General features: G+C 64.5%; 139 protein-coding genes, 3 tRNA genes, 13 pseudogenes and 2 riboswitches. Of the genes and pseudogenes, 77 read left to right on the plus strand and 78 right to left on the minus strand.

All coding sequences use genetic code 11. The annotated features are described in order from the left end of the window. Both ADT71_RS24655 and ADT71_RS24660 read left to right on the plus strand, forming a co-directional pair. The coding region (locus ADT71_RS24655; protein ID WP_197283115.1) for an ATP-binding protein at positions 1-316 on the plus strand (316 nt) is incomplete at its 5' end. 76 nt (positions 317-392) lie between these two features. Beyond that, positions 393-809 carry a hypothetical protein gene (locus ADT71_RS24660; RefSeq protein WP_132469448.1) on the plus strand — a complete coding sequence of 139 codons (417 nt, stop codon included), beginning with the start codon at positions 393-395 and terminating at the stop codon, positions 807-809. Between the two features lie 22 nt (positions 810-831). Here ADT71_RS24660 and ADT71_RS24665 read toward each other — a convergent pair whose 3' ends face one another. The 3 genes from ADT71_RS24665 to ADT71_RS24675 are packed head-to-tail and all read right to left on the minus strand — an operon-like array spanning position 832 to position 6,897. Then, the gene (locus ADT71_RS24665) at positions 832-3,576 is read right to left on the minus strand and encodes a DEAD/DEAH box helicase family protein (protein ID WP_054441166.1); all 2,745 of its coding nucleotides are present in this window, start codon (positions 3,574-3,576) and stop codon (positions 832-834) included. Next, positions 3,569-5,518: a hypothetical protein gene (locus tag ADT71_RS24670; protein WP_054441168.1), complete on the minus strand. Its 1,950-nt coding sequence runs from the start codon at positions 5,516-5,518 to the stop codon at positions 3,569-3,571. The genes ADT71_RS24665 and ADT71_RS24670 overlap by 8 nt, the downstream gene beginning before the upstream one ends. After that, positions 5,515-6,897: a hypothetical protein gene (locus tag ADT71_RS24675; RefSeq protein WP_054441170.1), complete on the minus strand. Its 1,383-nt coding sequence runs from the start codon at positions 6,895-6,897 to the stop codon at positions 5,515-5,517. Before ADT71_RS24675 ends, ADT71_RS24670 begins: the two co-directional genes overlap by 4 nt. 244 nt (positions 6,898-7,141) lie before the next feature. Here ADT71_RS24675 and ADT71_RS24680 point away from each other — a divergent pair, with 244 nt between their 5' ends. The 9 genes from ADT71_RS24680 (at position 7,142) to ADT71_RS24710 (ending at position 18,291) form a co-directional block, all read left to right on the plus strand. Then, entirely contained in the window at positions 7,142-7,789 is a 648-nt protein-coding gene (locus tag ADT71_RS24680) for a hypothetical protein (RefSeq protein WP_054441171.1), read from the plus strand. 13 nt (positions 7,790-7,802) lie between these two features. Beyond that, entirely contained in the window at positions 7,803-8,459 is a 657-nt protein-coding gene (locus ADT71_RS32405) for a hypothetical protein (protein WP_197283116.1), read from the plus strand. 28 nt (positions 8,460-8,487) lie between these two features. Continuing rightward, positions 8,488-9,264 carry an NYN domain-containing protein gene (locus ADT71_RS24685; protein WP_054441173.1) on the plus strand — a complete coding sequence of 259 codons (777 nt, stop codon included), beginning with the start codon at positions 8,488-8,490 and terminating at the stop codon, positions 9,262-9,264. A 95-nt stretch (positions 9,265-9,359) separates the two neighbouring features. Beyond that, positions 9,360-10,823 carry an ADP-ribosylglycohydrolase family protein gene (locus ADT71_RS24690; protein WP_054441175.1) on the plus strand — a complete coding sequence of 488 codons (1,464 nt, stop codon included), beginning with the start codon at positions 9,360-9,362 and terminating at the stop codon, positions 10,821-10,823. Positions 10,824-10,939: 116 nt separating this feature from the next. After that, positions 10,940-14,770 carry a GTPase gene (locus tag ADT71_RS24695; protein ID WP_054441176.1) on the plus strand — a complete coding sequence of 1,277 codons (3,831 nt, stop codon included), beginning with the start codon at positions 10,940-10,942 and terminating at the stop codon, positions 14,768-14,770. Further along, complete coding sequence (locus ADT71_RS24700) at positions 14,763-16,508, plus strand: GTPase domain-containing protein (protein WP_054441178.1); 1,746 nt, start codon at positions 14,763-14,765, stop codon at positions 16,506-16,508. The genes ADT71_RS24695 and ADT71_RS24700 overlap by 8 nt, the downstream gene beginning before the upstream one ends. A 368-nt stretch (positions 16,509-16,876) precedes the next feature. Continuing rightward, positions 16,877-17,377, plus strand: coding sequence for an Arm DNA-binding domain-containing protein (locus tag ADT71_RS34435; protein ID WP_054441180.1), 501 nt, complete (start codon positions 16,877-16,879; stop codon positions 17,375-17,377). A 305-nt stretch (positions 17,378-17,682) separates the two neighbouring features. Continuing rightward, positions 17,683-17,826 carry a hypothetical protein gene (locus tag ADT71_RS34440; RefSeq protein WP_231636167.1) on the plus strand — a complete coding sequence of 48 codons (144 nt, stop codon included), beginning with the start codon at positions 17,683-17,685 and terminating at the stop codon, positions 17,824-17,826. Positions 17,827-18,003: 177 nt separating this feature from the next. Further along, positions 18,004-18,291: a BrnA antitoxin family protein gene (locus ADT71_RS24710; protein ID WP_054441374.1), complete on the plus strand. Its 288-nt coding sequence runs from the start codon at positions 18,004-18,006 to the stop codon at positions 18,289-18,291. A gap of 247 nt (positions 18,292-18,538) precedes the next feature. Here the strand turns inward: ADT71_RS24710 and ADT71_RS31700 are convergent, their stop codons facing one another. From ADT71_RS31700 to ADT71_RS24725, 3 genes are all read right to left on the minus strand, one after another. Further along, positions 18,539-19,069: an SH3 domain-containing protein gene (locus tag ADT71_RS31700; protein WP_132469449.1), complete on the minus strand. Its 531-nt coding sequence runs from the start codon at positions 19,067-19,069 to the stop codon at positions 18,539-18,541. Further along, positions 19,056-20,585: a DUF6438 domain-containing protein gene (locus tag ADT71_RS24720; protein ID WP_197283117.1), complete on the minus strand. Its 1,530-nt coding sequence runs from the start codon at positions 20,583-20,585 to the stop codon at positions 19,056-19,058. Before ADT71_RS24720 ends, ADT71_RS31700 begins: the two co-directional genes overlap by 14 nt. Positions 20,586-20,941: 356 nt before the next feature. Further along, positions 20,942-21,331, minus strand: coding sequence for a hypothetical protein (locus ADT71_RS24725; RefSeq protein WP_054441187.1), 390 nt, complete (start codon positions 21,329-21,331; stop codon positions 20,942-20,944). A 300-nt stretch (positions 21,332-21,631) separates the two neighbouring features. Continuing rightward, positions 21,632-21,741, plus strand: a riboswitch (TPP riboswitch). A gap of 47 nt (positions 21,742-21,788) precedes the next feature. Here ADT71_RS24725 and ADT71_RS24730 point away from each other — a divergent pair. The 3 genes from ADT71_RS24730 to pnuC all read left to right on the plus strand — a co-directional run bounded on the left by ADT71_RS24730 (position 21,789) and on the right by pnuC (position 25,854). Beyond that, a complete protein-coding gene (locus ADT71_RS24730) occupies positions 21,789-24,119 on the plus strand; it encodes a TonB-dependent receptor (RefSeq protein ID WP_082370534.1) in 2,331 nt (776 codons plus the stop codon). 65 nt (positions 24,120-24,184) lie between these two features. After that, entirely contained in the window at positions 24,185-25,294 is a 1,110-nt protein-coding gene (locus ADT71_RS24735) for a phosphotransferase enzyme family protein (RefSeq protein WP_082370549.1), read from the plus strand. Beyond that, positions 25,294-25,854 (plus strand): nicotinamide riboside transporter PnuC, encoded by a 561-nt coding sequence (gene pnuC / locus ADT71_RS24740; RefSeq protein WP_054441190.1) that lies wholly within the window; start codon positions 25,294-25,296, stop codon positions 25,852-25,854. The genes ADT71_RS24735 and pnuC overlap by 1 nt, the downstream gene beginning before the upstream one ends. A 284-nt stretch (positions 25,855-26,138) precedes the next feature. Here pnuC and ADT71_RS24745 read toward each other — a convergent pair whose 3' ends face one another. After that, positions 26,139-28,148 (minus strand): acyltransferase family protein, encoded by a 2,010-nt coding sequence (locus ADT71_RS24745; RefSeq protein ID WP_054441191.1) that lies wholly within the window; start codon positions 28,146-28,148, stop codon positions 26,139-26,141. A 436-nt stretch (positions 28,149-28,584) separates the two neighbouring features. On the opposite strand from ADT71_RS24745, the gene ADT71_RS24750 reads away from it, so the two are divergent. The 8 genes from ADT71_RS24750 (at position 28,585) to ADT71_RS24785 (ending at position 36,104) form a co-directional block, all read left to right on the plus strand. Next, positions 28,585-29,256, plus strand: coding sequence for a hydrolase (locus tag ADT71_RS24750; RefSeq protein ID WP_054441193.1), 672 nt, complete (start codon positions 28,585-28,587; stop codon positions 29,254-29,256). A gap of 126 nt (positions 29,257-29,382) precedes the next feature. Next, entirely contained in the window at positions 29,383-30,219 is an 837-nt protein-coding gene (locus ADT71_RS24755) for an alpha/beta fold hydrolase (RefSeq protein WP_054441195.1), read from the plus strand. A 25-nt stretch (positions 30,220-30,244) separates the two neighbouring features. Then, a complete protein-coding gene (locus ADT71_RS24760; RefSeq protein ID WP_054441197.1) occupies positions 30,245-30,517 on the plus strand; it encodes a DUF1427 family protein in 273 nt (90 codons plus the stop codon). 89 nt (positions 30,518-30,606) lie between these two features. Next, on the plus strand, positions 30,607-32,451 hold the full coding sequence (locus ADT71_RS24765) for an amidohydrolase (RefSeq protein ID WP_054441381.1): 1,845 nt from the start codon (positions 30,607-30,609) through the stop codon (positions 32,449-32,451). Positions 32,452-32,615: 164 nt separating this feature from the next. After that, the gene (locus tag ADT71_RS24770; protein ID WP_054441199.1) at positions 32,616-33,509 is read left to right on the plus strand and encodes a hypothetical protein; all 894 of its coding nucleotides are present in this window, start codon (positions 32,616-32,618) and stop codon (positions 33,507-33,509) included. 3 nt (positions 33,510-33,512) lie between these two features. Further along, positions 33,513-33,941, plus strand: coding sequence for a DoxX family protein (locus ADT71_RS24775; protein WP_054441201.1), 429 nt, complete (start codon positions 33,513-33,515; stop codon positions 33,939-33,941). Continuing rightward, on the plus strand, positions 33,934-35,295 hold the full coding sequence (locus ADT71_RS24780) for an alginate export family protein (RefSeq protein WP_054441203.1): 1,362 nt from the start codon (positions 33,934-33,936) through the stop codon (positions 35,293-35,295). Before ADT71_RS24775 ends, ADT71_RS24780 begins: the two co-directional genes overlap by 8 nt. Before the next feature lie 104 nt (positions 35,296-35,399). Then, positions 35,400-36,104, plus strand: coding sequence for a YoaK family protein (locus ADT71_RS24785; protein ID WP_054441205.1), 705 nt, complete (start codon positions 35,400-35,402; stop codon positions 36,102-36,104). Between the two features lie 21 nt (positions 36,105-36,125). Here the strand turns inward: ADT71_RS24785 and ADT71_RS24790 are convergent, their stop codons facing one another. Then, complete coding sequence (locus ADT71_RS24790) at positions 36,126-36,809, minus strand: response regulator transcription factor (RefSeq protein ID WP_231636168.1); 684 nt, start codon at positions 36,807-36,809, stop codon at positions 36,126-36,128. Positions 36,810-36,923: 114 nt separating this feature from the next. On the opposite strand from ADT71_RS24790, the gene ADT71_RS24795 reads away from it, so the two are divergent. From ADT71_RS24795 to ADT71_RS24810, 4 genes are all read left to right on the plus strand, one after another. After that, positions 36,924-37,601, plus strand: coding sequence for a response regulator transcription factor (locus ADT71_RS24795; RefSeq protein ID WP_231636169.1), 678 nt, complete (start codon positions 36,924-36,926; stop codon positions 37,599-37,601). Between the two features lie 258 nt (positions 37,602-37,859). Further along, positions 37,860-39,128, plus strand: a complete 1,269-nt coding sequence (egtB, locus tag ADT71_RS24800; RefSeq protein ID WP_054441209.1) for an ergothioneine biosynthesis protein EgtB — start codon at positions 37,860-37,862, stop codon at positions 39,126-39,128. A 1-nt stretch (position 39,129) separates the two neighbouring features. Then, positions 39,130-40,122: an L-histidine N(alpha)-methyltransferase gene (egtD, locus tag ADT71_RS24805; protein ID WP_082370539.1), complete on the plus strand. Its 993-nt coding sequence runs from the start codon at positions 39,130-39,132 to the stop codon at positions 40,120-40,122. 127 nt (positions 40,123-40,249) lie between these two features. Continuing rightward, complete coding sequence (locus tag ADT71_RS24810) at positions 40,250-42,139, plus strand: bifunctional sugar phosphate isomerase/epimerase/4-hydroxyphenylpyruvate dioxygenase family protein (protein WP_054441211.1); 1,890 nt, start codon at positions 40,250-40,252, stop codon at positions 42,137-42,139. A 149-nt stretch (positions 42,140-42,288) separates the two neighbouring features. On the opposite strand, the gene ADT71_RS24815 is transcribed toward ADT71_RS24810, so the two are convergent. From ADT71_RS24815 to ADT71_RS24825, 3 genes are all read right to left on the minus strand, one after another. Continuing rightward, positions 42,289-43,176, minus strand: a complete 888-nt coding sequence (locus tag ADT71_RS24815; protein WP_054441213.1) for a shikimate dehydrogenase — start codon at positions 43,174-43,176, stop codon at positions 42,289-42,291. Positions 43,177-43,205: 29 nt separating this feature from the next. Beyond that, positions 43,206-44,555, minus strand: coding sequence for an MFS transporter (locus ADT71_RS24820; protein WP_054441215.1), 1,350 nt, complete (start codon positions 44,553-44,555; stop codon positions 43,206-43,208). Between the two features lie 141 nt (positions 44,556-44,696). After that, on the minus strand, positions 44,697-45,614 hold the full coding sequence (locus tag ADT71_RS24825; RefSeq protein WP_054441217.1) for a LysR family transcriptional regulator: 918 nt from the start codon (positions 45,612-45,614) through the stop codon (positions 44,697-44,699). A 161-nt stretch (positions 45,615-45,775) separates the two neighbouring features. On the opposite strand from ADT71_RS24825, the pseudogene ADT71_RS24830 reads away from it, so the two are divergent. Beyond that, positions 45,776-47,741: pseudogene (locus ADT71_RS24830) on the plus strand (OPT family oligopeptide transporter). A 42-nt stretch (positions 47,742-47,783) separates the two neighbouring features. On the opposite strand, the gene ADT71_RS35995 reads toward ADT71_RS24830, so the two are convergent. The 3 genes and pseudogenes from ADT71_RS35995 to ADT71_RS24840 form a co-directional block, all read right to left on the minus strand. Beyond that, positions 47,784-48,806 (minus strand): hypothetical protein, encoded by a 1,023-nt coding sequence (locus ADT71_RS35995; protein WP_369818335.1) that lies wholly within the window; start codon positions 48,804-48,806, stop codon positions 47,784-47,786. A gap of 191 nt (positions 48,807-48,997) precedes the next feature. After that, a pseudogene (locus ADT71_RS36000) lies at positions 48,998-50,278 on the minus strand (PepSY domain-containing protein); the annotation flags it as partial. A gap of 267 nt (positions 50,279-50,545) precedes the next feature. Continuing rightward, entirely contained in the window at positions 50,546-51,616 is a 1,071-nt protein-coding gene (locus ADT71_RS24840; RefSeq protein WP_054441219.1) for a low specificity L-threonine aldolase, read from the minus strand. A gap of 55 nt (positions 51,617-51,671) precedes the next feature. Further along, positions 51,672-51,783: riboswitch (SAM-I-IV-variant riboswitch) on the minus strand. A gap of 190 nt (positions 51,784-51,973) precedes the next feature. Between ADT71_RS24840 and ADT71_RS24845 the strand changes: the two genes are divergently transcribed. The 3 genes from ADT71_RS24845 to ADT71_RS24855 are packed head-to-tail and all read left to right on the plus strand — an operon-like array spanning position 51,974 to position 55,307. Then, positions 51,974-53,641, plus strand: coding sequence for a sensor histidine kinase (locus ADT71_RS24845; RefSeq protein ID WP_054441221.1), 1,668 nt, complete (start codon positions 51,974-51,976; stop codon positions 53,639-53,641). Beyond that, positions 53,638-54,297 carry a response regulator transcription factor gene (locus ADT71_RS24850; RefSeq protein ID WP_197283118.1) on the plus strand — a complete coding sequence of 220 codons (660 nt, stop codon included), beginning with the start codon at positions 53,638-53,640 and terminating at the stop codon, positions 54,295-54,297. Before ADT71_RS24845 ends, ADT71_RS24850 begins: the two co-directional genes overlap by 4 nt. 2 nt (positions 54,298-54,299) lie before the next feature. Next, the gene (locus tag ADT71_RS24855; RefSeq protein ID WP_054441223.1) at positions 54,300-55,307 is read left to right on the plus strand and encodes a lysylphosphatidylglycerol synthase transmembrane domain-containing protein; all 1,008 of its coding nucleotides are present in this window, start codon (positions 54,300-54,302) and stop codon (positions 55,305-55,307) included. A gap of 168 nt (positions 55,308-55,475) precedes the next feature. Here the strand turns inward: ADT71_RS24855 and ADT71_RS24860 are convergent, their stop codons facing one another. After that, positions 55,476-55,895 (minus strand): SMI1/KNR4 family protein, encoded by a 420-nt coding sequence (locus ADT71_RS24860; RefSeq protein WP_165913278.1) that lies wholly within the window; start codon positions 55,893-55,895, stop codon positions 55,476-55,478. Positions 55,896-56,288: 393 nt separating this feature from the next. Here ADT71_RS24860 and ADT71_RS36005 point away from each other — a divergent pair. Continuing rightward, a pseudogene (locus ADT71_RS36005) lies at positions 56,289-56,561 on the plus strand (ankyrin repeat domain-containing protein); the annotation flags it as partial. Here the strand turns inward: ADT71_RS36005 and ADT71_RS34445 are convergent. The 8 genes from ADT71_RS34445 to ADT71_RS24905 all read right to left on the minus strand — a co-directional run bounded on the left by ADT71_RS34445 (position 56,445) and on the right by ADT71_RS24905 (position 63,866). Then, positions 56,445-56,870 carry a hypothetical protein gene (locus tag ADT71_RS34445; protein ID WP_054441227.1) on the minus strand — a complete coding sequence of 142 codons (426 nt, stop codon included), beginning with the start codon at positions 56,868-56,870 and terminating at the stop codon, positions 56,445-56,447. The pseudogene ADT71_RS36005 and the gene ADT71_RS34445 sit on opposite strands and share 117 nt — an antisense overlap. Positions 56,871-57,005: 135 nt before the next feature. Next, positions 57,006-57,671: a GMC family oxidoreductase gene (locus ADT71_RS32410; RefSeq protein ID WP_054441229.1), complete on the minus strand. Its 666-nt coding sequence runs from the start codon at positions 57,669-57,671 to the stop codon at positions 57,006-57,008. Then, positions 57,668-58,486, minus strand: a complete 819-nt coding sequence (locus ADT71_RS32415; RefSeq protein WP_054441231.1) for a GMC family oxidoreductase N-terminal domain-containing protein — start codon at positions 58,484-58,486, stop codon at positions 57,668-57,670. Before ADT71_RS32415 ends, ADT71_RS32410 begins: the two co-directional genes overlap by 4 nt. Further along, complete coding sequence (locus ADT71_RS24880; RefSeq protein ID WP_054441233.1) at positions 58,483-58,899, minus strand: hypothetical protein; 417 nt, start codon at positions 58,897-58,899, stop codon at positions 58,483-58,485. Before ADT71_RS24880 ends, ADT71_RS32415 begins: the two co-directional genes overlap by 4 nt. Then, complete coding sequence (locus tag ADT71_RS30735) at positions 58,892-59,311, minus strand: HAD-IA family hydrolase (protein ID WP_082370540.1); 420 nt, start codon at positions 59,309-59,311, stop codon at positions 58,892-58,894. Before ADT71_RS30735 ends, ADT71_RS24880 begins: the two co-directional genes overlap by 8 nt. A 307-nt stretch (positions 59,312-59,618) precedes the next feature. Next, positions 59,619-60,614 carry a UbiA family prenyltransferase gene (locus tag ADT71_RS24895; RefSeq protein WP_054441238.1) on the minus strand — a complete coding sequence of 332 codons (996 nt, stop codon included), beginning with the start codon at positions 60,612-60,614 and terminating at the stop codon, positions 59,619-59,621. Positions 60,615-60,781: 167 nt separating this feature from the next. Beyond that, the gene (locus tag ADT71_RS24900) at positions 60,782-62,377 is read right to left on the minus strand and encodes a glycosyltransferase family 39 protein (protein WP_054441240.1); all 1,596 of its coding nucleotides are present in this window, start codon (positions 62,375-62,377) and stop codon (positions 60,782-60,784) included. A 4-nt stretch (positions 62,378-62,381) separates the two neighbouring features. Next, positions 62,382-63,866, minus strand: coding sequence for an aspartate aminotransferase family protein (locus tag ADT71_RS24905; RefSeq protein ID WP_054441242.1), 1,485 nt, complete (start codon positions 63,864-63,866; stop codon positions 62,382-62,384). 314 nt (positions 63,867-64,180) lie between these two features. On the opposite strand from ADT71_RS24905, the pseudogene ADT71_RS24910 reads away from it, so the two are divergent. Further along, positions 64,181-66,275 (plus strand): annotated as a pseudogene (locus tag ADT71_RS24910) (transglycosylase domain-containing protein). Here the strand turns inward: ADT71_RS24910 and ADT71_RS24915 are convergent. From ADT71_RS24915 to ADT71_RS24945, 7 genes and pseudogenes are all read right to left on the minus strand, one after another. Beyond that, a complete protein-coding gene (locus ADT71_RS24915; RefSeq protein ID WP_054441244.1) occupies positions 66,272-67,375 on the minus strand; it encodes an endonuclease/exonuclease/phosphatase family protein in 1,104 nt (367 codons plus the stop codon). The pseudogene ADT71_RS24910 and the gene ADT71_RS24915 overlap by 4 nt on opposite strands. A gap of 93 nt (positions 67,376-67,468) precedes the next feature. Then, positions 67,469-68,311 carry a hypothetical protein gene (locus ADT71_RS24920; RefSeq protein WP_054441247.1) on the minus strand — a complete coding sequence of 281 codons (843 nt, stop codon included), beginning with the start codon at positions 68,309-68,311 and terminating at the stop codon, positions 67,469-67,471. A 231-nt stretch (positions 68,312-68,542) separates the two neighbouring features. Further along, positions 68,543-68,854: a hypothetical protein gene (locus ADT71_RS24925; protein WP_231636170.1), complete on the minus strand. Its 312-nt coding sequence runs from the start codon at positions 68,852-68,854 to the stop codon at positions 68,543-68,545. Between the two features lie 101 nt (positions 68,855-68,955). Then, positions 68,956-69,908, minus strand: a pseudogene (locus tag ADT71_RS24930) (glutathione S-transferase family protein). 95 nt (positions 69,909-70,003) lie between these two features. After that, positions 70,004-70,288: a DUF3325 domain-containing protein gene (locus ADT71_RS24935; protein ID WP_054441249.1), complete on the minus strand. Its 285-nt coding sequence runs from the start codon at positions 70,286-70,288 to the stop codon at positions 70,004-70,006. Further along, positions 70,285-71,847 (minus strand): PepSY domain-containing protein, encoded by a 1,563-nt coding sequence (locus tag ADT71_RS24940; protein WP_054441251.1) that lies wholly within the window; start codon positions 71,845-71,847, stop codon positions 70,285-70,287. The genes ADT71_RS24935 and ADT71_RS24940 overlap by 4 nt, the downstream gene beginning before the upstream one ends. Then, the gene (locus tag ADT71_RS24945; protein WP_054441254.1) at positions 71,844-72,176 is read right to left on the minus strand and encodes a hypothetical protein; all 333 of its coding nucleotides are present in this window, start codon (positions 72,174-72,176) and stop codon (positions 71,844-71,846) included. The genes ADT71_RS24940 and ADT71_RS24945 overlap by 4 nt, the downstream gene beginning before the upstream one ends. A gap of 255 nt (positions 72,177-72,431) precedes the next feature. Here ADT71_RS24945 and ADT71_RS24950 point away from each other — a divergent pair, with 255 nt between their 5' ends. From ADT71_RS24950 to ADT71_RS24965, 5 genes are all read left to right on the plus strand, one after another. Beyond that, positions 72,432-72,968 carry an RNA polymerase sigma factor gene (locus tag ADT71_RS24950; protein WP_054441256.1) on the plus strand — a complete coding sequence of 179 codons (537 nt, stop codon included), beginning with the start codon at positions 72,432-72,434 and terminating at the stop codon, positions 72,966-72,968. Continuing rightward, positions 72,969-73,997, plus strand: a complete 1,029-nt coding sequence (locus tag ADT71_RS24955; RefSeq protein ID WP_054441258.1) for a FecR domain-containing protein — start codon at positions 72,969-72,971, stop codon at positions 73,995-73,997. A 125-nt stretch (positions 73,998-74,122) separates the two neighbouring features. Next, a complete protein-coding gene (locus ADT71_RS32420) occupies positions 74,123-74,437 on the plus strand; it encodes an STN domain-containing protein (RefSeq protein WP_197283120.1) in 315 nt (104 codons plus the stop codon). Beyond that, positions 74,434-77,334: a TonB-dependent receptor gene (locus ADT71_RS24960; RefSeq protein ID WP_197283121.1), complete on the plus strand. Its 2,901-nt coding sequence runs from the start codon at positions 74,434-74,436 to the stop codon at positions 77,332-77,334. The genes ADT71_RS32420 and ADT71_RS24960 overlap by 4 nt, the downstream gene beginning before the upstream one ends. Positions 77,335-77,345: 11 nt before the next feature. Then, on the plus strand, positions 77,346-78,644 hold the full coding sequence (locus tag ADT71_RS24965; RefSeq protein ID WP_054441260.1) for a metallophosphoesterase family protein: 1,299 nt from the start codon (positions 77,346-77,348) through the stop codon (positions 78,642-78,644). 100 nt (positions 78,645-78,744) lie between these two features. Here ADT71_RS24965 and ADT71_RS24970 read toward each other — a convergent pair whose 3' ends face one another. After that, positions 78,745-79,800, minus strand: a complete 1,056-nt coding sequence (locus tag ADT71_RS24970; protein ID WP_054441262.1) for a tyrosine-protein phosphatase — start codon at positions 79,798-79,800, stop codon at positions 78,745-78,747. A gap of 535 nt (positions 79,801-80,335) precedes the next feature. Between ADT71_RS24970 and ADT71_RS30745 the strand changes: the two genes are divergently transcribed. Then, positions 80,336-81,265: a TetR/AcrR family transcriptional regulator gene (locus ADT71_RS30745; RefSeq protein WP_231636171.1), complete on the plus strand. Its 930-nt coding sequence runs from the start codon at positions 80,336-80,338 to the stop codon at positions 81,263-81,265. A 144-nt stretch (positions 81,266-81,409) separates the two neighbouring features. Here the strand turns inward: ADT71_RS30745 and ADT71_RS24980 are convergent, their stop codons facing one another. The 4 genes from ADT71_RS24980 to ADT71_RS24995 form a co-directional block, all read right to left on the minus strand. Next, on the minus strand, positions 81,410-81,817 hold the full coding sequence (locus ADT71_RS24980) for a DoxX family protein (RefSeq protein ID WP_082370544.1): 408 nt from the start codon (positions 81,815-81,817) through the stop codon (positions 81,410-81,412). Between the two features lie 47 nt (positions 81,818-81,864). Further along, positions 81,865-82,104 carry a hypothetical protein gene (locus tag ADT71_RS24985; RefSeq protein ID WP_054441266.1) on the minus strand — a complete coding sequence of 80 codons (240 nt, stop codon included), beginning with the start codon at positions 82,102-82,104 and terminating at the stop codon, positions 81,865-81,867. A 142-nt stretch (positions 82,105-82,246) separates the two neighbouring features. Then, positions 82,247-82,771: a helix-turn-helix domain-containing protein gene (locus ADT71_RS24990; protein WP_082370545.1), complete on the minus strand. Its 525-nt coding sequence runs from the start codon at positions 82,769-82,771 to the stop codon at positions 82,247-82,249. A gap of 175 nt (positions 82,772-82,946) precedes the next feature. Next, positions 82,947-83,876, minus strand: a complete 930-nt coding sequence (locus ADT71_RS24995) for a LysR family transcriptional regulator (RefSeq protein ID WP_054441268.1) — start codon at positions 83,874-83,876, stop codon at positions 82,947-82,949. A gap of 121 nt (positions 83,877-83,997) precedes the next feature. Here ADT71_RS24995 and ADT71_RS25000 point away from each other — a divergent pair, with 121 nt between their 5' ends. From ADT71_RS25000 to ADT71_RS25010, 3 genes are all read left to right on the plus strand, one after another. Further along, positions 83,998-84,696: a pirin family protein gene (locus ADT71_RS25000; protein WP_054441269.1), complete on the plus strand. Its 699-nt coding sequence runs from the start codon at positions 83,998-84,000 to the stop codon at positions 84,694-84,696. Positions 84,697-84,833: 137 nt separating this feature from the next. Then, positions 84,834-85,730 carry a pirin family protein gene (locus ADT71_RS25005; protein WP_054441271.1) on the plus strand — a complete coding sequence of 299 codons (897 nt, stop codon included), beginning with the start codon at positions 84,834-84,836 and terminating at the stop codon, positions 85,728-85,730. Positions 85,731-85,743: 13 nt separating this feature from the next. After that, on the plus strand, positions 85,744-86,127 hold the full coding sequence (locus ADT71_RS25010; protein WP_054441273.1) for an OsmC family protein: 384 nt from the start codon (positions 85,744-85,746) through the stop codon (positions 86,125-86,127). Between the two features lie 50 nt (positions 86,128-86,177). On the opposite strand, the gene ADT71_RS36010 is transcribed toward ADT71_RS25010, so the two are convergent. From ADT71_RS36010 to purM, 3 genes and pseudogenes are all read right to left on the minus strand, one after another. After that, positions 86,178-86,516, minus strand: coding sequence for an MmcQ/YjbR family DNA-binding protein (locus ADT71_RS36010; protein ID WP_369818337.1), 339 nt, complete (start codon positions 86,514-86,516; stop codon positions 86,178-86,180). Between the two features lie 126 nt (positions 86,517-86,642). Further along, positions 86,643-87,079: pseudogene (locus tag ADT71_RS36015) on the minus strand (phosphoribosylglycinamide formyltransferase); the annotation flags it as partial. Between the two features lie 43 nt (positions 87,080-87,122). Then, complete coding sequence (gene purM / locus ADT71_RS25020; protein WP_054441276.1) at positions 87,123-88,226, minus strand: phosphoribosylformylglycinamidine cyclo-ligase; 1,104 nt, start codon at positions 88,224-88,226, stop codon at positions 87,123-87,125. A 218-nt stretch (positions 88,227-88,444) separates the two neighbouring features. Between purM and ADT71_RS25025 the strand changes: the two genes are divergently transcribed. From ADT71_RS25025 to ADT71_RS25040, 4 genes are read left to right on the plus strand one after another with little or no spacing between them, the layout of a single operon-like run. Further along, positions 88,445-89,743, plus strand: a complete 1,299-nt coding sequence (locus tag ADT71_RS25025) for a hypothetical protein (protein WP_054441277.1) — start codon at positions 88,445-88,447, stop codon at positions 89,741-89,743. Positions 89,744-89,754: 11 nt separating this feature from the next. After that, positions 89,755-90,378, plus strand: coding sequence for an ATPase (locus ADT71_RS25030; RefSeq protein ID WP_054441279.1), 624 nt, complete (start codon positions 89,755-89,757; stop codon positions 90,376-90,378). Positions 90,379-90,422: 44 nt separating this feature from the next. Beyond that, positions 90,423-91,124 (plus strand): serine O-acetyltransferase EpsC, encoded by a 702-nt coding sequence (epsC, locus tag ADT71_RS25035; RefSeq protein WP_054441282.1) that lies wholly within the window; start codon positions 90,423-90,425, stop codon positions 91,122-91,124. A 5-nt stretch (positions 91,125-91,129) separates the two neighbouring features. Next, positions 91,130-91,501 carry a DUF2794 domain-containing protein gene (locus tag ADT71_RS25040; protein ID WP_054441284.1) on the plus strand — a complete coding sequence of 124 codons (372 nt, stop codon included), beginning with the start codon at positions 91,130-91,132 and terminating at the stop codon, positions 91,499-91,501. Between the two features lie 21 nt (positions 91,502-91,522). On the opposite strand, the gene ADT71_RS25045 is transcribed toward ADT71_RS25040, so the two are convergent. From ADT71_RS25045 to ADT71_RS25055, 3 genes are all read right to left on the minus strand, one after another. Further along, entirely contained in the window at positions 91,523-92,092 is a 570-nt protein-coding gene (locus ADT71_RS25045; protein ID WP_054441286.1) for a DUF4328 domain-containing protein, read from the minus strand. Between the two features lie 83 nt (positions 92,093-92,175). Next, positions 92,176-92,853, minus strand: a complete 678-nt coding sequence (locus ADT71_RS25050) for a DUF4328 domain-containing protein (RefSeq protein ID WP_054441288.1) — start codon at positions 92,851-92,853, stop codon at positions 92,176-92,178. 87 nt (positions 92,854-92,940) lie between these two features. Continuing rightward, positions 92,941-93,852: an SDR family NAD(P)-dependent oxidoreductase gene (locus ADT71_RS25055; RefSeq protein WP_054441290.1), complete on the minus strand. Its 912-nt coding sequence runs from the start codon at positions 93,850-93,852 to the stop codon at positions 92,941-92,943. 140 nt (positions 93,853-93,992) lie between these two features. On the opposite strand from ADT71_RS25055, the gene purS reads away from it, so the two are divergent. Next, positions 93,993-94,226 carry a phosphoribosylformylglycinamidine synthase subunit PurS gene (gene purS / locus ADT71_RS25060; RefSeq protein WP_054441292.1) on the plus strand — a complete coding sequence of 78 codons (234 nt, stop codon included), beginning with the start codon at positions 93,993-93,995 and terminating at the stop codon, positions 94,224-94,226. Beyond that, entirely contained in the window at positions 94,226-94,903 is a 678-nt protein-coding gene (gene purQ / locus ADT71_RS25065) for a phosphoribosylformylglycinamidine synthase subunit PurQ (protein WP_054441294.1), read from the plus strand. Before purS ends, purQ begins: the two co-directional genes overlap by 1 nt. Before the next feature lie 134 nt (positions 94,904-95,037). Here the strand turns inward: purQ and ADT71_RS25070 are convergent, their stop codons facing one another. The 3 genes from ADT71_RS25070 to ADT71_RS25080 form a co-directional block, all read right to left on the minus strand. Further along, positions 95,038-97,389, minus strand: a complete 2,352-nt coding sequence (locus ADT71_RS25070; protein ID WP_054441295.1) for a bifunctional diguanylate cyclase/phosphodiesterase — start codon at positions 97,387-97,389, stop codon at positions 95,038-95,040. Positions 97,390-97,455: 66 nt separating this feature from the next. Further along, positions 97,456-99,279 carry a glutamine--fructose-6-phosphate transaminase (isomerizing) gene (gene glmS / locus ADT71_RS25075; protein ID WP_054441298.1) on the minus strand — a complete coding sequence of 608 codons (1,824 nt, stop codon included), beginning with the start codon at positions 99,277-99,279 and terminating at the stop codon, positions 97,456-97,458. 133 nt (positions 99,280-99,412) lie between these two features. Beyond that, positions 99,413-100,261, minus strand: a complete 849-nt coding sequence (locus ADT71_RS25080; RefSeq protein WP_054441300.1) for a TIGR00266 family protein — start codon at positions 100,259-100,261, stop codon at positions 99,413-99,415. Positions 100,262-100,431: 170 nt separating this feature from the next. On the opposite strand from ADT71_RS25080, the gene ADT71_RS25085 reads away from it, so the two are divergent. Continuing rightward, complete coding sequence (locus tag ADT71_RS25085; protein WP_132469462.1) at positions 100,432-101,145, plus strand: diguanylate cyclase; 714 nt, start codon at positions 100,432-100,434, stop codon at positions 101,143-101,145. A gap of 57 nt (positions 101,146-101,202) precedes the next feature. On the opposite strand, the gene glmU is transcribed toward ADT71_RS25085, so the two are convergent. Continuing rightward, positions 101,203-102,573, minus strand: a complete 1,371-nt coding sequence (glmU, locus tag ADT71_RS25090) for a bifunctional UDP-N-acetylglucosamine diphosphorylase/glucosamine-1-phosphate N-acetyltransferase GlmU (protein ID WP_054441302.1) — start codon at positions 102,571-102,573, stop codon at positions 101,203-101,205. 59 nt (positions 102,574-102,632) lie between these two features. Here glmU and ADT71_RS25095 point away from each other — a divergent pair, with 59 nt between their 5' ends. Further along, positions 102,633-103,319: an HAD hydrolase-like protein gene (locus tag ADT71_RS25095; protein WP_054441304.1), complete on the plus strand. Its 687-nt coding sequence runs from the start codon at positions 102,633-102,635 to the stop codon at positions 103,317-103,319. A 19-nt stretch (positions 103,320-103,338) separates the two neighbouring features. On the opposite strand, the gene ADT71_RS25100 is transcribed toward ADT71_RS25095, so the two are convergent. Beyond that, positions 103,339-104,025 carry a response regulator transcription factor gene (locus ADT71_RS25100; protein ID WP_054441306.1) on the minus strand — a complete coding sequence of 229 codons (687 nt, stop codon included), beginning with the start codon at positions 104,023-104,025 and terminating at the stop codon, positions 103,339-103,341. Between the two features lie 227 nt (positions 104,026-104,252). Between ADT71_RS25100 and ADT71_RS25105 the strand changes: the two are divergent. From ADT71_RS25105 to ADT71_RS35185, 3 genes and pseudogenes are all read left to right on the plus strand, one after another. Then, positions 104,253-106,642 (plus strand): annotated as a pseudogene (locus tag ADT71_RS25105) (TonB-dependent receptor). A gap of 218 nt (positions 106,643-106,860) precedes the next feature. Continuing rightward, positions 106,861-107,607, plus strand: a complete 747-nt coding sequence (locus tag ADT71_RS25110; protein ID WP_231636172.1) for an oxaloacetate decarboxylase — start codon at positions 106,861-106,863, stop codon at positions 107,605-107,607. After that, positions 107,604-107,738: a hypothetical protein gene (locus tag ADT71_RS35185; protein WP_255351692.1), complete on the plus strand. Its 135-nt coding sequence runs from the start codon at positions 107,604-107,606 to the stop codon at positions 107,736-107,738. Before ADT71_RS25110 ends, ADT71_RS35185 begins: the two co-directional genes overlap by 4 nt. Before the next feature lie 75 nt (positions 107,739-107,813). On the opposite strand, the gene ADT71_RS25115 is transcribed toward ADT71_RS35185, so the two are convergent. From ADT71_RS25115 to ADT71_RS34465, 8 genes and pseudogenes are all read right to left on the minus strand, one after another. Next, entirely contained in the window at positions 107,814-110,654 is a 2,841-nt protein-coding gene (locus tag ADT71_RS25115; RefSeq protein ID WP_054441307.1) for a pitrilysin family protein, read from the minus strand. 137 nt (positions 110,655-110,791) lie between these two features. After that, positions 110,792-111,574 (minus strand): phosphoribosylaminoimidazolesuccinocarboxamide synthase, encoded by a 783-nt coding sequence (purC, locus tag ADT71_RS25120; protein ID WP_054441309.1) that lies wholly within the window; start codon positions 111,572-111,574, stop codon positions 110,792-110,794. A 236-nt stretch (positions 111,575-111,810) separates the two neighbouring features. Then, on the minus strand, positions 111,811-112,305 hold the full coding sequence (locus ADT71_RS25125; RefSeq protein WP_054441311.1) for a low molecular weight protein-tyrosine-phosphatase: 495 nt from the start codon (positions 112,303-112,305) through the stop codon (positions 111,811-111,813). A 272-nt stretch (positions 112,306-112,577) separates the two neighbouring features. Further along, positions 112,578-114,407 carry a response regulator gene (locus tag ADT71_RS25135; protein WP_054441315.1) on the minus strand — a complete coding sequence of 610 codons (1,830 nt, stop codon included), beginning with the start codon at positions 114,405-114,407 and terminating at the stop codon, positions 112,578-112,580. Beyond that, positions 114,397-115,259, minus strand: a pseudogene (locus tag ADT71_RS25140) (protein-glutamate O-methyltransferase CheR). Before ADT71_RS25140 ends, ADT71_RS25135 begins: the two are co-directional and overlap by 11 nt. 5 nt (positions 115,260-115,264) lie before the next feature. Continuing rightward, positions 115,265-116,464, minus strand: coding sequence for a response regulator (locus tag ADT71_RS34455; protein ID WP_231636183.1), 1,200 nt, complete (start codon positions 116,462-116,464; stop codon positions 115,265-115,267). A gap of 4 nt (positions 116,465-116,468) precedes the next feature. Beyond that, entirely contained in the window at positions 116,469-117,689 is a 1,221-nt protein-coding gene (locus ADT71_RS34460; RefSeq protein ID WP_231636173.1) for a HAMP domain-containing sensor histidine kinase, read from the minus strand. After that, entirely contained in the window at positions 117,682-118,377 is a 696-nt protein-coding gene (locus tag ADT71_RS34465; protein WP_231636174.1) for a hypothetical protein, read from the minus strand. Before ADT71_RS34465 ends, ADT71_RS34460 begins: the two co-directional genes overlap by 8 nt. 260 nt (positions 118,378-118,637) lie before the next feature. On the opposite strand from ADT71_RS34465, the gene ADT71_RS25150 reads away from it, so the two are divergent. The 12 genes and pseudogenes from ADT71_RS25150 (at position 118,638) to ADT71_RS34485 (ending at position 137,851) form a co-directional block, all read left to right on the plus strand. Then, positions 118,638-120,092, plus strand: coding sequence for a pilus assembly protein TadG-related protein (locus tag ADT71_RS25150; protein WP_231636175.1), 1,455 nt, complete (start codon positions 118,638-118,640; stop codon positions 120,090-120,092). Then, complete coding sequence (locus tag ADT71_RS34470; protein ID WP_231636176.1) at positions 120,053-120,544, plus strand: hypothetical protein; 492 nt, start codon at positions 120,053-120,055, stop codon at positions 120,542-120,544. The genes ADT71_RS25150 and ADT71_RS34470 overlap by 40 nt, the downstream gene beginning before the upstream one ends. Continuing rightward, a complete protein-coding gene (locus tag ADT71_RS25155; RefSeq protein WP_231636177.1) occupies positions 120,541-121,164 on the plus strand; it encodes a TadE/TadG family type IV pilus assembly protein in 624 nt (207 codons plus the stop codon). The genes ADT71_RS34470 and ADT71_RS25155 overlap by 4 nt, the downstream gene beginning before the upstream one ends. Further along, positions 121,161-121,844, plus strand: a complete 684-nt coding sequence (locus ADT71_RS25160) for a TadE/TadG family type IV pilus assembly protein (protein ID WP_054441317.1) — start codon at positions 121,161-121,163, stop codon at positions 121,842-121,844. Before ADT71_RS25155 ends, ADT71_RS25160 begins: the two co-directional genes overlap by 4 nt. 664 nt (positions 121,845-122,508) lie before the next feature. Continuing rightward, positions 122,509-125,178, plus strand: coding sequence for an Ig-like domain-containing protein (locus ADT71_RS31710; protein ID WP_054441321.1), 2,670 nt, complete (start codon positions 122,509-122,511; stop codon positions 125,176-125,178). Then, positions 125,082-130,826: pseudogene (locus ADT71_RS31715) on the plus strand (Ig-like domain-containing protein); the annotation flags it as partial. The gene ADT71_RS31710 and the pseudogene ADT71_RS31715, both read left to right, overlap by 97 nt. Before the next feature lie 323 nt (positions 130,827-131,149). Next, entirely contained in the window at positions 131,150-131,671 is a 522-nt protein-coding gene (locus ADT71_RS32425; protein WP_369818338.1) for an Ig-like domain-containing protein, read from the plus strand. A 57-nt stretch (positions 131,672-131,728) separates the two neighbouring features. Beyond that, positions 131,729-133,114 (plus strand): calcium-binding protein, encoded by a 1,386-nt coding sequence (locus ADT71_RS25185; RefSeq protein WP_054441327.1) that lies wholly within the window; start codon positions 131,729-131,731, stop codon positions 133,112-133,114. A gap of 68 nt (positions 133,115-133,182) precedes the next feature. Then, positions 133,183-134,559, plus strand: a complete 1,377-nt coding sequence (locus tag ADT71_RS25190; RefSeq protein ID WP_231636178.1) for a TolC family protein — start codon at positions 133,183-133,185, stop codon at positions 134,557-134,559. Further along, a complete protein-coding gene (locus ADT71_RS25195; protein ID WP_054441329.1) occupies positions 134,552-136,696 on the plus strand; it encodes a type I secretion system permease/ATPase in 2,145 nt (714 codons plus the stop codon). The genes ADT71_RS25190 and ADT71_RS25195 overlap by 8 nt, the downstream gene beginning before the upstream one ends. Beyond that, positions 136,693-137,430, plus strand: a complete 738-nt coding sequence (locus tag ADT71_RS34480) for a hypothetical protein (protein WP_231636179.1) — start codon at positions 136,693-136,695, stop codon at positions 137,428-137,430. Before ADT71_RS25195 ends, ADT71_RS34480 begins: the two co-directional genes overlap by 4 nt. Continuing rightward, the gene (locus ADT71_RS34485) at positions 137,393-137,851 is read left to right on the plus strand and encodes an HlyD family efflux transporter periplasmic adaptor subunit (RefSeq protein WP_231636180.1); all 459 of its coding nucleotides are present in this window, start codon (positions 137,393-137,395) and stop codon (positions 137,849-137,851) included. The genes ADT71_RS34480 and ADT71_RS34485 overlap by 38 nt, the downstream gene beginning before the upstream one ends. Positions 137,852-137,917: 66 nt before the next feature. Here the strand turns inward: ADT71_RS34485 and ADT71_RS25205 are convergent, their stop codons facing one another. Continuing rightward, positions 137,918-138,775: an aldo/keto reductase gene (locus ADT71_RS25205; protein WP_054441331.1), complete on the minus strand. Its 858-nt coding sequence runs from the start codon at positions 138,773-138,775 to the stop codon at positions 137,918-137,920. A 193-nt stretch (positions 138,776-138,968) separates the two neighbouring features. Between ADT71_RS25205 and ADT71_RS25210 the strand changes: the two genes are divergently transcribed. Next, positions 138,969-139,862, plus strand: a complete 894-nt coding sequence (locus ADT71_RS25210) for a LysR family transcriptional regulator (protein WP_054441333.1) — start codon at positions 138,969-138,971, stop codon at positions 139,860-139,862. Positions 139,863-139,971: 109 nt separating this feature from the next. On the opposite strand, the gene ADT71_RS25215 is transcribed toward ADT71_RS25210, so the two are convergent. The 4 genes and pseudogenes from ADT71_RS25215 to ADT71_RS25230 all read right to left on the minus strand — a co-directional run bounded on the left by ADT71_RS25215 (position 139,972) and on the right by ADT71_RS25230 (position 143,248). Next, a tRNA-Pro gene (locus ADT71_RS25215) sits at positions 139,972-140,048 on the minus strand. Positions 140,049-140,097: 49 nt separating this feature from the next. Continuing rightward, a tRNA-Ile gene (locus ADT71_RS25220) sits at positions 140,098-140,173 on the minus strand. Between the two features lie 65 nt (positions 140,174-140,238). After that, positions 140,239-141,242, minus strand: a pseudogene (locus ADT71_RS25225) (polysaccharide deacetylase family protein). A gap of 164 nt (positions 141,243-141,406) precedes the next feature. Then, a complete protein-coding gene (locus ADT71_RS25230) occupies positions 141,407-143,248 on the minus strand; it encodes a HAMP domain-containing sensor histidine kinase (protein WP_054441398.1) in 1,842 nt (613 codons plus the stop codon). A gap of 254 nt (positions 143,249-143,502) precedes the next feature. Here ADT71_RS25230 and ADT71_RS25235 point away from each other — a divergent pair, with 254 nt between their 5' ends. Beyond that, positions 143,503-143,970 carry an Lrp/AsnC family transcriptional regulator gene (locus ADT71_RS25235; protein ID WP_054441400.1) on the plus strand — a complete coding sequence of 156 codons (468 nt, stop codon included), beginning with the start codon at positions 143,503-143,505 and terminating at the stop codon, positions 143,968-143,970. Between the two features lie 13 nt (positions 143,971-143,983). Beyond that, positions 143,984-144,514, plus strand: a complete 531-nt coding sequence (locus ADT71_RS25240) for a hypothetical protein (RefSeq protein WP_054441335.1) — start codon at positions 143,984-143,986, stop codon at positions 144,512-144,514. Here the strand turns inward: ADT71_RS25240 and aroQ are convergent. From aroQ to ADT71_RS25260, 4 genes are all read right to left on the minus strand, one after another. Then, positions 144,478-144,915 carry a type II 3-dehydroquinate dehydratase gene (gene aroQ, locus ADT71_RS25245; protein WP_054441337.1) on the minus strand — a complete coding sequence of 146 codons (438 nt, stop codon included), beginning with the start codon at positions 144,913-144,915 and terminating at the stop codon, positions 144,478-144,480. The genes ADT71_RS25240 and aroQ overlap by 37 nt on opposite strands. Before the next feature lie 122 nt (positions 144,916-145,037). Next, on the minus strand, positions 145,038-145,370 hold the full coding sequence (locus tag ADT71_RS25250; RefSeq protein ID WP_054441340.1) for a hypothetical protein: 333 nt from the start codon (positions 145,368-145,370) through the stop codon (positions 145,038-145,040). A 74-nt stretch (positions 145,371-145,444) separates the two neighbouring features. Next, entirely contained in the window at positions 145,445-145,858 is a 414-nt protein-coding gene (locus ADT71_RS25255) for a holin family protein (protein ID WP_054441342.1), read from the minus strand. A gap of 136 nt (positions 145,859-145,994) precedes the next feature. Beyond that, positions 145,995-146,071 (minus strand) — tRNA-Pro (locus ADT71_RS25260). A 279-nt stretch (positions 146,072-146,350) separates the two neighbouring features. Between ADT71_RS25260 and yajC the strand changes: the two genes are divergently transcribed. The 3 genes and pseudogenes from yajC to secF all read left to right on the plus strand — a co-directional run bounded on the left by yajC (position 146,351) and on the right by secF (position 149,422). Then, positions 146,351-146,689, plus strand: coding sequence for a preprotein translocase subunit YajC (gene yajC / locus ADT71_RS25265; RefSeq protein WP_054441343.1), 339 nt, complete (start codon positions 146,351-146,353; stop codon positions 146,687-146,689). Positions 146,690-146,810: 121 nt separating this feature from the next. Next, positions 146,811-148,423, plus strand: a pseudogene (secD, locus tag ADT71_RS25270) (protein translocase subunit SecD). Positions 148,424-148,435: 12 nt separating this feature from the next. Further along, entirely contained in the window at positions 148,436-149,422 is a 987-nt protein-coding gene (secF, locus tag ADT71_RS25275) for a protein translocase subunit SecF (RefSeq protein WP_054441345.1), read from the plus strand. A 60-nt stretch (positions 149,423-149,482) separates the two neighbouring features. On the opposite strand, the gene ADT71_RS25280 is transcribed toward secF, so the two are convergent. Together ADT71_RS25280 and ADT71_RS25285 are read right to left on the minus strand one after the other, a co-directional pair. Next, a complete protein-coding gene (locus ADT71_RS25280; protein WP_054441347.1) occupies positions 149,483-150,691 on the minus strand; it encodes a glycosyltransferase in 1,209 nt (402 codons plus the stop codon). A gap of 24 nt (positions 150,692-150,715) precedes the next feature. Continuing rightward, on the minus strand, positions 150,716-151,288 hold the full coding sequence (locus ADT71_RS25285) for a helix-turn-helix transcriptional regulator (RefSeq protein WP_054441402.1): 573 nt from the start codon (positions 151,286-151,288) through the stop codon (positions 150,716-150,718). A gap of 204 nt (positions 151,289-151,492) precedes the next feature. Between ADT71_RS25285 and ADT71_RS25290 the strand changes: the two are divergent. After that, positions 151,493-153,315 (plus strand): annotated as a pseudogene (locus tag ADT71_RS25290) (DUF885 family protein). 46 nt (positions 153,316-153,361) lie between these two features. On the opposite strand, the gene hutU reads toward ADT71_RS25290, so the two are convergent. The 4 genes from hutU to hutI form a co-directional block, all read right to left on the minus strand. Continuing rightward, positions 153,362-155,026: a urocanate hydratase gene (hutU, locus tag ADT71_RS25295; protein ID WP_054441349.1), complete on the minus strand. Its 1,665-nt coding sequence runs from the start codon at positions 155,024-155,026 to the stop codon at positions 153,362-153,364. A 14-nt stretch (positions 155,027-155,040) separates the two neighbouring features. Further along, entirely contained in the window at positions 155,041-155,847 is an 807-nt protein-coding gene (gene hutG, locus ADT71_RS25300) for an N-formylglutamate deformylase (protein ID WP_054441404.1), read from the minus strand. 154 nt (positions 155,848-156,001) lie between these two features. Then, entirely contained in the window at positions 156,002-157,531 is a 1,530-nt protein-coding gene (gene hutH, locus ADT71_RS25305; protein ID WP_054441350.1) for a histidine ammonia-lyase, read from the minus strand. Next, entirely contained in the window at positions 157,528-158,727 is a 1,200-nt protein-coding gene (hutI, locus tag ADT71_RS25310) for an imidazolonepropionase (RefSeq protein ID WP_054441352.1), read from the minus strand. The genes hutH and hutI overlap by 4 nt, the downstream gene beginning before the upstream one ends. Before the next feature lie 86 nt (positions 158,728-158,813). Here hutI and ADT71_RS25315 point away from each other — a divergent pair, with 86 nt between their 5' ends. After that, positions 158,814-160,202: a formimidoylglutamate deiminase gene (locus ADT71_RS25315; protein ID WP_054441354.1), complete on the plus strand. Its 1,389-nt coding sequence runs from the start codon at positions 158,814-158,816 to the stop codon at positions 160,200-160,202. Positions 160,203-160,299: 97 nt separating this feature from the next. Continuing rightward, complete coding sequence (locus tag ADT71_RS25320; RefSeq protein ID WP_369818336.1) at positions 160,300-160,920, plus strand: UTRA domain-containing protein; 621 nt, start codon at positions 160,300-160,302, stop codon at positions 160,918-160,920. A 113-nt stretch (positions 160,921-161,033) separates the two neighbouring features. Here the strand turns inward: ADT71_RS25320 and ADT71_RS31720 are convergent, their stop codons facing one another. Together ADT71_RS31720 and ADT71_RS25325 are read right to left on the minus strand one after the other, a co-directional pair. Further along, a complete protein-coding gene (locus tag ADT71_RS31720) occupies positions 161,034-161,186 on the minus strand; it encodes a hypothetical protein (protein WP_156336819.1) in 153 nt (50 codons plus the stop codon). A 256-nt stretch (positions 161,187-161,442) separates the two neighbouring features. Beyond that, the gene (locus ADT71_RS25325) at positions 161,443-162,099 is read right to left on the minus strand and encodes a nuclear transport factor 2 family protein (RefSeq protein ID WP_231636181.1); all 657 of its coding nucleotides are present in this window, start codon (positions 162,097-162,099) and stop codon (positions 161,443-161,445) included. A 54-nt stretch (positions 162,100-162,153) separates the two neighbouring features. Here ADT71_RS25325 and ADT71_RS31725 point away from each other — a divergent pair, with 54 nt between their 5' ends. Beyond that, entirely contained in the window at positions 162,154-162,339 is a 186-nt protein-coding gene (locus ADT71_RS31725; RefSeq protein WP_132469474.1) for a hypothetical protein, read from the plus strand. Positions 162,340-162,408: 69 nt separating this feature from the next. Here ADT71_RS31725 and ADT71_RS25330 read toward each other — a convergent pair whose 3' ends face one another. The 5 genes from ADT71_RS25330 to ADT71_RS25350 form a co-directional block, all read right to left on the minus strand. Next, complete coding sequence (locus tag ADT71_RS25330; protein WP_054441356.1) at positions 162,409-163,617, minus strand: ABC transporter permease; 1,209 nt, start codon at positions 163,615-163,617, stop codon at positions 162,409-162,411. After that, a complete protein-coding gene (locus ADT71_RS25335; RefSeq protein WP_054441358.1) occupies positions 163,617-164,363 on the minus strand; it encodes an ABC transporter ATP-binding protein in 747 nt (248 codons plus the stop codon). Before ADT71_RS25335 ends, ADT71_RS25330 begins: the two co-directional genes overlap by 1 nt. Positions 164,364-164,373: 10 nt before the next feature. Continuing rightward, positions 164,374-165,696, minus strand: coding sequence for an efflux RND transporter periplasmic adaptor subunit (locus tag ADT71_RS25340; RefSeq protein WP_054441360.1), 1,323 nt, complete (start codon positions 165,694-165,696; stop codon positions 164,374-164,376). Position 165,697: 1 nt separating this feature from the next. Beyond that, complete coding sequence (locus ADT71_RS25345; RefSeq protein WP_054441362.1) at positions 165,698-167,179, minus strand: efflux transporter outer membrane subunit; 1,482 nt, start codon at positions 167,177-167,179, stop codon at positions 165,698-165,700. A gap of 217 nt (positions 167,180-167,396) precedes the next feature. Continuing rightward, positions 167,397-168,449, minus strand: coding sequence for an NAD(P)-dependent alcohol dehydrogenase (locus ADT71_RS25350; protein WP_054441364.1), 1,053 nt, complete (start codon positions 168,447-168,449; stop codon positions 167,397-167,399). Positions 168,450-168,583: 134 nt separating this feature from the next. Here ADT71_RS25350 and ADT71_RS25355 point away from each other — a divergent pair, with 134 nt between their 5' ends. From ADT71_RS25355 to ADT71_RS25365, 3 genes are all read left to right on the plus strand, one after another. After that, positions 168,584-169,480: a LysR family transcriptional regulator gene (locus ADT71_RS25355; protein WP_054441366.1), complete on the plus strand. Its 897-nt coding sequence runs from the start codon at positions 168,584-168,586 to the stop codon at positions 169,478-169,480. Between the two features lie 153 nt (positions 169,481-169,633). Further along, positions 169,634-170,782, plus strand: a complete 1,149-nt coding sequence (locus ADT71_RS25360; protein WP_054441368.1) for a ThuA domain-containing protein — start codon at positions 169,634-169,636, stop codon at positions 170,780-170,782. Positions 170,783-170,899: 117 nt separating this feature from the next. Then, entirely contained in the window at positions 170,900-171,751 is an 852-nt protein-coding gene (locus ADT71_RS25365) for an aldose 1-epimerase (RefSeq protein WP_054441370.1), read from the plus strand. Between the two features lie 237 nt (positions 171,752-171,988). Here ADT71_RS25365 and ADT71_RS25370 read toward each other — a convergent pair whose 3' ends face one another. Together ADT71_RS25370 and ADT71_RS36020 are read right to left on the minus strand one after the other, a co-directional pair. After that, the gene (locus ADT71_RS25370; RefSeq protein ID WP_231636182.1) at positions 171,989-173,224 is read right to left on the minus strand and encodes a sulfatase-like hydrolase/transferase; all 1,236 of its coding nucleotides are present in this window, start codon (positions 173,222-173,224) and stop codon (positions 171,989-171,991) included. A gap of 25 nt (positions 173,225-173,249) precedes the next feature. Continuing rightward, positions 173,250-173,537: pseudogene (locus ADT71_RS36020) on the minus strand (sulfatase-like hydrolase/transferase); the annotation flags it as partial. Positions 173,538-173,727: the final 190 nt, after the last annotated feature.

Genomic DNA, 173,727 nt, shown 5'->3' on the forward strand with positions numbered 1-173,727 from the left:
CGGCCAGCTGGCAGAACGCCTGCTACGTCTCGACCTGCTCATCCTCGACGAGCTGGGTTATCTGCCCTTCAGCCCATCGGGCGGAGCCATGCTCTTCCACCTGCTCAGCAAGCTGTACGAGCGCACCAGCGTCGTCATCACCACCAACCTGAGCTTCAGCGAATGGGCTGGCGTGTTCGGCGATGCCAAGATGACCACCGCGCTGCTCGATCGGCTCACTCACCACTGCCACATCCTGGAAACCGGAAACGACAGCTTCCGCTTCCGTGCCAGCACTGCTGCGCCCAAAGCCAGAAAGGAGAATCCAGCATCTTGAACCTGCCGGGATACGGCAGCACATAACCCATACCCACCCGGGTCAATTCTCAATGGAAACCCCGGGTCACATCTCAGTGGCAATCAACAAAACCACATTAGGCAAAGATGCGGGCCGCGTGATCGGCGGCCAAGAAAAGTCTATCATTACGATGCGTCTGTCGATCGAGGATACGGTCAGGAAATCGACCGGACAGATCATCGAACGCAGGATCAAGAACAAGGAGTCTGGCCATTCCGCCCAAGAGCTCGAAGCTCTTCTCGCCGAATTGCTTGAACTTCAAGGAAACCGCTGCGCGCTGACCGGCATTCCGTTCCACTTTCACGGCCCTGACGCCGATAGCAACCTCTTGCCGTCTCCTGACAGAATCGACAGCAGTGGGCATTACGTCCGAGGGAATATCCAAATCGTTTGCCGCTTCATAAACTTCTGGAAAGGGGCAAGCGACAACGAGGAGTTCAAGGATCTCCTCATGCTTGTAAGGTCCGTGTGATCGCGCGCTTGTCTGCCGACGGTCAGCTTCGGCTAAACAAGGCAGGGTAAGGGTCGGACAACATTGCGTCCGGCACAGGCTTTCTCAAGAAGACCTCCCAGCCAGATCGGTTCAAGTGGATTTCCCTGTCGAAGTCCCCTTGCGTGCATCGATCCATCTTGTCCTCGACTTCATATTTTCGCTCGATGAAGGAACCGACCTGATCTTCGTCGAAGCTGTCCTTGAGATAGGGATAATTTATTTCCAAGGCGCTCGTGTCGGGCCCCTGCTGCTGCAAGAGGCTGTTCACCTTCCCAAAGAGACGGTCGACGCGGCCCACACGCTGCTCGTTATCGCCCGGTGTCCATGCGATACCGTAATGATGCACTTTTCTGCATTGCAGGTGCAGATTCACCCCCTCCTGGAAGACCGAAGTTGCCATCAGTGTGTTCGGATAAAAGGGGCTGTTGAAGCCGAGGATCAGGTGTTGCCGGTGGCTGGATTCGCCGCTTGCATACCACGCCGGGCTGGAAAGTGTCGTGAGTGTTCGCCACCCCTTGTTCCAAGCATCGACTTCGTGATCGATGATCTTCGTGCAGAGCTGCTCGAAGGTTGCGATGGCTGAAATAAAGTATTTCAGCAAAAGGGAATCTGGAATTTGCAGGTCTGCAAAATCCAAGAATTTCCGGTAGCGCCGCTGGACATTGGCGTGCTTTTCCTCGTCGGCAAGACGCTGCTCGAAGGTCACATACCAGCCATAGAGTTCGACGATAACGGGGCTGGCGAAGAGAAATCCGGCTTTGATGTAGTTGGCAAAATTTTCGGCAATGCGCGGCTGAGCGGTTGCCCAATCAACAAGTATACCCCGCTGTGGCGCGGGCAGGTGATCGAATACTCGACCCCAGATCGTTTCGATCGGCGCATCGTATTCGCGCTGATCTCCGTCGTGAGGGCGCAATGCATCCAACGCGTCTCGCGGAAATTCGGGCCGTGTTTCCATTCGTTGCATCTGTGCAGCCTTGGCAAAATCCATGCGCTGCTTGCCCCCCTGCACGAAGTGGTAGTGCCAATGATAGGCACCTGATTGATAGTCAGAGGCGGGTTCTAGGAGCATCGAGAAGATGCCGGTTGTTTTGCGCAGATTGAGGCTGAAGCGGGAGCAGTCTGTCGGTGGTGCAGGCGGTCTGCCATCAGCCGCCTTCTTTGTCACAAACAGGTCTGCAACTCTGGAACGAAGATAGTCGTGTTCGTCGACACTTTCGCTCTCGCCTTCGATCTCGTCCATCTGGTCGTCGTCGCTATCGATGTCGCGGCGAGTGCTTGCACCAGTGATTTCGTTGAATACCTCACGCGACCAATTGCTTTTCTTCCATCGAAGACGAGATTCTTCATCCCAGCCGTGGGTGTCCGCAATGTGCTTTGCGAGCAATTCGTCGTAACGCTCATTGATGCGCTTCGTGAGCTCTCGGACTGACGGGATGCGTCGCACAAAGACGAGGTGCTTATCTTCATGCAGGCAGCGATCTGTGGCCATTTCGAACAGTTCTGATGGCGTACAGAGATTGACGATGCCATCGTATTTGGGGTGATCGGGAGCCGAGCCGAAAAGGCCGCGAAAATCGCCGCTCATGTCTTGCAGGAGCTGTGTGTCCGCAGCCGCCCTGAAGTCCTTCGAGCGCTCGTCATCCGATCCTTCATTCTCGCTCTGCGCGTCACGGGCCAGATCACGATGGCCTGCGGATTCGAAACCTTCTAAATAACCATAGAGAGCCCGCCTCTTTTCATCCGCCACACCGCAGTCTTCGATCAGGCGCTTCTGGTAGAGCGCAAAAAACATCTCATCTTGGGGGTTATCTCCAAATCTGCACGGAGTTGCGATTTCCCGGCGGTATTGGTGCTTTGTATAGCTCGTGCCCTGACCCTCCATGCGCCGAAACCGGCGAAGCGCGTAGGTGCGCATCAGGTCATCGACTTCCTTCCCTTCAAGTGAGGCCTGGTCGACAAAGTAGGACAGGATGTTCGCCACATCACCAAGGCGAGTATGGCTCGGCGTTGCCGTCAGGAGTAGGGTGCGCCGAGCAATTCGACTCTCAGGCTTGCCGAAAAATTCTTCGGCGGCAGCGACGCGCTGCGATCCACCGCGGCGATTGCGGAAATAATGCGCCTCATCGACGATCATCAGATCGAACCCAGTCCCGCCTGTTGCGGCCAGAATTCGTTCATGGAGTTTTTTGGCTACTTTCCCCGCAGCTCTAGCCTTGTCGTTGGATGCGTCGGCGCTATCGAGAAGGCCGCTGAGGGCATGGATTGTCGTTATGTAAAATTGGGTTGGCGCCTTATCTTTGGACCGCTGTTCAATTGCCTCGGTCAATTCCGGCAGGCGATAGTGGGCTCCGATAGGCGGTACGGGTTTTCCGTCCTTCTTGCTCTTAACGAAGTCATCGGCCTTTACGTAGAGGTCGCGGGCAAAGGACCCAAACTCCTTTTGCCAATGTAAGCAAATATCGCGGTTTGGCGCGATCACCAGAATCTTTGCGTCGGGCTTCTTTCGCCACAGCAGTGCTGCTACCCCAAGTGCTTCAAAGGTTTTGCCCATGCCGACTTCATCGGCCAAGAGCGCAACCGGACTTCTTGAAAGCACGCTCCACAAATGAGCGACGCCTTCGGTCTGAAGTGCGGCCATTCCTGTCGGTTGGTCCGGCGCATAAGTCCATTCCCCGCTGACCCCGCCGAAGTTGATCCACTTCGCGACGTCCATTGGTTTCAAGCGTCGCCAGAACTCACTCATATGCTGCCTGCGCCCTTACCAGTGTGACATATTCTGCGGAGACCCCGTTCGGGGATTTGGGCACCGACATTGCTATGCTGTTCCATCGTGATTTGGGCGCCGGGGTATAGTTTGGCTCGCGACGTTTGTAGCCGTGAAGTAGCTTGCGACGCCGGTCTTGAGCCAAGGCGCAAACGGTCGCGACTTCATTCGCGAGGAACCAATTGAACACCGAGCGCTCCTCGGTTTGGATGGTTTCGCCAGCCTTTTCGACCAATTCGAGTAGACATCCAGGCGCTACGAAGACCTGCTTTTCCAACTGCTCCAGTTTGTCCACTGCAGAATACCGTTGGCGATAATCATGCATGGCTTTGAAAAGACGGAAATAGCTAATCGAACTGTGCTCGGAAATTTCTCGTTGGAGTAGCTCTGAGCCCAAGTCCGGTTGAGCGGGAGTGTCGTCAGGAAAGCTGTCGTTGTCGTCAGGACCTCGAAGGGGAAGGTCAGTAAGCGATCCCGGATCATCCCCAAGCAACAAGGCTTCCAGGAGATCATTCAAGTTGTTGAATATCTGAGCCCTGCGGGACTTCAGGTTAGTTTCACCGACGATGCCGCAATGAACCTCTTTCCCGTCGTGGTGTACACGAAAGATTCGATCTCTAAGCAGCACGCTGTCATTCACACGAATTTGCGCCGGTTGCACGGGGTCGCCGCTGCGGGCCCACTTCAATGGCAGTAGCGCATCTACGCCGGGCAGTCGGACAGAGTATCCCTCGCGCCCCTCATTTCCTGCCATCCACGCACCCGAAAACGTGTAGACCTGTGCATGCCAATCGAAGGTTACGTGCAGATCAAAGGGTGGCAGATCGGCGGGATTAAGTGCTTCCTCGGCTAGGAGCTCATCCGACGCGCAATCCTCCTCGCTCAGCGCCAGTACTTTGCCATGCATGAGACGCCAGTCACTCGCATCTTCGATGATGATGCCTGCTTCAATGTTGTTGTCTCGGCTCCATTTTCCCCGGTCGTCGCAAAGGCTGTTGGAGCCGGGTGCAGTGAAGTTCCACGAGCCAACAGCCAAGGCCTTGCCGACCTTCCAGATCTTCGCATGACATAAATCAGTTCTGTGGTCGCGTTCGACTGGGCTATCATAGAACGTCAGATGCCCACGCCCGATCAACTCCCCTAGTTCCTTGCTCCATTGAGTTCTGAGGAATTTGTTCTGGATCCGATCGGGCACCAAATGGACACGCAGGTCACTGGTCGCCGTTGAAGTTTGCAGCTTGCCGATAAAGCTGGCGAGGTCGCTAGGCAGATATGGCGACCAGACGACGATGTCTGACGCCGACGATCCGTCGAATAGTTGCGCTGCGAATGATTGGTTCTGGAGGCTATGGACAAACCGCCATTTCTCCTTGGTCTTGGCAAACTTTCGGCGCTCGGGGAGTTTGCCACCACCGTCCTGAATGTCGCTGGCATCCCAAAGCCGCTCGAAAAACCTCCGGAGTTCTCGATAGTTACTGAGGCTTTCAACCCCACGGAATACGAACGCTTCCAGATTTCGGCCCCAGCCGGACAGCGTGAGATTGGCGCTACCTGCGCCGATGATGCGCCGACCTTTGTCGTCCTCAAGGTAGATGACTTTGGGATGAAAAAGACTGCGTTCGCCGAACCGCTCCGACAAGCGGTCGGGACGGACTGCGTGTATGGGAACGCATGTCCTCTTGATGCGGTTGGTGTCGATGAACCGCGGATCGCAAAAGACTCTGAGATCAATGCCTTGATCCGTGAGTTCCTGCTGTAGCTGCTCGAACTCGATCCGGTTTCGTGGAGGTTCGGCACCTAACACCGCAGGCAGGACAAATGTCTCGAGAAACTCAATGTCCAGGTTGAAAGTGGTGAACCATGCTCGGCGCAAGGGACCCATGCCGGTCACCTTGCGCTTCAACTCCTGCAGGAGTTTCATGCGACCGCTCCACGCAGGCCGTTCACGAAGCTACTGAACTGGGGGAGATAATAACTGTTGAGCCATGAACCAGGCGCACGGCTGTCGGGCTCGGGCAGAGAGACAGTTCGCGCGTGGACATTGATGGTGCCGTCGCTGCTGACATTAAGCCATGAAACCTGGCCGCGGGATTGCATCACTGAGCCATGGTAATTCGCAATTTCGCGAATTTGATCGTCGAGACTATCAGCGTTTGCAGCTTTCAGAAGTTGCTTGAGACGCTTTGCCCCCTCCGTGCCCTTAATGGCTGGCAGATCCGCATAGTCAGAAACCGCAGCGGATACGCGTGGCAATCGCGTTGCGTCCCTGCCGAAGTTTGCCCATGCGTTCGCAACGTCATCGGTTGATTGAGTTCGCCGAGATGCCATGAGAGTGAATAGCAGCGAGCAATCTGCCAAGAACGGCTCCAGGTGCACAATGTGCTCGAGCTTGACCTTCTCTCCGGGCGCTAGGTCATGCGAAAGTGCCTGCTCAATTGCCTCCTGCGGCGAGAGATCGTCTGTTTCTTCGAGAACATCGAAAATCGCACCGGCCGCGCCTTGATTGAGCTCTGTCTGTAAAAGCCAAAAGTCTTTTGCGTAACTTCCCACTGCTTGAGGCGAGGCAAATGCTCGAGCGTATGCTCGGGTCAAATCTGCTGGGACATCAGCAAATGGAAGTTTCCCGCCTTGGATCGGTTGGGAGACGCATTCCTTGAGAAAGTCGGATGCCTTGCGTTCAACCTTGCTAAGCAAGCTCTTCGGCTGGCCGATTATGAGCCTTTCGGCATCAGCCCACCGGCTTTGAAATGCTGGCTTATGATAGTGATAATTGCCATCGAAGAAGCCCATTTCCATTAGCGGTGTTTTATAACGACCACTGACTCCTAGGCCGAGCTGCCGGACCAGGATTTGCCCGGCAGGTTCATGAGTAAAGATAAGTGCCGGCGGGCGATCTTCATTCGCCCACAGTCGCCGCGCGTTTAAGATCCCAAGGATTCCTGTCGATTCCACATCCTGTGATTTCTCATGACGCAGGAGTGAGAAGACGAAGACATTTTCGAGGAAAATCAGGCATGCCTGCTTGAAATTCAGGCTGTCCTTGCTCTGATATTGCCGCGCCAGCGCATGACTGAGACGGGCGTCCTCATCGTCATCTTCGATCAGCGTCTTCACCAAGTAGTGATGAAAGAGATTGAGGGTGAAATTTCTGACATCGTTCGAAATGGAGTTTATCCTGTTTCGAAAAACCTGTCTGCCGAATGCCGACCAAATTATGAGCGTGCCGATGGGGTCAATGTATGAATCGGACGAAAGGGAGTCGTCGTATTCGGTGAGTACGCGATCTAAAAAGTGCGCCATTTGATTTCTTAGCTCGCGCCTTCAACGGGTTCATGGTTGGGGTGGAAAAAGGCTTGTCGAAAAGCGCAGATTGGTAGCTTACGTGTTAGGGCATTTGACCAAGGGTACCTCGGATCTCATTTTCAAACTGTGAAGCACATACATCGGCTATCTGGTGCTCTTGCAAGAAGGAATGAGGGCTCTCTTGGCGCAATCGTTTCAAGGTGCGACCGCTTTTGACGTATCGGGATAAGAGGCATGGCGCATGAGAAAACCTGATTCTGTTGCGGCGCTGACCCAACTTGGGCGTGTTCGCCTATCCAAGTCATTCTTTATGCGCGATTTCCTGTTCTCTGACATCGCCGCGTTTCATGGGCTGAGCAACGTGCCTGATGACCCTGACCTGGCGATCGCGGCAGGAAGCAGGCTCTGCGAAGAACTGCTTGAACCGTTGCAGGATCGGTTTGGCCGCATCGCTGTTCGATCAGCCTTTCGCTCGTGCGAAGTCAACGGGTTGGGCAATGAGATGCAAGCTGCGGGGAAGGGCGGGTACAATTGTGCTTCTAACGAAGCCAATTTTGCCGGGCACATTTGGGATCGACGCGATGCCAAAGGCAGGATGGGTGCCACGGCGTGTGTCGCCGTTCCAGCATTTTGGGACGCATTCCAGGCAGAGGGGGATTGGCGCAAGCTTGCCTGGTGGATCCACGATCACTTGCCCTATTCGAGCCTCTATTTCTTCTCGAAGTTCTGGGCCGTTAACATCGCCTGGCGCGAGGAGCCAGAGCGACGGATCGACAGCTACACCTATCCCAAGGGCTGTTTGACCAAGGTGGGCATGCCAAACAATTCTGGATCACACGAGCAGGAGTGGTCCGGCATCGAGGCAGCAATGGTGCGCGGATTTGCGTGAAGGGGCACCCGGCATGACGATTCCAGGCCAGCTAATCACCGCCGTCGATATGGCCGTTGCGAGCGGAATAGATCCGAAGCGCTTTCGAGCTGCCCTTCGCGCTGCAAGTCTCAATTGGCATCCGCACAACGGACGTTGGGAAGTCGTACGAGGGAGCGATCAGCATCGAGACATGGAACGGGTCATGGCCCGGCTATGCGGAGGGAGTGTCAGGCTTCGATCGACGTTGAAGACTGTACAAGGCGGTTCCCTGGCCGCACTTCGCGACGAGCATTACGTGCTGGATCTCTGCGACGCAGTTCTCGGGCTGAAGGCCGTCCGGCAGCACTGCTTTGAGTTTCTCACCGGAGATCCAGATCGGCGTGCTCGCCGGAAGCCATTACCTGTCGATGGATTCTATCCTGCTCTTGGCCTCGTGGTGGAATATCATGAGCGACAACACCGCGAACGTGTCGGCTTCTTCGACGATAAGCCAACGGTTTCCGGCATTCCTCGGGGCGAACAACGCCGACGATATGATGAGCGCCGCGCCGATTTGCTGCCGCGGCATGGCTACAGTTTAGTCGTCTTCGAGGTAGCTGAATTCGCACACGATAGAGCCAAGCGCCTGCTCAGGACCCCTGAAGATCAGGAGGTTATCAGCCGCCGCCTTTCAAGTTTTATCGGCTGATTAATGCATATCAGGGCAATGGTGCAAAATGGCCAATGAACCTCGCACCCCACGACTTGCTGTCTTGATTGACGCAGACAATGCATCTTCCCGGATCGCACCGCGCCTCTTTGAAGAAATTGCAAAGATCGGTGAGGCAAGTGTCCGCCGCATTTACGGCGATTTCTCCGGAACTAGGCTTAAATCGTGGGCTGACGTTCTGGCCACTCATGCGATCAAGGCGCACCAGAACTTTGCGTACACCAGCGGCAAAAATGCCTCCGATATTGCGTTGGTAATCGACGCGATGGATCTTTTGCATACCGGTCGTTTCGACGGGTTTTGCCTTGTCTCCTCCGACAGTGACTTTACCGGGCTGGCCTCGCGTATCCGTGAGCAAGGGATCGATGTCTACGGCTTCGGAGAGCAGAAAACTCCCGAGAGTTTCCGACAAGCGTGTCGCCGTTTCATCTACACCGAGAACCTGCTGCCAGAGGCGCCAACGTCAGATGAACCAGGCCGACAGGATGCCCGTCCGGCTAGCGTAAAGAAGTCGCCCAAGGCTGCGGCACCTTTGATCCGAACCGCCATCTCACAGCTCGATGATGAAGGGGGCTGGGTACCTCTTGGGCGGGTGGGCCAACGCCTTGCAGCGCTCGCCTCTGACTTTGACCCTCGAACCTATGGTGAAGGCAAGCTGAGCGACCTGGTCGAGAAGGCAGGGGGCTTTGAATCTCGCAGAACTGAAACAGGGCATTTGCAAATTTCGGTCTCTCCGTCTGGCAAGGCGGGCGAGGCTAAAGCAAGAAAGGCAACACCCGGATGAAAGTCCGGATTCATCCCCAGCGCCAACCAATGCCGGTCTGATGCCCTTTGAAACGTGCGACCACTAATGTCGCATATGGATCGTAATAACGCGCAATGAGCAGAAATCTTCGAACAAGCATCACTGATCCGATCCAGATCCCCACACTTTCAGCCGCGTCAGGACGCATCGGCGTTTCCTTTTGTCCCGGGAAGCAAGGGTGTGCGCTCGCTGGCTTTGAGTGGAAGCGTGACCTTGCGGCGGATCTGGACGCGGTGCGTGGGTGGGGTGCTGCTGCTGTCGTCTCTCTGATTGAGAAGCACGAGATGGAGCTGCTGGGGGTCGCAGATCTGGAGACTGCGGTTGCTGCGCGCGGTATGGAATGGTTTCATCTCCCGATCCCCGACGTCACCGCTCCTGGCGAGGAATTCGAGCAACGATGGTACACGGCCGGAGCCCGGCTGCGCAGTCTCCTCACCGATGGGGAAAGCGTCTTTATCCATTGCCGAGGAGGGCTGGGCCGAGCCGGCACTGTGGCAGCGAGGCTGCTCATCGAGCTCGGCATATCAGGCGCCGATACCGCAATCGCCCAAGTGCGAAAGGTCAGGCCGGGCGCTATTGAGACGAGAGCGCAGGAAGATCACCTTCGAGCGATCGAGCGCATTAACGATCGGTCCTGTGGATGCCTCATTGGTTTGGCGGTCGGTGATGCCTTGGGCACGACCCTCGAGTTCAAGCCGCGGGACACTTATCCCCACATCACAGATATGGTTGGTGGAGGGCCGTTCGGCTTGGACGCAGGGACTTGGACTGATGATACGTCTATGGCCCTTGCGCTTGGTGAGGCTCTCCTGGCCAGTGCAGAAAAAGGCTTAGTTTTCGAACCGGAAGAAGCACAACGGCGGTTCGTCAGCTGGTGGCGGAACGGTGCCTTCAGCCCCACGGGCAGCTGCTTCGATATCGGCATTGCAACCCGCCAAGCCCTTGCTCGTTTCGAGGAAACTGGCGACCCGATTGCCGGCTCGACCGATCCGTATTCAGCAGGCAACGGCTCACTCATGAGGCTTGCGCCTGTCGCGGTTTGGGGAATCCGGCAGGATCCCGCTATCGTAACGCGAGTAGCTCGCCGACAGAGCATGACCACGCACGCTGCAGACGCGTGCCTCGACGCCTGTGAAGCATATGTACTCGTCTTGCGGGCGGCCATTCTGGGTGCCGACTTTGAGGATGCCCTGGCGGTTCCAGCGAACGGATTTGGGCCTGTGATCGGCCCAATCATGGCCGGTAGCTGGCGGGGGAAAACGCGCGATCAGATTTCGAGCAGCGGATACGTGGCGCATAGCCTCGAAGCAGCGATCTGGTCCGTTGCCAACACCACGAGCTTCGATGCCGCTGTGCTGTTGGCAGCTAATCTCGGTGATGATGCCGATACCACTGCTGCCATTGCCGGGCAGTTGGCTGGTGCGATCTATGGCGCATCGTCAATTCGCCAGACTTGGCTCGACAAGCTGGCTTGGCGCGACGAATTGGAAGTGCTCGCCCGAAAGTTGGCTTTCCCAGCGGCTTTGCGGCCAAGCTAGCGGTAGAATTCCTGTAGCTGGCTAATGACTGATCGTTACCAATAAGATTTTGGGTCAAATGTCGCATGCGGTCGAGCGCTTACCTGTTATAAAGCCAGCAGATACCCGAGGATTACATGACGACCAATAGCAACACTGCTGAGAGGTTGGGCGGACGCTGCCTGAAAGAAGCGATCACACAATCCGTTGCTGAGGGCCGAAAGCAAGCGAACCTGATTCTCCGTGATATCAGGCAACTGAGCAGATCACTGGCATCGGGCCGGGCACGTATAGCAGCCCTGCAAACACAAGCATCCGAGCTTGGCTACGAACAGCAGGTGTTGGTCGATGATTATGTCAATGCATCGCTGGCTGCAGAGACCCGCTTGAATGCGACCTGGCAGAATCGCAGCGAAGCGCTGAAGGACTTCAACATCGTGCTTTTCGGTCGCACGGGCGCGGGCAAGAGCACGCTGATCGAGGCGCTCTCGCATGGCGACGGCCAATCCGTCTCCCAAGGCGAAAGCGACTGGACGGTCGATGTGAACCCGGTGTCTTGGCAGGATTGCATGCTGATCGACACGCCCGGCATCAATGGCTGGGGACGGGCACAAAAGCGGGCAGATCTGGAGGCAAAGGCACATCGGGCTGTCGAGGCGGCCGACATCGTGCTGTTATGCTTCGACACGCAGGGGCAGCAGGTGAGTGAATTCGCCAAGGTGGCCGAATGGGTCATTGCCTATGGCAAGCCGGTTATCGCGATTATCAACAATAGCCATCCCGAATGGCGCAACCCCGTGCGGCAGGGACGTCGACTCCTGCGGGTGAAGCATTCGCGGACGATGCAGCAGCATGAAGGTAACGTGCGTGACAATTTGGCGGCTGAAGGGTTGGGGAACTTGCCCATCATCTGCCTGAACTCTCGCCGCGCGCTGCTGTCCCGGGCGCGGCTGCCGTATACAGGGCCGGGTGCCAATGAACTGGCGACCCAACGGGAGAAGTATGGCGCGGAGGCTCTGCTGCGCTGGTCGAACCTGCCTGCGCTGGAGGATTTGATTATTGAAACTCTGGCGAGCGATGCGGCCAGCATCCGGCTCGGCATGCTGACTGCCAGTCTTCGTGGCGATCTTTACGCGATCCAGTTCGATCTGAACACGCATGCACAGTTCGCGCGGCACCGCGCCGAAACGGTAGACGAGGAGATCGCGCAGCTTTTCAAGCTGCTGGGTTACCCGGCCAATGATGCGGTTCGATCCAGGCTGCCACGCACCGAATGCGGGACGGATGTGCTGTCTTGGCAGGAAAGGCTGCGCGGTGGCCGCTATACCGTTTCGACCGAGGGTGAGTTCGACGAGCATCTGTCCCGCCTGATCGACACCTGGCTTGGCGAGCACCGCGCTTCCACCATGCGCCGCGCGGAGGAACAGGTCATCGGCGCTTTCGAGCGCAAAGCGGCAGTCGAAGCGGACGAGTTCGAGAGCATATACGAGCATACAGTACTGAAACAGGCCGGGAAAAAGGTGCTTGAGCTTGCTGCAGATTACTTGCGTGGCCGATTAGAAGCAAAAGGAGTTCTGATAGATTTTGATGCTGTAAATTTAGATGCCTCTGCAACCACCATCCAAGGCGATGCTGGGTGGGATGCTCGTGGTGCAAGTGTGGTGCTCCGGATGGGGAAGTTAGGACTGACTGCACTATATCTCACCGGACCGTGGGGCGTGGCTGCGGGAATGGCCGGACAAATGCTCTTCGGAGCTGCGCAAAAGGATTTGGCAAAAGAAGCGGAGGCGACCCGATCTCAAGCTAGGAGGCAGGCATTGTCAGAGGCGCGAGCGGCGGTTGCCAAAGCCTTTGATGACCTGCGCCACCAGATCAAGCAGGTAGCCCGGAATTTCCGAGACGAGTGCTTGCTCCAAACCTTGCCGCCTTTGCTGCACGACGCAGGGACCTGCCGCGTCGTCATAATCGAAACCGAGCGCTTGATTGTGGAGATCGATCACACCGATTCGACACTGAAACATAGCAGCCCCGTCGCCGCGCTGAACGAAGCCGCGCAGCGAATCGAGGCGCGCCACCCGACGAAGCGCAACAGCGCACGCTTGATCTGGGCAGGAGAGGACTGGATCGACGATCCCGAGGGTCTGCTCACCACCACGGCGGAGGACGTCGATGCCACAACAGGCGCCGGTCAGCGTGTTTGGATACCTTGGCGCGCACCCGAAATCAGTCGTGATTCAGAGAGGTATGGAGAGGCATTCGTCGCACGGGCTGAGAGCCGATTGCGCGGTGTGGAGGTCGCACAGCCTGCGCTGTCCGACATGCGTGATCTCGCGTCGCTGGATCGACCCGGCATCATGTTGGTCGGGGATTATAATGCCGGGAAGACAACCTTCATTCGGCGCATCCTTGCGGAAGCAGGAATGTCAGTGCCCGACGATATCGAAATTCGCGCAGACCCGACGACCAACTCCGTCCGCCGGTATGATTGCGGCGAGGCGTGGCTCATTGACACGCCGGGTTTTCGCAGCGGTCGCGCTGGTGACGATCTGCTGGCGCAAAGTACCCTGCCGGAAGCTTCGATCTTGGTCTGGCTGCTAAACCGCTCCATTTTGGACAGCACCATCGAACATCTGTGTACGGTGCTGATCGGGAACGGGGAATTGGGTCTGCCCGGCAAAATTGGCCGGACCATACTAGTCTTGGGACGGGCTGACGATCTGGGCGTCGACCCTGTCGAGCAGCCGGAAGAGTTCACCAATGTCGTGCGGCGCAAACGGGTGGAGCTCTGCAACGCCCTGGCATCCAAAGGCATCCAGTTTCCGGCCGAGGACATCTTCGTGGTTGCAGCGGACCCCTTTACCCTTGTCGGCGACGAGGCTGGCATAGATGCGACTGCCTTCGATCTGCATCGCGCATGGGATGGAATGGAGGATCTGTTGCAGGCTCTGTCCAACAGGCTGTCCGGGCCCGAAAGGCCCTTCTGGATGGACATCACCGTTCTGGAAGGGGGGCTTTTCCAATTGGCAGGCGTTGACCGTCAGTTACAGGCTGACCAAGCCGAGTGGGAAATTCAGAGTGCTTTCCTAGAAGAGTTGATTGCGACCATAGATGCGCGATGCCACGAGGCGGCAACCTTCCACAAGCGGATCATTCTCGACATCGACAGAATGCTCGAGGAAACGACGCAATCGCTGTTGGAAGATATGTGGGGTGCAAGAAATCCTGACGAGCTGCAAGCCGCTGGCAAGCGACTGGAGACGTGGTGGGAAGATCCGGTATTCGGTCAGGAAGTTGCCCATTGGCAGAGCAGGTGGAAGACTGAACTGGACCATTGGTTCGAGCGGGCGACTGAAGAAGTGCAGCGCACTATGGAATCGCGCGAACTGCGTGAAGCTGTCATTTCGCTGGGCATTAGCTTCGACGCCGATGGTCTGGGGCAACAATCGGGAATATTGGGAGATGGCGGCAGCGTATTGTCGCCCCTGCTCAAGCAGGGGGTCGCGAAGCTGGGGGAGCGCGATGTGATCTATGGCATCGGCAAATTCTTCCGTGTCAAATTCAAGCCTTGGGGCGCTACAAAGATTGCCGGCAGGTTCGCCAAGTATGGGGGGCGGGCATTTGTCGTACTTACGGCAATCTATGAGGTCTGGTCTTGGCGCAAAGATGAGAAGCAGGCCGCTGAAGTCGAAGCATTGCGCAAGGACATCGCGGCAGCAGTCGCCGCCGGACGAGACGAAATTTGTAAGTCAATGCTGGGCGACGATGCACATCGTGAAGGTGTTGCCGCATACCTGCAAGCATGTCGCGCCAGTCTGACTGCCGTGCGAGACGAACTTGCAGCCGCTCAGCGCTTGAACGCTGCTCGTTTGCAGCGGTTGGATGGTGAGCGAACCGCCATCGCCGAGGTGATTGCTGACGGCCGGCAATGGCTTGAAGTATGTATCAAGGGGAAGCGGGTTGATGCGTGAAGATGAATGGTTTGCCCAGGTGGCAAGCATCTTGCCCAATGCGGTCGCGGATGAAGATCGGTTTCCGACCAAGCCCGTGATTGCGTTGTTCGGCGCCTACGATGCAGGCAAGAGCACACTGCTCAAGCGGCTACTGGTGGAAGCGGGAGTGTCGATCCCCGCCTGGCTGACGGTGAGTGCCCGCCGGGAAACGTTTGAGTCGAACGACGTGGAGGCATTCGGCTGCATCCTGCGGGATACGCCAGGGCTGGCGGCAGGCAGCGCGGAGCACGAGGAGACAGCCCTCGAGGCCGTGCTGGAAAGTGATGTCATGCTTTTGGTTATGCCGCCGCAACTGATCACCGGCGACAGGGACGTGGTACTGCCGATCCTTTCCGGCAAGGCTTATCGGAAGGAAGGATTGTCCTGCGCTCAATCGCTGCTGGTGGTGATTACCAAACTGGATGAGCGCGCCGATCCGGTGGACGATCAGATTGGTTACCGTGCCTACGCAGCCCTGAAGCAGGACGAGTGGGGTAAGCTGATCGAGGCTAACAGGCTGTCACTGGGCCAAGCGCCCGTGTTCACGGTCTCAGCTGATCCGCTGGGGTATGTCGGTAACGATGTTGCCCCGCAGCGGGGATCATACATGGACGGATGCCGGGAGTGGGACGGAATCAGTGCATTAGTTGGTATGCTGGAGGGACTGCCGGGCCAACTTGGAGATTTGCGTAGAGCGGCGAAAATACGTCGCTTCTGCAGCAGGTTGACGGTGACAGTTGCGGCGAAAGATGCCGAGATTCTCGCCAACCAGCAGGTGCTCGTCGAAACGGAGCGGCAGCACCAGCAGATCGATAATCTGGCCTCTCGTGAGAAATTCATTCGAGAGCGCGCTCAAGCGGAACTTCGTCGCAGGATTGAGGAGGAACTATCCAGCTTCTTTACTATACGCGGCAAGGACGCTGCCGCACTGCGCGACCGATTGCAGGGTTGTGTTCAGGACTGGCTTGCAGAACAATCTGCCGCGCTGGAGAAGCTTGTGCGTGAAAGCGGCGCTGAGTTCGATAAGGCCGCTGCTTCCTATTGGAAGATGGATGACTGGAGCGAGCCGGTCACCGTGCGTAGCAAGGCTTCAGCCGCGCCTGAGATGCGGACTAAAGTCCAGAAGGCCTTCCGCGAGTTCATGGACCTGCGCAAGATCACCGAATACGATGGGAAGTCGGTCAAGGATTACGCTGCAATCAGCGACAGCCTTGGAAAGAAGATTACGGATCTACAAATCAAGCTAGACCAATCTGGTGAATCTGCCAAGCAGGGCATCAAGAAAGCAATATATACTCTTCAGAAGAAAAAAGAAGAAAATAACAATATGATTGCTTCTGCAAAAACGCATGAGCAGATGATTGCTTTCGCCCCCTTGGCAATGGAAGGCATTAGTACCCTGATAGGGTGGTGGTCCGATCGCGAGCAAGCCAGAATTTCGGCTACTGAGCGGGAGGAGCGTCAACAAGCGTTCACGCAGTACGGACGTAAGGCAGCGGAAGATGCCTGGGCACACATCGGGCCGGCGTTCGACGACTTTGCAGCCGGGCTTGAATTGCAGACCACTATGCTGGCTGACATCATTCAGGATGCAGATCATTATGGTCGGCAACTTGCTAATGAAAGGCAAGTGGTTCACGCCCTTTTAGCTGATGCTCCGAGTGCAACTGCTCCGGTGTGCGTAAGTGCTGTCCTCGCCCCAACGTCGGGTGCGTAATTCCACTGTGATTTTACGTTTAGATCCGGCTGCCTGAATCCCGGCTCGCTCTGTCGCAAAGAATTCATATTGGGGGTATTGATGGGGTATTTTTATAGAATAGTTAATTATTGTACAAACATATCAAGCATTTGGGCGGCTTAGGAAGATCCCTCCTCCGCTACCATTGCCCATTTTCAGAGACCGTCCAGCTTTGTCCGTCGACGTCTCGGGGCATCTTTTTTCAAAACAAATTCAAACACTTACGGCGTTCGCGGTCATCCGCTGGCGTCCACTCTCGTCCATGCGAGACCGCCCACGTCGATTTGAATTGGGGTGGAATTGGGGGTATTTTTGGCCAGCCCCCCCCCAACATGCGATACCCCCAGATGGCCCTCAAGGAACTTGAAGTTAAATACGCGGCGATCCGAAGCCGCGCATACAAGCTGACGGACGGCGGCGGACTGCATCTGTTCGTCCAGCCGAACGGCTCGAAGCTGTGGCGGATGAAGTACCGATTCGCCGGCAAGGAAAAGCTGCTGAGCTTCGGGAAATATCCCGACTTTCCGCTCGCGGCTGCGCGGACCAAGCGCGATGAAGCCAGAGCCTGCCTTGCCGAGGGGCGAGATCCGGGGGTGGCCCAAGCGGAGGAGCAGCAGGCAGCAGAGCGTACCTTCGAAAAAATCGCGCGCAATTGGCAGGCCAATCGCGCCGGCGGATTGAATGCCGCCCACGCCCAGCGGGTAATCAGCCGGATGGAAAGGGATGTCTTTCCTGCGATCGGTCACCGTCCTCTCACTGAGATATCCGTCCCCGAGATTCTGGACATGATCAGAAAGATCGAGGCGAGGGGGCTCTCGATATCAGCCGGCGCGCCAACCAATGCGTAAGCCAGGTCTATCGGTTTGCGATCGCCAACGGGTGGGCGCGCGAGAATCCAACTGTTCACCTGCTTGGCGCCTTGAAGCCCCGCCCACGAGTGAAGCACATGGCGCGCGTGCCGCTACAGGAAGTGCCGGATCTGGTTCGTGCCATCGCTGGGTACGACGGTGAAGATGGAAGCCGGAGGCGTGATCGAACCAGAGACGCCATGTGTTCACGCTGCTTACTTGGGCCACCGCCGCCGCGTTGCGCTCAAGTTGGGACCGGCCCGTCGGCGCTCGAACCTCAGCCGCAGGGCCGATAACGTACCATTTTGACGGCTCGCCGACGGAACCGCGCAAGCCTTTGCTCGACCAGCGCGCTCGCCTCGCCCGCCGCCACGCTGGGCAAGATGTTCAAGAGCCTGCGACGCCTGATGAACTGGAAGATCGATCCCGACGCCAAAGGCGAATTGTAGTTACTAAAAGCGATTGACCACCAATCAAATCGTAGCTACAAAAAGCCATGATCATTGTATGGGATGAACCGAAACGGCAAGCGAGCCTCGTCAAGCACGGGATCGACTTTGCCGATGTGGGCGAAGGGTTCTTCCTCTCCGCTCTGGTGATCCCTGCGAAGGATGGACGCTCCTGCCATGACCGACCCGAAACACGCCGCTCCCGGATACACCAGGGCCGATATGGATGCGGTCAGCAATAACCCCGAATTGACAGCCGAGGACTTCGCGAGGGCAATGCCTTTCGCTGAGGCGTTCCCGGGCCTCGCAAAGACGATTCGCGCGCGCGGTCCGCAGAAGGCCCCAAAAAAGGTCAGCACCACACTGCGCCTTTCGCCCGAGGTGATCGAGCATTTCAAATCCGGCGGCCCCGGTTGGCAGTCGCGGATCGATGCAGCCCTCAAGGATTGGGTGGCTGCGCACTGAAGCCGATTGGCCCCATCCTCCCGGTAGGACGATGACGAGCTGCCGGTCCCGGCTCCCGGGGGAGCCATCGGTGGCTGAACGACCGGCATGGGTCGGTTTTGTGGGGTGTTCGAGCCCCGCCATCAACAGAAGGCGTGGCGTTGGGCAAGAGGTAATGAAAGTCTACTTCATGCCTCTCCCACGAACAGCTACGAAAGCGGGGACTTCGAGCAGCTTGGGGGAGGGTATTGTCTCGGGAGGGGCGTTGTCACTTATGGCAGACACGATTGACTGAAATGCAGGCGTTGCCGCAGGGCTTTCCCTTTTTGCAGCGTTTGCCGAACCATGAAAATCCACCGCCTGAGCCAGAGTCGTCAGTTGATACTCCTGTCGATGAGGGGCGCGAGGCAAAGGACTGGCGAGTGACAGGAGATGACGAGGAGACATGGTTCGCTGAGATCCACACGCGCCGGGCGTCCTTCATGACCTGGAGCCATTCGCCCGACCGCTTGATGATCTCGACGTTATCGCCGCTGCGGAAGTTTCCCGTGATGTGCCCTTTGGTTGAAGGCGCGTCGCGCGTCCGAAGGGTCGACGCTGAGACATAGACGGTATCGCCGTCATCATAGGCTAGCGCAGCCCCTGCTGGTTCCGTCAATTCGGCATCCTCGCTGCCTGACGGATCAGGAGATGACAATCCACCTGTGCACTGAACCATGAGGAGCGAGCCCAGGACCAGGCAGAACACGTTCACACGGCGAGCGATGGGGAAGCGGCCCGCCATTTCACTGTATCCCATGCGCAGCGAGCCATTCCAAAGTGGCAGGCCAATGACGCCTTTTCGCGGCAGCCAGAAGGGTTCCGTCTGGGTCCTTCACGCGGGGATTGGCGCCTGCCCGCAACATTGTGAGTGCGATGCGATCGTCATCCACTGAAAGGACAGGTGTGGTGCCGTCATTGGACTTGGCGTCCAGCTTCGCCCCCGCTTCGATGAGAACTTTCGTCACCGCCAGATCGCTGGTTCCCATGAGTGGAGTCCAGTCCAGGCTATCGCGTCCCTCCAGTGGAACGCCAAGCGTGATCAGGGTGCGCGCCATTGCAGCACGGTCCCGGCTGGAAGCCTTCCCGCAAGCCCCATAGGTTCCGCGAAATATGTGCAGGGCATTCCCGTCATTATCCTGCCCTTTGGGGTCGGCACCGGCATTCACCAGGGCTCGAGCTATCGTGGCGTTGCAGCCGACTCCCTCGGCAAGCAGAGCCGTCAACCGTGGCTTGGGTATCCGTGAAACATAGCCCTGCTTTGCCATCCGGTCGAACAGCTGTTGATCTCCCCTCTCTGCCGCAAATTCGGCGATCAGAACGCCAAGAGCCAGCGAAGAAGGGGAATTATCCTGCGGTCCGGCCTTAATGAGAGCGTCCAGACGGACTCCGGAGGCAAGAGCAGCTCGGACAAGGTCTGTCGGATCATTCCTTCCGAGTGAGGCTTGCGCAAGCCTTATGGCACTTTGAACGAGGTCTGCGCCGGCTTGAGAAGTGAAGTCGAACCGCTGCTGCTTGAGTAGAGCGACAGTACCGCCGTTGCCCCGAATCCACCGATCTGTCTGAGCCAGAGTATCCACGGCATCCTCGAGTTGGGTCATGCTCCGAGGCATGCCGACAGACCGGCCCACGTAATCGACCACAACCTTGGAGGTTGTGCCGACTCTCAGGGTGAGTTCATAGGTCGGACTATCCGTGACGCCGGCCGTGTAATCCGGCTTCATCCCCATGAAGTGCGCATCTCGAAATTTCTGGAACAAGGCGGCAGCCGCTTCAGGCTCGACGTTCGTTTCATGAGGGTCGGGCCAAAGTACATTGTACCCGTTGAATGCACGATGCACGTCGGCGGCGCTTCCGGGAAAGCGAGGATAATTGCTGGAGAAACGGACGCGGCCATCTCCCCTGATCGAAACCTCATAATCGGGGCACGATCCGTAACAGGCGGTCCTTCGCAGCGTAACCTCGGTATCCTGAGGGCTACCTTCCGGGAACGGGACTTTCGGGTCAGGAGCAGTTTCGGCGGCTTCGTAGTTGATCGTTATGAAGCCAACTGCCTGGACAGGATGCCCGTCGAACGACTGAGGCTTGAATGTCCACTTCCGCGCAGCTTCAAGAGCTGGCTTGGGGTCGAGCTTGTAGAAGTTGTCTCCTACCCGAGCGTCGATGACATGGCCTTTCACGTCAATGGTCACCAGGACGCCGACATTGGCTGATCCGTAACCATTGACCGTCTCCGCGCCGGAGAGGCGCTCCGATTGGAGATAGTAGATGCCCACCCTTTCGACCTCGTGCGTCGATCCGGAACAGGCTAAGAGCAGAGACAGTGCGACTGCTGATCGCCATGCAAGGCCACCCTTCATCATCTCTCCCAAGGTATTGATAGGCGACCATATCACCAGAACTCTGCTTGATAGGCTACCCCTTAAACCGTAGAATACTAAGTTAGAAAATCATCGACTTTACTTGGTGGCCGAGAAGCGTCCGAGAATGGTTGTGAGTTGATGGGGCCGCAGGCGACATCCCGTGGTCGCATTGGAACGATGCTGGCAATGGGTGACTAATTATACAATCATAATTGAGATCAAGTCTTTTTAAGTTTTAGTCTGCGGTGAACAGGCATAACTAGCGTGCGTTATCGGATTGTCGCGAAATCCAATCCGAAGCGAGCCAGATACTTTCTGATCCGGTCTGCGTCGTTGGTGCTGTTGCGTCGCGCGCGCGAGGCGGAGAACAGGTGCCGTCCGGCTTCGGACAGGGATGTGCTTTCGCGGCATGTGTCCACGACGTAAGCCAGCTGGACGCGGTCAAAGGGATCGATCTCGTCCAGTCTTTCCGCGTCGAGGAATGCTGCCAGCTTATCCTCATTGCTGGCGTTGCTGACTGACCAGAGGCGCCCAAGTCTGGCGATTTCGTTGTCGACCGTCGCCAGATCGATGCGGCCCTTCGGTGCAAAAGTGGCCATGCGCGTGACGCTGGCGGCGAGGTCGCGGAAGTTGCCGTTCCAGTGGGCCTCCCGGGACATCGCAAAAGTGAGATAGCGGCTGCGCGCTTCCTTGTTGAACGAGATCCTTTCGCCTTATCGAACTGTTCAAGGGCCGCGATCTATCCACGCCGCTATGCCAGCCGGGACGCGTCTGGGCCGCCTAAGCTTTCGCCGCTGCCGGCCAGATCGAGGCCGTGCGCGGGCGGCGGGATGAAATCGCGGAGGCAAAGACCCGCAAGACTGTGGATCAGGATCCTCGCGCGTGGACGCCGGTAGGGCGGTAATGGTGTGCCTTGCTCTCAATAACGCTTCCCAGCCCGCATCTGACCGCCTAGAGGCGCCCTATCCCCGGGGGGCCGCTTATGCGCGGCTGAGAGGTGGTCTGCAGACCACGACCCGCTGAACCTGATCCGGTTGACACCGGCGTAGGGAGGGCTGGCGGCAGGTCCGTTGTCCCTCCAGATGGAGTGGACGCGAGAAGATGCCCAGTAAGACGATGCCCATTAATCTGCCCAATTTCCGTAACTTTTCCTGCCTTCGCGGCCTGACCGGCATTGGCGGTGCCGCGCTGGTTCTGCCGGCCTTGCTGGCCGCGCCCGCTGCGATGGCGGAGGCGGCCGACGATGCCGGCCCGTCCGACATCCAGGTGATCGGGCATCCCGATCCCGAGGGGCTGCTGCCGGACCAGACCGCGCCCAAGGCCGTAAGCGCCATTTCGGCGGACTTCATCCTCAAGCAGGCGCCGACGCTCAATGCGTTCCAGCTCGTCAACCTCCTGCCCGGCGCGAACGTGTCTTCGAGCGATCCCTACGGCCTCTCCACCGGTTCCAGCCTGACCCTGCGCGGGCTGGGTCAGGACCAGATCGGCGTCGTGATGGAAGGTGCGCCGCAGAACGATATCGGCTATTTCTACGCCTATCCCTCGCAGTTCGCCGATGCCGAGAACGTGCGGCAGATCGCGCTGGCGCAAGGGGCCGCCGATATCGACGCGCCTGTCGTCGCCGCGGCGGGCGGGCTGCTTTCGCTGACGCTCGACGATCCGAAATCGGAGCTGGGCGGCCTCGTCAATCTTTCTGCCGGTTCCTACGATGCCCGCCGCGTTTTCGTGCGGCTGGACACCGGCACGCTGGGGGCGAGCGGGCTCAAGGCCTTCGTCTCCTATTCGAACAACCGCGCGGACAACTGGCGGGGCGCCGGATACGACAAGCGCCAGCATATCGATGCGAAGCTGCTGCGCGAATGGGGCGACGGGAACCGCGCCAGCATCTCCTTCTCGTACAACGACGCCAAGACATCGAGCTATCCGAGCCCCACGCTCGCCGACTGGAAAGCCTCCGGCCGCGATTTCAACTACGATCGGCAGTACACCGAGGGCAATACCAACTACTGGAGGCTCTACCGCGCGCCGTTCCGCAACTTCTACGTGGCGGCGCCGGTTCATCTGAAGCTGGGCGATCGCCTGGCGTTCGACAGTTCGGCCTATCTCCAGCTCGGCCACGGCAATGCGCCTTACGGCACGCAGCTCGCCACGACCGGCAATTTTCTCGGCACCGAGGAACTGACCCAGCCGATCGCGCTGCCCGGCGCGGTGGACGGGGTGGCCACCGTGCTTGGCAACTGGACCGGCAAGCAGCTTCGCGTCGGCGATGTCAGCAAGCTTACGCTTCAGGCAGGCGCCCACAGGCTCACCGCCGGGCTCTGGTTCGATTACGGGACCGACCGTGTTACCCAGTCCTACACCTCGATCGGCGCCGATGGGCATCCGGTGGACCAGTGGGGCTATCAGGACAAGGCGATCCGCACGGCCGACGGCCGCCTGCTGGCTTACGAGAATGCGCGGACCGTCACCGTCACCAAAGGCTTCTTCCTGGCCGACAGCATCGCGGTTTCGCCGCGCCTGAGCGTCGACCTGGGCTTCAAGGGCGTGGACGTGCTGCGCAACGGCCGCAATTACCTGCCCGGCCCACAGTCGAAAGTGCGCGCCGACAGCTTCGCCGCGCTGCCCCGCGCCGCGGTGCATTACAAGCTGGACGACCGGCAGCAGCTCTTCGCCAACATCACGACGAGCTTCCGCACCCCGAACGAGTTCGCGCTCTACAACAGCTATTACGGCGGCGAACTCGTCAGCCAGGGGAGCGGGGATCTCAAGAACGAATATTCGGTCTCCGAGGAGCTGGGCTATCGCTACATCGGCCCCAGCCTGTCCTTCTCGCTCACCGCCTTCCACTATCACTTCCGCAACCGCCAGGTGGCGACCGTGATCGACAGCGGCGGCGCGCTCGTCAATTCGACGATCAATGGGGGCAGCCAGACCTCCTACGGACTGGACGGCGAGATCGATTATCGCCCGGCGAGGGGCGTCAGCGTCTATCTCTCGGGCGAATACCTGCACACACGCCTGAACGACGACCTGGCCATCGGCGGCGATTATCTGCCGACCAAGGGCAAGCGCGCGGTATCCAGCCCCGAGTTCCAGTTCGCCATGGGCACCACTTATGACGACGGCCGCCTGTTCGGCAGCAGCGCGCTCAAGTACGTTGGCCGCCAGTACGCCACCTTCATGAATGACGAGAGCATCAAGGGCTATGCCACGCTCGACTTGTCCGTGGGCGTGCATCTTGCCGGGCTGATCGACGTGCAGCGGATGGACCTGCGGCTCAATGCGATCAACGTGACCAACCCGCATGTGCTGTCGGGCGTCTATTCGATCACGCCCAATGCGCTGGATACGACGGGGCGCGGCGGCACCGTCATTTCGGGCTCGTCGCCGGCCTATTACGTCGGAAGCGGGCGCGCCTTCGTGGCGACGCTTTCGCGCGCCTTCTGACCGTGAGCGGCGCGGTGCCCCGTCTCGTGTCCGGCCGCACCGAACCCGGCCACATGGTGCATGGGATGGGAACCGCGCTGGAGGCACCGACCTGGCCCGCCATCACGCATGGCGAGGCCGAGGCGATCCTGGCCCGGTTCCCTTCCGCCGGACGGCTGGCGGCGCTGCACTGGCATTCGCCGCGACCGTTCTCGGCAGGGGCTCTGGTCGAGACCGAACGGGGATCGTTCTTCCTCAAGCGCCATCACCAGTCGCTCCGCACGCCGGAGGGGCTGGATGAAGAGCATGGTTTCATGGCGCATCTGCGGGCCGGCGGCGTGCCGGTGCCGGAGGTCGTGCCGGCGGCAGGCGGCGGCGGGGCCGTCACCCGGGACGACTGGACATACGAAGTTCACGCAAGGTCGCCGGGCCGGGATATCTACCGCGACAGGCTGTCATGGACGCCGTTCCTTTCGCACCGTCACGCCTTCGAGGCGGGCGTGGCGCTGGCGCGGTTGCACCGTGCCTCAGAAGGTTACGCGGCGCCGGATCGCGCGGCGCATCCGCTTGTCGCCAGCTTCACCATCCTGCCCTCCCGCGATCCGCTGGCGGCGGCGGCGGACTATGTCGCCGCCCGTCCGGCGCTGGCCGGATTTCTTGAAGACAAGCCCTGGCGGCAGGAACTGGCGCGCCTTTTCGCCGCGCTGGGCACCGGGCTGCCCGAGCGTCTGGCCGGGCATCCGCGGCTCTGGACCCATAACGACTGGCACCCCTCCAACCTTCTCTGGAGCGAGGACGGCGCGGTGCGCACCGTGTTCGATTTCGGGCTGGCGGCGCGGACCTCGGCGCACCACGATCTCGCCACCGCGATCGAGCGCACGGCCATTCCGTGGCTGGACCTTGCGGAAGGGCGGGGCGACGGACCCGCCGATGCGGCAGCGGCGCTGGCGCTGCTTGCCGGCTACCGCACGGTGCTGCCGCTCACCCGCAGTGATGTCGAGACGGTCGTCCGCCTGCTGCCGCTCGTCCATATCGAATTCGCGCTTTCGGAAGTGGACTATTTCGCGGGCATCCTGCGCGATGGCGTTCAGGCGAAGCTCGCATGGCAGGGCTATCTCGTGGACCATGCCGACTGGTTCCTCTCCCCGCCGGGGCGGGACTTCCTGAACCAACTCGAAAGCGGGGGCGCGGCCTGATGTCGGCACTCGAAATCGTTGCCGTCGTCGTCAGCTTCCTGGCAATCTGGCTCACCGCGAAGCGCTGGCTGCTGTGCTGGCCAACGAGCCTGCTGGCCTGTGCGCTCTACTTCAAGCTGTTCCTCGACGTGCGGCTCTACGCAGACATGGTGCTGCAGGCGCTGTTCGGCGTGGCCATCGTCTATGGCTGGATCGTCTGGATCAAAGGGAAGGGCGATGCCGGGGAAGTCATGGTGGAGCCGCTGCTTCCCCTGCAGGCATGGGCGGGACTGGCGGCGGGCGCGGCGGGCGCCGTCGCCATCGGCTGGTTCACCAGCCGCTATACCGACGCGGCGCTGCCGTGGATGGATTCCGCCCTGAGCAGCTTCAGTCTCGTGGCCCAATACTGGACAGCGCGGCGACACGCGGCGAGCTGGCTGCTGTGGATCGCGGTGGACATCCTTTATGTGGGCATGTTCGCCTTCAAGGGGCTGTGGCTCACCGCGGGCCTCTATGCGGCGATGATCGCCCTTGCCGTGCTGGGCTATCGCCGCTGGCAGGAGGCCCGGAGCGCGAACTAGCGGGCCGCCCGTGAAACCCTTGTGCACCCTTGGTCTGCATAGTAAGCGCCGCGTTTACGTTGTCGGGGGGCGACATGAGAAAAGGGTGGGGCCACGCGGTTCTTGCGTGGCTGAAACGATGCATCGGTGAATCGAACTTCTGCCCGGACAGGATTCCGGGCTGTTCGGTAGAAACGCCATGCTGCGACTGCGAGGAACTGGTCCGCTACAACGCCTTGTAGGCGGACCCTTCCGATCCGGGCTTCGGCCCGTTCAGGCCTTCTATCCTGCAGCTTCGCAGCCGCTCATGACCTCAGGTCGCGCAGCGGGATCGATGTCGCTTCACGGGCGCTGCCGCGTTCGGTGACGTGGTGCTCGTCCGCGTAGAGCGGCAGGCCACGGTCATCGGCCGGGCACAGGCCGCCTCGGCACATGACGGGCAGGGGGTCGATCAGCCGAACGTTGTCATGCCGCGCGGCGATATCCTCGAACATGGTGGTCAGCGCCAGTCGGCGGCGGCGGACGTCGGTTTCACGGACGGAGCAGTCCTCCGCGCTTTTGCCGCGCCACAGCGAACGGGCCACGCACTTGCGGGCATTGTCCGGGAAGCTGGGGGCCTGTTCGACCAGAAGCACTTCCTTGCCCGCCGCGCCGAACCGGGAGATCACCCGTTCGAGCGAGCGCTGCAGCACCGCCTTGGTCTGTTCCGGTCCGGCAACGCGTTCCTGTTCGTCGAGCAGGAATTTCGAGGTGATGGCCTCGTTGCTGCCGGGAGCGCTGTCGTTCACGAAGCGTGCCCAGCGCCCGGCGATGACGACGGTCTTTACATGCGGATTGGACCTGATCGCCTCGAAGATCATTTCGTTGAACCGGCGGCAACTGTCGTCGGCAACGAGGGTCCCGTCGGTTTCGAGCGTGCCGGGCAGCGGCGAGCAGGAGCTTTTCACGGCCGTGCGCAGGGGGATTCCGGCCTGTTCGGTCGCCTTGGTGAAGCCGAATCCGAGAGCGCGGGCGTGCGAATCTCCCCACAGCACGACTGTCGACCTGTCATCCTCGGCAATGCCTTTCGCGCAGTTCTCGATACCCTTCGAACCACCGAGCGCGCAGCCGATTTCGGGGGTGAAGGGCTTGGGGGAGAATTCGGTCGCCAGCAGGGCGGGCTGCGGCAGTCGGCCGGGCAGGCCGCGCGTGACGATCAGCGGCGCGGATGCCAGGCCGATCGCGAGCAGCGCCAGCGCGCCGAACGCGACGACGCGGCGCTGGACGGTGCGGGTGTCGATATTCGTGCTGCTGCGCTGGCGGAAGGGCGCTTCCACATAGCGCAGGCTGAGGTAGGACAGGACGAAGCTGGCCGCCACCAGCAGCGCGCCTTCGACGGGCGAGGGCGCCGCGCCGCGCTGGAGCCAGAAGAAGGCGATGACCGGCCAGTGCCAGAGATAGAGCGAATAGGAGAGCTTGCCCACGAAGACCATCGGGCCGCTGCCCAGTAGCCGGGCCACCACGTTGTCCTGTTCGGCATTGGCCAGCAGGAGCAGGGCCGTGCCCACGCAGACCGGCAGCGCGGAAAGGCCGGGGAACAGCGTTGCCCCGGTATAAGTCAGCATGGGAACCAGCACGAGGCCGAGACCGGCGAGGGCGGCTGCAAGGCGCAAGGCGGGGTTCGGAATGCGCAGGGATGGAGCGACCGCCAGCAGCGCGCCCAGGAGCAGTTCCCATGCACGGGTGGGGAACATGTAGAAGGCGAAGTTCGGCGATTTGTGGACGATGAATTCAGAGAGGCCGAAGGAGATGACGATCGCGGCCACGATCGCCGGCAGGAACCAGCGGCGAAGCGGCTTCAGCGTGAACAGGGCCACGACCAGCGGCCAGAAGATGTAGAACTGCTCCTCCACCGCCAGCGACCAGGAGTGCAGCAACGGGCTCTCGTAAGGCGCCGGCCCGAAATAGTTGAGCTGCGACCAGAACCAGATGTTCGACGAGAACAGGGCCACGCTCACCGCGGATTTCCCGAGGGCGAGGAGTTCGCCGGGAAGCATGACGAACGTGCCGTAGGCCAGAGTCGCCATGGTAACGGCCAGCAGGGCGGGCAGAATACGCCGGATGCGGCGGTCGTAAAAGGCCAGCAGGCTGAACTTCTGCTCGTTCGCATCCTTGAGAAGGCCGCTGGTAATCAGAAACCCGGAAATGACGAAGAAGATGTCGACACCGACGAAGCCGCCCGAAAATGGCGGAAGTTCGGCATGATACAGCACGACGGGCAGTACCGCGATCGTTCGTAGCCCATCGATATCGCGCCGGTACCTGATGTGGCTCATCGATATTCGCCCCTCGTCAATTCGAATTCTGGCAGAACTGCGCTTACAGAATTGAAACAGCAGCCGGCCGCACCGGACTACGTTGCGATGCAATGCAAGTCTAGGCGGCGCGGACATATTCCGTCGCCGCGCCTTCTTGAATTGACGGCTTTGGGCTGCGGCCGTGGCCATGCGGAATTCTTCCACGCCGCCTGCCCTGGGAACAGCCGCTCCGTTCGGCCCTCACCATACCAATGGTTGGCTTAGAATTCCGGCACGACCGAGGCAAAAGTGCTGCGCGTGGTGGGCGGGCGTTCGGCTGTACCGCCAGGCCATGCAGGTCTGCCTCGGGCAGGCTTTTCAAGTTTATCGAACAATAATGGTCATTTTATCCAGCTTCACTGCAAGCGAAAATGACGCGAAAACAGCTTCACCAGACAACGACAGGAGCTTCCCAATGACCAAGACCGCCACGCCGACCGCCACTGCAACCCCCGGCAAGTCGCTGATCTCGCCTGACAATCATGCGCTTGTCCTGATCGACTTCCAGTCGCAGATGGCCTTCGCAACCAAGTCGATCTCGGCCGAACTGCTCCGCAACAACGCCGCGCTGATTTCGCGCGGGGCCAAGTCCTTCGACGTTCCCACCATCCTGACCACGGTTGCCGAGAAGAGCTTCTCCGGCCCGATGTTCGACGAGATCACCGAAGCCTTCGAAGGTCAGGCCATGCTCGACCGGACCAGCATGAACACCTGGGAAGACGAAGGCGTGATCGCCGAAATCAATCGCATCGCCCGCCCACGCATCGTCTTCGCCGGGCTGTGGACCTCGGTCTGCATCGTCGGCCCGGTTGCCTCGGCGATCGACCAGGGCTTCGAAGCCTATGTCATCACCGATGCCTGCGGCGATATTTCCACCGAGGCGCACGAACGGGCCGTGGAACGCATGATCCAGCTTGGCGCGGTGCCGATGACCTCGCTCCAGTACCTGCTCGAACTGCAGCGCGACTGGGCCCGTACCGAGACCTACGACAGCACCACCGGAATCGCCAAGAAGTGGGGCGGTGCCTACGGTATCGGCATCAATTACGCGAAGACCATGTTCGGCGCGTCCGAGGGCGCTCACTGATTTGAGTTCGTGATCCTTCGACAGGCTCAGGATGGGCGGAAAGAGCCCTCTCAGTTCCAGCTCCGCCCGGGCTGAGCTTGTCGAAGCCGCTGCATAGACAACCCAACCCACCGAAGGATCAGCATCATGGCATATGTCACCACCAAGGACGGCGTCGAAATCTTCTTCAAGGACTGGGGTCCGAAGGATGCCCAGCCGATCGTCTTCCACCACGGCTGGCCGCTCTCGTCGGACGACTGGGATACGCAGATGCTATTCTTCCTCTCCAAGGGCTACCGCGTCGTCGCTCATGACCGCCGCGGCCATGGCCGTTCCGAGCAGGTCAGCGACGGTCATGACATGGCCCATTACGCCGCCGACGCTTCCGCCGTGGCAGAGCATCTCGACCTCAGGAACGCGGTCCACATCGGCCACTCGACCGGCGGCGGCGAAGTCGCGGCCTATGTCGCCCGCTACGGCATTCCGCAGGGCCGGGTCGCCAAGGCCGTGCTGGTGAGCGCCGTCCCCCCGATCATGCTCAAGACGCAGGCCTATCCGGGCGGCCTTCCCATCGAGGTGTTCGACGGCCTTCGCGCCGGGCTTGCCGCCAACCGCGCGCAGTTCTTCCGCGATGTAGCCGCCGGTCCCTTCTACGGCTTCAACCGCGATGGCGCCGAAGTTTCCGTGCCGGTGATCGACAACTGGTGGCGCCAGGGCATGATGGGCAGCGCCAAGGCCCATTACGAAGGCATCAAGGCCTTCTCGGAAACCGACCAGACCGACGATCTCAAGGCGATCACGGTGCCCACGCTGGTGCTTCACGGCGATGACGACCAGGTCGTGCCTTACAAGAACGCCGGTGTGCTCCAGGCCGAGATCCTGCCGGACGCCACGCTCAAGATCTATCCCGGCTTCCCGCACGGCATGCTGACCACGCACGCCGACGTGATCAACCCCGACCTGCTCGCCTTCGTGCAGGCCTGAACCAAGACGCCGGGGAGCCTCCACGATGAAAGCCTACCTTCTCTCGATCGCTGCCGGGTTGCTGGTGGGTATCGTCTACAGTCTCCTCGGCGTGCGTTCGCCGGCCCCGCCGATGATCGCGTTGCTCGGGCTTCTGGGCATCCTGCTGGGCGAGCAGATCGTACCGCTGGCGAAGAGGATCTGGGCGGACGATGAAATCGCCCACTTCGTCCAGACGGACTGCCGCAAGCACGTCCTCGGCCGCCTGCCGGGAGACAAGTTCCCCTGCCGCACCGCCGATCACAAGGCGGAAGCGTGATCACCCGCCGCCAGACACTTGCCGGAGCGGCCGCAACGTCGCTCCTGCCCACATTACTCTCGCAAACCGCACGTTCCAAGGAAGCCGTCATGACCGACACGATCATCGTCAACGCCAGGATCACCACGCTCGACCGGGAGAACCCGCAGGCCGAAGCCGTGGCGATCCGCGACGGCAAGTTCCTGACCGTGGGCAGCGAACAGGAAGTGCGCGCCGCCGCTCCCGAAGCCACGGTGATCGATGCCAAGGGGCACCGCCTGATCCCCGGCCTGATCGACAGCCACATGCACATCATCCGCGGCGGTCTCAACTTCAACATGGAACTTCGCTGGGACGGCGTGACCTCGCTGGCAGAAGCCATGGCAATGCTGAAAAGGCAGGTCGACAACACGCCCGCCCCGCAGTGGGTCCGCGTGGTCGGCGGCTTTACCGAGCACCAGTTCGCCGAAAAGCGCCTGCCGACCATCGCGGAACTGAACGCGGTGGCGCCCGATACGCCGGTGTTCATCCTCCACCTCTATGACCGCGCGCTGCTGAACGCCGCGGCCCTGCGTGTCGTCGGCTATACCAGGGACACGCCGAACCCGCCGGGCGGCGAGATCGTGCGCGATGCGAATGGCAACCCCACTGGCCTGCTGCTGGCCCAGCCCAACGCGACGATCCTCTATTCCACGCTGGCGAAGGGACCGAAGCTTCCGCCCGAATACCAGATCAACTCCACCCGCCACTTCATGCGCGAAGTCAACGCGCTGGGCGTGACCGGGGTGATCGATGCGGGCGGCGGTTTCCAGAACTATCCCGACGATTACGACATCATCGAAAAGCTCCACGCCGACGACCAGCTGACCGTGCGCATCAGCTACAACCTCTTCACGCAGAAGCCGAAAGAGGAACTGGCGGACTTTTCCGGCTGGGTGAAGCAGGTCAGCCCCGGACAGGGCGACGACACCTACCGGCATAACGGCGCGGGCGAGATGCTGGTCTATTCCGCCGCCGACTTCGAGGACTTCCGCGTCGAACGCCCCGACATGCCGCCGAGCATGGAAGGCGATCTGGAGCCGGTCATCCGCCTGCTTGCCGAGCACCGCTGGCCCTGGCGCCTTCACGCGACTTATGACGAAACCATCGGCCGCGCGCTCGATGTCTACGAGAAGGTCAACCGCGACATCCCGCTCGAAGGCATCAACTGGTTCTTCGACCATGCCGAGACCATTTCCGACCGCAATATCGACCGTATCGCCGCGCTCGGCGGGGGCATCGCCGTGCAGCACCGCATGGCCTATCAGGGCGAGGATTTCGTCGAGCGCTACGGCGCCAAGGCGGCCGAACGCACCCCGCCGATTGCCCGGATGCTGGCTGCCGGTATCCCGGTGGGCGGCGGCACCGACGCCACCCGCGTCGCCAGCTACAACCCCTGGGTCTCGCTCTCGTGGCTCGTCACCGGGCGCACCGTGGGCGGCCTCTCGCTCTATCGCGGCGACAACCGCGTCAGCCGCGAAAAGGCGCTGCGCATGTGGACGCACGAGAACACCTGGTTCTCGAACGAAGTGGGCAAGAAGGGCCAGATCAAGGCGGGCCAGCTGGCCGACCTCGCGCTGCTTTCCGACGACTACTTCAGCGTGCCCGATAACGAGATCGTCCACATCCGCTCGATCCTGACGCTGCTGGGCGGCAAGGTGGTGCACGGCGAGGGTGACTATCGCCCGCTCGCCCCGCAGCTGCCGCGCCCGATGCCGGACTGGTCGCCGGTCGCCACCTTCGGCGGCTATTACCAGACGCCGGAAGCCAAGCAGAAGCTGGCCTCTGCCTGCGGCTGCGCCAGTTCCTGCGGCGTCCACGGGCACGACCATGCCGCCGCGCTCGGCGCCAATGTTCCTGCCGCCGATGTCCAGACTTTCTGGGGCTCGCTCGGCTGCGGTTGCTGGGCGGTCTGATCCGGTGCGCCCTCCGGTCGAGGAGGGGCCGCGTTTACTGCTTTTCCATTATTTCGAACATTCCAGTCTAGATTATTCGGATCGATGGATAGCCGACGGCCCCCTACACCGGGCCTGCACCATCGACCGAGCGGCACTGTCCCTCTCCCATCGGAGCCACAGACATGAAGCACTTCACCCTGATCATCGCGGCCGCCCTGGTGGCCGCGAGCCCCGCAGTCACGCCTGCCATCGCCGCTCCCGCAGCCGACTACGCCGTCGGCGCGCAGTACGACACCACCCATGTCTACGTGCCGCAGGACCAGTTCGACACGTTCGTTTCCAGCTTCGTCGCCACCTTCGGCGGCACCACCAGCAAGCAGGGCGAATTCCAGGTCACGCCGACGAAAAGCCTCACCAAGTCGCAGCTCGTGCTGACGCCTGCGGGCACCGTCTCGGTCTTCGGGTTCAAGACGCCGATCCCCGTTCCCTTCGGCGACGAGCGCACCGGCTATCTGGTTACCGACCTCGATGCGGCGGTGAAGTCTGCCCGCAGCCACGGGGCGGTGCGCCGTCTGGAGACCTTCCCCGATCCCATCGGCCGGGATTCGGTGATCCAGTGGCCGGGCGGCGTGAACATGCAGCTCTACTGGCACACCGCCAAGCCGAGCTACAAGCCGCTTGAGACGGTCCCGGAAAACCGCGTCTACCTGACCGCCGATGCCGCCGAGACATTCATCAAGGGCTGGACCGGCTTCGCTCACGCCAAGATCACCGCCGATGACAAGGCCGCCAATGGCGCCGAGATCGGCGAGCCCGGCAAGACCATCCGCCGCGTGTCGATCACCAGCGGCTATGGCAAGATGGTGGTCTACGTTTCGGACGGCCAACTACCCTGGCCCTATGGCCGCGACATGACCGGCTATGCGGTGAGCGACCTCAATGCCACGCTTGCCAGGGCTTCGGCGGCAGGCGCGGAAACGCTGGTCGCGCCTTACAGAACAGGCAAGCGTCAGGCCGCCATCGTGCGTTTCCCCGGCGGCTACATCGCCGAAATCCACTCGGGTGAGGTTTACTGAACCATGTCCGGCACCGGTACGCCCAAATTCGTCGCCTCGGTGCTGGATTTCGCGCCGACGGGCTTCCTTGCCCGCCTCTTGCTGGTGGGCGCCTATCTCGTCGGCGGGCTCACCAAGCTGACCGACTGGCAGGGCGCCGTGGCGGAGCAGGCCCATTTCGGCCTGACCCCGCCCGCGCTCTGGGCGGCGCTCACCATTGGGGTGGAGCTCGTCGGCCCGATGCTGATCCTGACGAACCGCCTGGTCTGGCTCGGCGCGGGCATGCTGGGGGTGTTCACGTTCTTCGCCGCGATGGTGGCCAATGCCTTCTGGGCCATGCCCGCCGGACCCGAGCGCTTCGGGGCGACGAATGCCTTCTTCGAACACATGGGCCTCGTCGGCGGGTTCATTCTCGTGGCGATCCTCGCCTGCCGGGCAAAGCGACGTGCCTAGGCTGGCCCCGCTTGCGGCGCTTGCCGCAACCCTTCTCCCCCATCTTGCCCATGCCGAACCCACCGAGGCCTGGCAGGCCCCGACCCTCTCGATCACCCGCTACGACGAGGACTGGTCCGACCTTGCCGACGCCGAAAAGCGTGCGCACCACTGGACCGGGCCGTTCAAGTACATCCCGATCAGCGATGACGTCTGGCTCTCCACCGGCATCGAACTGCGCGTGAGGAACGAGAACCTCGAAAACAACCTCTGGGGCGGGGCGGATGCGCCGAACGACAGCTACGTCTGGCTGCGCGCGCTGCCCTATGCGGACCTGCATGTCGGCAAAGTGCGTGCCTTCGTGCAGCCGATCGCCTCGACATCGGCCAGCGTCGCGCCTTCGCCGGGCCCGGTGGACGGCACCGGCATCGACCTGCTGCAAGGCTTCGTCGAGGCTGACCTTGGCCCCGTAACCCTGCGCGGCGGGCGGCAGATGCTCTCGCTCGGCACCGAACGGCTGATCGGCACCCGCTACGGCCCCAACGTGCCGCTCGCCTTCGATGGCCTGCGTGCGGACGTGACGCTGGGCGCGGCGAAAGTCAGCCTGCTGGCGGTCAGGCCCGTGCAGGCCCGCCGGGGCGACTTCGACGATCGCACGTCGCCCGACAAGTCGCTCTGGGGCGCCTATGCCGTGCTGCCGGGACTGGACCTCTACTATCTCGGCTATCGTAACCAAGCCGCCCACTGGGGCACGCGCGGGGGCACCGAAACCCGCCACAGTCTTGGCGCGCGCTGGCACGGCAGCCGCGACGACTGGCACTGGAACGTCGAGGGCGTCTACCAGTTCGGCCGTTTCGCGGATGGCCCGATCTCGGCCTGGACGCTGGGCACCGAACTCGGCCGTGCCTTCCCGGACGCACCGCTCGCCCCCGACCTTACCGTCCGCGTCAATGTGGTGAGCGGCGACAAGGACAAGGCCGACAATCGCCTCGGCACGTTCAACGCGATGTTCCCCAAGGGCAAATACTTCGGCGAGCTTTCGCCGGTCGGCCCCTACAACATCGTCAACGCCTATTCCTCGCTGGGCCTGCAACTTGCCCCGGATATCTCGGCCAGCCTTGCTGCCATGGCCTACTGGCGCGCCTCGCGCGGGGACGGCATCTACGATATTCCCGGCAACCTGATCCGCGACGCGGGAGACAGCCGCGCGAAATTCGTCGGCAAGGAAGTGGAAGCGACGCTGGCCTGGCAGGCGACGGCGGAGCTCGAACTCTCCGCCTCGCTTTCCGCCTTCGCGCCGGGAGCCTTCATTCGCGAGACCGGCTCCGCCAGGACGATCCATATGCTCGGTCTCGAAAGCAATTTCCGGTTCTGACCGGCATTTCAGTTTCATCGAACAAACCGGACGATCTTATTCGGATACCTGAGATAGCAGCCCCGACCTAGACCACCGGCATCCCCCCAATCCCGGAGATCGACATGACCGCAACACCCGCCGCTTCCCCCGTCAAGTCCACCCTGCCGCGCCTGCTGTTGCTGCTTTCCGCCACCACCGGCCTTGTCGATGCGGCTTCGGTGCTGGGTCTCGGCAAGGTCTTTACCGCCAACATGACCGGCAACGTCGTGTTCCTCGGCTTCGCGGCGGCGGGAACGCCCGGCTTCAAGGTTGTGCCGGCAGTCATGGCGCTGCTGGCCTTCATGGTGGGCGCCTTTGGGGCGGGACGCCTTGCCCGCGCCCATGTGGACCTGCCACTGCGCCGCTGGCTGCTCTGGGCCGCCGTGGTCGAAGCCGCGCTGCTGTGGATCGCCGCCGCCATTTCCACCAGGATCGACATCGCCGCGCAGGCGCCGGAGATCGCGGTGCTTTCGGTGATCGTGCTGACCGGTTTCGCCATGGGTCTGCGCAACGCGACCGTGCGCTCGCTCAAGGTGCCCGACCTGACCACCACCGTATTGACGCTGACGATCACCGGCATCGCCGCCGATCAGGTGGGAGGACGCTCTCCCAACTTCCTGCGCCGCTTCGCCGCCGTGCTGTCGATCTTCCTCGGCGCCGCCGTGGGTGCCGCGCTGCTGCTCCATGTCGGACTGGCGGTTCCGCTGATCCTGGCCGGCGCCATCGTGCTGGGTGCAACGCTGCTGTTTGCCCGCGATCCGGCCTCTGCCGCGCCGCACAGGCCCTGAGCGAATGCGCCGGTCTGCCGGCTAAAGCTCGATCAGGCCGTTTCGCACGGCAATCGCGACGGCGTGGGTGCGATCCATCGCCCCCAGCCGCGCGAAGATCGCCTTCATATAGCCCTTCACCGTCTCTTCCGAGAGCGAGAGCCGACCGGCGATCTGCTTGTTGGAGTTGCCCGCCGCCGCCAGTTCCAGCACGTCGCTTTCGCGAGCGGTGAGGTGAGGGGGGCTTTCGGAGGCGGCCTGTCTCGAACCGTCCGCGCTGACCAGACCGGCGTCGAAATGCATCTCGCCCCGGTGGATGCAGCGGATGGCGTCGAGAAGTTCGGTCCGCAGGCTGTTCTTGAGCAGATAGCCTGCGGCGCCCGCCTTGAGCGCGCGCAGGGCTCGGCCGTCACCCGAATAGGTCGTCAGCACCAGCACGCGGGCCTGCGGAAAATCCGCAAGGATGCGCGCCATCGCGGTCAGCCCGTCGATGCCCGGCATCTGGAGATCCAGCAGCATGACGTCGGGTCGAAGCTCGCGGTAGAGCGCCACGGCGGCCTCGCCGTCCTCCCCCATGCCGATCAGTGCCATGTCGTGCTGCGTGCCCAGCACCGCCATGACGCCGTCGCGCAGCAGCGGATGATCGTCGATCACGAGCACGCGGATCGGCGCTTCCGGGGGTGTTGCCGGTGCGGAGGTGGTTTCGCCAGAAGCGGGCATGTCCATGGGGAGACCCTGAGCGCGATGGCCGGATTAGGCAATTCCCCCCGAATGGGGGGATTGCCCGATATGTGCACTTGGAGGCATTTTTGTGCATCGCAAAAAACCGGAGGTCTCGCCTTGCCCCCCCAGGTGGTTCCCCAACCCGTCACCCCCGCGACGCCCGCCCCGATTGCCGACAGGGCATCGGGCACGGTCCTGATCGTCGATGACGATCCCGAAATGCGCTCGGCGCTGGGCAGCCTGCTGCGTGTGGAAGGGTTTTGCCCGCAGGGGTTCGCATCCTCGCAGGCCGTGCTGGATGCGCCGCTTCCCGACCGCGAATGCTGCCTCATCGCCGACGTGCGCCTGCCGGGCATCGGCGGGCTCGAACTGTACGAGCAGCTCAAGCGGCGGGGCGACGAGATTCCGGTCGTGTTCATGACCGGCCATCCCGACGTGGCGCTATCGGTGCGGGCGATGAAGGCGGGGGCGATGGATTTCCTGCCCAAGCCCTTTGGCGACCAGCAGATGATCGATGCCGTCGATGCAGCGCTCGCGTTCGACCGGGACAGGCGGGAACTGGTTCATCGCCACCGCGCCGTCGCGGAACGCTTCGCGGCCCTCACAGGGCGCGAGCGGCAAGTGATGGAAGGCGTGGTGCGGGGCCTGATGAACAAGCAGATCGCCTGGGAGCTGGAGATCAGCGAGATCACCGTGAAGCTCCACCGCTCCAGCCTGATGAAGAAGATGCAGCTCCGCTCCGTCCCAGACCTCGTCCGTGCCTCGCAAGTGATCGAGGCCCGATCGGCCGCCTGATATCGGGCACCTGACATGGGGCACCGGCCTGCTTCCATAGCCGCTCGGCGCACGCGGGCGCGTTTCCGGCGGCCTTTTTCGCGTTGCCCGGAACCTCGGAGCCGCCCGCGCACTACCTAGCCATACTTTCGTCTCATTCAGCGGACCGTCGCGGCGCGATAGCATCCGGGGATGGCGGGCGAGGGCGAAGCGTGCCCACGCGGGTAGCGAGAAGGAGAGGCCATGGCGCACCGGCCAAGCAATGCGGACCTGCATCCCATGCCCGATGGGGGACCTGACGACGACATCCACGCCATTGCTGCAAGGTACGCCGCGACCCGGCATCTCAGCCGCGAGCTCGTGCTGGGGCTGAACGAGGCGGACGCGGCGGTGCAGTCCATGGCGGATGCCTCGCCCGCCAAGTGGCATCTGGCGCATACGACGTGGTTCTTCGAGACTTTCCTGCTGCGCGATCACGTTCCCGGCTACCGCCTGTTCGACCCGCGCTGGCCGTTCCTGTTCAACAGCTATTACGAAGCCGAGGGCGAGCGGATGGCGCGGCCTGAGCGCGGCCTGCTGACCCGGCCCGACCTGGCCGAGGTCATGGCCTATCGCGAGCATGTCGACACGGCGATGCGCGCGGCGCTGCCGGAGCTTCTGGCGCGGCATGGCGACCTGATCGAGCTGGGCATCCAGCACGAGCAACAGCATCAGGAACTGCTGCTGACCGATATCAAGCACTTGTTCTCCCGCAATCCGCTCGGCCCGGCCTATGCATCCGCATTCGCTTCCCGGGCCACGCCGGACGGGGGGGCTCTGCGCTGGATCGAAGGGCAGGAAGGGCTGGCCCGGATCGGCAGTCTGGAGGACGATCCATTCGCCTTCGACAACGAAACGCCCCGGCACCCCGCATGGCTGGCTCCCCATGCACTGGCCAGTCGGCCGGTGACCAATGGTGAATGGGCGGAATTCATTCGCGACAATGGCTACGGCACCGCCGCGCTCTGGCTTTCCGACGGCTGGGACTGGACCCGGCGTGAAGGGATCGCGGCGCCGCTCTACTGGCGGGGCGGCGGCGATGAATGGGAGCATTTCACGCTTGGCGGCTGGCTTCCCGTCGATCCCGATGCGCCGGTCGCGCATGTCTCGTTCTATGAAGCCGATGCTTTCGCGGCATGGGCGGGCGCCCGCCTGCCGACCGAGCAGGAATGGGAAGCGGCCGCGCATGGCCGCGATCCGCGCGGCGGCGTGCAACTGGACACCGCAGGCGCGGTCATGCCCCGTGCCGAAGCGCCGGCGGGAGATTTCGCCTCGCTGTTCGGGAACGTCTGGGAATGGACCGGCTCGGCCTATCGCCCGTGGCCCGGCTATCGCCCGGCGGCGGGCGCCGTGGGCGAGTACAACGGCAAGTTCATGTCGGGCCAGTTCGTCCTCAAGGGCGGAAGCTGTGCCACCCCGCGCGGTCATATGCGTGCGTCCTACCGCAATTTCTTCCATCCTCACCAGCGCTGGCAGTTCACCGGCCTGCGCCTTGCCAGGAGTCTCTGAGATGTTCACGGCCCCCCGGAGCGACGAGATCTTTACCGAACAGCGCCTTACTCCCCGGAGGTTCCAGCCCGATCCTGCCTTTCGCGAAGATGTGCTGAACGGGCTGGCGCAGGCAGGCAAGGCGATCCCGGCGCGCTGGTTCTACGACATGCGCGGATCGCAGCTTTTCGAGGCGATCACCCAGGTTCCGGAATATTACCCCACCCGCACCGAAACCGCGCTGCTTCACGGCCATGCGGCGGCGGTCGCGGAAAGGCTTGGCGCCGATGCCACGGTGGTGGAGTTCGGCTCGGGCAGCTCGATCAAGACCCGCATCCTGCTCAAGGCGCTGCCCCGCGCGACATATGTGCCGATCGACATCTGCGGCGAGTTCCTCGACGAGGCCTGCCTGGCGCTGCAGGGGCTGTTTCCCGCGCTGCGGATCGTGCCGGTGGAGGCCGATTTCATGAACCCGGTGTCCTTGCCGCTGCGGCGCGAGGGCAGGGCGATGCTCGGGTTCTTCCCGGGGTCGACGATCGGCAACCTCACGCCTTTCGCCGCCGTGGACCTGCTGCGTTCGATGCGCGAGACGCTGGGCGAGCAGGCGCATCTCCTGATCGGGATCGATCGGGTCAAGGACCCGGCGCGACTGGTATCGGCTTATGACGACGCGGGCGGGGTGACGGCGCTGTTCAACCTCAACCTCCTCCAGCGGATCAACCGCGAGCTTGGGGGCACCATCCCGGTCGGCGAATTCCGCCATGTCGCGCGCTGGAACGAGGATGCCAGCCGGATCGAGATGCATCTGCAGGCGCGCCGGGCGATCCGTTTCGAGGTGGCGGGCCAGGCCTTCCACATGGAAAGCGGCGAGACCATCCATACCGAGAATTGCCACAAGTACCGCCCCGGAGAAATCCGCCTGCTGCTCGCCGCCAGCGGATGGGGCGAGGTGGAGCACTGGAGCGATGCCGGGGGCGACTTCTCGCTGGTGCTGGCGCAAGGGGGCGGAGACTGAGGCGGGCCTCCCGCTACCGTGCAGGGCCTCTGCCATAACAACAAGGCATGGCTGAGTGCGATGGCGGCGCTTCAATCCGCGCTGCCTTGGTACGATATCTGGCGTATCACAGCTTCGGAAGGTCACCATGTCCAGCGCCGCCGCCAACGCTATCGCCACCGTTTCGCTTCGCGGGACGCTTGAGGAAAAGCTCAGGGCCGCGGCCGACGCCGGGTTCGACAGTGTGGAGATTTTCGAGAACGACCTGATCGGTTCGGCCCTGCGCCCGGCGGACGTGCGCAAGCTGATGACCGACCTCGGCATCCACTGTTCGCTCTACCAGCCGTTCCGCGATTTCGAGGGGATGCCCGGCGAGATGCGGGGCCGTGCCATGGACCGGGCCGAGCGCAAGTTCGACCTCATGGGCGAACTGGGCACTGACCGCATTCTCGTATGCTCCAACTGCTCGCCCCATGCGCTGGGCGAGCGCCAGCGCATCGTCGACGACTTCCGCGAACTGGGCGACAGGGCCGCCGCGCGCGGCATCCTCGTCGGCTACGAGGCGCTGGCCTGGGGCCGCCACGTCAACGATCACCGCGATGTCTGGTCCATCGTCAGGCAGGTGGACCATCCGGCGGTCGGCATCATCCTCGACAGCTTCCACTCGCTGTCGCGCCGTATCCCGAACGAGAGCATCCGCGACATTCCGGGCGACAAGATCGTCTACGTCCAGCTTGCCGACGCGCCGCTGCTCGACATGGACCTGCTTTACTGGAGCCGGCATTTCCGCAACCTGCCGGGGCAGGGCGGGCTGGACCTGCCGGGCTACGTCGCCGAAATCCTGCGTACCGGCTATGACGGCCCGCTCTCGCTCGAAATCTTCAACGACCGGTTCCGCGCGATTTCCTCGCGCCTCGTGGCGCAGGACGGGCACCGCTCGCTCGAATACGTGCGCGATGCGGCAAGGCGCCTGCTTGGCCAGCCGACCACGATGCCCGCACCGCAGCCGCCGCTCGGCGCCGAATTCGTCGAGTTCACCGCCACCGGCGACGACACCGCGCGGCTGGGCGAGACTTTCGAAACGCTCGGCTTCTCGCATATCGGCACTCACCGCACCAAGAAGGTGACGCGTTGGCGGCAGGGCAACGTCAACCTCGTCATCAATGCCGAGCCCAAGGGTTTCGCCAAGTCCTATCGCATCGTCCACGGCACTTCGATCTGTGCCATCGGGGTGCGGGTTAAGGACGCCGCCGCGGTGATGGAGCGCGCCGCCGCGCTCGGCATCCGTGCCTATAGCCCCGAGGGCCGCCCCGGCCGCATGGCCATGCCCGCGCTGCGCGGCGTCGGCGGGAGCCTGGTCTATCTGGTCGAGGATGACGGCGCCGAGGCGCTCTGGGCGCGCGAGTTCGAGGCGGTGCCGGTGGAGGATCTCACCGACGATGCCCGCGCCCGCTCGATCGACCACCTTGCCGCCGTGGTCCACAATGACGAATTCCTGTCCTGGCAGCTTTACTGGCGCGCCCTGTTCGGCCTCGAAGGGCGCGACGCCAACGACGTGATCGACCCTTCCGGCCTCGTCCACAGCCAGGCGCTGCAATCGCCGGACGGAGGCTTCCGCCTCACCCTCAACGCCTCGGACGCGCGCGAGACGCTGTCCTCGCGCTTCCTTGCGCAGGGCATGGGCGGCGGTTTCCAGCATGTTGCGCTCGCCAGCGACGACCTGCTCGCCACGGCGGCTGTCGTCCGCGCGCGGGGGGCGGCGATGCTGGATATCCCGGAGAACTATTACGACGATCTCGTCGCCCGCTTCGGGTTCGACGGCAAGGCCGCCGCGCGCATGGAACAGGCCGGTGTGCTCTATGACGAGGACGGTGCCGGCAATGCCTATCGCCAGCTTTACAGCCGGGCGTTCGACAAGCTGTTCTTCTTCGAATTCGTCGAGCGCGGCGGGACTTACACGGGCTACGGCGCGCCGAATGCCGGGATCAGGCTGGCGGCGCAGAACCGGTTTCGTGCGGTGGAAGAGGTGGCCGAGTAAGAGCAAAGTCCTGGGGGATGATCCCCCAGACCCTCGGAATGTCAGCGCCGCGCGCGATTTACTTGCGGCGCAGCCAATAAGTCTTCCGACGAACGGGGCGCGGCCGGATAGTGCAGGGGGGGGCTATGCTCCCCTGCTTTTCCTTTTCCTTAAACTGCCTGACTGGCCGCCGCGAAGTCCGCGAGCATGCGCTCGGTGTCAGGCTCCCGCCCGGTGAAGCGCGCGAAGGCGTGCGCGGCCTGCATCACCGCCATGCCGCCGCCGTTCAGCGTCGCGCAGCCGATGGCCTTCGCGGCTTTGAGCAGTTCGGTTTCCAGCGGGAAATAGATCACGTCCGAAACCCACATGTCGCGCGTCAGCAGCGCCGGGTCGAAGGGCAGGCCGGGGTGGCTCTCCATGCCCACGGGCGAGCATTGCACCACGCCGTCCACGCCCGCGATCGCCTCTGCGGCCGAACCTGCCGCGATCACTTCCGCGTCGGGAAACAGCGCGGCAAGGCGCCGGGCCAGCGCCTCTGCGCGCTGCGTTGCGGGGTCGAAGATCGCCAGCCGCTCGGCGCCCAGGTCGAGGTGGGCATAGCCCACCGCGGAAGCCGCGCCGCCCGCGCCGACCATGGCCACGCGCTTGCGCGGCAGCACGCCCAGCGAGGCGAGGAAGCTGGCGCGGTAGCCGGACCAGTCGGTATTGTCACCGATCAGGCGGCCGCCGCGCAGCAGCACGGTGTTGACCGCGCCGAGCTTGGCCGCCGCTTCCGAAAGCTCGTCCATCAGCGGCACGACCGCCTGCTTGAAGGGGTGGGTGACATTGGTGCCGTCAAACCCCAGGGCGGCCATGGTCTTCAGGAAAGTGCCGAGGTCATCCGCGCCGAAGCCGATCACGTCGCTGTCGAGGATGCGGTAGACCAGCGGCAGGCCCAGCGCCCTCGCTTCGGTTTCGTGCATCGCCGGGCTGCGCGAACCGCCGATGCCGGAGCCGATCAGGCCGCAGAGAATGGTCGAGCGCGCGGGGCCCGTGACGGCGACGGGAGACTGAAGCATGATCTTGGTCCTTGGGTAGGGAGGAAGGCTTAACGCTCGGCGGGCATCCGGATCAGGGTGACGGCCAGTCCGGCCAGTACCGCCGGGACCGCGAAGATCGCGAAGATCGCCGCCAGCGGAACCTTCTCGGCCAGCAGGACGCCGCCCAGCATCGGCCCGATCACCGCGCCGATACGGCCCACGCCCATCGCCCAGCCGAGCCCGGTGCTGCGCACTTGCGGCGGGTAGAAGCTGGTGGCGAGCGGGTAGCAGCCGTTGAAGCCGCCCTGGATGAAGGCGCCGATGAAGAAGGCGGTCAGCAGCGTCGCGGCGATCGTCATGGAAACCGCGCCGAACACGACGAGGGCGACGGCGGCCAGAACCATGTAGAGCAGGATCAGGCGGCGCAGGTCGATGCGGCTGGCGATCAGGCCGATCGAGGTGATGCCGATGAAGGCGCCGATGTTGTAGACCGCGCCGGCGTAGATTGCCTGGGTGGCGGGCAGGCCCGCCTCGACGGCGAGCTTGGGAATCCAGCTGATGACGAAGTAGAGCGTCATGAAACCGAAGATCGTCGCGGTCCAGAGCAGGATCGTTCCCGAAGTGCGGCCTTCGCCGAGCACGCCGCGCAGGCCGACGGAGTGGGCTTCGGCGACGCGGCGTTCAGGCAGCGCTTCCAGCGTCGGGCGGCCAAGCGAGGCCAGCAGGCGATTGGCCTTGGCGAGTGCACCCCTGGGCTGGTGAGCGAGCAGGAAATCGACCGATTCGGGCAGCATCGCCCAGACCAGCGGCAGCGCCAGCAGGCAGAGGGTGGCGGCGCCCAGCAGCATGGCCTGCCAGCCGTGGGTGTCGATCTGGTGGGCGACGATGAAACCGGTGATCGTCGCGCCGACCGGGTATCCGGCCTGCAGGAAGCCCACCGCGAAAGTGCGGTGCTTGGCAGGCGCATATTCGGCGGTCAGCGCGGCCATGCTGGCCAGCACGGTGCCGATGCCGATGCCGACCAGGAAGCGCGAGGCGATCAGTTCGGCGATCGAGCCGGCAATCGCCGATCCGAACATCGCCACCGTCATCATCACCAGCGAGGCGATGATGAGCTTGCGGCGGCCGAACTTGTCGGCCAGCGGCGCGATCAGCAGTCCGCCTGCGGCCATGCCGGCGAGGCTGGAGCTGAAGACGACGCCCAGGCTCTCGGGATTGACCTTCCAGTCGGCGGAAAGGGCGGGGGCGACGTAGGACAGGATGAGCACGTCCATCCCGTCGAGCATGTTGAGGAGGAAGCAGATGGCGACCACAAGCACCTGCCGCGCGGTCCAGCCGTCGACGTTCTGCGAGGCGCTTTCGCCCACCGTCACGTAAGGACGCACGGATACCGATCCGGCGGCGGAATAGCTGGCCATGGTAACGCCTTTCCCATCCTCAGCGGCGCTTGGCTGCGCCTGTTGTCGTCCGGCGGCCGGCGCCGGGACTGTATGAACCTTGCGGGCATCTTCACGGTGTTTGATCCCGGGGTGCATTGCCAGACATCACGACGATGTGACTTATAGCGTTATGTTATGGCCTATAACTCTTGGCAGGTTCATCAGTATGTTGCGGGCGATCTCCTCGAAGGTTTCTCCCACGAGAGTGCGCGCTACGTCGAGGTTGCGGCTGACGTAGACCGGCAGCACGCCGGGCGACTCGAATTCCAGGAAGCGCACGGTGTCCGCGTGGGGCTGCATGGCGGTGAAGCTGTCCACCAGCGCGATGCCCATGCCCTGCGCCACGAAGGCCACGGCGGTTTCGGCGAAACGGATATAGGTGGCGATGTCCAGTTCCTCGCCCGCATCCGCATACATCCGGGCGATGATCCGGCCGTGCGGAGTGTCTTCCCGGAATGACTGGATGCGCTCGCCCCCGAGGTCGGCCACGGTGATCCGCTCGCGTTCGGCAAGGCGGTGCCCGGCGGGCACGGCGCAGACCATGCGGCCGGCGCCGATGCGGCTGGAAAGCACGTTGGGATGGTCGATGGGGAACACCGTCAACGCATAGTCGCCGCGCTGAAGTGCCAGCCAGTCGTCCGCCTGCTCCACCGAGAGAATGTCGAACTGGATGGTGAGGCCGGGATAATTGGCGGTCAGCCGAGAGAGCATCTGCGGGACCACCGAATGCCCCAGCGACGGAGAGGCGCCGACCCTGAACGTGCGGTCCTCCCCCTTGGCGAGGCGGCGGACGACGTGTTCCAGATCGTTGAAGCCCTTGTAGATCTGCTCGATCTCCTCGAACAGCACGCGGGCTTCGGACGTGGGCACCAGCCGGCCGCGCGTACGGTCGAACAGGCGGAAGTGGAGCTTGTCCTCCATGTGGCCGAGCATGCGGCTGAGGCCGGGCTGCGAGGTGCCCAGCATGCGCGCGGCGCCGCTCACCGTCTTGGTAATCATTACCGCGCGGAAGATCTCGATCTGCCTGATGGTCAGCATCGCTAGCGGCTAGCACGGCGCCGGTCCTGCGCCAACGGGGCAAAAGCAGGGCGATCGGGCGGCTTGCTATGCCTCCGCCTGCGGGGCCTTGCGATGCTTGCCCCGCAGGCGGCGGCCGTGCGATGAGGGCGGCAATCACTTTGTTTCCCGAACGGAAAGACATGGCAAAAGAAACAGGCAGCGCGCGAGCAGGCTCGCCGCTGGAACTGACACTGCGCGGCGTGCTGCTGGGCGGCGTGATCACGCTGCTGTTCACGGCGGCCAACGTCTATCTCGGCCTGAAGGTGGGCCTGACTTTCGCGACCTCGATCCCGGCCGCCGTCATCTCGATGGCGATCCTGCGCGGCTTCAAGGATTCGACGATCTTCGAGAACAACATCGTCCAGACCGTGGCGAGCGCTGCGGGCACGCTGGCGGCGATCATCTTCGTGCTGCCCGGCCTCGTCATGATCGGTTACTGGCAGGGCTTCCCCTATTGGACGACGGCGGCGATCACCGGCACGGGCGGCATCCTCGGCGTGCTGTTCTCGGTGCCGCTGCGCCGCGCGCTGGTGATCGACACGCCGCTTCCCTATCCCGAGGGCCATGCCGCGGCCGAAGTGCTGCGCGTGGGTTCCGAATCGCGCGAAGGGGCCGAGGAAAGCGCCAAGGGCCTTTCGGTGCTCTTGTGGAATGCGCTGGCTTCGGCCGGTTTCGCATCCTCACGCAGACGCGCCTTGCCGTTGCCGAAGCCTCGCTCTGGTTCCGGGCGGGGCCGGGGGCCACCGGCATTTCCGGGGGCCTGTCCTTCGCGCTGATGGGCGTGGGCCACCTCGTGGGCATCTCGGTGGGCATGGCGATGTTCCTCGGTCTCGTCGTCGGCTGGTGGGTGCTCCTGCCGATGCTGACCGCGCAGAACCCGCTGCCGGGCGGCGCGGAAGTCTGGGCGACCACGGTGTTTTCCGAGAATGTGCGCTTCTTCGGCGCGGGCGTGATCGGCGTTGCGGCGGTCTGGACCCTGCTGCGGATCGCCGGTCCGGTGATCGGCGGCGTGCGTTCGGCCATGGCGGCCAGCCGTGCGCGCCATGCCGGAACGGTGCTGGCGGTGGAGGAGCGCGACCTGCCGATCTCGATCGTGTTCGTGGGCTCGCTGGCCATGCTGGTGCCGATCGCGGTGCTGCTGTGGAGCGTGATCGGCAGCGGGCCGCTGGCCGGTTCGGAAATGCTGCTGATCTTTGGCGCGCTGCTGTTCATCCTCGTGATCGGCCTGCTCATCGCGGCGGTCTGCGGCTACATGGCGGGGCTGATCGGCGCGTCGAATTCGCCGGTTTCCGGCATCGGCATCCTTTCTGTGGTCGCCGCCTCGCTCATGCTGGTCGGCCTGTTCGGCCGGGGGCAGGGCGCCGAGATGACCGATGCGCTGGTCGCCTATGCGCTGATCGTCACCGGCATCGTCTTCGGCGTGGCGACGATCTCCAACGACAACCTCCAGGATCTCAAGACCGGGCAACTCATCGGCGCTACGCCGTGGAAGCAGCAGGTGGCGCTGGTGATCGGCGTGTTGTTCGGCTCGCTGGTGATCCCGCCGGTGCTGGACCTGCTGAACACCGCCTTCGGCTTTGCCGGAGCGGCCAATGCCGGGCCGAATGCGCTGCCCGCGCCGCAGGCGGCGCTGATCTCGACCCTGGCCAAGGGCGTGCTGGGCGCAATCTCAACTGGACGATGATCGGCTGGGGTGCTGCGGCGGGCGTGGTGTTCGTCGCGCTGGACGAAGTGCTGGGGCTGATGGGCCGCCTGCGCCTGCCGCCCCTGGGCGTCGGGATCGGCATCTACCTGCCGATGAGCGTGATCCTGCCGACGGTGATCGGCTCGGTGCTGGGCTTCTTCTACGACCGCTGGGCGAGGCAGCAGCGCGACCCGGAATTCGCCGAGCGCATGGGCGTGCTGACCGCCACCGGCCTGATCGTGGGCGAGAGCCTGTGGGGCGTGGGCTTTGCGGGCATCGTCGCGGCTTCGGGCAGCGACGCACCGCTGGCACTGGTGGGCGACGGTTTCGCCGGGCCGGCGCTGACAGGCGGCACGGTGCTGTTCTTCGCGCTGGTCTACATGCTCTATGCCCGCACGCGCAGGCTGGTCACTTCGGCCTGATCGGAAAGGTTGCGGGGCTCCGCGAAGGGAGCCCCGCAACTTTCAAGAGATCACGGCTTCAATAGATATCGCGGCGATAGAGCCCGGCTTCGGCCATCGCTTCCACCCGTTCGTCGCCCAGCGCACGGCGCAAGGCGTCGTCAACCGCCGGGGCCATGCCCTGAAGGCTGCCGCAGACGAGGATCGCGGCGCCGTTTTCCACCCAGTCCCGCAGGTCCGCCTCGGCTTCGGCCAGCAGGTGCTGCACATAGCGCCCGCAGTCCGCATCGCGCGACCATGCGCGGTCGAGGCGGTGAGCGTGCCGTCCGCCAGCCAGCCGTCCACTTCGCCCGGCAGCAGGGCGTCATGCGCGCGGCTGCGTTCGCCGAACAGCAGCCAGTGGCCGCCGCGTCCCTCGGCGCGGGACTGGCGCAAGTGGCCGCGCAGCCCGGCAAGACCGGTCCCATTGCCGATCAGGATCAGGCGGCGCCCCCCGGCGGGAGCGTGGAAGCCTTCGTTGGCGCGCAGGCGAAGCGAGACTGCGCCGCCCGGCGAAGCGAAATGCGTCAGCCAGCCGGAACCGAGACCCAGCGTGCCGTCCGTTCGTTCCACCTGGCGGACCAGCAGGTCGAGGCTGCCGTCGCCGGGGACCGATGCGATCGAGTATTCGCGGTGCGGCAGGGGACGGAGCGCGGCCACGAGTTCCCCGGCGCTTTCCACCGGGTGGTCGGGAATGAGCGCGCGGGAGAGGTGATCGGCCAGGGACTTGCCCTCCACTTCGACATCGCGGCCCAGCCCACAGGCCGAAAGGTAGGCGGCGATGCGCGCGGGATCGTTGGCGCCGGGCAGGACTTCGGCGATGTCACCCGCCTGCCATGACGGCATCGGACCGGTAGCGGGCCTTAGGCTGACGAGGAAGGCAGGGCCTCCGGCGCTGCCCGGATTGAGCAGGCGGCGTTCGGCAAGCTGCCAGTTCTCGTAAGCGGCGGGCTCCCAGTCCGGCATGTCGGGTTCGGCGCCGAGCGCGGCGAGCTGCTGCTGCCACTGGCGCTGGGCGTCGATATCCTCGCCGTTCACTTCCACCATATCGAACAGGCGCCGCGCGCCGCCGGCATGGAGCCAGCGGTCAACGGAATGGCCGAAGGCGCAGAACTCGGGATATTCGCGGTCGCCAAGGGCGAGGACGGCATATTCGAGGTGTTCGGCGCGGGCGGTGTCGCCATCGCCTGACGGGCGAAGCGGCGCGCCGGGTCGGGCGGTTCGCCTTCGCCATAAGTGCTGACCACGAAGAGCGCGCGATCGACATCGGAGAGCAGCGCATCGTCCACTGCCGAAAGCGGCACGACCCGGGCGCCGCCAAGCGCGGCGGCGGTCTGGCGGGCAAGGCGTTCGGCGCCGCCGGTCTGGCTGGCGAAGGCGACAAGCAGGTCGCCGCTAGCGGCGGACAGGGCGGGCTGGGCCTCCACCACTTCCCTGAGCGACCGTTTCTTGCGGCGGCGCACAAGGTAGAGCAGTAGTCCGGTAACGGTGAAAAGCGGCATCGTCAGGCTGGTCAGCAGGAGCAGGATGCGTCCGCCGATGCCGAAGAAGGCGCCGCGATGCAGTTCGTACATGCTGGTGGTGATGACCTTGCCCAGGCTGCGCCGGTCGTAGCGGTCGGCCTTGACCAGTTTGCCGTCGGCAAGATCGACCTTGATGTCGTCGGTCATGCGGTCATGCCGGGCATCTTCCAGCAGCACCCGGAACGTGGCCGTTTTCTCGCCGTCTTCGGGCATGGAAATGGAGATCGACCGATAGCGGCCGTCCATCGCGGCCAGCACCGTGGGCCAGGCGCGGGCCAGGCTGGGCACAGGGGCTTCCTTTGCGGCTTCCTTTGCGGATTCCTTCGCGCCTTCCTTGCCGTTCGCGCCGCCGCCATGTCCGCTTTCCTCGCGGCTGGTCTTGCCGGTGAGCGCGTAGAGCACGCCCTGCCTGTACCAGTCGTAGGACCACCAGAGCCCGGTCAGCGCGCTCAGCAGATAGACGAGCGCCACCCAGCCGCCGATCACGGCATGCAGCGCGCGATAAAGGTTGCGGCCGCTCTTGCGCAGATCCAGCACGAGCCATGCGCGCCAGTCGAACGTGCGGCGGGGCCAGCGCAAGTAGAGGCCGGAAATCGCGAAGAACACCAGCGAGATCGCGGAGAAGGCGGTGATCTGGCGGCCGATCCCGTTGCCGCCGCCCGGCAGCGCGAGCCAGCGGTGCAGGTCCTCCACCGTGCGGAAGAAGCCGGTGCCGCTGGGCTGTCCCAGCAGGATGCCGCTGCGCGGGTCCACGTAGCTGCGCTCGCCGCGCCGCTCCTTGCCCTGCGCGGCGAACTGGACCTGCCAGGCGGCCTCGGGGTCGTGCTCGGCGGTCAGCCGCTCGACCTTGAGACCGGCGCGCTGCGCGGAGGCGCGGGCGATCACCTCGTCAGGGGAAAGCGCCGGGCCCTTACCGGGGGAAAGGGTGACGATGCCCGGGCTGAGCAGGCGCATGATCTCGTTCTCGAAGCTCAGCGTGGCCCCGGTCACGCCCATCAGCGCGAGCACGAAGCCGGCGGTGATTCCGAGGAACCAGTGAATCTGAAACAGTACCTGCCGCGTCACGTCTTCGCTTCCCGCTTGATCTTGCCGGGGCCGCCCGCCGGCCCCTCGGGAAAGCGCGTGCCGTTCGGCCTCTGGACTTTCGCAAGTCTTCCCTCGAAGGAGCTTCGCTAATGCGATCAACTTGCAATAGCAACAGAGATTTCATTCGTTTGCAGGAGCGGCGCGGGCGGACCTTCGCAAGGCGCGCCGCTCCTGCCTTCAGGCCGCGACGGGGCGGGCACATTCTCGCGCAAGATCGAGCACGTCGGCGGCAAGGCGGTCCACTTGTGCCGGGTCGGCGTCCCACGCGAACATGAAGCGGGCACCGCCGCCGATGAAGGTGTAGAAGCGCCAGCCGCGCGCGCGCAGTCCATCCAGAACCGGTTCGGGCGCGGAGAGGAACACGGCGTTGGCATCGACCGGGAAGATCAGTTCCAGCCCGGCCACACCCGCGAAGGCATCCGCAAGGCGGCGGGCGCAGCCATTGGCATGGCGCGCGTTCGCCAGCCATGCGCCGCTTTCGAGCACGCCGATCCACGGCGCCGAGAGGTAGCGCATCTTCGAGGCGAGCTGCCCGGCCTGCTTGCAGCGGTAGGAGAAGTCTTCCGACAGCGTGCGGTCGAAGAAGATCACCGCTTCGCCAACGGCCATGCCGTTCTTGGTGCCGCCGAAGCAGAGCACGTCCACGCCGGCCTGCCAGGTGATCTCGGCGGGGGTGCAGTCCAGCGCCGCGCAGGCATGGGCGAAGCGGGCGCCGTCCATGTGCAGCTTCAGCCCGAGCGCGCGGCAGGTGGCGGAGATCGCCTCGATTTCGGCCACGGAATAGACCTGCCCGGTCTCGGTCGGCTGGGTGATGGTGACGACGCGCGGCTTGGGGAAGTGGATGTCCGACCGGCCGGTGGCGAGCGCGCGGATGGCCTCCGGCGTCAGCTTGCCGTCGGCGCTCTGGGCGACCAGCAGCTTGGACCCGTTCGAGAAGAACTCCGGCGCGCCGCATTCGTCGGTCTCGACGTGGGCGGAGGAGGAGCAGATCACCGAGTGATAGGACTGGCACAGCGCGGCAAGCGCCAGCGAGTTGGCGGCGGTGCCGTTGAAGGCGAAATAGACGTCGCAATCGGTGTCGAACAGCGCGCGGAAGGCGTCGGCGGCGCGGCGCGTCCATTCATCCTCGCCGTAAGCGGTGGCCGAGCCGGTATTGGCCAGCTCCATCGCGGACCAGGCCTCGGGGCAGATTCCGGCATAATTGTCGCTGGCGAATTGCTGGGCCGGGGCGGGACGGATCTGGGACATGCGGTATTTCCTTCTGGGCTCGGCGAGCCGGGAGGAAAATGACGGCGATGCAGCTGGAAAACCCGTTTGTTGCCGGTCCGGCCACATCCCTTCGCATGTCTGCGAAGGTACCACCTTGCTCGGGAGCAGGTTGGTGCCGGGCATTATCCCGACTCTTGATGCTGGGGCGTCTGCTAGGCCGATCCCGGTCCGCCGTCAATCGGAAGACGGGCCGGACCATCAATCGGAGAACGGTTCCGGCGATTTCGAGCAGGGGTATCAGCAGGAAGGCTGACTCGACGCGGAGCCCCGGCCTTCGTAGGTTTTTCCCGTCGCTTCCGGCACTTCGCCGGGCGGTTCGGCAAGACAGCTAGGAACATGGGGCGGACATTCGACGCGAGATCATCCGGCCTGAGCCGGGCGCGCCAGGCGCTGCTGATCACCGATCCAAACCGGCTGATCGGCTATGGCCGCCTGATGACCGCGATCTTCGCGGTGATCGCGATCTATCTCGATCCCACGCAGCCCGGCCGTTACCGGCACGAGGCGCAGGACGTGCTGGCGATCTACCTCGTCATGGCGATCCTGCTGGTGGCGGTGCCGATCCGCAAGCCGGTGGACAGCCCGGTCCACTTCGCCGTTCACGTCCTGGATACCGCGATCCTCGGCTGGCTGGCGTTCCTCACCAACGAACTGACCAGCCCGTTCTTCTCGTTCCTGCCCTTTGCGCTGCTGGCGATGGCGGTGCGCTGGGGGTTCGCGGGCGCGATCGTCGGCGCGGTCATGCTGGAGATGGTGCTGTTCGCGGTCGGCATTCCCGACATTCTCGACGGTGAATCCGAACTCAACGTGCTCATCATCCGGGCGGCCTACTTCCTGGTCTGCGCGGTGATGCTCGGCTATTTCGGGGCTTACCGCGAAAGCAGCCGCGAACGGCTGGCGCGCCTGGCGAGCTGGCCGATGGATGCTGGGTTCGGCGACCGGCGCGGCTGGCTGTCCGAACTGTGCCGCCATGCCGCCACCGTCACCGGCTGCGAAAGCCTGATCCTGATCTGGCGCGAGCAGGACGAGCCGACCGGCTTCATCGCCCATTGGCGCAAGCAGGGGCTCGACCTGCGGCCGCTGGACCGCGCCAATTTCCGCAGCGCCTTTTCCGAGGCGCGGCTCGACTTCATGGACCGCACGCGGGCCAGCCAGCTTGGACCGGACGAGATGCTGGCGCTTACGCTCATGCTCGGCGGGCTGGGCCTGCCGCGTCCGCGTTCGCACGACTATGCGGTGCGCTCCGGCTTCTCCGGGCTGCGGTTCCGCGGGGCGCTGATCCTGGTCGATCCCGAAGGGCGGCCGGAGGACGCGCTGGCGCTCACCGAGATCATCGCCGCGCGCACGGGGTCCGAACTGGAGCATGTCGAACTGGTGGCCCGCCATGCCGACAGCGTCCGTGCCGACGAACGCAGCCGCTTCGCGCAGGACCTGCATGACAGCGTGCTGCAGGACCTGACCGCCACGACGCTCAAGCTGCGCGGGCTGGCGGCGCGCGATCCGGCGGGCGCAAGGGAGCTGGCGGCCGAACTCAAGGACATCGAGGAACTCGTGACCCAGCAGCAGCGGCGCATCCGCAGCTTCGTGGAGGACCAGCGCGATTGCGACGGCGGAGCGCCCACCGACATGGTGGCCGACTTGCGCCGGGAGGCCGACATTCTCGAAAAGAAGTGGGGCGTCACCGTCCTGTTCGACTGGCACGGACGCGCCGCGCAATTGCCGCGCAGCCTTGTGGACGAGGTGATCCAGCTCTTTTCCGAGGCGACCGCCAATGCCGTGCGCCACGGCGCCGCCACGCAGATCGCGCTGGAGGCGCGGCTGATCGGCAGCGCGCTGGAACTGGGCGTGGCCGACAACGGGCGGGGGCTAGGACCGGCCGCGAACGGGATCGGCCCGGCTTCGCTGCGCAGCCGGGCCATGCAACTGGGCGGCTCGATCGCGCTGGACGACAGCGCAACCGGACTGCGCGTCACCATGGTCATCCCGCTGGAGGAAGCCGCATGAACATGCCCGCGAGCGCTTGCCGGGTCCTGGTTGCGGACGATCACCCCCTGCTGCTGCGCGGGCTGGCGGACATGCTGCGCGGCACGGGCGAGGTGGACCTGATCGAGGCCACCGGCAGCGGCACGCGCGCTCTGGCGGTGATCCGGGAGAAGCGCCCCGAAGTCGCGGTGCTCGACGTGTCGATGCCCGATGTCGGCGGCATCGCGATCCTGCGCGCGATCAGCGAGGCGGGCTGGCCGGTCCGGGTCATCTTCCTGTCGGCGACGATGAGCGGGCGGCAGATCGCCGAAGCCATCGCGCTTGGGGTCTGGGGCCTGCTGCTCAAGGACTATGCTGCCAATTCGCTGCTCGACTGCCTGCGCGAGGTGGTGTCCGGTCGCAAGTGGCTGCCGGAGGACCTGGTCGCCAAGGGGCGGCGGGGCGGGGGCGTGGACATCGCCTCCGATATCGGCAACCTCACTCCGCGCGAGCGGGAGATCAGCGCGCTGGTCTGCCGGGGGTTCTCGAACAAGGCGATCGGGGGGATGCTCGGGTCGACCGAGGGGACGGTGAGCATTCACCTCCACAACATCTACCGCAAGCTCGACATTTCCAGCCGCACCACGCTGGCGACGCTGTTCGTGAAGTATCAGGCCCAGCGCAGCGAGCAGGAGTGACCATGGCTGCGCAGCCCCCACCCGCTGCGCAAGGCGGCCGCCTGCGGTTCTGGCTTGGCGTGGTGGTGGGGGCGGCCTTCCTCGCGGTGCTGTGGTTCACGGTGGACATGGCCGCTGTCGGCGCGCTGCTGGTGCGCGCGACATGGCCGCCGCTGGCGCTGGCGCTGCTGGCCTATGCGCTCGACTTCCTGCTGCGCGCGTGGCGGTTCCGGCTGCTGCTCGATCCCGGCGGGCGGGACGTGCCCTTCGCGCCGACGGTGGCGCCTTTCGTGGCAAGCTTCGGCATCAGCGATATCCTGCCCTTTCGCCTTGGCGACGTGTTCCGCGTCTACTGGTTTCACCGCAGGTTCGCACTGCCGGTGGGGCATGTGCTGGGGGCGATGGTGGTGGAGCGCGTGCTCGATCTCGTGTCGATCCTGATGGTTGCCGGCGTGGCGCTGATGCTGGTGGACAGTACGCTTCCCGCCGAGATCGTGGCGCAGTTCCGGCTGGTGCTGGCGGTCGCGGTGATCGCGAGCCTCGCGGTGCTGCTTTCGCCGGCGCTGATCGAGGGGCTGGCCGGCCTGATCGAGCGGAAACTGCCGTTCGCCGCCGCCGCGAAACTGGCGGAAACGGCACGGGCGGTGGCGCGCGCGGTGCGGGGAAGCGGCGGCCCGAAGCGGATCGCGGGGATGGTGCTGCTGTCCTTCGCGCTCTGGCTGCTCGAAAGCCTCGTCATGCTGGGGGCATGGGTGAGCCTGGGCGGCAGCGTGACCGAGGGTCTGCGGCCGCTGGTGGCCTTTGCCTTTTCCACGCTGGGCACGCTGGTGCCGGCGCTGCCGGGGCATTTTGGTTCCTACGAATTCTTCGGGATGCTTTCCTACCGCGCGGTAGGTGTCGGCGCCGAGCAGGCCACCGCGACGATCCTGCTGGCACATCTCATGCTCTGGCTGCCGACCGCACTGTTCGCACTCGGCTGGCTGGCAGCAGCACGAACCGGCTCCCCGCTGCGGCTGCTGAGAGCAGGTTGAGCCGGCTTTAGCGACTGGATTGCGCCCTTGTCAGTCGTTCGATGGCCGATTTGACGCTCCAGAAACCTGCCGGTCCGGTCTCCTGCACCGACCTGAGCGGTCGGCGGTGAAGAGGGTGGGAAGCGGTCAGGGTGGGAAGCGGTCAGGCTGCTTTCAGAATTCGTAAGATTAAAGCCGCCGGTAATCCTCAGAACTGTGCCCGAGCATGCTTACAAACTGGTCGAAGTTAGAGGCAACGATTTCCGCGCTCTCGGGCCCGACAACCATATCGATTGTCACAATAGCGCCCGGAAGACCGCTGCGCATGTCGAACGCGATCAATTCGCGGCTTCCGTCACCCCCAAAAACTAGGAAGCCGTCCAGATCAGGCCTATCGTAATTGCGTGAGCGGAATGCGTCCAACACGGTCACGACTGGGTCGAGACAGAAGTTGTATGGATTCACCGGCAAGGGCCCCTCACCGCCATTCGTCTCTGCTAGCAAATCGAAATAGGCCAACGGGAGGGTCGTGGGGAGCGCATGCCTGATTTCCGCTAGTTCCCCCTCGCTCGCCGGTTGTTTCGCAAACCAATTTCTGGTCTCAAGCATTTTGCGCCTCATTGGTATGATCTAACGTGCGCTTCTCGCACAAACCCGCGTCGCTGTGAATTTCCGCAATGGGGCGCAAGCTGCTGGGCCGGTCTCAGGCTAAATTTTTCGACGGCCTGGGGGGGCTTCGTGCCCAGCCTTCAAGGCCAGGAGGTCGGCCCGGCGCCCATCTGGGTCGCTACGCCATTGATTTGACGTTCCAAGTAGCCGACAGTCCGGGAACGCTCGGTAAACAGGTTGCAATGCCTGTTTGGCGCATCAAGCCTTGCCGCGAAGTACTCGCTCTCATGACGGATAAATATTCATGGTATGGACGACTTCAGGAAACGGGCGTTGAAGTCGCTCGCCATCATTATCGGTTCCGCGGCCTTAGCCACGAGAGGCGATTACCTGATGCCGAAGGAATCGGCTCCCTGGGCGTCCATAAGCGACTCGGACACCGAATTGTTCTGGCAGGAGGTCTCCGGGCCGAACGGCGAACGCGCGCCTGCTGCCTTGCCGCTCTATCAGGCGGTCTTCGCGCATGACCGCGAGGCGGTGACCAGGCTTCTAGACCTCGGCGCCTCGCCCAATGCGGTGCTTTATGCTGAAGGCTGGTCGCCCCTGATGGTGGCCGTGGCTTATCATGACAAGGAGGTGGTGAGCCTGTTGCTGCGCCATGGTGCCAATATCGACTATGTATCGAATGACCCGGCTGACTATACTCCGCTGGCTGTGGCGCTTAATGCCGACTTGGGCGATGCGCTGAGGCGCGGTGGGGATGATCCGAAAATCGATTTTGTGATGTTCGACTATCTGCTCGATGCCGGTGCCAATCTGAACGTCGAATTTGGTAACCATCAGGACATCGCCACATTTTCTGCCTCCCTTGGCCAGATGGATATCGTCAACAAGCTCCTTGCGCAGGGGTATCGGCGTGATCTTGTAGAATTGAAGGGCATATTGGGAAGCAGACAGGTCAGCGAGGATGTCCAAGCCGACAAGGATCGTGCGATTGCGACGATCGACCGGATGTTGGGAGCTCCCGGAACGGGGGCGAAAGCTCCAGAATATCTACGAGTTGGTGCCCTCCTATCAAAATTTCGGGGAACGACAGCAATTTGTGTTCCATCACTCCGAACCCGCCATTCCGCAACCGGCCCCTTGGCCCCTAGTGGAAGCGGCGGTCATGGCTTCCATGGCGTTGCGGTGGGCCAGAGCCATGACCGTGCCTTGCGGGTTTACCGAGGTCGGTCCGCAGAGAAGCGAGGCGTCGTTTACGTAGAGGCCCTGGGCGCCGTGGACCTTGCCGAAGGAATCGGTGGCGGTGCGCCGCGTGTCCTCGCCCATCGGGCACGAGGAGAAGACATGGACCGAGGTGACGTTGCCGTCGCCTGCTTCCAGCAGTTCGGGAAGGTCCGCGAGATCGGCGGGGGAATGCAGGTCCGGGTAGCCGGTGACGCAGGGGTAGATCGTCCGGGCCCCCGCCGCGAACAGCGCTTCGCAGAGCCGCCGCAGCCCCTCTCCGAGCACGGAGAGATCGCCTTTCGAAAAACGGATGCGGACCAGCGGATCGTCGAAGCCGGGCAGGTTGCGCACCGAGGCCACGCCGCCGCCCGACTGCACGTAGTAGATACCCATGCGCCGCCAGCGTTCGGCCACGAGTTCCCAGTGGCCCTCGCGCCCGGCCAGCGCCACGCCCAGCATCGCGGGATTGCTGATCGAGCAGCCCATGCCGAAGCGCGGCTCGAATTCCTTGACCTGGTGGACCGGATCGAAATCGCCCGGCTGGTTCACGTCGCGGTCGAATTCCGCGAGACCTTGACCATCGGATGGAAGCGCAGGCTGTTGCCGACATTGTGGGAGATGCCGGAACGGCGCAGCAGGGCAGGGGTCTGCACCGCGCCGCAGGCGACGACCACGGTTTCGGCGCGAAAAGTCACGGCGCGGGGCAGGCCGTTCTCGCCGCGGCGGAACCCTTCGGCGATCCACATGCCGCCTTCGCGGCGCAGGCGGGCGATCCGCGTGGCGGGCAGGAGTTCGCCGCCCGCCTCCAGGAACCGGCGCACGAAAGTGGCGGACATCGACTGCTTTTCACCGCCGCGACCATCGGCGGCGTACTGGTACAGGCGGGGCGCCTCGATCGCGAACCAGCCCTGCGCCTGCGCGCCCTGCTGGAGCCGCCGCGACATGTCGGAGGCGGCGGTGCCTGCATATTCGACTTTCGCGATCGCCTCGCAGGCGGCGAAATGGGGCGTCATTCCGGCAAGGTCGAGATCGCGCACATCGAACCGGCGCCGCCAGTCGTCAAGCACATAGGCGGGCGTGCGGTGGTAGAGCCCGCGGTTGACCTCGCTGCCGCCGCCGACGCAGCGCCCTTCCACCCAGGCCAGCTTGTGCCGTCCCAGCGCGACGCCGACCCCGGCATTGCGGTACTTGAGCAGCATCTCCTCGCGCGAGAAGTGCGGCGCGGCTTCGAGCGGGAGATGCTGGCCTTCCTCCACCATCGTCACCCGGTGGCCCGCCTGCGCGAACAGCGTGCCGCTTACCGCGCCGCCGGGGCCGGAGCCGATCACCAGCACTTCGGTGAGGATCTCGCCGGGCGTGCTCATGCCGCGATCCGTTTCGCGCGGGCCTGTTCCTCGCGTAGGGGCAGCGAATAGAGGCCGTAGCAGGAGAAGGTGGAATAGAACGCGATCATCGAGCGGCGAAAGCCGATCCGCGATCCGCGCCAGGCGCGGACATGGGCGGCGCGCTCGCCCGGGGCAAGGCGGGAGAAGCGGTGGCCATGGACCGGCAGGCTCGACAGTTCGAACAGCAGCGCCAGCCCCCGGAAGCCGAGCCGGAAGTGATCGGGCATGGCCGCGCTGGTGGCGAGCACATAGTCGCGCACGGTCGCACGGTCGGATGGCGAGAGGCCGGGGCGCACTTCCTCCACCAGGACATCCACGAGAGCCGCGATGCAGGATCGGATCATCCCGCCTCCGGTCCGGCCGGAATGGGGTATGGCGGCGCGTTCAGGCATGGGCTCCCTCCGCGAGGATGGCCTTGAAGGGGGGATCGTCGAAGCGGCGGAAGCCCGAGGGCTCGGCGGTCTTGCCGTGCGTGCGGATGAGGGCGGGAACGCCGATGGCGGCGGCGGCGGCGGCATCGCGATCCGCCCGGTCTCCGATCACGAGGGTTTCCCCGGGCGTCATGCCGGTTTCGGCGAGCAGCGCCAGCAGGCCGGCGGGGTTGGGCTTGAGGCGGCCGACCCCGCCCGAGCCGGACCAGATCGTATGGTCGCAACGCAGCCCCAGCGCGGCGAGCTTGGCGTCCACCGGGTAGTCCGACCAGACCGCGATCCGCCGCCCGGTGCGCGCAGGGCGGAAAACAGCCGGTCGATCCCGCGCGCCTTGTAGCGGGGGAGCAGCGCCAGCGGCCGGCGCTCGATCCATTCCTCCACCATGGCGCGGATTTCCCCTTCCGAGCAGCCGCAGCGCCGCGAGGTGAGGCTGAACTGTTCATGGGTGAAATCGTCGCCCTGCACCTCGCCCAGCAGTTCGCGGATCTGGCGAAAGGCGCGCAGGGTGCGCACGGTGCGAAGGCTGCGCTGGCGCAGGCTGTGCTTGCACAGTTCGATGGCCATGGCGCGGCGCAGCGGCGGCTGGTCGTAAAGCGTACCGTCGAGGTCGAAGACGACCAGCCCGACCTTCTTCCAGCCCACTTCGGACATGTTGCCCCACTCCGTCATCGTTCCTTCCCTCACTTGCGGTGCCCGGGGAGCATGTCCGCCGGGGTGAAGCTGCGGTTGGTGAGCGTGGACAGGCCGGCAAGGTCGAGGAACGAGAGCACCAGCAGCACGCTCACGGTCACGCCCAGCGTTGCCATCAGGCGGCGGGAGCGGAACATCCGTTCCGGCCGCTGCGCGATCGAGTCCGGCAGCATCGACAGCCAGAGATAGCAGCCGAACAGCCCGGCGATGAACGGGAAGGCCAGGACGTATTCGACCCGGTACTTGATGAGGAACACGCCGAGGAAGAACGAGGAGAGCATGGCATAGACGAGGCAGCTCACCACCAGGCTCTCGGCGGTATAGCCGGCAAAGGACTTGCGGTAGCGGGTCAGCGTTTCAAGGCCGACGGCGGCGGTGATGTCGCGGTATTCGGACAGGCGCTTGGAACCCATGAGGAAGGCGCCGCCGGTCCAGTAGGCGAGCAGGAGGCTGACGGGCGGCATGCTGGAGGGGTCTATCATCAGCCAGCCCAGCGTCAGGCGGATCGGGTTGTTCACCGATTCCGAGATCACGTCGAGGAACGGGCGGTCCTTCGAGCGGATCGGCTGCACGTTGTAGACGAGGCCCGAGGCGAGGAACACGATCGAGAAGACGAAGAAGCTGCCTCCCATCCAAGCCGCCAGCGAAAGGCCGACCCCGGCGAAGGCCAGGTATTCCACATAGACCAGCGCCGGCGAGAGTTGCAGCGACACGGCCTTGCGGTGGTGCTTGCTGGGGTGATGCGCATCGAATTCCCGGTCCAGCCATTCGTTGATGACGTAGTTGGCCGAGGCGATCGCGATGGCCACGACGAAGCCGATGACCACGCGCTGCGGGGCGTCCAGCAGCGAGGGCTCGCGCAGTGCATAGGCGAGGATCAGGCCCGGTATGATGAACACATGCTTGGTGATGTGATCGAAGCGGGCAAGGGTCAGGTAATCGCGCAGGCGCGCGGTCTTGCGGTCAAGCGTGGCCGTCGAGGGCATGGGGGGATTCTCCTGGAGCGGAGGGGGCGGGGTGGCTGGCGGTGAAACGGATGCGGATGGAACGGCTGTTGTTCCGGAAATGAGGGGGCCGACCGGGCCGGAGGCGATTGGCGCCACTGCGATGGGCGGTGCGATCGCGGGCGGGGATGCCGATGGCGGCGGCGGGGTCATGGCTGCACCGCGGGCGACACGCGGTAGATGCGTCCGTCGGCGAAGCTGGCGACGGGAACCAGCGAGAGCGCGCGCCGCAGCCGGTCTTCGCTGGCGAGGTAGAAGCGCCAGTCGATGTTGTCGAAGGCGACCACATAGACCGGGCGCTCGGGCCATGCGGCCGCTTCGCCGCGGATGCGGGCGATCTGCGCTTCGGGCGGATCGTTGGGATCGGGCCGGTTGGTGCGCAGCAGGCGCTCCATCGGCACCATGCCCGCGCGGCGGTCCGTCAGCAGGGTGACGACTTCGGGGCCGTTCGAATAGACCAGCGAGGCGGCGGGAAGCGCCCGCACTGCCGCGATCGTCGGGGATTCGCGCCAGATGCGGGCGTGGAAGCCGGAACCCTCGCGATAGGCGTCATGGGTGCGGCTGACCGTGCGCACGGTGTGCGAGGCGAGGATCACCGCCGCCAGCGCGGCCAGCGCGAACCACATGGCGCGGGGGGCGGCCAGTCGGCGGTCGAGCCCGCTTGCCTGAAGCGTAAGCAGCATCGCCAGGACCAGATAGGCGGGAAGACCGTAGCGCCCCACGAAGGAAAGGTTCGCCTCCAGCATCGTCGAGAGCCAGACGAAGGCGAGATAGCCCACGAAGAACAGCCCGAGGACCAGCGACAGGGCGGTGCGCGCATCGCTGGGCGCATCGGCGCGCTCGTTCCGCCAGGCGGCAAGCTGGCGGGTGAACTGCCAGCCAGCGAAGCCGAGCAGCAGGACGAGCAGGCTGACGCGGAAGGCCAGCGGCACGTTGTCGGGGAACAGCCAGGCGGCGGTGGTTTCGAGATTGGCCCGCCACTGCGCCGGCCCCATGTTGCCGTAGAAGCGCATCTCGCGGCCGATGGAATGGCCCACCGTCAGCGTGCTCAGGATCACCCAGCCGAAGAACAGCGCGGCCCCCGGGACCGCCATCAGCACGCTGTCGGCCACGCGCCGGGCAAGCGGCAGGCGCGGCGTGGTGAGCAGGACCAGCACGATGGCGGCGCCCAGCGGGGGGGCGGTAAACCGCGCAAGCGTCGCCATGCCCAGCATGAGCGAGGCGATCACCAGGTCGCGCTGGCGGCCATGTTCGAAGTAGTCGAGCACGAACCACAGCGTGAACAACACGAAGGAAATGAACGGCGGCTCCGATATCACGCTGGCATGAAGGGCGACGAACTGCGGTGCCAGCGCCACGAGGGCGGTGCCGACCGCCGCATGGCGCCAGTCCCCCGCGGCCCGCCGGAGCAGCGCGAAGATCATGACGACATTGGTGCAGAGCGTGACGATCGCCCAGGCCATGGCCGCCGTCAGCAGCGGCACGCCCAGCGCATGGGGCAGCACGAGCATCCAGTGGTAGACCGGCGCGTCGTAGGGGATCGGACTGATCCCCATGTAGCGGGTGCTGTCCGGGGTGACGGAAAGCCCGTGGTGGACGTTGAACTGGAGCAACGCCAGCGAGCCCAGCACCAGGAGCGCGCAGGCGATCCGGCCCTGCCGGACCGAAGCGGCATTGCCAAGGCCCAGGGGAGGGCGGGGCGCGGTGGCCGCGAAGGGGCGGGCCATCTCGGCGGGCGTTGCCATCGGCTCAGCCCAGCACGCGCTTGATGTTCTTGGCGACGAAGCGGACCGTGGCATCCGCCACGCCGCGCCCCAGCACGTCGTCCAGAGCGGCGAGCAGATGGTCCACCTGTGCCTCCTCGACGATGTAGGGCGGCATGAAGTGCAGCAGGTCTCGGGCGCCGGGCTGGAAATGGACGAGCACGCCGTGGCGTTCGAACAGTTCGCGCGCCACGGCGCCGATCAGCACCGTCTCGTAAGTCACGAAAAGCGGGTTATTGCGTATATCTATCGCTTTTTCAGCAAGTTGCTGGCCGAAGTTCAGCTCGATTGCCTGGAAGCAGCCCTTGCCGCGCAGGGATACGATCTTGCGCGGATACTTCTCGCGCAGGCGTTCCAGCCCGGCTTTCAGGTAAGCGCCGATACGTCCGGCCCGCTCGATCAGCTTCTCGTCCGCGAGCACGTTGAGCGTCTCGATGCCGACCGCGCAGGATTCCCCCATGCCGCTGAAGCTGGAACTGTGCAGGTTGCAGTCCTGCTTGTTGCCATAGGCCTTGTCGAACAGGGCCTGCGAGGTGACCATGGCGCCCAGTTCGCGCTTGCCGCCGCCCAGCGTCTTGGCGAGGGTGACGACGTCGGGCACCACGTCCTCGTGCTGGAAGGCGCAGAACCTGCCGGTGCGGCCCATGCCGACCTTCACCTCGTCGAAGATCGTCAGGATGTCCTCCTGCCGGCACAGCGCCGCGAATTCGGTGAGGAAGCCCGGGCGCGGCACTTCGCAGGAGGTGCCCCGGATGGTTTCGACGATCCCGGCGATGATCCGGTTGCCGCCTGCGGTCCGTTCCTGCCGGATCGCCTCGATCACGGATTCGATGTCTCCATAGGTGGCGAAGACGACGTTCTCCCGGGGAACGCCCATGATGAAGCCGCTCTGCACGTCGGTGGCGGTGGTGAGGGAGAGGGGGCCGTGCGTCTTGCCGTGGAAGGCGCCCCGGAAGCACAGGAACTTGGTCTTGCCCTTGGGGGTCTGCACGCGCTCGCACAGCTTCATCGCCGCTTCGTTGGCCTCGGTGCCGGATACCGCGAGGAAGGAGACGTCCAGCGGGCGGGGCAGGAACCGCGAGATGTTGTAGGCCAGCGCGCCCTGCAGCTTGTGCGGCGCGATCTTGATGCAGTCCAGCACCTTGAGTTCGTGGCAGCGGCGCTCTGCGGCGATCACGCGCGGGTGGTTGTGGCCCAGCCCGAGCACGCCGAAACCGCCCGAATAGTCGAGGATGGTGCGGCCGTCGCGCAAGGTGATCTCGGCGCCTTGCGCGCTTTCGATATCCATGCGCGCCAGGCCGAGGATGTCGAAGACCTGGAGCATGTACTTGTTGAGGTGCGCGGCATAGAGGTCCATCGCCGCATCGCCGTCCAGCGCGAGGCTCTGCTCCAGCGACAGCAGCTTGCGGTCTTCCGGCGCGTCCGGGCCGAGGGTCTCGATCCGGGCTTCGATCTTGGAATGTGCCGTCACGCTCGATCTCTCCTGCCATCGATATGCAAGCAGGCTACCGGGCGGGCCGGACGGCGTGTATCTACAGGACCTTATACTCCCGAATGCCCGCGCCGGAACGCATGGCCTAGCCCTCCGGGAACGGGGCTACCCCTGCCGGATAGACGGGATGGCACGCACACCGTACCGGAAGGGATGGACCTGCGCCGGTTCCGGTCATCGGTTTGTCGATTTTGCGACAACATTTGCCTCGCAAGGCGCCACGGAACCCCGTATTGGCGAAATCCGGCCCGCTGCGGGCCTTGTTGGATGGGAAGTGCAGGCGAAGCCGCGATATGGCCTTGACGTTGGATAACCTGAAAAGCCTGCCGGAAGGCGGGCCGGACCAGGACGACCATTCCCCCAGTTCCCCGAACCCGCCGCCTTCCGCCGAGGCGCCGCCGCGCGGCCGTTCGCGCTGGTGGTGGATTCGCGCGGGACCGCCGGCGTGCTGATGCTGTTCTTCCTGCTGATCGGCTGGCTGCTGGTGACGGCGCCGCTGTCAAAGTCGCTCCAGCCGATTTCGCCGCCGCAAGTCACGCTGCTGGCGGCGGACGGTACCCCGATCGCGCGCAACGGCGCCATCGTCGATGCGCCGGTGGAGGTGAAGAAGCTGCCGATCCACGTCACGCAGGCCTTCATCGCCATCGAGGACCGCCGGTTCTACAGCCACTGGGGCATCGATCCGCGCGGCATCGCCCGCGCCTTGTGGAGCAACGTCAGCGGCGGCAGCACCCAGGGCGGCAGCACGATCACCCAGCAGCTCGCCAAGTTCACCTTCCTCACCTCCGAACGCAGCCTGACGCGCAAGGCGCGCGAAGTGCTGATCGCATTCTGGCTGGAAGCCTGGCTGAGCAAGGACGAGATCCTCGAACGCTACCTGTCGAACGCCTACTTCGGCGACAATACCTACGGGTTGCGGGCGGCCTCGATGCATTACTTCCACCGCAAGCCCGAGAACCTCTCGCCCGCGCAGTCGGCCATGCTGGCGGGGCTGATGAAGGCGCCTTCGCGCCTCGCGCCCACCAACAACTACGATCTTGCCGCGCAGCGCATGAAACTGGTGCTCCAGTCCATGGTCGAGGCGGGCTACATGACGCCGGAGCAGGCCCGCGCCATCCGTGCGCCGCGCCTTGACGTGCGTTCGCAGAACGACCTGCCCACCGGCACCTACTTCGCGGACTGGGCGCTGCCGCAGGCGCGCGGGCTCGACGAGGCGAGCTATGCCGCGCAGACCTACAAGACCACGCTCGATTCCCGTCTCCAGGCCGCGCGCGCCGCGCCATCGAGAATGCGCCGCTGGGCAAGGCGCAAGTTGCGCTGGTGGCGATGCGGCCCAATGGCGAGGTCGTGGCCATGGTCGGCGGGCGCGACTATGCCAAGTCGCCGTTCAACCGCGTGACGCAGGCCCGGCGCCAGCCGGGTTCGACGTTCAAGCTCTTCGTCTATCTTGCCGCGCTCGATGACGGCTGGAAGCCGACCGACACGATCGAGAACACCCCGTTCGAAATCGGCTACTATCGCCCGCAGAACGCCGGCGGCGCCTATTCGCAGACGATCACGCTGGCCGATGCCTTCGCCCATTCGAGCAATGTGGCGGCCGTGCGCCTGTTCCAGAAAGTGGGCGACAAGGCGGTGATCGACATGGCGCGCAAGCTCGGCGTCACCGCGCCGCTGCCGCATGGCGATCCCAGCCTCGCGCTCGGCACGTCCAGCATGACGCTGATGGAACTGACGGCGGCCTATGCGGGCGTGGCCGGCAATCGCTTCCCGGTCGCGCCGACGGCGTTCAAGGCCAAGGAGGAGGGCTGGTTCGACGGGCTCATCAGCGGCCGCCGCAGCCTGTCGCAGAGCGAGCACGACGATATCGAGACCTTGCTGCGCGGCGCCGTCAATCGCGGCACCGGGCGCGGCGCCCGGCTGCAAACCGCGAACTACGGCAAGACCGGCACCAGCCAGGAGAACCGCGATGCGCTGTTCGTGGGCTATGCCAAGGATCTCGTGGTCGGCGTGTGGGTTGGCAATGACGACAATACGCCGCTCAAGGGGGTTTCCGGCGGCACGATTCCGGCCCGTATCTGGCGCGATTTCATGCAGCAGGCGCTGGGCGAGCGCGCCGCGCCGCGTCCCCGTGCAACCGGGAGCCCCGATCCCGAAGGCCCGGTCCAGCCGCTCGACGTGCCGGATATCGGCGATATACCGCTGGGCGATTCCAGCTTGCGCGTGGAGGAGGGCAAGGCGGTGCTCTCCACCCAGATCGGCGGCGCTCCGGTGGACGTGAAGCTGGACGAGAAGGGGCTCCAGATCGACGGGCGGCAGGTCATCGAGCAACTGGTGCAGCCACGCCGCACCGATCCGGCACCTGCCGCTTCGTCTTCGCCGCAACCCTAGGTTTGCTCAGGCCTAGTTCGTAGCAATCCGGGGCCGCAAAGCCCGGAATGGCTCGATCCGGTAGCGGATCGTGTAGCCCATGTGGTCGGAAAGCATCCGGCCGTCCGGTTCGCGGCCGAAGGGCACTTCCGCGCCCACCGGCACGATGCGCGCGTTCGTGCGTCGAAGGCGAATTGCAGATCGCGTGCGTGCTCGCGGATCGCGGCGAGATCGGCGTTCCGGGCGGGATCGTCAGACGCGCCGGGGAGAAGGCTCCGGCTGAGGGCATCGCGCACCGGCAGTCCGTTCACCTCGCCCAGCGCCGTGCGGAGCAGGGCCGCGCGGCGGGGGCGCTGGCCCTGGTTGAAGTCTCCCGCCACCACCACCGGCAATCCGCGCGCATGTGCCCTTGCGAGAAATGCGCCGAGGAAGGCCGCCTGTCGTCCGAAAGCGGCGGTGGTGCGGGCCTTGGGCGCTCCCGATGCGCTCTGGCAGTTGAGATGCGTGGTCGCCACCAGCACGGGGCCGCGATCCGGGGTTTCCAGTTCGGCGATCAGCACGCCCTTGGCGGCAAGACAGTCGTACCCGGCGCAGTCCTCCGGCGGGAAGGCGGCGCGCTCCACGCCCAGCACGGGAAAGTCGGAAAGCAGGACGAGCCCGCTGTCCACCACTGCCATGCTGGTTTCGCCCAGATGCCAGTCGCGACCGCCTGAATGCGAGGGCGCGCGCCGGGCGTAGGGGCCTTCGATCACGAAGGGATATCCGGCACGCCGCCCGATCGCCTTGGCATCGGCGGTGAAGGCTTCCTGCAGGACGACGACATGTGGCTGGCGCCCTTCGCGCCGCATCCCCGCCAGCCGCTCGGCGATGCGGCGGAGCGCCTGGGGGCGGTTGCTGGCAAGCGGCCAGGGCAGGCCCTTGACGTTGTAGGTGAGGATGGAAATCGTGCCCGGCTCCCTTGCTCCCGCCGTTGCTGGCTCCGGCAGCGGCGCCGCCGCGATCGGGACCGGATCGCGCGGTTCCCCCCCGATGGCGCCGCCAAGGCCGAGCGCGGCGGCGAGCGGCACCGCCAGCCAGACCGGCCGGCGGTCTCTTGCGGTCCAGCGGACCGATGCTTTCAAGAACTCCCTTGCGTGCCTGCCCCTGTGCAAGATCATGGTCGTCCCCTGTTCCGCCGTTTCCTGCCGGGCGGTCCGGCAGGGCGATGATCGGATCTACGGCTTCCTTCCGCTCTTCACCGGAGGAACCCTGCTCGCCACCATTTCCAGCGTCTTGCGCTCGATAGACCATATGACCCGCGGCTCGTCCGGGGCCCAGCCGATGGCCTGGCCGCCGGTCGGCATGGCGATCGTCGCCACATGTTCGAGCACGCCGCCCTGCCTGGGAACCCGGACCGCATAGATTTCCGGCAGATCGTGGCCGGTCACGTAGAGCAAGCCGTCCTTGCCCCACGAACCGCCCGAGGAACTGCGCGGGGCCATGCGGGAAAGCACGGTCTCCGGGAAGGTCCAGAGGCCGGTTTCCTCGAACCGGTCGTTCATCCTGACAAGTGTGGTGGCGCGGTGATCGCGGCCCGGCTCGCCGCCCTTGCCGTCGTAATTGGCGTAGCAGGCCCACCAGCTGCCCTCGTGGCGGACGAACCATGTCAGCGAGCCGTGGCCATGGCCCAGGGCATGGCTGCGCAGCGGTTTCAGGTTGGCCGCGTCGAACCACAGCACCTGGCTGTCCATCGGAACCTGCGGATAGTTCGAGGCCGCGCAGACCAGTTCGGAACCGTCCAGTTCGCAGCTGTTGAGATGCGGGTAGATCACCGGATCGCCGCTCCAGTGCGCGACGCGCCGGGCGCTCGCGGCGTCATAACGGGCGACCTCGTGATCGCCCACGGCATAGACGGAGCCATGGCCGCCGGCCGCGCCCTGCCGGGCTTCGGGGGCGGCGATGCGGCGCAGTTCGGTTGCGGCGGGAAGCGGCGCGCCGGGCGCCGCGCCGGAGACCGCGACAGCGGGAGGCAGGGCAAGAGCCAGGCTTTGGGCAAGCGCGAGCACGGCGAAGATCATGGGCGTGCCCCGATTCCGGCGCAGAAATGGCGGGTCGGTTCGTCGATCATGTTCTGCCCCCTCGCTCGAACGATGGATGCGGCAGGATACCACGAAAGCGGCAAGGGCATCGAGACCTTGCCTCCCTCACGGCGCCTTCGATGCCGCCCAGGGCTCGATAGGCTCCGCAAGTGACGGGACGATCACCGTTTGATGATGGTTTCGCGACAGGTCGCCCCGCCGCTCTGCCGCTTATCCTTCGACGACCGAGCTGATGCGGTGGAAGAAGGGATGGTGCGGCGTGGCGCCGTGGGCGATCTGGGTGAACATTCCCTCTCCCAGGTTGGGCAGCTTCGATTCCACCCCGCAGACTTCCTCGCCGCCGCGCACGTCGATATGGGCGTGGAGCTTGCCGTCGAATTCCAGCCCGATGTCCACCGCGTGCGGAAACTCGGCGCGGAGCATCTCCAGCACCCGGTTCAGACGGTCGGTGAGGGGCTCATCCGAGGAGGCACCGGAGAGCGACGAACCATCGATCGAGTAGAGGGATGCATCCTTGCGCATGGGGGCGCCTCCTTGGGAACTGAGGGATAGTGCGGATCGGAATACAGCTTACCTGTATTTGCCCGAGAGGGAACAGCCCAAAGTTGCCGCGGGAGTCCCGATCAGGATCGTCCGTGCGGCGTGTCGAGGTCAAGTATCGGGCCCTTGGGCACAATCCCGGTTGGATTGATGCCGCGATGGCTTTCGTAATAATGGCCCTTGATGTGCTGGAAGTTCACCGTCGGCGCGATGCCCGGCGTCTGGTAGATGTCGCGCAGGTAGTCTTGCAGGGCGGGATAATCGAATATCCGCCGCACGTTGCACTTGAAGTGACCGACGTAGACGGCATCGAAGCGGACCAGCGTGGTGAAAAGGCGGATATCGGCCTCTGTCAGCCTGTCTCCCACCAGAAAGCGGCTGCGGGAGAGCCGTTGCTCCAGCCAGTCCAGCGAATCGAACAGCGGCGCGAGGGCTTCCTCGTAGGCATCCTGGCTGGTGGCGAAGCCGGCCTTGTAGACGCCGTTGTTCACTGTGTCGTAGACCCGCGCGTTCACCGCGTCGATCTCGGCACGCAGGGCTTCGGGATAGAAGTCCCCCGGCGCGGCGCCGAGCCCGTCGAACGCCTCGTTGAACATGCGGATGATCTCGGAGGATTCGTTGTTCACGATCGTCCCGGTCTGCCTGTCCCAGAGCACGGGCACGGTGACGCGGCCGCTGTAGGCGGGATCGGCGGCGGTATAGACCTGGTGGAGATAGTCGGCGCGGTTGACGGGATCGGGAATGACTCCGGGCGCATCGGCGAAGGTCCAGCCCTTTTCGAGCATGACCCAGTTCACCACGGAGATCGGGACGAGCGCTTCCAGCCCCTTGAGCGCGCGCACGATCAGGGTGCGGTGGGCCCAGGGACAGGCAAGGCTGACATAGAGGTGATACGCCCGGCCTCGGCCTTGAAACCGGATGCACCGTCAGCGGAGATCCAGCCGCGATAGGCGGAATCCTTGCGGATGAAGCGGCCGCCGGTGGACTTCGTGTCGTACCAGACATCGTGCCACTGGCCTTCGATCAGCATTCCCATGGTCAGGCTCCCGCAAGGATGGACAGGGCCGCTCTATCGCTCCCGCGCGGCGACATGTCCATGACATGCGAGCGGGGCAAGCGGGCTGCGAAGGTTCAGGCCCCGCGCGAGGAACGGCCGCGCCAGATCAGCCAGGCGACATTGGCCCACGCGCCCACGGTGAGCTGCCCGGCCCAGGCAACCGTGCCGTAGCCCCAGCCCGATGCCGCCGCGTCGATTCCCAGCACCAGCACCACGAGCGTCCAGCCGCCGATGCGGGCGAGGCGGGTTTCCCGCTGGGTCAGCGCCCGCCCGGCAAGGTCGCGCTGGTGGCGCTTCATCGACAGGGCCAGCGCGGCGAAGGCGCCGCCGGCAAGGACGATGCAAAGGAGCTGGATCATGCCGTCACCGCCGTCTGGTTCCTGCGCCGGGCGGGGCGGGGCCCCTCCGCGCGTTTGCGGGCCGCCTTGCGCGCGCCCATCGCGAAGCCCGCCGCCAGCAGCAGCATGACCGTGTCGAACGAGACGAACAGCCAGTCCCCCGCGAGCAGGCTGACCGGCAGCCCGCGTGAGGTCGTCAGCGCATTGACCAGCGGCACGGCGGCGAACAGCGCGGCGACAAGGCCGAGCGCTTCCGGCCAGGCGCGGGCCGAGGGGCGCACCAGCGCCCAGAGCAGCACCGCGAGCCAGGCGAGGAACAGGCTGTCGATCTCGCGCTCGGCACGCTCCGCAAGGTCCAGCGGCAGCAGGCGGTTCGCCAGGAAGTATGTCGCAAGGCCCGCAGGGAAGCCCGCGACCGTGGCGATGTTGAGCTTCTCCACGAGGCGGAACCCGAAGTGCGGGCGAGCGGGATCGGGCAGCTTGGCCCGGCGCTTGACCGTCCAGAGCACGAGCCCGCTGCCGACCATGATGGTGCCGCCGAGGCCGGAGAGGAAGTAGAGCCAGCGCAGGCCGTATCGGGCGTAGCGCCCGGCGTGGAGACCGATCATCACGCTCTCGGTGGCGAGCGCGGCGCCCTTGGCCATGCTGGCATCCACCGGGCGGCCGGTGACGCCGCCGAACGAGATTTCCTCGCCCCGCGAACCGATGGCGCCTTCCGCCGCGCGGGTCACGCCGATCCTGGCGGTGGCGTCTCCGGGGTTGGAGATGTTGAGGTAGCCCACCCGCTTGCCGCCCCACCGGGCGGAGGCCGTCTGCATGATCGGCGCGATGGCGGCCAGCGGCGCGGGGCTGCCGCTGCGGGCCACGTCCTCGGTCCGGCCGAAGACGGCGTCCTGGAAGGTGGCGCGATCGGCATAGTTGGCGGCGATGCCCCAGGGCATGTACATGACCGCCAGCGTGACCAGCCCGGTGAAGGTGATCATCAGGTGGAAGGGCAGGGCGATCACGGCGGTCACGTTATGCGCGTCCAGCCAGGAGCGCTGCCCCTTGTTGAAGCGCAGCATGAAGAAGTCCGCGAAGATTTTCTTGTGCGTGATGATGCCCGAAAGGATCGCCACCAGCATGAACATCGCCGCCAGTCCCACGAGATAGCGGGCCCAGAGCACCGGCATGTAGTGCAGGTCGAAGTGGAAGCGGTAGAGGAAGAAGCCGCCGCGCGTCTCGCGGGTGGAGACTTCCTTGCCGGTCTGGTCGAGCAGGGCACTGGTTTCGCCGCGCTTTGCGGGCGCGCTGCCTTCGCCGGGCTGCCAGTAGACCTGCGTGGTGGCGCTGCGGCTGTTGGGCAGCGAGATGTACCAGCTCGCCGCATCGGGGGCCGTTCGCTGCAGGAACCGTACCGCGCCTTGCGCCGAGGCGACCGGATCGGCACCGCCGGTGATCTCCGGCTGCATCCAGCGGGTGATCTCGTCCTGGAAATAGGCCGAGGTGCCGGTGGCGAACATGGCGAACAGCAGCCAGCCCAGCAGCAGCCCGGTCCAGGTGTGGAGCAGCGCCATCGACTGGCGCAGGCCTTCCTTCACAGCCGGCCTCCCATGTCGAGCGAGAGCCACAGCGCGCCGCCAAGAACCGCTGCCGAAACGGCCAGCCACAGCCAGAGCTGCCCTGCCGAGCGCAAGCCGAAGGCCAGCAGCGCGATCGTGGCGAAAAGCGCGAAGGACAGCAGCGTGGCCGCCACGCTGGCCTCCGCCGGGTTGACGGAAAGTCCGTGCGCCAGCAGCCGGGCCAGGCAGGCCGTTGCCAGCGAGGTGACGAGATAGTTCGCGGGGACCGCCGCGAGAATGCGTGCGGTCACGTTCCAGCGGCCGATACCGCGCCCCGTCGTCCTGCCGTTCGCGGCACTTCTCGCCATCGTCTTCCCATCGTCCAACTGTATATTGCAAATCAATCGCAACAGTGCGCCGGTTAGATTCAGCCCGCGCCCGAGTCAATGGTCCAGCGCCGCGCGTGGGGCCGGGGCCAAGGGAAGCCCGCAGGAATACTCAACCGGGCGCTGCCGTTCCCGCAGTTTCCGGTATTCCTCAAACCGTCATGGACAGGCCCTAGGGACCGCCGGCCGGACACGAGACGGCGGGGCGCTGGGTGAAAAATCGTGTTGTCGAATGCCATGGATCGTCCCGCGTCGCCGCCGCAGGACTGGAATGCGGTCGGCGCTGCGCTCGTGCGCTATCTCAGGGCGCGGGGAACGCGGCCCGACGTGGCCGATGACGTGGCGCAGGAAACGCTTGCGCGGCTGATCGCTCTCAGCCAGACGCAGCAGATCGGCAGTCTCTTTGCACTGGGCTTCAGGATCGCGGACAACCTGATCGTGGACTTGCAGCGGCGGGAGATGCGCCAGGATTACTGCCATGGGTCGCGCCAGTCCGGGGAAGCAGACGAAGAATGGGAAAGCGAAGATCCCTCGCTGGACAGGGTTCTCGATTCACGCCGCGCGCTGGACGTGCTCTCGCTCTGCCTGCGGCGGATGCCGCCCTTGCGCAGGGAAGTGCTCATTCGCAGGCGCCTCAATCATGAAAGCTGCCGCGCCATCGGTGACGATCTCTCGATCAGCGCGAAGGCGGTGGAGAAGCATATCACGCGCGGTCTGCTCGACCTGCGGCGGGCGCTCGAACGCGCGGGCGTGGACCTTGCGGGACATGGCTGAATGATGCCCGACCGGCAGGACTTCGGCGAGATCGACCGTCAGGCCGCGCAATGGGCGGACCGGATGAACCGCCCCTTGCAGGATGCCGAGATGGCGGCGGCTTTCGATCGCTGGATCCTGCAGGATAGCCGCCACGTGGAAGCCTATGCGCGGATGCAGGGGCTCTGGCAGTCCGGCGCCATGCAGGACGCGCTGACGGCAGCGGAGGCAGGCGCGGGCGCGGCGGCCGGGTCATGGCCCGGCGCGGCGGGCGGCACCCGGACGGGTACGGACGAATCCGGCCTGCCGGAAGACGGCGAGGCCCCGAACTGGGCCGCGCAGGCGTGGAAGCAGTTCGCGGCCTTCACCGCGGTGGCGCTCTGCCTCGTGGTGGTCGTGTCGCTGGGGGCGCGGCTGCTGGTGAGCGAGGCGAGCTACCGCACGGCGCGCGGCGAAACCCGCGATGTCCAGCTGGTGGACGGATCGAAAGTGCGCCTCAGCGGCGATACCCGGATGGACGTGCGCTTCACCCCATGGTCGCGCGAGGTCGTCCTGCGCGAGGGCGAGGCCTTCTTCGACGTTGCGCACGAGAAAGTCCGCAATTTCGCCGTCGATACCGGCAGCTCCAGCGTGACCGTGCTCGGCACCGCCTTCGACATCGATCTGGTGGACGAACAGACGCGGGTGGTGCGGGTCTATCGCGGCCTGGTGAGCGTGGATGCCGGTGCCGGGCGGCAATGGCGCCTGCCGGCGGGCAGCGGCATCGAGGTGGGCGGCGGCAAGGTCCGCAGCCTTGGCGATGTGCCGGGCGATCATCCCGGCTGGATCGACGGCTGGTTCGATGCCGAGGATACATCGGTGCGGCAACTCGTGCAGCGGCTCAACCGGGGTTCCTCGCGGCCGATCGAACTGTCCGATCCGGCCCTGGGCGACCTTCCGGTGACGGGCCGGTTCCAGACGTCGGACCCGGAGATGGTGCTGGATGCTCTGGCCGCGATCCACGATCTCCAGTGGCACAGGGAAGGCGGCCGCTACCTGCTTTCGCGTTAGGCGGCAGGCTCTTGGTGTCATCAAGAATACTTGATAACGTAATGAAAATGTAAGAAAAAATAATTGTCGGGTTAGGCCGGGCCTGCACGTCTTCCCCCCGAATGCCTTATCCTAGGGGGGAAATGATGTTTCGTTCGAGTAATGCCCTGCTGCGCGTATCCGCATGGGCGATCGCGTTGGCCACGGTGAGCGGCGGGGTCGCCGCGGCGCCTGCGCAGGCGGCCGCCACGGGGCAGTACAGCTTCGCCATTCCGGCGCAGGACCTCGGCCATGCGCTGCAGGAATTCTCGCGCGTTACCGGGCTGCAGGTGGCGGCGGCGCCCGAAGCGGTGCGGGGGCGCCGGAGCGCGGCCGTCTCGGGCCGGATGAGCGCGCAGCAGGCGCTCGCCCGGCTGGTGCGCGGCGCCATGTCGAGACGCAGCTTCGCGGGGGCACCGTGATCCTGAAGGCGCGGGCGGCCACGCCGCGCCCCGCCGCCGTGACCGCTCCGGCGCGCCGCGCCGCGCCGGTGGCCGCCGCCGCCGTTGCCGAAGAGCCTGCCGGGGGCGGAGACAGCGAGATCGTCGTCACCGGCTATATCGAGGCGGCGCAGCACGCGCTCGACATCAAGCGCAGGAACGACACCGTCTCCGACACGATCAGCGCCGACGACATGGGCAAGCTGCCCGCCAACAACGTTTCCGAGGCGCTCGCGCGGCTGCCCGGCGTCAACGCGGTGCGCAGCCCGACCACGGGCGAGGGCGACCGCATCACCGTGCGCGGCCTTTCCACCGAGCTGAACAACTACTCGATCAACGGCGTTCGCCTGGGCGGGGCCGGTTCGCGCGACAACAATTTCTATCGCGGCGTGCGCCTCTCGGTCCTGCCGCCGGACGGTATCAAGCAGATCACCGTCTACAAGACCCTGACGCCCGACCGCGACGGTGACGCGCTGGGCGGCTCGGTGGATATCTCCACCCCGACCGCCTTCGACCAGACCCCGATGTACACGCGTCTGTCCGCCGAGGGCGGGATGCTCGACAAGTACGACCATCGCAAGTCCGGCCAGGTTTCCGGCGCGCTCTCGCGCCAGTTCAGCGACCATTTCGGCATATACGTCGCCGCGAACTGGAGCCGCCGCAAGTCGCAGTTCGAGCAGAACGGCGTCGACGGCGATAACCAGCCCGACACCTGGTACGATGACAGCGAGACGCTGGGCTGGGACCCCAACCGCTTCGTCATGCGCGGCATGGACCTGGGCTTCGGCGAAACCGACGTGAAGCGCTGGGGCGCCAATACCAGCATCGACTACCGCTCGGACAATCACGATTTCCACTTCCGCGGGCAGTACAACAAGTACCGCAAGGACGAATTCCTCAACCGCCTGAACTTCCGCAACGACACCGCCCGGAACTCGACCCGCCTGGTGCAGGTGGATTCCGCCGATACCGCCTTGCTCCAGCCCGACGACAACGTGACCGGGTACGACGATGCGCTGGGCCGGATCTACGGTTATTCGCTCGACCAGATCGTGGATCAGGACGGCGACGGGATCATCACCGACGCGGACCGCAAGGGCAAATCGTTCTACAGCCTCAACGGCGGGTCGGGTACGTGGGACCCGCAGGGCTTCCGCCTGCGCCGTTTCTGGGAAGGTTCGCGCGAGACCGGCAGTCTCGCTTCGGCCAACCTCGGCGGAATCTCGCGCGTGGGCGAGCTGACGGTCGACTACGACGTTTCCTACTCGCAGTCGGAAGACAATCTCGACGACGGGTACACGCTGGAATTCCGCAGCGACAAGTACGGCTGGCTCGGCAACGAGGGCGTGCTGTTCAGCAGCAGCGAGGATTCGCGCTTCCCCAAGTGGCTGCTCAATTCCGCCGGGCTCGAAGCGGTGCAGGACCCGTCGCAGTACGATTTCAGCAGCCTTGAAGGCGAAGTGGGCGGCAGCAGCGAGAAGCTCTGGCAGGCGCAGTTCAACCTTGAATGGAAGCCGGTCGATTCCTGGCTGCAATCGTTCAAGACCGGCGCCAAGTTCTACAATTCGCGCCGCCGCACTTATCAGGGCTCGTTCCTGAACCTCGAGGCGGACGGCACGCTGGCGGACTTTTCCGAGTTCTACGGCAAGGACGTGAACAGCCTGTTCGGCGGCGCCTATAGCGGGCTCTACCGGCTCGGCACGACGATCGACAACCGCAAGATGCTGGCCGAACTCCAGCGCGCCGAGGACGGCCAGAGCGAGATCTTCGACGGTTTCGCGGTCGATCCCAATGACGCGGAGCTTTCGAACGAGGACAGCTTCCGTTTCAACGAACGGGTGATCTCGGCCTATGCCATGGGCACGGCCCGCTTCGGCCGGGCGCAAGTGATCGCCGGCGTGCGCATGGAAGCGACGCGCAACAAGATCGACGCCTGGAACATGGACCTGATCCAGGGCGAGCGGTTCGTCTCGGACAAGTCCAGCTTCGTGAACGTGCTGCCCTCGGTCCATGTGAACTACGAACTGGACGACCGCACCAAGCTGCGCGGCGCGGTCTGGACCAGCTTCGCCCGTCCCGACATCGCCCGCATGAGTTCGGCGCGCGAATATGGCTACGACACGGACCCCGATGGCGACGGCGAGGAAAACCCGGTTTCGCAGTGGGTGCTGACCTCGATCGCGCAGGGCAACCCGAACCTCAAGCCGATGCGCTCGCTCAACCTCGACATGTCGCTGGAGCACTATGCCGGCCGCACCGGGGCCTATTCGGTGGCGCTCTACTACAAGCACATCACCAACTTCCTGTTCCGCTCCTCCTCCAGCAACATCCGCGACGGGACGCTGGGCGAGAACGTGGACCCTACCGGCGTGGCGATCTCGATGCCCAACAACGGCAAGTGGGCCGAAGTCTACGGCGTGGAGATCAGCGGCCAGCAGCTCCTGCACTGGCTGCCGGGCGTGCTCGGTTCGCTGGGCGTGGGCGGCAACCTGACGCTGCAGCGTTCGAAGGCGGTCACTGGGCTTTCGTGGCATCCCGACGGCTACACCCTGCCGCTGATGGAAACGCCCGAGACGATCGCCAACCTGCAACTGTTCTGGGAGCGCAAGGGCTGGGAAATCTACGGTGCATGGAACTACCAGTCGCGGTTCCTCGGCGGCATCCAGGACTTCGGCAACAATCCCTACGAGCAGGCCTATAGCTTCGTGGACCTGACCTTCCGCAAGACCTTCCTCAAAAAGTCCTCGGTGCAGTTCCAGGTTCAGAACCTCTTCGATTCGCACACTTATTGGGAAACCGTGTCGTCGGGGACAGGGGGAAGCCGCGCCTACATCAAGAACGGGCGCAGCATGACGCTCGGCTTCAACCTGATCTTCTGAGGATACCTGCCATGAAGACCAAGACCCGCATCCTGCTGGGGGCGCTGGCCCCGGCCCTGCCGCTGTTTCTGCCGCTGTGCCTGCCGTTTCCCGCCTTCGCCGCCGATGCTCCGGCCCAGCAGCAGGAGCCGCTGGCGCCCGCCACCGTCCGGCCCGAGCGCGTGATCCTGAATCTCACTGCCGATCCGGCCACCGGTATGGCCGTGACCTGGCGCTCGGCACCGGGGCTGCCGGGGCAGGTGCAATATGCGAAGGCGACCAGCAGCCCCGACTTCGTGAAGGCGCCGCTCACCGTGGCGGCGAATACCGACGATGCCACCTTGCCGGTCCGCGAGGACCCGGCATTCCGCGCCGCCTATCACTCGGCGGTGCTGACCGGGCTCGAACCCGATACCGTCTATGCCTACCGCGTGGGGGACGGCGCGCACTGGTCCGAATGGTTCCAGTTCCGCACCGCCGCCCGCGAGGGCAAGCCGTTCCGCTTCATCTACATGGGCGACATGCAGAACCAGATCCTGTCGGAAGCCTCGCGCACCTTGCGCATGGCCTTCCGCCAGGCGGGGGACGCGGCCTTCACGATCCACGCCGGAGACCTCATCAACCGGCATGACAGCGATGCCGAATGGGGCGAGTGGTTCGCCTCGGGCGGGTTCCTCTATGCCCAGACGCCGCAGATGCCGACGCCGGGCAATCACGAATACGTCAGGGATGAAGCCGCGCGGGCGGGTTCCTCGATCAACGGCCAGTGGCGCCGCCAGTTCACCTTGCCCGAGAACGGCCCGGCCGAGCTTCCGGCGAGCCGGGAAACGAGCTGGTACACCGACTATCAGGGCCTGCGCCTGATCTCGATCGATTCCATGCAGGTCGATCGGGACGAGACCGCGCGCAAGGCCATCGTGAAATGGCTGGACGGGCTGCTGGCGAAGAATCCGAACCGCTGGACGGTGCTGTTCCTGCACTTCCCGCTGTTCTCCAGCGAGCCGGGGCGTGACAATCCCAAGGTCCGCGCCGCGCTGAAGCCGCTGATCGACAAGTATCATGTCGACCTCGTGCTGCAGGGCCACGATCACGGCTATGCGCGCGGCGCGATCGGCAAGGACGGCCCATCGGCGGACGATGCCGGAACCACTTATGCCGTCTCGGTCGCCGGGCCGAAGATGTACGATGTCGGCAGCCTGCCCTGGGCCCGCAAGTCGGCCTCCCGCACGCAGGCCTATCAGGTGATCGACGTCAGCCCCGCCGCGCTGACCTACCGGGCCTATACGGCGACGGGTGAGCCGCTCGACGCGGTGACCTTGCACAAGCCCTGAGATCCGCAAGGGCCGGCCGCAGGCCGGGGGGCGCCGTTTCCGGCCCTTGGCGAGGCCGCGCTTCGTATTGCGACGCGAAGTGCGGCCTCGTTCGGCCCGGTCAGTCGAGCATGGTCTGGCGCAGCCTGGCGATATCCGCGTCGGTCAGGCCGATCTTCTGCTTCAGGTAGCCTTCGGTGCCGCCATACTGCTTGTCGAGGTAAGTGAAGAACTGCGCGAGGTGAGAGATGCCGCCGGGGGTGTAGAGCGGTTCGGCCTTGGGCGGCTGACCATCGGCGCGGGCGGCGTAATACTTGAGGATCGGGTTGCCCGGATAGTCGGCAGGGTCGACTTTGGGCATTTCCCACTGCGGCTTACGGAACGTGGTGGAGAGGTGATAGTCCTTGAGGATCGTCTCCCGGTCCACGCCGAGCAGGTCGTAGATCAGGGCGGTGGCGATCCCGGTGCGATCCTGCCCGGCCGAGCAGTGGTAGACCACCGCGCCCTCGTTCGCGAGGAGCCGGTTGAACAGGGCGTGGAACTGCGGGACGAGCATGATTTCCATGCCCTCGTAGATGTTCTCGCCGCCGCTCTTTGCCATCTTCGCGAAGAGGGGCTTCAGCGAATAGTCGTTGGCGAGGAACAGTGCGCCGGTACGGTCGTCAAGCATGTCGGGCGCGACTTCGCGTTCCTCGATCGAGCGCAGGTCCACCACGGCGCCCAGATGAACCTGGTCGAGCAGCGCATAGTCCGCATCTGTCAGCAGCGGCATCGCGCCCGAGCGAAAGGCCTTGTCCCACTTCACGGTGCGGCCGTCGCGAGTGACATAGCCGCCGATGTCGCGGAAGTTGCTGCCCTGCTGGAGCGGCAGGACCCGCTCGGCGACCACGGCGGTCTTGCCCTTGCGGCTTTCGAGGATGACGTAGCGGCGCTCGCTTGCGGGGATGGGCAGGGTGAGCGTGCTCTCGGTGCTGGCGGCGGCAAAGCGCCGGTCGCCCTTGTCGAGCACGGTATCGGCGCTGATCCACACCGCGACCGGGGCGGTGTCCGGCCGGGTGAGCTGGACGGTCTGCGCGTCGAGCCGGGTCAGCGCGGCGATTTCGCGCGCGGTGGCGGCTGTGCCGGAAAGCGCCGTGATGGCGGCGATCAGGGCGATGGATGTGGTCTTGCGCGTCATTTCTGGGATTCCCGGTCAGTGGCGCAGGGGGCAGCGTGGTTCCGATCGGCCCGTGATGAACGGACGTAGCGGCGACAGGCCCGGCGGCGCGGATTTGATCGTGGCCGATGTAGAACGGATGTATGTATCCTGTGTGACATCGGTATCGTCAATCTCCATGGCATGCATCGTGGCCACGATGCTCGCCATCGGCGGGATCGCTTGCTATTGTCAGGCAGACGACATGCCGAACCGGAGCGGGGCCTGATGCCGGAAAATCCTAGAAAACCCTCTAATGACAGGCTGTTGGAGGCTGTTTTCGAGCAATGGTCTGCTGTTGGCGGCAGCGGGGTTACCGCGCGGCAGGTCGCCGGGATTGCCGATATACCGGTATCGTCGATCTACCATCATTTCGGCTCTCTGGAACAGTTGTTGGTTGTTGCGCAGGATCACGCGCGGCAGCAGGCGCGGCTCTGGTGCGATGAGCAGCTCGGGCAGGTTTCGGGGTTCGCGGGGGACTATCGCGATTTCCCGGCCTTCTTCGCGCAGATCGTCGATGGCTGGGCGAACGAGCGGCGGGGGCTGGCCTTCGCCTGGCGGGAAGGGCAGCTTCTGGCCGCCACCAGCCCGGCCTTCCTGCAGGCGGAGGGGGAGTGGCGGCGATCTCTGGGCGGGGTTCTGGCAGGTCGCGGCGGCAAAGTTCGGGCTGGCGGACCGGGCCGTGGTTGCCGAGCGGGTCTTCGAGAACGAGAGCTTCCTGCACATGTTCCGCTGGCGCCGCACCGTGGACCGCGCCGGGCTGGACGAATTTGCGCGGGGGCTGGCGGCGTGGCTGTCGGGCAGGCCGATCCCGGAAGCGCCATGGCGCGACTATGCCCGGGCCGAGGCACTGCGCGAGCTTCCGGCCTTCCCCGAACGCGACGCCACCGGCGCCCGCATCGTCGAGGCCGCAGCCGCCTTGCTGGAGAAGACAGGCGCCAGCGGGCTGACTCACCGCGCGGTTGCCGAAAGCGCGGGGCTGACGCTGGGCGTGGTCTCGCACAAGTTCCGCACCAAGTCGGAACTGGTCCAGGCCGCATTCGAGGGAACCTACCTGAGCGGCGTGACCCGCTTCCGCTCCGATGCCCTGCCCGGCAGCGACACCGCCGCCGAAGCCGCGATCGAGCAGGCGCTGGACAACATGGTGGGCTTCATCGCCCACAGCGTCCGCGGCCGGGGCATGGATGAACTGCACATCGCCGTGGCGCGCGACCCGGCGCTGAACCAGTTCGCGGCGCAACTGCGCTATCTGCGCGGACAAACCTCGCGCAAGCTGCTGGAGGCGCTGATCCAGGGGCGGCGTCAGGCGGGAAATCTCGAAGCGGCGCTGCTGTCGAGCTTCCTTTCGTCCTTGACGCGCAACCATGCCGGGGCGGAGGGCGAAACGTCCCGGGCAGCGATCCGGCGCGAGTTCGAGGCGGTGGTCGACCTGATCCGGGCGGGCTGATCGCCTCGCCAACGTCATCGCGCCCGCCCGAGCGGGCAGGGTGATGCCAGGTGCCGTTCTGGTGCCTTTAGGTGTCGTTCTGTTCCAGACGCGAAAAGGGCGAGCCTTTCGGCCCGCCCTTGCTGTTTTCGGTCTGCAAACCCGTCAGTCGCGGCCGTTTCCGAAGGCGACGATCTGCAGCATGCCGCCGGCCATGGCGACGTTCTTGAAGAAGTGAATGAACTGGTTCTGGTCGCCGAGCTGGGCGTGGAAGAAGAGGGCGGTCGCCAGGCTGAACAGCGCCAGCACCGCGGCCACGGCGCGCAGGCGATAGCCCGAGATCAGGACGACACCGCCCACCAGTTCGACGATGATCGCGCCGGCAAGCGCAACAGCCGGCAGCGGCAGCCCGGCCGAGGCGATATAGGCCATCGTGCCGGATGGATCGGCAAGCTTGGATGCGCCGCTCAGGATGAAGATGGCGGCTATCAGGATGCGTCCGATAAGCGGCAGGAACCTGGCGATGCCGTTGTCGAGCGTGGCGGGAGCGGTCTTGGCGGTTGCGGTATTCATGGCGATTCCCCTTGGCATTTGCGTTGAAGAGGAGCCGTAAGTCCGCGTCATGCGGCCGATGCTGCGGCGCCTCGATGACAGGGAAGTGCCGGAAAATCGGATTTCCAGAAATCCTGATAAAATTGATCTTCACATTCGATAAAGTTGAAATGGTAGATCGTGGAAAATGGGACTGGCGGCAGGGCGGGGGGAGTCGCCGCCAGTCCCTCAGGGGTTCGCAGGCCGACCGTGCGGGCTCCGAACAGGGCCTTGGCGTAGTCGCCGCCAAGCCCGTAACTCTTGCCCATCAGGCGGGATTAACGGCCCGGCCCGGGCTGGCATCAAGGTTGCAAATGAATACGGTCGCGGCAGGCAATGGCTTTGCCGGACAGGAGTTTACGACCTAGGCCTTTCGCGGTTCAGGGTCTTGTACGGAGTTGACGCGAAGCATCAGTTGGCGCGTGCGACGGGCTGCCAGCGGCTGCGCCACACTTTGGGCGTGGTGCCCACCGCGCGGCGGAAAAGCCGCGTCAGGTGCGCCTGGTCGGTCAATCCGCATGTGCAGGCGATCTGCGAAAGCGCATCGTCGGTCTGGAGCATGAGGCGCTGCGCCCGCCGGATCCTTTGCCGGATGACATAGGCGTGGGGCGGTTCGCCCATGCTGGTCTTGAAGGCCCGGCAGAAGTGGCCGGTACTGAGCCGCGCAACCATGGCAAGGTCTCTGCAGGCGAGGGGGTGAGCAAGATTGTCGTCCACATGGCGGACCACCCTGTGCAGTTGCCAGCCGGCGAGGCCGCCCTTGGCCGAAGGATCGGATGTCAGGTCCGCCGGCGGAGCCACCGGCAGCAACAGGGCGCGGTAGTTCTCGGGCCTTTCTCCCGCCGAAATGCCGGCGGGGTGAACCCTGTCTTCGAAAATAGCTGGTAGATCCCGTCCCGATTTTATTGTTGTCGTGCTCAAGTTCGCATGAAGCATGACCAACTCTCCAATCTCGGCGAATCGGATTGTCGCACAGTATTTCGGAACGACAACCCGATTCTCCGCTGGAACATGAATCGCCTGCAGAGATTGCGATCTTGCTACGCTAGGTGGAAGGGGGAATTTTACTAAGGTATTATACGAAAGATATCGGAAAACTTCGCTTTCGGTGTCAGATATCGGGAAGTTCGTTAAACGTGTTGTCCAACTCGCACTGGGCCACGAAACGGTCGAGCAGCCATGCCGCTGCCGGGCCGGGAGGAACGTCGCGGCGCCATATCCCGCCGAAGCGGTAGATGCCGCCGGGATGATCCGGCATGGCCAGGCGCACGAGTGTTCCCGAAACGAGATCCGGCTCGATCATCGGCAGCGGCATGTTGCCCCAGCCGATTCCCTGCCGCAGCAGGGCATGCTTGGCGCCAAGGTCGGCGAGGCGCCATGTCTTGGGGCTCATTACCGAGAAGTCCTTTCCCTCGGTAAAGCGCGAACGGTCGCTGAGCACGAGCTGGGTAAATTCGCGCCCCGCGCCGGGCGGGATCGGGTCCATGCGGCCCAGCGGGTGATCGGGGGCGGCCACCGGCACCATCGCCACCGAGCCTACGGACACGCTTTCCAGCCCGTCCACCCCCGCGAAGAGAGGGCCCGACAGGCCGATCACGGCATTCCCGTCCAGCACCATCGATGTAATCGCGCCCAGTGCCTCAACATGGAGGCGCAGCTGGACGGTGGGAAACTCGGCGGCGAAAGCGCGCAGAATCACGCCGAGGCGCTCGGCCGGGAACATTACGTCCACGGCGAGATCGACTTCCGCCTCAAGCCCGTCGAGCAGGCCCTTAACCTTGGCGCGCAATCCGTCGATCCCTTCCGCCACGCCGCGCGCTTCCGAGAGGACCGCACGCCCGGCCGTGGTGAGGACGGGCTTGCGCGTACCCTCGCGCTCGAACAGCATGACGCCGAGCTGGGCTTCGAGATTGGCGATTCCATAGCTGATGACGGAGACCGCACGGTTCAGCTTGCGCCCGGCGGCGGCGAAACTGCCGGTGTCTACGATGGCCAGGAAGATGCGCAGCTGGTCCAGGGTCGGCGTGCCGGGGTTGCTCACTTTTCAATCTCCTCGAACAGTCAGGTCGATTTTATCCCTCTGAACTTGAAATGAGCCGAGGTCTATATGGGTTTTCAAGAGAGGGCGGCACCTAACCCCGCCGCCCTTCAGGAGATAGGCCATGATCGAACTTCGTCCCTATGACAGCCTCGGCGGTGCCAACCACGGCTGGCTCGACGCCAAGCACCACTTCTCGTTCGCCGGCTACCACGATCCGGCACGTGTCCACTGGGGCAACCTGCGCGTCTGGAACGACGATGCGATCGCCCCGCAGACCGGCTTCCCGCCGCATCCGCACCGCGACATGGAAATCATCACCTATGTCCGCGAAGGCGCGATCACCCACCAGGACAACCTGGGTAACAAGGGCCGGACCGAGGCCGGCGATGTCCAGGTGATGAGCGCGGGCACGGGCATCACGCACTCGGAATACAACCTCGAGGACGTGACGACGAAGATCTTCCAGATCTGGATCATCCCGACCCGCGACGGCGAGGAACCGAGCTGGGGCGCCAAGCCCTTCCCCAAGGGGGACCGCTCGGGCCAGTTCGTGACGCTCGCCTCTGGCTACGAGAACGACAACGAAGCCCTGCCGATCCGTACCAATGCCCGCGTCGTGGGCGCCACGCTCAAGGCCGGCGAGACCGCCGAATACCCGCTGGGCAAGGACCGCAAGGCCTACCTCGTTCCCGCCATCGGTGCGGTGCAGATCGACGATGTGCGCGCCAATGCCCGGGACGGCGTGGCGATCAGCGACCTCGACGTGCTGCGGATCACCGCGATCGAGGATAGCGAGATCGTTCTGGTCGACGCTGCCTGAAGAACCGGGAGCGGGCGGAAATCGCCCGCTCCCATCTCTTCTCTGCCAGATTGCCCGATTGCATTTTCCCTTATCGGCGCCGACGTTCTTCCCCGGCGCTCAAACGCACAAAAGAAGCGCAAGGAAGGATTGCCCCCATGACCGTCCATTCATCCGATATCGAAGGCGTTGACCTTGTCGTTCTTCCCCCCGTCCGCGACCTTGGCGACGGGTTCCAGGTCCGCCGTGCGCTGCCCACCGCGCAGCGCCGCATGGTCGGCCCCTTCATCTTCTTCGACCAGATGGGCGAGGCGGTGTTCCGCAGCGGCGAAGGCCTCGACGTGCGCCCGCATCCGCACATCGGCCTTTCCACGCTGACTTACCTCGTCGAAGGCGAGATCCTTCATCGCGACTCCCTCGGCTCGGTCCAGGCGATCCGCCCCGGTGAGGTCAACTGGATGACCGCAGGCAGCGGCATCGTCCATTCCGAGCGCACCTCTCCCGAAATCCGCGCCAGCGGCGGCAAGCTGTTCGGGCTCCAGACCTGGATCGCGCTGCCCAGGGAAGCGGAAGAGATCGCCCCGGCCTTTGCGCACCACAAGGCAGACGAGATTCCCGTGACCGAAGACGCCGGAACCCGGCTGACGCTGATCGCCGGTACGTCCGACGGCCTGACCTCGCCGCTCAAGACCTACTCCGACATGGTCTATGCCGATATCGTCATGCTCGACGGTGCGCGTTATCAGGTGAAGGCCGAGCACGTCGAACGCGCGATCTATGTCGTCGGCGGCGAAGTCGAGGTCGAAGGCCAGACCGGCAGCTTCAAGGAAACCGAACTCGTGGTCTTCAAGCCGGGCGCCGAAGTCGTGCTCCGCGCCAGGGGCGGCACCCGCCTGATGCTGCTGGGCGGGGAACCCCTGCCGGAGAAGCGCCATATCTTCTGGAACTTCGTCTCTTCCTCGCTCGACCGTATCGAGCAGGCCAAGGAAGACTGGAAGGAACAGCGCTTCGACCGCGTGCCCGACGAAAACGAATTCATTCCCCTTCCGGCCTGAGGAGCATCACGCCATGGCACATGGAACCGCCCATATCGGCGAAACCCCCTGGCGCACCGAGATCGTCGTCGGCGGCCATGCGATCGTTGCCGACGAGCCGGAAGCGCTCGGCGGGCAGGGCGCCGGCCCTGCGCCTTACGACCTGCTGCTCGCCAGTCTCGGCGCCTGCACCGCGATCACGCTGAAGATGTACGCCGTGCGCAAGGGCTGGCCGCTGCAATCGCTCGATGTCGACCTGAAGCTGAGGGGCTCGAAGGATGACATGCATGTTGAGCGCACGCTCGTGATCTCGGGATTGGACGAGGACCAGAAAAGCCGCCTCGCCGACATCGCGGAGCGGACGCCGGTTACACTGACCCTGAAGTCGGGCCTGCCGATCGAGACGCGGCTGGCTTGAACCCTTGGAGAACACAGGGCAGTGCGGCCGGCCGCGCTGCCCTTTTCGCGTCAGAACTGCTCGGCCACGTCCACGAGCGAGGTCAGCTTCTTCGGGGCGATCGCGCGCCATGACCGGGCCAGCCACGTCCCGATGGCGTCCCAGTCGTTCTCGCCCAGATCGAGGCGAATGCCGATCCAGCCGTCGCCGAAGTAGGCGGGGCGGAAATAGCGTTCCTCGTCCTGTTCTATGAGCATCGCCTGTTCGTCCGGGCCGCTGATCTTCACCAGCAGGGCGGTGCGACCGTCGGCGTGATGGTTCGACGTGAAGTAGGCGAATTTCTTGCCCTTGGTCACGCCGAAGCAGGGCATTCCGTGGCTCTGTATCTCGTCCGCTTCGGGCAGGGCCATGGCCCGTTCCCGTACGCACTCAAGCAGCCATTCCGGGCTCGTTTCGCGCACGACAAGCGCGGCGAGGCAACGTGAATAGAGCTGGTGTTCGGCAATCAGTACGCGCGCGGCGAGCGTATCGGCGGTGTCTCCCGGCACGATGGCAACCGGCGTCTGGCCGAGGATCGGACCTTCGTCCAGCTCGGGAATGACGAGATGGACGCTGACGCCGCCGTGACTGTCGCCCGCGTCGATGGCGCGCTGGTGGGTATGCAGGCCGGTGTACTTCGGCAGGAGCGACGGGTGGATATTGACCATCCTGCCGTCCCACTTGCCCACGAAACCGCCGGTCAGGATGCGCATGTATCCCGCGAGCGCGACCCATTGCGCGCCGGAGCCGCGGATGGCGGAGTCCATCGCGGCGTCGTGCTCCTCGCGCTCAGCCCCTTGTGGCTGAGCGCGAAGGTGGGCACGCCTTCGGCGGAGGCGAGTGCAAGGCCGCCTGCATCGGGCCGGTTGCTGGCGACGAGGACGATCTCATAGGGACAGTCCTCGGCGCGGCTGGCGTAGAGCAGGGCGGCCATGTTGGTGCCGCTGCCCGAAATCAGGACGGCGACTTTTGCCTTGTCAGGCAAGATGAACGGCTTCCCAGTCCTCGCGGGCGGACCAGATCTCGGTCTTGCCCTGAACGGTGCAGCCCTTGTCGCCTTCTTCGACGATGCCGATCACGAAGACGGTTTCGCCGGCTGCTTCCAGCTCGGCCTTGAGCGCGGCGACTTCTTCCGGCGAGACCGCAAGCACCATGCCGATGCCGCAGTTGAAGGTGCGCGCCATCTCGCCCGGCTCGATATTGCCCTGCGCCTGCAGGAACGCCATCAGGCGCGGCTGCTCCCAGGCGCCGGCATCGATACGGGCGTGCAGGCCCTTGGGCAGCACGCGCGGAATGTTTTCGAGCAGGCCGCCGCCGGTGATATGGGCCAGCGCATTGATACGGCCGGCGCGGATGAAGGGCAGCAGGCTCTTAACGTAGATGCGCGTGGGCGCGATCAGCGCGTCGATCAGCAGGGTGTCCGAATCGAACAGGGCCGGGCGGTCCAGCTTCCAGCCCTTGTCCTCGGCGAGGCGGCGCACCAAGGAGTAGCCGTTGGAATGCACGCCCGAGGATGCAAGGCCGAGCAGCACGTCGCCGTCCGCGACCTTTTCACCGGTGAGCTGTTCGCCGCGTTCCACCGCGCCGACGCAGAAGCCTGCGAGATCGTAATCGCCCGCGGCGTACATGCCGGGCATCTCTGCGGTTTCGCCGCCGATGAGGGCGCAGCCCGAGATGCGGCAGCCATCGGCGATTCCGGCAACGACGCGTTCGGCGACGCCGTTCTCGAGCTTGCCGGTGGCGAAGTAGTCAAGGAAGAACAGGGGCTCTGCGCCCTGTACGATAAGGTCGTTCACGCACATGGCGACGAGGTCGATGCCGATCTGGTCGTGCCGGTCATGGTCGATGGCCAGCTTGACCTTGGTGCCGACACCGTCGTTCGCGGCGACCAGAAGCGGGTCCTTGTAGCCGGCCGCGCGGGGGTCGAAGAAACCACCGAAGCCTCCCAGTTCCGCATCGGCGCCGGGGCGCGCGGTGGATTTGGCGAGCGGGGCGATGGCTTTGACCAGCGCATTGCCTGCGGCGATCGAGACGCCGGCTTGCTCGTAGGAGTAGCTCTTCGGGGAGTTATCGTCGGACATTGCGCGCGCATAGTGTGCAAACGCTCTCCTGTCACGCCCGAGGCAGCAATCAGGTGAACAATTCGGGCGGAAAAATTCGTGCAGGAGGCGCCGGTGCGCGGCGTTCCGCCGGATTTCCGGGGCCTTGGCCGATCGCGCGTCCCGCCTTCCGGGGATGTCGTCGCTTTACGGCTTGGATTTCCGGATTCGTTTGGGCAAAAGGCCGGTCGGTTTCGATAATGGCAATCACCTTCTCCCACAAAATCCGGCGCGTGGCCGGCAGCGGTCTGGCCTTTGGGCAGGCGCGCGTCCGTTCGCCGCGGGGCCTGGCCTTTGCGCTGGGCGGGGCGGCGATTCTCGCATTGGGCACCGTGGGTGGTTACCGACTCGTGGCGCAGGTGGAAGGCGATCGCGGCATCGCTCCGCTCGCCAATTCCGAGGATATCCAGGTCAACGGCATCAAGGTCGATGTTACGGCCAAAACCGGCGCCGATGCCCGGCTCGAAGGCTGGAAACAGGCGGAGAAGGACGCCTGGAAGAAGCTCGGCGGGCCGGACATGCCGGTCGAGGCTATCGATGCCATGGTTTCGTCGGTCGTGATCGGCCATGAGCAGGTCGGGCCTCGCCGTTATATCGCCACGCTCGGCATCATCTTCAACAAGGCGCGTGCAGGGCAGTACGTGGGCGCAGGCGGCGCGGCGATCCGGTCGGCGCCGATGCTGGTACTGCCGGTGCTGTACTCGGGCGGCGTGCAGCAGGTGTTCGAAGTGCGCGGGCCCTGGCAGAAGGCATGGGCCGAGTTCCAGGCCTCGCAAAGCCCGATCGATTATGTGCGGCCGGTAGGCGCAGGGGGGGAATCGCTGATTCTCACCGCCGGCCAGGCTTCTCGCCGCAGCCGCCTGTGGTGGCGCAACATCCTCAACCAGTTTGACGCTGCGGATGTGGTGATCCCGGTCGCCCGTCTTGAGCGGCAATGGCCCGGCGGCCCGATTCACGGCACTTTTACCGCGCGCTATGGCCCGGACAACACTTTCCTCGGCACCTTCGAACTCGATGCCGCCAGCGAGCAGGATCTTCCTGTCATGCTCAATCAGGCGGTGGAGCGGATCGATGGCCTGTACCGGAATGCGCTCGCCAGCGGCGAGCTGCGTCCTGATCCCACGCTGACGACCAGCGGGCAGGTGCTGGACCGCGCTTTTGCCGAATTGCGCCAGAAGCTCATGCCCAAGGGCGGGGTTCCGGGGGATGTCGTGCCCATCGCGCCCCCTGCAATCGCACCGGTCCCGGCGGTCGTCGTCCCGACCGAGACGGTTTCCGTACAGTTCGCTTCGCCCGATGCGGCAGCCGTCGATGCGGCGCTTGCCGCCGTGCGCGGCGTTCCGGGTGTGCGCGGCGCCGCCACCGTCAGCCTTGCTGTCGGCGGAACGTCCGTCATGCGCGTGACCGTCGAGGGCGGTAGCGAGCGTCTTGCCGCCGCGCTGCGTGCGCAAGGCTGGAAAGTGACGAACGGCGGCGGTGCGCTGAGGATCACCCGCTAGGTTCCTCGGTGATGAAGCAGATCGCCCTCCCACTGTCTGCCGCGAGCGACAGCCCGCCGCGCATTGTCGTCGGCAGTGCCAACGCACAGGCGATCGACGCCTTGCTTGAGCCGGGTGCATGGCCGTTCCGCAGCGCGATCCTTTCCGGTCCTCCGCGTTCGGGCAAGTCCCTGCTGGCACGCTGGTTCGTCGAGGCCGGTCACGGCGATGCGCTGGATGACGCCGACCGGATGGAGGAGGACGTGATCTTCCACAGCTGGAACCGTGCGCAGGAAACCGGACGTCCGTTGCTGATCGTCTCCAGTCGCCGCCGCGGCAGCGGGGAAGGGCGCTGGCAGGTCAGTCTCCCGGACCTGGGATCCCGGCTTGGCGCCGCCCTGGAACTGGAGATCGTCGAGCCGGACGACGAGATGCTGGCCGCCCTGATCGAGATCCACGCCCAGATGCGCGCACTCAATCTCGATCCCACTGCGATCGACTATCTTGTACCGCGCGTCGTGCGTAGCCATCTGGGCGTCGAAAATCTGGTCACTGCCATTGATCGGCTCAGTCTGGAACGCAAGCAGCCGCCTACTCTGGCGATCTGGCGCGACGCTCTGATCGAGACTAAAGGCGGCGACTCGAAGACCACTTGACCGGACGGCTTGCCTTGCGGGCCGATTGATGGGAGATTCGCGCGATGCTGGGTAATCTTGTCCGCTACCTGGACTCCGTCGTCGCGCGTGACCCTGCGCCGCGTTCACGCTGGGAAGTCCTGCTCTATCCGGGCGTGTGGGCGCTGTTCTTTCACAAGATCGCGCATCGCCTGTTCCGTGCGGACCTGTTCTTCCTGGCCCGCGTGGTGAATCACATCTCCCGCTTCCTGACCGCGATCGACATTCATCCCGGCGCCACCATCGGGAAGAACTTCTTCATCGACCATGGCTTCACCGTCATCGGCGAAACGGCCGAGATCGGCGACAATGTGACGATCTACCAGTGCGTCACGCTGGGCGGTTCCAACCCCACCAACGGCAAGGGCGGCAAACGCCACCCGACTTTGCTCGACAATGTGATCGTAGGCTCCGGCGCGCAGATCATCGGCCCGGTAACGGTGGGCAGGCGCGCACGTGTCGGCGCCAGTGCCGTCGTGACCGAGGACGTGCCCGAAGGCGCGACGATGATCGGCGTCAAGGCGCGCTCCACGCTGGTGAAGGCGGAAACTTACGCGAAGGACTTCATGCCTTACGGCACGCCCTGCAAGGAACCGTGCGAGCCGGTGGGCAACCAGCGGATCGACGAGCTGGAGGAGCAGATTGCCGCCCTGCGCGCGCAAGTGGCCGAATTGATGCATGCGCGCGAGGATGAGCCGCAGGCCGAGCCGGCCGTGAAGGGCGTCTGAACCGAATGGTGTCAGGCCCCGCAGGCGCGAATTCCAGTACCGGCAGCGTCTTGGCCTTTCCCGGCCGCACGCCCTTGCAGATCGGGTTCGACCGGCTCGAACTCCAGCGCATTCTCGATCTTTACGGCCGCATGGTGGCAGCAGGCATGTGGCGCGATTATGCGATGGATTTCGGCAAGGAGGCCGCCAACTTCTCTGCCTTCCGCCGCGCTGCCGAGCGTCCGCAGGCCCGAATCGAGAAGCGCCCTTCGCTGCGTACGAAACAGGGAATGTGGACACTGTTCGGCGAGGCCGGGCAAATCCTGAAGCGCGGACATGAATTGGCCGGCGTGCTCAGCCCGCTGGAGCGCAAGCTGCTGAAAGTGGTGGAAGACTGAGCCTCAGGGGCTCCTATGCGGTCAGGCGAATGCGTGATGCATGTCCAGATCCGCCTCCTGCGCGCGGGCTACGCCGTTGACAATCGCAAGCAGGGATCCGGCGGCGACAATTCGCAAGGCATAAAGGATGCAGGTCAGCACGGCGCCTGCCGGCGGTGCGCTTATGCTGAATGACAGGAGCGTTCCTGCGACAGTACCGGCGATCATGCAGGTCCACCAGACGACCAGGCGCGGATCGGTAGGCTGGTCTGCATCATGGCCATGCAGGTGGCTCCGGTTCCACAACTCTCTCATCGCTTCGAATGGCTTGAACAGGCAGGCTATCGGAATGAAGAAGTAGCCGACGGACCACCCGGGCGAGAATTCCAGGCCTTCCATCCCGGCCGCGAAGAGATTCGCATGGGCCCTGTGGATCCAAAGCGACACCGCGACTGCGCAGACCAGATAGACGGCCAGGACGGCGACGGTACCTGTGGCGGCGAAAATCGCCAGCGGGCTTTCCGGGGCGGCACCCCTGGCGAGCGAAGCTGCTATGGCCGCGAGGGTCAGCCCGGTGGTTCCGATGTGGCAGCACAGCAGAACCCGTACCACGAGGTACGGCGGGCGAGCGAGGCGATTCCATCGGAAAGCGCGGTTTCGGGCATGATGAAGCTACTTTCGGGAAGGATTGTCGTTCAGGCAAAGACGGTTTTTTCGTCCATGAGCGTGGCCTGCGCGAGGGTGATTGCGCGCAGGATCACCACGAGGCCGGCAGCAGCCACGCACCAGAAGACAAGCCCTGAGAGCATGAGCGAAAGGTTGAGCAGACTGGGCGCGATGAATTTCACCGGCGAAACGAGGTTGAACAGCCCGAGGCCGGTCACGAAGAACACCAGCAAGGAACCGGTGACGAAGCTCATCCACCAGATCGCCACTTGCGTGACGCCGGTGCGCGACTGGTACTCGTCTTCTCCGTGGCTGCGGTTCCACAGTTCGCGCATGGCCAGGAACGGCACGAAGAGCTGCGCCACCGGAACGAAGAAACTGGCGCCGGACCAGACCGGCCGCGCGCGAAGGCCGGCGAGCCCGACAGCATGGAGGTTGGCGATGGCCTTGTGAAACCAGAGCAGGAAGGCGATCATGGCTACGATGAAAGTGACCAGACCGGCGATAATCGCCAAGCCCGCGATCACGAAGGGAACCATCTTCGGGTCGCCGAGCTCGATATAGCCGATTTGCCGCCTGTATTCGGCCCAGGCCAGCGCGACAATCGCGATGATCAGGGCAACGACATAAGCTGCTGCTGCCAGTTGGGTGAAGATCGAATAAGTCGCCAGCCGCGCGTTAGCTTGCGGCGTGATATGCCCCCGCATGTTCCAGTATTCCCCCGTCGCACCTCACGGGAGGCTGCCCTGCGGCAAGCGCGACGTCAACTGGGTTACAATTTGGGCTTCGGGAATTTAACCTTGGGTTTTCAGCAGCAGGGAGAGAGCGTGCTGGGCCTGTTCCATGCCCGTTTCCAGCACGCTGTCACCGCTGCGGTCGGCAATCCTGGGCCAGGCTGAGGCGAACCCTTCTACGGAAAGGTTGTCCTCGCCAAGCAGAATGCCGTCATTCATTGTGACGAAAGCGCTCTGGCAGACACCGCCCCCTGCGCCGACTATGGCGTCATTGGGGGCGTCCTTCGATACGAGAAACAGTGCGGCGGGCACGACGGCTTCGGGGCGGAACGCTGAGTAGGCTTCGTCGGGGAAGATGTCCGCGGTCATCCGCGTACCGGCGGTGGGGGCAAGCGAATTGACGCGGATGCCGTACTTCGCCCCTTCCATGCGAAGCGTACGCGCAAGGCCCAGAACGCCGAGCTTTGCCGCTCCGTAGTTGGCCTGGCCGAAGTTGCCGCCGAGACCGCTGGAACTCGTCGTCATGAGTACGCGGCCATAGTTCTGCTCTCGCATGATTTCCCACACGGCCTTGGTCGCATAAGCACTGCCTAGCAGATTGACCCTTACGACCCGTTCGAAATCGGCCATGTCCATCTTGGCGAAAGTGCGGTCGCGCAGGATTCCGGCATTGTTGATGAGAACATGGATGCCGCCCCACGCCTCCCTGGCGCGTGCGGCCATGGCTTCCATTTGCGCGAAGTCCGAAACGTCCCCGCCATCGGCCATGGCCTCGCCGCCGAGCGCGCGGATTTCTTCGACGACGGCAAGCGCGGAATCGGAATGCCCCGAGCCGTCAAGCGCCGTGCCAAGGTCGTTGACGACGACTTTCGCACCGCGCCGCGCGAGTTCGAGGGCATAGGCCCGGCCAAGGCCGTGGCCCGCTCCGGTAACCACGGCAACCTGATCGGCAAAGGAGATGAAGGACTGCATCAGCCGGGAATGGCAGGTTGCGCGAGCCCCTTCAATTGCAAAGGTGGCACGGTTTGGCCTCCTCACGGGTTGCCCCGGAGCGTTCGCGAGGCCATAGGCGCATGAAACGAATCTGCGCTGCTTTAGCGAAAGGCCCTGCGATGAAAGTCCGCGTCCACGTCAGCCTCAAGCCCGGTGTTCTCGACCCGCAGGGCCGGGCGATCCACCATTCGCTCGAAGGCCTCGGCTTCGACGGTGTCAACGATGTGCGCGCCGGCCGCCTCTTCGAACTCGATGTCGAAGAATCGGTCAGCGACGAAGCGATCGACGACATGTGCAAGAAGCTCCTCGCCAACATGGTGATCGAGAACTACCGCATCGAGAAGGTCGCCTGATGGCTTTCCGCTCCGCTGTCGTCACGTTCCCGGGCTCCAACTGCGACCGCGATCTGGCGGTGGCGCTGGAAAAGGTTTCGGGGAACGAGTGCATCCGCGTCTGGCACGGTGATGCAGAACTTCCCGAACGGCTCGACTTCATCGGCCTGCCCGGCGGCTTCTCCTATGGTGACTACCTTCGCTGCGGCGCGATCGCTTCGCGTTCGCCGGTCATGCAGGCGGTGATCGAGGCCGCCAATCGCGGCGTGCCGGTGTTCGGCGTTTGCAACGGCTTCCAGGTGCTGACCGAAAGCGGCCTCCTGCCGGGCGCCCTGCTGCGCAATTCGGGCATCCGGTTCGTGTGCCGCGAAGTGTCGCTCAAGGTGGAGAACGCGCAGTCGTTGTTCACCTCCGGATACGAGACCGGCCAGCATATCCGCGTTCCGGTCGCTCACCATGACGGCAACTATCATGCCGACGACGAAACGCTCGACCGTCTCGAGGGCGAGGGCCGCGTGGCTTTCCGCTATGCCGAGGACGTCAACGGTTCGGCCCGTCAGATCGCCGGCGTGCTCAATGCCGCCGGCAACGTGCTGGGCATGATGCCGCACCCGGAGCGAGCGATCGAGGCGACGCACGGGGGCACGGATGGCCGCGCGTTGTTCGAAAGCGCGATTCGCGGCATGGTCGGCGCCTAAGCGGCCGCCAGGGCGGGTCCGGCGATTGCAGGACCCGCTGCGGACCGACTATCGAAGGTTTGCCCAATCGGGAAAGATCGGGAGCGGGGAGGGGCATGCCTTTCCCGCTCCTTTTCGTTGGGCTTTCTGGAATTTCAGGCGGCGGAGTAGGCGCGGTTGCGGAACAGCGCGCCGGCGTCCGCGGCCGACATCGGGCGGCCGAAGAAGTAGCCCTGGATCTTGCGGCAGCCGAGCTTGCGGATCATCTCCACCTCCTTCTCGGTTTCCGTGCCTTCGGCGGTGGTCGACATGCCGAGGCTGTCGGCCATGGCGACGACGGCACGGATGATCGCCAGGCTTTCCGGGTTGCCGGTGGCGGCGCCCTGCACGAAGGAGCGATCGATCTTGATGGTCGAGAAGCGGAGCTTGCGCAGGTAGCCGAGCGAGGAATAGCCGGTGCCGAAATCGTCGAGGGCGACCTTGCAGCCCAGTGCCATGACCTGCTCCAGCGCGGCGCGGGCGAGCGTGGCGTCGCGTAGGAAGATGCTCTCGGTCACTTCCAGTTCGAGCCTGGCGGCGGGAAGTCCGCTTTGCGTCAGCGCAGAGACCACGCTGGTGACGAAGTTGGCGTCGAGCAATTGTTCGCCCGACACATTGGCGGCAACGCGGACATGATCCGGCCAGTTCATTGCCTCGCGGCAAGCCTCCCGAAGCACCCATTCGCCGATCGGCACGATAAGACGCGTATCTTCGGCGAGGGGAATGAACTTGGCCGGGCTGACGAAGCCATGCTCCTTGCTGTTCCAGCGCAGGAGCGCCTCGAAGCTGACGACGGCTTCGCTTCCGGCATCGACGACCGGTTGGTAGTGGAGCGCGAATTCCTTGCGTTCCACCGCCGATCGGAGCGAGAATTCCAGCTTGCGCCGTTCCTCGGCATGGGCGTGGAGCACGGGTTCGTAAGTGAAGTGTGCGTTGCCGCCCTCGTCCTTGGAGCGATAGAGCGCGAGATCGGCGTTGCGCATCAGGGTTTCGACGGTTGCGCCGTCGCGCGGGCCGATCGCCGAGCCTACCGATGCGCCCACGAAGAGAGTGTGGTGGTCGACCTGGTAGGGCTGGGAAAGACTCTGGATGATGCGCTGCGCGACGCGCCGCACGTAGTCGAGGTCCGATGCATCGCGAATGACGACCGCGAACTCGTCCCCGCCTAGGCGGCCGCAGACTTCGCGATCGGTCATCTGTTCCTTCAGGCGCTCCGATACGCGCGCCAGCAACTGGTCGCCGACATGGTGCCCCAGGGTCTCGTTCACGGCCTTGAAGCGGTCGAGGTCGATCATGAGGAAGGCGCAACGCGTGCGCCACTGCGCTGCGTAGGCAAGCGCTCCATCCAGGGCTTCGGTGAGCATCAGGCGATTGGGAAGCCCGGTCAGGGGATCGTAGCGCGCAAGCCAGGCGATCTTGTCCGAATTCTCCCGAGCCTCGGTCACATCGGTGCCGTTGCCGCGGAAACCGTCGAACCGGCCGTTCGCGTCGAGCTTGGGATCTCCTGAAAGGTCCCACCAGCGCGGCCTCCCGCCCACCGAGACGCGGACGAGCAGGTTCGAGAAGCTCTCACGGCGTTTCAGCCGTTCGGCAAGTTCGTGAAGGCTCGCCGGAAATTCGCCGGTTTCCCAGCTTGGACCAGCCAGCAGTTGGAGGAACGGTACCCCCTCAAGCTCTTCCGCAGTCCTGTCGAGCGCCCCGGCGAGTCGGCGTGAAACGGCGCGGAGGCGGCGTGAAGGGTCGATCTGCCAGGCCCAGTCGCCGTGACCTTCCTCGGATTCGCTTATCAAGAGCGAGACCACTTCGTCCCGTTCGACCATCCCAGCCTCAGCCAGCTTGCCGGTCAGGTACTGCCTGGCGGACTGGATCGTCCCCGCAACGACCACGGCGATGAAAGCCGAGGCGATAAGCGCGATGTCGTAGAGCCCGGCGGCAAGGAAGGAGGCGATGGCGGAACCGCCGACAATGGCGATGAAAAGCAGGGTCGTGAGCGGGAAGCCCGGGATCAGCACGGCACAGGCGGTCATCAGCATGGCCAGCACGGTCCAGAGTTTGATCTGGACTTGCGGATCGACGAACGGCCCGAAACCGCACACCGGGATGGCCCAGACCAGACACTTCGCAGCCGTGCTGACGATCTGCGCGCGAGCTTCTCCCCGGTGGCGAGGACGGCTATCCGCATCGGCCATCGTTCGTCCGATGCGGGCACCGTGCCAGGTGGTCAAGCAGACCAGCATGGCCCAGCAGGCGACCGCCGCCGGATGGACATGGGGCAGAAGCAGGGCGGCCGCGGCAGCCATGGCCGCCAGCTGCGTCAAGACGCGTGCAAGCGGCGCGCGGCCGAGGCTGGAATACTGGATGCCACGCAGACGAGCCCAATCCCCTTCCGCGGGTTCGGTAAAACCGAGAACGGCGAGAACAGGCAACTCCCGGGGAAGGGCCTTGGTGGGGAGTGACCGCTTATTCACGCCTTCAGCCTATATCGGGCAAAGGGTTATTACTAGGTAAAGCATAAGCGGTCACCGCCGCGCGGGTTATTCGACGGTGACGCTCTTTGCGAGGTTGCGAGGCTGGTCGACGTCGGTGCCCTTCACGCAGGCGACGTGATAGGCAAGGAGCTGAACCGGTACGGCATAGACCAGCGGCGCGATCAGCGGGTGGACGCGCGGCATTTCGATCGTGGCGATGCAGCCTTCGCCTGCCTCCGCGATGCCCTCGGCGTCGGAAATCAGCACGACCTTGCCGCCGCGTGCGCGCACTTCCTGCATGTTGCTTACCGTCTTCTCGAACAGCGGTCCGGAGGGGGCGAGCACGATCACCGGCACGGCTTCGTCGATAAGGGCGATGGGGCCGTGCTTCATCTCGCCAGAGGCATAGCCCTCGGCATGGATGTAGCTGATTTCCTTGAGCTTCAGCGCGCCTTCGAGGGCAAGCGGATAGTCCGGCCCGCGGCCGAGGTAGAGCACGTCTCGGGCCGGCGCGATGAGATGTGCCATGGCGGCGATCTCTTCGTCGAAAGCGAGCGCCGCGTTGAGGCTGGCGGGTGTCTGCAGGAGGTGATGGACGACTTCCATTTCCTCATTCCGGTCCATCCGTCCGCGCTTTACCGCGAGATGCGCCGCCAGGGCGGCGAGCACGGCGAGCTGGCAGGAGAAGGCCTTGGTGGAAGCGACGCCGATTTCCGGGCCGGCATGGGTAGGCAGCAGCAGATCGGCCTCGCGCGCCATCGTGCTGGTGGGCACGTTGACGACGACGGCGATGGTCTGCCCGGCCGCCTTGCAGTGCTTCAGTGCGGCGAGCGTGTCTGCGGTTTCGCCGGACTGCGAGATGAAAAGGGCAAGGCCGCCCGGCTCCAGAACCGGGTCGCGGTAGCGGAATTCGGAGGCCACATCGATATCGACGGGCAGGCGCGCAAAGGTCTCGATCCAGTATTTCGCTACCATGCCGGCGTAGAAGCTGGTGCCGCAGGCGACGATGGTGATGCGCTTGATGGCCGAAAGGTCGAAATCGATCTGCGGCAGGGCGACCGATTGGTCCACCTGGTGGATGTAGCTGCGCAGGGTCTGCGCCACCACGGTCGGCTGCTCGAAAATCTCCTTCTGCATGAAGTGGCGGTAATTGCCCTTCTCGATGGCGACGGCCGAGGCGCCGGAGGAGACGATCTCGCGCTCCACCGGATTATTGTCGGCATCGAAGATCTGCGCGCCCTCGCGGGTGATGACGACCCAGTCGCCTTCGTCGAGATAAGTGATGCGCTGGGTCAGCGGGGCGAGGGCGAGGGCGTCGGAGCCGAGGTAGGTTTCTCCCTCGCCGTAACCGACGACCAGCGGCGAGCCGAGGCGGGCGCCGATCAGAAGGTCAGGATGCTGGCGGAAAGCGATCGCGAGCGCGAAGGCGCCGCGAAGTTGCGGCAGCGCGACCTTCACCGCCTCTTGCGGGGAGAGCCCCGCTTCGACCTGCTCGGAAACGAGATGCGCCACAACTTCGGTATCGGTCTGGCTCTCGAACCTGCGACCGCGCGCTTCGAGGGCTTCTCGCAGCGGCTTGAAGTTCTCGATGATGCCGTTGTGGACGAGGGCAAGGTGTTCGGTCGCATGCGGGTGGGCGTTGACGGCGGTGGGCGCGCCATGCGTGGCCCAGCGGGTGTGAGCGATGCCGATCAGGCCCGGCGCGGGATCGCGGGCCAGCTCGTCAACGAGGTTCACCAGTTTGCCCTGCGCGCGGCGGCGGATCAGCTGGCCGTTTTCGACCGTGCAGACGCCCGCGCTGTCATAACCGCGATATTCCATGCGGCGCAGTCCGTCGACGAGCCGATCCGCGACTTCTTCCTTGCCGACGATGCCGATGATTCCACACATTGCGCTTGCGTTACCTTGTTCGAGCCGAAACTGCCTTGCCCATACACCGATAATGGTTGGCGTTTGTGGCGCCACCATGAAGGCTTGGTAATGTGTGCAAAGCGGATGGGTTATCGGATGTAATCCGAAGCGATCAGTCGTCGCCGCTGAGCAGGGCCCCGATTCCGCCAACGGCGCCGAGGCCGAGCAGCGTGCTCTCGCCGCGGTTCTGTCCGCCATAGGGTACGGCGGCGGCCATCATGCGCCCGGCGAGGCGCGAGAACGGCAGCGACTGGATCCACACTTTCCCCGGGCCGCGCAGGCGGGCGAAGAACACCCCTTCGCCGCCGAAGATCATCGATTTCACCGAACCTGCACGCACCAGGTCGAAATCCACGCCGGACGTGAAGGCGGCGACGCAGCCGGTGTCGATGTGGAGTTCCTCGCTCGCTTCCAGCGTGCGCTCGATAACGGTGCCGCCCATTTGCACGAAGACCCAGCCGTCACCTTCGAGGCGCTGCATGATGAAGCCTTCCCCGCCGAACAGGCCGGTCATGATCTTCTGCTGGAAATGAACACCGATCGAGACGCCGCGCGCCGCGCAGAGGAAGGCATCCTTCTGGCAGATCAGGCGGCCGTCCACCTCGTCTAGCTTGATCGGCACGATCGAACCGGGGATCGGCGCGGAGAAGGCGACGCGGGCTTTGCCGCGTCCTTCGTGCGTGAATACGGTGGTGAACAGGCTCTCGCCCGTGACGAGGCGCTTGCCCGCGCCAAGCAGCTTGCCCATGAAGCCGCTGCCTTGTTGTTCGGAACCGTCGCCGAACACGGTGGACATGGCGATCGACGAATCCTTCCAGACCATCGCGCCCGCTTCCGCTACCGCGCTTTCGCCCGGGTCCAGTTCGATCTCGACGAACTGGAGTTCCGCACCCTTGATTTCGAAGTCGACATCGTCGGCGATCGCGGAATTGCGGCTGTGGCTCCAGGGATTGTTCGGCATGGATACTCCGGTGGACGGGAAAGATTCGGTGACCGCTATCTGGGTTTCGTGAAAGTTCTTGTCAAACCGCGCCCGTTGGATAGTCTACGCAGTTCGACGAACACTGTTCCGACGAAAATCGCCCGGCAAAGATCGGTGCGCGATCGGTGTTCCTGGAGAGGATAACGCCGATGCACTTCACCATGAAGTCGGTTTCATTTGTTTTCATCGGGCTTGCCGCCGTGGCCAGCACCGGGCCTGCATTCGCGCGCGACATCGGTGGCGGCGGGGCGGTGGTGAACACCGCGCTCCACATCGAAAGCCAGAACGGCGTCAGCAAAGGCTTCGCGCTGATTCGTGCCGGCAAGCCTGCGCAGGCGGTAAAGATGTTCGATTCGGTGATCCTCGCGAGCGAACAGGCGCTGACCGGTGACGTCCGTCCGCGGCTCTGCCAGTCGGAAGCGGCTGAAGGGTCTGTTGCTGCGGGCAAGGCCGTGATCGTGAGCAGCGCGGTTTGCGATGCACACTTCGGAAAGGGCTTTGCGCTGGTCGATCTTGGACGCGGCGACCTTGCGGAAGCCGAACTGCGCCGTGCTACCGAACTCGCGCCCGATAATGCCCACTTCGCCAACGAATATGCAGAACTGTTCAAGTCGCGCCGGGAATGGCAACGGTCCTACGATCTGTTCTCCCATGCATGGGAAATCGTCGACAAGGACACCAAGGGTGACGACGCCTCGGTCGCCGCCCGCGCTCTTCGCGGCATGGGCTACAACAAGATCGAGATGGGTCAGCTCGACGAAGCGCAGAAGCTATTCCGCCAGTCGCTGGAATATGATCCCGCCAATGCGGGAGCCAAGAGCGAACTGGATTTCATTGCCCAGAAGAAGGCCATCGGCGCCTGACCTTTCGCAAGCACTGCAAATCTTGAAACGGGCGGTGCTGAACCGCCCGTTTTCGTATCAGCCTGCTGACTTTTCGGCCTTCTTCTTTTTCATGGCATCGTGGAAACGGTCGGCCCAGCCCGGCTTGACCAGCTGCTCGCCGCGGACGAGGCGAAGCTCGCCATCAGCCACATCGCGGGTGACGGTGCTGCCCGCGGCAACGATGGCATCCGCGCCGATCCTGACCGGGGCGACAAGGGCGCTGTTGGAGCCGATGAAGGCGCGCTCGCCAATAACGGTGCGGTGCTTGAAATAGCCGTCATAGTTGCAGGTGATCGTACCTGCGCCGAGATTGGCGCTGGCGCCTACCGTTGCGTCGCCAACGTAAGTGAGGTGATTGGCCTTCGCGCCTTCGCCCAGTTCGGCGTTCTTGATCTCGACGAAATTGCCGACCTTCGAGCCCTCGCGCAGGACGGTGCCGGGGCGAAGGCGCGCATAAGGGCCGACCGAGACGCCGGTTTCGATCGTGGCGCCTTCAAGGTGCGAGAATGCGTGGATGATCACGTCGTTCGCCACCGTGACGCCCGGGCCAAAGACTACGTTGGGTTCGACGGTCACATCTCGGCCGAGATTCGTGTCCCAGGCGAAAAACACGGTTTCCGGCGCGATCAGGGTGGCGCCGTCGGCCATGGCGGCGATACGGCGGCGGGATTGCCAGCGCGCTTCGGCCTCGGCCAGTTCGCCGCGACTGTTGATGCCGCCCACTTCGCCCGGATCGGGGGTGACGATGACAGCACACGACTGCCCGTCGAGTGTCGCCACGTTGACGATGTCCACGAGGTAGTATTCGCCCTGGGCGTTTTCATTCCCGACGCGGGCAAGCAGGCCGAACAGGTCGGCGGACTTTACCGCCATCAGGCCCGAATTGCACAGTCGGCAGGCTCGCTGTTCCTCACTCGCGTCCTTGTATTCGACCATCATGGCAATGCGCCCGTCGTCATGAGCGAGGACGCGGCCGTATTGAAGCGGGTCTTCCGGCTCGAAACCGAGCACGACGACGGCGGGCGAATCCTCGGCATGAAGGCGATGGATCATGGCCTGCATCGTTTCGGTGCTGACGAAAGGCACGTCACCGTAAAGGATCAGCACGTCGCCGGAAAAGCCGGCCAGCGCCGCTTCGGCCTGCTGCACTGCGTGGCCGGTGCCGAGTTGCGGTTCCTGAACGGCGATTGTCGCGCGGCTGCCGAGAGCCCGCTCAAGCTGTTCGCGTCCATGGCCCGCGACGACGACCTGCCGCTGCGGTGCCAGTGCGGCGGCGCTGTCCAGCAGGTGTTCGAGCATGGGACGGCCCGCGATGGGATGGAGCACCTTGTGGAGATCGCTCTTCATGCGGGTGCCCTTGCCGGCGGCGAGGACGACGATTGCGAGAGGCGTGGATTGTTCGACCATGTGTATCACTTGCCAGCAAATTGTTGCGGTTTCCACATCGGGAAGCCACTGAGGGGGGGATGACAGACTTTCCCTTCGACATCGTCGGTTTCGACCTCGACGGAACCCTGCTTGATTCGCTTGGAGACCTTGCGGTGGCGCTCAATCATGCGCTCTCGATCGAGGGGCGGCCAGCCATTCCCGTGAGCGAGGTGCGCGATCTGGTCGGCGGCGGCGCGAGGAAGATGCTCGCGAAGGGGCTGGACGTTACCGGCGGCCCGGTTTCCGAGGAACGGCTCGACGAACTGCATCATGAGCTGATCGCTTACTATGCCGACCATATCGCCGTGGAGACGCGGCTCTATCCCGGCGGCGAAGCGATGCTCAGGGGACTGGCGGAGCGGGGGGTCAAGCTGGCGGTCGTCACAAACAAGCTGGAACGTCTGGCGGTGAAGATCTTCGCGGAAATGGGGCTTTCTCATCATTTCTTCACGGTGATCGGCGGCGACACGCTGGGCCCCGGGCGGGCCAAACCGAAACCCGACCTCATCGATCTCATGCTGGAGCGCGCGGGGAGCGGCCGTTCCGGTGCCGTCAGGGCCGCTTTCGTGGGGGACACCACTTACGATACGGGCGCGGCGGCGGCGGCGGGGCTGCCCTGCGTCGCGGTCAGCTTCGGCTTCAACGACAAGCCGGCCAGCGAACTGGGCGCGACGGTGGTGATCGATCATTTCGACGAACTGATCCCGGCTCTCGAAAGCCTCTGACGTCGTTCGGCGTCGGGCTTCAGGCTTCTGCGCTGTCGAAGACGTAGCCGAACGAGCGGACGGTGCGGGGCAGGTGGGGCACCTGCATCGAGCGCAGCTTTCGGCGCAGGCGGCTGACCCACGAATCCACGGTGCGTTCGTCGCAGACGTCCACGCTTTTGCCAAGCACGCCGATCAGTTCGCCGCGCGTGAACACCCGGTTGGGGTTTCGTGCGAAATGATTGAGCAGGCGCTGCTCGTTGGATTGCAGGGGCACGACCAGACCCTTGTAGCGCGTCAGATGCGAGTCGGGCTGGATCAGGAGATCGCCGATCTGGATCGCCGGAGTTTCCTTCCGCGCGGCTGCGGCCGGCTGGTAGATTCGCAGGCGCCGAACGAGAGCGGCCGGGGTAAGCGGCCCAATCAGGTAGTCATCCGCCCCCGCATCCAGCGCGCGTGCCTGGGCGCGCTGGTCAGGTTCGGGCAGGATCATGGTCACGTGGAGCGGGTGGTCGTGAATACGGTCGCGCAGCAGGCCGCACAGCTGAAGTCCCGACATTTCAGGCAGAAGCCAGTCCAGGAAGACCCAGGTCGGTGCCTTCGAAATACGTACGCAAAGGTCGGTGGCATTCGTCACTTCCGCCTCGAAGGAGAGGAAGCTGTCACGAACGGCGCTGACATGGGCAAGGTCGCCCGAAGTCAGCACGATGTCGCCAGATTTGATCATGGTGTCCCGGGTTTCAACAGGAGTGATCCGCCCACATAGTGCCACATCGGCTGCCATTCACGTGTCAAATTTGTCATGTTTGGCCGTCACAATCACGTCAAAAAAATTACAAGAAAGCAACATGGATGTGACGCGGGCCGCGCTTAGTCAGCCTCCCTGTCGCCCCGACGGGCGAGCCCCTTGCCGCGACTGCAAGGCGGAAAGCAAAGCATTTCAGGGAGTTTTACATGATTCGCCACGCCATCCGTCTGGCGGCTACGTGCAGCATCGTCGCGTTGAGCCAGGCGCCGGTCGCCGCTTTCGCTGACGAAGCAGCAACAAGCGCTGCGGCCGCCGAAAGTGATGCCTCGGTGCCGATCATCGTCACCGCCACCAAGCGCGAGACCGATCTCCAGAAGACGCCGATCGCGATTGCCGTCATCGGCAGCGCGGATATCGAGAAGCAGCACGTCCAGAGCCTGATCGACCTTGCCAGCGGAACCTGCCGTCGCTGCGCGTCGCCACGTTCGAGGCGCGCCAGTCGGCGCTTACTGTCGGTATTCGCGGCATCGTGCCCTTCGACGCAAACCAGACCGCGCGTGACCAGGGCGTGGGCGTCTACCTTGACGGCGTGTACCTCGGCCGCCAGCAGGGACTGAATGCGGCGCTGTTCGATGTGCAGCGCATCGAAGTGCTGCGCGGGCCGCAGGGCACGTTGTTCGGCCGCAATACGGAAGGCGGCGCGCTGTCCATCGTCACCAAGGCGCCGACCGGCGAATTTGGCGGCCGGGTGGAGGCCGGCATCGGCAACTACGGCCAGCGCAATGGCGAAGCGCACATCGACTTCCCCGAATTCCACAACATCTCGATCAAGGTCGACGGCGTTTACCAGCACCAGGACGCCACGGTGAAGAACCCGCTCGCCGGGCAGACGGGCTGGAACTACTACGACCGCGTGGGTGGCCGTATCCAGGCCCAGTGGAAGCCGTTCGAGGGGCTGACCGCGAACATCTCGTTCGACAAGTCGCGTGATGACAACACGCCGATGTACAGCCAGCTCATCAACTACAATCCAAACAACCTGCCGGTTGCCACGCTGGCGCAGATCGCGGCCAATGGCGGCAAGCTGCCCAGCGGCACGATTGCCCCGCTTTCACCGCTCGTGCAGGTCAGTGGCGACAAGCGCATGAAGACCGCCGACATCGGCGTGCCGCAGCAGCCCAGCGTGGACAAGACACAGGGCGTGATGGGCAATCTCAGCTACGATCTGGGGGCGAACCTGACGCTGCGCTCGATCACGGCATGGCGTGAGGTTCATACCGACCAGTATGACAATTCCGGCGGTGCCCATCGCTCGGTTTTCCTCCCGAATGCCAAGTTCGGCCGCTACTCGCTCTCGTTCCTCGACCAGAACCAGTTCAGCCAGGAACTGCAGATCGTCGGCAGCCTGCCGCATCTCGATTTCGTGGCGGGCGCCTTCTACTACAACGAACACGCCAGCGAATATGCCGCGACGCCCAGTTCGAACCAGTGGAATGCGGATGGCAGCGGCTACACCATCCTCAGCCCCAGCGTCACCGGCACGGTAACCTCGGGCAACCAGGGCTGGGACGACTCTTCGCTGTTCCTCCAGCGAGATAGCCGCGCGAAGGCGCAGAGCATCGCCGCTTTCGCCCAGGCGACCTACACGCCCGCCGGTCTCGACCAGGTTCACCTGACGGCGGGCGGCCGCTTCACGCATGACAAGCGTGACGGTGTGCTGGACATGGTGAACGGCGCCGTGGTCGATTACGGCTTCCATTACCGGAAGGACCGTTTCGACCCGATGGTGACGCTGGCCTGGGACGCCACGCAGGACATCAACCTCTACGCCAAGTATGCGACCGGCTATCGGGCCGGCGGCGCCAACGACCGTTCGCAGACGTTTGACGCCTTCGGGCCGGAAACCGTGAATTCCTACGAAGTCGGCGCCAAGATGATGTTCCTCGATCGCAAGGTGCGCCTGAACCTTGCCGGCTACATCATGGACCGTGACGGCACGCAGGTCGATTTCGACAACGTCAACATCGATCCCAACAGCCCGTATTTCAACCTGCACACGCAGGAGACGCTCAATGCACCGGGCACCACGAAGATCCGCGGGCTCGAAGCGGAACTGAACATCCACCCGACGAGCAACCTCTCGCTCGGCGCGTCCTATGCCTACACTTACACCAAGGTGCCCAAGACGCTGAACCCGTTCCTCGGTTCCGCTACCAATCCGGTCTACCAGAATGTCTTCATCGTCTACACGCCGAGGCATGCTGCATCCGGCTTCATCGACTACACGATACCGGTCGGCAGCGGCGACGAGAGCGTGCAGTTCCATCTGGATGCAGCTTATTCCGGCCGCCAGTACACCTTCGAGGACGAGGCCGTGAAGGCTCAGTCCAGCTTCATCGTGAACGGCCGCATCGCGCTTGCCGATATTCCGATGAGCGACAACGGAACCAGGCTGACCGTCTCCGTCTGGAGCCGCAACCTGCTCAACGAAACGCACATCTATCGCCTATCCTACGCCAACGCGAATACCCTGGGTGCTTACGGAAACTTCAATCCGCCGCGCACCTTCGGCGTGGAGGGCACCGTCAACTTCTGATCGCTCCGGTTCCGGCAGCCGCTCCCTCGCGGCCTGCCGGCAGTTCCTGCCTGCAAAACTGCACGCGGCTGGGCTTCGGCGCGGCCGCGTGCCTTGTTCGTGGGAACGATGAACGCGGCGGCGATGCCCGCTCCGCTTGCCGGTGCCCTCCGATCATGCGAGCCCTCTGCGATGAAGGCGCCGCTCGGAACGGGCCGCGAGGACGGGAGATGAGGACGATGCCGACACCGGGTGAGAAACTGCGCGCGCTGATCGAAAGCGGAGAGCATTTCGTGGCAGCCGAGGCCTATTCCGCGCTGACCGGGCGCGCGGTGCAGCATGTCGGGTTCAAGGCGGCCTATCTTGGCGGACATGCCTGCTCCGCCTTCCACTACGCGGTGCCAGACAATGGCATCTTCTCGCAGGTCGAAATGATCGAACAGTCGGGCCGGATCGCGCAGGCCATCGACATTCCCCTGATCGTGGATGCCGATACCCTGGGCGAAACCGTGGCCGATGCCTATCATTTCACGCGAAGGTACGTGGCCGCGGGCGTCGCGGGTTATCACGTCGAGGATGAGGTCAATCCCAAGCATTCCAAGCATGCCAACGGTCTCTGTTCGATTGAGGACATGCAGCTTCGCATCGAGGCCGGCGTAAAGGCACGGGGCGATTCCGGGCTCGTCATCATCGCCCGCTGCGACGAGCTCTATACCAGCGCCAATGGCGGGGGCGGTACGGGCTCGATCGAGGAGGCGATCCGGCGCGGCAAGGCTTATGCCGAGGCAGGGGCCGATGCCATCGTCTTCGCCAGCGCCCCGCCCGAGCAGCAGGCCGAAGTGATCCCGCACATGCCGATCCCGGTCTGCACGCTGGGCTTCAACCTTCCGGATACGGGTTTCACGCTCTCGACCGGCTGGGGCTGGGTTTCGGCGGCCGTCGGCCACCTCGCCATGGCGCGCGAACTGATGGAGACCGGCGCGTGAAGAGCGCGATGGCGGCCTTCACCAACTTCCCGGAGAAATACGATCTGATCGACCAGAACCTCTACGACGATCTGATCGTCGAATGGGCGGAGCGGACGGGGCGGCCGACACGCCCCAATCACGCGAGGTAAGCGAACAAAAACCGAGGCGAGGCTTGAGGGGCGGTCCATCAAGCCTCGTCCTCCGCACGCGTGCTTACGCGCCCCTTACTTTGCGGGCGCTTCCACGCCTTCGGGCAGGGCCAGGACCTCCAGCCCCATGGCGGGATCGAGATAGCGCTGCGCCATGGCCTGGACATCGGCCGGAGTGATCGTCAGCAGACGGTCGCGGGCCTTGGTGAAGCGTTCGATGCGGTCGGCCTGGGTCTGGGCGCGGTCCACCAGGGAAAGCCAGCCGCCGTTGCCCTTGAGCGCATTCTGATAGGCTTCGAGCAGAGGCGCGCGGGCACGTTGCAGCACGTCATCGCTGACGGGGGCGAGCCGCAGTTCGCGGGCGACTTTCCCGATGGCTTCGCGGCTTGCGGGCACGTCGGCCACGTCGATCGAGGCGCTGATCGTGAAGGTGCCGTAGCCCTTCCAGTAGTGCGAGAGCGAACTGCCGGCAGAGGGTGAGTAAGCCTTGCCGAGCACTTCGCGAAGGCTGTCGGTCAGTTCGATGCGGACGACGCGTTCGAGCATTTGCAGCTTCAGCGCGTCCAGCGGGTCGGAATCGTCGCGGGTGGGCCAGGTCAGGCGAAGCAGCGCCTGGTCGGCAGGGCCGGTATGGCGCAGCACGCGGGGCTTGCGGTCAGCCGTGAAGGTGCGCGGCGGCTGATCCGCGTAGGGACGAAAGGCGGCCTCGCGGGCGGGCAGGGCGCCCAGCGTTCGCGCGACCACCGCGATGGCCTTGTCCTCGTCGAAGTCACCTACTAGCGCCAGTTCGACGGCGCCGTGGGCGAGGCGTTCGGAGATGGTGTCGCGCAGCTTGCCGTAAGTGAGGTGGCGATAGTCGTCCACCTGCTGAAGGCTGAAGCGCGGATCGTTGTCTGACAGGATCCTGCCGAGGTCCGCGCCCATTGCCGAAGCCGGGGTTGCGCGAAGCTGGGCGAAGCTGTTGTTGACCTGCTGGCGGTACTGGACTTCGCCTTCGGCACGGTAGCCGGGATCGGTCATGAGTGCGGTTAGCAGTTGTAGTTGCAATTCGAGATCGCGCGGGGTGGTCGCGGTTTCGGCATCGAAACTGGCGGCGCCATTGCCAAGGCCGAAGCCCAGCGTATGGCCGGCCATGATCGTATCGAGTTCGTCGCGGCTGTGCTTGCCGAGGCCGCCTTTGTCGAGCCAGCCGACCATTTCGGTGGCGAGCGGGTTCTCCCGGGTGTCGAGCATGTCGCCGCCGTCGATGGAAAGGCTGACGCGGATGCGGTCCTTTTCAAGCTCGGTGGGCTTGAGGTTCAGCATGACGCCGTTCGAGAAGCGCAATTCGCGAATGCCGAGCAGGGGGTCGCGCCTGTCGCTGACGATGGTGCCGGGCGTGCCGAAATCGGTGTAGCCGAATTCCGTCACGGATTGGTCCGCTTCCCGGGGTACGGGGCCGCGCATCGCGCTGAGCCATGAGGCGCGGATGGCCTGTTCTCCGCCTTCGGGAGCCTTGCGGCCTTCGAAACGGATGAGTGGCCTGTCGAGAGCGAGCGCCTCCCGCTTGAGCGCGGCCAGCACCGCTTTGGGCGTGATGGCAGGCGCGAAGGTTTCGAATCGCTCAAGTGCCGAGGCGGGCGTGGAAGGCACGACCCGGTCCTCGACCACCGACAGTGCAATGCCGGCAAGCGCCGCGTTGCTGCGGGTGTTGGCAGAGCCGGCGGCATTGACCATCGAAGTACGGAGCTGCGCCACTTGCTCGGCCACTTCCGCCGCGCTGAACCCGTGAGCGAGGGCGCGGCGATATTCCTGTGCGGTTGCGGTTACGCCATCGGCCCATTTGCCGTCGACGCTGTCGATGATGAGGCGCGTCGAGCGGGCGGTCTCGAAAACGTCTCCGGTTCCGAACCCGGCACCGCGGAACGGCGGCGTGGCGCTGCGCGACAGGCGCTGGAGACGGCGATTGACGATGGAATAGCCGATGGAGCGCAGCAGGTTCTCGCGCCGCTGGGCGATACTGTCGGGTTCGTCCAGCCAATCGCCGTTGCGCTGGATCACGAGGCGTTCCGACAGCGCCGGATCGATCCATATTCCGGTGCGGTCGCGATCCTTCGAGGCAACCGGGCCGGGGTCGGGCTGGACCTCGGCCGGGCCGCCGGTCCAGTCAGCGAAGTGGCGGGTGATGCCGGCCTCGACGGCGGCAGTGTCGAAATCGCCGACGATGACCAGCGTGACATGTGCGGGCACATATTCGCGCTCGTAGAAAGCGCGCAGGTTCGCCGCATTCGCGCCGTTGAGCGTGGCGACCGTGCCGATCGGGAAACGGCTGCCGTAGAGCGCCTGCGGATAGAAGAAGTGCGTGGAATCAATGCTGTTGCGCAGGCCGAAAGTATTGCGGTCGCGCATTTCCGAGAGAATCACGCCGCGCTCGCGGTCTATCGCGCCTTGTGAAATGGTCAGTTCGCTTGCCGTTTCGCGCATCAGCATGAGCGCGGTGTCCAGCAACTTGGCGTCGTTGCGCGGCAGGTCGAGCTTGTAGATCGTACGCTCGAAATTGGTCGAGGCGTTGGTATCGGCCCCAAAAGCGAGGCCGTCCCGTTCCAGCAGGGGGATCATCTGGCCTTCGGGCACGCGCTTGCTGCCGTTGAAGGCCATATGTTCGACGAAGTGCGCGAAGCCCTGTTCGGCTTCCTGTTCGTCCAGCGAGCCGGCGGCGACTTCCATCCGCACCACGGCGGTTCCGGCGGGCGTTGCATTGTGGCGGATCACATAGCGCATGCCGTTGGTCAGGCGGCCGAAGCGGAAATCGGGATCGACCGGCACGTCGCTCGTTTCGAAGGCCCAACGGGTCTCCTCGGTACGGAGCGGTGCTTCCCGGGCGGACAGGGGAAGGGGCGTGGCAAGGACCAGCGCGGTAATGAGAACGATTCGCATATGGCGCCAGTGCCCGAGCAGTCCCTTGATAACAAGGGGAGAGAGAGGTGAACTGTGAGGACTTGTGAATGCTCCAGACGCAAGAAGGCCCGGCACACCTTGCGGCGGCCGGGCCTTCGTGAGCATCGCTGAAGGCCTTACTTGCCGCGCAGCTTGCGGTGCTTCGACAGGTCGAAGACTTCGCTCGGGCCGTTATCGTCCTGCAGCAGGCCGAGGCGACGGGCGACTTCCTGATAGGCCTCTTCCTCGCCGCCGAGATCGCGGCGGAAGCGGTCCTTGTCCAGCTTTTCGCCGGTGAACATGTCCCACAGGCGGCAGCCATCGGGGCTGATTTCGTCCGCGAGGATGACGCGGCTGTAGTCGCCGTCCCAGATACGGCCGAATTCGAGCTTGAAGTCGACAAGGCGGATGTTGATCGCCGCGAACATGCCGCACATGAAGTCGTTCACGCGGATGGCCATCGCGGCGATGTCCTGCATCTCCTCGTTGGTGGCCCAGCCGAAGCAGGCGATGTGCTCTTCGGCGATCATCGGATCACCCAGGGCATCGTCCTTGTAATAATATTCGATCAGCGTGTGGGGCAGCGGCTCACCCTCGGGAATGCCGAGGCGCTTCGAGATCGAACCGGCGGCCACATTGCGCACCACGACCTCGATCGGGATGATCTCGACCTGGCGGACGAGCTGCTCGCGCATGTTGAGGCGGCGGATGAAGTGGTTGGGCACGCCGATGTGGTTGAGGCGCGTGAACACGTACTCGCTGATGCGGTTGTTGATCACGCCCTTGCCCTGGATCGTGCCCTTCTTCTGCGCGTTGAACGCAGTGGCGTCGTCCTTGAAGTACTGGATCAGGGTGCCGGGTTCAGGGCCTTCGTAGAGGATCTTGGCCTTGCCCTCGTAGATCTGGCGGCGACGGGACATGCGTGTTCGTCCTTGAAACTGTAAAAGAGCGAGCCCCGGCACGTTGAAGTCGCTTTGGCGACTGCGGGCCGGGGCGTTCGAGCGGGCATATAATGAAAGCAGGCCCAAAAGCAAACGGGGCTTGAGGCAGGGGGATCGAACCGGGCCGCGACCGGGGCATGCCGTTGCGGAGGATTGCCCGGCGAACCTCGAGCCGTGCCCTGAACGGGCAGGAAGTCCGTGTCCCGGATTGCGAATCAGTGCCCTCGACCAGCGCGTTCATCGAGAAATTCGGCGACGAGGTTCCGCGCGGCTTCGCTCACCTGTTCCCACGTCGTCACGAAACCTTCCGGACCACCGAAGTAGGGATCGTCGACATCCTGCCCCTCCATGCCCGGCACATGGTCCAGCAGCAGCGAAAGCCGGGCGTGGGGGCTGGCGGGTGCGATCCGTTCGAGGTTCGCCAGATTGCTGGCGTCCAGCGCGACGATTCGATCGAAACGGTCGAAATCCCGGGCCGTGACCTGCCGGGCGCGATAGTGGGCGATGTCGATGCCGTGCCGGGATGCCTCGTCGCAGGAACGCGGATCGGGCCCCTTGCCGATATGCCAGGACCCGGTTCCGGCCGAATCAACGGTCAGTTCCAGTCCGGCTGCCTGCGCGGCATGGCGCAACGCCGCCTCGGCCAGCGGGGAGCGGCAGATATTGCCGAGGCAGACGAACAGGACGGATGGGGGAGGCGTTGCAGACATGCTTCCGACCTAGCGCCGGGCAGGATCGTTCTCAAACGATCATTCAATGCCGGCCAAACAGGCGTTCGAGGAACGTGGGCTCTTCCATCGGCTGGATCGGCCCATGGAAACGCCGGCGGAGGCCGGGATCCAGTGGTGGGCGGGGCGTCCAGATACGTTCGGATCGGTAGGTGCGTTCTTGCGTCAAGGCCATAGGCGATGCTCCTTCTTCCGTCCCGAAGAAACCCGAAGGAAGGCTGAAAGGTTCCCCCGCTGCGCCGCCGGTTGCCATTTCAGGGCGTCACGGCGCCGGCTTCGGCAGCCAGTCTCCTGACCATGGCGCAGACCTCGGTGCCGAGAAACGGCTTGCCCAGCATCGGTCTGTGGCTGTGGCCGCTTGGAAGGTGCTGCCGGTCGTAGCCGCTGACGAAAGCGAAGGGGATGTCGCGTGCGGCCAGTTCGTCGGCAACGGCATCGATCCTCTCGCCGTTGAGGTTGCCGTCCAGCAGGGCCAGGTCCGGCACGGTGTCTCGGATCATGTGGATCGCCTGATCGCACGACGTCGCGGGGCCGAGGGGCGATGCGCCCCAGTCCTCGATCTCCATCATGAGCTCCATGGCCACGAGCGGCTCATCCTCGACCACGAGCACCCTGAGCGCCTGCGGACTGGGCGCGGCTTCCGCAGTAGGGGCGTCCGGGGCAGGCTGAGAAAGCGGCGATTCATCGACGGTAGCAGGCGCTTCGGCGGCGGCATCTGAGAGCGGCAGGACCAACTGCCAGCGCACGCCTTCCGGTGCATATTCCGCGCTGATCCGGGCGCCGTCACCCGCCATGCTGTTCTCGATCAGGGTGGACCCGAAGCCACGCCGTTCCGGGACGGAAACGGGAGGGCCGCCGTGCTCGCTCCAGGCGAGCGACAGCACTTGTCCTTTCAGCGACCAGTCGAGCGTGACCGTTCCGGCCTCGTTCGAGAGTGCACCGTACTTGTGGGCATTGGTCGCCAGTTCGTGGATGATGAGCGAGAAGCGCAGGGCGAGTTCCGGCGGCAGGTCCACGTCCGGGCCGGAGAGCTTCAGCCGATCCTCGCCGACCGCGCCGATGGCGACCTGATCGGCGATCAGGCGGCGCAGGCTGGCGGGCTCCCATGTCGTTGCGCTCAGCAGCGAATGGGCGCGGGCAAGCGATTGCAGGCGGCCGGTGAACGACTGGTGGAAGCCCTCGGGAGACCGGGCGTGCCGGAACCCCTGCGAGGCGATGGCCTGAACCGTCGCGAGGGTGTTCTTCACCCGGTGGTTCAATTCCCCGATCAGCAGCCGCTGGGTCTCTTCGGCGCGCAGGCGTTCGGTCACGTCGATCAGTTCGATCATCACGCTGGCGCCGCGCGATCCAGTGCCGACCAGCGAGGAGCAGTACCATTCGCCTTCGCGAAGGGCACCGTCGGCGCGCACGAAGCGGTGGTCCTGCTTCTCCCTGCGGTCCTCACCGCCGAGCAGGGCCCGCATCCCGTCCAGGAAGCGCGGACGGTCTGCCACGGGGAGGAAGGGGGCGTCCTCTACCTTGAGGCCGAGAATATCCTGCGCCGCGAAGCCGATCTCGCGTTCGGCGCTGCGATACCAGCTCACGATTCGCAGGTTGGCGTCGATTTCCAGAACGGCGAGGGGGGAGTTGTCGCCATGCGCGCGAAGGCGGCCGAGGGCCAGGCCGAGTTCGTCGCGCTGGCGGGCGATCTCGCGCCGCTGGCGGGCGAGTTCGACGAAGACCGCGACCTTGGAATTGAGTTCGACCATGTCGAGCGGCTTGAGCAGGTAATCCACGGCGCCGGCCTCGTATCCGAGGAACTTGCGCCGCTCGTCCGTGGCCAGGGCGGTGAGGAATATGATCGGCACGGCACGCGTGCGCTCGGTCCCGCGCATGAGCTCGGCGAGTTCGAAGCCGTCCATCTCCGGCATCATCACGTCGAGCAGGGCCAGTGCGAAATCGTCGCGCAGCATGGCTTCCAGCGCTTCGAACCCCGAGGAAACCGTGACCAGTTCGACGCCGGGCTGGTCCAGCGCGGCTTCGAGCACGAGAAGGTTGTCCCTGATATCGTCGACCGCAAGGATCTTGAGCGGCTCATTCAGCAAAGGCGGCCTCCTGCACGTCGTGCTTGGTGCGGCGCCAGATCTTCTCGATCGGCGCGAAGTCGGCGAAGCTATCGCCCTCGGCGGAAAAGTGGACGGTCTCCTTCGAACCGAGGCCCAGGAAGCCGCCGGGCGGCAGCGAACTGGCGAAAAGGCCGAGTGCGCGGTCCTGAAGCGCCCGGTCGAAATAGATCAGCACGTTGCGGCTAGAGACAAGCTGGACTTCCGAGAACACGGCATCGCTGGCGAGATTGTGATCGGCAAAGACCGCGCGCTTGCGCAATGTCGGGTCGAACCGGGCGACGCCGTAATTGGCGGTGTAATAGTCCGAAAGCGAACCTTTCCCGCCTGCTTCCATATAATTGCGGGAGAACCCTGCAATACGCTCGATCTCGTAGACCCCGGCCTCTGCCTTGAGGAGAGCTGCCGGGTTGATGTCGGTGCAGTAGAACATCGTGCGATCGTCCAGCCCTTCCTCGCGGAAGAGGATCGCCAGCGAATAGAACTCCTCGCCATTGGCGCAGCCTGCAACCCAGACCTTGATGGAGGGCCATGTGCGAAGGTGCGGGATCACTTGCTCGCGGATCGCCCGGAAATACTCGGGATCGCGGAACATCTCGCTGACCTGGATGGTCAGAACCCGATCAGGACATTCAGGCTGTCGGGATCGTGGAGAATGCGGTCGAGCAGGCTGGAGAGATGGGGATAGCCGAAATGGGACTGCGCACGTTGCAGGCGGCGCAGCAGCGAGGCACGGGAATAGTCGCGGAAATCGTATTGGTAGCGCCGCCAGATGGCCTCGACGAGGAGATCGACTTCGATATCCTCGACGGCCTCCGCCAACCTTCGTGACATCGGCTTCATCGCGGCATCCACACGCGCACGAGGCTGAGCAGCTTGTCCACGTCGAGCGGCTTCGACAGGTAGTCGTTGGCGCCCGCCTCAAGGCATTCGCGGTGGTCGCGTTCCATGGCCTTGGCCGTCAGTGCGATGATCGGCAGCGAATGCCACTGACCCTGCTTGCGGATTTCGCGCGTGCAGGTGAGGCCGTCCATCTCCGGCATCATCACGTCCATCAATACGAGATCGACCGGGGCGCCGTCACTGTCCGCCGCGCGGGCCAGTTCGTTCAGCGCCTCGATGCCGTTGCGGGCGATGCGCACTTGTACGCCGTGCGGTTCGAGAACCGAAGTCAGCGCATAGATGTTGCGGATATCGTCCTCGACGACGAGGATCTGGCGGCCTTCCAGCGCGGCATCGCGTCCGAGCGAGCGGGCAAGCAGCTGCTGCTTCTCGTCCGGCAGTTCGGAGACGACCTGGTGCAGGAACAGCGTCACTTCGTCGAGCAGGCGTTCCGGGCTCTTGGCGCCCTTGACGATGATCGATTTGGAGTAGCGCCGAAGCCGCATCTCCTCCTCTTCGGAAAGCTCGCGGCCGGTATAGACGATGACCGGCGGGAACGCGACGCTCTCGTCGTGCGAGAGGCGTTCGAGCAGGTCCAGCCCGGACATGTCGGGCAGGTTGAGATCCAGCACCATGCAGTCGAACGTCTCTTCGCCCAGCCGGGCGAGGCAATCCGCAGCACTTTGCACGTCCACCGTCTCGACATCGCGGGAGGCGAGGAGAAGGTGGATCGCTTCGGCCTGCCGGGGATCGTCCTCCACCACCAGAACGCGGCGCAGGCGCTGGTCCATCCGCGCCTCGAGGCCTTCGAGCATGTCGACCAGCGTATCCCGGCTCACCGGCTTGAACAGGTAGCCTACGGCGCCGCTGGCGAGCGCGGCATGGTCGTCGTGGTCGGCCGAGACGATGTGCACCGGGATATGGCGCGTGCGGGTATCGCGCTTGATCCGGTCCAGCACGGAAAGCCCGGTGTGATCGGGCAGGTGCATGTCGAGGATCACGGCTTGCGGCAGGTATTGCCGGGCGAGCAGGGCTCCCTCGTCTGCGGTGCCGGCGATCAGGCACTCGAAACCGACTTCATGCGCCAGATCGCAGAGGATGCGCGCGAAGGCCGGGTCGTCCTCGACGATCAGGATAACGCGGGAATCGCCCGACAGCGTTTCACGGTCGTCCTGCGGGGAGGGGCCGCGGCGGCTTTCCGGGCGAGTCGTTTGTCGTGGCGGCCGGGGTCGGGGTGGGTGTGGCCTTGCCGGGCACGCCGGGCGCGCTGCCTGCCTCGCGAGGCGCGAAGCGCTCGGGAATTTCCAGCGTGAAGGTGCTGCCCTGTCCGGGAATGCTGTGAAGCGTGATCGCACCGCCGAGCAGGTGCGCCAGTTCGCGCGAGATCGACAGGCCCAGCCCGGTGCCGCCGTACTTGCGGGCAATGCCGCCATCGGCCTGGCGGAATGCCTCGAAGATCGCGTCCTGCTGGTCTTCCGGGATGCCGGGCCCGGAATCCCGGACCGAGAACGCAACCCGGCCGGACGCCAGCGCGCCGACCGTGAGGGAGACTTCGCCGTCCGAGGTGAACTTGACTGCATTCGACAGGAAGTTCTTCAGAACCTGCTCAAGCCGGAGGGGATCGGTCTCGATCGTTCCCGGCGCGCCTTCGGCGAGGTTCATGCTGAGCTTCAGGCCCTTGCCGGACGCCGCCGCCGCGAACGTGTTTTCGAGCTTGGAGAGGATGGCGCCTACCGGGACGTCGCGGGGGTCCAGTTCCAGCCTGCCTGCCTCGATCTTGGAGATATCGAGCACGTCGTTGATGAGCGTGAGCAGGTCGTTGCCTGAGGACTCGATGGTCTCGGCATAACGCACTTGTTCGCCTGAAAGGTTGCCTTGCCGGTTATCGGCAAGCAGGCGGGCCATGATCAGCAGGGAGTTGAGCGGCGTGCGCAACTCGTGGCTCATATTGGCGAGGAATTCGGACTTGTAGCGGCTGGCCTGTTCGAGTTCCTCGGTCTGGCCGCGCAGGCGCGCTTGCGAGCGGGTCAATTCGTCGCGCTGCGCTTCGAGCGACTGGGCCTGTTCCTCAAGCTGCGAATTGCTGCGTTCGAGTTCCGCCTGCTGTTCCTCAAGCTGGGACTGCGAGTTGAGCAGCAGCTTGCTCTGCGCTTCCAGCTCGTCATTGGTGGCGCGCAGTTCCTCGCTCTGGTTCTGGAGTTCTTCCGCCTGTTGCTGCGTCTCCGCGAGCAGGTGTTCGAGCCGGGCGCGGTACTTCGCAGAGCGCAGGGTGATGCCGAGCGAATTCGCCACGATGTCCAGGAACGAGACGAGATCTTCCGGGCGGGCATCGGCCGTGTCCAGGAAGCCGAGTTCCAGGACCGCGTTGACCTTGTCATCCACCTGAGTGCGCCGAGGACGAGACGAGCGGGCGTGGACTGGCCGAGAGCGGAGCCGAACGAGAGGTAGCCTGCGGGAACTTGCGTGATCGTGGTGGTGCGGCCGTGGCGCATGACTTCGCCCAATAGACCCTCGCCGGGCTCCATGCGTTCCGGGACGCTTGCATCGGCGGGCACGCCATATGTCGCGATCTTCCGGAACGCGCCGTCGTCGTTGCATAGAGCGCTCCGGCGATCGCGCCGAAGCGCTCCGCAAGGAAGGCGAGGGCGCGGTCGCCGAGATCACCCAGAGGAATGCTGCCGGCCGTGGCGCGCGCAAGGTCGGCCTCGCACTCGCGCAGCCACTGTTCATGGCGATTGGAATTGCGATAGCGGATCAGGACGAAGCCGATCGCCGCTAGCAGGAAATTGGTCACGCCCGAAAATGCCCGGTTCGTCAGCGCAATTTCCAGCCCGAGTCCCTGCGGCGCGATGAAATAGGCGGCTATCGCGCAGCCTACGCCGGCAATGGCTGCCAGCACCGGCGTGATCGGCCGCCTGGCGACGAAGGCGATCACCGTGGGCAGCAGGTAGAGGACGCTGACTCCGGTGCCGAGCGGGATCGTGATGTCGATGACGAGGGCAAGGCCCAGAACGACAATGATGACAAGCGCAAGCTGGACGTGGGAACTGAGAGCCTTGCTGGGCGACATTACGAATCTCAAGGGAAAAGGCCGGCTGCAGGCGGACCGAATCTTCCCCCAAAAATTCGAGACGGTCCCCGGATCGGGAGATTGAACGCACTGCGTTGCGATTGGTTCCGGAGAAATCGTGGTAAATCCTGTGTTTCCCGAAATTCGGGACGCTTCGTGAAGGAAGGCGGTCCACGCTGGGTGAGGGTTTCATTAAGCAATCTCCTCTAGGAGACGGCTGAAATCCTGCGGAAAATCCTAGCCGAAAGACTGGTTAACCGATGCGCCAAATCCATCACTGGTTGCGAGACTGTCTTCGGGATGCCTCGGGCAATATCCTGCCCATGGCTGCGGTGGGAATGCTGGTCGCGGTCGTCGTGGTGGGTGCCGCGGTCGATATCAGCCGCACCTACAAGGTACAGAACCAGCTTCAGGCCGCTTGTGACGCGGCAGTACTCGCCGGACGTCGCTCGGTGACGACGAACGGACTCGACGAAGCGTCTAAGGCGATCGCAAGGAACTATTTCGCGACCAATTTCAACGATGGTGTGCACGAGAGCACGGGAACCACTTTCGACTCCACGTCCGACGACGATGGCCAGACGGTGAAGGGCACGGCTTCCACCACCGTCAACACGCTCATCATGCGACTGGTCGGCTACGATACGTTTCCGGTCAACGTTCACTGCACGTCCTCGATGGGCGTGGGCAACGCGGATGTCATGATGGTGCTCGACACGACAGGGTCGATGGGGGAAGCGCTGGGCAGTTCCACCCGCATCGCCGCCCTGCGTTCCGCCGTGAAGAACTTCTACAAGACGCTCTCCACCGCGACGAACGATACCAACGCCCGCGTCCGCTACGGGTTCGTTCCCTACAGTTCCACGGTCAACGTCGGGCACCTGCTTTCCGAACTCAATCCGGCGTTCCTGGCGAATTCCGCCGACTACCAGTCGCGCCAGCCGGTGTTCTACAATGTCTCGAAAGGGACGAAGGGCACATCGACGGTCGAGTACAAGAACGCGGGCAGCAGCAACACGTCGAAGAGCTACAATTCGTCGAGCGCCTGCAATTCGGCGCTCTCTGCCAACGATACGGACTACAAGGACTACGGTTCCGCCACGAGCACGACTTCGACTTCGGGAACGAGCCCCAATGTCGTCGTCAACGTCGTGACCACGCAGCCGCAGCGCAAGATGGAGTATTCTTGCGCCAAGTCCGGCAGCAAGTATTACCTTTATACTTATACGTACACGCGCGACAAGGTCACGACCCAGCCTTACACGAACGCCACGACCAATGCGCCGACGTCGGGATATACGTTCGATCACTTCGAATACATGAAGCTGACGCGCGACACGAGCCTGTTCAAGACCTTTGCCGCAACCGCGGTCAACAACGGAACCAACGGCGCGTCGGTTTCCTATACCTGGGGCGGCTGCATCATCGAGCGCCAGACGGTCAACAGCGATAAGTTTTCTTACTCCTCCATTACCGGCATGTCCCCTTCCGGCGCGCTCGACGTGGATATCGATACTGCGCCGGGAACGGGCAATGCGACGCGCTGGGCCCCGCTGTGGCCGGAGATTTCCTATCGCCGCGCCGGAAGCGCGCCAACACCTACACGCTCGATCCTGGCACGACAGGCGCTTCGGCTGGAACCTACTGCCCGGCAAAATCGCAACTGCTCCAGGAAATGGACCAGAAGAGCTTCAATGCCTACGCGGATTCGCTGACGGCGGTGGGCGGAACCTATCTTGATATCGGGATGATCTGGGGTGGGCGTCTGCTTTCGCCCGACGGCATCTTCGGTTCCGTGGTGAACAAGGATCCGTCGAACGGCGGCGAAGTTTCGCGCCACATCATTTTCATGACCGACGGCTACATGGATACCGCCAACTACGTGCCTACCGCGTGGGGGATGGAATGGTGGGATCGCCGCACGACGAGCGATGGCTCGAAGCTCCAGGAGGACGCACGCCACACGCAGCGCTTCCTCTCGGTCTGCGAGGCGATCAAGGCGAAGGGCATCCGGGTCTGGGTGATCGCCTTTACCTCGGCCCTGTCCACCGATCTCCAGACCTGCGCTTCGGATGACAGTTCGTTCACCGCGAACAATTCCACGGAACTCGATTCCGCTTTCCAGGAAATCGCCAAGCAGGTCGGCGAGCTCAGGATTACCCAGTGAAGCGTAGCGGGCATCATCGCCCGGTGCGTCGCTTCGCGGCCCTGCTGCGCCGCTGCGGCGCCGCCCGGGAAGGCGTGACGGCCGTTGAGTTCGCGCTGGCGGCGCCGGTGCTGATCATGCTCCTGATGGGAATCTTCGACATCGGACACATGGCCTATGTCCGGGCCGTGCTTCAGGGTGCGGTCCAGCAGGTTGCCCGTAACGCGACGCTGGAAACCGCCGACACGGCAACGGAGGATGCGTTCGTCAGCAAGATCGTGGGCGGCGTCGCGCCCGGTGCCGTGGTGGAATTCTCGCGCTCCAGCTACTACGACTTTACCGACATTGCCCGGCCGGAATCGTGGAACGACAAGAACAACAACGGCATATGCGATAACGGCGAGACCTATACGGACGAGAACAAGAACGGGCAGTGGGATGCCGACGTCGGAAAAAGCGGTAACGGCGGCGCGAACGATGTCGTGATCTACAAGGTCAATGTCACCTACAGCCCACTGTTCCCCATTCCCGGCCTGACCAACCGCGACGCCACGCGCACGCTCAGCGCAACGGCGGTCAAGAAGAACCAGCCCTACTCGCTGCAACAGGCTTATGGTTCCGCGGCGGGGACCTGCAGATGAACCGGCGAGTTGCATTGCTGCGCCCGCTTGCCACCTGTCTTGGCAAACTGCTCCGGGATCGGAGCGGCGTGTCGATCCTGGAGTTTGCGCTCGTCCTGCCGGTCCTGCTGACGCTGGGGCTTTACGGTACCGAACTGGCCTACATGTCGATGATAAAGATGCAGGTCGGCGAGATCGCCACGTCGGTGGCGGACAACGCCTCTCGGCTCGGCCAGACCGACAACAGTTCGGTAACGCCCACCGTTACCGAAACCCAGGTCGATTCAGTGATGTGGGGGGCCTTGTCGGAAGGTGCTTCCTTCGATTTCAACGCGAACGGCAGGATCATCCTGTCCAGTCTGGAAATCGATTCCGCTTCCAATCGCCAGTATATCCATTGGCAGAGGTGCCGCGGGGAGCTTGATCGCGCGTCAAGCTACGGGATTTCGGGCACCGGCAAGACGGGCAAGGTGCTCGACGGCATGGGGCAGACCGATCACAAGATCTACGCGACCGCCAATTCGGCGGTGATGTATGTCGAGGTCTTCTTCCACTACCAGCCGCTGTTCGGGGACATGTTCGTCAAGAACACGAGCTTCCACCAGGAGGCGGCCTTTCTGATCCGCGACGACCGCAGTCTCAATCCGACCGGCTCGACAGACGGCATTACCGGCAGCGGCGGGCAGTCTCACTGCACCTGACGTATTGCCGGGCGTTCTGACCGGCAGGCTTGGGCTATCCGGTCGGAGCAGGAAATTCCGAAGGGTTTCATCCAGTTCCGTGCGATTACGGACTTTTCCGGGGAGATCTGCCGTGCCGTCTCGATCCGGAAAGCGTGCAAACGACGCATAAGACTGGATTTTCGGTAACTTGACGATGATCGGGCGCATTGCGGCGTTACCCCGCAAAGCCGGGGAAGATGCCGCCCATGAGGGGCCGCCTTGCGTTCAATACTGCGCGCATCCCTATCCGGCAGCGCCCGATGCCGCACTTCCTGACCGAAGTTCTTGATCCGCATTCCCAATTTCACTGCGGCAATCCATCCGAAGCGGACGGGAAAGTGCTGTTCGCGATTGAGACGCGAACCTATCGATGCACTCAGTAAAAATAGAATAAACCTGTCAGGGATGTGGTGACCTCATAATAGTATCCACGATATCTATCGCAATTTTGCTGGCCATGATGACGTAACGAAAGTTCGTATGGCCTGGAATACGATCTGCACGTTCCGGATAAACGCTGATTTAGCCGTAATATGACGGAGCTAACACGCGGATATTTCTCCCCGCGCACGCGTCTTTCCAGAACGCTGCCCAAAACGCGCCGCCAGGCGGCGAGGCGATCCTTCTTTCTGGGAGACGTTCGATGGAAAAGCGTGTCGAAATCACCAATCGCACAACCCGGACCGTCAATACCACCACGGCACGGGAAGGCGTCACGCAGATCGCCGTCCAGCCAGGTTCCAATGTGAAGGTAGTGGCGCCGCCCAGCAGCGTGTCCTCGATGGTCCGCGAAGGTGACGATCTCGTCATAACGTTCTCGGATGGCTCCACCATTCGTCTGGACGGCTACTTTGCCTGTCCGGCGGACGATATCGGCCAGCTCAGCTTCGGCGATCCGGGCAGCGGCGAACAGTGGCTCGTCCATCTTGGAGATGCCGCCTGCTTCGCGCCTGCCGACGCTTCGACCGAACCTCTCGATTTCAGCATGTCGCCGCTGGGTGCGGCTGGCGGCGGCGGGATCGGCACGGGCGCTCTGCTCGCGCTGGGCGCGCTGGGTGTGGGCGGGGGGATCGCGCTTGCTGCCAGCGGCGGGGGTGGTCACTCCGACGAACCGGTGGATACGACACCTCCGGCCGCGCCGACCGTGGCGGCAACAAACGGCACTGTCCTGAGCGGAACGGCGGAACCCGGCGCCACAGTGCGTATCGACATCAACGGTGACGGCACCACCGATGCCACCGTGACGGCCAACGCAAGCGGAAGCTGGACCTATACGCCGACGACGCCGATCGCCGACGGCACCACGGTTACAGTAAGAGCGGTGGACGCTGCCGGGAACGTCAGCACGCCGGCATCGGTCACGGTCGATGCCGCGCCTCCCGCGGTGCCGACGATCAGCGCGGCTGCCGACGATGTCGGGGCCATCCAGGGCAATGTCGCAAGCGGCGGCGCAACCGATGATACCCGTCCGGCGCTATCGGGCACGGCCGAAGCGGGATCGACCGTTTCCATCTACGACAACGGCACCCTGATCGGCACCGCTACGGCGAGTTCGACAGGCACCTGGAGCTTCACGCCGCCCAGCGCTCTGGCACAAGGCCATCACAGCTTCACGATCACCGCGAAGGACGCGGTCGGTAATGTCAGCGCGGCATCTCCGGCTTACGAGTTGACGGTGGACACCGCCTCTCCGACGGCGCCCGTGCTCAATCCGACGGACGGGATCACGGTTTCCGGCACCGCCGAGGCGGGCACCATTGTCTCGATCGACGTCGATGGTGATGGAACCCCCGATGCAACCGCCGTTGCCGGGCCTACCGGCAGCTGGAGCGTGACGCTGGATGAGCCGCTTGCCGATGGCACGGTGGTGAGTGCCACGGCGACAGACGCGGCCGGGAACAGTTCGCCGGCAGCGACCGTCACGGTGGATGGCGACATCGACACGACCCCGCCGCCCGTGCCGGGCGTGGGCGGCGCGGACGATGATACGGGCGCGATCCAGGGTAATCTCGCGAACGGGGCGATTACCGACGATTCCACGCCCGAATTCAGCGGGTCTGGCGGGGAACCGGGATCGACCGTCTCCGTCTACGACAATGGCGTGCTGATCGGCTCGACCACGGTTGACGGCGATGGGGACTGGCAGTTCACCCCGTCTCCTCCACTGGGAGAGGGCGGCCATAGCCTGACCTTCACTTCAAGCGACGGAGACGGCAACGAGAGCGCCCCGTCGCAGCCTTTCGCGTTCACGGTCGATACCGTGCCGCCCCTGGCCGCCACGGTCGACCCCAGCAACGGCGCGGCCTTGACCGGCACGGCCGAGCCGGGTTCGGTCGTCAACATCGACTTCGGCGATGACGGCACGATCGACGGGACCGCGCTCACCAATGCCGCGGGGGACTGGGTCTTCGTGCCCACCACACACATTCCCGACGGCACGACCGTCATCATCACGGTGAGCGATGCGGCCGGAAACAGTTCGCCGCCCGTGACCGTGGTCGTGGATATCGAAGCGGCCGTCGCGCCTATCATTCTCCGGGTCGTTGACGATGCCGCGCCGCAGACCGGCACCGTGCCCAGCGGAGGTCTCACCAACGATGCCACGCCGACGATCGGCGGCACGGCCGAAGCAGGCTCTACCGTCTCCGTGTACGACAATGACGTGCTGCTCGGCACGGCCATCGCGAACGGATCGGGCGACTGGACGTTCACGGCGGCGGCCTTGCCCGAAGGAGACCACATCTTCGCCGTCACGTCCGTAAACGAGGCGGGCGGGGTAGGCGGGCCGTCTTCCGGATATGCCGTTACGATCGACCTCAGCGCACCCGCCGCGCCCACGCTCAGCCCGACAGATGGCATAACCCTGTCCGGCACGGCCGAGGCCGGGGCGACCGTTACGGTGGACACGAACGGCGATGGAACCCCGGACGCCAGCGTGATCGCCGGAGACGGTGGGCAGTGGAGCGTCACTTTTGCCGCCCCGCTCGCGGATGGAACTGTCGTCAGTGTGATCGCCACCGATGCGGCTGGGAATCCGTCGCCTGCGGCAACCACCACCGTGGATGCCGAGCTGGACAGTACACCGCCCCCGGTTCCCGTGCTGGTTTCGGCCACCGATGACATGGGCACGGTGCAGGGGCCGCTGGCCAATGGTGCGGTGACCGATGACACCCAACTCGACTGGCGGGCACGGCCGAGGCGGGTGTCCTGGTCTCGATCTATGACGGCGCAAACCTCCTCGGTACGGTCGTCGCTGATGGCTCGGGGGCCTGGAACTTTACCCCGACCCTTGCACAGGGCGCACATAGCCTGACCTTCACCACTACCGACAGCGAGGGTAACGAAAGCCAGGCCACGCCTGTCTTCGGCCTGACCGTGGATACGACGGCCCCTGCGGCGCCTGTCATCAATCCTTCCAACGGATCGCTGGTCTCCGGCACGGCCGAGGCAGGCGCCGTGGTTCGGCTGGACCTGAACGGCAATGGCACCGTGGATGCCACGGTGCAGGCCGGCCCTTCGGGTTCGTGGTCCTACACCCCGGCCACGCCGCTAGCCGATGGCAGTACGGTGATCGCCACCGCTACGGACGCCGCCGGGAATACCTCGCTTCAGGGTTCGACCACCATTGATCGCAGCCCGCCACCAGCGCCCGTCGTAACATCAGCAGCCGACGATGTCGGCGCGAGCCAGGGCATGCTGGCGAGCGGTTCGTCCACGGATGACGGTCAACCGGCTTTGTCGGGCACGGCGGAAGCCAATTCGACGGTATCCGTCTACGACGGCCCAACCTTGCTGGGAACGACCACGGCAAGCGGGGCGGGGAGCTGGACCTTCACGCCCACCGCGCCGCTGAGCCAGGGAACCCATACACTCACGATTACGGCGACCGATGCGGTAGGCAATGTCAGCGCCAATTCCGCACCTTTCACTCTGACGATCGACAATACCCCTCCGGCAGCGCCTGCCATCTCGTCGATTGCCGACGATTTCGGGGACAGCCAGGGGCCCGTTTCCAATGGCGGAACCACGGACGATGCACGCCCCACGCTGACCGGCACATCGGAGGCCAATGCAACCGTCTCCGTTTACGACAACGGCGCGCTGCTGGGCACGACCACGGCGAACGGTTCTGGGGCATGGAGCTTCACGCCGGTTTCGGCGCTGGGGCAGGGCAGTCACAGCTTCGTCGTCACTGCTGCGGATGCCGCTGGCAACGTCAGCGCACAATCGCCGGCCTACGTGGTGTCGATCAACAATTCCGTGCCCGACACGCCCGCAATCGCGATCGCAGTGGACAATGTGGGGCTGGAGCAGGGCGCCGTCGTCAATGGCGGCATCACCAACGACACCCAGCCGAGCCTCTCCGGCACGGCAGCCCCCAACTCCACCGTTACGATCCTGCGCGGCGGTATTCCCGTGGCCACGGTATCGGCCGATGCCCTGGGCGGCTGGAACTATACGCCTGCGGCGCCTCTGGCGCAGGGCACTTACAGCTACACCGTGATGAGCATCAATGCGGCCGGCAACGAAAGCGCGCTGTCATCGCCTTACGTTGTCACCGTGGACACGACACCGCCGGCCGCGCCGCTGTTCGGTAGCGCGAACGACAATGTCGGCACCGTTCAGGGGCCGCTGCCGAGCGGTTCGGTCACTGACGATATTCTTCCCACGCTTGCAGGTTCCGCCGAACCGGGAGCGACGGTCACCATCTTCCACAACGGTAATGCAATCGGCACGGCGGCGGTGAACGGCCTTGGCATCTGGAGCTTCACGCCCGGCACCGCGCTGGCGGAGGGGCCGCACAACTTCACCGCCGTCGCTACCGATGCGGCCGGCAACGTGAGCGTGCCTTCGGGAACCTTTACCCTTGTTGTCGACGTAACGCCGCCCGCTGATCCCACGATCAATCCGAGCACGGGAACCACCCTTGGCGGTACGGCCGAACCGAATGCGACGATCAACCTCGATCTCGACGGCAACGGCACGGTAGACGTGACGACAACCGCAAACGGTTCCGGCATATGGACATACAATCCGCCGCTCCAACTTGCGGACGGGGTGACCGTGATCGTCACGGCCACGGATGCGGCCGGCAATACCTCCGCGCCCGAAAGCATCGTGGTTGATCGCACCGCGCCCGCCGCTCCGGCCATCGTCAGCGTGACGGACGATGTGGGGCCGCAGACCGGGACCGTCGCGAACGGCGGCGCCACGGACGATACTTTGCCGGTCATCAGCGGCACCGCCGAGCATGGTGCGACGGTAACCATCTACGATAACGGCGCCGCGATCGGGCAGGCGGTGGCGGGCGTTTCCGGCACCTGGACCCTGACCCTCTCGACGCCGCTCCTGTCCGGCCCGCATGCCTTCACCGCAGCGGCGACCGATGCCACCGGCAACCTCGGCCCGGCTTCCCCGGCCTATACCGTCACGCTTGACACGAGCACGCCGGCAGCACCCGTCATCACGCTTGTGAGCGACGATATCGGCGCTACTCAGGGTACGGTCGCCAATGGCGGCACAACGGATGACAGCAAGCCGACCGTAACCGGCACCTCGGCCGCCAATGTCGTGGTTTCCGTCTATGCGAACGGCAGCCTGCTCGGCACCACGACGGCGGACGGAACAGGCGCATGGAGCTTCACGCCGACCGGCGCCCTGAGCGGAACACCCAGCTTCACCGCCATGGCAACCAATGGCGCGGGCAATGTCAGCGCCTTTTCCAACAGCTATGCCGTGACGATCGATACCGTGCCTCCTCCGGTGCCGCAGATCACGTCGCTGACGGATAACGCGCCCAACATAACCGGACCGATCACGGACGGAGGGCTCACCAACGACACCACGCCTCTCATCAGCGGCACCTCTGCAGCCAATGCCACGATATCCATTTTCAACAATGGCGTGCTGCTGGCGACGACGACGGCCAATGGCAGCGGCGCCTGGAGCTACACTCCAACCCTGGGACAAGGCGCGCAGAGCATCACCGTCAGCGCGACCAATTCGGCTGGAAACACCAGCGGGGTCTCGTCGCCCTTCGCCTTCACCATCGATGCAACCGCGCCGGGCGCACCTTCCGTCCACCCCAGTAACGGGCAGATTCTGTCCGGCACGGCGGAGGCGAACGCCTTCATCGATATCGATATCGGCAACAACGGGTCGATCGACACGCGCGTACAGGCCAATGCTTCGGGAGAGTGGAGCTACACTCTGCCGAGCAATCCGGGGAACAACACGCCGGTTTCGGTAACGGCGGTGGATGCGGCGGGGAACGTCTCGGGCGCGACGACGATCACTGTGGATGCGGTTGCGCCGGGGGTTCCCGCGCTTACCGCCGTGACGGACGATCAGGGCGCGGTTGTGGGGGCCGTCAGCGCCAACGGCTCCACCGACGATACACTGCCGGTGCTCAGCGGAACGGCGGAAGGGAATGCGACCGTCACGATACTCGACAACGGATCGGCTATCGGAACCGTACAGGCCAACAATGCCGGAAACTGGACCTTCACGCCCTCGGCACCGCTGGGGCAGGGATCGCACAGCATCACGATCACCGCGACCGATGCAGCCGGAAACACCGGCACGGCCTCGGCTCCCTTCGTGTTCTCCGTGGACACGAATGCGCCGCCGGCACCTACGATCCTGACCGTTGCGGATGATGTCCTGCCGCAGACCGGAACGGTTGCGAGCGGGGGCTCCACCAACGATACGCAACCGGTCATTTCCGGTACGGCGGAAGCCGGTGCGACGATCACCCTCTATATCAACGGGTCCGCCTATCCGGCCACGACCACTGCCGACATCAACGGAGACTGGTCGTTCTCGCCCGTCTTGCCTGAAGGCAACTACAACTTCGCCGTTACGGCAACCGACCGGGCCGGTAACGTCAGCCCGCAATCGGTCGCTTACACCGTTCGCGTGGATACGACAGCTCCCGCCGACCCGACCCTGAACCCGACCGACGGCACAACGGTGTCCGGCACCGGAGAGGCCGGCGCGGTGATCCAGGTTCATACCGATGCCATCGGCGTTCCCGATACGACTGCCACGGTAGACAGTTTCGGGCAGTGGAGCGTCACTTTCAGCCCCACACTTCCGAATGGCACGGAGATCACCGTCGTTGCCGTCGATGCGGCCGGCAACGTTTCGGGCAGCGATTCCGAAATCGTCAATACCGGCATGAATACGACACCGCCGCCGATCCCGTCAGCACCCGTAATCGCGGATGACGTCGGCACCACGCAGGGGCCGATCGGTCCGGGCGGCGTTACCGATGATCCGGTTCCCGAGATTCACGGCACGGCGCAAGTGGGCTCGCTTGTCACCATCTATGACAATGGCGTCCAGATCGGCACCGTAATCGCCGATACGTTTGGCGAGTGGAGCATCTCCCCTGCGCTGGGAGACGGCGCACACAGCATTACCGCCACGGCTACGGACAACGGCGTGCAGAGCCTCAACAGCCCGCCGCTCGCCTTCGAGGTCGATACGGTGCCTCCCGCGGCGCCCACGGTCAATGCCAGCAATGGCACCACCCTGACAGGCACGGCAGAGGCGGGCGCTACCGTCAATCTCGATTTCGATGGCGATAGCAACACCGATGCCTCGGTGCTGGCGGACCCGTCCGGAAACTGGACGTATACACCGCCGACGCCGCTCTCGAACGGGACCGTGGTCAGGGCAGTGGCGGTGGACCCTGCCGGAAACGCTTCGCCTCCCGGCACGGCAACGATCGACCGCGCGCCTCCTTCGCCGCCGGCCATCGCCACGGTGACGGACGATGTCGGTCCGGTGACAGGCTCCGTGAACAGCGGCGGCCAGACCGACGATACGCGGCCCACGCTTTCCGGCACGACCGAGGGGAATGCGACCGTAACCGTCTACGACGGCGCAACGCTGCTGGGAACGACCACGGCCAACGGCGCGGGCAATTGGGCCTTCACGCCCACGACACCGCTGGGACAAGGCGGCCACAGCTTCACGATCACTGCCACCGATACGCTCGGCAATGTCAGTCTGCCTTCCCCGGCCTATACGGTCACGGTCGTCACCACGGCGCCGGCAACGCCTGTCATCACCGGCGCCACCGATGACGTGGGGTCGATCCAGGGGCCGGTCGCCAGCGGCGGGGTAACCGACGACGCGCGGCCGACGCTGGTCGGCACCGCTCCCGCCAATGTGACGGTTTCGATCTATCAGGGCGCGACGCTGGTCGGCACCACCACTTCCAACGGGTCCGGCGCATGGAGCTTCACGCCTTCCACGCCGCTGTCGAGCGGGCTCCACAACCTGACCGCTGTTGCCACCGATCCGGCAGGCAACCAGAGCGCGACATCGAACACCTATAGCCTGACGGTGGATAACACGGCGCCGAGCACGCCGGTCCTGGCATCGGTCACGGATGATGTCGGCCTGATCCAGGGACCGCTCGCCAACGGCGCGACGACGGATGATGCCCGTCCGACCCTTGCCGGAACGGCAGAGGGCAATGCGACGATATCGATCTTCGATGGGGCGACGCTGGTGGGCACGACCACGGCAAATGCCTCCGGCGCATGGAGCTTCACGCCTTCCGGCCCCTTGTCCTCCGGACCGCATGCCCTGACCGTTACGGCCACGGATGCGGCAGGCAATCAGAGCGGTGCAACCACCGTCTTCAATCTCACCGTCGATACCAGCGCACCTGCAACGCCTGCCATCACTGGCGCCGCCGATGACGTCGGCACGACGCAGGGGCCGGTCGCCAGCGGCGGCGTTACCGACGATGCCACGCCGCTCCTGTCCGGCACCGCCGAGGCAAACTCCATCGTCTCGGTCTACAACGGCGCGGTCCTGCTTGGTACTGCGACGGCGAACGGGGCGGGTGCCTGGAGCTTCACGCCGCCATCTCCGCTGTCCGATGGACCACACAGCTTTACCGTCACGGCGCGTGATGCAGCGGGCAACGTCAGTCCATCGTCCACGGCCTACGTCGTCGTCGTGGACACCACGCCTCCCTCGGCTCCGCTGATCGCCAGCGTTACAGACGATGTGGGAAGCCGTACCGGCGCGCTGGCGAACGGCGCGGCCACCGATGATACCCGGCCAACGCTTTCGGGCACGTCGGAGGCCAATGCCACCGTCTCGATCTACGACAACGGCACGCTGGTCGCACCACCACCGCGAACGGGTCTGGCGCCTGGAGCTACACCCCTCCTGCCGCACTTGCCCAGGGCGATCACAGCCTTACCGTTCGGGCAACGGATGCCGCAGGCAATCTTGGCCCTGCCTCTTCGCCATTCGCGATCCGGGTCGACACCAGCGCCCCTGCCGCGCCGACGATCTCCAGCGTTACCGACGATGTCGGCACCGTGCAGGGCTCGGTCGCCAATGGCGGCGTGACCAACGACACAGTGCCGCTCCTTCGCGGCACCGCCGAGGCGGGATCGACGCTGACGCTGTTGGCGAACGGAGTGTCGATCGGCACGACGCTGGTGGATGCGAGCGGCAACTGGACGTTCAGTCCATCGCCGGCGCTGGGCGAGGGGACATACAGCTTCACCGCTACCGCCACGGATGCCGCAGGGAACACCGGAGCGACCTCCAATGCCTTCGCCATCACGGTGGACACCACGCCCCCGTCAGTGCCGGTCATCACCGGCATCGTGGACGACGTGGCGCCGAACACCGGTACCGTCGCGAATGGCGGCGTTTCCAACGATGGCACTCCGCAACTGACCGGCACGGCTTCGGCCAACACAGCCGTGGCGATCTACGACAATGGCGTGGTCATCGGCAGCACCACCTCCAATGCGAGCGGCGCGTAGACCTTCACGCCTTCCTCGGGCCTGAGCGACGGTACGCATAACTTCACGGCTGTTGCCATGGACACGGCCGGAAATGCCAGCGCCGCGTCCAACACTTACGGCGTGACGCTGGACCAGACGCCGCCTTCCGCCACGATCGCCATCACTACGCTGTCGGTCGATACGGGCACCGTCGGTGACTGGAGCACGCAGGACAACAGCCCCACCATCAGCGGAACTCTCGGTTCGGCTCTCGGCACGGGCGAGCAGGTGCAGATCCAGATCGACAGTGGAACCTGGGTCAATGCCTCGGTATCCGGCACAAGCTGGTATTATGGGCCGGGCACCCTTTCCGTGGGATCGCATGCCGTTGCCGTTCGCGTCGTCGATGCCGCAGGCAACGTGGGTCACAATGCCTCGCAGACGATCAGCATAACCAGCATTCCGGCGCAGGCACCGATGGTGCAGGCGAGCAATTCGGCACTGCTGGGACTGGTCGGCGTGGAGGCGCTGAACCTGCTGGACCTCGGCTCGCAGTCGCTTACCGCCGTGGATCCCAACAACAACCTCAAGACGGTGCAGGTCAAGTATGCCCCGGTGCTGTCGCTGGCTCTCGGCGCCTATACGCTCACGGCTTCGGCAGCGCTGGCGGCGGAACTCGGGCTGCATATCTCGATCAGCAATTCTTCCGGCATCCTCGGCATCGTGGCGCCTTCCTCCACGCTGACGATCACCGCTATCGACAATGGCGCGATGAGCAACATGGCCGTGAACGAACTGCTCGGCACCGTGCATTTCGAGCAGAATCTCTCGCTTCTCGGCCTCGATGTGCTCAACGCGACGACGATCACGGCAACCGATACGACAGGCCTTTCCGCCAGTGCCGCCACAGGTTCGCTGCTCGATGTCAGCCTGCTCAATTCCGGTGGCTCGGCCAACGTGATCCAGGGCGATGCCGGCGCGAACACCCTCAGCGGGACGACCGGCAACGACCGCCTCTACGGCTTTGCCGGCAATGACGTGCTGAACGGCAATGACGGCAACGATCTGCTGCGCGGTGGGGCGGGTGCCGATACGCTCAACGGCGGCGCGGGCAACGACACGCTCGTCTATGATGCCAGCGATACGCTGATCGACGGCGGTGCGGGAAGCGATACGCTGCTGATCGATAGTGGAACCGGGCAGGTGCTCAATCTCGATGCGGTGAGCAACATTCGCAACATCGAACGCATAGATCTGGGAACCGGGGATGCCGGCAGGCAGATCACCCTGACCGAGGCCGGCGTGCTGCGCGCGACCGACAGCAACCACCAACTGACGATCGCCGGTGACGGGAGCGACCGGGTCACCATGACCGGAGCGGTCTTCCAGGGCCAAACCCTGATCAATGGCGAAGCCTACAACCACTACACTTTGGGAACGACGGATATCTTCGTCGATCACCCGGTTCTCGTCGTGGTTTGAGCCGCCGGGGAGAGCGTATCCGGCCAGCGTGCCGGTCGAATATGGGAAGCGGATCATGAAGGGGACTCATGACCTTTACGTGGCGCAGGATCGCCGGAGCGGCCGTGTTTCTTATGGCCGGGATGATGGCGGAGAAGTTGGCAGCGCAAGATGGCGAAGGAGCTTCACGAAACTTCGAACAACCGGCTGGCCCTGAACTGGCTGAACGGGTTCCGGCCAACCTCGACATCGCGCAGGCCGTTGCGCTGACGCTGGCACGGCACCCGCAGATCGCCCGGGCCAATGCCGCGCTGGCGCGGGGCCGGGCCGATCTCGGCGCGGCGCGCGCGGCCTGGTATCCGCAACTTTCCTACCAGGCCAATCTCGGGCCGAACATGCTCACGGACAGGAACGGTTCCGGGCTCAACCAGAACATGGCCGGGCCAAGCGTCTTTCTGCAGCAGCAGGTCTGGGACTTCGGACGATCCAGGGGAGAAATCGGCGCGGCCCGTTCAACGACGAGCCAGCGCCGGTTCGAACTGGAATCGGTGGCGGATCAGCTTGCCGAACAGGGTGCCCTGGCGTTTCTCGAAGTGCGCCGTTTCGAGCAGCTGTCGGCCGAAGCGGCGCGGCAGGTCGAGGAACTGGAGCGGTTGCGGGAACTGATCGGATTTCGGGTTCGCGCCGGTATATCCGACAAGTCCGACCTCATGCTGGCCGACGTAAGAGTGGAAAGCGCGCGCGGCGAAGCGATCCAGGCACAGACCGCGCTTGCGATCGCAAGCTCGGCCTTGGCGAACCTGATCGGCGGGGTCGCCCTGACCTATGCCGATCCATCCGCCGAGATTTCGCGCTTCGAAGCCGGTGACGAAGAGCCGGACTATGAACGCTTGCCCGCCATCGCCGCCGCGCAGGAAGCGGAGAACGCCGCTGCGGCCCGGATCGGGCAGGCCAAGGCCGAACGCTATCCCCGGCTTGGGCTGCAAATGGGCTACACCCGCAACAACTACACTTACAACACACGGGACAATGCCTTCACGGCGCTGGTGACGGTGACGGGCGACGTCTACCGCCGGGGCAACCGCTATCTCGTCGATGCTGCCGAGGAAGACCGCCGCGCGGCTGACGCGGCGCGGGAAGCGGCCATCCTGGAAGCGCGAGGCAAGGCTCTTTCCGCGCGGCAGGAAATCCGTGCCGGCCATTTGCGGATCGCCGCCTATTCGCATCAGGAAGAGCAGGCGATCACCGCCAGCCGCATCTTCTTCGAGGAATACAAGCTGGGCAAGCGAACGCTGACCGAACTGCTCAACACCCAGCTTGAAATCTACCGCGCCGCCAGTGCCCGGATCGTGGCCGAACATGACATCATGGGCGCGCGCGTCCGGTTCGAGAACCTTTGCGGGACGCTGCGTCCCTCGCTGGGCCTTCCCGCGCGCCTCATCGAGGAAGAAGACCTGCATGGCTGACAGTCCGGAAGTGCTGCACGATCCCTGGGCCGCCGCCATCGCGGCGCTCGCTACATTGAAGGGCGTGCCGGTCGGCGTGCCTGAACTGACGAGGCGGCTCTACTGGAATGAGGGCAGGGGGGCGGAAGAAGGCCTGGCAGAGGCTGCGCGCCTGTCCGGCCTCGATTTCGAGATCGTGGCGATGGGCATCGAGGATGTGCCGCAAATGCTGCTTCCGGCCATCTTCGAACTGCGCGGCGAAGGGGCGGCCATCGTCCACAGCCGCGATGCAGGGCATGTCCGCGTCACGATGCCATGGCTCCACAGGGATACACCGGTCGAACTCGCGCTGGAGACATTCCGCGCGCAGGTTTCGGGGCGGGTCGGCTTCGTCGAACCCCTGTCCACGCGATCGCGAGATGCCCGGTTGGAGGAGTTCCTGCGGCGGCCATCCCGTTCCTGGGTGTGGGATATCATCACCGCGGACCGGCGCGGCTACGGGGAGGTGCTGCTGGCGTCGGTGTTCGGCAACCTGCTCACTTTCGCCACCTCGCTTTTCGCCATGCAGGTTTGGGACCGCGTGATCCCCGCCCAGTCCATTCCCACGCTGTGGGTGCTGGCGCTGGGGACGGGACTGGCGCTGTTATTCGAATTCATGTTGCGCACGGCGCGGGTGCAACTGGTGGACCGCATCGGGCGGCGGGCCGACCTTGCAATTTCCTCGCGGATATTTGCCCGTGCGCTGGACATCCGCAACGATGCCCGCCCGCGATCGACGGGGGCCCTGATCGCGCAATTGCGCGATGTCGAACAGATCCGCGAGATGCTCACCTCCACCACCGTATCGGCCCTGATCGACGTCCCGTTCGTCGCGCTCTTCCTCGTGCTGTTCGCCCTGCTGGCAGGGCCGCTCACTTTTGTGCTGGTGGGCGCTGCTGTGCTGATCGTGCTGCCAGGCCTCCTTCTACAGCGGCCGCTTGCCCGGCTGGCGACGGAGGGCATGAAGGAAGGGGCATTGCGAAACGCGATCCTCGTGGAATCGATCGAGCGTATCGACGAGATCAAGATGGCGCAGGCGGAGCCGCGCTTCCAGTCGCTGTGGGAGCGGCTCTCGGTTACGGGGGCGCGCGTCGGCGCGGAGCAGCGTTTCCTGTCCTCGTTTTTCGTCAACTGGACGCAGACCCTTCAGCAACTAGCTTACACGGTCGTTGTCGTCGCCGGGGCATTTCGCGTGATGGACGGCGACATGACGATGGGCGCGCTTATCGCCTGCTCCATCCTGACCAGCCGCGCGCTGGTGCTGTTCGTTCCGTTCGGCCAGATATTCACCCGATGGCAGAATGCCAGGGTCGCACTTGGCGGGCTTGAGGATCTCTTCGGGAAACCGGTCGATCATGATCCCGAGCGAGGGCTACTGCGTCGCCCCGTGCTCAAGGGATACTACGAGATCATCGATCTGAGATATGCCTATGATCCCGAGGGGCCGCTGGCCCTCAAGGTCGAGCGGCTGTCCATCCGCGCCGGGGAGCGGATTGCCCTGCTGGGACGGATCGGAGCCGGCAAGTCGACTCTGCTGCGAGTTCTTGCGGGGCTGGCCTTGCCATCGGGCGGCGATGTGCTGCTTGACGGCAGTAGTCTTGCGCAGATCAGCCCGGCCGATGTTCGCCGGGACATTTCCTATCTCGGGCAGGGGGCTCAGCTCTTTCTCGGCACGATTCGCGAAAACCTGCTGATCGGCGCGCCCGGCACTAGCGACGAACGGATACTGCGGGCGCTGGCGGTGACCGGCGGCACCGGGATCGTCCAGAACCAGCCGCACGGGCTAGACCTGTTGCTTCAGGAGGGCGGGGCGGGGCTTTCCGGCGGGCAGCGGCAAACCCTGCTGCTGACCAGGGCGCTGCTGCGAGGTGGCAATATCCTGCTGCTCGATGAACCTTCCGCGCCGCTGGACGATATCAGCGAGCGCAATCTGGTGGCTAATCTCGGCCAGTGGCTGAACGGGAGGACCCTTGTCGTGACGACCAACCGGCCGGGCCTGCTCGAACTGGTGGACCGGATCGTGCTGATCGACGGCGGGCGGGTCGCGCTCGACGGAGCCAAGGAGGCCGTGCTCGCGGCGCTGGCGATGCCTGCTGCGCTGAAGGAGAAACGCTCATGAACCGGACCATGCCGGTTTCCGCGAGCCTGCCGGCGGGTTTCGGCGGCGATGAGGAGAGCCGCTGGCTGCGTACCCTGGGGCGTCTGCGCATCGTGCCGATCCTTTCGATCGGCATCCTGGCTTTCCTGGTCTGGAGCTACTTCGGCGTGCTTGACGAAGTGGCCGTGGGGCCAGGCAAAGTGACGCCGCCCTCCCGATCCCAGATTGTTCAAAGTCTGGAGGGGGGTATCGTCAATGGAATCTTCGTCCATGAAGGAGATATCGTCAGCCCGCGCCAGAAGCTGGCCACGCTTGACCGTGCACGCTTCAGTTCCATGCTTGGCGAAGCGGAAGCGAAGGCCCGCGCGCTGGAAGCATCAGCAGCCCGCCTTGAAGCCGAGATCAATGGCGGAACGCCTCGCTTTCCGCAGGCGGTGAAGGATACACCCGGCCTCGTCGCGCGCGAGATGGAACTGATGCATTCGCGCCGGCAGAACCTGGCCGTCGCCACTGCGAGCATGCGGCAGTCGCTGGCGCTGACCCGGCGCCAGCTTGCCATGACGGAGCCGCTCGTCGAACTCGGCGCGGCCAATCAGGTGGAAGTGATCCAGCTTCGCCGTCAGGAGAATGAGATCCAGGCCAAGCTCGATTCACTGCGCAACCAGTACGTCATCGATGCCAGTGCAGACTATGCCAGCCCGCGCCGAACTGGATCAGGTGATCCAGGTGATCGGCGGCAGGCGCGACCAGCTTGACCGCACGACGCTTCATTCGCCCGTCCGCGGGATCGTAAAGAACCTGGAAGTCACGACCATCGGCGGCGTCATCCAGCCGGGCGGCTCGCTGATGGAGATCGTGCCGCTGGAGGACCAGCTCCTGATCGAAGCGCGGGTTTCCCCGCGCGACATCGCCTTCATCCGGCCCGGCCAGCCGGCCACCGTAAAAATCACGGCATACGATCCGTCCATCTACGGCACTTTACCGGGAACGGTGGACCGCATTTCTCCCGATACCTTGCAGGACGAGGTCCACGCGATCAGGTCTATTACCGCGTCTACGTTCGCACCCACAATTCCAGCCTGCGGACGAAAGACGGGCGCGAGCATGCGATCATGCCGGGAATGGTGGCTACGGTGGAAATCCGCACCGGTCGGAAAACCATACTCCAGTACCTGATGAAGCCGATCAACAAGGCGCAAGAAGCGCTGCGGGAGCGCTAGGCCGGAAAATGTGCTTTCCCGGTCAAAGCTTGCGGGTGCCGAGCCATTTGACCATCGCCGGATCGCGGTGGTCGAAGAAGCTGCTGGCCTTCTGATCAAGCGCGGAAATCGCTGCGATATCGCCATCGTCCAGAGCAAAGTCGAAGATCGCGAAATTCTCGGCCATGCGCTCCTTGCGGACCGACTTGGGGATTGCGACGATGCCGCGCTGGTTCAGCCAGCGCAGGACGACCTGGGCAACGGTCTTGCCGTGCTTCTGTCCGATCGAGGCCAGCAACTCGTTGCTGAACAGCCCGTTCTTGCCTTCCGCGAAGGGGCCCCAGGCTTCGGGCTGGACCTTGTATTCCTCCAGCAATGCCTGAGCATCGTGCTGCTGGTGGAAGGGGTGGATCTCGATCTGGTTGACCGCAGGGGTGATTTCATTGTGCAGCACGAAATCGAGTAGCCGGTCGGGATAGAAGTTGCTCACTCCGATAGCCCGGATGCGACCTTCGCGGTGCAGGTCCTGCATGGCGCGCCAGGCGCCGTACACATCGCCATACGGCTGATGGATCAGCCACAGGTCGAGATAATCGAGTTGCAGCTTGTTCAGTGAACGCTCGAAAGCCGCCTTGGCGCCTTCATAGCTGACGTCCTCGATCCACAGCTTGGTCGTGACGAAAAGTTCGCCACGCGCGATGCCATGATTGCGGATGGCCTGTCCAACCGCTTCCTCGTTGCCATAGGAGGTTGCGGTATCGAGCAGGCGATAACCGACATCGATGGCGTCGCGCACACTGCGCTCGCATTCAGCGGGGTCGGGAACCTGGAAAACGCCAAAGCCGAGGCTCGGCATTTCCACGCCATTGTTCAGGGTCACATTGGGGACGGACTCGGGCATGTGGCATCCTTTGGTTCAGATCGGCGATCATGTGCGGTCTCGGCCTGACTCATGGCGATTACCCGAGGTTCGCGTCAGGTTGCCGGCCAATACGGCGCAGGCCGCCGGGAAAATTGTCGGATCGGATATAGTCTGGCAGCCGGAATGCGATTAGACGCCGTAATCGGTATGTCACTATAAGGTACGCTAATTAATGGCGGGTGAGAACTATAACGAGCTCGCAGCGTTCGTGATGGTCGCGCGTGAGCGCAGTTTTACCCGCGCGGCTGCAAAGCTTGGCGTTTCGCAATCGGCGCTCAGCCAGACGATCCGCGGGCTCGAAGAGCGATTGGGGTTGAGGTTGCTCACCCGCACGACCCGCAGCGTATCGCCGACCGAGGCGGGGCACCGCCTGTTCGGCACCCTGGCGCCGCGCTTCGAGGAGATCGCGCAGGAACTCGTCTCGCTAAGCCAGTTGCGCGACAAGCCGTCCGGCACCATCCGCATCAATGCGGGGGAACATGCGGCACTGGCGGTCCTGCAGCCGGCGCTGCGTAAATTCCTGCCCGATAACCCCGACATCCGCGTCGAGATCGTTGTCGACAACGGTCTGACCGACATCGTGGCCGAAGGATATGACGCAGGGGTTCGGTTGGGCGATCAGGTGGCCAAGGACATGGTTGCAGTTCGTATCGGCCCAGATTTGCGCATGGCCGTTGTCGGGTCGCCCGAGTATTTTGCCCGCTATCCCGTTCCGCATACGCCGCAAGACCTGACACGGCACAATTGCATCGGTATCCGGCTGCCCACCTATGGCGGCATTTTCCCGTGGGACCTCGATAAGGACGGGCACGAAGTCAATGTTCGGATCGAGGGGCAACTGGTGTTCAACAACATCGGCCTGCGGCTCAATTCGACGCTGGATGGCCTGGGCCTTGCCTACCTGCCTGAGGATCAGGTTCTGCCCTATATCGCACAAGGCCGCCTGATCCGGGTGATGGAAGACTGGTGTGGACCTTTTCCCGGTCACCATCTCTACTACCCGAGCCGTCGCCACGCTTCTCCCGCCTTCGCCCTGCTGGTCGAGACCTTGCGCTATCGGTCTTGAGGCAGGGTGGGCCTGCACAAAGCACATCCATCATCGCTTCGCCAGCGGCCGCGCAGCGCCGAATGCGGGCCTCGATCCTGAATGGTGTCGGTGTTCTGGAAAAAACGAATGGTCGGGGAGACAGGATTCGAACCTGCGACATCTTGCTCCCAAAGCAAGCGCGCTACCGGGCTGCGCCACTCCCCGACCCTTCGGTCGTCGATGATGTATCCAAGGCCTGTGCCCTGGTGGCCGTTGGTGGGCCCGGCAGGATTCGAACCCGCGACCTAGCCGTTATGAGCGGCCAGCTCTAACCGCTGAGCTACAGGCCCCAACTGCCATGCCCGACCCCATCGACGATGGCCGGACGAAAAGCCCGTTAGCTTGGCAATGCCGTCTAGGCAAGCACTACGCTGGAAAGGATGTCGGCAACATGGGTGGGACGCACGCCGCGATGCGCCAGATGGGCGAAAAGCGTGCGCCACCAGTCGTAAAGAGCGCCCAGATCGGCCTCGCTGCGCACATAGGGCGTGTGGCCGGGGGCCAGCGAGGGGCTGTGGAAAGAGAAGACCAGCACGGGCAGGCCCTCGTCTATCGCGATATCCACGCCGCGCAGGGCTTCCTCGGCGGTGATTCCCTCAGGCGTGAGAGGAATGCGCTCCAGCAGTCCGGCCCGCGCCAGTACGCCGCGCACTTGCGGTGCGCGCCAGAGGTGGGGGTAGATGACGTTGCCCATCTGCCGCAGCGGGCCCCAGTAAACGGTGGTCAGCGGCAGTTCGAGCAGGGCGTGCTCGCCCCCGGCCCAGTAGGGGTGCAGCGGGTGTTCGCGGTAATTGGGGCCGCCGGCTGAACTGTAGTCGAACCGGGCGCGTACCGAAGTGTCGATGGCCATTCCGAATTCGGCGAGAATTTCGGCGGTGCGCGGCCCGAGGCCATAACGGCCCGCACGATAGATTCGCGGGGCCTGGCCAAAGGCCCGGTCGATTCGCCGATGGAGGCGGGCGAACTTTTCGCGCTCCAGTTCGTAGGGGAGGTTGCCGGCGTAGGAGTTGAACTCGCTCACGTCCTCGTCGAACGGAGGGCTTACCCATGGGTGGAGCTGGACCCCCACTTCGGCGCGGCCAGCGTCCACTGCGTCCCCTATGGCGGCAACGGTATCGGGCGAATCGGCAACCGGATAATCCAGCAGATAGATCGGGACGACGCCGAAGCCTTCGCAGAACTGCTGGAATTTGCGCAGGGCGGGCAGGGTCAGCGTGCTGTGCCGTCTACGGTCGAGCGGGGCTCCCAGTCGAACTCCTCCTCGGTGTCGACCGTGACGATGAAACGCTGCCCGAAGCCCTCGCGAAATCGTGCGAGCGCATCGGTTGCCGGCGGCTGGAGGAGATTTGACCCCTGCAAGAAAGAATTTTTCCCTCGATCGGGTCGCATCCGACAGGGTGGCGACAATGAAAACCGTGCCCGGATCGGGGAAGAACCTGCGATTCGATGCTTGCGGCAGAAACGAGAATAGGCGGTAAAACGTTCCGCTTCGGTAAAGGCGGGGCATCCCGGAGAACGCGGATTCAGGCTCCCTGGCTGTGTGTTGCTGCACTCGCGGTCAAAGCCGGAAGCCAGAGTTTCAGGTCGTTGTCCTCGCGCAGAAGCCCGCCGCCGGCCGCCGACGCTTCCGCCGCCGCCAGGCGAAGCGTGAAGCCGATGCCGAACATGCCGGTGGAGAGCGATTGCCCACGTTCGCTGGCCGGCGTTTCGAACAGGCTTTGTGCGGTGCGGGCGATGAGCAGGGTGGGCAGGGCGATCCGCAGTCCGATTCGCCCGCCCTCGCAGGTCCACGTCAGGCGCAGTATTTCGTCCGGCGCGGTCATGCCCGCCAGCACGGCGAATATCCGCCATACTAGGCGTTCGACTTCTGTGCGGTCGATCGCGAGAAGAAGGCCGGGAGCCTGACCTTCGGGCAGGGCGAACCCGCTGCGGCGCGGTTCGGTCCAGGCCTTGAGGCGCGCAACGGTCTCTTCCAGAACCGAGGCGAGATCGCACTCGCCCGATTCGATCCCGAGGACGCCCGATTCGAGCTTCACCAGCCGGTCGAGTTCCTCGAATCCGGCGAGAATGTGTGCACAGTCTCCGGCAATGGCGGCGGCCAGCGCGCGGTATTCATGCGGGGCCGGGCCGTAGAGCTGTTGCTGGATGATCTCGGCGGCCACCTGGATGGCGTTTGCCGGGGTGCGCAGTTCGTGAAGCACCTGCCGCATGCGGTCCGCTTCGCTGGGCTCGGCGGTGGGCACTGCATCGACAGCGGCAACCTTGCCGGGACGGCGCAGTCGGCCCGCATAGCCGGTGAAGCGGCCGCTCGCCGAATCGAAGTGCGGAACGGCATCGACCTGCCAGTCTCCGCTGACGGCCGGAGCGCCGGCGATCTCGATGGGTACGCCGCGCAGGGGCTGGCGGTGGCGCATCGAAAGCGCGAGGCCGGGCATATGCGCGGCGGGATGGGGGGCAGGTGCATGATGCGGTTCGGCCATGGCCGGATCATGCGCAGCAAGGTTGAGCCCGATCAGCGCGCTGGCATGTGGGCCGTCAGCCCAGCAGATTCGTCCTTCGGCATCGGTGGTGAAGTCCATCGCGGCGGGAAAGACGGCAGCAGCCGAATCGCCGAGCGGCAGGCGGGGCGCGGCGTCGCTCGCATGGCTCTCGCGCGCTTTGCGGAATTCCTCGATCCGGCGGACGATGGCGCCGATGCCCGCTTCGTTCGTCGTCGGAGAAGGCGGCGCTTTGAGCGAGGCGGCAGCCTGTTCGAACTCGGCGAAGGGAATGGGGTGGTTTGCAGGTGCGCGGATCGGCGGCTGTTCGGGCGGGGTGGGCTCGATCTGGGCGGGCTCGATCTGGGCCGGCTCGGGCGGCGCAATCTCGTCGAGCAGATCGAGCGGTTCGGGTTCGAGCGGCTCGTCGACCGCCTCGGCCGATTCGCAAGGCGGCAGTCCGCGATCGAGAATGCCGAGCCTTTCGAGCAGCTTTTCCACTTCGGGGCCGAGATCGCGGCGATGGCGAAGAATGCCGCGCGCTCGCACGGGCAGGGCGGGAACGAGGCCGACCCACGCCTCGGTATCGAGCCTCGCGGTGCCGATTGCCGCCGTCGCGACCTCGGGCTCCGCTTCGGCAAAAATCGCCAGCAACCGGGGGTTGGTCAGCGGTTGAAGCGGCTGGCGGACAAGGCGGGCACGATCGGCGGCGGGAATCACCGCGCCCAGTTCCACGACGCGCGCGAATCCGGCGTCGATCGCGGCGGATTGGGCGTCGGCGGGCAGGCGGCCGAGGATATCGATCAATTGCCTGTACTGGATACGGGCCAGCGTGTCCGCGGAGGACGGCAGGCGCAGTACCGTGGCAAGGCGATCGTCGAAGTGCATTTCCGTTCCATAGGCGACCCGCAAACCATTGCGAAGCTGCCGTTTCCGCATATCCGCCACAGTATGGCCCGATAGAGGTTAAACCCGCGTCACTCATGGCCTAGCAAACTGTGCAGACAGCGGAAGTCGGTAGATTGTAGGCGTTGCAATGCGGGACGATTACGCTATGGGATAATATTATTACAGGGGCGTCAGTGTTTTCGTGTGGATATTGCATGTCGGATGACGCTGCGCGCCCGCAAGGAAAGTTTCGCATGATTAATCTCGATGACATCGACCGCCGCCTGCTCGCCGAGCTGCAGGAGGAGGGCCGGATCACCAATGTCGAACTGGCCCAGCGTGTCGGTCTCACTGCCCCTCCGTGCCTGCGCCGCGTGCGCAGTCTTGAGGAATCGGGCATCATCCAGGGCTATCACGCCGACCTCGATGCCTCGAAGCTGGGCTTCACGATCACCGTCTTCGCGCTGGTTAGCCTCAAGAGCCAGGCTGAGGAATCGCTGAGGGCCTTCGAAGACCACATGAAGGGTCTGCCCGAGGTGCGCGAGTGCCACATGCTCAACGGCGAGATCGACTTCATCCTCAAGATCGTCAGCCGCGATCTTCAGAGCTTCCAGGAATTCCTGACCAGCAAGCTGACGCCGGCTCCCAACGTCGATAGCGTCAAGACTTCGCTGACGATCCGCACTGCCAAGAGCGTGCCGGGCGTGCCGCTCGAAACCTGACAGCGATTCGCGCGTGACGATGATGGCAATGCCGCGCCGTGCCCTGCTGGTCGGCGCGGCATTGCTGCTGGCTGGAGGGAACCTCTGGTGGTTCATGCGCGGCAAGCAGGCGCCCGAGCCCGACTTCGTGCTTGGAACTACATGGGAGCAAGTGGAGATTACGGCGGATGTCCTTCCGTCACTTCCTCGCTTCGATGTCGTTCACGGCGCCTGGAGCGACCGGGGGCGGCCCATTTCTGCGATCGGCGATCGCGTCCGTCCCTTTCATGGCGACGACGTTATCTCGGAATTGAAGCCCCGTTCCTACCTTGCCATCGCCATCGCCGCGGATGAGGGGCCGCAGGAACTGCGGCCCATGCTTCTCGATCTTGCGCGGGCGTCAATTTGCGACGTTGCCGTCGTTCCGGACGGCATGAAGCCCGGACCGCGTAGTGGGGTCTACGTCGATATCCAGCATATCGTCTCGGTCAGGGATGAGCGGGGCAAGGCGCAGGATTGCATCGCCGCTCAAAGGGCTGCGGCACCCTCCAGCGCCAGCAGGTAGCCCGTCGCACCGAAGCCGGCGACGGTCGCCCTGGCGGCCATGCCGACCCATGACTTGTGGCGGAATTCCTCGCGTGCATGGGGGTTGGAAAGGTGGACCTCGATCACCGGCACCTTGATCGAGCGGATCGCGTCATGCAGCGCTACCGAGGTATGCGTGTAGGCGCCGGGGTTTATCAGCACCGCGTGCGCGCCTTCGTCCTCTGCTTCATGGAGCCAGTCCACGAGGTGGCCTTCATGGTTCGACTGGCGCATTTCGATGGTGCAGTCCAGCGCCTCGCCGCGTTCCACCAGCATGGCGCCGATGTCGTCCAGCGTCTGGGAGCCGTAAATGCCGGGCTCTCGCTTGCCCAGGCGGTTTAGGTTCGGTCCGTTGAGGACGTAGACGAGCTTGCTGGCCATTTCGCGAATTCCCGGTGCGGTTGCTTTCCGGTCGCGGCTCTAGAGCATTTTCAGGCGAGGTGGAATCGCCCGCCCGCCGGAAAATGCGGCAAAACATGTCGCGGGGCGAGATGCCGGCACGGTCAGCGCGGAGCGGGCATCTCGTCGGCGACAGGGCGCCCGTCGGCCTGTGTTCCTTCGGGTGGGGGCGCCGTGTCGGCAGGCGTTTCCGCTTCGGGTTCCCCCGCCGCGCCGCCGTCACCCTGGTAGAACCGGGCGAGTTCCGCGTCGTTCGCCTTGAGCCGCGCAGCCGAGGCTTCCCGTTCGGCCTGCTTGCGGGCGGAGGCTTCCTGTTCGGCCGATGCCTTGGCCTCGGCCAGCTGCTTTTCCAGCTCCTCTTCGCGGCTCGGTCCGCAGGCGACCAGCGCCAGGGCAGGGGTCGTGGCCAGCACGATGCGCGCGACAATCCGAAACACCAGTTGCTCCTTGCAAGGGCGGGCATGGCGCGCGCTCTTGCAAGGAGGCTTAGCGGTCAAGGCTTGGCTTTGTCTTAACGGTCGGAACCCTTGGTCTTTCCCCACTGGCGCATTGCCGAGTAGCCCAAATAGCCGGTGCCGAAGAGGGCATAGAGGGGCTCGGGGATGCCGTTGAGGTAAGCGGTCATGGCATCGCCGATGGCATGGGCCGTCGCCGGGCTGAGCGCGCCGATCAGGCCCATCGGCAAGGCCCAGAGAATCATGATGTAGATTACGTAGAGGAAGCTCGGCCGCGCACGGCTGGTCCAGGGATCGCTTGAATTCGCTTCTGCGACGATTGGCGAGAGGCTCGCCTGAAGCATCTGGAGTTCCTGGGAATTTTCGAGCTTGAGCAATTCGAGCTTGGCGCGGTCGCGCGCTTCGGGATCGGGGATCACCTTGTCGATGATCTTCGATACGGGCGAGAGAATCGAATCGAGCAGTGGCATTCTTGGGGCACTCCCGGAATGGTGGCCCGCAACCAGATAGCCAAAACCGGCCCTGTAGGAAAATGGGTAGCAAGACCGCGAGAGAATGCCGTGTCCCCGGGAGGGGAAATTCTCTGCCAACGATGTCTTGGAAAATTGGTCGGGACGAGAGGATTCGAACCTCCGACCCCCACACCCCCAGTGTGATGCGCTACCAGGCTGCGCTACGTCCCGACCGGAGCGCGGCCTATAGGAGGGTCTTTTCGAGAGCGCAAGCGTCTGATTGAGACTTTCTTCATGCCGGTTGAAGCAAGCCTGTGGATACCTATCTGCGGGCAGGTCGCGGGGGATGGGCGGCTTTCGGCAGCAAGGCCGCGCGTTGCCAGTGCTTCGCTTTATTGCTAACCGCGCGCATCCGGCAAAGTCCATGAATGGATTTTTCCGGCGAGGCGTGCGGCAGATCGGATGCCGCCCGCCCGCCGGGACGAAACGACGAGAAGGCCCTTCAGTTCAATGCAAAGCTCGATTCTCAACCAGCTCGCCGCAGCAGCCGCCCCCAGTGGTGTTGGTTCGTTTATTGCGAACTTCGGTATCATTATCCCGATGGCGGTGATCTTCTGGTTCCTCATCCTGCGCCCGCAGATGAAGCAGCAGAAGGAGCACAAGAACAAGCTGTCGGCGCTCAAGAAGGGCGACGAAGTGCTGACCGGTGGCGGTCTCGTCGGCAAGATCGTCAGGATCGACGACAACTATGCCGACGTCCAGCTCGCACAGGGCGTTATCGTGAAGGCCGTCAAGTCGACCATTGTCGACGTGATCCCGCCGGCCGGTTCGAAGCCCGCGAACGACTGAGTTTCCGGCATCGCCGGGTGTTGCCGGCGATGCCCGTTTGCTAGGTCCGATCACACAGTAGGTCCGATCACATAGGGCGCCCCGCCATTCGGGCGCTCTTTTCGGAGAGAAGCCACAGGCTATGCTCGAATTTCCCACCTGGAAGAAGCTCTGGTACTGGGGCCTGACGATTGTCATCGCCCTCTGCGCCGTGCCCTCGCTGGTCTCGCTGACCAACGCGCGCTGGCCCAGTTTCCTGCCCGAGCCCAAGATCAATCTCGGCCTCGACCTTGCCGGCGGAAGCCGCCTCCTGCTGGAGGCCAATCGCCAGCAGGTCGTGCAGCAGCGCCTCGAAGGCATGGAAGAATCCGTGCGCACGCGTTTGCGCCAGGCCTCCCCGGCCATCGCCATCGGCGATTTCTCCAGCACCGGCGGCCAGCTTGCCTTCACCGTGCGCGATCCCTCGCAGGTCGATGCGGCGCGCGAGGCGATCCTGCCGCTGACCTCCGGCGCAGGCCTTACCGGCCAGCGTGACTGGGACATCACGGTTCAGGACGGCACCCGCTTCATCCTCGTGCCGACGCAGGCGGGTATCGACCTTGCGATCAGCAATGCGATGGAAACCGCGGTCGAGGTGGTGCGCAAGCGTATCGACGCGCTGGGCACCAAGGAGCCCGACATCCGCCGCCTCGGCGGCACGCGCATCGACGTGCAGGTTCCGGGCCTTCAGGACCCGCAGGCGCTCAAGAACCTGCTCGGCCAGACCGCGAAGCTCGAATTCAAGATGGTCGACGAGACCGCCGTGCCCAGCGACATCGCCAAGGGCATCGTGCCCCCGGGTGACGAACTGGTGCCATGGGCCGATCCGAGCGCGCCCGGTTCGGGCGGCGTTCCGGTCCTGGCCGTCAAGCGCCTCGGCGGCATCAAGGGTGACGAACTGACCGACGCCAAGCAGGCCTTCGAACCGAAGACCAACGCGGCTGTCGTCTCGATCACGTTCAACCAGCAGGGCGGCGAGAAGTTCGCCAAGCTGACCACCGAGAACGTGAACAAGCGCTTCGCCATCATCCTCGACGGCAAGGTGCTTTCCGCGCCCAGCATCAACGAACCGATTCTTGGCGGCAGCGCCCAGATTTCGGGCAGCTTCAACGTCCAGTCGGCCACCCAACTCGCCATTGCGCTGCGTTCGGGTGCGCTTCCGGTCGACCTCACCGTGGTGGAGGAACGCACCGTCGGGCCTGACCTCGCGCCGATTCGATCCAGAAGGGCGTCGTCGCCATGGGCGTCGGCACCGTGCTGCTGATGCTGTTCATCTTCCTGACCTATGGGCGCTTCGGCGCTTATGCGAACCTGGCCCTGATCTTCAACGTGCTGATGATCCTGGGCATCATGGCCGTGCTGGGAACGACGCTGACACTGCCCGGCATCGCCGGCTTCGTGCTCACCATCGGTGCTGCGGTGGACGCCAACGTGCTCATCAACGAGCGCATCCGCGAGGAACGCCATCGCGGACGCCGCGTCGTGCAGTCGGTGGAACTGGGTTACAAGGAGGCGAGCCGCGCCATCTTCGACGCCAATATCACCAACTCCATCGCCGCCGTGCTGATGTTCGCCTTCGGTTCGGGCCCGGTTCGCGGTTTTGCCGTCGTGCTCATGATCGGCATCGTCACCTCGGTGTTCACCGCGGTCACGATGAGCCGGATGTGGGTTGCGGGCTGGCTGCGTCGCACCCGTCCCAGCGACCTGAACGTATAAAGGTACTGGCGCATGAAGCTCCTCAAGCTCATTCCCGATCACACGAACATCCACTTCCTTCGTTGGCAGTGGCCGTTCTTCATCACCAACATCCTGGCGATGGCCGCCTCGGTCGTTCTGCTGTTCACATACGGGCTCAACCTGGGCGTCGACTTCGTCGGCGGCCAGATGATCCGCGTGACCTTCGAACAGAGCGCGACCGCTCCGGTCGCCAAGCTGCGCGACAGCGTCGATTCGCTCGGCTTCGGCGAGCCGGTCATCCAGACTTTCGGCAAGCCGAACGAGGTCTCGGTCCGCATGAAGCTGCCGGAAGGTTCGGAGGACAATCCGAAGCTGGCTGACGGCATGGCCCGCAAGATCACCGCCAAGGTCCGTCAGGACTTCGCGGACGCCCGCGTCGACGGTGTCGACTCGGTCTCCGGCAAGGTTTCGGGCGAGCTGTTCCACACCGGTATGCTGGCGCTCGGTCTCGCCATGGTGTTCATCTCGATCTACATCTGGATCCGCTTCGAGTGGCAGTTCGCGGTCGGCGCGCTCTTCGCGCTGGTGCAGGATATCCTGCTGACCGTGGGCATGTTCTCGCTCACCCAGATGGAATTCGACCTCAACATCGTCGCGGCTCTGCTGACGCTGCTGGGTTACTCGCTGAACGACAAGATCGTCGTCTACGACCGTATCCGCGAGAACATGAAGAAGCACCGGCGCATGCCGATGAACGAGCTGCTCGACCTCTCGGTGAACGAGACGCTGTCGCGCACGATCGCGACTTCGCTGTCGGTTCTCATCATGCTGGTCTCGTTGCTGGCGCTTGGTCCCGATGTGATCTTCGGCTTCACCGCCGCCATCACGCTGGGTATCTTCATCGGCACTTACAGCTCGATCTTCATGTCCGCGCCGATCCTGGTCTGGCTGGGCGTGAAGTCGGATACCTTCGTGAAGCAGGAAAGCGAGATCGACCGTCAGGACCGCCTCGCTCGCGAGCGTGGCGCACAGCCCTGATCGGCCTTTGAGGTCTTGAGAAAAAGGGCCGTTCCCGGAAGGGAGCGGCCCTTTTTTCATTCATGCTCCGGTGTTGACGGGGTCGCCCGCGAGGATACCGCGCCAGAAGTGAACGAGATTCTGCGCGTTCACGCCCCATGAGAAACGGCTGACGTTGGCCGAAACATCCTGCTGGCTCGGCGGATCGGCGAGAATCCGGCTCACCGCATCGGCAATCGCCTCCGGTGTGCGCGGGGCGATGCGGCCGGCGCTGTCGTCCTTCACGACTTCCCGTGCGCCGCCGATATCGGGGATGACGATCGGTGTGCCGCAGGCCAACCCCTCGATCCAGACATTGGCAAGGCCCTCGCTGGTCGAAGGGAGCACCAGAACGTCGGCCGCGCACAGGACGTGGGGGAGCAGGTCGTGCCCGACAAGGCCGAGAAACTGCACCCGGTCACTCACACCCAGCCGCTGCGCAAGGTCGCGCAGGGGTCTTTCGTCCTCGCCGGCGCCGGCCAGCGCCAGCCTGGCGCCGGGCAGAAGGGCCAGGGCCTCGATGACCAGCCGCTGGCCCTTGCGCGGGATCAGCGAGCCGGGCGTGACGATCAGCGGACCGACCGACCAGATGCCGAGGTTGGGCATGGCCGAAACCAGCGCGCGCGCGGCACCGCGCTCGATGGGGTGGAAGCGATCGTGGTCCAGCCCGGTGTAGTGAACGCCGATCCGTTCTTCCGGCATGCCCAGGGCGATCATGTCTTCGCGCAGGGCCCGGCTCACTGCGAGCATTCCTGCCGCCTGGTGCGCGGCCTGTCGCATCTGCTTCAGCGCGGCGGGGCGCTGGCCCCAGTAATGGATATCCGCCCCGCGCGACTTGATGGTGAGCGGCAGTCCCAGTTCCCGTGCGACGATGGCGGCGGCAGGCCCGTCCGGGAAGAAGAACTGGGCGTCGACGAGGTCGAACGGCTTCTCTGCGTGAAGGCGGCGCACCAGCGGCAGCACGGCCGTGGCGATTCGTCCGGGATTGCTGTCGCCCCCGATCTTCGGGATGAGGGTGAACTTGGGATAGTGAACCTCGAATCCGGACGCATCGCTGCATTCCGGAACATGGCGCAGCTTGTCGTAGGGATGGCGGCGGGCGAGGGGCCATGGCGGGATGCCGATCGGGCTTATCATCGTCAGATCCACCTCGCCGCTCGCCACGATCGCGCGCATCTGGTTGCCGACGAAGATACCGAACGAAGGTCTGACAGGATTGGGAAACAGCGTGGCGATGGACAGGATGCGCATGGGTTTGCCTTTGGCTGTATAAGGTTAGAGCTTCCTGACGAGCATTTCGGCAACGGCTATCCACTGCGGATGTTCCACCGGTACCGGCCGCTGGCCGCTGACGGGAGGCAGGAGGGAAAGCGTCTCTCCGGTTATCTCGATCAGGCGGCCGAACGCGAACCGGCCGCCGGGAAGGGGCACGAGCACGTCGCGGTTCAGCAGGCGGGCGGCGTCCTGCGCAGGACCTTGCCTGAGCCATACCTGATCCGCGGTGCGATATTCGCCGCAGGATCCTTCGACTTCCATCACCATCCACGGCGTTTCGGCGGCGAGGTCGCTGGGCAGCACGGCTTCGCGGCGGGTGCGCGGGCTCTCGGCCCCGCTTTCGGACAGCACCGCCACGATCATGGCCGGTGCGTTCGCCTCGCTTCGCAGCAGGCTTTCCGGCTCGACCTGCAGCGCCCTTGCGATCCGGTTCATCCAGACGAGGGAGAGGTTGCGCATCCCGGTTTCGAGACGGCCGATGGTCTGCGGCGTGGTCTGCGGTTCACAGGCGGCGGCGACATCGGCCAGGGTAAGCCCTTTCTGAAGGCGAATGTCGCGGATGCGGTTAATCATGGGATGTCCTGTCATATAACCGATCTGGTTTTCTTTCATTCCTCTTGCGATCCAGTTTGGCAAGAGAACCTGCCGTGCTTTCTCGCCTGATCGATCGGATTTTTGCGCGGCTGTGAATTTAATCGTTTGAACCAGTACACTTGCGTTGCGGAGGCGTGAAAGGATCGGCACGTTCGCGGCATTGCTCTTGATGGAGATAACAGAATGCTGCGCCGCGAATTCATGGCTACGGCTGGGGCCGGACTGGCCTGGAGCCTGCTTTCATCCCGCAGCGCCATGGCTGCGGCGACCGCGCCGAACGGTGCCGACACCGCTTTCTATGCAAAGCTGGACGGCCTGTTCTATGAAAGCCTGGCGCAGAGCCCGGAGATGGCCACCTCGCTTGGCCTGGACAAGGGCAAGTATGCGGTGCTGAAGTCCCGCCTTTCGGACGGAAGCCGCAAGGGACGGGAGGCCGATCTCACCCTTGGCCACAAGGCGATCGCCGAAGTCGAGAAAGTCGATCCCGCGCCGCTCAGCGAAACCGGCCGTCGCAACCGCGAACTCTCGCTCTACCAGCTTCGCCAGCGGGTGGCGGCGCAGGACCGGTTCGATCTGGAAAGCGCGCAGCGGCCCTATCTCATAACCCAGCAGGGCGGCGCCTACTTCTCGCTGCCGGACTTCCTCGACAGCCGCCACACGATCGAGACGAAGGACGATGCGGAGGCTTATCTCTCGCGCCTTTCCGCCTTCAGGACCGCGCTTGACGACGAGACGGACCTGCAGAAGGAATATGGCGCGCGCGGCGTGGTCGCGCCGGGCTGGTCGTTGGACCTGACGCTCGGCCAGATGGCGAAGCTGCGCGACACGCCTGCCGCGCAGAGCGGTCTGGTCACTTCACTGGCGAGGCGCGCGGCGGCCAAGGGCATCGCGGGTGACTGGGCGGCACGGGCATCGGCCATACTCGAAAAGGAGGTTCATCCCGCGCTGGACCGCCAGATCGCCCTGCTGAGGGCGCAGCGCCCGAACACCGCGGCGGGCGACGGCGCGTGGCGCCTCAAGCGCGGCGACGAAATCTATGCCGAGGCGCTGAAGCAAGCGACCACCACCGAGTATTCGCCCGAGGAAGTCCACAGGATCGGCCTCGAACAGGTTGCCGATCTTTCGGCGCAGCTCGATACGATCCTGCGCTCCGCCGGGCTGACGCAAGGCCCGGTCGGCGCGCGTCTCGATGCGCTCAACAAGCGGCCGGACCAGCTTTACGCGAACACCGATGCCGGTCGCACCGAATTGATCGCCGCCCTCAACGAGGGCATCCGGCAGATGTATGCGAAGCTGCCGCAGGTCTTCGACAACCCACCGCAGCAGCCGCTCGAAATCCGCCGCGTGCCGCCCGAGATTCAGGACGGCGCTTCGAACGGCTATTATTATCGCGCGCTCTCGATGGGTCGCGTCCGGCGATCTACTGGATCAACCTGAAGGACGTGGGGGACTGGCCGAAATACACCTTGCCCTCGCTCACCTACCATGAGGGCGTTCCCGGGCATCACCTGCAGGGCGGCTATGCCCAGACCGGGGGCGAATTGCCGATGCTGCTCAGGAACAGCTTCATCTCCGCCTATGGCGAAGGCTGGGCGCTCTATGCGGAGCAGCTTGCCGACGAGCTGGGAGGTTACAGCGGCCTTGAACGTGCGGGATATCTCCAGAGCTATCTGTTCCGCGCCGCGCGTCTGGTCATCGATACCGGGCTCCACCATTACAAGTGGAGCCGCGAGAAGGCGGCGGACTACATGGTCGAGACGGTGGGATTCGCGCGTCCGCGTTCCCTGCGCGAGGTCGAGCGTTACTGCACGATGATCGGGCAGGCCTGTTCGTACAAGATGGGCCACACCGCATGGGTCAAGGCGCGGCAGCGGGCGCAGGCGGCCCTGGGCGACAAGTTCACCCTGCCATGGTTCCATGCGGTTCTGGCAGAAGGGGTGATGCCGCTTTCGATGCTGGACAAGCGCGTGGACGAACGCATCGCCGAGCTGCAGAAGCTGGGCTGAACGCAGGGCGGGAGCGACCGGTTGCGGCGATCGCTCCCGCCAGCTTTCAGAGGATGCCGGGAAGGTCCAGACCCTTCTCCCGCGCACAATCCAGCGCGATCTCGTACCCGGCATCGGCGTGACGCATCACGCCCGTCGCCGGGTCGTTCCACAGCACGCGCTCCAGACGCCTGGCGGCAGCTTCGGTGCCGTCGGCGACGATCACCATGCCCGAATGCTGCGAATAGCCCATGCCGACGCCGCCGCCGTGGTGCAGCGAAACCCAGGTTGCGCCCGACGCAGTGTTGAGCAGGGCGTTGAGCAGCGGCCAGTCCGAAACCGCGTCCGAACCGTCACGCATAGCCTCGGTCTCGCGGTTGGGAGAGGCGACCGAGCCGCTGTCGAGATGATCGCGGCCGATGACGACCGGGGCCTTGAGTTCCCCGTTCGCCACCATCTCGTTGAAGGCGAGGCCCAGCCGGTGGCGATCGCCAAGACCGACCCAGCAGATGCGCGCGGGCAGGCCCTGGAACTGGATCTTCTCCCGCGCCATGTCGAGCCAGTTGTGCAGGTGCGCATGGTCGGGCAGCAGTTCCTTCACTTTGGCGTCGGTCTTGTAGATATCCTCGGGATCGCCGGAGAGCGCGGCCCAGCGGAACGGTCCGACGCCGCGGCAGAACAGCGGGCGGATATAGGCGGGCACGAAGCCGGGGAAGTCGAACGCGTTCTCGACGCCTTCGTTCTTCGCCATCTGGCGGATGTTGTTGCCATAGTCGGTGGTGGGCACGCCCGCCGCCTGGAAGTCCAGCATGGCCTGCACGTGGACGGCCATGGAGGCCTTGGCCGCCTTGGCGACGGCTTCGGGTTCTCGCTCGCGCTTTTCGATCCATTCGGCCACGGTCCAGCCGGCGGGGAGATATCCGTTGACGGGATCGTGAGCGGAAGTCTGGTCAGTCAGCAGGTCGGGGCGAATGCCGCGCGCGAACATCTCGGGCAGCAGCTCCGCCGCGTTGCCGAGCAGGCCGACGGAGACCGGCTTCTTTTCGGCATTGGCCTTTTCGATGATCGCCATCGCTTCGTCGATGGTCTCGGCGGCAACGTCGAGATAGCCGGTGCGCAGGCGCATTTCGATGCGGCTGGGCTGGCATTCGATGGCAAGGCAGGAAGCGCCGGCCATCACCGCCGCCAGCGGCTGGGCGCCGCCCATGCCGCCAAGACCTGCCGTCAGCAACCACTTGCCCGAAAGGTCGCCGCCGTAGTGCTGGCGGCCCATCTCGACGAACGTTTCGTATGTGCCCTGAACGATGCCCTGCGTGCCGATGTAGATCCACGAACCGGCGGTCATCTGGCCGTACATGGCAAGGCCGCGCTTATCGAGTTCGTTGAAGTGTTCCCAGTTCGCCCATTCCGGCACGAGGTTGGAATTGGCGATCAGCACGCGCGGTGCATCGGCATGGGTGCGGAACACGCCGACCGGCTTGCCGGACTGGACCAGCAGCGTCTCGTCCTCGTTCAGGCGGCGCAGGGTCTCGACGATCTTGTCGTAGCTTTCCCAGTCGCGCGCGGCGCGGCCGATGCCGCCATAGACCACCAGTTCCTCCGGCCGTTCGGCCACGTCGGGGTGGAGGTTGTTCATCAGCATGCGCAGCGGGGCTTCGGTGAGCCAGCTTTTTGTGCTGAGTTCGGTGCCGGTCGCAGGTTTGATGACGCGGCTGTTGTCGAGGCGGGTCATTGTATTTCCTCTGGTCAGGATTGCGCGAAGGCGATTGCGGCCTTCAGCACGTCTTGCAGGATCGGGGTGAGGGCGGCGGCACGCGCCGCCGAATAGGGCAAGGGCCAGTTGGCTTCGCTCGGCACTTCGGGCTCATCCATGTAGCCGCGAATGGCGAGTTCCATCTGGATCGCGTGGACGCCGCTGGCAGGCTCTCCATAATGCCGCGTGGTCCAGCCGCCACGGAAGCGGCCGTCCAGAACGTGGCTCAGACCGCTTGCCTTGCAGACTTGGGTCACGGCGGCGGAAAGCGCCGGATCGCAGGTCTGGCCGAGGTTGGTGCCAATGTTGAACTGCGGCAATTCGCCATCGAACAGGCGCGGCACGTGGCTGCGGATCGAGTGCGCGTCATAGACCACGACTTTGCCGTGAGCACTGCGCAGTCGCTCGATCTCGGAGCGAAGCGCGGCGTGGTACGGATCGAACCAGAGCGCGCGCCGGCGGGCGATCTCGGCTTCGTCCGGCGCAGCGTCCTTGTAGAGCAGCTCGCCGTCGAAGGTGGTCGTCGGGCAGAGTTCCGTCGTCGCCTGCCCCGGATAGAGCGAGGCGCCCGATGGATCGCGGTTGAGGTCGATCACGCTGCGCGAGACGCGCGCAGCAATCGTCGTTGCGCCAAGTTCGCGGGCGAAGGCGTAGAGATCGTCCACCCACCAGTCGGCATCGCGCCGTGCCAGCCATTCCGAGCGGAAGGCGGGAGCGACGTCGGCGAGGTCGGTGCCGACATGCGGAAAGGCGACGATGAGCGGCGCCTCCCCGCGATGAAGGGTGAAGGGCGGGTTCATGTGCTTCGCTCCGTACCGACCGTCGTTCCCGTTTCCATCTTCGTCATTGCGAGGAGGCGAAGCCAACGCGCCAATCCGGAACGGCTCTGCGCGACTCTGGATTGCTTCGCTACGCTCGCCATGACGAAAGTGGGGGTGGACGGCAGGCGGTCCATCACGAAATCGCCGGGAGCAGGTCCGCCCCCGTGTCGGCCAGCGCGCCGGAGCGGATCAGCAGGTTCGCGGCTTCCATGTCCGGGTGGAAATGTCGGTCGTCGTCCAGCGCGGGAACTTCGGCGCGCAGCACGCCGCGCGCGGCTTCGAGCCAGGTGCTGGAGGCGAGCGGGGCGTGGAACTCGATGCCCTGGGCGGCGGCGAGCAGTTCGATGCCGATCACCGCCGTCGCGTTCTCCACCATCGAGAGCAGGCGCCGCGCGCCGTGGGCGGCCATCGAGACGTGGTCTTCCTGATTGGCCGAAGTGGGGATCGAATCGACCGATGCCGGATAGGCCTTCTGCTTGTTTTCGGAGACCAGCGCGGCGGCGGTGACCTGCGGGATCATGAAGCCCGAATTGAGGCCGGGGCGCGGCGTCAGGAACGCGGGCAGGCCGGACAGCGCAGGGTCCACCAGCATGGCGATGCGGCGTTCGGCGATCGAGCCGATCTCGCAGACGGCCAGCGCGATCATGTCGGCGGCGAAGGCGACCGGCTCGGCATGGAAATTGCCGCCGGAGAGGGCCTCGTCCGCTTCCGGGAAGATCAGCGGGTTGTCGGAAACGCCGTTGGCCTCGATCTCCAGCGTCGTTGCCGCCTGGCGCAGCACGTCGAGCGCGGCGCCCATGACCTGCGGCTGGCAGCGCAGGCAATAGGGGTCCTGCACGCGGGCGTCGTTCTCGACATGGCTGGCGCGGATCGCGGAGCCCGCCATGAGGCCGCGTAGGGCGTCGGCCACCTCGATCTGGCCGCGATGGCGGCGCAGGGCGTGGATGCGCGGGTCGAACGGCGTGTCGGAGCCCTTGGCCGCTTCGGTGGAAAGTGCCCCCGTCACCAGCGCGGAGCGGAACAGCAGTTCGGCTTCGAACAGGCCGGCCAGCGCATTGGCGGCCGAGAACTGGGTGCCGTTGAGCAGTGCGAGGCCTTCCTTCGGCCCGAGTTCAAGCGGATCGAGACTGGCGCGGGTGAGCGCCTCGATAGCGGGCAGGCGCTGGCCTTCGAACATGATCTCGCCCACGCCGATCATCGTTGCGGCCATGTGCGAAAGCGGGGCAAGGTCGCCGCTGGCACCGACCGAACCTTGCGAGGGCACCACCGGCGTCAGGCCCTTGGCCAGCATCGTTTCGAGCAGGGCGACGGTTTCCGGGCGCACGCCCGAGGCGCCTTGTGCGAGGCTGGCAAGCTTGAGCGCCATCATCAGGCGGATCACGGGAACCGGAGAGGGCTCGCCCGTGCCCGCCGCATGGCTCAGCACGATGTTGCGCTGGAGCGTGGCGAGATCCTCGTCGCCGATGCGCACGCTGGCAAGCTTACCGAACCCGGTGTTGATGCCGTAGACCGGCTCGCCCCTGGCGAGGATGCGGGCGACGGCGGCGGCGCTTTCGATCACGCGCGGCGCGCAGGCCGGGTCGAGCGTCACGCCCGCGCCGCGATAGACCGCGCGCCACTGGGCAAGCGAAACGTTGCCGGGCGTGAGGAGGATGTCGTTCATTGTCCACTCCAGATGCGCGCATGGAGCGGATTGAAGCCCATGCGGTAAACGAGGTCGGCCGGGCGCTCGATGTCCCAGATCGCAAGGTCGCAGGCCTTGCCGGGTTCGAGCGTGCCGAGCCGGTGGGAAAGGCCCAGCGCCTGCGCCGCGTTACGCGTCACGGCGGCGAGGCATTCGGGCACGGTGAGGCGGAACAGGGTTGCGCCCATGTTCATCGCCAGCAGCAGCGAGGTGAGGGGCGACGTGCCGGGATTGCAGTCCGTCGCCAGCGCGATCGGCACGCCGGCTGCGCGCAGGGCGGCGACCGGCGGCAGCACGGTTTCGCGGCAGAAATAGTAGGCGCCAGGCAGCAGCGTGGCGACGGTGCCGGAAGCGGCCATGGCGGCCACGCCTTCGCTATCGAGATGTTCGAGATGATCCGCCGAAAGCGCGCCGTGGTGGGCGGCCAGGGCGCTGCCGTGGAGGTTGGAGAGCTGCTCCGCATGGAGCTTCACCGGCAGGCCATGCGCTTTGGCGGCGACGAAAAGGCGCTCGGTCTGCTCGGGCGAGAAGCCGATGCCCTCGCAGAAGGCGTCCACCGCATCGGCAAGGCCCGCCTGTGCGACGGCGGGCAGCATGACCTCGCAGATGTGGCCGATATAGCCCTCCGCATCGCCCGCGAACTCAGGAGGTAGCGCATGGGCGCCGAGGAAGGTGGTGACGATCCGCACGGGGCGGAGTTCGCCCAGCCGCCGCGCGGCGCGCAGCATCTTGAGCTCGCTGGCAAGGTCGAGGCCGTAGCCGGACTTCACTTCGACGGTGGTAACGCCTTCCGAAATCAGCGCGTCGAGGCGGGGCAGGGCGGAGGCGACCAGTTCGTCCTCGCTGGCGGCGCGCGTGGCCTTCATGGTCGAGACGATGCCGCCCCCGGCGCGGGCGATTTCCTCATAGGAAGCGCCTTCCAGCCTCAGTTCGAACTCGCGCGAGCGGTCTGCGCCGAAGACGAGATGGGTGTGGCAATCGATCAGGCCGGGCGTGATCCAGCGGCCCGCGCAGTCGATCGTTTCGGCGGCGTCGAATGGGGGAGCCCCGGCTTCGGGACCGGCGTACAAGATCGCGCCGTCCTGCGATGCGACGAGGCCGTTCTCGACCAGTCCGAGTCCCTCGCCCGCCATCGTTGCCAAACGGGCATGTTTCCAGAGCCTGTCGCAGCGCATGACGAGTCGATCCTCCTTGGTTGCCCCGGTTATTGCATCGGTCGTTTTTAATGTATAGACAAAATAGCGAAGGAGCTACGAAAGCGATGTCCGACCTTTCTCCCCGTGCGATCTTTGCCGACCTCGCCCTGCTGGAGGACGGCTGGGCCGCAGACGTGCGGATCATACTCCGGCAGGGGCGAATTTCCGGCATCGAGCGCGATACGGCGGTGCGCGCGGGCGACGAGCGCCATGGCTGCGTCATCCCTGCACTGGGCAACCTCCATAGCCACGCCTTCCAGCGCGGCATGGCCGGTCTTGCGGAGCGGCGCGGCCATAGTGACGACAGCTTCTGGACCTGGCGCGAGGTCATGTATCGCTTCCTCGACCGGATGACGCCGGACGATCTCCATGCGGTGGCGGCGATGGCCTATCTGGAGATGCTGGAAAGCGGCTTTGCCCGCGTCGGCGAGTTTCATTATCTCCATCACGCGCCGGATGGGCGGGCCTATGCCGACCCGGCGGAAATGAGCGTCGCCATTGCCCGCGCGGCGGCGGAAACGGGCATCGGCCTCACCCTGCTGCCGGTGTTCTACGCCCATTCCGGCTTCGGCGCGCTGCCGCCGAGCGAGGGGCAGCGGCGCTTCCTCCACGACCTCGACGGTTTCGCCCGCTTGCTCGAAGGTGCGGGCGGCGCCCTTGCCGGACTGGACGAGGCAGTGCTCGGTCTCGCCCCGCACAGCTTGCGGGCGGTTTCGCCAGAGCAGCTCGCGGCGCTCGAAAGTATGGCCGGGGCCGGGGCTGGTGCCGGCGCGGGGCCGATCCACATCCACATCGCCGAGCAGGTCCGCGAAGTGGAGGACTGCCTTGCCTGGAGCGGTCGGCGTCCGGTCGAATGGCTGCTCGACCATGCGGCCGTGGACAGGCGCTGGTGCCTCGTTCACGCCACGCACATGACGCAGGGCGAGGCCCGCGCCGTGGCCCGCAGCGGCGCCGTGGCGGGGCTTTGCCCGATCACCGAGGCCAACCTGGGCGACGGTCTGTTCCCCGCCGGGGAGTTCCTTGCCGAAGGCGGCGTCTATGGCATCGGCAGCGACTCGAACGTGCTGATCGATGCGGCCGAGGAATTGCGCCTGCTGGAATATGGCCAGCGGCTCACCCGGCGCGGCCGCAATCTGCTGGCGGATGCTGCCACGCCTTCCACGGGCGAGGCGGTCTGGCGGCGTGCGCTGGACGGCGGCGGGCAGGCGCTCGGCGCAAAGGGCGGGCTTTCCATCGGCTTGGCCTTCGACGCGCTCTCGCTCGACCTCGGCCATCCGTCACTGGCGGCGCGCGGGGCTGATCGCCTGCTCGACGGGCTGGTTTTCGCCGCGGGGCGGAGCGCGGTGGATTGCGTCTGGCGCTTCGGCGCACAGGTGGTAAGCGGTGGCCGACATCATGCACGGGACGGGGTCGTCCGGCGCTATACAGAGACGTTGAACAGGCTGATCGGGTGAACACACCGCTCCACGAACGCATCCGTCTGGATTTCGAAACGCGCATCCTGTCCGGCGCGCTCGCACCCGGCGCGCGCTGCCGACCGAGCAGGAGCTGATGGAACTCTATCGCTGCGCACGGATGACGGTGAACAAGGCGCTGTCCGCACTGGCGACGGCGGGGCTGGTGGACCGCCGCAAGAAAGCCGGCACTTTCGTCGCCCGGCCACGCGTGCATTCGATGGCGATGGATATCCCGGATCTCGGCGCCCAGGTGGCGGAGCGCGGACAGGCTTATCGCTTCGACCTCTCGCTGCGCCGCGAAATGCGCGCGACACAGGCGCGGCTGGAGTGGAAGGTGGACATTTCGGTGCCGCTGCTCGAACTGGAAGGCATACACTTCGCCGATGGCGCGCCGTTCGCGCTGGAGCACCGCTTCGTGAACGTCGCCGCCGTTTCCGAGATACTGGACGCCGATTTCACCGGCTCCTCGCCCGGCACATGGCTGCTGGAGCACGTCCCCTGGACCGAGGCCGATGCCCGGATCACCGCAACCGGGGCCAGTGCGGCAGAGGCGCGGTTGCTGGCCGTCGAACCAGGAGCGCCCTGCCTTTGCGTGGAGCGCAAGACCTGGCGCGGCCTCGAGCCGATCACTTATGTGCGCCAGCAGTTCGTCGCCGGTGCCTATGAACTGACGGCACATTTCGGACCGGGCGCGTCGGCGCGCCGCGAGGCCTGAAAGATCCATGCCGCCTCGCACAACAGACCTGTCGGATGCTTCCTTGAGATGCCTCAGTTCAGCGCAGGTCCCGGCGGGGCGTTGAGGAGGGCTTGCTGGTGGAATGAGAGGCCTCACTGGGGCCGCTTCTCGCCACGACGTTGCGCCACCAACTGCAAAAGCCTCTCGATGTTCGGAACGGCCTGTGTCACGGGCTGGTCGGCATTTCGGCGGCAACTGAACAGCAGCAAGCCACCTTGCGATGGGAAATCAATGGCGAGAGCCATGGGATTTCTTGGGATGATCTACAGGAGCCGTTAGGGTGGCTTTCAAGACTGCCCCGCGCCGTTTCGGTTATCTCGACTCCGTCGCTGGCGCGCGCCGGAAACAGGGCCATAAACAGCGCCGAAAACAGAGCTTGGTGGCGATCAGAGTTCTCACTGAATGTGTCCGAACCATGAGACTGCTGCTATAACTGTGCCGGTCTCCGCCTCCTCGTGAGGGGAGGAGGAGCGAGGTCGAAACCGGTATCGGGGGCGCAGTTCACGCCTGGCCTTTGCTCTGTGGCGGAGCTTTGGAAGTTGGCCAGACGACATCCAGCTGGCTGTGGGTGATGCGCCAAGCGCCGTCGATGCGCCGATACTCGTCCGCATAGAGGCCCAGCAGAAGCAGGGGATTGGGATCGGACTTGGAGGCTGTCTCGAAGTCGATGAGATAACAGGAGCCGGTCGCACTGTCCGGGCCGGTCAGCTCAATCAGGTGGTTGGCGATGGGGTGCATGAAGGGATAGTGGTCCCGCCGGTCGCGATCGAACAGAGCATAGGCATCCTTGAGCCCGGCCTTGATCGCCTCGAGCCCTTCCATCCGCCCCACCGTCACTTCGACCACCGCATTGGCGGCAAACACCTGGTCGAGAGCGTCGATCCGGTTTCCGTCGAGAAGATGCGAATAGCGGATACGCAGGTTGCGAATCTCGTCTTTGTCGATCAAGGCTTGGATCTTGTCTTGCATGTTTTCGTACACCTTGTCGTAAGGATCAGGCTGGCCCGAGAGGCTGGCCCGAGAGGCTGGCCCGAGAGGCTGGATCGTGGGGAGAGGTTCGCGAACGTCGTCGCGAACGGCGAGGCAAAGCGAGGACGGCAGGCTGAGGCGCAGCGACGCGGTGTCGCCTGCCTGCTCCCGGTTAGGTCGTAAACTCATAAACGGCACCATCGAGGTTTGAGGCAAAATGGCTCAGTGCCAGGAGGGAGGGCGATGGAATATGTCGATATTTCAAGCCTTCCCGACGCAGCGATGGGCCATTTTGGTCAAATCCCGAAGGGACGTCCAAATGGCTTCCATCTCGAACCGAAGCTGCCTTGGACGGGCAACCAGCCCGCCCGGCGGCACCTTCGGCCCGAGCTGTTCGCCATTTGGGCGCCTCGATGGTGCCGTTTATGAGTTTACGACCTAGTCGGCGTGGACGAATTCGGCGTAACCCACGATCAATCCGCGGATCGGCTGAAGTTCCTATTCGTGACGAAGGGCGTCGATGGGATTGAGACTGGCCGCGCGCCGGGCCGGGAAATAGCCGAAGACGACACCGATCACCGCCGAAACCACAAAGGCCCCCAGGTTGACCGCCGGATCGAATATCCAGGGCAGCTCCATCAGCGGCGTCGCCACGCCCACCACGAGTTGAGCAAGCAGCAGTCCGATCAGCCCGCCCAGGCACGACAGCACGACCGCCTCCACCAGAAACTGCATCAGCACCTCGTTCGCCACCGCTCCGATGGCGAGGCGGATGCCGATCTCGCGGGTACGCTCCGTCACCGAGACCAGCATGATGTTCATGATGCCGATCCCGCCCACCACCAGGCTGATCGCGGCTACCGCCGCCACGATCTGGGTGAGCATCGTCGTCGTCTGGGTCAGCGTATCGGAAATCTGCTTGGTGTCGAAGATGTTGAAATCGTCGTCCTTGCCTTCCGTGATGTGGCGGCGCTCGCGCAGGAGGGTGGTGAGGGTCGTCTGGACCTGCTCGGTGGAATAGTTGCCGTCCACCCCGACGAGGATCGTGCGGATCGAAGTCGTGCCGAGGAAGCGGCGCTGCACCGTCTTGATCGGCATGATGACGATATCGTCCTGGTCGCCGCCGAAACCCGCCTGTCCCTTGGTCGTCAGCAGCCCGATGACATCGCAGGATACATCGCCGATGCGGAAACGCTTGCCGATAGGATCGGCGCCGCGAAACAGGTTGGTGCTTACCGTGGTGCCGATGATGCAGACCGACTTGCCGGCGCTTTCCTCATCCCCGGTGAACAGGCGGCCCGATTGCAGCGGCCAGGGCTGGATCCGGAAGTAGTCGGAAGTGGTGCCGTTGATCGTCGTCGACCAGTTGGCGCCCTCGTAGATAGCAGTGCCGCTCGACGAAGCCTGCGGGGCCACGGCCGTGACGCCGCCCACCTGCTGGCGGATGGCGACGATGTCGGATGGGTCGAAATCGCGCGGCGAAGGGCCTCCCCCGCCGCGCCCGAAACCCTGACCGGGGCGGACCTGAAGAATATTGGTGCCGAGAGCGGCGATCTGCTGGGTTACCGCCGCCGTGGTCGCCTTGCCCAGCGTCACCATCGAGACAACGGCCGCCACGCCGATGACGATCCCCAGCATGGTCAGCAGGGATCGCAGAACGTGGCGCCGGATCGAGCGCAGCGCGAGAAGGAAGATCGTGCCCAGCATCAGCCGATATCCCCGGAATGCGCTGAAGCCGGAGCCGGAGCCGCAGCACCGTTGCCCTGGTCGATCCGGTCTATCAGACCATCCTTGAAGTGGACGATCCGCCGCGCATACTCGGCCATGTCCGGCTCATGGGTGACCATCAGCACGGTAATCCCGGAATCGCGATTGAGCACGGAAAGAAACTCCATGATCTCGACCGAGCGCTGGCTGTCGAGGTTGCCGGTCGGCTCATCGGCCAGCAGGACTTCCGGATTGGTGACGATGGCGCGGGCAATGGCGACGCGCTGCTGCTGCCCGCCGGAAAGTTCGCCCGGCGTATGGCCCGCCCAATCGGCAAGCCCCACCTTGTCCAGCGCGGCCATGGCCTCCTTGCGCCGGTCTTGCTTGCTGTCGCCGCGGTAGAGCAGCGGAAGTTCCACATTCTCCAGCGCGGAAGTGCGCGCCAGCAGGTTGAAGCCCTGGAACACGAAGCCGAGGTACTTGCGCCGCAGGAGCGCGCGCTGGTCCCGGTCGAGTTTTTCGACGTGGTGGCCATGGAACAGGAATTGGCCGGCGGTAGAAACGTCGAGGCAGCCCAGGATGTTCATCATCGTCGACTTGCCCGAACCGGACGGCCCCATGACCGCCACGAAATCACCCGACATGATATCGAGATCGACGCCCTTGAGTGCACGGAAAGCCGTCTCCCCGGTGCCGAACACCTTGGTGATCCCGCGCAGCGAAATGATGGGCGAGGTGCCGGCCATGCGCCCCGCCTCAGCTTCCGGCTGTGGCAAGCTGGCCGGTCACGACCTGCATGCCGGGCCTCAGATCGCCGGACACCACCTCGGTCTGCTGGCCGTTGGTGCTGCCGGTAACGATCTGGATCGCCTGCGGCGTTCCGTCGGCGCCGAGCACGTAGATGGTCTGGCGCGTGCCCCGGTCAAGCGTCGCGCTCTTGGCCGCGCGCTGGCCGCGGCGCGGCGGGCGGAAGCTGATCGCCGCGGTCACGCCGCCGCCCTTCTTCTTGGCCGCGGCCTGCGGGGTGAAGGATAGCGCGGCATTGGGGATCAGCAGGACGTCGTTCTTGTCCGAAGTGACGATATCGGCCGTGGCGGTCATGCCGGGGCGCAGCTTGAAATCGGCATTGGCGACGGAAAGGTCCGCCGCATAGGACACGACCTGTCCGCTGGTGCTGGTCGTGCTTGTCGAGGAACTGGATGAACTTGCCGAGGAGGCGGTGAGGTTGGACGCGATCTCGACACGGGTGATCTTCGCGGGGAAAGATTTTCCGGGGAAGGCATCCACCGTGAAAGTGGCGCTCTGGCCTTCCTCCACGGTGCCCACATCGGCTTCGTCTATCGCGACTTCCAGCTTCATTTCGCTGAGATCCTCAGCGATCACGAAGAGCGTGGGGGTGTTGAAAGAGGAAGCGACGGTCTGGCCGGGATCGACCTGCCGGGCCAGCACCACGCCCGAAACCGGAGACACGATCATCGCGCGGGCGCGCTGTGTCTGGTTCTGCGCCAATGACGCTTCGGCAGCGAGCACGTTGGCCTGCGAGGTCTTGAGTGCTGCGGCGGCACGCTGCATGTCGGCGCGGCCCGCCTGAAGTTCGGTCTTCGAGGGAACCTTGCCGCCGGACAGCCGCGAGACTTCCTCGAGGCGGGCAAGCTGGGCCTGCGATTCCGCCAGCGTCGCCCTCGCCTGGTCCACCTGGGCGCGGTTTGCCGCGAGTTGCGCCTGGCTTTGGCGGATCTGATCCTCGATCTGCTCGGGATCGATCTCGGCAAGCACCTGCCCGGCCTTGACCCTGTCGTTCACGTCCACCAGCACCTTGGTGACGAGGCCGGAAAGCTGCGAACCCACCGTCACCTGATTGGTTGGAGCCAGTTTTCCGGTGGCCGAGACGCTGGTGACGAGGCGCCCTTTCTCCGCCTTGGTGGTGGCGTAGGCCTGTGGCTCAGTGCCACCGAAGCACCGCACAAGCAGCACTGAAAGCGACACAAGCACCACCAGGCCGGTCCAGAACACCCATTTGCGCTGCCAGACCGGTTTCTTGTCCGCTCCGAGGAATTCGTCGAGTTTTTCGTCGGCCATCTCAGTTCGTTCCCCGAGGCTCGGTTGCCAGCACGGTGTAGTCGGAGGAAGGGTCCCAGCCGCCGCCGAGCGCATCGTAAAGCGCGATCAGCGCGGTTGCCCGGTCGGACCGGGCCTGCACCAGTCCGTTCCGCGCGGAGATCAGCGCGCTTTCCTGCGTGTTGAGCGTGGTGAAGTCGGTCAGGCCGCTGCGGTACTGCGCCCGCGCCAGCAGTGCCGAGTTGTTCGAAGCGTCCAGCGCGATGGCGAACTGCCGCTCGCGCTCCTCGGCCGATTGCAGCGCGACGACCGCATTTTCCACGTCCTCCAGCGCGGTGAGCACCGAGGAGCGGTATGCCGCGAAGGCGCCGTCCGCCGCGGCGCGGCTGGAGCGGACCTGCGCGTTCAGGCGCCCGCCGTTGAAGATTGCCTGGCTGATCCCGCCGAACAGCCCGCCGGTGATCGTGTCGAACAGGCTGTTGAAGTTGGCGGCGTTGGTATCGAGGCTGCCGCTGATGTTGAGCTGGGGCAGCAGCGCAGCCTTGGCCACGCCGATCTGCGCTGTCGCCGCCGCGAGCTGGCGTTCGGAGGATCGCACGTCGGGCCGCTGGCGCAGCACATTGGCGGGAATGCCCGAACCGACCTGCACCGGCCCTCGCGGGATCGGCCGCACTGGCGCGAGCAAAGGCTTGAGCGCGCCCGGCGCCTGTCCGGTCAGTACCGAGATGCGCGAGACGGCGGCGTTGTACTGCTGTTCGACCTGCGGGATGCCCGCGGCTGTCTGCGCCCTGCTGGCGCGCGCCTGCTCCTGGTCCACCGAGGAGACCAGCCCCGCCATGACCCGCCACCCGGCGATCTGGAGATTGTCGTCCTGGATCGCGAGGCTCGCCTTCGCGTTTTCGAGCTGCGCCTGATAGGCCCGGGCCAGCACATAATTGCGCGCGACTTCGCTCTGCACCGTGAGCAAGGTGGTGGCATAGTCGAAGCCCGAACCTTCGAACTGGGCCCTGCTGGCCTCCACCGCGCGGCGATTGCCGCCGAACAGATCGAGCTGGTAGCTGGCGTCGAGCCCGAGCGAGAAGCTGGTCCGCCCTCCTCCGCCCGTGGTCGTCACCGTGCCGTCCGGCAGGGTCAGGGTCGTACCGCCGCCCTTGAGCGTTTCGGTGCGGTTGACGCTGCCCGATCCGCTGGCCGAAGGCAGCAGCGCTGCCCCGCTGATGACAAGCGATTCCCGCGCCTGCCGCAGCCGCGCTATCGCCTGTTCGAGATCGAGATTGGTCGCGGCGGCCTGTTCGACCAGCTGCGTCAGCACCGGATCGTCGAAATTGCGCCACCAGCGGGTGAGGTCTTCGGCCTGGGGCGGCGCACTGACCGACCATTGATCGGGAACGCCCAGCTCACCGGCACTGCGCGCCGCATAATCGGGACCGACCGCACAGGAAGCCAGCAAGCCTGCCGCGAGCGGGACGAACAAAAGGCGATCTAATCCGGCTCGCAAGATCATCGGATTCCAGGGTGATCCCTCGACTTGGGTCGTAAACCTTTGGCGAAGATGATCCGGGTTGAGGGGAAAGGTCAAGAAGAAGCGTCGGCGATTACAACGCCTTGGCGAGGAGGGATGTTCCCGGCTCTGCCTGCGGATCAAAAGGAAATGGCCGGAAAGCTCCCGCTTTCCGGCCATTCTCATCGTTCGGCGCGCCCCGATCGGGGCACATGACCGGTCAGGCGGCGGCTTCCAGCGTCGCCATGTCGATCACGAAGCGGTAATGCACGTCGGACTTCTCCATGCGTTCGTAGGCATGGTTGATCTCTTCCATGCGGATCATCTCGACTTCGGGAAGGATGTTCTTTTCGGCGCAGAAATCGAGCATTTCCTGAGTTTCGGCGATGCCGCCGATCAACGATCCGGCCACGCGGCGGCGTCCGAAGATCAGCGGCGTGGTGATCGGCTCTTCCACCGGGCCGATCTGCCCGACCAGAACCAGGCTGCCGTCCACGTCGAGCAGCGGCAGGTAGGGATTGAGATCGTGCTTCACCGGCACGGTGTCGATGATGAAGTCGAAGCTGCTGGCGGCTGCCTTCATCGCATCTGCATCGCTGGAGATCAGCACGCGGCTGGCGCCCAGTTCGAGCGCGTCGGCTTCCTTGCCGGGCGAGCGGCTGAACACGGTGACGTCAGCGCCCATTGCCGCCGCCAGCTTCACCGCCATGTGGCCCAGACCGCCCAGGCCGATCACGCCCACGCGGCTGCCCTCTCCCACGTTCCATTCGCGCAGCGGCGAATAAGTGGTGATGCCCGCGCAGAGCAGCGGCGCAACCTTGGCCACATCCAGGTTCTGCGGAACCTTCAGCACGAAATCCTCGCGCACGACGATATCGCGCGAATAGCCGCCCTGCGTGATTTCGCCCGTGATCCTGTCCTTGCCGTTATACGTGCCGACCCAGCCGTTGCGGCAGTAGTTCTCCAGATCGCGCTCGCACTGGTCGCAATGCTTGCAGCTGTCGACGAGGCAGCCGATCGCCACGACCTCGCCTACCGCATGGCGCCCCGCCTCGGGGCCCACCGCAGTGACGCGGCCGACGATCTCGTGCCCCGGCACGATCGGATACACGGTGCCGCCCCAGTCGTTGCGGGCGGTGTGAAGGTCCGAGTGGCAGACCCCGCAATAGAGGATGTCGATGGCGACATCGTTTCCGCGCAGTTCGCGGCGGTCGAATTCGAACGGCGCGAGCGGCGTTTCGGCGGACTGGGCTGCGTAGCCGATGGTCTTCATGGGAGTTCCTCGTTCTCGGGATGGCACGGTGGGACAGACATGCTGCAATGCAACACCCGGCGCGGAATATATGTTCGCAAGGTGCTAACAATTAGGGGAGGCCACGGCATGACTGTCATGATATGGCCTCATGAATGCAACGCGAACATCTCGCCGATCTCACCGCCTTCATCGCCGTCGCCGACGAAGGCAGCTTCACGCGCGCCGCCGCGAAGCTGGGTTCGTCCCAGTCCGCGCTCAGCCACACGATCCGCCGCCTTGAAACGCGGCTGGGGGTGCGGCTGCTTTCGCGAACGACCCGCGCCGTCTCGCCCACCGAGGCCGGCGATCGGCTGCTCGCCACCCTGCGCCCGGCGATGGACGAGATCGCCATGGGCCTGGCCACCGTCAGCGAACTTCGCGACAAGCCGGCCGGCACCGTGCGGCTGACGGCATCGGAACATGCGGCGAATTCGGTGATCTGGCCCGCGCTGCGCCGGTTCCTGCCCAACTATCCCGACATCAACGTCGAAGTGAACATCGATTCCGGCTTCGTCGATATCGTGGCCGAACGGTTCGACGCCGGGGTCCGGCTTGGCGAATCCATCGCCCGCGACATGATCGCGGTACGCATCGGCCCTCATGCGCGCCTCGTGCCCGTGGCAGCGCCGGAATATATCGAGCGCCACGGCCTTCCCGAAACCCCGCATGACCTTGCGGCCCACCAGTGCATCAACTTGCGGTTCCGCACGCGGGGCAGCATCTATGCGTGGGAATTCGAGAAGGACGGGCGCGAACTCAACGTCCGCGTCGATGGCCAGCTCACTTTCGACAGCATGGCGATGATCCTGCAGGCGGCGCTCGACGGCGCCGGGATCGCCATGATGATGGACACTTACGCAAGGCCGCACATCGAATCCGGCGCTCTGGTCCCCCTGCTCGACGACTGGTGCCAGCCGTTCTCCGGCTACCACCTCTATTATCCCAGCCGCCGGCAACCTTCCGCCGCATTCCGCCTGCTCGTGGATGCCCTGCGCTATCGCGGGGATTAGGCGGCACGGATCAAGCAGCTTTCGTGAAAGAAACGGCCGGAGGGGACCGGCCGGGTCCGGTGCCCCGCGAATGTCCGTCTGGCGAACGCTTGCCAAATTGCAGCCTTGCGTTACGCAGGAGAGACCAGACCGGGAGAGCTGGAGACCATGACAATGAAAAGACGCACCCTGATCGCCTGCGCCGCCCTGGCTGCTTCCGCATTCACCCCGCATGTCGCTGCTGCCGCAGCGCCTGCCGGCCCGGCGCAGTTGGACTGTGCCTTGCGGGATGCCCCGTTCACCGCGGATTCGCCGCTCATCGACCTGCTGCTGAGCCCCGATGCGAAAGCCATCGTCTCGCGCGAGATGGGCCCCGCGCTGGACCGCGCGCCGCCGCGCTTCCTGGGCACCGAAGCCCCCACCTTCGCCGCCATCCTGACCCTGCGCAAGGCCGCCGGATTCTTCGGAATGCCCGCCGAAGCCGTGGACCGCGCCGATGGCGAACTGCGCAAGCTCAAGGTCACCGAGGCCGACCGCGTGGCTCGCTGCGCCCGCTATGACGACACCCCGCTCGACCTGCCTGCGCAAAAGGGCAAGGACAGGAACGGTGCTCCGAGCCTGCTCTTGTTCGAGAAGATCAACGGCTTCAAGGACACCCCCGGCTTCGACGCTGCCCATGCCCTGATCATGGACCTTGCCCGCGAGAATGGTTGGAACGTGGTCGCCACGGACAAGGGCGGCGCGATCCGGCCAGAAACCCTGCGCCGCTTCGATGCGGTGATCTGGAACAATATTAGCGGCGACGTGCTCACCCTCACCCAGCGCAAGGCGCTCCAGGGCTATGTCGAGGGCGGCGGCGGCTTCTTCGCGGTTCATGGCTCGGCCGGCGATCCCGTCTACTTCTGGGACTGGTATGCCGATACGCTGATCGGCGCCCGCTTTGCCGGGCATCCGATGGCACCGCAGTTCCAGGACGCCCGGATCAGGATCGAAACCCCATCCTCGCCGCTCGCCGCCGGGCTCCCCGCCGAATGGACGATGAACGACGAATGGTACTCGTTCAGCACCAACCCGCGAAAGGCCGGAGCAAGCGTATTGGCCACGCTGGACGAGACGACCTATTCGCTGAAGGGCATCGGCGGCCAGGACCTCCACATGGGCGACCATCCGCTTGTCTGGAGCAATTGCATCGGCAAGGGCCGGATGTTCTATTCCGCCATCGGCCACCGCCCGGAGACTTATTCCACGCCGGAATATCGCACCATGGTGAAGAACGCCCTCACCTGGGTTTCTCAGCGGAAGGCGTGCGAGCGCGGGCAATGATCGCCCGCGCCGGGATCGTCGCCGGAGTTGCAACACCCCCTTGTTAGCGCTAACTCGGTTTCCGCCCAAGCCCGCCGCAAACCGGGAAGGCAGAGCCATGGGAGTGGACCGGAAGCGATGATTATCGAAGCGCAAGGCTATCGCCTCGAACTGGCCCCCGAGCGCGGCGGATCGGTGTTGCGGCTGGACTGGCACGGCGAGCCGCTGATGCGTCCCGCCTGCGGTAACACGATCTTCGACGTCGCCAGTTTTCCGCTGGTCCCCTTCTCCAACCGCATCGCGCGGGGGTGCTTCAACACCGGCGCACGCAGGGGCACGATCGCGCCGAATTTCCCCGGTTCCGATCACCCCCACCCGCTCCACGGCTTCGGCTGGCTGGCCGCGTGGCAGGTGACGGAACAGGGAGAGGACCACGCGGTGCTCGAACATGTCTATCCCGGCGGGGAGTGGCCCTGGCCATACCGCGCGCGCCAGACCTTCCAGCTCGGCGCCTGGGGGGTGGTTACGAGCATCTCGGTTACGAACCTCGGCGATGCAACGATGCCGGCCGGTCTCGGTTTCCACCCCTATTTCCCGCGCGATGCCGCCACCGTCTATCGCGGGTTTCACCGGGGTGAGTGGTACAACACGCCCGACTGCCTTCCCAGTTCGCTGGACGAACAGGACGAGGCGATCGACTGGTGGCAGGGCGAACCCGTGGATGCACGCGCGGTCGACACCGCCTATACCGGACGCGAAGGCGCGCTGGAAATCGACTGGCCCACGCGCGGCCTGGGCCTGACTATCCTGCCCTCGGACGAACTGTCGACCACGGTGGTCTTCTCCCCGAAAGGCGAGGACTATTTCTGCGTCGAGCCCGTCACTCACGCCACCGACGCGATCAACCGCACACCGGAAACGATGGCCTGGCTGGAACCCGGCGAAACCGCCAGCGTGAGCATGACGATCTCGGCCCGCCAACTCGCTTAGGCGCATCCGTAAGTCGGAAACCTGCGTTCTGAACGCTGGCCGACCCGGACACGCACCATAGCCGACGCCAGGCCGAGCCGGATTAGCGACTGCTCTGCGCCCAACGTGGGCCTGGGGCCATCGGCTCGCGGCGGAACACCCCGGCAGAGCATCAATGCTGGCCCATGATGAAGCGCGAAAAGGGCTGCCGCAGGTAAACCGGCGGCAGCCCTTTCCGGTCGGATCAATCGCCGTGCGTCAGTCGCGCGCGGCCTGTTCCTTGAACTTGTCGATCATCTTCGAGAAGTCGGCCGACATGGCTTCTTGCCGGGGCGGGAATTCCTGGAAGGTCATCACGTGCTTGGTCATGAAGTCGACGATCGGCAGCAGCACCCAGCCCTTGTGTTCGGCCAGCTTGCGGTTGACGTCTCCCCACTGGCATTCGAAGGGATCCATCAGGATGTTGGTGATCATCGGGCGACCCAGGTGGACCAGCGGATTGTCCCACTTGCCTTCCATCTTCGCGGCGATCGTCACCTTCCATGGGCCATAACGCACGCCGGTCAATTCGGTCTCGTCGTAATAGAAATAGTACTTGCGCGTGGAGGGGCCGGTGCCGGTGAACAGCGCGGTCTGATCGTAGCCGTCGAGATGGACCTTGTAGGTCTTGCCGTCGTGCTCGACCCCCTTCTTCAGCTTCTCGCCGATGTCGGGCATGCCGACCAGCGACGCGAAGGTCATGAAGAAGTCCTCCATGGCGACGATGGCCGAGCTGACCTGGCCTGCCGGAATCTTGCCGGGATAGCGCACCACGCAAGGCACGCGCACGCCGCCCTCCCAGGTCGTGCCCTTGTCGCCGCGGAACGGTGAGGTGCCGCCTTCGGGCCACATGTACTGATAGGCGCCGTTGTCGGTGGTGTAGACGACGATGGTGTCCTCGGTGATGCCCAGTTCTTCGAGCTTGGCCAGCAGCTGGCCTACATGGCCGTCATGCTCGGCAAGGCCATCGCCGTAGATGTCGGCCTCCGACGCCCGCGATACGCCGCGCCGCTCGTCAAGCATATGGGTGAACACGTGCATGCGACTGGCGCAGTGCCAGACGAAGAACGGCTTGTCGGCCTTGACCTGCCGCTCCATGAAATCGGAGGTCTTGGCAACGATCTCGTCGTCGATGGTCTTCATCCGCTCGGTATCGAGCGGGCCTTCGTCCTTCGTTTCGCCGCCGGCGGTACCCGAGACCAGACCGCGCACCTGCCAGCGATCCTGGAATTCCTTGCTCTGGGGACGGTCAGGGTCTTCGGGATCCTCGTTCGCATTCAGGTGATAGAGGTTGCCGAAGTATTCGTCGAAGCCGTGGCGGTGGGGCAGGTGCTCCTCGCGGTCGCCAAGGTGGTTCTTGCCGAACTGGGCGGTGGCATAGCCCGCCATCTTGAGGATCTGGGCGATCGTGGGATCCTTGTCCGACAGGCCCTGCGGCGCACCGGCGGCACCCACCGTGGTCAGGCCGGTGCGCGGGCATCTGCCCGGTGATGAACGCCGCGCGCCCCGCCGTGCAGGACGGCTGCGCGTAGAACGAGGTAAGCTTGATCCCTTCCTTGCCGATGCGGTCGATGTTGGGCGTTTCGACACCCATCGTATCCCCGCCAAAGGAACTGATGTTCCAGTAGCCGATGTCATCGCCAAAGATGACGAGGATGTTCGGTTGCGACTTGGGCATGACGTTCTCCAGCTTGGCTCTGCCATAGGGCCATCCGCAGGCAACCCAGAAAGGCAAGTCACACACGCACATCGGGATTATCCCTTGCATTAATCGGGGAAAGCACGGGTGCTCTCCAGCCGCGCACCATCAAGCGCGGAATTACTTGAACTGGCCGACAGCCGATACGGCGTGAACGTCATCTGTGGACGCCCCTTCGGATGCAAGCAGTAAATCGGGGTTTGTTGGCACGTAGTCGGATGCTGTCATCTGTCCGGCCTCGATGAGCAGCGCCATATGC

Origin of the sequence: Novosphingobium sp. ST904 (assembly GCF_001298105.1) — a bacterium.
Taxonomy (GTDB): domain Bacteria; phylum Pseudomonadota; class Alphaproteobacteria; order Sphingomonadales; family Sphingomonadaceae; genus Novosphingobium.

Excerpts from the sequence above, each read along its gene's own strand:
- ADT71_RS25160 (WP_054441317.1), top strand. The coding sequence starts at position 121,161 with ATGAACCGGCGAGTTGCATTGCTGCGCCCGCTTGCCACCTGTCTTGGC.
- ADT71_RS24815 (WP_054441213.1), bottom strand. The coding sequence starts at position 43,176 with ATGCTTCAGTCTCCCGTCGCCGTCACGGGCCCCGCGCGCTCGACCATT.
- ADT71_RS24985 (WP_054441266.1), bottom strand. The coding sequence starts at position 82,104 with ATGGGCAAGAGTTACGGGCTTGGCGGCGACTACGCCAAGGCCCTGTTC.
- ADT71_RS25190 (WP_231636178.1), top strand. The coding sequence starts at position 133,183 with ATGACCTTTACGTGGCGCAGGATCGCCGGAGCGGCCGTGTTTCTTATG.
- ADT71_RS24970 (WP_054441262.1), bottom strand. The coding sequence starts at position 79,800 with ATGACGCGCAAGACCACATCCATCGCCCTGATCGCCGCCATCACGGCG.
- ADT71_RS25100 (WP_054441306.1), bottom strand. The coding sequence starts at position 104,025 with ATGATCAAATCTGGCGACATCGTGCTGACTTCGGGCGACCTTGCCCAT.
- hutG (WP_054441404.1), bottom strand. The coding sequence starts at position 155,847 with ATGAACCCGCCCTTCACCCTTCATCGCGGGGAGGCGCCGCTCATCGTC.
- ADT71_RS25345 (WP_054441362.1), bottom strand. The coding sequence starts at position 167,179 with ATGATCTTGCGAGCCGGATTAGATCGCCTTTTGTTCGTCCCGCTCGCG.
- ADT71_RS31700 (WP_132469449.1), bottom strand. The coding sequence starts at position 19,069 with ATGGGATACAGTGAAATGGCGGGCCGCTTCCCCATCGCTCGCCGTGTG.
- egtB (WP_054441209.1), top strand. The coding sequence starts at position 37,860 with ATGCCCGATGGGGGACCTGACGACGACATCCACGCCATTGCTGCAAGG.
- ADT71_RS25330 (WP_054441356.1), bottom strand. The coding sequence starts at position 163,617 with ATGCTGGGCACGATCTTCCTTCTCGCGCTGCGCTCGATCCGGCGCCAC.
- yajC (WP_054441343.1), top strand. The coding sequence starts at position 146,351 with ATGCAAAGCTCGATTCTCAACCAGCTCGCCGCAGCAGCCGCCCCCAGT.
- ADT71_RS24790 (WP_231636168.1), bottom strand. The coding sequence starts at position 36,809 with ATGGACATGCCCGCTTCTGGCGAAACCACCTCCGCACCGGCAACACCC.
- ADT71_RS24810 (WP_054441211.1), top strand. The coding sequence starts at position 40,250 with ATGTCCAGCGCCGCCGCCAACGCTATCGCCACCGTTTCGCTTCGCGGG.
- ADT71_RS24760 (WP_054441197.1), top strand. The coding sequence starts at position 30,245 with ATGAAAGCCTACCTTCTCTCGATCGCTGCCGGGTTGCTGGTGGGTATC.
- ADT71_RS24825 (WP_054441217.1), bottom strand. The coding sequence starts at position 45,614 with ATGCTGACCATCAGGCAGATCGAGATCTTCCGCGCGGTAATGATTACC.
- ADT71_RS24840 (WP_054441219.1), bottom strand. The coding sequence starts at position 51,616 with ATGTCCCAGATCCGTCCCGCCCCGGCCCAGCAATTCGCCAGCGACAAT.
- ADT71_RS24820 (WP_054441215.1), bottom strand. The coding sequence starts at position 44,555 with ATGGCCAGCTATTCCGCCGCCGGATCGGTATCCGTGCGTCCTTACGTG.
- aroQ (WP_054441337.1), bottom strand. The coding sequence starts at position 144,915 with ATGGCCAGCAAGCTCGTCTACGTCCTCAACGGACCGAACCTAAACCGC.
- ADT71_RS24695 (WP_054441176.1), top strand. The coding sequence starts at position 10,940 with ATGACGACCAATAGCAACACTGCTGAGAGGTTGGGCGGACGCTGCCTG.
- ADT71_RS25095 (WP_054441304.1), top strand. The coding sequence starts at position 102,633 with ATGACAGACTTTCCCTTCGACATCGTCGGTTTCGACCTCGACGGAACC.
- ADT71_RS24965 (WP_054441260.1), top strand. The coding sequence starts at position 77,346 with ATGAAGACCAAGACCCGCATCCTGCTGGGGGCGCTGGCCCCGGCCCTG.
- glmU (WP_054441302.1), bottom strand. The coding sequence starts at position 102,573 with ATGGTCGAACAATCCACGCCTCTCGCAATCGTCGTCCTCGCCGCCGGC.
- ADT71_RS31720 (WP_156336819.1), bottom strand. The coding sequence starts at position 161,186 with ATGGCTCTCGCCATTGATTTCCCATCGCAAGGTGGCTTGCTGCTGTTC.
- hutI (WP_054441352.1), bottom strand. The coding sequence starts at position 158,727 with ATGCGCTGCGACAGGCTCTGGAAACATGCCCGTTTGGCAACGATGGCG.
- ADT71_RS25320 (WP_369818336.1), top strand. The coding sequence starts at position 160,300 with ATGGAACTCTATCGCTGCGCACGGATGACGGTGAACAAGGCGCTGTCC.
- ADT71_RS24785 (WP_054441205.1), top strand. The coding sequence starts at position 35,400 with ATGACCGCAACACCCGCCGCTTCCCCCGTCAAGTCCACCCTGCCGCGC.
- ADT71_RS25350 (WP_054441364.1), bottom strand. The coding sequence starts at position 168,449 with ATGAAGACCATCGGCTACGCAGCCCAGTCCGCCGAAACGCCGCTCGCG.
- ADT71_RS24730 (WP_082370534.1), top strand. The coding sequence starts at position 21,789 with ATGCCCATTAATCTGCCCAATTTCCGTAACTTTTCCTGCCTTCGCGGC.
- ADT71_RS34470 (WP_231636176.1), top strand. The coding sequence starts at position 120,053 with ATGGACCAGAAGAGCTTCAATGCCTACGCGGATTCGCTGACGGCGGTG.
- ADT71_RS30735 (WP_082370540.1), bottom strand. The coding sequence starts at position 59,311 with ATGGATCGAGCGCCGGCCGCTGGCGCTGCTCCCCCGCTACAAGGCGCG.
- ADT71_RS25205 (WP_054441331.1), bottom strand. The coding sequence starts at position 138,775 with ATGCCCGAGTCCGTCCCCAATGTGACCCTGAACAATGGCGTGGAAATG.
- ADT71_RS25285 (WP_054441402.1), bottom strand. The coding sequence starts at position 151,288 with ATGATTAACCGCATCCGCGACATTCGCCTTCAGAAAGGGCTTACCCTG.
- ADT71_RS25315 (WP_054441354.1), top strand. The coding sequence starts at position 158,814 with ATGTCCGACCTTTCTCCCCGTGCGATCTTTGCCGACCTCGCCCTGCTG.
- ADT71_RS25355 (WP_054441366.1), top strand. The coding sequence starts at position 168,584 with ATGCAACGCGAACATCTCGCCGATCTCACCGCCTTCATCGCCGTCGCC.
- ADT71_RS32405 (WP_197283116.1), top strand. The coding sequence starts at position 7,803 with ATGACGATTCCAGGCCAGCTAATCACCGCCGTCGATATGGCCGTTGCG.
- ADT71_RS24895 (WP_054441238.1), bottom strand. The coding sequence starts at position 60,614 with ATGCCCTCGACGGCCACGCTTGACCGCAAGACCGCGCGCCTGCGCGAT.
- ADT71_RS24690 (WP_054441175.1), top strand. The coding sequence starts at position 9,360 with ATGAGCAGAAATCTTCGAACAAGCATCACTGATCCGATCCAGATCCCC.
- ADT71_RS24990 (WP_082370545.1), bottom strand. The coding sequence starts at position 82,771 with ATGCTTCATGCGAACTTGAGCACGACAACAATAAAATCGGGACGGGAT.
- ADT71_RS24765 (WP_054441381.1), top strand. The coding sequence starts at position 30,607 with ATGACCGACACGATCATCGTCAACGCCAGGATCACCACGCTCGACCGG.
- ADT71_RS24675 (WP_054441170.1), bottom strand. The coding sequence starts at position 6,897 with ATGGCGCACTTTTTAGATCGCGTACTCACCGAATACGACGACTCCCTT.
- ADT71_RS24670 (WP_054441168.1), bottom strand. The coding sequence starts at position 5,518 with ATGAAACTCCTGCAGGAGTTGAAGCGCAAGGTGACCGGCATGGGTCCC.
- ADT71_RS24750 (WP_054441193.1), top strand. The coding sequence starts at position 28,585 with ATGACCAAGACCGCCACGCCGACCGCCACTGCAACCCCCGGCAAGTCG.
- ADT71_RS25005 (WP_054441271.1), top strand. The coding sequence starts at position 84,834 with ATGACCGTCCATTCATCCGATATCGAAGGCGTTGACCTTGTCGTTCTT.
- purM (WP_054441276.1), bottom strand. The coding sequence starts at position 88,226 with ATGTCCGACGATAACTCCCCGAAGAGCTACTCCTACGAGCAAGCCGGC.
- ADT71_RS24935 (WP_054441249.1), bottom strand. The coding sequence starts at position 70,288 with ATGATCCAGCTCCTTTGCATCGTCCTTGCCGGCGGCGCCTTCGCCGCG.
- secF (WP_054441345.1), top strand. The coding sequence starts at position 148,436 with ATGAAGCTCCTCAAGCTCATTCCCGATCACACGAACATCCACTTCCTT.
- ADT71_RS25150 (WP_231636175.1), top strand. The coding sequence starts at position 118,638 with ATGCGCCAAATCCATCACTGGTTGCGAGACTGTCTTCGGGATGCCTCG.
- pnuC (WP_054441190.1), top strand. The coding sequence starts at position 25,294 with ATGTCGGCACTCGAAATCGTTGCCGTCGTCGTCAGCTTCCTGGCAATC.
- ADT71_RS25185 (WP_054441327.1), top strand. The coding sequence starts at position 131,729 with ATGGACACGGCCGGAAATGCCAGCGCCGCGTCCAACACTTACGGCGTG.
- ADT71_RS25365 (WP_054441370.1), top strand. The coding sequence starts at position 170,900 with ATGATTATCGAAGCGCAAGGCTATCGCCTCGAACTGGCCCCCGAGCGC.
- hutU (WP_054441349.1), bottom strand. The coding sequence starts at position 155,026 with ATGACCCGCCTCGACAACAGCCGCGTCATCAAACCTGCGACCGGCACC.
- hutH (WP_054441350.1), bottom strand. The coding sequence starts at position 157,531 with ATGAACGACATCCTCCTCACGCCCGGCAACGTTTCGCTTGCCCAGTGG.
- ADT71_RS24880 (WP_054441233.1), bottom strand. The coding sequence starts at position 58,899 with ATGCCTGAACGCGCCGCCATACCCCATTCCGGCCGGACCGGAGGCGGG.
- ADT71_RS24745 (WP_054441191.1), bottom strand. The coding sequence starts at position 28,148 with ATGAGCCACATCAGGTACCGGCGCGATATCGATGGGCTACGAACGATC.
- ADT71_RS24925 (WP_231636170.1), bottom strand. The coding sequence starts at position 68,854 with ATGCGCAAGGATGCATCCCTCTACTCGATCGATGGTTCGTCGCTCTCC.
- ADT71_RS30745 (WP_231636171.1), top strand. The coding sequence starts at position 80,336 with ATGGCTGGGCGAACGAGCGGCGGGGGCTGGCCTTCGCCTGGCGGGAAG.
- ADT71_RS25195 (WP_054441329.1), top strand. The coding sequence starts at position 134,552 with ATGGCTGACAGTCCGGAAGTGCTGCACGATCCCTGGGCCGCCGCCATC.
- ADT71_RS25025 (WP_054441277.1), top strand. The coding sequence starts at position 88,445 with ATGGCAATCACCTTCTCCCACAAAATCCGGCGCGTGGCCGGCAGCGGT.
- ADT71_RS24860 (WP_165913278.1), bottom strand. The coding sequence starts at position 55,895 with ATGCTTGAGACCAGAAATTGGTTTGCGAAACAACCGGCGAGCGAGGGG.
- ADT71_RS25030 (WP_054441279.1), top strand. The coding sequence starts at position 89,755 with ATGAAGCAGATCGCCCTCCCACTGTCTGCCGCGAGCGACAGCCCGCCG.
- ADT71_RS25230 (WP_054441398.1), bottom strand. The coding sequence starts at position 143,248 with ATGCACTTCGACGATCGCCTTGCCACGGTACTGCGCCTGCCGTCCTCC.
- ADT71_RS25050 (WP_054441288.1), bottom strand. The coding sequence starts at position 92,853 with ATGCGGGGGCATATCACGCCGCAAGCTAACGCGCGGCTGGCGACTTAT.
- ADT71_RS25360 (WP_054441368.1), top strand. The coding sequence starts at position 169,634 with ATGAAAAGACGCACCCTGATCGCCTGCGCCGCCCTGGCTGCTTCCGCA.
- ADT71_RS24955 (WP_054441258.1), top strand. The coding sequence starts at position 72,969 with ATGATGCCCGACCGGCAGGACTTCGGCGAGATCGACCGTCAGGCCGCG.
- ADT71_RS25235 (WP_054441400.1), top strand. The coding sequence starts at position 143,503 with ATGATTAATCTCGATGACATCGACCGCCGCCTGCTCGCCGAGCTGCAG.
- glmS (WP_054441298.1), bottom strand. The coding sequence starts at position 99,279 with ATGTGTGGAATCATCGGCATCGTCGGCAAGGAAGAAGTCGCGGATCGG.
- ADT71_RS25055 (WP_054441290.1), bottom strand. The coding sequence starts at position 93,852 with ATGCAGTCCTTCATCTCCTTTGCCGATCAGGTTGCCGTGGTTACCGGA.
- ADT71_RS24685 (WP_054441173.1), top strand. The coding sequence starts at position 8,488 with ATGGCCAATGAACCTCGCACCCCACGACTTGCTGTCTTGATTGACGCA.
- epsC (WP_054441282.1), top strand. The coding sequence starts at position 90,423 with ATGCTGGGTAATCTTGTCCGCTACCTGGACTCCGTCGTCGCGCGTGAC.
- ADT71_RS25080 (WP_054441300.1), bottom strand. The coding sequence starts at position 100,261 with ATGCCGAACAATCCCTGGAGCCACAGCCGCAATTCCGCGATCGCCGAC.
- ADT71_RS24755 (WP_054441195.1), top strand. The coding sequence starts at position 29,383 with ATGGCATATGTCACCACCAAGGACGGCGTCGAAATCTTCTTCAAGGAC.
- ADT71_RS25085 (WP_132469462.1), top strand. The coding sequence starts at position 100,432 with ATGCACTTCACCATGAAGTCGGTTTCATTTGTTTTCATCGGGCTTGCC.
- ADT71_RS24665 (WP_054441166.1), bottom strand. The coding sequence starts at position 3,576 with ATGAGTGAGTTCTGGCGACGCTTGAAACCAATGGACGTCGCGAAGTGG.
- ADT71_RS25255 (WP_054441342.1), bottom strand. The coding sequence starts at position 145,858 with ATGCCACTGCTCGATTCGATTCTCTCGCCCGTATCGAAGATCATCGAC.
- ADT71_RS25125 (WP_054441311.1), bottom strand. The coding sequence starts at position 112,305 with ATGTCTGCAACGCCTCCCCCATCCGTCCTGTTCGTCTGCCTCGGCAAT.
- ADT71_RS25000 (WP_054441269.1), top strand. The coding sequence starts at position 83,998 with ATGATCGAACTTCGTCCCTATGACAGCCTCGGCGGTGCCAACCACGGC.
- ADT71_RS35995 (WP_369818335.1), bottom strand. The coding sequence starts at position 48,806 with ATGGTGGAAGTGAACGGCGAGGATATCGACGCCCAGCGCCAGTGGCAG.
- ADT71_RS25335 (WP_054441358.1), bottom strand. The coding sequence starts at position 164,363 with ATGGCCGGCACCTCGCCCATCATTTCGCTGCGCGGGATCACCAAGGTG.
- ADT71_RS24950 (WP_054441256.1), top strand. The coding sequence starts at position 72,432 with ATGGATCGTCCCGCGTCGCCGCCGCAGGACTGGAATGCGGTCGGCGCT.
- ADT71_RS24725 (WP_054441187.1), bottom strand. The coding sequence starts at position 21,331 with ATGTCCCGGGAGGCCCACTGGAACGGCAACTTCCGCGACCTCGCCGCC.
- ADT71_RS24710 (WP_054441374.1), top strand. The coding sequence starts at position 18,004 with ATGACCGACCCGAAACACGCCGCTCCCGGATACACCAGGGCCGATATG.
- ADT71_RS24770 (WP_054441199.1), top strand. The coding sequence starts at position 32,616 with ATGAAGCACTTCACCCTGATCATCGCGGCCGCCCTGGTGGCCGCGAGC.
- ADT71_RS24845 (WP_054441221.1), top strand. The coding sequence starts at position 51,974 with ATGGGGCGGACATTCGACGCGAGATCATCCGGCCTGAGCCGGGCGCGC.
- ADT71_RS24775 (WP_054441201.1), top strand. The coding sequence starts at position 33,513 with ATGTCCGGCACCGGTACGCCCAAATTCGTCGCCTCGGTGCTGGATTTC.
- ADT71_RS24945 (WP_054441254.1), bottom strand. The coding sequence starts at position 72,176 with ATGGCGAGAAGTGCCGCGAACGGCAGGACGACGGGGCGCGGTATCGGC.
- ADT71_RS32415 (WP_054441231.1), bottom strand. The coding sequence starts at position 58,486 with ATGAGCACGCCCGGCGAGATCCTCACCGAAGTGCTGGTGATCGGCTCC.
- ADT71_RS36010 (WP_369818337.1), bottom strand. The coding sequence starts at position 86,516 with ATGGCCCTGCCCGAAGCGGACGAGATACAGAGCCACGGAATGCCCTGC.
- ADT71_RS31725 (WP_132469474.1), top strand. The coding sequence starts at position 162,154 with ATGGAATATGTCGATATTTCAAGCCTTCCCGACGCAGCGATGGGCCAT.
- ADT71_RS25040 (WP_054441284.1), top strand. The coding sequence starts at position 91,130 with ATGGTGTCAGGCCCCGCAGGCGCGAATTCCAGTACCGGCAGCGTCTTG.
- ADT71_RS34435 (WP_054441180.1), top strand. The coding sequence starts at position 16,877 with ATGGCCCTCAAGGAACTTGAAGTTAAATACGCGGCGATCCGAAGCCGC.
- ADT71_RS25010 (WP_054441273.1), top strand. The coding sequence starts at position 85,744 with ATGGCACATGGAACCGCCCATATCGGCGAAACCCCCTGGCGCACCGAG.
- ADT71_RS25280 (WP_054441347.1), bottom strand. The coding sequence starts at position 150,691 with ATGCGCATCCTGTCCATCGCCACGCTGTTTCCCAATCCTGTCAGACCT.
- ADT71_RS24855 (WP_054441223.1), top strand. The coding sequence starts at position 54,300 with ATGGCTGCGCAGCCCCCACCCGCTGCGCAAGGCGGCCGCCTGCGGTTC.
- ADT71_RS24850 (WP_197283118.1), top strand. The coding sequence starts at position 53,638 with ATGAACATGCCCGCGAGCGCTTGCCGGGTCCTGGTTGCGGACGATCAC.
- purQ (WP_054441294.1), top strand. The coding sequence starts at position 94,226 with ATGGCTTTCCGCTCCGCTGTCGTCACGTTCCCGGGCTCCAACTGCGAC.
- ADT71_RS32420 (WP_197283120.1), top strand. The coding sequence starts at position 74,123 with ATGTTTCGTTCGAGTAATGCCCTGCTGCGCGTATCCGCATGGGCGATC.
- ADT71_RS24735 (WP_082370549.1), top strand. The coding sequence starts at position 24,185 with ATGGGAACCGCGCTGGAGGCACCGACCTGGCCCGCCATCACGCATGGC.
- ADT71_RS25115 (WP_054441307.1), bottom strand. The coding sequence starts at position 110,654 with ATGCGAATCGTTCTCATTACCGCGCTGGTCCTTGCCACGCCCCTTCCC.
- egtD (WP_082370539.1), top strand. The coding sequence starts at position 39,130 with ATGTTCACGGCCCCCCGGAGCGACGAGATCTTTACCGAACAGCGCCTT.
- ADT71_RS25325 (WP_231636181.1), bottom strand. The coding sequence starts at position 162,099 with ATGAGTTTACGACCTAACCGGGAGCAGGCAGGCGACACCGCGTCGCTG.
- ADT71_RS24680 (WP_054441171.1), top strand. The coding sequence starts at position 7,142 with ATGAGAAAACCTGATTCTGTTGCGGCGCTGACCCAACTTGGGCGTGTT.
- ADT71_RS24900 (WP_054441240.1), bottom strand. The coding sequence starts at position 62,377 with ATGGCAACGCCCGCCGAGATGGCCCGCCCCTTCGCGGCCACCGCGCCC.
- ADT71_RS25340 (WP_054441360.1), bottom strand. The coding sequence starts at position 165,696 with ATGGCCGACGAAAAACTCGACGAATTCCTCGGAGCGGACAAGAAACCG.
- purC (WP_054441309.1), bottom strand. The coding sequence starts at position 111,574 with ATGTCCCGTCGCCGCCAGATCTACGAGGGCAAGGCCAAGATCCTCTAC.
- ADT71_RS24700 (WP_054441178.1), top strand. The coding sequence starts at position 14,763 with ATGCGTGAAGATGAATGGTTTGCCCAGGTGGCAAGCATCTTGCCCAAT.
- ADT71_RS25110 (WP_231636172.1), top strand. The coding sequence starts at position 106,861 with ATGCCGACACCGGGTGAGAAACTGCGCGCGCTGATCGAAAGCGGAGAG.
- purS (WP_054441292.1), top strand. The coding sequence starts at position 93,993 with ATGAAAGTCCGCGTCCACGTCAGCCTCAAGCCCGGTGTTCTCGACCCG.
- ADT71_RS34465 (WP_231636174.1), bottom strand. The coding sequence starts at position 118,377 with ATGTCGCCCAGCAAGGCTCTCAGTTCCCACGTCCAGCTTGCGCTTGTC.
- ADT71_RS24920 (WP_054441247.1), bottom strand. The coding sequence starts at position 68,311 with ATGATCTTCGCCGTGCTCGCGCTTGCCCAAAGCCTGGCTCTTGCCCTG.
- ADT71_RS25210 (WP_054441333.1), top strand. The coding sequence starts at position 138,969 with ATGGCGGGTGAGAACTATAACGAGCTCGCAGCGTTCGTGATGGTCGCG.
- ADT71_RS24980 (WP_082370544.1), bottom strand. The coding sequence starts at position 81,817 with ATGAATACCGCAACCGCCAAGACCGCTCCCGCCACGCTCGACAACGGC.
- ADT71_RS34480 (WP_231636179.1), top strand. The coding sequence starts at position 136,693 with ATGAACCGGACCATGCCGGTTTCCGCGAGCCTGCCGGCGGGTTTCGGC.
- ADT71_RS31710 (WP_054441321.1), top strand. The coding sequence starts at position 122,509 with ATGGAAAAGCGTGTCGAAATCACCAATCGCACAACCCGGACCGTCAAT.